General features: G+C 63.5%; 177 protein-coding genes, 4 tRNA genes and 1 pseudogene. 112 read left to right on the top strand and 70 right to left on the bottom strand.

Features of this window, described 5'->3' with window-relative positions; translation table 11 throughout:
* Positions 1-147 precede the first annotated feature (147 nt).
* Positions 148-1,362 (bottom strand): right-handed parallel beta-helix repeat-containing protein, encoded by a 1,215-nt coding sequence (locus tag AC1RDJ_RS23665; RefSeq protein WP_071323018.1) that lies wholly within the window; start codon positions 1,360-1,362, stop codon positions 148-150.
* 221 nt (positions 1,363-1,583) lie between these two features.
* Between AC1RDJ_RS23665 and AC1RDJ_RS23660 the strand changes: the two genes are divergently transcribed.
* Positions 1,584-1,660, top strand: a tRNA-Arg gene (locus tag AC1RDJ_RS23660).
* A 12-nt stretch (positions 1,661-1,672) separates the two neighbouring features.
* Here the strand turns inward: AC1RDJ_RS23660 and AC1RDJ_RS23655 are convergent.
* Positions 1,673-2,590, bottom strand: coding sequence for a helix-turn-helix domain-containing protein (locus AC1RDJ_RS23655; RefSeq protein WP_493028883.1), 918 nt, complete (start codon positions 2,588-2,590; stop codon positions 1,673-1,675).
* A gap of 114 nt (positions 2,591-2,704) precedes the next feature.
* Between AC1RDJ_RS23655 and AC1RDJ_RS23650 the strand changes: the two genes are divergently transcribed.
* Positions 2,705-3,712 carry a phytanoyl-CoA dioxygenase family protein gene (locus tag AC1RDJ_RS23650; protein WP_493028882.1) on the top strand — a complete coding sequence of 336 codons (1,008 nt, stop codon included), beginning with the start codon at positions 2,705-2,707 and terminating at the stop codon, positions 3,710-3,712.
* A 56-nt stretch (positions 3,713-3,768) separates the two neighbouring features.
* A complete protein-coding gene (locus AC1RDJ_RS23645; protein ID WP_493028881.1) occupies positions 3,769-4,914 on the top strand; it encodes an alpha-hydroxy acid oxidase in 1,146 nt (381 codons plus the stop codon).
* On the opposite strand, the gene AC1RDJ_RS23640 is transcribed toward AC1RDJ_RS23645, so the two are convergent.
* The 5 genes from AC1RDJ_RS23640 to AC1RDJ_RS23620 form a co-directional block, all read right to left on the bottom strand.
* Positions 4,911-5,423: a P-loop nucleotide/nucleoside kinase family protein gene (locus AC1RDJ_RS23640; RefSeq protein ID WP_493028880.1), complete on the bottom strand. Its 513-nt coding sequence runs from the start codon at positions 5,421-5,423 to the stop codon at positions 4,911-4,913. The two genes, AC1RDJ_RS23645 and AC1RDJ_RS23640, sit on opposite strands and share 4 nt — an antisense overlap.
* Before the next feature lie 194 nt (positions 5,424-5,617).
* Positions 5,618-6,274: a hypothetical protein gene (locus tag AC1RDJ_RS23635; protein ID WP_493028879.1), complete on the bottom strand. Its 657-nt coding sequence runs from the start codon at positions 6,272-6,274 to the stop codon at positions 5,618-5,620.
* A gap of 80 nt (positions 6,275-6,354) precedes the next feature.
* Positions 6,355-7,140 carry a CPBP family intramembrane glutamic endopeptidase gene (locus tag AC1RDJ_RS23630; RefSeq protein WP_493028878.1) on the bottom strand — a complete coding sequence of 262 codons (786 nt, stop codon included), beginning with the start codon at positions 7,138-7,140 and terminating at the stop codon, positions 6,355-6,357.
* Positions 7,137-8,735: a GGDEF domain-containing protein gene (locus AC1RDJ_RS23625; RefSeq protein WP_493028877.1), complete on the bottom strand. Its 1,599-nt coding sequence runs from the start codon at positions 8,733-8,735 to the stop codon at positions 7,137-7,139. Before AC1RDJ_RS23625 ends, AC1RDJ_RS23630 begins: the two co-directional genes overlap by 4 nt.
* A 298-nt stretch (positions 8,736-9,033) precedes the next feature.
* Positions 9,034-9,411, bottom strand: coding sequence for a c-type cytochrome (locus AC1RDJ_RS23620; RefSeq protein ID WP_289885995.1), 378 nt, complete (start codon positions 9,409-9,411; stop codon positions 9,034-9,036).
* Between the two features lie 300 nt (positions 9,412-9,711).
* Between AC1RDJ_RS23620 and AC1RDJ_RS23615 the strand changes: the two genes are divergently transcribed.
* The 8 genes from AC1RDJ_RS23615 to AC1RDJ_RS23580 all read left to right on the top strand — a co-directional run bounded on the left by AC1RDJ_RS23615 (position 9,712) and on the right by AC1RDJ_RS23580 (position 15,154).
* Positions 9,712-10,275 carry a GNAT family N-acetyltransferase gene (locus tag AC1RDJ_RS23615; protein ID WP_493028876.1) on the top strand — a complete coding sequence of 188 codons (564 nt, stop codon included), beginning with the start codon at positions 9,712-9,714 and terminating at the stop codon, positions 10,273-10,275.
* Positions 10,272-10,619 (top strand): SMI1/KNR4 family protein, encoded by a 348-nt coding sequence (locus AC1RDJ_RS23610; protein WP_493028875.1) that lies wholly within the window; start codon positions 10,272-10,274, stop codon positions 10,617-10,619. The genes AC1RDJ_RS23615 and AC1RDJ_RS23610 overlap by 4 nt, the downstream gene beginning before the upstream one ends.
* A 12-nt stretch (positions 10,620-10,631) precedes the next feature.
* Complete coding sequence (locus AC1RDJ_RS23605) at positions 10,632-11,171, top strand: GNAT family N-acetyltransferase (protein WP_493028874.1); 540 nt, start codon at positions 10,632-10,634, stop codon at positions 11,169-11,171.
* Positions 11,168-11,872, top strand: a complete 705-nt coding sequence (locus AC1RDJ_RS23600) for a response regulator transcription factor (RefSeq protein WP_493028873.1) — start codon at positions 11,168-11,170, stop codon at positions 11,870-11,872. The genes AC1RDJ_RS23605 and AC1RDJ_RS23600 overlap by 4 nt, the downstream gene beginning before the upstream one ends.
* The gene (locus tag AC1RDJ_RS23595) at positions 11,865-13,088 is read left to right on the top strand and encodes a sensor histidine kinase (RefSeq protein ID WP_493028872.1); all 1,224 of its coding nucleotides are present in this window, start codon (positions 11,865-11,867) and stop codon (positions 13,086-13,088) included. Before AC1RDJ_RS23600 ends, AC1RDJ_RS23595 begins: the two co-directional genes overlap by 8 nt.
* A 72-nt stretch (positions 13,089-13,160) precedes the next feature.
* The gene (locus tag AC1RDJ_RS23590) at positions 13,161-14,042 is read left to right on the top strand and encodes a CE1 family esterase (RefSeq protein ID WP_493028871.1); all 882 of its coding nucleotides are present in this window, start codon (positions 13,161-13,163) and stop codon (positions 14,040-14,042) included.
* Between the two features lie 90 nt (positions 14,043-14,132).
* Positions 14,133-14,636: a hypothetical protein gene (locus AC1RDJ_RS23585; RefSeq protein WP_289886003.1), complete on the top strand. Its 504-nt coding sequence runs from the start codon at positions 14,133-14,135 to the stop codon at positions 14,634-14,636.
* On the top strand, positions 14,633-15,154 hold the full coding sequence (locus tag AC1RDJ_RS23580; RefSeq protein WP_493028870.1) for a DUF1993 family protein: 522 nt from the start codon (positions 14,633-14,635) through the stop codon (positions 15,152-15,154). Before AC1RDJ_RS23585 ends, AC1RDJ_RS23580 begins: the two co-directional genes overlap by 4 nt.
* Before the next feature lie 4 nt (positions 15,155-15,158).
* Here the strand turns inward: AC1RDJ_RS23580 and AC1RDJ_RS23575 are convergent, their stop codons facing one another.
* From AC1RDJ_RS23575 to AC1RDJ_RS23565, 3 genes are read right to left on the bottom strand one after another with little or no spacing between them, the layout of a single operon-like run.
* Positions 15,159-15,617 carry a hypothetical protein gene (locus tag AC1RDJ_RS23575; RefSeq protein WP_493028869.1) on the bottom strand — a complete coding sequence of 153 codons (459 nt, stop codon included), beginning with the start codon at positions 15,615-15,617 and terminating at the stop codon, positions 15,159-15,161.
* Between the two features lie 2 nt (positions 15,618-15,619).
* Entirely contained in the window at positions 15,620-16,597 is a 978-nt protein-coding gene (locus AC1RDJ_RS23570; RefSeq protein WP_493028868.1) for a D-2-hydroxyacid dehydrogenase, read from the bottom strand.
* On the bottom strand, positions 16,594-17,556 hold the full coding sequence (locus tag AC1RDJ_RS23565; protein ID WP_493028867.1) for a LysR family transcriptional regulator: 963 nt from the start codon (positions 17,554-17,556) through the stop codon (positions 16,594-16,596). Before AC1RDJ_RS23565 ends, AC1RDJ_RS23570 begins: the two co-directional genes overlap by 4 nt.
* Positions 17,557-17,746: 190 nt before the next feature.
* Between AC1RDJ_RS23565 and AC1RDJ_RS23560 the strand changes: the two genes are divergently transcribed.
* The 6 genes from AC1RDJ_RS23560 to AC1RDJ_RS23535 all read left to right on the top strand — a co-directional run bounded on the left by AC1RDJ_RS23560 (position 17,747) and on the right by AC1RDJ_RS23535 (position 25,755).
* On the top strand, positions 17,747-17,917 hold the full coding sequence (locus AC1RDJ_RS23560) for a hypothetical protein (RefSeq protein ID WP_156894740.1): 171 nt from the start codon (positions 17,747-17,749) through the stop codon (positions 17,915-17,917).
* Positions 17,914-18,774, top strand: coding sequence for an alpha/beta hydrolase (locus tag AC1RDJ_RS23555; RefSeq protein ID WP_071323035.1), 861 nt, complete (start codon positions 17,914-17,916; stop codon positions 18,772-18,774). The genes AC1RDJ_RS23560 and AC1RDJ_RS23555 overlap by 4 nt, the downstream gene beginning before the upstream one ends.
* 294 nt (positions 18,775-19,068) lie before the next feature.
* Positions 19,069-20,322: an efflux RND transporter periplasmic adaptor subunit gene (locus tag AC1RDJ_RS23550; RefSeq protein ID WP_289886006.1), complete on the top strand. Its 1,254-nt coding sequence runs from the start codon at positions 19,069-19,071 to the stop codon at positions 20,320-20,322.
* Positions 20,323-20,324: 2 nt separating this feature from the next.
* Complete coding sequence (locus tag AC1RDJ_RS23545) at positions 20,325-23,525, top strand: efflux RND transporter permease subunit (protein WP_071323037.1); 3,201 nt, start codon at positions 20,325-20,327, stop codon at positions 23,523-23,525.
* A 50-nt stretch (positions 23,526-23,575) separates the two neighbouring features.
* Positions 23,576-25,021, top strand: a complete 1,446-nt coding sequence (locus AC1RDJ_RS23540) for an efflux transporter outer membrane subunit (protein ID WP_289887327.1) — start codon at positions 23,576-23,578, stop codon at positions 25,019-25,021.
* 176 nt (positions 25,022-25,197) lie between these two features.
* Positions 25,198-25,755, top strand: coding sequence for a fasciclin domain-containing protein (locus tag AC1RDJ_RS23535; RefSeq protein ID WP_071323039.1), 558 nt, complete (start codon positions 25,198-25,200; stop codon positions 25,753-25,755).
* Positions 25,756-25,834: 79 nt separating this feature from the next.
* On the opposite strand, the gene AC1RDJ_RS23530 is transcribed toward AC1RDJ_RS23535, so the two are convergent.
* The 6 genes from AC1RDJ_RS23530 to AC1RDJ_RS23505 form a co-directional block, all read right to left on the bottom strand.
* The gene (locus AC1RDJ_RS23530) at positions 25,835-26,101 is read right to left on the bottom strand and encodes a hypothetical protein (protein WP_071323040.1); all 267 of its coding nucleotides are present in this window, start codon (positions 26,099-26,101) and stop codon (positions 25,835-25,837) included.
* Positions 26,102-26,146: 45 nt separating this feature from the next.
* On the bottom strand, positions 26,147-26,488 hold the full coding sequence (locus tag AC1RDJ_RS23525) for a hypothetical protein (RefSeq protein WP_071323041.1): 342 nt from the start codon (positions 26,486-26,488) through the stop codon (positions 26,147-26,149).
* A gap of 115 nt (positions 26,489-26,603) precedes the next feature.
* Positions 26,604-27,626: a serine hydrolase domain-containing protein gene (locus AC1RDJ_RS23520; protein WP_493028866.1), complete on the bottom strand. Its 1,023-nt coding sequence runs from the start codon at positions 27,624-27,626 to the stop codon at positions 26,604-26,606.
* A gap of 227 nt (positions 27,627-27,853) precedes the next feature.
* Positions 27,854-28,189, bottom strand: coding sequence for a hypothetical protein (locus AC1RDJ_RS23515; protein WP_071323042.1), 336 nt, complete (start codon positions 28,187-28,189; stop codon positions 27,854-27,856).
* A 45-nt stretch (positions 28,190-28,234) separates the two neighbouring features.
* The gene (locus AC1RDJ_RS23510; RefSeq protein ID WP_493028865.1) at positions 28,235-28,567 is read right to left on the bottom strand and encodes a hypothetical protein; all 333 of its coding nucleotides are present in this window, start codon (positions 28,565-28,567) and stop codon (positions 28,235-28,237) included.
* 207 nt (positions 28,568-28,774) lie between these two features.
* Positions 28,775-29,083 carry a hypothetical protein gene (locus AC1RDJ_RS23505; RefSeq protein ID WP_071323044.1) on the bottom strand — a complete coding sequence of 103 codons (309 nt, stop codon included), beginning with the start codon at positions 29,081-29,083 and terminating at the stop codon, positions 28,775-28,777.
* Positions 29,084-29,294: 211 nt separating this feature from the next.
* Between AC1RDJ_RS23505 and ligD the strand changes: the two genes are divergently transcribed.
* From ligD to AC1RDJ_RS23490, 3 genes are all read left to right on the top strand, one after another.
* Entirely contained in the window at positions 29,295-31,793 is a 2,499-nt protein-coding gene (gene ligD / locus AC1RDJ_RS23500; RefSeq protein ID WP_493028864.1) for a DNA ligase D, read from the top strand.
* A gap of 67 nt (positions 31,794-31,860) precedes the next feature.
* Positions 31,861-32,340: an Rrf2 family transcriptional regulator gene (locus tag AC1RDJ_RS23495; protein WP_289886011.1), complete on the top strand. Its 480-nt coding sequence runs from the start codon at positions 31,861-31,863 to the stop codon at positions 32,338-32,340.
* Positions 32,341-32,350: 10 nt separating this feature from the next.
* The gene (locus tag AC1RDJ_RS23490) at positions 32,351-33,265 is read left to right on the top strand and encodes an NAD(P)/FAD-dependent oxidoreductase (protein ID WP_493028863.1); all 915 of its coding nucleotides are present in this window, start codon (positions 32,351-32,353) and stop codon (positions 33,263-33,265) included.
* A 6-nt stretch (positions 33,266-33,271) separates the two neighbouring features.
* On the opposite strand, the gene ku is transcribed toward AC1RDJ_RS23490, so the two are convergent.
* A complete protein-coding gene (gene ku, locus AC1RDJ_RS23485; RefSeq protein ID WP_493028862.1) occupies positions 33,272-34,180 on the bottom strand; it encodes a non-homologous end joining protein Ku in 909 nt (302 codons plus the stop codon).
* Positions 34,181-34,183: 3 nt separating this feature from the next.
* Positions 34,184-35,170 carry an SDR family oxidoreductase gene (locus AC1RDJ_RS23480; RefSeq protein WP_071323049.1) on the bottom strand — a complete coding sequence of 329 codons (987 nt, stop codon included), beginning with the start codon at positions 35,168-35,170 and terminating at the stop codon, positions 34,184-34,186.
* A 126-nt stretch (positions 35,171-35,296) separates the two neighbouring features.
* Here AC1RDJ_RS23480 and AC1RDJ_RS23475 point away from each other — a divergent pair, with 126 nt between their 5' ends.
* The 6 genes from AC1RDJ_RS23475 to AC1RDJ_RS23450 all read left to right on the top strand — a co-directional run bounded on the left by AC1RDJ_RS23475 (position 35,297) and on the right by AC1RDJ_RS23450 (position 38,760).
* Positions 35,297-35,866, top strand: coding sequence for a TetR/AcrR family transcriptional regulator (locus AC1RDJ_RS23475; protein WP_071323050.1), 570 nt, complete (start codon positions 35,297-35,299; stop codon positions 35,864-35,866).
* Between the two features lie 66 nt (positions 35,867-35,932).
* Positions 35,933-37,573 carry a SulP family inorganic anion transporter gene (locus AC1RDJ_RS23470; RefSeq protein ID WP_493028861.1) on the top strand — a complete coding sequence of 547 codons (1,641 nt, stop codon included), beginning with the start codon at positions 35,933-35,935 and terminating at the stop codon, positions 37,571-37,573.
* The gene (locus tag AC1RDJ_RS23465; RefSeq protein ID WP_493028860.1) at positions 37,570-37,959 is read left to right on the top strand and encodes an Imm1 family immunity protein; all 390 of its coding nucleotides are present in this window, start codon (positions 37,570-37,572) and stop codon (positions 37,957-37,959) included. Before AC1RDJ_RS23470 ends, AC1RDJ_RS23465 begins: the two co-directional genes overlap by 4 nt.
* A gap of 1 nt (position 37,960) precedes the next feature.
* Positions 37,961-38,221: a hypothetical protein gene (locus AC1RDJ_RS23460; protein WP_289886017.1), complete on the top strand. Its 261-nt coding sequence runs from the start codon at positions 37,961-37,963 to the stop codon at positions 38,219-38,221.
* Positions 38,211-38,588, top strand: coding sequence for a DUF2750 domain-containing protein (locus AC1RDJ_RS23455; RefSeq protein WP_493028859.1), 378 nt, complete (start codon positions 38,211-38,213; stop codon positions 38,586-38,588). Before AC1RDJ_RS23460 ends, AC1RDJ_RS23455 begins: the two co-directional genes overlap by 11 nt.
* Positions 38,581-38,760: a hypothetical protein gene (locus AC1RDJ_RS23450; RefSeq protein WP_493028858.1), complete on the top strand. Its 180-nt coding sequence runs from the start codon at positions 38,581-38,583 to the stop codon at positions 38,758-38,760. The genes AC1RDJ_RS23455 and AC1RDJ_RS23450 overlap by 8 nt, the downstream gene beginning before the upstream one ends.
* Before the next feature lie 4 nt (positions 38,761-38,764).
* On the opposite strand, the gene AC1RDJ_RS23445 is transcribed toward AC1RDJ_RS23450, so the two are convergent.
* The 8 genes from AC1RDJ_RS23445 to tssF form a co-directional block, all read right to left on the bottom strand.
* The gene (locus AC1RDJ_RS23445) at positions 38,765-39,244 is read right to left on the bottom strand and encodes a GNAT family N-acetyltransferase (RefSeq protein WP_493028857.1); all 480 of its coding nucleotides are present in this window, start codon (positions 39,242-39,244) and stop codon (positions 38,765-38,767) included.
* A 73-nt stretch (positions 39,245-39,317) separates the two neighbouring features.
* The gene (locus AC1RDJ_RS23440) at positions 39,318-40,442 is read right to left on the bottom strand and encodes a T6SS immunity protein Tli4 family protein (protein ID WP_493028856.1); all 1,125 of its coding nucleotides are present in this window, start codon (positions 40,440-40,442) and stop codon (positions 39,318-39,320) included.
* A gap of 3 nt (positions 40,443-40,445) precedes the next feature.
* A complete protein-coding gene (locus AC1RDJ_RS23435; protein ID WP_493028855.1) occupies positions 40,446-42,299 on the bottom strand; it encodes an esterase/lipase family protein in 1,854 nt (617 codons plus the stop codon).
* Positions 42,296-42,598, bottom strand: a complete 303-nt coding sequence (locus tag AC1RDJ_RS23430) for a hypothetical protein (protein WP_493028854.1) — start codon at positions 42,596-42,598, stop codon at positions 42,296-42,298. The genes AC1RDJ_RS23435 and AC1RDJ_RS23430 overlap by 4 nt, the downstream gene beginning before the upstream one ends.
* 48 nt (positions 42,599-42,646) lie before the next feature.
* A complete protein-coding gene (locus AC1RDJ_RS23425; RefSeq protein WP_493028853.1) occupies positions 42,647-44,890 on the bottom strand; it encodes a type VI secretion system Vgr family protein in 2,244 nt (747 codons plus the stop codon).
* Between the two features lie 13 nt (positions 44,891-44,903).
* Entirely contained in the window at positions 44,904-45,068 is a 165-nt protein-coding gene (locus AC1RDJ_RS23420; protein WP_493028886.1) for a PAAR domain-containing protein, read from the bottom strand.
* Positions 45,069-45,187: 119 nt separating this feature from the next.
* Complete coding sequence (gene tssG / locus AC1RDJ_RS23415) at positions 45,188-46,213, bottom strand: type VI secretion system baseplate subunit TssG (RefSeq protein ID WP_493028852.1); 1,026 nt, start codon at positions 46,211-46,213, stop codon at positions 45,188-45,190.
* The gene (gene tssF / locus AC1RDJ_RS23410; protein WP_493028851.1) at positions 46,177-47,982 is read right to left on the bottom strand and encodes a type VI secretion system baseplate subunit TssF; all 1,806 of its coding nucleotides are present in this window, start codon (positions 47,980-47,982) and stop codon (positions 46,177-46,179) included. The genes tssG and tssF overlap by 37 nt, the downstream gene beginning before the upstream one ends.
* 236 nt (positions 47,983-48,218) lie before the next feature.
* On the opposite strand from tssF, the gene tssK reads away from it, so the two are divergent.
* The 12 genes from tssK (at position 48,219) to AC1RDJ_RS23350 (ending at position 63,319) form a co-directional block, all read left to right on the top strand.
* On the top strand, positions 48,219-49,568 hold the full coding sequence (gene tssK, locus AC1RDJ_RS23405) for a type VI secretion system baseplate subunit TssK (protein ID WP_493028850.1): 1,350 nt from the start codon (positions 48,219-48,221) through the stop codon (positions 49,566-49,568).
* A 199-nt stretch (positions 49,569-49,767) separates the two neighbouring features.
* Positions 49,768-52,872, top strand: coding sequence for a sensor histidine kinase (locus AC1RDJ_RS23400; protein ID WP_493028849.1), 3,105 nt, complete (start codon positions 49,768-49,770; stop codon positions 52,870-52,872).
* The gene (locus tag AC1RDJ_RS23395; protein ID WP_493028848.1) at positions 52,869-55,046 is read left to right on the top strand and encodes a sensor histidine kinase; all 2,178 of its coding nucleotides are present in this window, start codon (positions 52,869-52,871) and stop codon (positions 55,044-55,046) included. The genes AC1RDJ_RS23400 and AC1RDJ_RS23395 overlap by 4 nt, the downstream gene beginning before the upstream one ends.
* Positions 55,047-55,220: 174 nt before the next feature.
* The gene (locus AC1RDJ_RS23390) at positions 55,221-57,425 is read left to right on the top strand and encodes an EAL domain-containing response regulator (RefSeq protein ID WP_289886028.1); all 2,205 of its coding nucleotides are present in this window, start codon (positions 55,221-55,223) and stop codon (positions 57,423-57,425) included.
* Between the two features lie 151 nt (positions 57,426-57,576).
* Positions 57,577-58,443 carry an urease accessory protein UreD gene (locus AC1RDJ_RS23385; protein ID WP_493028847.1) on the top strand — a complete coding sequence of 289 codons (867 nt, stop codon included), beginning with the start codon at positions 57,577-57,579 and terminating at the stop codon, positions 58,441-58,443.
* Between the two features lie 16 nt (positions 58,444-58,459).
* A complete protein-coding gene (locus tag AC1RDJ_RS23380) occupies positions 58,460-58,762 on the top strand; it encodes an urease subunit gamma (protein WP_071323061.1) in 303 nt (100 codons plus the stop codon).
* Positions 58,763-58,852: 90 nt separating this feature from the next.
* Positions 58,853-59,182: an urease subunit beta gene (locus AC1RDJ_RS23375; RefSeq protein WP_071323062.1), complete on the top strand. Its 330-nt coding sequence runs from the start codon at positions 58,853-58,855 to the stop codon at positions 59,180-59,182.
* 1 nt (position 59,183) lies between these two features.
* Complete coding sequence (gene ureC / locus AC1RDJ_RS23370) at positions 59,184-60,884, top strand: urease subunit alpha (protein ID WP_493028846.1); 1,701 nt, start codon at positions 59,184-59,186, stop codon at positions 60,882-60,884.
* Between the two features lie 13 nt (positions 60,885-60,897).
* Complete coding sequence (ureE, locus tag AC1RDJ_RS23365; protein ID WP_493028845.1) at positions 60,898-61,422, top strand: urease accessory protein UreE; 525 nt, start codon at positions 60,898-60,900, stop codon at positions 61,420-61,422.
* On the top strand, positions 61,422-62,102 hold the full coding sequence (locus AC1RDJ_RS23360; RefSeq protein WP_493028844.1) for an urease accessory protein UreF: 681 nt from the start codon (positions 61,422-61,424) through the stop codon (positions 62,100-62,102). Before ureE ends, AC1RDJ_RS23360 begins: the two co-directional genes overlap by 1 nt.
* A gap of 21 nt (positions 62,103-62,123) precedes the next feature.
* A complete protein-coding gene (gene ureG, locus AC1RDJ_RS23355) occupies positions 62,124-62,762 on the top strand; it encodes an urease accessory protein UreG (protein WP_071323066.1) in 639 nt (212 codons plus the stop codon).
* On the top strand, positions 62,759-63,319 hold the full coding sequence (locus tag AC1RDJ_RS23350; protein WP_493028843.1) for a HupE/UreJ family protein: 561 nt from the start codon (positions 62,759-62,761) through the stop codon (positions 63,317-63,319). Before ureG ends, AC1RDJ_RS23350 begins: the two co-directional genes overlap by 4 nt.
* Here AC1RDJ_RS23350 and AC1RDJ_RS23345 read toward each other — a convergent pair.
* Positions 63,316-63,927: a 1-acyl-sn-glycerol-3-phosphate acyltransferase gene (locus AC1RDJ_RS23345; protein WP_493028842.1), complete on the bottom strand. Its 612-nt coding sequence runs from the start codon at positions 63,925-63,927 to the stop codon at positions 63,316-63,318. The genes AC1RDJ_RS23350 and AC1RDJ_RS23345 overlap by 4 nt on opposite strands.
* Positions 63,928-64,184: 257 nt before the next feature.
* Here AC1RDJ_RS23345 and AC1RDJ_RS23340 point away from each other — a divergent pair, with 257 nt between their 5' ends.
* Positions 64,185-64,406 carry a hypothetical protein gene (locus tag AC1RDJ_RS23340; RefSeq protein ID WP_071323069.1) on the top strand — a complete coding sequence of 74 codons (222 nt, stop codon included), beginning with the start codon at positions 64,185-64,187 and terminating at the stop codon, positions 64,404-64,406.
* Positions 64,407-64,662: 256 nt separating this feature from the next.
* Here the strand turns inward: AC1RDJ_RS23340 and AC1RDJ_RS23335 are convergent, their stop codons facing one another.
* The 5 genes from AC1RDJ_RS23335 to AC1RDJ_RS23315 all read right to left on the bottom strand — a co-directional run bounded on the left by AC1RDJ_RS23335 (position 64,663) and on the right by AC1RDJ_RS23315 (position 68,571).
* The gene (locus AC1RDJ_RS23335) at positions 64,663-65,718 is read right to left on the bottom strand and encodes an alkene reductase (protein WP_071323070.1); all 1,056 of its coding nucleotides are present in this window, start codon (positions 65,716-65,718) and stop codon (positions 64,663-64,665) included.
* Positions 65,719-65,784: 66 nt separating this feature from the next.
* Positions 65,785-66,081 carry an ArsR/SmtB family transcription factor gene (locus tag AC1RDJ_RS23330; RefSeq protein ID WP_269466320.1) on the bottom strand — a complete coding sequence of 99 codons (297 nt, stop codon included), beginning with the start codon at positions 66,079-66,081 and terminating at the stop codon, positions 65,785-65,787.
* Between the two features lie 122 nt (positions 66,082-66,203).
* Positions 66,204-67,376, bottom strand: a complete 1,173-nt coding sequence (locus tag AC1RDJ_RS23325; RefSeq protein ID WP_493028841.1) for a helix-turn-helix transcriptional regulator — start codon at positions 67,374-67,376, stop codon at positions 66,204-66,206.
* A 95-nt stretch (positions 67,377-67,471) separates the two neighbouring features.
* A complete protein-coding gene (locus tag AC1RDJ_RS23320) occupies positions 67,472-68,053 on the bottom strand; it encodes a hypothetical protein (protein WP_156894743.1) in 582 nt (193 codons plus the stop codon).
* Positions 68,054-68,211: 158 nt separating this feature from the next.
* Positions 68,212-68,571, bottom strand: a complete 360-nt coding sequence (locus AC1RDJ_RS23315) for a DUF1304 domain-containing protein (protein ID WP_071323074.1) — start codon at positions 68,569-68,571, stop codon at positions 68,212-68,214.
* A gap of 211 nt (positions 68,572-68,782) precedes the next feature.
* Between AC1RDJ_RS23315 and sugE the strand changes: the two genes are divergently transcribed.
* Both sugE and AC1RDJ_RS23305 read left to right on the top strand, forming a co-directional pair.
* On the top strand, positions 68,783-69,103 hold the full coding sequence (gene sugE, locus AC1RDJ_RS23310; protein ID WP_071323075.1) for a quaternary ammonium compound efflux SMR transporter SugE: 321 nt from the start codon (positions 68,783-68,785) through the stop codon (positions 69,101-69,103).
* A gap of 110 nt (positions 69,104-69,213) precedes the next feature.
* Entirely contained in the window at positions 69,214-69,543 is a 330-nt protein-coding gene (locus AC1RDJ_RS23305) for an SMR family transporter (protein WP_071323076.1), read from the top strand.
* 156 nt (positions 69,544-69,699) lie between these two features.
* On the opposite strand, the gene AC1RDJ_RS23300 is transcribed toward AC1RDJ_RS23305, so the two are convergent.
* On the bottom strand, positions 69,700-70,662 hold the full coding sequence (locus AC1RDJ_RS23300) for a M14 family metallopeptidase (RefSeq protein WP_493028840.1): 963 nt from the start codon (positions 70,660-70,662) through the stop codon (positions 69,700-69,702).
* A 139-nt stretch (positions 70,663-70,801) separates the two neighbouring features.
* Between AC1RDJ_RS23300 and AC1RDJ_RS23295 the strand changes: the two genes are divergently transcribed.
* Entirely contained in the window at positions 70,802-71,914 is a 1,113-nt protein-coding gene (locus AC1RDJ_RS23295; RefSeq protein ID WP_493028839.1) for an acyltransferase family protein, read from the top strand.
* Between the two features lie 14 nt (positions 71,915-71,928).
* Here the strand turns inward: AC1RDJ_RS23295 and AC1RDJ_RS23290 are convergent, their stop codons facing one another.
* Positions 71,929-72,393 carry a hypothetical protein gene (locus AC1RDJ_RS23290; protein ID WP_071323078.1) on the bottom strand — a complete coding sequence of 155 codons (465 nt, stop codon included), beginning with the start codon at positions 72,391-72,393 and terminating at the stop codon, positions 71,929-71,931.
* Positions 72,394-72,553: 160 nt separating this feature from the next.
* Here AC1RDJ_RS23290 and AC1RDJ_RS23285 point away from each other — a divergent pair.
* The 12 genes from AC1RDJ_RS23285 (at position 72,554) to AC1RDJ_RS23230 (ending at position 83,317) form a co-directional block, all read left to right on the top strand.
* Positions 72,554-72,630: transfer RNA gene (locus AC1RDJ_RS23285), tRNA-Val, on the top strand.
* An 81-nt stretch (positions 72,631-72,711) separates the two neighbouring features.
* Positions 72,712-72,788: transfer RNA gene (locus AC1RDJ_RS23280), tRNA-Val, on the top strand.
* 215 nt (positions 72,789-73,003) lie between these two features.
* Positions 73,004-74,911: a threonine--tRNA ligase gene (thrS, locus tag AC1RDJ_RS23275; protein WP_071326353.1), complete on the top strand. Its 1,908-nt coding sequence runs from the start codon at positions 73,004-73,006 to the stop codon at positions 74,909-74,911.
* A gap of 12 nt (positions 74,912-74,923) precedes the next feature.
* Positions 74,924-75,484, top strand: coding sequence for a translation initiation factor IF-3 (gene infC / locus AC1RDJ_RS23270; RefSeq protein ID WP_205711303.1), 561 nt, complete (start codon positions 74,924-74,926; stop codon positions 75,482-75,484).
* A gap of 227 nt (positions 75,485-75,711) precedes the next feature.
* Positions 75,712-75,909 carry a 50S ribosomal protein L35 gene (gene rpmI, locus AC1RDJ_RS23265; RefSeq protein ID WP_038493025.1) on the top strand — a complete coding sequence of 66 codons (198 nt, stop codon included), beginning with the start codon at positions 75,712-75,714 and terminating at the stop codon, positions 75,907-75,909.
* A gap of 26 nt (positions 75,910-75,935) precedes the next feature.
* Positions 75,936-76,295: a 50S ribosomal protein L20 gene (rplT, locus tag AC1RDJ_RS23260; RefSeq protein ID WP_010399214.1), complete on the top strand. Its 360-nt coding sequence runs from the start codon at positions 75,936-75,938 to the stop codon at positions 76,293-76,295.
* A 147-nt stretch (positions 76,296-76,442) separates the two neighbouring features.
* Positions 76,443-77,459 (top strand): phenylalanine--tRNA ligase subunit alpha, encoded by a 1,017-nt coding sequence (pheS, locus tag AC1RDJ_RS23255; protein ID WP_071323079.1) that lies wholly within the window; start codon positions 76,443-76,445, stop codon positions 77,457-77,459.
* A gap of 81 nt (positions 77,460-77,540) precedes the next feature.
* Positions 77,541-79,967, top strand: a complete 2,427-nt coding sequence (pheT, locus tag AC1RDJ_RS23250; RefSeq protein WP_493028837.1) for a phenylalanine--tRNA ligase subunit beta — start codon at positions 77,541-77,543, stop codon at positions 79,965-79,967.
* A 171-nt stretch (positions 79,968-80,138) separates the two neighbouring features.
* On the top strand, positions 80,139-80,486 hold the full coding sequence (locus AC1RDJ_RS23245) for an integration host factor subunit alpha (protein WP_010399205.1): 348 nt from the start codon (positions 80,139-80,141) through the stop codon (positions 80,484-80,486).
* Positions 80,487-80,496: 10 nt separating this feature from the next.
* Positions 80,497-80,901, top strand: coding sequence for a MerR family transcriptional regulator (locus tag AC1RDJ_RS23240; RefSeq protein ID WP_071323081.1), 405 nt, complete (start codon positions 80,497-80,499; stop codon positions 80,899-80,901).
* Positions 80,902-81,117: 216 nt separating this feature from the next.
* Positions 81,118-81,750, top strand: a complete 633-nt coding sequence (locus AC1RDJ_RS23235) for a response regulator (RefSeq protein ID WP_034783185.1) — start codon at positions 81,118-81,120, stop codon at positions 81,748-81,750.
* A 151-nt stretch (positions 81,751-81,901) separates the two neighbouring features.
* The gene (locus AC1RDJ_RS23230; protein WP_071323082.1) at positions 81,902-83,317 is read left to right on the top strand and encodes a sensor histidine kinase; all 1,416 of its coding nucleotides are present in this window, start codon (positions 81,902-81,904) and stop codon (positions 83,315-83,317) included.
* A 70-nt stretch (positions 83,318-83,387) separates the two neighbouring features.
* On the opposite strand, the gene AC1RDJ_RS23225 is transcribed toward AC1RDJ_RS23230, so the two are convergent.
* Both AC1RDJ_RS23225 and AC1RDJ_RS23220 read right to left on the bottom strand, forming a co-directional pair.
* Positions 83,388-84,197 (bottom strand): Crp/Fnr family transcriptional regulator, encoded by an 810-nt coding sequence (locus tag AC1RDJ_RS23225; RefSeq protein WP_071323083.1) that lies wholly within the window; start codon positions 84,195-84,197, stop codon positions 83,388-83,390.
* A gap of 229 nt (positions 84,198-84,426) precedes the next feature.
* On the bottom strand, positions 84,427-86,481 hold the full coding sequence (locus tag AC1RDJ_RS23220; protein ID WP_493028836.1) for a methyl-accepting chemotaxis protein: 2,055 nt from the start codon (positions 86,479-86,481) through the stop codon (positions 84,427-84,429).
* A gap of 174 nt (positions 86,482-86,655) precedes the next feature.
* Between AC1RDJ_RS23220 and AC1RDJ_RS23215 the strand changes: the two genes are divergently transcribed.
* Entirely contained in the window at positions 86,656-88,356 is a 1,701-nt protein-coding gene (locus tag AC1RDJ_RS23215) for a peptide chain release factor 3 (RefSeq protein WP_442905901.1), read from the top strand.
* Positions 88,357-88,573: 217 nt separating this feature from the next.
* Here the strand turns inward: AC1RDJ_RS23215 and AC1RDJ_RS23210 are convergent, their stop codons facing one another.
* The gene (locus tag AC1RDJ_RS23210) at positions 88,574-90,466 is read right to left on the bottom strand and encodes a putative bifunctional diguanylate cyclase/phosphodiesterase (protein WP_493028835.1); all 1,893 of its coding nucleotides are present in this window, start codon (positions 90,464-90,466) and stop codon (positions 88,574-88,576) included.
* A 612-nt stretch (positions 90,467-91,078) separates the two neighbouring features.
* Between AC1RDJ_RS23210 and rnk the strand changes: the two genes are divergently transcribed.
* Positions 91,079-91,486: a nucleoside diphosphate kinase regulator gene (rnk, locus tag AC1RDJ_RS23205; RefSeq protein ID WP_198043895.1), complete on the top strand. Its 408-nt coding sequence runs from the start codon at positions 91,079-91,081 to the stop codon at positions 91,484-91,486.
* A 76-nt stretch (positions 91,487-91,562) separates the two neighbouring features.
* Here the strand turns inward: rnk and AC1RDJ_RS23200 are convergent, their stop codons facing one another.
* The 3 genes from AC1RDJ_RS23200 to AC1RDJ_RS23190 all read right to left on the bottom strand — a co-directional run bounded on the left by AC1RDJ_RS23200 (position 91,563) and on the right by AC1RDJ_RS23190 (position 93,830).
* Positions 91,563-92,591, bottom strand: a complete 1,029-nt coding sequence (locus tag AC1RDJ_RS23200) for a transporter (RefSeq protein ID WP_493028834.1) — start codon at positions 92,589-92,591, stop codon at positions 91,563-91,565.
* Between the two features lie 116 nt (positions 92,592-92,707).
* Positions 92,708-93,406 (bottom strand): YXWGXW repeat-containing protein, encoded by a 699-nt coding sequence (locus tag AC1RDJ_RS23195; protein ID WP_493028833.1) that lies wholly within the window; start codon positions 93,404-93,406, stop codon positions 92,708-92,710.
* Between the two features lie 187 nt (positions 93,407-93,593).
* The gene (locus AC1RDJ_RS23190) at positions 93,594-93,830 is read right to left on the bottom strand and encodes a hypothetical protein (RefSeq protein WP_071323087.1); all 237 of its coding nucleotides are present in this window, start codon (positions 93,828-93,830) and stop codon (positions 93,594-93,596) included.
* A gap of 334 nt (positions 93,831-94,164) precedes the next feature.
* Between AC1RDJ_RS23190 and AC1RDJ_RS23185 the strand changes: the two genes are divergently transcribed.
* From AC1RDJ_RS23185 to AC1RDJ_RS23170, 4 genes are all read left to right on the top strand, one after another.
* Positions 94,165-96,486, top strand: a complete 2,322-nt coding sequence (locus AC1RDJ_RS23185) for a coiled-coil domain-containing protein (RefSeq protein ID WP_493028832.1) — start codon at positions 94,165-94,167, stop codon at positions 96,484-96,486.
* Positions 96,487-96,505: 19 nt separating this feature from the next.
* Positions 96,506-98,824: an SUMF1/EgtB/PvdO family nonheme iron enzyme gene (locus AC1RDJ_RS23180; RefSeq protein WP_493028831.1), complete on the top strand. Its 2,319-nt coding sequence runs from the start codon at positions 96,506-96,508 to the stop codon at positions 98,822-98,824.
* A 269-nt stretch (positions 98,825-99,093) separates the two neighbouring features.
* Positions 99,094-99,492 (top strand): OsmC family protein, encoded by a 399-nt coding sequence (locus AC1RDJ_RS23175; RefSeq protein WP_071323090.1) that lies wholly within the window; start codon positions 99,094-99,096, stop codon positions 99,490-99,492.
* The gene (locus AC1RDJ_RS23170; RefSeq protein ID WP_493028830.1) at positions 99,489-100,406 is read left to right on the top strand and encodes a pirin family protein; all 918 of its coding nucleotides are present in this window, start codon (positions 99,489-99,491) and stop codon (positions 100,404-100,406) included. Before AC1RDJ_RS23175 ends, AC1RDJ_RS23170 begins: the two co-directional genes overlap by 4 nt.
* Before the next feature lie 6 nt (positions 100,407-100,412).
* On the opposite strand, the gene AC1RDJ_RS23165 is transcribed toward AC1RDJ_RS23170, so the two are convergent.
* The 6 genes from AC1RDJ_RS23165 to AC1RDJ_RS23140 all read right to left on the bottom strand — a co-directional run bounded on the left by AC1RDJ_RS23165 (position 100,413) and on the right by AC1RDJ_RS23140 (position 107,811).
* A complete protein-coding gene (locus tag AC1RDJ_RS23165) occupies positions 100,413-102,875 on the bottom strand; it encodes a TonB-dependent siderophore receptor (RefSeq protein ID WP_493028829.1) in 2,463 nt (820 codons plus the stop codon).
* 114 nt (positions 102,876-102,989) lie between these two features.
* Entirely contained in the window at positions 102,990-103,967 is a 978-nt protein-coding gene (locus tag AC1RDJ_RS23160; protein ID WP_493028828.1) for a FecR domain-containing protein, read from the bottom strand.
* Positions 103,967-104,476: a sigma-70 family RNA polymerase sigma factor gene (locus AC1RDJ_RS23155; protein WP_071323093.1), complete on the bottom strand. Its 510-nt coding sequence runs from the start codon at positions 104,474-104,476 to the stop codon at positions 103,967-103,969. The genes AC1RDJ_RS23160 and AC1RDJ_RS23155 overlap by 1 nt, the downstream gene beginning before the upstream one ends.
* 109 nt (positions 104,477-104,585) lie before the next feature.
* Complete coding sequence (locus AC1RDJ_RS23150) at positions 104,586-105,185, bottom strand: metal-dependent hydrolase (RefSeq protein ID WP_071323094.1); 600 nt, start codon at positions 105,183-105,185, stop codon at positions 104,586-104,588.
* Between the two features lie 579 nt (positions 105,186-105,764).
* Positions 105,765-107,102 carry an FHA domain-containing protein gene (locus AC1RDJ_RS23145; protein ID WP_493028827.1) on the bottom strand — a complete coding sequence of 446 codons (1,338 nt, stop codon included), beginning with the start codon at positions 107,100-107,102 and terminating at the stop codon, positions 105,765-105,767.
* Between the two features lie 436 nt (positions 107,103-107,538).
* Positions 107,539-107,811, bottom strand: coding sequence for a hypothetical protein (locus AC1RDJ_RS23140; RefSeq protein WP_493028826.1), 273 nt, complete (start codon positions 107,809-107,811; stop codon positions 107,539-107,541).
* Between the two features lie 46 nt (positions 107,812-107,857).
* On the opposite strand from AC1RDJ_RS23140, the gene AC1RDJ_RS23135 reads away from it, so the two are divergent.
* Positions 107,858-108,283, top strand: coding sequence for a DUF2177 family protein (locus AC1RDJ_RS23135; protein WP_289886069.1), 426 nt, complete (start codon positions 107,858-107,860; stop codon positions 108,281-108,283).
* On the opposite strand, the gene AC1RDJ_RS23130 is transcribed toward AC1RDJ_RS23135, so the two are convergent.
* From AC1RDJ_RS23130 to AC1RDJ_RS23120, 3 genes are all read right to left on the bottom strand, one after another.
* Positions 108,280-109,209 (bottom strand): PP2C family protein-serine/threonine phosphatase, encoded by a 930-nt coding sequence (locus tag AC1RDJ_RS23130; RefSeq protein ID WP_493028825.1) that lies wholly within the window; start codon positions 109,207-109,209, stop codon positions 108,280-108,282. The two genes, AC1RDJ_RS23135 and AC1RDJ_RS23130, sit on opposite strands and share 4 nt — an antisense overlap.
* A 144-nt stretch (positions 109,210-109,353) precedes the next feature.
* Positions 109,354-109,752: a glycine zipper 2TM domain-containing protein gene (locus tag AC1RDJ_RS23125; RefSeq protein WP_442905903.1), complete on the bottom strand. Its 399-nt coding sequence runs from the start codon at positions 109,750-109,752 to the stop codon at positions 109,354-109,356.
* Between the two features lie 169 nt (positions 109,753-109,921).
* On the bottom strand, positions 109,922-110,431 hold the full coding sequence (locus AC1RDJ_RS23120; RefSeq protein ID WP_232251202.1) for a GNAT family N-acetyltransferase: 510 nt from the start codon (positions 110,429-110,431) through the stop codon (positions 109,922-109,924).
* 221 nt (positions 110,432-110,652) lie between these two features.
* On the opposite strand from AC1RDJ_RS23120, the gene AC1RDJ_RS23115 reads away from it, so the two are divergent.
* Together AC1RDJ_RS23115 and AC1RDJ_RS23110 are read left to right on the top strand one after the other, a co-directional pair.
* A complete protein-coding gene (locus AC1RDJ_RS23115) occupies positions 110,653-112,101 on the top strand; it encodes a M20/M25/M40 family metallo-hydrolase (RefSeq protein ID WP_493028824.1) in 1,449 nt (482 codons plus the stop codon).
* Positions 112,102-112,199: 98 nt separating this feature from the next.
* Positions 112,200-112,433: a 3-hydroxyacyl-CoA dehydrogenase family protein gene (locus AC1RDJ_RS23110; RefSeq protein WP_289886076.1), complete on the top strand. Its 234-nt coding sequence runs from the start codon at positions 112,200-112,202 to the stop codon at positions 112,431-112,433.
* Between the two features lie 6 nt (positions 112,434-112,439).
* Here the strand turns inward: AC1RDJ_RS23110 and AC1RDJ_RS23105 are convergent, their stop codons facing one another.
* A complete protein-coding gene (locus tag AC1RDJ_RS23105) occupies positions 112,440-113,297 on the bottom strand; it encodes an MBL fold metallo-hydrolase (protein ID WP_493028823.1) in 858 nt (285 codons plus the stop codon).
* A gap of 176 nt (positions 113,298-113,473) precedes the next feature.
* Here AC1RDJ_RS23105 and AC1RDJ_RS23100 point away from each other — a divergent pair, with 176 nt between their 5' ends.
* A complete protein-coding gene (locus AC1RDJ_RS23100) occupies positions 113,474-113,710 on the top strand; it encodes a hypothetical protein (protein ID WP_071323102.1) in 237 nt (78 codons plus the stop codon).
* A gap of 111 nt (positions 113,711-113,821) precedes the next feature.
* Positions 113,822-114,070 (top strand): hypothetical protein, encoded by a 249-nt coding sequence (locus AC1RDJ_RS23095; protein WP_034751890.1) that lies wholly within the window; start codon positions 113,822-113,824, stop codon positions 114,068-114,070.
* On the opposite strand, the gene AC1RDJ_RS23090 is transcribed toward AC1RDJ_RS23095, so the two are convergent.
* Positions 114,067-114,369, bottom strand: a complete 303-nt coding sequence (locus AC1RDJ_RS23090) for a hypothetical protein (RefSeq protein WP_156894744.1) — start codon at positions 114,367-114,369, stop codon at positions 114,067-114,069. The two genes, AC1RDJ_RS23095 and AC1RDJ_RS23090, sit on opposite strands and share 4 nt — an antisense overlap.
* Before the next feature lie 87 nt (positions 114,370-114,456).
* Here AC1RDJ_RS23090 and prpB point away from each other — a divergent pair, with 87 nt between their 5' ends.
* The 7 genes from prpB (at position 114,457) to AC1RDJ_RS23055 (ending at position 125,447) form a co-directional block, all read left to right on the top strand.
* On the top strand, positions 114,457-115,344 hold the full coding sequence (gene prpB / locus AC1RDJ_RS23085) for a methylisocitrate lyase (protein WP_070220951.1): 888 nt from the start codon (positions 114,457-114,459) through the stop codon (positions 115,342-115,344).
* Positions 115,345-115,413: 69 nt separating this feature from the next.
* On the top strand, positions 115,414-116,568 hold the full coding sequence (gene prpC / locus AC1RDJ_RS23080; protein ID WP_046684122.1) for a bifunctional 2-methylcitrate synthase/citrate synthase: 1,155 nt from the start codon (positions 115,414-115,416) through the stop codon (positions 116,566-116,568).
* A 23-nt stretch (positions 116,569-116,591) separates the two neighbouring features.
* On the top strand, positions 116,592-119,186 hold the full coding sequence (gene acnD / locus AC1RDJ_RS23075) for a Fe/S-dependent 2-methylisocitrate dehydratase AcnD (RefSeq protein WP_493028885.1): 2,595 nt from the start codon (positions 116,592-116,594) through the stop codon (positions 119,184-119,186).
* A 122-nt stretch (positions 119,187-119,308) separates the two neighbouring features.
* Positions 119,309-120,505 (top strand): 2-methylaconitate cis-trans isomerase PrpF, encoded by a 1,197-nt coding sequence (prpF, locus tag AC1RDJ_RS23070; RefSeq protein WP_493028822.1) that lies wholly within the window; start codon positions 119,309-119,311, stop codon positions 120,503-120,505.
* A 168-nt stretch (positions 120,506-120,673) separates the two neighbouring features.
* Positions 120,674-122,221, top strand: a complete 1,548-nt coding sequence (locus AC1RDJ_RS23065) for an MBOAT family O-acyltransferase (RefSeq protein WP_493028821.1) — start codon at positions 120,674-120,676, stop codon at positions 122,219-122,221.
* A 9-nt stretch (positions 122,222-122,230) separates the two neighbouring features.
* Entirely contained in the window at positions 122,231-123,472 is a 1,242-nt protein-coding gene (locus tag AC1RDJ_RS23060) for a hypothetical protein (protein ID WP_493028820.1), read from the top strand.
* 88 nt (positions 123,473-123,560) lie between these two features.
* Positions 123,561-125,447 carry a propionate--CoA ligase gene (locus AC1RDJ_RS23055; protein ID WP_493028819.1) on the top strand — a complete coding sequence of 629 codons (1,887 nt, stop codon included), beginning with the start codon at positions 123,561-123,563 and terminating at the stop codon, positions 125,445-125,447.
* Positions 125,448-125,492: 45 nt separating this feature from the next.
* Here AC1RDJ_RS23055 and AC1RDJ_RS23050 read toward each other — a convergent pair whose 3' ends face one another.
* Positions 125,493-126,206, bottom strand: coding sequence for a S24 family peptidase (locus AC1RDJ_RS23050; RefSeq protein WP_071323108.1), 714 nt, complete (start codon positions 126,204-126,206; stop codon positions 125,493-125,495).
* Between the two features lie 151 nt (positions 126,207-126,357).
* On the opposite strand from AC1RDJ_RS23050, the gene AC1RDJ_RS23045 reads away from it, so the two are divergent.
* The 18 genes from AC1RDJ_RS23045 (at position 126,358) to AC1RDJ_RS22960 (ending at position 145,087) form a co-directional block, all read left to right on the top strand.
* Positions 126,358-126,768: a FeoC-like transcriptional regulator gene (locus AC1RDJ_RS23045; RefSeq protein ID WP_071323109.1), complete on the top strand. Its 411-nt coding sequence runs from the start codon at positions 126,358-126,360 to the stop codon at positions 126,766-126,768.
* Positions 126,769-126,792: 24 nt separating this feature from the next.
* Complete coding sequence (locus AC1RDJ_RS23040; protein ID WP_071323110.1) at positions 126,793-127,335, top strand: hypothetical protein; 543 nt, start codon at positions 126,793-126,795, stop codon at positions 127,333-127,335.
* A 348-nt stretch (positions 127,336-127,683) separates the two neighbouring features.
* A complete protein-coding gene (locus AC1RDJ_RS23035; RefSeq protein WP_493028818.1) occupies positions 127,684-128,889 on the top strand; it encodes a phage tail tube protein in 1,206 nt (401 codons plus the stop codon).
* Between the two features lie 82 nt (positions 128,890-128,971).
* Positions 128,972-129,415: a hypothetical protein gene (locus AC1RDJ_RS23030; protein ID WP_071323112.1), complete on the top strand. Its 444-nt coding sequence runs from the start codon at positions 128,972-128,974 to the stop codon at positions 129,413-129,415.
* The gene (locus AC1RDJ_RS23025; protein ID WP_493028884.1) at positions 129,358-129,759 is read left to right on the top strand and encodes a phage tail assembly chaperone; all 402 of its coding nucleotides are present in this window, start codon (positions 129,358-129,360) and stop codon (positions 129,757-129,759) included. Before AC1RDJ_RS23030 ends, AC1RDJ_RS23025 begins: the two co-directional genes overlap by 58 nt.
* A gap of 88 nt (positions 129,760-129,847) precedes the next feature.
* Positions 129,848-133,048: a hypothetical protein gene (locus AC1RDJ_RS23020; RefSeq protein ID WP_493028817.1), complete on the top strand. Its 3,201-nt coding sequence runs from the start codon at positions 129,848-129,850 to the stop codon at positions 133,046-133,048.
* A gap of 20 nt (positions 133,049-133,068) precedes the next feature.
* Entirely contained in the window at positions 133,069-134,538 is a 1,470-nt protein-coding gene (locus AC1RDJ_RS23015) for a hypothetical protein (RefSeq protein WP_493028816.1), read from the top strand.
* Positions 134,535-134,696 (top strand): hypothetical protein, encoded by a 162-nt coding sequence (locus AC1RDJ_RS23010; protein WP_493028815.1) that lies wholly within the window; start codon positions 134,535-134,537, stop codon positions 134,694-134,696. The genes AC1RDJ_RS23015 and AC1RDJ_RS23010 overlap by 4 nt, the downstream gene beginning before the upstream one ends.
* Positions 134,697-135,376: 680 nt before the next feature.
* Complete coding sequence (locus tag AC1RDJ_RS23005; protein ID WP_493028814.1) at positions 135,377-136,231, top strand: hypothetical protein; 855 nt, start codon at positions 135,377-135,379, stop codon at positions 136,229-136,231.
* Positions 136,232-138,031: a hypothetical protein gene (locus AC1RDJ_RS23000; RefSeq protein WP_071323116.1), complete on the top strand. Its 1,800-nt coding sequence runs from the start codon at positions 136,232-136,234 to the stop codon at positions 138,029-138,031.
* Between the two features lie 116 nt (positions 138,032-138,147).
* Positions 138,148-140,001, top strand: coding sequence for a hypothetical protein (locus AC1RDJ_RS22995; protein WP_493028813.1), 1,854 nt, complete (start codon positions 138,148-138,150; stop codon positions 139,999-140,001).
* 67 nt (positions 140,002-140,068) lie between these two features.
* Positions 140,069-140,497, top strand: a complete 429-nt coding sequence (locus AC1RDJ_RS22990; RefSeq protein WP_071323118.1) for a hypothetical protein — start codon at positions 140,069-140,071, stop codon at positions 140,495-140,497.
* Positions 140,494-141,009 (top strand): glycoside hydrolase family 19 protein, encoded by a 516-nt coding sequence (locus tag AC1RDJ_RS22985; protein ID WP_493028812.1) that lies wholly within the window; start codon positions 140,494-140,496, stop codon positions 141,007-141,009. Before AC1RDJ_RS22990 ends, AC1RDJ_RS22985 begins: the two co-directional genes overlap by 4 nt.
* Positions 141,006-141,332: a hypothetical protein gene (locus AC1RDJ_RS22980; protein WP_493028811.1), complete on the top strand. Its 327-nt coding sequence runs from the start codon at positions 141,006-141,008 to the stop codon at positions 141,330-141,332. The genes AC1RDJ_RS22985 and AC1RDJ_RS22980 overlap by 4 nt, the downstream gene beginning before the upstream one ends.
* An 811-nt stretch (positions 141,333-142,143) precedes the next feature.
* Positions 142,144-143,643: a nucleobase:cation symporter-2 family protein gene (locus tag AC1RDJ_RS22975; protein ID WP_493028810.1), complete on the top strand. Its 1,500-nt coding sequence runs from the start codon at positions 142,144-142,146 to the stop codon at positions 143,641-143,643.
* A 68-nt stretch (positions 143,644-143,711) separates the two neighbouring features.
* Positions 143,712-143,798: transfer RNA gene (locus tag AC1RDJ_RS22970), tRNA-Leu, on the top strand.
* Positions 143,799-143,887: 89 nt separating this feature from the next.
* Positions 143,888-144,172, top strand: a complete 285-nt coding sequence (locus tag AC1RDJ_RS22965) for a hypothetical protein (RefSeq protein ID WP_493028809.1) — start codon at positions 143,888-143,890, stop codon at positions 144,170-144,172.
* A gap of 579 nt (positions 144,173-144,751) precedes the next feature.
* Complete coding sequence (locus AC1RDJ_RS22960; protein ID WP_493028808.1) at positions 144,752-145,087, top strand: hypothetical protein; 336 nt, start codon at positions 144,752-144,754, stop codon at positions 145,085-145,087.
* Between the two features lie 184 nt (positions 145,088-145,271).
* Here the strand turns inward: AC1RDJ_RS22960 and AC1RDJ_RS22955 are convergent.
* The 4 genes and pseudogenes from AC1RDJ_RS22955 to AC1RDJ_RS22940 form a co-directional block, all read right to left on the bottom strand.
* A pseudogene (locus tag AC1RDJ_RS22955) lies at positions 145,272-145,568 on the bottom strand (DDE-type integrase/transposase/recombinase); the annotation flags it as partial.
* Positions 145,569-145,832: 264 nt separating this feature from the next.
* Positions 145,833-148,130 carry a TonB-dependent receptor gene (locus AC1RDJ_RS22950; protein ID WP_071326359.1) on the bottom strand — a complete coding sequence of 766 codons (2,298 nt, stop codon included), beginning with the start codon at positions 148,128-148,130 and terminating at the stop codon, positions 145,833-145,835.
* Positions 148,131-148,568: 438 nt separating this feature from the next.
* Positions 148,569-148,958, bottom strand: a complete 390-nt coding sequence (locus AC1RDJ_RS22945) for a nuclear transport factor 2 family protein (protein ID WP_071323124.1) — start codon at positions 148,956-148,958, stop codon at positions 148,569-148,571.
* The gene (locus tag AC1RDJ_RS22940; protein ID WP_071323125.1) at positions 148,958-149,170 is read right to left on the bottom strand and encodes a hypothetical protein; all 213 of its coding nucleotides are present in this window, start codon (positions 149,168-149,170) and stop codon (positions 148,958-148,960) included. The genes AC1RDJ_RS22945 and AC1RDJ_RS22940 overlap by 1 nt, the downstream gene beginning before the upstream one ends.
* Before the next feature lie 246 nt (positions 149,171-149,416).
* Between AC1RDJ_RS22940 and AC1RDJ_RS22935 the strand changes: the two genes are divergently transcribed.
* Both AC1RDJ_RS22935 and AC1RDJ_RS22930 read left to right on the top strand, forming a co-directional pair.
* Positions 149,417-150,247: a hypothetical protein gene (locus tag AC1RDJ_RS22935; protein ID WP_071323126.1), complete on the top strand. Its 831-nt coding sequence runs from the start codon at positions 149,417-149,419 to the stop codon at positions 150,245-150,247.
* Positions 150,248-150,641: 394 nt separating this feature from the next.
* Entirely contained in the window at positions 150,642-152,582 is a 1,941-nt protein-coding gene (locus tag AC1RDJ_RS22930; protein ID WP_493028807.1) for a phage tail tip fiber protein, read from the top strand.
* A gap of 42 nt (positions 152,583-152,624) precedes the next feature.
* On the opposite strand, the gene AC1RDJ_RS22925 is transcribed toward AC1RDJ_RS22930, so the two are convergent.
* Both AC1RDJ_RS22925 and AC1RDJ_RS22920 read right to left on the bottom strand, forming a co-directional pair.
* Positions 152,625-153,128: a DUF2939 domain-containing protein gene (locus tag AC1RDJ_RS22925; protein WP_198043897.1), complete on the bottom strand. Its 504-nt coding sequence runs from the start codon at positions 153,126-153,128 to the stop codon at positions 152,625-152,627.
* Between the two features lie 125 nt (positions 153,129-153,253).
* Positions 153,254-153,700 (bottom strand): DUF2939 domain-containing protein, encoded by a 447-nt coding sequence (locus tag AC1RDJ_RS22920; protein ID WP_493028806.1) that lies wholly within the window; start codon positions 153,698-153,700, stop codon positions 153,254-153,256.
* A gap of 119 nt (positions 153,701-153,819) precedes the next feature.
* On the opposite strand from AC1RDJ_RS22920, the gene AC1RDJ_RS22915 reads away from it, so the two are divergent.
* Both AC1RDJ_RS22915 and AC1RDJ_RS22910 read left to right on the top strand, forming a co-directional pair.
* Positions 153,820-154,656: a hypothetical protein gene (locus tag AC1RDJ_RS22915; protein ID WP_493028805.1), complete on the top strand. Its 837-nt coding sequence runs from the start codon at positions 153,820-153,822 to the stop codon at positions 154,654-154,656.
* Between the two features lie 167 nt (positions 154,657-154,823).
* Positions 154,824-157,055, top strand: a complete 2,232-nt coding sequence (locus tag AC1RDJ_RS22910) for a penicillin acylase family protein (RefSeq protein WP_493028804.1) — start codon at positions 154,824-154,826, stop codon at positions 157,053-157,055.
* Positions 157,056-157,173: 118 nt separating this feature from the next.
* On the opposite strand, the gene AC1RDJ_RS22905 is transcribed toward AC1RDJ_RS22910, so the two are convergent.
* Both AC1RDJ_RS22905 and AC1RDJ_RS22900 read right to left on the bottom strand, forming a co-directional pair.
* Complete coding sequence (locus AC1RDJ_RS22905; protein ID WP_493028803.1) at positions 157,174-158,355, bottom strand: trans-sulfuration enzyme family protein; 1,182 nt, start codon at positions 158,353-158,355, stop codon at positions 157,174-157,176.
* Positions 158,352-159,743 (bottom strand): pyridoxal-phosphate dependent enzyme, encoded by a 1,392-nt coding sequence (locus tag AC1RDJ_RS22900; RefSeq protein WP_442905907.1) that lies wholly within the window; start codon positions 159,741-159,743, stop codon positions 158,352-158,354. The genes AC1RDJ_RS22905 and AC1RDJ_RS22900 overlap by 4 nt, the downstream gene beginning before the upstream one ends.
* 295 nt (positions 159,744-160,038) lie before the next feature.
* Here AC1RDJ_RS22900 and AC1RDJ_RS22895 point away from each other — a divergent pair, with 295 nt between their 5' ends.
* A complete protein-coding gene (locus AC1RDJ_RS22895; protein WP_071323135.1) occupies positions 160,039-160,587 on the top strand; it encodes a thymidine kinase in 549 nt (182 codons plus the stop codon).
* A gap of 16 nt (positions 160,588-160,603) precedes the next feature.
* Here AC1RDJ_RS22895 and AC1RDJ_RS22890 read toward each other — a convergent pair whose 3' ends face one another.
* Together AC1RDJ_RS22890 and AC1RDJ_RS22885 are read right to left on the bottom strand one after the other, a co-directional pair.
* The gene (locus AC1RDJ_RS22890) at positions 160,604-160,876 is read right to left on the bottom strand and encodes a putative signal transducing protein (protein WP_071323136.1); all 273 of its coding nucleotides are present in this window, start codon (positions 160,874-160,876) and stop codon (positions 160,604-160,606) included.
* Positions 160,877-160,934: 58 nt separating this feature from the next.
* Positions 160,935-162,905 carry a methyl-accepting chemotaxis protein gene (locus AC1RDJ_RS22885; protein ID WP_071323137.1) on the bottom strand — a complete coding sequence of 657 codons (1,971 nt, stop codon included), beginning with the start codon at positions 162,903-162,905 and terminating at the stop codon, positions 160,935-160,937.
* A gap of 550 nt (positions 162,906-163,455) precedes the next feature.
* Here AC1RDJ_RS22885 and AC1RDJ_RS22880 point away from each other — a divergent pair.
* Positions 163,456-165,735, top strand: a complete 2,280-nt coding sequence (locus AC1RDJ_RS22880; RefSeq protein ID WP_071323138.1) for a carboxy terminal-processing peptidase — start codon at positions 163,456-163,458, stop codon at positions 165,733-165,735.
* 495 nt (positions 165,736-166,230) lie between these two features.
* Positions 166,231-169,746 (top strand): nSTAND1 domain-containing NTPase, encoded by a 3,516-nt coding sequence (locus tag AC1RDJ_RS22875; protein ID WP_493028802.1) that lies wholly within the window; start codon positions 166,231-166,233, stop codon positions 169,744-169,746.
* An 84-nt stretch (positions 169,747-169,830) separates the two neighbouring features.
* On the opposite strand, the gene AC1RDJ_RS22870 is transcribed toward AC1RDJ_RS22875, so the two are convergent.
* Positions 169,831-170,754 carry a LysR family transcriptional regulator gene (locus tag AC1RDJ_RS22870; RefSeq protein ID WP_493028801.1) on the bottom strand — a complete coding sequence of 308 codons (924 nt, stop codon included), beginning with the start codon at positions 170,752-170,754 and terminating at the stop codon, positions 169,831-169,833.
* 106 nt (positions 170,755-170,860) lie between these two features.
* Here AC1RDJ_RS22870 and AC1RDJ_RS22865 point away from each other — a divergent pair, with 106 nt between their 5' ends.
* Complete coding sequence (locus tag AC1RDJ_RS22865; protein WP_071323141.1) at positions 170,861-172,078, top strand: MFS transporter; 1,218 nt, start codon at positions 170,861-170,863, stop codon at positions 172,076-172,078.
* Positions 172,079-172,243: 165 nt separating this feature from the next.
* Here the strand turns inward: AC1RDJ_RS22865 and AC1RDJ_RS22860 are convergent, their stop codons facing one another.
* Complete coding sequence (locus AC1RDJ_RS22860) at positions 172,244-172,927, bottom strand: pentapeptide repeat-containing protein (protein ID WP_493028800.1); 684 nt, start codon at positions 172,925-172,927, stop codon at positions 172,244-172,246.
* A 309-nt stretch (positions 172,928-173,236) separates the two neighbouring features.
* Here AC1RDJ_RS22860 and alaC point away from each other — a divergent pair, with 309 nt between their 5' ends.
* A complete protein-coding gene (gene alaC, locus AC1RDJ_RS22855) occupies positions 173,237-174,454 on the top strand; it encodes an alanine transaminase (RefSeq protein ID WP_493028799.1) in 1,218 nt (405 codons plus the stop codon).
* A 168-nt stretch (positions 174,455-174,622) separates the two neighbouring features.
* On the opposite strand, the gene AC1RDJ_RS22850 is transcribed toward alaC, so the two are convergent.
* Positions 174,623-175,366, bottom strand: a complete 744-nt coding sequence (locus tag AC1RDJ_RS22850; RefSeq protein ID WP_083412118.1) for an epoxyqueuosine reductase QueH — start codon at positions 175,364-175,366, stop codon at positions 174,623-174,625.
* A 124-nt stretch (positions 175,367-175,490) separates the two neighbouring features.
* Between AC1RDJ_RS22850 and metE the strand changes: the two genes are divergently transcribed.
* Complete coding sequence (metE, locus tag AC1RDJ_RS22845; RefSeq protein WP_493028798.1) at positions 175,491-177,779, top strand: 5-methyltetrahydropteroyltriglutamate--homocysteine S-methyltransferase; 2,289 nt, start codon at positions 175,491-175,493, stop codon at positions 177,777-177,779.
* A 185-nt stretch (positions 177,780-177,964) separates the two neighbouring features.
* Here the strand turns inward: metE and AC1RDJ_RS22840 are convergent, their stop codons facing one another.
* Positions 177,965-178,153: a hypothetical protein gene (locus AC1RDJ_RS22840; protein ID WP_071323145.1), complete on the bottom strand. Its 189-nt coding sequence runs from the start codon at positions 178,151-178,153 to the stop codon at positions 177,965-177,967.
* A 136-nt stretch (positions 178,154-178,289) separates the two neighbouring features.
* Between AC1RDJ_RS22840 and AC1RDJ_RS22835 the strand changes: the two genes are divergently transcribed.
* The gene (locus AC1RDJ_RS22835) at positions 178,290-179,393 is read left to right on the top strand and encodes a transketolase-like TK C-terminal-containing protein (RefSeq protein WP_493028797.1); all 1,104 of its coding nucleotides are present in this window, start codon (positions 178,290-178,292) and stop codon (positions 179,391-179,393) included.
* On the opposite strand, the gene AC1RDJ_RS22830 is transcribed toward AC1RDJ_RS22835, so the two are convergent.
* Positions 179,378-179,869 carry a MarR family winged helix-turn-helix transcriptional regulator gene (locus AC1RDJ_RS22830; protein WP_493028796.1) on the bottom strand — a complete coding sequence of 164 codons (492 nt, stop codon included), beginning with the start codon at positions 179,867-179,869 and terminating at the stop codon, positions 179,378-179,380. The two genes, AC1RDJ_RS22835 and AC1RDJ_RS22830, sit on opposite strands and share 16 nt — an antisense overlap.
* A 135-nt stretch (positions 179,870-180,004) precedes the next feature.
* On the opposite strand from AC1RDJ_RS22830, the gene aceE reads away from it, so the two are divergent.
* The 9 genes from aceE (at position 180,005) to AC1RDJ_RS22785 (ending at position 190,289) form a co-directional block, all read left to right on the top strand.
* Complete coding sequence (aceE, locus tag AC1RDJ_RS22825) at positions 180,005-182,671, top strand: pyruvate dehydrogenase (acetyl-transferring), homodimeric type (protein ID WP_493028795.1); 2,667 nt, start codon at positions 180,005-180,007, stop codon at positions 182,669-182,671.
* Between the two features lie 19 nt (positions 182,672-182,690).
* Positions 182,691-183,317, top strand: a complete 627-nt coding sequence (locus tag AC1RDJ_RS22820) for a glutathione S-transferase family protein (protein ID WP_493028794.1) — start codon at positions 182,691-182,693, stop codon at positions 183,315-183,317.
* Between the two features lie 268 nt (positions 183,318-183,585).
* On the top strand, positions 183,586-185,175 hold the full coding sequence (locus tag AC1RDJ_RS22815; RefSeq protein ID WP_493028793.1) for an aspartate:alanine exchanger family transporter: 1,590 nt from the start codon (positions 183,586-183,588) through the stop codon (positions 185,173-185,175).
* 297 nt (positions 185,176-185,472) lie between these two features.
* Complete coding sequence (locus AC1RDJ_RS22810; protein WP_493028792.1) at positions 185,473-185,862, top strand: hypothetical protein; 390 nt, start codon at positions 185,473-185,475, stop codon at positions 185,860-185,862.
* Between the two features lie 94 nt (positions 185,863-185,956).
* Positions 185,957-186,769, top strand: coding sequence for an APH(3')-I family aminoglycoside O-phosphotransferase (locus AC1RDJ_RS22805; RefSeq protein WP_493028791.1), 813 nt, complete (start codon positions 185,957-185,959; stop codon positions 186,767-186,769).
* A 233-nt stretch (positions 186,770-187,002) separates the two neighbouring features.
* Positions 187,003-188,193, top strand: coding sequence for an acyl-CoA dehydrogenase family protein (locus tag AC1RDJ_RS22800; RefSeq protein WP_493028790.1), 1,191 nt, complete (start codon positions 187,003-187,005; stop codon positions 188,191-188,193).
* A gap of 17 nt (positions 188,194-188,210) precedes the next feature.
* Positions 188,211-189,356 (top strand): acyl-CoA dehydrogenase family protein, encoded by a 1,146-nt coding sequence (locus AC1RDJ_RS22795; RefSeq protein WP_071323152.1) that lies wholly within the window; start codon positions 188,211-188,213, stop codon positions 189,354-189,356.
* A complete protein-coding gene (locus tag AC1RDJ_RS22790) occupies positions 189,353-189,841 on the top strand; it encodes a MaoC family dehydratase (protein ID WP_071323153.1) in 489 nt (162 codons plus the stop codon). Before AC1RDJ_RS22795 ends, AC1RDJ_RS22790 begins: the two co-directional genes overlap by 4 nt.
* Positions 189,834-190,289, top strand: coding sequence for a MaoC family dehydratase (locus AC1RDJ_RS22785; protein ID WP_289886132.1), 456 nt, complete (start codon positions 189,834-189,836; stop codon positions 190,287-190,289). The genes AC1RDJ_RS22790 and AC1RDJ_RS22785 overlap by 8 nt, the downstream gene beginning before the upstream one ends.
* Here AC1RDJ_RS22785 and AC1RDJ_RS22780 read toward each other — a convergent pair.
* The 3 genes from AC1RDJ_RS22780 to AC1RDJ_RS22770 are packed head-to-tail and all read right to left on the bottom strand — an operon-like array spanning position 190,280 to position 192,033.
* Positions 190,280-191,044 carry a 4'-phosphopantetheinyl transferase family protein gene (locus AC1RDJ_RS22780; protein WP_071323155.1) on the bottom strand — a complete coding sequence of 255 codons (765 nt, stop codon included), beginning with the start codon at positions 191,042-191,044 and terminating at the stop codon, positions 190,280-190,282. The genes AC1RDJ_RS22785 and AC1RDJ_RS22780 overlap by 10 nt on opposite strands.
* A gap of 3 nt (positions 191,045-191,047) precedes the next feature.
* Positions 191,048-191,809 (bottom strand): thioesterase II family protein, encoded by a 762-nt coding sequence (locus AC1RDJ_RS22775; RefSeq protein WP_493028789.1) that lies wholly within the window; start codon positions 191,807-191,809, stop codon positions 191,048-191,050.
* Complete coding sequence (locus AC1RDJ_RS22770; RefSeq protein WP_071323156.1) at positions 191,806-192,033, bottom strand: MbtH family protein; 228 nt, start codon at positions 192,031-192,033, stop codon at positions 191,806-191,808. Before AC1RDJ_RS22770 ends, AC1RDJ_RS22775 begins: the two co-directional genes overlap by 4 nt.
* A gap of 304 nt (positions 192,034-192,337) precedes the next feature.
* Here AC1RDJ_RS22770 and AC1RDJ_RS22765 point away from each other — a divergent pair, with 304 nt between their 5' ends.
* The gene (locus AC1RDJ_RS22765; protein ID WP_493028788.1) at positions 192,338-193,327 is read left to right on the top strand and encodes a TauD/TfdA family dioxygenase; all 990 of its coding nucleotides are present in this window, start codon (positions 192,338-192,340) and stop codon (positions 193,325-193,327) included.
* Positions 193,320-198,062 (top strand): amino acid adenylation domain-containing protein (locus tag AC1RDJ_RS22760; protein WP_493028787.1); only part of this gene is annotated, 4,743 nt, incomplete at its 3' end. The genes AC1RDJ_RS22765 and AC1RDJ_RS22760, both read left to right, overlap by 8 nt.

The following is a 198,062-nucleotide window of genomic DNA, read 5'->3' as shown; positions in this document are numbered from 1 at the left end:
CGGCTGTAGCTCAGCTGGATAGAGTACTTGGCTACGAACCAAGGGGTCGTGGGTTCAATTCCTGCCAGCCGCACCAGTATCAGTAGTAAAGAAAAGCCCGGAGAGTCCGCTCTCCGGGCTTTTTGCATTGCCGCCCGCGTGCCGTCGTTACGGCACGACATTGACCAGGTTGGACAGGCTCAGGATTTTGCCCAGCGTTTCGCCATTGGCGCTGTGGCTGGGGTCTCTGTTGACGGAAAGAAATTTCCCTTCCTGATTCGAGATGCTGAGCGCCCCCGACATCATGCCGCCGGCCGTCAGCAAGGTGCCCAATACCGTCGTGTACTTTCCTGCATTGCCCGCCACGCCGCCGCCGACGAAGCTGCCTTCGTAAATGCTGCTGCTGATGAAGGTATTGCTGTAGGTATTCGATTTCATATTGATGCCATGCTGCACCTGCTCGAAGCGGGGCGCAATGATCGTGTTGTGGCTGAAATGGTCGACGTCGATGCCGTTGACGAGGCTTTCGAAGCCGATGTTATAGAACTTGTTGCCGTTGAAGTAGTCCGTCTGGTTCGGTCCTTTCTCCGCCCGCAAGCCGGTTTCGCCCGCGATGCGGCCACCCGTGAAGGTATTTTCATTCACCCAGTTCAGGCTGCCCGTGCTTTCCGTCGTCAGGTAGATGCCCACCGCATTCTGGTACAGGAAATTGAACTGCACCTTGTTGTACTGCGAACCCTTGGCCGTGCCGTCGCCCGTGACCTTGATGCCATTCCTGAAGCCCTCGACCCAGCGCGCGTTGAGATTGGTATTGCTGGCATTGAGCAGGGTGACGCCCGATCCGCTGTAGCTGCTGTAATCGGGCGTGGCGCTGGTCCAGCTCAGGCCCACGACTTTTTCCAGGTACACATCGTGTGTATTTTCAATGATGATGCCGTCGCCCGGTCCGAAAAACAGGGTGCCCAGCGCAGTCAGGCGGATGCGTTTGTTCGCGGGCAGGTGCAGTGCGCCCTGGAATCGGTACTGGCCCGTGTCGATCACCAGTTCCTGGCCCGCTTTCAGCCTGCCGATGGCGGCGGTGACGGCCGGCGTATTGTTGTTCGACGCTTCCGACAGGCCGAACCACTTGGCGTGCAGGGCGCCGCTGTACGAACGCCGGTACAGTTTGTTGCCGCTGAGGATGGCCGTGGCGCCGTCCGCATCGGCGGCGGAACCCGTGCCGGACAGGTAAAACAGGCCTTCGCGGCCCGGATCGGAAATGAATACCACGGGCGGCGGCGCCGCATCGCCTTGCAGGGCGCTGATGCTCATCATGGTCTGCGCGTGCAGGGCCGGTGTCAGGGTGATCGCGGCGAAGGCGAATGTCGATAGGGTCAGGCGCATTGTTTCCTCTGGTGCTAGGGTGGATGGCGGTACGGGCGTTTAATCATTGCAAATATAGCATTTTAAAATAACAATGTTATATTTCAATGTCAAAAAAGAACATTTCAATTGTGCCGGCCAGGCTGCGTGTCCATGCGATGCGGGCACGCTGGTCCCAATTGTGAAATTCTCGCGCCACGCCCTTTGCCATTCTGCAAAGCCCTGCTATAATCTTGTCTTAGGCGGCTGTAGCTCAGCTGGATAGAGTACTTGGCTACGAACCAAGGGGTCGTGGGTTCAATTCCTGCCAGCCGCACCAGAATATTGGGGGTCAGATTGTAAAATCTGATCCCCTTTTTCGTTTCCGCTTCCTTTCTGCCGTGGTTTTGCCGGCGCGCCGGTATTGCCGGCGAAACGCGCGCGGCGTGGCCTGCTTGGCGGCGCGGAACTGGCGGTTGAAATGCGCGAGGTTGCGGTAACCTGCTTCCTGCGCGATGACGGCGATGGCCAGATCGCTCTCGATCAGCTGTTGGCAGGCGCGGCCGATACGCAGCCGCGCCAGGTAGTCGCCCGGCGTGCAATGCGCGTGGCGCTTGAAAAAGCGGTGAAATGCGCCCAGCGACAGGGCTGCCTTGCGCGCCAGCGTGTCCAGCGCTATATCTTCCCTGAAATGCGCATGCATGAAATCGAGCACGCTTTCCATGCGCTTTTGCTGCCCGTCGGCATGCCTCGGCGCCTGCGCCATCGACGCCAGCGGCCGCGCCTCCCCATCCGCCGCCAGTTCCAGCAGCACGTCGAGCAGCAGCGGCAGCCGTTGCGGCACGGGCAGCCCGTTCAATTGCAGCAGCCTGGCCGCGCTGCGCGCGCTCGTTGCCGGTGAAAAATGCAGGGCGGGGCCGGCGCGGGCCGCCAGGTGCCGCAGGCTGTGCAGCTCGGGAAAGCTGGCCGCCAGCCGCTCCACCCACTCGAGCGAAAACCACACGACGACGGCCAGCATGGGCCGGCTGCTATCGATGCGTTCGCTGGCCGACCAGGTGTGCGGCAGGTTCGGCCCCAGCAGCACCAGGTCGCCCGGCTCGAAATCGCCCAGGTGGTCGCCGATGTAGCGTTGTCCCCGGGCATTGACGGTGAGGGTCAGCTCGAACTGCGGGTGGTAATGCCAGATGAAGGGAATGGTGTCGAGTTCGCGCCACAGCAAACCCCAGGAGTGGCCGGCCGGTAGGGTGACTTGTTCGAATAAAGGCGTCATTATGACGTTTTGAGCATATGAATAGTCACGATAGTATCAGTATTGGTCGCTCAGCACGTATTTCCCCGCAATCTTCCATCGCACAATCTGTCCATACCAACACAGGAGACAGCGATGCAAGACCAGGTTCAGTATGTCAACCCGCAGTACGGCGAAGACCGTCCCGGCAATCCGTCCGTGGCCTACACGGCACAGACCCAGTTGCGCGATATCAAGAAACAGCTGCCGCTGCGCGTGCTGTCCGACAGCGATTTCTTGCACTGGCAAACCTACGGCTACGTCATCGTCAAGGATGCGGTTACTCCCGAACAGGTGCGCCGCACAACCGATTTCCTGTGGGAATTTCAGGGGCTGGACCAGCGCGACCCTGCCACCTGGAACCAGGACCAGCTGCGCGACCACGCGATGAAGGAGCTCAACGGTTCCGGCATGGTCGAGGCTTACCACAACCAGACCCTGTGGGATAACCGCCAGACGCCGCGCGTCTACGACGCCTTTGTCGACATCTGGGACCGCGAAGACCTGTGGGTGACCATCGACCGCGCCAACCTGAACACGCCGAACAATGGCAAGCGCAAGTTTGGCGGCTTCATCCACTGGGATGCCGACACCTCGCTCGACCCGCTGCCCGTCAACGTGCAGGGCGTGTTGGCCCTGTCCGATACCTCGCCCGCGAGCGGCGGCTTTCAATGCTATCCGCAACTGTTCAATCATTTGCTGGCATGGCGCAAGACGGCGCCGCAAGACCGCAATCCGTGGCAGCCGGATCTGGCGACGGTGCCGTACCCGATGGAATTCATCGCCATGAAGAAAGGGGAGTTGTTGATCTTTAACAGCCTGCTGGCGCACGGCATCCGCCCGAACACGTCGACGGACCAGGTGCGCCTGGCGCAATACATTTCCTTCACGCCGGCGCAGCAAGATAATCACGCCCTGCGCGACTGGCGCGTGCAAAGCTGGCGCGAACGCAGCGCGCCGCAGGGCTATGCATTTCCCGGCGACCCCGAGGAAAAGGAAAGCCGGCGCTATCCGCAGGCGCAGTTGAGCGAACTGGGCGAGAAAATCCTCGGCGCGCGCGACTGGCAAGCCACGTTCCCGGCGGCGGACTTGCCTGTCGGATAGACAATTGCGGGCAAATGCACGATCATGGTTCGACTTGCCATTGACCGAGGAAACGCATGAGTATCATCACCTGCATCGAAGACTTGCGCGTGCTGGCCCAGAAACGGGTGCCGCGCATGTTTTACGACTATGCCGATTCCGGCTCCTGGACGGAATCGACGTATCGCGCCAACAACAGCGATTTCGCCAAGATCAAATTCCGCCAGCGCGTCGCCGTCAACCTGGAAAACCGCAGCCTGGCCTCGACCATGGTGGGCCAGCACGTGTCGATGCCGGTGGCCCTGTCGCCGACGGGCTTGACGGGCATGCAGCATGCGGATGGCGAAATCCTCGCGGCCCAGGCCGCTGAAAAATTCGGCGTGCCGTTCACTTTGTCGACCATGAGCATCTGCTCGATCGAGGACGTGGCGGCGAACACGACAAAACCGTTCTGGTTCCAGCTGTACGTGATGAAGGACCGCGAATTCATCAACCGCCTGATCGACCGCGCCAAGGCGGCGAAATGCGGCGCGCTGGTGCTGACCCTGGACTTGCAGGTGCTGGGCCAGCGCCACAAGGACTTGCGCAACGGCCTGTCGGCGCCGCCCAAGCTGACCATTCCCAACATCATTAACATGGCCACCAAGCCGCGCTGGGTGGCGGGCATGCTGGGCACGCAGCGGCGCGGCTTCGGCAACATCGTCGGCCACGCCACGTCCGTGTCCGACATGTCGTCGCTGTCGGCCTGGACGCAGCAGCAATTCGACCTGAGCCTGTCGTGGGCCGACGTGGAATGGATCAAGCAGCGCTGGGGCGGCAAGCTCATCATCAAGGGCATCATGGATGCGGAAGACGCGCGCCTGGCCGTGGAAAGCGGCGCCGACGCGCTGATCGTCTCGAACCATGGCGGGCGCCAGCTCGATGGCGCGCAATCGTCGATCGAAGCCTTGCCGGCCATCGTCGACGCCGTCGGCAGCCAGATCGAGGTGCACATGGATGGCGGCATCCGCTCGGGCCAGGACGTGATCAAGGCCGTGGCCCTGGGCGCGAAGGGCGTGTACATCGGCCGCCCCTTCCTGTACGGCCTGGGTGCCATGGGCGGGCCGGGCGTCACCAAGTGCCTGGACATCATCCGCAACGAGCTGGACCTGACGATGGCCTTTTGCGGCTTGCGCGACTTGCAGCAGGTGGACAAGAAGATCTTGCTGCCGGGGACGTTTTAAGCTGCTATCCGCACGACGTGAAAGCCTTCTGAAGCCTCGGGCGGCACGAAGTGGCGCGTGATGTCGTCAAATTGCGCATCGCTGGTGGAGAACGGGTGCAGTCCGCTTGCATTGCGCTGGCGCAAGCGCGCCTTGCATTGTCCGTCCGGCACGTCCAGGTAATGCAGCACGTGCGGCGTGCCCGCCTGCTGGAACAGTTCGCGCATCCAGGCACGGCTGGCCGGCGTATTCGCGGGGAAATCGAGGACGACGGACACGCCCGCCTGCAGCATCTGCAGGGCCAGAGGCGCGATGGCTGCGCGCAGCCGCGCCGCGCACGCCACATAGTCGGCCAGGCTGGCGACCTGACCCGGATACAGCTGCGCCAGCAAGCTGTCTTCGCTGATGCGCACCGTGTGCGGCGCGTTGGCCAGCCGGGTGCTCAGGGTGGATTTGCCCGAGGCGATCTTGCCGCACACGAGGTGCAGGGTGGGGGCGGGGGAAACGGCAGTACTGGACGTGGTTTGCATGGGCGCTCGCTAGAAAGGGAAATCAAGCCTGCGAGACGTTTTGACCAGTGACTGCAAATCAAAGCCGCCTCTCAGGCGGCTTTGGCAATGACTATCCTGCTAAGCCACCATGGTTCGAATGGCGGCAATAATGGAGGGCAGGGGGCTGTAGGTCGATTGCATGGCACAACGATGCCATGTGATGCATCGTGCTGTCAAGCTTGCCCGATGCGCGTCCATGGCTCGCGGAACGCCTGCGCATCGAGCGGATGCGCGTGCGGGTCGTCTTGCCGGAACAGGCCGCCGATCAGCATATCCTGGACAGCGTCCGTGAAGCCGCCGTGAGCGGCGCGGCCCCACTGGCGCCGCGTGCGGGCGAAGACGACGGCCTCTTGCCGCGCGGCCAGCTGCGCCAGCGATGTTTGCAGGGCGGCGGCCGCATCGGATCCCATGTCCGTGGCGATGGCGCAGACCAGGCGCTGGCCGAATTGCAGGGTCTTGCCTGCGCGGCCCAGCAGTGATTCGTTGGCCAGGGCAAGGAACAAATCGGGCGCCTGGTCGCCTTTCTCGCACGTCGTCCAGGCGGGCGCCCACGCTTCCAGGCTCATGAAGCGGGCTTCGGTGGTCACCGGCGTGTGCATCCACTTCGCGTGCGACTTGTCGTCCCAGCCCAGGCGGCCAAAGGCAAGCGGCTTGCCCTTGGGATTGTATTGCAGGCTGCGCACGCCGGCCTTGCCCCGCGTTCCCGCCTGCGCCACGAGGCCATCGAGGCTGGCGGCAAACGGCGTCCATTGCGCCGCCTCCCATAGCGGCGCAGCGCCGGGCGCGGCCAGCAGCAGGAACACTTCATAATCACGTGAAAAAAACGCCATGCACACCTCTTGACAGGTCGACTGGAAAATTTGCCACAGGATTATAGTTGCATGAAAGCATAATCCCTGTTCCTGCTGCTCTACGCGGCCGCATCGGCAGGCGCCAGGGCCACGCGCTGGCTGGGGCGCAGCAGGTAGACGCCGTACAGGCACAGGGGCAGCACCGCCAGCAGGGCGATATAGGGCAGGATCGATACGCCGTCTTCGGCCGGGTGCGGCAAGGTCGCCGTCACCAGCGCGTAGTCCCACAGCCCATGCACGAGGACCATGGGCCATATCGAGCGCGTGCGCAGGCGGATGGCCGCATACGCGATTCCCTGCAGGAAGGCGGCCACGGCTTGCCAGAGGGCGCCGCTGACGTCGCCCGTGGCCAGGCCGTTGGCGGTGTGGGACAGGCCGAACAGCGCCGACGACATCAAGACGGCCGGCCAGACGGCGTAGCGATCCAGCATGCCCTGCAGCAAGATGGCGCGGAACATCAGCTCTTCCGAGATGGCCACCAGCGCCGTATTGCAGGCCACGATCAGCAGCACGCGCGGCTGCGGCCAGCCGCCGGCCCAGGCCAGCAACAGCATCAGCAGCGCATACAGCAGGGGCGGCCAGACCAGCCACAGCGTTTTCCATGGCTGCGGCGCGCACAGGCCCGCGGCGCGGCGCCGGTCCGATGCCCGCAGCAGCGCCAGCGCGAACACGGCGGCCAGCGCCCACGACAGGCCGATGCCGCCGGTGACCGTGGCGGCCACGGGCGCGCGGATGGCGGACTCGAGCCAGCGGCCGCCCACGGTCAAGGCCAGCCAGACGGCCAGCGCGATGATGGCCAGCGGCATGCCGAGATGGAGACCCTGCCTGGATGCGGTCGGCGTCATGCTGCTGGCGCCTCCGTGCTGACGCGGTTGCGGCCGGTGTTTTTCGACTGGTACAGCAATGCATCGGCTTCGCGTATCAATTCGCTGCTGTCGGTACGCCGCTCCTGCCCGGGCCGCAGCGTGGCCGCGCCCAGGCTGACGGTGACGACGCCGTTGGCGCTGGCCGCATGGGGGAGTTGCAGCGCTTCCACGGCCGCGCGGATGGCTTCGGCAACGTCCCGCGCGCCTGCGGCGCCGGTGCCGGGCATGATCACGGCAAACTCTTCGCCGCCGTAGCGCGCCGCCAGGTCTTCGGCCCGGCCGACGCTGCGGGCCACGGCGCCCGCAACGGCTTGCAGGCAAGCGTCGCCAGCCACGTGGCCATACTGGTCGTTAAATTTCTTGAAGAAATCCACATCGAGCATGATCAGCGACACCGCGTGCCCGCTGCGCTGGGCGCGGTTCAGTTCATGCGCCAGCGTTTCATCGAAACAGCGGCGGTTGGCCAGCCCCGTCAAGCCATCCTGCGAAGCGCGCGCCGCCAGGTCCGCATTGGCGCGCTGCAACTGCGTGCTGGCCTGGCGCAGGTTGGCCTCGATGCGGTCGCGTACCGCAATCTGCCGCATCACCTTGCGGAACAGATAAATCAGCGCCGCCCCAGCCGCCAGCGACGCCAGCACGATTTGCGTGCCCAGCCATCGCCACTCGGCAAAGATGTCTTCCTTCGATAGCCCCGCTGCAACGATGACGGGAAAGCGCTGCAGATGGCGATAGCTGTACAGCCGTTCGGTCTCGTCCACTTTCGCCGTCATCATGGCCGTGCCGACCGGGCCTGTTTCGCGGTAGGCGCGCAAGATGGCGCCGGACGAAATATCCATGCCGATGAGCTCGGCCTGGAACGGCCGCCGGTAGATCAAGGTGCCGTCATCGAGGGCAAAGAATGCCGTGCCCAATTTGCCAAGATTGAGGCTGTCGTAGATGCGTTCGAAGGAAGCGAGCCCCAGGGTGACGAGCACCACGCCGGCAAACGAGCCGTCCGCCGATGCCACCCGGCGCGACACGGGCAAGACCCATTGCCCGCTCGATTTGCTGAGCACCGGCGCGCCGATATGGCTGCCCGGCTGCGCATGTGTCTTGTGATAGGTAAAGTAATCGCGGTCGGCATTGTTGCCGTCCCGCCCCGCGCCGGACGAGCTGGCAAGCCACTCTCCCTGCCTGTCAAAGATGAAGACGCCCGTGATTTCCGCTATATTCCTGGGCAACTGTTCCAGCCGGGATTGCAGCCGCTCGCCGCTAGCGTCCATATTGCCGTCGTGGCGTATTTGTTCGACAATATCGTCCAGCATCACATCGGCGATTTCCAGCTCCATGTACGCCTGTGCGGCCAGGGTGCGCGCCATGTTTTCCGTCGTCGCCTTCGCTTCGCGCAAGCGCACCTCGCGCGAAGACCAGACGATCCAGACGGTCATGCTCAGCAGCATGGAACACATGACGAAAAAGGCGATGCTGGCCAAGGCGGTCACTGGCCGCTTATGTTGGCGCAAGACCTCGGGCTGCGCCGGGACGGCGTCGGTATTGGCTGCTTCCTTGTCTGCTGCGTCCTTTACTGCGTGCATAAGCGAAGTTGCATCAATGATATGGTGGAAAATGTTGCCATACTACATTAAACCGCGTTGGTTCATGCGTCATGTACCCGCGAAAGGTCGACTGGCAAAGTCGATTCGCCTGGCGGCATGGCCCCCACAACATGGCAACATGCGCTATCCGCCTGCAAACCGGCGCCATCGGCAAACGGCGGCGTCTTGCCCGCGCGGCGCTCCTGGCGCCGTCCTTGCGACCGATGTGCCGGCGAATGTAATGGCAGGCAATCCTGCAATGGTACTCAGGTTTCCGTGCCCGCCCTTGATGCCAATATCAGCGACTTTTTGCAATCACGCCACTCATATACTGGTTCAAATCGCGAAAATCCTGCACCCTCCAGGCATACGGCGCTACTTTTACGCCGTTCTCTTTCAGCGTTTTTGGAATCAAGTCGCCATTGGGACGCAGTATTACCGATGACACGATAACGCCCGGATAATCCTTCAGGCGCTTTTTGAAAGCCGATGTTGTCAGATCAGGTGTCGGAGGATTGCTTTTATTTGCCAATGGCCCGGTTCCCTTGATATCTGCGCCGTGGCACATGGAACAGCGCTGTATGAAGAGATTTTTCCCGTTGATATTTTCCGCGAAGGCGGGCGACGTTTGAACCAGCGATAACATTCCCAGTGCGGCGATGAATACTATTTTCATTTTCATTTTCATTTGTTATATGGACTTGTTGTATAAATCAGATCTGAAACGAGAGAAAACCCCGCAGGCGCCGCTGCAATACTGAATTGTCTCGAAACATGTGCGCCGAGATGCGCCATGTATCCGTGTCACGCGAGAGGTAGACTTGCTCGCCGGCATTGTCCCACAAGCCCTCAAATCATGGCCTTCGTTTGCGTGCGATGCCCAGGCGCAAGTTCAACGCACGCTTACAAAGTTGCCACATCATTACAGTTGCATGGAATAATAAGAGTCGTTTTTTGAACCATCGATTGGAGTTGCATGGCCTACACGAAAACCATCACCACCGAGCGCCTGATCCTGCGCAAACCGCAACCATCGGATGAGGCGGACTTGTTCGCCATGCATTCCGACCCTGAAGTGATGCGCTATTTCAGCGAACCGCCCTGGCAAGATGCCAGCATCGCCGCCAGCAAGCTGGCCGAGGATATCGCCGCCTTCGAGAGGGAAGACTACTTCCGCTTCGCCGTCACGCTGAAGGCGACGGGCGAATATATCGGCAGCTGCAGCCTGTTCTCCGAGCACCGCCAGAACCGCCGCGCTGAAATCGGCTACGCGCTGGCCCGTCCGCACTGGGGCAAGGGCTATATGCAGGAAGCGCTGACGGGGCTGCTGGAATACGCGTTCGTCGAGCGCGACCTGAACCGCCTGGAAGCCGATATCGACCCGCTCAATACGGGGTCGGCCAGCGCCCTGGAGCGCCAGGGTTTTAACAAGGAAGGCTTCTTGCCCGAGCGGTGGATCGTCGCCGGCCAGGTCAGCGATACGGCCCTGTACGGCTTGCTGCGGCGCACATGGGAAGCGCGCCGCAAGGGCGCCGCGTGAGCGTGCAAGACATCGACGCGGTCCAGCGGGCGCTGGGCTGCGCCTTGCCGGCGCACTATCTGCACTTTCTCCAGGGCTGGCAAGAGCGCCTGCTCGGCGAACAAGTGCTGCTGTATGGCGCGGACAGTTTGATGGAGCGCAATGCCACCTACGAGACGCCACTGTCATGCCCCGGCTACATCGCCATCGGCGACGACAGCGGCGGGCGCGCCGTCATGCTGGCGCTCGATGGCGAGGATCGCGCCGTCTACCTGGTGGGGCATGGCTCCATGCAGCGCGACGATTTCGAGCTAGCCGCCGCCGATTTCGCCGCCTGGCTGGCGGCCGATTGTCCCGTCGACTGAGGAGGCAAGGCGATGCAAGCTGCCGATCTGCCCATGTCCGAGCATCCGCTGGTGACCTTCCGCCACCTGGTGCGCGACGATGCGCGCGCCTGGCATGCATACCTGGACGATCCCGCCGTCATCGAGCACACGAGCTGGGACTTGCGTTCCATCGATGACCTGCTGCCCAATTTCGACGGCTACGAATCGGCCGACCCGTCCTCGCCGGTGCGGCTGGCCGTGGTGCTGCGCGAGGGGGGCCAGCTGGTCGGTACCATCGGCTTCAATGCCGTTTCCCCGCAGCACCGCACGGCGGAAATCGCCTACGACCTGGCGCCCGCGTTATGGGGGCAGGGCGTGGCCACGGCCATCGTCGCCTCGCTCGTGGACTGGGGTTTCCGGCGTCTCGGCTTCCTGCGCATCCAGGCGACCGTGTTGGAGAGCAATAGCCGCTCGCTGCGCGTGCTGGAACGCTGCGATTTTGCCCGCGAAGGCTATCTGCGCAGCTACCGGCAGATTCGTGGAAGATCCGGCAATTTCTGGCTGTACGCACGCATCGCCGAAGCTCGATGAACAAGCCAGCCCTGAGCATCCTGCTGGTGGAAGACCACCTGGCCATCGCGCGCCAGGTGCTCGACTTCCTCGATGGCTTGCGCTGGCAGACCGACCACGCGGGCACGGGCGCGCTGGCCGTGCAGCTGGCGACGCGCAACCCCTATGACGTGGTGCTGCTGGACCTGAACCTGCCCGATATGGATGGCTTGCAAGTGTGCCGCGCCATCAAGGCTGCCGCGCCCAGCAATGTGCCCATCCTGATGCTGACGGCGCGCGATGCCTACGAAGACAAGGCGCGCGGCTTTCGCGACGGCGCCGACGATTACCTGACCAAGCCCTTCGACTTGCGCGAACTGGCCTTGCGCTGCGAGGCGCTGGCGCGCCGGCAGCAGCTGCATGTGCAGCAGGAAATGCGCGTCGGTCCCTTCACCTTGCTGACGCGCGAAGGCCGCGCCCTGTACCGCGACGCCCCGCTGCCGCTGACGCAGACGGGCTTCAGGATATTGCTGCTGCTGTGCCGCGAACATCCGCATGCCGTATCGCGCTCGGCCTTGCTGCAGCACTTGTGGGGCAGCCAGCCGCCCGACAGCGACGCGCTGAAGTCGCACGTATACGCGCTGCGCAAGCAGCTGGAACAGGCCGGAGGCGCGCACCTGCTCGTCACGATCCCGCAACTGGGTTACCGCCTCGCGTTCGATACCCGAGCAGAGCATGGCTAAGTCGATATGGCGCCGCCTGTTCGCCGCGCTGGCCGGCTTCGCCGTGCTGCTGTGCGTCTGCTACACGGGGCTGGCGCTGGTGATCGCGTATGTGACGGAAGACATGCTCGTGCAGCGCCTGCTCGAGCGCGAAGCGGCGGCCGTCAGCCAGCGCTTGCAGCAACAAGGTGAGCTGTCGCCTAGCGGTAGCGACCTCATCACGGTTTATGGCCGCTACCTTGATCTGCCGCAAGTGGTGCGCGAGCAGGTGCCGCCGACCGCCCCGCGCGCGGAAGTGTTTACGACGACGGGCCAGCATTATCATGTGCTGGCGCTCGATATCGTTGCCGATGGCCAGCGGCAGCGCTGCTATCTGCTGGCCGACGTGGCGCCCGTGCTCGTCGTCTCGCGCCTGGCGCAGGAAGTGGGCGGCGTCGTGCTGGGCGTGGCGCTGGCGCTGATCGGCCTGGCGCTGCTGCTGGCCTATTGGCTGGCGCGCCGCCTCGTGCTGCCCTTGCAGCGGCTGGCGCGCGAGGCACGGGCGCTCACGGCCGGCAGCGCCGTGCAGTTCAGCGAACGCGACCGGCCTGACGAGATCGGTTTCCTGGCGCGCCGCCTGGAAACCACGTTCGCCGAACTGCAGGCGGTCTTGCGGCGCGAGCACGCGTTTGCGCGCGACGTCAGCCACGAGCTGCGCACGCCGCTGACCTTGATGCACAACACGCTGGCGCTGGCCGAGGCGCAGCCCCTGACGGCGCAAGGGCAGGCGCAGTTGCAACAGGGCGTCGACGACATGCGCGCCACCATCGAAGTGCTGTTCGCGCTGGCGCAGGCCGAGCAGCTGCCCGGTGACGTGGTGGAGTTGCGCGGCTGCATGGAACAATGCCTGCTGCGCCTGCTCGAGGAATGGGCATGGGATGCCAGCCTGCTGGCGCTGGACTTGCCCGAGCGGCTGGACGTCGCCGGCAACCCGCAGCTGGTGATGTTGCTCATCAATAATTGCCTGGCGAATGCGCTGTTCCACGGCGGCCCCGATTGCCGCATCAGCATTGCGTTTGCGCAAGGCAGTCTGCACATCGTCAACACCGTGCCGGCGGGACAGCCGCGACGCGTGCAGGGCTTCGCCCATGGCCAGAACCTGCTGCTGCGCCTGGCCCAGGCCATGGCCTGGGAGATCGCCTTCCATCCGGGCGAAAGCGCATATCGCGTGGTCATCGTGCCCGTCCCGGCGCAATAAAGAGGCCGGATTTCACCGCGATTTCACCTGTCCCTGCTTATGCTGGCGGCTCTTTTACTTGAAGGGAAACCCATGAAAATCGCCATCAGCCTGCTGATCCTGTCCTGCCTCTGCACGTCCGCGCTGGCCCAGGTGCAATCGTTGCAGCACAAGGACGACAAGCGCCGCTACATCGTCTACACGCCCGCCGCCTACCACAGCCAGCCGCAGCAGGCGTTTCCCGTCGTCTTCAATTTCCATGGCGGCGGCATGAGCATGGCCGAGCAGATGCTGTACACGCAGATGAACAAGACGGCCGAGCAGCAGCAATTCATCGTCGTCTATCCGCAAGGCATCAAGCAGGACTGGAACGTGGGCTTCGGTATGGATTACCTGACAGGCACGGACGACATCGGCTTCACGCAGGCGATGTTGAGCAAGCTCAAGCAGGACTACCGCATCGACGACAAGCGCATCTATGCCACGGGCCTGTCGCGCGGCGGTTTCTTTGCCCTGCGCCTGGCGGCCGAGCTGCCCCAGCATTTCGCGGCCGTCGCCTCGGTGGGCGCGCCGATGCCGGAGCCCGTGGTGCAGCACCACCGGAAGGCGGACAAGGTCGGCATGCTGCTGATACAGGGCACGGCCGACAAGGTGGTGTTGTACGAGGGCAAGGCGGCCAGTTATCTGTCGGCCGAGGACACGTTTCGCTACTGGCGCAAGCACAACGGCATCGACGGCGCCACGCCGCAGCCGCGCCTGATCGCTGGCGCGGCCGGTGATGCCACGCAGGTGAGCTGGCTGGAGCAGGGCGCGGGCGCCGCGGGCGCCAGCGTGGCATTGGTCACGGTCAAGGATGGCGGCCATACGTGGGCCGGCGCCGATGCCTTCAATATCGGCCTGCCCATCGGCAAGACGACGCGCGCCATCGATGCGAACGAGGTCATCTGGGAATTTTTCAGCCGCCATCGCCGCTGAGGCGCATGCCCGCGCGCGCGGGCGAGCCGCCATGCTAGGATGGCGGCCATCGCCGCAGGCGGCAAATCAAGGGAAGGGGGCACGGTGGGAATGTCAGAAGCAGGTATCGCGGCCATGGCCGAGGCGATCTTTGCCAAGCCCGGCGCGGCCGTGGCGCAGGCGTATTCGGCGCCGGAACGGGAAACGCTGCATTTCCACACGCCCGCCGAGCTGTGCGCGCATGCGGCCAGGCTGGAGGCCGAAGGGGCAAGCGAGGTTTTCCTGGCCGTCCATTACCCCGACATGGCAGGGCAGTTCGCGCCGCGCCGCATCGCGCTCGACCCGGCCAAGTGCGGCGGCCTCACCTACCGTCATGTTTGCGAAGGCTGGGGCGTCATCCGCGTGTATCTGCGCTTGTCCGGCGGCAAGGGGCTGGACTCGAACGTGGGTGCCAATTCGCAGAAGCGCGCGGAAAAATGGCAACCCCATTACCCGGAATTCGGCCCCACCGATGCCTGGGACTGGGATGCCGTGGGTCGCCATGAACGCCGGCTGATCCGGGTGCTGAAGAAGGTCGCCGCGCAGGATGCGGCGGCGCAGGGGAGCCTGGCATGACGGAGGTGATGCAGATCAATCCGGCCACCGTGTTTTGCCGCGCCCTGCGCCAGTTGTCGGCCATGCTCGACAAGCTGGATGGATACGGCATCGAGCCGCCGATCCTGGCGGCGCGCTTGCACCCGGAGATGCTGCCGTTTGCCCAGCAGGTACGCGCGGCCGTGAGTTTTTCGCTGCGCGGCTGCTGTCCGCTGGCGGATCTGGTCGTGGCCGATTTCAGCGCCGCCGCCAGCCTGCAGGAACAGATCGCGCAGACCGTATGCTATCTCGATGCCATCGCGCCTGAGCGCTTCGCGGGCGCGCCCGAACGGATCTGCCGCGACCGCGCCGGCTTTGCCGACCTCGCGCTGCCGGCCGATGAATTCCTGCACCTGTATATCCTGCCGAATTTCTACTTTCATTTCGGCATGGCGTATGCGATCGCGCGCAGCCGTGGCGCGGCCATCGGCAAGGGCGATTTCGATGGCTACCACGCATATGCGCCGGGCTTTTCCTTCGAACGGCCGGCCGCGGCCTAAGACGCTACAGTCCCGCTTCCTTCCACGACGCCAGGCCCAGCCGTTTCAGCAGCCGGCCCGACAGGCCGCAGCTCCAGCAGCTCATCTGGATTTGCCGGTGCTGCGCCGGTGCCGCCGCCTGCCAGGCTTGCTCGGCAAAGTCCAGCAGGGCGTCGCTGAGCGGGGAAGCATCGGCCACGGGCGGCAACCGGCCCATCAGCGTCAACACGCCATGTCCCGCGTGCGGGATCTGCAGCAAGCCGGCCAGCAGGGCGCGCAGGACGGCGCCGTCGATGGAGCCGCTGGCCTGCGCAAGCCGCTGCTGCCAGGATGGCCCGCGTGCCTGCCACAGGGCCAGCAGCGTGGGCACGTCGGCGGGCTGGAGTTGCCCGATCAGCTCGTCCGCCTCGAGGAACAGGTCGAGACGGTCATACTCGCCGTCGTCCAGGCCCAGCAGCTCGTCCAGCTCGTCCAATATGGCCACGCTCATGCCACCACGTTGGTCGGCGCCCCACGCTCGAACGCTTCGATGTTGTCGATCAGCATGTCGGCCAGTGTCTGCATGGCTTCGCCGCTGGCCCAGGCCGTGTGCGGCGTGAGGATGAAGTTGGGCAGGCGCAAATTGAGCAGCGGATTGTCGGGCAGCGGCGGCTCCTTGCTCAACACGTCGAAGCCGGCGCCGGCGATCACGCCCTTGCGCAATGCCTCGGCCAGCGCCGCTTCATCGACGAGGCCGCCCCGCGCCGTGTTGATCAGCAGCGACGTCGGCTGCATGCGCGCCAGTTCCTGCGCGCCGATGATGTTGCGCGTGGCCTCCGTCAAGGGCAGGTGCAGGCTCAGCACGTCGGAAGTGGCCAGCAGCGCGTCGAACGTCACTTCCGTCACGCCGTCTTCGTCGATGGGCGAACGGTTGTGCACCTGCACCTGCATGCCGAAGGCGCGCCCCAGCTGCGCCACGGACTTGCCCAGCTTGCCGTAGCCGAGCAAGCCCAGACGGCTGCCGGCCAGGTCGCGGACCGGATGGCCGAACAGGCAGAAGCGCTCCGAGGCCTGCCACAGGCCCGCTTCCACGTCGGCGCGGTAGGCGATCAATTGCCGGCGCAGGGCCAGCATCAGCGCCAGCGTATGTTCGGGCACGGTGGCGCGCGCATAGTCGCGGATGTTGGCGACGACGATGCCCCGTTCGCGGCAGGCAGCCAGGTCGAGGATGTCCGTGCCGGTGGCGGCCACGGCGATCATCTTCAGGTCCGGCAGCTGCGCCAGTTCGGCCGCGCGCAGCGGCACCTTGTTCGTGATGGCGATGGTGGCGCCTTGCAGGCGGGCCACCGTCTGTTCGCTGCCCTTGGTATGCGCATGTTCCTGCCAGCTGTGCGCGAAGGCGGGCGGGCGCACGCTGGCGATCAGGCTGTCGCGGTCGAGAAAGACGATGCGATGCGGGTGCGGCGATGTGCTTGCTGCTGTCATGGCTGGGCCTCGGTCAGGTTGGCGCGCGCGCTGGCGGGACTGCTCTTGCCCTTGAGCTGCGTGGCCGGGTGATTGGTAAACATGTCGGCGACCCATTCGACAAACACGCGCACCTTGGCGGACAAATGGCGGTTGGGCGGATAGATCACGTGGATGGGCAGCGGGTCGGATTCCCATTCGCCGAGCAATTCCACCATTTTGCCCTGTTCTATCAGCGGCGCAAGCATGAAATGCGTCATTTGCACGATGCCCAGGCCCGCCAGGCCGGCGGCCGTGTAGGCGTTCGAATCGTTCAGGGCGATATGGCTGGGCATGACGATCTGGATGCGTTCGCCGTCGCGCGTGAAATCCCAGTCGAAGGTCTTGCCCGTCTTGGCGGAGAAAAAATTCACGCCACGGTGCTGCGCCAGGTCGCTCGGGTGCAGCGGCGTGCCGTGGCGCGCCAGGTAGGCGGGCGAGGCGCACGTCATGAAATGCAGCACGCCGACGCGGCGCGCGATCAGGTTCAGGTCGCCCAATTCACCGCCGCGCACGGCGCAGTCGACGCCTTCCTCGATCAGGTCGACGGGGCGGTCGCTGCAGCCGAGTTCGAGCACGATGTCGGGGTAGCGGGCAAAGAAGTCGGGCAGGGCGGGGATGATCAGCTCGCTGGCCAGGGCCGTGGGGGCGTCCACGCGCAGCCGTCCGCTGGGGCTCAGTCGCGTGCGCGACAGCGATTCCTCGGCTTCGCGCACGTCCGACAGGATGCGCACGCAGCGCTCGTAGTAGGCGGCGCCGTCGGACGTGATGCTGACGTGGCGCGTGGTGCGGTTCAGCAACTTAACCGACAGGCTCGCTTCCAGCGACTGGATCAGGGTCGACACGGTCGCTTTCGGCAGCTGCATGTTTTCCGCCGCGCGCGTAAAGCCGCCCGCATCGACAACCTGGATGAAAACTTCCATTGCTTGCAGCTTGTTCACTTGATTCCTTATCATGTTGCGCCAGATTGTTCGTAATTCTGAACAATCAATTCGTCATTGCACTCTTTATCAGATTGTAGATCAAGTCTATAGTTGTTGTACTGCAGCATAAATGTGAATGCCGCAGGAAGTTCACAGGAGAAAAATCATGGGTCATCGGAATGGAATCTTTGCAGTGCTCGCTCTCGCTATGAGCTCGCTCGCTCTGGCCGCGATGGTATCGACGGATGCATACTCGATGGCGGCGCAAAGCGAAGCCAGCGGTTATAGCGCCCTGACCCATGAAGTGGGCGGCGTCGCCCTGTTGTGCCTGAACGACACGGTGCTCGATGCTGCGGTGCAGCCGGTGGTGGCGCAATGAGCGTTGCCGACACGGCGGTCGAACTGGCGCCTGAACAGTCGCTGAAGATACGCGACATCCAGGTGCAGGGCGCGCAGGATGCGCTTGCCGCGCGGGTCTACACGGCCGGCGTGCCGGGCGCCAGGCAGCCGAACCTGATGGTCTTCTTCCACGGCGGCGGTTTCGTCGATGGCGACCTGGACGATGCGGACGATTTCCTGCGCTGCCTCGTGCTGAGCAATCCCGACCACGTGGTGCTGGCCTCGAACTACACGCTGGCCAAGGTGCGGCCTTTCCCCGCCGCCGTGGAAGACGCGCACGCCGTGCTGCTGTGGGCAAAAAAGAACAAGTCCAAGCTGGGCTGGACGGGCAAGCAGATGGTGGTGTCCGGCATCGAAGCGGGCGCCAACCTGGCTGCCGTGTGCGCGATGATGTCGCGCGACCGTGGCGGGCCGCCGCTGGCGGGCCAGGTGCTGATCATGCCCATGCTCGACCCGGGCCTGTCGACCTGTTCGATGCGCACCCTGCCGACCTGCCCGGACCTGGCGGAAGTGGCCGACCAATGCGCCGCCGCCTACCGCGGCTACCTGCCGAATGCCGCCGACCGCAGCCATCCTTACGCGTCGCCATTGCAGTCGAGCCGCCTGAAGAACCTGCCGCCGGCGCTGATACTGTCCAGCGAAGATGACCCATTGCGCGATGAGGCTGAACAATACGGTAGCAAGCTGATCGCCTGCGGCATCAAGACCACCGTGCGGCGCATGGCCGCCGCGCCGCTGCAGGATGCGGGCGCCCGCAATGAATGTGCCTGCAAAGTCCAGGTATTGGGCGAGATCGCCAGCTTTGTCGCCGGATTGGGGCAAGAGCCCGAATCATGACGCCGCCATGTGCGGCACCATAAAAAACTTACACTAATCAGTTTACTTTTTAAGTTTTGGTTGTTACACTACCGAGTGTAGATTCTCATTGTAACGCCATTCCTGTCTGCGCTGTGCACTCGCACAGCCGGTTTCGTCGTCCCCGTCTGCTTTTAACCAGCTGGCGGCCTGTTTACCTTTGATCGAGCGCCGTCGGGCGCCATGGCAACACCGTTCACTGCAGTTTCCACCTTTTAGCTGGGTTGCTTCCTGCCGCCCATACCATTAGAAATTTTCATAAAACAGGGAAATAAAATGAAAAACGCTCAACAATTTTCCACTTTGGGAACTTTACTCAAGCCCCTGGCCGCCTCGCTCGCGCTGGCCGGACTGGTGGCCGTGAGCCTGGCCGGATGCGATTCCGCCAACAGCAAGGTGCCCGACGCGCCAGCGGCCGGCGGCCCGCCCATCTCGGCCGCCGCCGTGGTGGAAAAACAGATCACGGAAACGCAGGAATTCTCGGGCCGCCTGGAAGCGATCGAGCGCGTGGAAATCCGTTCGCGCGTCGGCGGCTTCATCACGGCCGTCAATTTCAAGCCGGGCAGCGAAGTGAAGAAGGGCGATGTGCTGTTCGTCATCGACCCGCGTCCCTTCCAGGCGGAAGTGTCGCGCGCCGAAGGCACGGCGGCCTCGGCCCGCGCCAAGGCGGAACTGGCCAAGCTGGAACTGTCGCGCGCTGAAAAGCTGCTGGCTGAAAAAGCCATCGCCCAGCGCGAATTCGATGAAAAAGCCTCGGGCCTGAAAGAGCTGGACGCCAATGCCCGCTCGGCGCAAGCCGCGTATGAAGCGGCCAAGCTGAACCTGTCGTACACGCAGGTGCAGGCGCCGATCAGCGGCCGCGTCAGCAAGGCGGAAATCACCGTCGGCAACCTGATCGACGCGTCCGCCATCCTCACCTCGGTGGTGTCGACGGACCGCATCTACGCCAGCTTCGACGGCGATGAAGATACCTATCTGCGCGTGGCCGGCACGGCGCAAAAGGGCACGCCGGTCACCGTCAAGGTGGGCCTGGCCAACGAAACGGGCTTCCCGCATGAAGGCAAGCTGGAATTCGTCGACAACCAGCTCGACCCTGCGACGGGCAGCGTGCGCATGCGCGCCACCTTCGCCAATGCCGAGCGCCAGCTGGTGCCTGGCCTGTTCGCGCGCATCCAGCTCGACGGCGGCAACGGCCCGCAGGCGCAAAGCACGGCGCTGTTGATCTCCGACCGCGCCGTCGGCACGGACCAGAGCCGCAAATACGTCTACGTGGTGGGCGCCGACAACAAGGCCGAGTACCGCGCCGTCAAGCTGGGCCCGAATTCGGACGGCTTGCGCGTGGTGCGCGAGGGCTTGAAGGCGGGCGAAAAGATCGTCGTCAACGGCTTGCAGCGCGTGCGCCCCGGCGCACCGGTGACGCCGCAGATGGTGGCCATGGATTTCGACCCGACCGCGCCTGTCGCCCCCGCAAAACCTGAAGCAAAAGACGCCAAGATCGCCGCGAAAGCAGCATCGACTTCCAAGGAATAAACATGAACTTTTCCCGCTTTTTCATCGACAAGCCGATTTTCGCGGCGGTGCTGTCGATAGTCATATTCGTGGCCGGGCTGCTGTCAATTTTCGGCCTGCCCATCTCCGAGTATCCCGACGTCGTGCCGCCGTCCGTGGTGGTGCGCGCGCAGTACCCGGGCGCCAACCCGAAAGTGATCGCCGAAACCGTGGCCGCGCCGCTCGAGGAGCAGATCAACGGCGTCGAGAACATGCTCTACATGTCCTCGCAAAACACGTCCGACGGCGCCATGATGCTGACCGTGACTTTCAAGATCGGCACCAACGTCGAGCAGGCCGAGACGCAGGTGCAGAACCGCGTGCAGCGCGCCTTGCCGCGCCTGCCCGAGGAAGTGCGCCAGATCGGCGTGACGACCGTCAAGTCGTCGCCCAACCTGACCATGGTGGTGCATCTGGTCTCGCCGAACAAGCGCTATGACGACATGTATCTGCGTAACTACGCCGTGCTGAACGTCAAGGACCAGCTGGCCCGCCTGCCCGGCATGGGCGACATCCAGATCTTCGGCGCCGGCGACTACGCCATGCGCATCTGGCTCGACCCGCAAAAAGTGGCGGCGCGCGGCATGACGGCCAATGACGTCGTCGACGCCATCCGCGAGCAGAACGTGCAGGTGGCTGCAGGTGTCATCGGCGCTTCGCCGGCGAAGAACTCGGACTTCCAGCTGACCGTCAATACCCAGGGCCGGCTGCAGACGCCCGAGGAATTTGGCGCCATCATCGTGCGCACCAATGCCGACGGCGCCGTGACGCACCTGAAGGACGTGGCGCGCGTGGAAATGGGCGCCAACAGCTACTCGCTGCGTTCGCTGCTGAACAATAATCCGGCCGTCGGCATGGGTATTTTCGAAGCGCCGAACGCCAACGCGCTGCAACTGTCGTCCGACGTGCGCGCCAAGATGGACGAACTGAAAAAAGACTTCCCGCAAGGCGTGGAATACCGCATCGAGTACGACCCGACGCAGTTCGTGCGCTCGTCCATCGAAGCCGTGATCCATACCCTGCTGGAGGCCATCGCCCTGGTGGTGCTGGTGGTGATCATCTTCCTGCAAACCTGGCGCGCATCGATCATCCCGCTGCTGGCCGTGCCCGTCTCCATCGTCGGCACCTTTGCCGTGATGCTGGGCTTTGGCTTCTCGATCAATACCCTGTCGCTGTTCGGCCTCGTGCTGGCCATCGGTATCGTCGTCGATGACGCCATCGTCGTGGTGGAAAACGTCGAGCGCAACATCGAGGAAGGCTTGTCGCCGCGCGACGCCACCATCCAGGCCATGAAAGAGGTCAGCGGTCCTATCGTCGCCATCGCCCTGGTGCTGTGCGCCGTGTTCGTGCCGATCGCCTTCGTGCCCGGCCTGTCGGGCGAGTTCTATCGCCAGTTCGCGCTGACCATCGCCATTTCGACCGTGATCTCCGCTTTCAGCTCGCTGACCCTGGCACCGGCCCTGTCGGCAGCGCTGCTGCGTCCGCACGATGCACCGAAAGACGCGCTGACGCGCGGCATGGACAAGGTCTTCGGCCGCTTCTTCGCCTGGTTCAACCGCTTCTTCGGCCGCGCTTCGCACCGCTATGAAGCGGGCGTGAAGGGCGTATTGGGCCGCAAGAGCGCCTCGCTGGGCGTGTACGCGCTGCTGGTGGTGGCCGCCATCTTCACCTTCAAGGCCGTGCCGGCCGGCTTCGTGCCGGCGCAGGACAAGCAATACCTGGTGGGCTTTGCGCAATTGCCTGACGCCGCCTCGCTGGACCGCACGGAAGATGTCGTGCGCCGCATGTCCGACGTCATCAAGTCGGTGCCTGGCGTCGAGTCGACCATCGCCTTCCCGGGCCTGTCAATCAACGATTTCACCAATGCGCCGAACGCCGGCATCGTCTTCGCCACCCTGAAACCGTTCGACGAACGCACCAGCAAGGAGCTGTCCGGCGGCGCCATCGCGGCCGAGATCAACAAGCGCCTGGGCGGCATCCAGGACGCCTTCATCATGGTCTTCCCGCCGCCGCCCGTCAACGGCCTCGGCACCATCGGCGGCTTCAAGATGATGATCGAAGACCGCGGCAACCTCGGTTACGACGCGCTGTACAACGCCACCCAGGCGCTGGCCGCGAAAGCGTACCAGACGCCGGAACTGGCGGGCGTGTTCTCGGGCTACCAGATCAACGTGCCGCAGCTGTTTGCCGACGTCGACCGCGTGAAAGCCAAGCAGATGGGCGTGCAGCTGCAAACGATTTACCAGACCTTGCAGATCAATCTCGGCTCGCTGTACGTGAACGACTTCAACCAGTTTGGCCGCACCTACCAGGTGCGCGTGCAGGCCGATGCCGCGTTCCGTTCGCATGCCCAGGATATCGCGCAGCTGAAGGTACGCAATGACAAGGGCGAAATGATCCCGCTGTCGTCGCTGATGCGTGTCAAGGATAGCTATGGTCCTGACCGCGTACAGCGCTACAACGCCTATGCCGCAGCCGACTTCAACGGCGGCGCCGCGCCTGGCGTGTCGAGCGGCCAGGCGCAAGCCGCGCTGGAACGCATCGCCAAGGAGGTGCTGCCGCAGGGGATTTCGTACGAGTGGACGGAACTGACCTACCAGGACATCTTGTCCGGCAATACGATGATCTATGTGTTCCCGCTGTGCGTGCTGCTGGTGTTCCTCGTGCTCGCCGCCCAGTACGAAAGCTGGACCCTGCCGCTGGCCGTGATCCTGATCGTGCCGATGTCCATCCTGTGCGCCTTGCTGGGCGTCAAACTGACCGGTGGCGACAACAATGTGTTCACCCAGATCGCGCTGTTCGTGCTGGTGGGGCTGGCGTCGAAGAATGCGATCCTGATCGTGGAATTTGCGCGCGAACTGGAAGACCATGGCCGCAGCGTCGTGCAGGCGGCGCTGGAAGCGTGCCGTCTGCGCCTGCGTCCGATCCTGATGACGTCGATCGCCTTCATCATGGGCGTGGTGCCACTCGTGTTCTCGCACGGCGCCGGTTCGGAAATGCGCCATGCCATGGGCGTGGCGGTGTTCGCCGGCATGCTGGGCGTGACCTTCTTCGGCCTGTTCCTGACGCCCGTGTTCTATGTATTGCTGCGCACCCTGGCGCAGCGTTTTGAGAAAAAACCAGCCGCCGCTGCCGCCAAGCCTTCCGCCGCGCCAGTGCTGGACCTGGAAGGAGATATATATTGAAAACCAACGCAACTACACGGGTAACCGTCCTGCGCACGGCCTTGACGGCCATGGCCGCCGCCGTGCTGCTGGCCGCCTGCGCGGCGCCCGAGTTCAAGCAGCCGCAGATCGAGACGCCGGCCGCGTTCAAGGAAGCGCAAAGCCTGCCCGCCGTGCAGACGGCGGCCGACGGCACGCGCTGGAAGCAAGGCGTGCCGGCCGAACGCCAGGCGCGCGGCGAGTGGTGGCTGGCCTTCAATGATCCGGCCCTGACTAGCCTGATCAATGAGGCCACGCAGGCGAACGCCAACCTGGCCGTGGCCGCCGCCCGCGTCAAGCAGGCGAGGGCCATTGCCGGCATCGCCGAAGCGGACCGCATCCCGCAAGTGGGCGTCAACGTGGGCGGCCAGCGCAACCGCGCCTCCGCCGTGTCGCTGGGCTTGCCGAACGGCGCGCCCGTCGCCGCCGGCAACGTCTACCAGGCCAACCTGACGGCCAGCTACGAAGTCGACCTGTTCGGCCGCGTGGCATCGAATGTCAGCGCCTCGCGCAGCGATGCGCTGGCCGTGGAAGCGACTTACCGCTCCGTGCTGCTGTCCCTGCAGGCCGACGTGGCGCAAACCTACTTCCAGCTGCGCGCCACGGATGCGGAACTGGCGACCCTGGAGCAGACGGTGCGCCTGCGCGAGGAAAGCGTGCATGTGAACCAGCGCCGCTATGACCTGGGCGACATTGGCGAATTCGATTTGTCGCGTGCCCGCACGGAGCTGTCGACGACGCGCGCCGAGGCCATCGGCCTGCAGCGCCAGCGCGCCACCAGCGAGCATGCGCTGGCCGTCCTGCTGGGCAAACCGGCCGCCAGCTTCACGGCGACCGTCAACCCGCTGCAGGATAGCGGCTTCCTGCCCGTGATCCCGGCCGGCATGCCGTCCTCGCTGCTGGAGCGCCGCCCCGACATCGCGTCGGCGCAGCGCACCATGGAAGCGTCGAATGCGCGCATCGGCGTGGCGAAATCGGCGATGTTCCCCGCGCTGACCCTGAATGCCTCCGGCGGCGGCGCGTCCGATACCTTCTCGGACATCTTCAAGTGGAGCAGCCGCTCCTGGCTGCTGGGCGCCCTGATGTCGATGCCGATCATCGACGGCGGTCGCAACAAGGCTGCCGTGACGCGCAGCGAGGCGCAGCTGGAAGAGTCGGTGGCGACGTATCGCCAGAGCGTGCTGGTGGCGTTCGCCGAGGTGGAAGACAACCTGGCCGGCCTGCGCATCCTGTCTGGCCAGACGCAGCAGATCGACGAAGCCGTCGTCTCGGCGCGCCGCTCGGCCGACCTGGCGCAAAAGCTGTACGACGCGGGCCGTTCCAGCTACCTGGACCTGCTCGACGCGCAGCGCAACCTGGCCGCCATCGAGCGCAATGCCGTGCAGCTGCGCGGCAACCGCGCCGTTACCACGGTGGCGCTGATCCGCGCCCTCGGCGGCGGCTGGGGCGAGACGGAGCCGCAAGTGGCGGCCAACTAGATTCCCGGCACCGCGGGCTGGGGAATCCGGCCCGCGGCAAGGGAGGCAGATCGGGAACGGCGTCGTGCGCTTGCACGGCGCCGTTTTTTTGTGCTCCGCAAGTTGAATCCGTTTGCGGCAAGGCCGCGTAAGTAGTCCTGCAATCATGCAAACGCAGTCATCCAGGAGATATCATCATGCGCACCTTCGTTCCCGCAGCACTGTTTGTCGCTTCCATGCTGGCCGCCAGCGCCCCTTTTGCCGCCGACATGACGACCATGGTGGGCGGCCAGAGCATGTATCCGAGCAAGGATATCGTCGACAACGCCGTCAATTCGGCCGACCACACGACCCTGGTGGCCGCCGTCAAGGCCGCCGGCCTGGTCGATACCCTGAAAGGCAAGGGACCGTTTACCGTGTTCGCGCCGACGAATGCGGCGTTCGGCAAGCTGCCGGCAGGCACGGTCGACACCCTGGTCAAGCCCGAGAACAAGGCGACCCTGACGAAAATCCTCACCTATCACGTGGTACCTGGCAAATACGACTTCAAGGCGCTGGCCAGGGAAATCAAGATGCATGACGGCAAGGCGACCCTGCCCACGGCCAGCGGCGGCAAGCTGATGTTCGCCATGAACGGCATGCACAATATCGTCGTGATGGATGAAGGCGGCAACAGCGCCAACATCAGCACCTATGACGTGTATCAATCGAATGGCGTGATCAATGTCATCGACACGGTGCTGATGCCGAAATAAGTGGACGAAGAAGTGGACGAAGAAGCGGACGAAAAAAAAGACAGGGAAAACCCTGTCTTTTTTGTCTGCATGCTGCCGATTACTTGGCTGGCGCTGGAGCCGCCGCAGCTTCCGCAGGGGCTGCCGGCGCGGCCTTGTCTGCAGGCGCCGCTTTCTTTGCCTTGTGGTGCTTGGCTTTCTTGTGCGCGGCCGGCTTGACGGCGGCTGGCGCTTCGGCCTTGGCTGCCGGCGCTGCGGCGGCTGCGGGAGCGGCCGGTGCAACTGGTGCTGGCTGGGCGGCTGGCGTCTGGGCGAAAGCGGCGGTGGCGAACAGGCTGGCGATCAGGGTGGCGATAACTTTTTTCATGGCGAGATCCTTGGTTGTTTGTCGGGGTGATGCAGTGAAAGGGAATTACTTCGCTGGCGCGGCTTCGGCGGTGGCCGATGCCAGTTTTTCGTCAGCCTTGGCCTTGGTTTTCTTGGCCTTGTGGTGCGCCTTGGCCTTGGCGGCGGTCGCTTCCGTTTTCGCGCTGGCTACTTCCGTTTTTGCGGCGACGACAGCCTTGGCTTCTTTCGCATCGGCTTTAACGACGGCTTGCGCTTCCTTGGCATCGGCCTTCACGACGGCCTTGGTGTGGGCCGCTTCCACTTTGGCGGGTACCGAGGCTGCCGCAGCGGCAGGCGCTGCTGGCGTCTGGGCAAAGGCAGCGGTTGCGAACAGGCCGGCGATCAGGGTAGCGATTACGTTTTTCATGGTGCAGTCCTCAGTGGTGGTTTGTCTGGTACGTCTGTTGGTGCCGGGATGATTCCCGTGTCACTGAGCATAAAACGCGTGCCCGAATGCTTGCGTTGACGACCATTACAAACGCTTACATCTGCCTGCCATCGGCCGTCAGGATGGCTTTCAGGATGTCTTCCGAACGGCGCTGTCCATAGCCCTTGCCGTACGCGCTGGAAGCCACGCTCACCACCATGCGGCGCGTGGGGATCACATAGATCTTGTTGCCGCCATTGCCGGAGGCGAAGAACACGGGAATCTTCTGGCCGGCGATGTCCTGCGTCTTCGCATACCAGAAATAGCCGTAGCTGTCGGCGTAGCGGTCCACCGCGCCGATGGCCACGCGCGGCGCCAGCGCGGCCTTGAGCCAGCTGGCGTCGATCACGCGCCGGCCGTCGAACATGCCGTCGTCCAGCACCATCTGTCCGATTCGTGCCGTGTCGCGCGCGCGCAGCGACAAATTGCCCTGGCCTTTAGGATGGTTTGCCACGTCGCGGCCCCAGCTCCAGCGCGTGATGCCCAGCGGCGCGAACAAGGCCTTGGTGGCATAGTCTTCCAGGTCGGCGCCGCCGGCGTTTTCCACCACGCGCCCGGCGATATACGAGCCCAGCGAGTTGTAGCGGTATATGCCGCCCGGTGCGGCGGCTGCGGGCACGCCGCGCACGAAGGCGGCGGGATCCGGCGCTTCATCGAGCTTGTCTTCATTGCCTGGCGAGGCTGCGTCTTCGTCGAAGGCGGCCAGGCCGGAACGCATGGTCAGCAAATCGTCGAGGACGACCTTGCCCGCGGGGCTGTCGGCCACCTCGGGCCAGTAGTGGCCCACTGTTTTGCTTGTTGTCAGCTGGCCGCGCGCCACGGCCGCACCCACCAGCAAGGCGGTGATGCTCTTGCCGGCCGAACGGATGTCGTGCAGGGTCTCGGCCGTTTCGCCGTTGTAATAGCGCTCGGCCACGATGGCGCCGTCGCGCAGCACCACCACGGCGCGCAGGTCGCCATGGCTGTCGCGGTCCTGGGCTTGCAGTACCTGGTTCAGGGTGGGCTGGGGCGCGTCTTGCGCCACGGCGGCGCAGGACAGGAGTAGGGTGCTCAGAAGTGACAGGGACAGGCGGCGCATGCGAGGAACTCCGTATGATGGCGGGAGTGTCAGTGTCTCGCATGCGCGGCGCTTTGTCGCGCGCTATCTGGCCTGCTGGATGAAGTTCGCATGAAGGCCATGCGGAAAAGGCGGCACATGGCCGCCGCGCCATGCAAAAGGACAGCCGAAGCTGTCCTTGTTATTGCCGCGGTCGAAGTCACGCAAGCGCCGACCCGGCGGAGGCGCTCCCGTGACAACTGCCTCGATTACTTCGCTGGCGCCGCAGGAGCAATCGCTTCCGCCGCTTTCGCTTCGCCTGCCGCCAGCTTGGCTTTATTGGCCTTGTGGTGGGCCTTGGCCTTGCTGACCTTGGCGTCGGCCTTGGCGCTGGCGACATCGGCTTTCGCATCGGCGACGACGGCCGCTTCCTTCGCTTCGGCTTTCACGACGGCCTTGGTCTCCTTGGCATCGGCCTTGGCGACGGCTTTCGTGTGGGCCGCTTCCACTTTCGCTGGAACCGGGGCTGCCGGAGCGGCAGGGGTTTGGGCGAAGGCGGCGGTGGCGAACAGGCTGGCGATCAGGGTGGCGATAATTTTTTGCATGATGAGGTCCTTGGTGTTTTGTCGGGGTAATAAAGTGAGAGGGGATTACTTCGCTGGCGCGGCTTCAGCGGTGGCCGAGGCCAGTTTTTCGTCAGCCTTGGCCTTGGTTTTCTTGGCTTTGTGGTGCGCCTTGGCCTTGGCGGCGGTCGCTTCCGTTTTCGCGCTGGCGACTTCCGTCTTTGCGGCGACGACAGCCTTGGCTTCTTTCGCATCGGCTTTGACGACGGCTTGCGCTTCCTTGGCGTCGGCTTTCACGACGGCCTTGGTGTGGGCCGCTTCCACTTTCGCGGGAACCGAGGCTGCCGGAGCGGCAGGCGTTTGGGCGAAGGCTGCGGTAGCGAACAGGCCGGCGATCAGGGTAGCAATTACTTTTTTCATGGTGCAGTCCTCGGTGGTGGTTTGTCTGGTGTGCCGGGATGATTCCCGTGTCACTGAGCATAAAACGCGGCCAGGAAGCATACAGTTGACCTCGTTTACACTTTCTTACAATCGCGTGAATTAAGCACCGTTGATGCAAAATGTGGGCATGAAAATGCAAAAAGACAGCCGAAGCTGTCTTTTTGCGTGGCGCGGAACGTGCGCGGATTACTTGGCTGCTGCGGTCGCTTCAGCTTTTTCTTCGGCGGCTTTCGCTTTCGCTTTTTTGGCTTTGTGATGGGCCTTGGCCTTGGCGGCGCCGGCGTCAGCCTTGGCGCTGGCTACATCGGCCTTGGCGTCGGCGGCAACAGCGGCTTCCTTGGCGTCGGCCTTGACGACGGCTTTGGTTTCCTTGGCTTCTGCTTTAGCCACTTCCTTGGTGTGCTTGGCTTCGGCCTTGGCAGGCACGGCTGGCGTTTGAGCAAAGGCTGCGGTAGCGAACAAGCCGGCGATCAGAGTAGCGATTACTTTTTTCATGGTGCAGTTCCTCGAGAAGTGGGGTTGTAGTTCAGGAGATCAATCCCCTGTCACTGAGGCAAAAACGCGCCGCAGGGCAATAGCGTTGACAGCTATTTCAGGTAATTACAAACACTTACATTTGCCGCCCCGGGCACTCTGTTAGCTGGCGCACCGCGCCGCCGCCCTCTGCGGCCTAGACTCGGGACCATCATCATTGCATGGGTTCGCCATGAAAGCCGCCTTGAAGGCCTACCGCTCCAAGCGCAACTTCGCCGTCACGCCGGAACCGGCCGGCGGCGATGAGGAAGCGGGCGCGGCGCTCGCTTTCGTGATCCAGAAGCACTGGGCCAGCCGCTTGCATTACGATTTCCGGCTGGAACTGGACGGCACCATGAAAAGCTGGGCCGTGCCGAAAGGCCCCAGCTACGACACGCACGACAAGCGCATGGCGGTGCAGGTGGAAGACCATCCCGTTTCGTACGCGCGCTTTGAAGGCACGATTCCCGAAAAACAGTATGGCGCTGGCAAGGTCATCATATGGGACAAGGGCACATGGCAACCGCAAGCGGCCACGCCGGACGCGCGCAAGGCGCTGGCGGCCGGCGAGCTGAAATTCACCCTGCACGGGCACAAGATGCATGGCAACTGGGTGCTCGTGCGCATGAAGGGCAAGGGCGACCAGCGCAGCGAAAAGCAGCCGGCCTGGCTGCTGATCAAGGAAAGAGATGCATACGCGCGGCCGGCTGTCGAATTTTCCGTCGTCGACGAGTTTCCCGACAGCGTCAGGAACAAGGCCATGCCCAGGCCACGGAAGGCCGCCGCTCCGCCCGCGGCGCCGCTGCCCGCCACCTTGGCGCCGCAGCTCGCCACCCTGGCCGATGCGCCGCCGCCCGATGCGCAGGACTGGATCTTCGAGCTGAAATTCGACGGCTACCGCATGCTGGCCCGCTGCGATGGAAAACATGTTGATTTGATCACGCGCAACGGCAATGACTGGACGGCCAAATTGCCGGCATTGCGGCAGGCGCTGGAAAAGCTGGGCTTGCCGCCGGGCTGGTATGACGGCGAAATCGTCGTCAACGGAGTGGATGGCCAATCCGATTTCGGTGCCCTGCAGCGCGCTTTTGACGCGGCAGCCACCAGCGCTATCGTGTATTACCTGTTCGACGTGCCGTACTTCGACGGCCACGACTTGCGCGGCCAGCCCGTCGAGGCGCGCCGCGCGCTGCTGGAGCAGTTGCTCGGGCAATTGCCGGCCTCGCCCCTGGTGCGCTTCAGCGCGGCGCTCGACGCCGGGCCGCGGGAGTTGCTGGCCCATGCCTGCAAGCTGGGGCTCGAGGGCGTGATCGGCAAGCGGCGCGGCTCGCCGTACGCGGCGCGCCGTTCCGGCGACTGGATCAAGCTCAAGTGCGGACTGCGCCAGGAATTCGTCATCGGCGGCTATACGGCGCCGCAGGGTGCGCGCGAAGGCATCGGCTCGCTGTTGCTGGGCGTGTACGACGCCCACGGCCAGTTGCGCTACGCGGGCAATGTGGGCAGCGGCTTTGACGATGCCACTTTGCGCGAGGTGCGGCGCCGGCTCGACGCGCTGGCCGTCGATGCCAGCCCGTTCGCGGGCAGGGCGGGCGGCGTGCGCCAGCCGCTGTGGGTACGGCCGCAACTGGTGGCCGAGGTCGGTTTTGCGCAATGGACCAGCGCTGGCGCCGTTCGCCATGCCGTGTTTCACGGTTTGCGCCTGGACAAGAAGCCGGCCGACATCGTGCGCGAGCGGGCGCAGCGGATCAAAAAGGAGACGGCGATGCAGGAGAAACAGGAGAAACAGGATATCGAACCGGACGGCTTGCTGCCGGCCAGCTTCAAGGTCAGCCATGCCGGGCGCGTGATCGACAGGGACAGCGGCGCCACCAAGATCGACCTGGTGCGCTATTACGCGCTGGTCAGCAAGCTGATGCTCGTGCATTTGCGCGGGCGGCCCGTGTCGCTGGTGCGCGCGCCGGCCGGCGTCGGCGGCGAGCTGTTTTTCCAGAAGCATGCGGATGCGTCCAGCATGCCCGGCGTCAAACAGCTCGATGCGCGTCTGGACCCGGCACATGCGCCCATGCTGGAAGTGGCGACCATGCAAGGCCTATTGTCGGCGGCGCAATGGAATGTGGTGGAATTCCACACGCAAAACGCGCTGGCCAGCGCCTACGACACGCCGAACCGCCTGGTGTTCGACCTCGACCCGGGCAAGGGCGTGGCCTGGCCCGCCATCCGGGAAGCGGCCGTGCTGCTGCGCGCCTTCCTGACGGAGCTGGGCTTGCCCGCGTTCCTGAAGACCAGCGGCGGCAAGGGCTTGCACGTGGTCGTGCCGATCCGGCCGAAACACGATTGGGACACGGTGAAACGGTTTTCACAAGCGATCGTCGAACACATGGCGCAGCTGATACCACAGCGCTTCGTCGTGAAAAGCGGTCCGGCTAACCGCGTCGGCAAGATTTTCATCGATTACCTGCGCAATGGGCGCGGCGCCACCACCGTGTGCGCGTGGTCGGCCCGCACGCGCTCGGGCCTGGGCATTTCCGTGCCGCTGGCCTGGGAGGAACTCGATGCATTAACAGCGGGCGACGCGTGGAACGTCGGTAACGTGCACGGCCGTCTGGACGTCGGCAATGCGCCGTGGGCCGGCTATGCGCGCAGCGCGAAAGGCATCGACGCTGCCATGAAAAAACTCGGCGTCGACGCTTGACCCGGCTGCGGATGGCAATAAATGCAGTTTACTTGCGTTTAATTTTATTCGTAACTATACTTGTTACATGAAAACACCGAGCCGCCTCTCCACCGTCCTGCATGGCCTGCTGCACATGGCCGGGCAGGTGGAACCCATGACGTCCGAAACCCTGGCGCAATGCCTGCACACGCATCCCGTGGTGGTGCGGCGCAGCATGGCCAGCCTGCGCCAGGCCGGCCTCGTGCACTCGCTGCGCGGCCATGGCGGCGGCTGGTCGCTGGCGCGGCCCCTGTCGGCCATTAGCCTGCGCGACGTGTACGCGGCCCTGCAGGAAACGCTCAGCGTGAAGGTCGACATCGGCGCACCCCATGCGCAATGCCTGGTCGAGCAAGCCGTCACGCGCGTGCTGGCCGACGCCTACCTCGAAGCGGAAGCCCTGCTGGTGGCGCGCCTGGGCGAGATCAGCCTGCAAGCTCTGCTGCTCGACATAGGCAATGGCGCGCCGTTCATCGCCGGCGGGCCGCCGCCGGCAGGCTTGCTGGCCCATCCCCCCACCCCATCCTGAGGAATCGACCATGTTTGACGTCATCATCATCGGCGGCAGCTTTGCCGGCCTGTCGGCCGCGCTGCAACTGGCGCGCACGCGCCGTCCCATCCTTGTCATCGACGCGGACGCGCCGCGCAACCGTTTTGCCGCCCACGCGCACGGCGTGCTGGCGCAGGACGGCAAGCCCGGCGGCGTCATCCTGGCCGAAGCGCGCGCGCAGCTGGCCGCCTACCCGAACGTGACGCAGTTATCGGGCACGGTGCGGCAGGCAGAGGCTCTTGCTTCCGGCAAGATCGCCTTCGCCGTCACGCTGGACGATGGCAAGCGCGTCGCAGGCCGGCGCCTGATCCTGGCCACGGGCGTGCGCGACGTGCTGCCTGAACTGCCGGGCGTGGCCGAACGCTGGGGCCGGACGGTCTTGCATTGCCCGTATTGCCATGGCTATGAAATCGGCGGCGGCCCCATCGGCGTGCTGGGCCGGCTGCCCGCGTCCGTCCACCAGGCCAGCCTGATCGCGGACTGGGGCGACGTGACCTTGTTTACGGCCGGCATGCCGCCGCTCGATGGGGAAGCGCTGCAATTGCTGGCGCGGCGCAAGGTGGCGATAGAGAGCGTGGCCGTCACGGCCATCGAGGGGGCGGCGCCGGCCATCGACGGCCTGCGCCTGGCCGATGGCCGGCTGGTGCCCTTGCGCGCGCTGTTCCTCGCCGCACCCGTGCAGCAAGCCAGTCCCCTGGCGCAGCAGCTGGGTTGCGTGCTGGAAGAGGGCATGATGGGGCCCCTCGTGCAAGTGGACGCCATGAAGATGACGTCCGTGCCGGGCGTGCATGCGGCCGGCGACGCGGCGCGCGCCATGGCCAATATCACGTTTGCCATGGCCGATGGCGTGATGGCGGCCGTGGGCGCCCACCATGCGCTGATCACGGAGGAGGGGCAGGCTTGATGCCGGTCAGGCGGCCTTGCGGCGGGACGCGGCCGGCTTGCGCGCGGCGGGCTTGGCCACGGTGTGCGACGCCCGCTTCCCGCTAATGCCGGCAGCGCTTTTGCGCGCTGCGGCGGGGGCTTTCCTGCCCAGGCTTTGCTGCAGCAGGGCCACCAGGTCGATCACATTGCTGCCGCGGTCTTCTTCCGGTTCGGGCGCGGGCGGCGTGATGGTCTTGGTCTGCTTCGCCTTGATTTTCTTTTTGACCAGCGCCAGCACGTCTTCGCGGTAGCTGTCGTGGTATTGCTCCGGGTCCCAGGCTTCGCTCATGCCATCGACGAGGGATAGCGCCATCTTGAGTTCCTTGTCGCTGATGCCGGCCGCTTTCAGGGTGCTGCCGGGCAAGTCCAGGTCGTCCGTGGGACGCAGCTCGTCGGCATAGCGCAGGGTGTTGAGCACGATGGCGTCCTTGACGCACACGAGCGCGCACAGGTGCTGCTTGGTGCGCATGACCACGCTGGCGATGCCCACTTTGTTGGCTTTGCGCAAGGTTTCGCGCAGCAGCGCGTAGACTTTCTCGCCCCCTTTCGCGGGCAGCAGATAGTACGGGTGTTCATAAAACGTCAGCGGCACTTCGGCCGCATCGACAAAGGTGAGGATGTCGATGGTTTGCGTGGCTTTCACGTTGGCCTGCTTCAAGTCTTCATCGGACAGCACCACGTATTCATCCGTCTTGTATTCATACCCCTTGATGATGTCGTCCCATTCGACTTCCTTGCCCGTCTGCTTGTTGTAGCGCTTGTAGCCGATGGGCGCGAAGTCGCGCCGGTCCAGCATGGACAGATCCAGTTCATGGTCGAGACTGGCTGAAATCAGCTCGACGGGGATATGCACGAGGCCAAAGCTGATGGCGCCTTTCCACAGTGCGCGCGCCATCGCCTATTCCCCCACGCTGCCGGTGACGGGCAGGACGATGCCCGTGATGTAGCTGGAACAGGCGGGCGAGGCCAGGAAGACGTAGGCGGGCGACAGTTCCTCGGGCTGGGCCGGGCGGCGCATGTCCGTGTCCGCGCCGAATGTCTGGATCTCTTCCGGCGATTTGTCGGCCGGATTGAGCGGCGTCCACACGGGGCCGGGCGCGATGGCGTTGACGCGGATGCCTTTTTCCAGCAGGTTGCCGGCCAGCGCCATGGTAAACGCATGGATGGCGCCCTTGGTGGTGGAATAGTCGAGCAAGTGTTTCGAGCCTTGCAAGCCCGTCACGGAACCCGTGTTGATGATGGCCGCGCCCCGCTGCAAGTGGGGCAGCACGGCCTTGGCCATGTGGAAGTAGCCGTAGACATTGGTCTTCATGGTCAGGTCGAAGCGCTCCTCGCTCAGGTCGAGCAGGGATTCCGCGTGTTCCTGGAAGGCGGCGTTGTTCACCAGCACGTCGATATGGTTGAACTTTTCCATCACCTGACTGACGGCTTGCTGGCAAAAACCGTGGTCGCGCACGTCGCCGGGGAGCAGCAGGCAGCTCTGGCCTTCCGCTTCCACATAGCGTTTCGTTTCGTTGGCATCTGCGTGCTCGTTCAGGTAGATGATGGCCACGTCGGCCCCCTCGCGCGCGTACAGCACGGCCACGGCGCGGCCGATGCCCGAGTCGCCGCCCGTGATGATGGCCACCATGCCGGCCAGCTTGCCGCTGCCGCAATAATCGGGCGCCAGGAAACGGGGCTTGAGCTGCATGGCCGCTTCGGTGCCGGGCTTGGCCAGGTGCTGGGCGGGCAGGGGCGCGCCGGGCTGGCTGCGGCTGCTCGTCTGCACGGGCTGCTTATTGTCCACGTTGGCCGCCCTGGGCGGCCTGGCGGCGTCGCGCTGGTCCTGCTCGTGCTGTATCGTGCGCTGCAAGTTGCCCGCGGACTGGTCCTTGTTCTCGTTCATGCTGGCCTCCCTCAAAACGAAGGTCCAGTATCGGCGCGGCAGGGGCGCCATACGGTGCGCTTGTTAACAGAGTGGCGCAAACAGGCGTAAAATTATATGATGGTTGACCTTATTGTGGGAGGCAGCATGAAAGTGAGCAGGGAACAGGCGGCGCTGAACCGCGAGCGCATCGTTGAAACTGCGGCCAGGTTGTTTCGCGAAAAGGGCTACGATGGCATCGGCGTGGCCGACCTGATGAAGAATGCGGGCCTCACGCATGGCGGCTTCTATGGCCATTTTGCCTCCAAAGAAGATCTGATGGTCGAGGCATGCCAGCATGCGCTGGATAAATCCTTGCAAGGGTGGCAAGCCAAGGTCGAGCATGACCCCAAACAGGCGCTGCCGGCCATCATCGACAACTATTTGACGACGAAGCACCGCGACCAGCCCGGCACGGGCTGCCCGGCGGCGGCCATGGGCGTGGACGTGGCGCGCATGTCTCCCGGCGCGCGTCCCGCGTTTACCAGGGCGACGCAGCGGCAGTTCGCGCTGCTGGAAGGCTTGTTGCCGGAAGGCGATCCCACGCAGCGGCGCCAGCAGGCGATCGCCACGTTTGCCGCCATGGTGGGTGCCATGGTGCTGGCCCGTTCCGTCGATGACGACGGCCTGTCGGCGGAAATCCTCGCGGCCGTGAAGGCGCAATTGCTGCCGGACTGATCACGCGCCCCTGTCAGCCGGCCGCGCCGCATGATAGGCTTCGGTTTTCAGATTTCGGGATCATTCATGCTGCTCTGGCTCAGGCAATACCGGCGTCCTCTGTTGGCCGGAGACATCACCGCCGGTATCGTGGTGGCCATGATGATGGTGCCGCAAGGCATGGCTTACGCGCTGGTGGCCGGCTTGCCGCCCGTGGTGGGCATCTACGCCAGCATCTTGCCGCCCGTGCTGTACGCGTTTTTCGGCAGCAGCATGACGCAATCGGTCGGCCCCATGGCCATCGTCTCGCTGATGACGGCCGCCGCCCTGGCGCCGCTGGCCGACCCCGGTTCCTCCCTGTACATCGTGCTGGCCGCCCAGCTGGCCTTCATCAGCGGCCTCGTCCTGCTGCTGTGCGGCGTGCTGCGCCTGGGCTTCATGGCCAGCTTCTTATCGCGTCCCGTGATCAGCGGTTTCAGCAATGGCGCCGCCATCCTGATCATCTGGGGCCAGATCACGCCCTTGCTCGGCGCGAGCCTGCCGCACTGGCATGCGCCCAGCCTCGTGCTGGGGCTGGCCAGCCTGGTGTTCCTGTGGCTGGCCAAACGTTATCTGTCGCGCCTGCTGCAACGCTGCGGCCTGAATAGAGTCGCCGCCGACGTGGGCGCGCGCCTGGCGCCGATGCTGCTGGTCATCAGCGGCATCGTGCTGGTCACGTATTGCGGCCTGGACCGCATGGGCGTGCAGACGACGGGCCACGTACCGAGCGGCTTGCCGGGCCTGAACCTGGCCACCTCGGGCGCCCATTGGCGCACCTTGCTGTCGCCGGCGCTCTTGATCGCCTTCATCGTCTTTTTGATGAGCATGTCCGCCGCGCAGACGCTGGCGCAAAAGCGCGGCGAAAAGCTGCACACGAACCGGGAACTGCTGGGCCTGGGCGCGGCCAACGTGGCCAGCGCGCTGTCGGGCGGCTTTCCCGTTACGGGGTCCATTTCGCGCTCGGCCGTCAATTTCCAGGCGGGCGCCAACACGCCGCTGGCCAGCATCATCACGGCCGGCCTGCTGGCGCTGGCGCTGGTGGCGCCCACAGGCTGGCTGGCCCTGCTGCCGTTGCCCGTGCTGGCGGCCACCATCATCTTTGCCGTGTCCAGCCTGCTGGACTGGGATACCTTGAAGTTGTCGTGGCGCTATGACCGCAGCGATGCGCTGGCCCTGCTGGCGACGACGGCCGGCGTGCTGGTGCTGGGCGTGGAAGCGGGCGTCGTGATCGGCGTGCTGCTGTCGATGGGCACCCTGATCTGGCGTGCCAGCCGCCCCCATATCGCCGTGCTGGGCCGCATTCCGAATAGCGAGCATTTCCGTAACGTCGAGCGCTACGAGGCGCAAACCCTGCCCGACGTCTTGCTGCTGCGCATAGACGCGGGCTTGTTCTTCGGCAATGTCGAAGCCGTCACGGAGCGCGTGGAGGACGAGTTGCGCGACCATCCGACGGCACGCCACCTAGTGCTGGTCTTGTCAGCCGTCAACCAGATCGACAGCACGGCCTTGCTGGGCTTGATCGAGCTCAACAGCGCGCTGAGCAAGCGCGGCATCAGCCTGAACCTGGCCGAAGTGAAAGGCCCCGTGATGGACCGCCTGCGCCAGAGCAGCCTGCTGCAAGACCTGAGCGGAAAACTGTATCTGAGCACGGCGCTGGCGACGACGGACCTGAGTGGAGGAAACGCATGACGATGGAACTGAATCTGCACGGCGATGCGCGCGCCGTCGACACCGTCCTGGCGCTGGAACAGGCGCTGGCGGAAGCGCGCGCCCTGGCCCAGTGCGAACTGTGGCTGACCCTGGCGGCGGACGCGGAGCAGGGTCCGGCCCTGTGCATGCTGCGCAATGGCGGCAACGCCTGGCTGATGTACCTGTCGGGGCAGGACGACCTGAGCTTTCATTCGCTGGGCGACGAAGATGCCGACGGCGCGTGCAGCTATCTGCTGGCGAATGGCCAGGTGGACGAGTATCCGGAAGCCTGGTGCGTGGACGTGGCGCTATGCCATCGGGCGCTGGCCGAGTTTGTCGCGACGGGCGGTGCGCGTCCCGCCAGCATCGCCTGGCAGGCGGATTGACATGCCGCAAACCATCATCGCCGACATCGACAGGGACTTGTACGCCGCGCTGGACGCCAGGGCAGGCTTGCTCACGCTGCGCGCCATCCTGCTGCGCTACAAGGCCAGTGGCGTGACGGCCGCGCAAGTGGCCGGCCTGCTGCAGGAACTGCGCCCCGCCACGCAGGAGGGGCCGCTGGAAGACGCGATACTGGACGCCCTCGACATGGTGACGGGCTGGTGCGGGCCGGCGTTAAGGGTCTGGGACGACCATGCATCCTGAAAAAGTCAAACAGGTGGCACAGTTGCCGGCGCAGCAGCGCTACGGCTATTTCGTGCGCAAGGCGGCCGATACGCAAGAAGTCTGGGGTTTGTATCACGATGGCTGGGCCACGGCGCACGCACACGGCAAGGTGGCGATACCGTTCTGGCCCGAAGCCGCGTTTGCGCAGGCGTGTGCCAGCGGCGACTGGGCCGCTTACCAGCCGCGCGCCATCGCGTTCGCTGATTTTCTGAACAAATGGTTGCCCGGCATGCAGGAAAATGATCAGCTGGCTTTTCTCTTTCCCGTGCCGCAAGGCAGCGCCAGCATCGCGGCGCCTTGCGATTTGCTGGCGGACTTGCAGCAGGAGGCAGAACAATATGAGTGAGCGCAATGAACGCCTGGATGCCTGGTATGACGGCTCGGCCGTCTGCCTGATCGCCGTCGGCGCGCACGGCGACCCGCTGGACCTGGGCGACGACGAAGTGCGCGCCCTGATCGCGAAGCTGCGGCGCTGTCTGGCCGAGTCCGAAGCAGCTTCGGCGGCGAGCGAAGACTGACGGTTCAGGCCGCCGCCAGCGCCTTTTCCATCGCCACGCTGGCCAGGCTGATGCCGCTCGGGTGCGCATACGCTTCCTCGCGCAAGGCGATAAAACCGGCAGCAGCGTAAAACGGCACGGCGTTCAGCGAGGCGGACAGGTGCAGGCGGCCGATGCCGCGCTGGCGCGCCAGCTGCTCCAGCGCCGCCAGCAACCGCTTGCCGATACCCAGCCCCGCGCGGGCGGGATCGACGAAGACGGCATCGACTTCATGTTTATTTACGTCCAGCATGGCATAGCCGGCGATGACCTCGTCCTGCATCGCGACGATGCCGCCACCTTCGGCCAGCATGGCTGCATACGCGTCCGGCACGGGCGAAGCCGTCCACACGGCAATTTGCTCGGGCGCATAGTGCGCGGCGCAACTGACGCGCACGGCCACGGTGCGCAGGGCCCACAGGGCGGCTATGTCGGCGGGCAGGGCGGGGCGCAGGGCGATGGTCATGGACGCTTTCCAGGCAAAGGCCCATGCTAGCGCAATGGCTGGCATCGCGCCAGCAAGAGTGTATTTGTCCAGTTCACTCCCGTTCTGGATTGTCCGGATCAATGTAATACGACCCCGTCGGCGCGCCCGGCACTTTTACGCGGAACTTCAGGCCGGACAGCAGTTTGTCCCACAAGGCGATGGCCTCTTCGTCAGTCAGCGACGCGGCCTCGGCGGCGCCGACCATGTTGTGGGCGACTTTGGTGAACATGGATGCCTCCAGCACCGAAGGATAAGCGATGTCACGCGGCGTGCCCACCAGTGCCCACTCAAAATCATGCACGCCATCGGTCCGTCGTATCAACGATTCCTCGCCATGCCAGTGCTGAACGTCGCGCTTGCCCTCGCGTAGCAGTGTGCGAGCGGGGTAATTTTTTCCTTGTTGTTGTTTTGCCTGCTGGATACGAGCAAGCAACGATAATTCGCCGCGTACCTTTGTATCATATTCAGCAGGTGAATAATCGCCATAGGCGTCTTTATTTGAAGTAACAGAGAACGTCACATCTGGAAAACTGGGAAAATATAAGCCGACATCTGCCATTTCTTGAGTATTATAATTACTGTCGATCATGAATCCGCCGTCTAAGCAATGGCCCGATGCTGCAGGAATTTCATCTTGGTTGCGTAGGCGCAGACTATTCGCTCGTATTAACTGTGTGGCAGCCGTACTGGTAATCGTTTCACCTTTTGAAGTGAAGCCGCTAAGAACAAATGTAATATCTCCTTTGTTGATGTAAGTACTGAAGAAAGCATTGCCGTCTTCTTTGGAAAATTTATTATTAAAGTAGCGAAGTTGCCAACTATTTTCGATAGGGCCATTTTCATTAAATATAATTTCTGAAGATTGACTATTTTCTTTTATTTCATTTATGTCTTCTGCCATCTTTTCATTTTTTGCTGCGATCCCACCTTTTATAACTTCAATTTTCGATGGGGAAGAAATGTTTCCATATATTAATTCTGTTTCTTTCGGAACTTCTATAGCATAACGTCCAAAGCATACAATCTTTGTTTTTAGAAAAAACACTTCCAAACGTTTGCTAAATTTTAATTTATGCATTTGGAGATCCTTGCCTATATCTTTTTGTGAGCATGCGGAAAGAAATGTCACCGCTATAAGCATGACAATAGAGAAACTTTTTATTTTTTTTGTATTCATCAATCAACTCCATTTTGCTTTTTTTGCAATTTGTACGATGGAATATAACATAGATGCGAGTACATTCGGATCGGCATAACTATTCTGGTGTTCGTAACCATTTGCTTCCGCTATGCCATGTACGAATATTGTGCCGGTGATATGTTGAGCGGAGCGATCTGACGGTACTGTTCCATCACCGCGTGCGCTAGCTGGCTGTAGCCTTAACTTTAAGAATTTCCCTCCTGCTTGGACAAGGAGTTGTCCCTTGCTATCATCTTCAACTAATTTCCATTTTTCAGGTAGCGGCTCGAATTTATTCCAAGGATCGTTAGAGCCACTGTGAAGCCCTTCAGTTAATTTAAATACGATATCGCCATAACTTAAGAAATTTCTAGATGAGCAATAGCTTGCATAAGTGTTTGGATGAAAAACTTTCTCTATGGATGATAGAAATTCTGATGCTAATTTTAATCTATTAATTACCATTTCTAGGCCGCCTCCTTTGTCTGGTGGTATACTTGCGGGATTTATCCAGTTCGGATTGATGAGTCGCCACCATGCACTGGGTGGCTGCAGATAAATACTCTCTAGCGCAGTGGATTTTTCGCGAGGCCAACTCCATAAAACTTTATCCTGGGCATCCACAATTTTTAGCCAGTTCTGGCCATATGCCACGCCTGGCATCATTTCCAGTGGTGCCGGTGCATTCGCCAGGATCGCGGTGGCGTGTACACCGTTGATACCTAGGATTTTGGCCTCTATTTCGGCTATGGAACCTTCCCTTTCCTGAAAGCCAAAACGCATGCGTTTATACGCTCCTGCTGCCCCAATGGTTGGCATTACATTGTGATAAATTCCAAGGATTTTTACATCTTTATCGTCAAGCATCTTTCCATAACTGGGATGTATCAACGCCCGGGCCAGTAAGCCACCCATGCTATGCGTGACGATGATGACCTCGTCACATCTGAATCCGCGGTTTTTATAACCTTTGACTAGACCACGTATTCTCTTTGAAATAGTGACGGCAGAGACTCCATTGCTCTTGATGAAGTTGTACCCCATTGCATGCACTGGATACCAGCAGGATGAAATCTTCTTTAGGTCGTTGGCACTAATGGCCTTGCCAGATGACGCACCAAACGTTGTGGGGTCTCGCATTAGCATGGCACCAAGACCACTTGTCCTACGCCAGAACGGATGTACCTCTCCGTTGGAAATCATATTGTTTAGATGCTGCTCTGTGGTACGCAACATGGTTCCGTATGCGCCTTCGAAAAGCACTTCACTCCACCCACGCCAGCGTGCTATTTGGGCGGGACTTTGACGGGCGCGCGCTTGAGCTTGCAATGGTCCCGTTCCCGGAGGTATTCCGGAGGAACCAATCAAGGGGGGGATGGGGGAGAGGCTATCGGGCACATTTTGATGACGTGCATCGGCAGCCTTGGTTTCCGCGCCGTCTGGATCAAAACGGCTGTTGCTTTCGGTATAGTGGTAGTACTCCACTTCGTTTTCGGTGGGATCAAATATTAACTGGCGCTGCCGTGGCGACGCATCTTTGAACCAGCCACCCAAACCATTGCCTGTGAGTATAGCCGTCGTGCCTCCCGCACCCATCATATCGTCGGGTCTCCAAGCCCGATTGTCTGGACGGCGTAATTCTTCTTGGCGAACCTTGCTCATTCGTAGATTGCTACCCATCACACCAGGCAGGAAAATGACCGGAATTACTTTGCCTGGCGGTATGGTGACCTCATGTCGGGCGGTATCTTTTGTTTCAGTCATCAAAACAGCGAGTTCTGCCCACCCACCCACACCCTGGCTAAGCTTTGCAGGATGATTGCCTCGCTTATTTAATTCGTCGCTGTCGCTCACGGCAGTTCTCCCTTATAGCGAATGATGTAGCTGTCCAAGCCGGTAGATTTTTGTAGTTGCGTGGAACCGTCTTCTGCGCTTTTGCCGGCCATGTTGCCGTCATCGCGCAGGATTTCAAAAGCAATGCCAGCGGCCGGCGTATCATCGGCATTCATCAACAAGACCTCCTGATCGAAGCTGCTGTGCGGCCGTTCGTTGAACTCCTGCGACACACTCTTCGGTGCCAGGGTTTCCAGGTTGCCGTTGAAGAGCACCGGGGAGGAGGTGAAGAACTGCACCTTGTCGCTGATTTCCAGCATGTGGTTGGCGCCGTGCAGGCGTACGCCTTTCTTGCCCTTGATGTCGACTCAGTCCGCCTCGCTGATCAGCGACAAGACTTTTTTGGCGATGATTTCCACTTCGTCGCTGTGGGCCTGGATGGACACCTTGCCGCTGGCGGCAATCAGTTTCATGCCAGCCTTGTGCACGAACAGGCTGAAGGTCTTGGCGATGCTGGCAAAGACGCTGTCGCCGCTGGCGAGTGAAATATTTTTGCTGCTGGTGAGCGCGACGTGTTCGCTGGCGGCCAGATGAATCGACTGGCCCGTGCTTAGTTCGATACCGGCCGGGCTGGCCAGCAGCAAATGCGGTTCGGACAGCTCCGGGAAATCGCCCGCGTTGCCCTTGATGGCAGCGTTTTGCCGCTGGATGGCCTCGGCCACGGCACCTTGTTGCGCGGCGCCGTCTTGCGCACCTGCGTCGACGGCCATGCCGGCTAGTCCCTCTTGCAGTTGGCGCGCTTGCGCCAGGCGGGCCTGTGTTTCGTCGAGCTGTTTGACTGATCCGGTTCCTGTTGATGTTTCTGTGGTGATCAGCATGCCTTTGGCTGCGCGCAGGGCACCCCAGGCGTTGCTGGACAATTCAAAGCCTTCCCCGCGCGCTTCCTTGCGTCCCGTGTTGTCGTCTATGCGCGTGATATTGCCCAATGACAGCCGGCTATCCTGGTGTTCGCTACGCAACTGTGCCTGGATCGCGTCCTTGGTGTCGTCGAGTACAAGGTGGTTGGCGCTACGGGCTCCCATTCCTCGGCTGCGCAAGCCGGACAGGGCGCGTTGCTGCGGCAGTTGCCACGGCGGTGGATTGGCGTTGTTGTAGACCGCGCCGATGACGATAGGGTGGTCAATATTACCGTCTTGAAATTGCACGACGACTTCCTGGCCCACGCGCGGCAAGGCGATTTGTCCCATTTGCGGGCCAGCCATCGGCATCATGACCCGTATCCATGGCGAGCTGTGCTCATCGAATGACCCCAGGCGATCCCAGTGAAATTGCAGGCGGATGCGTCCAAGCGCATCGGTATGGATTTCCTCTCCGGCCGGTCCGACCACCAGCGCCGTTTGCACACCCGCAACGATGCACGGCGAGCTGTTGTAGCCGCGTCCGGGACGCCAGCGGATGTCCCTGCGCACGCACACCATATTGTTGACGTAGTGGGAAGGGGCGCCGGGGCTTGTTTGATAGTTATTGCTAGCAATATGTTCGACCGAGATAATCAGGTATTCGCGTTCGGCGATACTGTCCTGACGTTCCTGGCCAGGCTGGCAGCGCTTTTCCCTTGCGCTGAAATGCTCATCGAGCCTGAAGCACAATCCAGCCTGAGCGCTGCGGTGATTGCCGCCAGCCTCGAAATACTGGCACAGATAGTCGCTTTCTTCCATGCGGCGCTGTGCCAGGGACTCTCCGTCATCGACATTTTTATAGCCATAGGCACCCGTGTTTTCATAGAGTTCGTGGGCGAATACATCGCCCTGGCGATTCAGTGAGTAGCCGCTGGCAAGGCGGGGTTGTGGACTTTTATAGTCGAAACTGGCCAAGGTCAGCTGCCCGGAACCCAGGCGGCGCACTGCCCGCCATTGTTGCAGGCCATCGTCTTCCATGGAACCTGACCCGGAGTGAAAGCGCATGGCGCCGTCACCGGACGGTGTTTCAACCAATTCAGCCAGTGTGCTGTTATCCCCCAGCCATAGCGTATGGCCATCGGCGCGGTGCTCGTACCAGTAGTGCCAGCCCAACGCCTCCCAGCGCCGGTGCAGGTGGTTGTAGTCGGTTTCATTGTGCTGGTTGGCGCATGTGATTTGCGGGTCGTCGCCGCAGATACTGGTTTTCCAGTCGCGCTGCGCGTAATGCGCAAACGTTGTTTCGGTCAACTGCATCACGCTTTGGCCATGAAAGGACACATTGTCCTGGCGTAGCCGGGCGAAGGCCAGCCACGGTTGCAATACCATCCGGTACCACGCAAAGCCGCCATCGGCGCGCAGCAGGCAAAATTCGCCCACATAGCCGTTAAAGTGGCGCAGCGTGCCATCGTCGCGGACCATGGAAATGGTCACCATGCGTCCCATCATGGCTTTCAGGGCAATGTGCGCGTCGTCGGACAGTAGTTCGGCCTCGAAACGGAAGTCGCGTGATATTTCCTCCCTGGCGGTCAGCGCATTGACCAGCAGGATGGCGCCGTCCGGTCCATCGTCATGGGGGAAAGCGATCTTCAGCAGGCGCCGCTCTTGCGCGGCGAAGTCAAAGGCGGATAGTGCCGCCTGGATGCTTGCGTGCATGGGCCTGCCTCCGCTACAACGATGTGATCAGGTGGGCGCCACAGGCGGTGGCATCACCGTCATAGGCGTACGGCTTGCCCATGTGTTTCGCGCCGGCGCCGTCCGACTTGATAGGAAAGCTGCCTTTGCACCTGGGACAGAAGGTCGTGTCATCGGCCAACGCCGCCATCTTCCCCATCACGTTGCTGCCAGACGATGCGCTGGTGACCTTGCCGCCGTGATCGGTTGCGTCCCCGAGTCGGATGACACCGCGTCCCGCATGTTTCATGAGCGCCTCGCTTTCGTTATATGGATTGCTCAATGTAGTTGCAGCAGATAACGCACTTCGGCGCCGCGCACTGTTCCTTGTGTTGTCTGCAGGAACGTAGTCCAACCCAAACAGCGCCTTTCCGCAGGCTGGTAGCTCAGGAGCAATGGCCTGATGCATGGCGGACTCAATATCAGCCGCACTTCATACTGCAAGTCCGGTACGCCAAACAGCACCAGCATTTTGGCGAGTGCCGCCGCGCCCGCGCTGCGCGGCAGGAAGCGTTGCAGGCTGGCGGGATCGAGCGGGCCGATATGCAGGCACACGCGCATGTCATGCCGCCATAGCCGCAGGCCAAGCGTCGCGCCGCGCGCCAGGGTAAAGTTGGCATTGCCCAACCGGCTGCGTCGATTTTTTGCCAGATAGTCCCAGCTGCCTATGAATTGCTCCAGAACGATATGCACGCCGCAGTACTCGCTGAGCACGCGACCGACCGCCTGCGCGGAGATGGGGCGGCAGCGCAGCAGGCCCGCGTACCAGGCAGTGACTTCCTGCGTCACGGTGTCAGGTTTCTTACTTGGCTGCAGCGCATGGCGCTGCACGCCAGCCAGCGCCACCAGCAAAGGCAGTTGCTGATCGTTTGCGCGGGTTTCGACTGATGACCCGATGCGATACTTTTCCCACGCCTGGCAAAACAGCGAAACCATGCGGTGTGAAAAGATATCGAGGAAGGCCGAGACGCCAGGATCCTTGTTCGACAAGCGATATGCGGCGATGCGCTCGGAATGGTGCAAGGGCAAGGTGCCGCTGACGCCCAGGAAATTCATAAACGTCGGTATCACGGTTATTTGTTCATTGTCATCAAGCGAAAGCCGCTCGATTTCACTGGCAGGAAAACTCAAGGACAAGCTGTTCCTGAACCGCAGCACCTGGCTGAATGCTTGTTCATAGGACATTCCCCTCTGGCGTAACCAGCACAGCAAGATACGTACCGCCTGCATGAACTGATAGCGGTAGGGCTCGGATAGCAAGTGTCGGACTACACCAGATTCTGCAATCCGCTTCTTGGTTTGCATCGGATGAGCTCCTCTCCGCTTTGCAGTGACAGCACCACCAGTTCGATGAAACTGTTGATTTGCACATACAGGCCAAGGAAGTGATCGATCACCTGAACAAACAAGTGCATGCCGCTGCCGACGTACGCTTGCTCATCCAGCGTGATGCGCACTTCCACGCCATGCACCAGTGAGGCACCACGTTTGTGCCGCAGCCATGTCGTGGTGGGCGAGTGTGCGAGTGCGACGATGCCGCTGATCTGGCGTTGCGATGTGGCTGATTGGGACAGATCGTAGAGCGTCAGCATTTCGCGTAGCGCTGGCAGGCCTGCCTGGACGAGGGCATGGTGATTCAGCGTCAGGTGCGAAATCAGGCGCCAGTGAATCCCTGCACCCCGCGGAAGACAACGTGGCTGGCTGGGGCGTCGCAGCAGTTGCAGCCCGGGTCCGCCGTCGCACGGTTGCAAGTCCCCTTGCGGCTGGCCGTACTTGAGTGCCAGGGGAAGATTCCGGTTGCTGCATGTCAGCGACAGCGATAAGCTGGCCTTTTCGTTTCGCAAAGGGTTGAAGTCGCTGTCGACCAATGTGAGTCTCTTTTCATGACCAGGGCTTTTGAGAGCCAGAGCCGTGTCATGGCGCAGCACCCAATAATGGCCGCGTTGCGCCGCATCCTCGCCGTGGCGCAAGCTGTACAGCGGACGAAATTCGGTGAGCGTGCTTTCGCCGCCGCGTTGGCGTAGCAAACGCACCGCATCGATTGTGATGACTTCATAGCCATGCGCATGCGTGGCATGGGCGAGCACGGAGTAGTCGGTTTTTTGCCGGGTAATGGTGATCGGTACGCCGTCCTGGTGGAAGAGATTGACCGCCGGACTGCAGCCGAGTCGCAGGTTTTCACTGGAAAGGCTGGACAACATGCGTGCGGTATCGGAATCCGCTCGCAATTCCGTCATGCATAGATGGAGGGTAAAGCGCTGACAGCCAGACGGCAGGACAGCGCCCAGGGCTGCGATATCGATGTCAAAGAAATTGAATTTCTCCGGATACGCAAAATACTCGCCAAGGATGCGGTAGGCAAGCTGCGAACGCGCATCGAATGGCAGCAATGCATCGGTATCGGCGAAGCCGACAGGCGTCAATGGCACGGCGGGCAATGCAATCCATTGATCTGCATCGGCTGAAACAAAAGCACAGGTGGTGCGCATAAATAGGGCATCGCGCAGTGCAGCGGAAAAGGACGGTTCGCTATCGATAAAGACGCGCAGTGTCGCAGGTGCGAGGTCCAGATGGCGAATGCCGATGTTTAGCGCGGAGGTCACTGATGCTGGCACGCGTATGCCTGGCGGTGCCTTGATCATTGTATCGAACGCCGCGTTTTCGAATACTGTTGCTCCTGTCGTCACGTTGTAAACGGTCTTGAAGCGGCAGCGCACGCCGCGCACTGGCGTTGAGTCTAGTTCGCTGTGGGCCGGCAGGTGCCGTACGCCTGTTCCAGATGCTGGCGTGAACTGTCGCACGATGGCACATGATGGAAAGGTGCGCAGGTAATGTGGGAACAGGGCTTCGAACAGGGCTTCGGTAAATTGCGGATAGTCGTCATCGAGCCTTTTCGAGATGCGTGCCGCCAGCATGGCCACCGATTCGATCAAATGTTCCACATGCGGGTCCTCACAGGACTCTCCGGACATTTGTAGCTTGCCAGCGATGCGCGGATAGCGTTCGGCGAATTCACTGCAATGGCGCCGCAACATCACCAGTTCGCGTTCGAAATACGGCAGCAAGTCTTCCATTGTCATGTTTCCCTATTGCCTGGCGTGTTGTACGTTTCTGGCGCGTCGTGCGGGGACATGCAGGCCTCCTTGGTGTCTTTGCTGCTGAATGGCCAGTATCCGAGCGTTTGCTCAGAGGTAAATTGCGTTTGCGCAAATAATTGAGCAGGCTTGCTGCGAAACATCAAAGACTTTTAATCTGACAACATCAGACTGGCAAAGCAGTGCGGTTTTCAGCGACCCCAACGGAGAGTGCCATGAACTTGCCATCGAAATTATTGTGGTCGGAAGGGTTGGCCATCGGCCCCCAGCAATTCCAGCAACTGGACCGCTACCATGAAGCGCGTCTGCAGCGTCTGGTTTCCTTGATTAATCCACATCTATGGGGCGTGCATGCCATCAGCTGGAATGCGGATGCGCTGGCCAACAATAGCCTGCGGGCCGACAGCATGTCGCTGGTATTCCAAGACGGAGAAATTTGTGAAGCTCCACTGGGCGATGTGTTGCCCAGCGCAGTGGATCTGTCCAAGTTGCCTTCCAGCGAACATAGCTTTACTTTTTATGCCGCTTTGCCCGCCATGCAGGCCCATGGCGGCAATTTGTCTACTGCTGCCGCGCGCTATGTTCAGGCGGATATCGAAACCCCGGATCTATACAGCGAGGCGGTCAGCATCGACGTCGCTTATCTGAAAAAACGCGTGTACCTGCTGTCGCAGCTTGATCCGCTACATGATCATCTTGTCATTCCGCTGCTACGTTTGTATCGTGCGGGTAATGGCAGCTTTGATATCGATACCAGTTTCATTCCGCCGTGCCTGACCATCAGCGCGGAGCCGCAACTGCAAAAAATGCTCGATTCGCTGATCGAACGCCTGGGGGCCAAAATTGAGGCACTGTACAGCCGTCATCGCCAGCCTGGCAAAAACACCGTGGAATTTCATAGCGGTGATGTTTCTTCGTTCTGGATGCTCAATACATTGAGTACGGCCAGTGCCGCGCTCAGTCATTGCGCCAGCTACCGGCGGCACCATCCCGTGTATCTGTTTGAAAAACTGATGGCGCTGGCCGGTGGCCTGATGACGTTCTCGAAAAAATACACGCTGAGCGACCTGCCGGTATATCGCCATGAAGATGCGGCGCCCGGTTTTGCTAAACTCGACAGCATCATTCGTGATTTGATCGATACCGTGATGCTGTCACGCTATTTCCCGATTGCCTTGTCGAATGACATGCAGAAAAACACGCACTATCATGGCTTGCTTGATGCCAAGCGTATCGACCGCCAGACTGAGCTTTGTCTGGCGGTGAATACGGAGATGCCGGCGCTGGAACTGGTCGCTGCGGTGCCGTTGCAATTCAAGATATCATCGCCAGACAATATCGAACTGTTGCTAGGGCGCGCATTGCCTGGTGTAGAACTGCGCCACATGGCGCAGGTGCCGGCGGAAGTGCCGGTGCGGCCGAATACCTATTATTTCTCGATTGATAACAGGGGCGCCATGTATGACGCCATGATCAAGGCCCAGGCGATCGCGATCTATGTGCCGTCCGGTATCAAAGGCTTGAAGCTGGAATTGTTTGGCATCAGCGCCGCCGAAGATACATAATCGCTCAGAATGCGCGTTCACAATGCGTCGGTATGACATGCTTCAGGTGTCAAGTAGTACCGGTGGACATAAAGATTGCCCGAAGGAATAGACTTGCCCATCCAGTTGACGTTATCATGTTTTTGTAAGTGTCGGTGGCTGGCAAGCCGGCGCATTGGTGAAACATGGTGACAGGCGAAAGCGGGCGTGGGCATGGCGAATGATGCGTGATGTGCCGGGCGGCGTGAGGTCTGGTGGTGGAATGGGCAGGGCAGCGGCACGCCGCTGCTGCCGCGCATTGCTGCTGGCGCTGTGCCTTGCCACCGGCGTCGCCGCGGCCGCCGCGCCCCTTCCCGCTCCCGCCCATGGCCAGCGCATCCTCTTTCTCAATGCTTACGATTACGGCCGCGCCGGCGTGGAATCGTACACGCGCACCTATGTGGCCGCCATGACGGCGGCCGGCCTGGCCAGCGAAGATATCATGGTCGAGCACCTGAACCTGAATACCCAGGGCGACCCCGCATTGCGCAATGAGATGCGCGATTTGTTGCTTTTAAGATACACCCAGATGATGGGACGCAAGGTCGACCTGATCGTCGCCATGCAGCAGCCGGCGCTCGACTATCTGGTGTCGGACCTGGCGCCGCTGGCGCGCGGCGTGCCCGTGCTGGCGATCAATACATCGGGCAAGGCCTTGCCTGCGGGCAGTCCTGCCGTCATCTGGCAGCAAAAGGCGAACGTCGATTTCCCCGGCACCCTGGCGCAGGCGATGGCGCTGTTTCCCGATACCCGGACCATCGTCATGGCCGTCGGCGCCAGCGAGGCCGACCAGGTTTTGAAGCGCAGCATGCAGCAGGCGGCGCAGGCGTGGCGGGGCAAGGTGGCCATGCAGTATCTGGACGGCCTGACCCTGGCGCAGATGCGCGCGGCCGTCGCGCAGCTGCCCGCCGATACCGTATTGGTGGTGAGCAACGTCAACCGCGATGCGGCCGGCGCGATCGCCACGCCCGTGCAGTTTGCCGGGGAACTGGCGCGGCTGGCGAACGTGCCGGCCTTCGGCATGTACAACGCGAATGTGGGCAAGGGCATCCTCGGCGGCTCCATCCTGCATATCGAACGGGCCGCGCAGCAGGTGGCGCACATGTCGCTGGCGCTGTTGGCGGGCAAGGCGCCTGCCGCGCCGGGCGCCTTGCTGCCGCCCGCGCATCCCGTGCCCATGTATGACTGGGAGCAGCTGCAGCGCTGGGATGCCGACATCAGCCGCCTGCCGCCGCACGCGCTGTTCGTCAACCGTCCGCCCGAACTGTGGCATGAGCACCGCGCCGCCGTGCTGGCCGTGGGCGCCGTGTTTATCGTGATGGCGGGCCTGCTGAGCGCCTTGCTGCTGCAGCGCCGGCGCTTGCGCCGCGCCGAGAGCGAGGCGCGCGAAAGCGAGCAGCGCTTCCGCATCCTGGTGGAGCACGCGCCCGAAGCCATCGTCGTGTATGACCTGGACCTGGACCGTTTCATCGACGCCAACAGCAGCGCGCAGCGCATGCTGGGCATGTCTCGCGCAGAGCTGCTGGCGAAGGGGCCGTTCGACCTGTACAGCGCGGAGCAGCCCGATGGCCTGCCTTTGGGCCTGATGGTGGAAGAGCATTTGCGGCGCGCCATGCTGGGCGAACCCATCCACGTGGAGCGCCATGTACGGCGCGCCGACGGTTCCGTCTTTCCCTGCGAAGTGCGGCTGGTGAAATTGCCGATGGAAGGGCGGCGCCTGGTGCGCAGCGGCATCGTCGACATTTCCGAGCGCAAGCACAGCGAACAGGAGCTGCTCGGCTACCGCGACCACCTGGAAGAACTGGTGCAGCAGCGCACGGCGGCGCTGTCCGTCGCCGTCACCGAGGCCGAATCGGCCAACCGCGCGAAGAGCGTGTTCCTGGCCAACATGAGCCATGAGCTGCGCACGCCCCTGAATTCCGTGATCGGCTTTTCGCAGATGATGGCCGATTCAAGCAGCATGTTCGAGGAAGAAAAGCACAACCTGGCCATCATCAACCGCGCCGGCCACCATTTGCTGACCTTGATCAATGACATCCTCGAACTGTCGAAGATCGAGGCGGGCCGCATGCAGCTGCAGGCGGGGCCCGTGGACTTGAACGGCTTGCTCGACGAGGTGCTCGAGATGGTGCGCATGCGTTCGGGCAGCCAGGGCATCGCGCTGCGGCTCGAGCGTTCCAACGTGCCGCCGCTGGTGCGCCTCGATGGCGCCAAGCTGCGCCAGGTGCTCCTCAATTTGCTGTCGAACGCGCTCAAGTTCATCGAGCAGGGCAGCGTGACCCTGTCGCTCGCGTGCCAGCCGGCCGGCGACGATGGGCAGGTGGCGCTGGCGTTCGCCGTGCGCGATACGGGCAGCGGCATCGCCGAGCAAGACCTCGAGCGCATCTTCGAGCCGTTCGTGCAGGCCGACAGCGCCGTGGCGCAGGCCGGCACGGGGCTGGGCCTGACCATTTCGCGCGAATTCGCGCGCCTGATGGGCGGCGACCTGCGCGTCGAATCGACGCTGGGCGAAGGCTCCATCTTCCATTTCGACCTGCGCGCGCCGCTCGTGCTGCGTCCCGCCGCCGCGCCGCTGGCGCCGGGACGGGTGGCGCGCCTGCCGCCGGCCCAGCGCGGGCGCACGGTGCTGCTGGTCGACGATGACGAGAATTGCCGCAAGCTGCTGGCCGGGCTGATGGCGCCGCTGGGCTTCCTGCTGCAGGAGGCGGCGGGCGGCACGCAGGCGCAGGCGCTGCTGGCCATGCAGCGCTACGACCTGGTGCTCAGCGACTGGCGCATGCCGGACATGGATGGCCTGGCCCTGACGCGCTGGCTGCGCGGGCAGGCGGGACTGGCGCAGCCGCGCCTGGTGATCATGACGGCTTCCGCTTTCGAGGAAGAAAAGCAGGAGGCGCTGGCGGCCGGCGCCGACGGTTTCCTGCGCAAGCCGATCGAGCAGGAGCACTTGTTTGCCATGCTGGAGCAGCAGCTGGGCCTGCGCTTCCAGCGTGCCGCCGCCCAGGTGCCGGGCATGCAGGGAGCGCCGGCGGCGGCCTTTGATTTCCAGCAGGCGCTGGGCCAGCTGGGCGCGGCCGAACGGCAGGCATTGCTCGAATCGGTGCAGGCGCTCGACTTGCGCCGCAGCGCCATCGTGCTGGCCGGCGTGGCCACGCGCTGGCCGCAGCTGGCCGCGCATGTCGCCGCCATGCTGGAACAGCACGAGTACCAGCAGCTGTGCGCGGCGCTGGCGCCGTGCGCCGACCTGCCGGCCATGGACGCCACCCTGCGCCAGGGGGCCGACGCATGACGCGGTCCCCTTCCGACAATACGCGCCTGGGCGGCGTCTCCATCGTGCTGGCCGTCAGCGTGGCGCTGACCTTTGTCGTCACCGCGCTGCTGCTGGTGTTTGCCGTGCTGTTTTACCAGTCCGAACGCGAGGAGCGCTGGCAGCAGCTGTACCGCAGCCTGTCCGTCAGCGCCGACCAGCTGGCCGTGGCCATCGAACTGCCGCTGTGGAACCTCGATGAAAAGCAGATGCTGGCCATCATGCGCAGCACGCTGGGCAAGCGCGACCTGGTGGCCAGCGCGCTCACGCCGGGCATCGGCAGGGAGGCGCTGGCCCTGCGCCGCAATGCGCACGGCGGCTTCGACAGCCTGTCCGTACTGCCCGACGATGCCGGCCTGCTGGTGGCGAGGCGTCCGGTGACGATGGCCGGACAGGTCATCGGCGGCGTCGCCGTGTATGCCACGCCGGCCCTGCTGCACGCGCAGCTGCGCCAGCGCGCGCTGGCCATCGGCGCCATGATCGTGGCGCTCGACGTGATCCTCGTGGCCAGCATCTGGCTCGTGTTGTGGTGCCTGATGCTCAAGCCCCTGCGCGCCATCGGCCAGTACGCGGCCGGCGTCAGCGCGGGGCAGAGCGAGGCCTTCGGCACGCCGCCGCAAGCGTGGTTCGCGGGCGAGCTGCGCACCTTGTACCGCTCGATCCGCGACATGGTGGCGCTGCTCGACAGCCGCTACCGCGCCTTGCAGCGCAGCGAGGAGCGCGTGCAGATGGCCACGGGCGCGGCCAGCATCGGCATCTGGGACTGGAACGTGATCGGCGATGAACTGCAGTGGGACGAGCAGATGTACGCGCAGTTCAAGGCCGATGCGGGCAGCGGCACGCCGCCGGCGGCCATCTGGCGCGCGGCGCTGGTGCCGCAGGACGTGGCGGCGACCAAGGCGGCCCTGCGCGCCGCGCTGGCGTCCGGGCACGCGTTTTCGCACGAGTACCGCATCCTGTGGCCCGATGGCGGCATCCGCTACATCAAGGCCGACGCCGTGATCTTCCGCGACGGCGCGGGCCAGCCCATGCGCCTGGTCGGCTCGAACTACGACATCACGGCGCACCGCGAGGCGGAGCTGGAACTGCTGCGCCACCGCCACCACCTGGAGGAGCTGGTGGCCGAGCGCACGGGTGCGCTGTCGGTGGCGGTCAGCCAGGCGCAGGCGGCCAACCGCGCGAAGAGCACCTTCCTCGCCAACATGAGCCACGAGCTGCGCACGCCCCTGAATTCCGTGATCGGTTTTTCACGCCTGATGGCCGCCTCGCCCAACATGCAGCCCGATGAAAAGCGCAACCTGGCCATCATCCACCGCTCGGGCAATCACTTACTGACCTTGATTAATGAAATCCTCGAGCTGTCGAAGGGCGAGGCGGGACGGCTGCAGCCGCAGGCGGAAGTGGTGGCGCTGGCGCCGCTGCTGCAGGAAGTGATGGACATGCTGGGCATGCGCGCCGAGCAGCAGGGCCTGGCGCTGCGCCTCGATTGCGTGGCGGTGCCGCAGGCGGCCGTGCTCGATGCGACGCGCCTGCGCCAGGTCTTGCTGAACCTGATGTCGAACGCCGTCAAGTTCGCGGGCGGCGGCAGCGTGACCTTGCGTGTGCGCGGCGAGCGGCTCGACGGCGATGCATGGCGGCTGTCGTTCGCCGTCAGCGACACGGGCGTCGGCATCGCCCTCGACGACCAGCAGCGCATCTTCGAACCCTTCGTGCAGGCCGACAGCGCGGGGGCAAAGGATGGCACGGGCCTGGGCCTGGCCATCTCGCGCGAATTCGTGCAGCTGATGCAGGGCGAGCTGACGGTGGAGTCGGTGCCGGGGCAGGGCGCCACTTTCCGTTTCAGCATACCCGTGCAGGCGGCTCCGGCGCCATCGGTCGCGCTGGCCCCAGCGCCGGCGCCATTGCCGCAGCCGCCAGCGCCCGACATGCGGCCGGCGCTGCGGGCGCAGGACCTGGCGCCGCTCGCGCAGGACGAGCGCGCCGCCTTGCTGGCGGCGCTGCGCGCATTGAACCTGGCCCGCGTGGCGCAGCTGCTGGCCGCCTTGCCGGCGGCGGCCGGGCCGTTGCTGGCGCCATTGCAGGCGATGCTGGAGCGGCACGAGTATCGCCAGCTGTGCGCGCTGCTCGAGGCGGAGGACGTGCCGGCGCAGCCGTGAAAGTGTGGACTGACAACATCGAATTGATTGAAAAGACGGCCAAAGTGCCGCTGGTGGATGGTGCTAAATTGCAATAAAGATTATGATGATGGTATGTAGTTCACCGCAAAGAAATGTCTTGTCCAGTGCGGCGCCAGCGCGCCGCGCCTCATCCAAAGCTGAGAGAACTGCTACATGCACCGCGATTTTTCGGAAGTGAACGCCAAGGGCGAAGTACTGATCGTTGAAGACACGCCGGCTTCGCTGAAACTGTTGAGCGACTTGCTGGGCGGCGCCGGGTATGCGGTGCGCCAGGCGCCGAACGGCGAACTGGCCCTGTGGACGGCGCAGGCGCGCCCGCCGGAGCTGATCCTGCTCGACGTGCGCATGCCCGGCCTCGACGGCTTTGAAGTGTGCCGCCGCCTGAAGGAGATTCCCTCGCTGCGCCAGGTGCCCGTGATCTTCCTGTCGGCGCAGTACGATACGGATGACAAGGTGCGCGGCTTCGCGCTGGGCGCCGTCGACTTCATCGCCAAGCCGTTCCAGGCCGAGGAAATCCTCGCCCGCACCGACGCCCACGTGCGCCTGGGACGGGCGCAGCTGCAGCTGGCGCAGGAGCGCGCCAACCTGGAACGCCGCGTGGCCGAACGCACGGCGGAGCTGGAACAGGTGGCCAGCACGCTGGCGCGCGAAGTGCAGATCCGCCGCGCCAACGAGGAATTGCTGCGCCTGTCCGGCCAGGTCTTCGAAGCCACCCAGGACGCCATCCTGATCACCGATCCGGCCGGCGTCATCGTCACCTCGAATCCCGCGTTTACGCGCATCACCGGCTATACGGCGCAGGAAGTGCTGGGCACCGACATCATGCGCCTGCACGCGCAGTACACGGGCGAAGCCGTGCTGCTGGCCATGCGCCAGGGACTGCGCAGCAGCGGCTGCTGGTCGGGCGAGGTGCAGACGCGGCGCAAGAGCGGCGACACCTATCCCTGCCTGCTCAGCGTCTCCACCGTGCATGGCCCGGACGGCGCCGTCGTCAATTACGTGGGCGTCTTCCTCGACATCAGCGAGCGCAAGGCCGAGCAGCACCTGATCGATTTCCTGTCCTACCACGACGCGCTGACGGGCTTGCCGAACCGCGTGCTGATGCGCGAGCGCTTCGAACAGGCGCGCGTGAACGCCGTGCGCGACGGCCAGCAGGTGGTGCTGATGTGCCTGGACCTGGACCGCTTCAAGAACATCAACGACTCGCACGGCCAGGCCGTGGGCGACAAGGCGCTGCAGGTGGTGGCGCGCTTCCTGACGGGCTGCGTGCGCGAAGGCGACACGGTGGCGCGCCAGGGCGGCGACGAATTCCAGATCCTGCTGCAGGACGACGCCCTGCTGGGGCGTACGCTTGCGCTGGCGCAAACCATCCTGGCCGGCCTGCGCGAGGAGCTCAGCGTCGACGGCGAGCGCCTGGCCCTGACTACCAGCATCGGCATCGCCCTGTGTCCGGCCGACGGCGACAGCCTCGACGACCTGCTGCGCCACGCCGACACGGCCCTGGTGCGCGCCAAGGAAATGGGGCGCGACCACTACGCCTTCTTCACGGAGCGCATGGGCAGCGACATCCGCGCCCGCCTGGCCATGCAGCAGCAGCTGCGCGGCGCCATCGGCCGCGATGAATTCGAGGTGCACTACCAGCCGCAGATGTGTCTGCGCACGGGCGCCATGCTGGGCGCGGAAGCACTGCTGCGCTGGGACAATCCGGTGCTGGGCAAGGTGCCGCCCGGCCTGTTCATCGCGCTGGCCGAGGAATACGGCTCGATCACGGCCATCGGCGAATGGGTGCTGGAAAGCGTCTGCGCGCAGATCCGCAGCTGGCACGACGCGGGCCTGGGCAGCATCAAGGTGGCCGTCAACCTGTCCGGCAAGCAGTTTGCGCAGGACCGCACGGTGCCGTTCGTCGAGGCGACCCTGCGCAAGTACGGCATCGCGCCGGCCTGCCTGGGCATCGAAATCACGGAAAGCACGGTGATGGGCGATCCGGACAAGGCCGTGGCGGCCCTCACGCGCCTGAAGGATATCGGCGTGGGCATTTCGCTCGACGACTTCGGCACCGGCTATTCCAGCCTGGGCTACCTGAAGCGCTTTCCCATCGACGTGCTGAAAATCGACAAATCCTTCGTCGACGACGTCACCACCAGCAGCAGCGACGCGGCCATCGCCCGCTCCGTCATCTCGCTGGCGCACAACCTCGACATGCGCGTCATCGCCGAAGGCGTGGAAACGCGCGCGCAGGTCGATTTCCTGACGGAGCACGGCTGCGACGAAATGCAGGGCTATTATTTCAGCCGCCCGCTGGCCGCCGCGCCCTTCACGGCGCTGCTGCGCGAACGGCGCGTGCTCGACGTGGCGTAAGCACGCCGCCGCGCCCTGCATGCGCCGCGGTGCGCCGGCCGCACCATTGCGGTGCGGCTGCCGCAGGACGGTGCAGCATTCTCACCATTCCTTCTCTTGAAGCTGGCACATATCCTGCTTAGGTCATTGCTTATTTACGCGATTGCCCCGCATGCCAGACAGCACCTCTCCAGCCACGCCCCATGAGGCCAGCGCGCACAGCGCCTGGCAGGCGCGTTTGCGCCTGGGCTTTGCGCTGGACGCCGGCGTCAGCCGCCTCGTCGAGCGTACCCACAGCGGCCCCCTGCGCGTGCAAAAGCCGCTGTATCCGGAAGGCGAAGGCGTCTGCCACGCCATCATCATCCATCCGCCCGGCGGCGTCGTGGGCGGCGACCAGCTGGCCGTGAACGCCACGGTGGGCGACGGCGCGCATGCCTTCCTGACGTCGCCGGGCGCCGCCAAATGGTACCGCGCCAACGGCCACGTCTCGGGCCAGCACGTCGCGCTGCGCGCCGGCGCCGGCGCGGCCATCGAGTGGCTGCCGCAGGAAAGCATCTTCTTCGACCAGGCTTGCGTGCGCCTGCGCCATGAAGTGGAGCTGGCGACGGACGCCAGCTACATCGGCTGCGACATCGTCTGCCTGGGCCGCAGCGCCTCGGGCGAAACGTTCAACACCGGCAGTATCGCCCAGCACGTGCAGATACGCCGCGGCGGCAAGCTGCTGTGGTGGGAGCAGGGCGTGCTGGCCGCCGGCGGCGCGCTGATGGCCAGCCCGCTGGGCCTGGCCGGCCACAGCGTGTGCGCCACCCTGATCGGCGTCGGCCCGCCGCTTGTCCCCGCCGTGCTGGCCGCCTTGCGCGAGATCAAGGTGCCGGCCGGCGCCGCGTTTGGCGCCACGCAGATGAAATCGCTGGTGGTGGTGCGCCTGCTGTGCGGCGACAGCGAGGCGGCGCGCCACATCATGCTGGCCGCCTGGCAGCTGCTGCGGCCCGCCTTGCTGGGGCGCGACGCTGTTGTTCCGCGCAGCTGGAATACCTGACGATGAAAGGAAAGACATGGACCTGACTCCCCGCGAAAAGGACAAGCTGCTGATCTTCACGGCCGCATTGCTGGCCGAGCGGCGCCTGGCGCGCGGCCTGAAGCTCAATTACCCGGAAGCGGTGGCGCTGATCAGCGCCGCCATCATGGAGGGCGCGCGCGATGGCAAGTCGGTGGCGCAGCTGATGTCGGACGGCACAAGGATACTCGCGCGCGCCGACGTCATGGACGGCATCGCCGAGATGATCCCCGACATCCAGGTGGAAGCCACTTTCCCCGACGGCAGCAAGCTGGTGACCGTGCATCACCCGATACCGTAGTTTTCTGACCGGCCAGGGCGCCATCCGCGCCATGGCTGTTTTGCGCCGGCGACCGGCCGGCAAGCGTTGCGATCTTTGAAGGAGTCCCACATGACCCCAGGCGAGTACAGATTGGAAGAGGGCGAAATCAGCCTGAATGCGGGCCGCGCCACGGCCACCGTGGTGGTGGCCAACCGGGGCGACCGGCCGATCCAGGTCGGTTCGCATTTTCACTTTTTCGAAGTCAACCCGGCGCTGTCGTTCGAGCGCTGGCGCGCGTATGGCATGCGCCTCAATATCACGGCCGGTACCGCCGTGCGCTTCGAGCCGGGCCAGCAGCGCACGGTGGAGCTGGTGGCGCTGGCGGGCGAGCGCAAGGTCTTCGGCTTCAATGGCGAAGTGATGGGCGAACTGCAGGACACCCCACCGGGAAAGGATTGAGATGGCCAGCATTCCCCGCAGCGCGTATGCCGAGATGTTCGGCCCCACCACGGGCGACCGCATCCGCCTGGCCGATACGGAGCTGTTCATCGAGATCGAGCATGACTACGCCATCTACGGCGAAGAAGTGAAGTTCGGTGGCGGCAAGGTGATCCGCGACGGCATGGGCCAGTCGCAGCGCTGCGCGGCCGAGGTGATGGACACCGTCATCACGAATGCCGTCATCCTCGACCACTGGGGCATCGTGAAAGCCGACATCGGCCTGAAAAATGGCCTGATCTTCGGCATCGGCAAGGCGGGCAATCCGGACATCCAGCCCGGCGTCACCCTGGCCATCGGCGGCGCCACGGAGATCATCGCCGGCGAAGGCATGATCGTCACGGCCGGCGGCGTCGACACGCACATCCACTTCATCTGCCCGCAGCAGATCGAGGAGGCGCTGATGAGCGGCGTCACCACCATGCTCGGTGGCGGCACGGGACCGGCCGTCGGCACGGCCGCCACCACCTGCACGCCGGGGCCATGGCATCTGCACGCCATGCTGGCGGCCGCCGACGCCTTTCCGATGAACCTGGGCTTCATGGGCAAGGGCAATGTCAGCCTGCCGCTGCCCCTGGAAGAGCAGGTGCGCGCGGGCGCCATCGGCCTCAAACTGCACGAGGACTGGGGCAGCACGCCGGCCGCCATCGACAACTGCCTGTCGGTGGCCGAGCGCATGGATATCCAGGTGGCGCTGCACAGCGACACCCTCAACGAGGGCGGCTTCCTCGAGCACACGCTGGCCGCCTTCAAGGACCGCACCATCCACACCTTCCATACGGAAGGGGCGGGCGGCGGCCATGCGCCCGACATCATCGCCGCCGTCGGCCAGGCCAACGTGCTGCCTTCGTCGACCAATCCCACGCGCCCGTTCACCGTCAACACGCTCGACGAGCACCTGGACATGCTGATGGTGTGCCACCACCTGGATCCGGCCATTGCGGAAGACGTGGCGTTTGCCGAGTCGCGCATCCGCCGCGAAACCATCGCCGCCGAAGACATCCTGCACGATATCGGCGCCATTTCGATGATGTCGTCCGATTCGCAAGCCATGGGCAGGGTGGGCGAGGTGATCATGCGTACCTGGCAGACGGCGCACAAGATGAAGGTGCAGCGTGGCGCCCTGGCGCCCGACACGGCGCGCAGCGACAACTTCCGCGCCAAGCGCTACATCGCCAAATACACGATCAACCCGGCCATCACGCATGGGATTTCGCACGTGGTGGGCTCGATCGAGGCGGGCAAGATCGCCGACATCGTGCTGTGGAAGCCGGCCTTCTTCGGCGTCAAGCCGTCGATGATACTCAAGGGCGGCATGATCGCCGCCGCGCAGATGGGCGACCCGAACGCCTCGATTCCCACGCCGCAGCCCGTGCACTACCGCATGATGTTCGGCGCCTTTGGCGGCGGCCTGAAAAAGTCGTTTACCTTTGTCTCGCAGGCGGCCTACGAGCTCGATATAGGCCACCAGCTCAAACTCAATAAATCCGTCATCGCCGTGAAAAACATGCGCGGCTTGCGCAAGCACGACATGGTCCACAACAGCGCCACGCCGCACATGGAAGTGGACCCGGAAACCTATGCCGTGCGCGCCGACGGCCAGCTGCTGGTGTGCGAAGCGGCCGCCGTGCTGCCCATGGCGCAGCGCTATTTTCTATTTTAAGGGGGGAGACATCATGCTGACTTTGCATACCAAACTGGGGCCGGATGATACGCGCGAACCCGGCGCGCAACTGGTGCTGCCCTACGACCAGCGCGAAAAATGCCGGCTGCGCGCCGTGCTGTCGAACGGCGACGACGTGGCCGTGTTCACCGTGCGCGGCACGGTGCTGCGCGACGGCGAGCGCATGACGGGACCCGGCGGGCAGGTGGTGCGCATCGTCGCCGCGCGCGAACCGACCTACCTGGTGCGGTGCGCCGACGCGCACACCCTGCTGCGCTGCGCCTTTCATTTGGGGAACCGCCACACGCAGGCGCAGGTGGGCGACAGTTTCTTGCGCATCCGCAAGGACGTGGTGCTGAAGGAGATGCTGGAAGGCTTGCAGGCGACCGTCACGGAAGAAAGCGCGCCGTTCGAGCCGGAGGCGGGCGCGTATGGCGGCGGCCATGGCCACCACGATGGCCATGGCCAGCACTTGCTGGCGCCCGTGCCGCTGCGGCAGAAAATCCACCGTCCCGGCGATGTGCCTGGCGCCGCCTGATGCAGGCCTCGGCCCTGCTGCATCTGCTGCAATTTGCCAGCCCGGCCCTGCCGATCGGCGCCTACAGCTATTCGCAGGGGCTGGAAGCGGCGCTGGAATCGGGCCTGGTGCATGACGCGACCACCGTGCGCGGCTGGATCGCCCGGCATCTGGCGCAGGTGGTGGCGCGCTGGGAGGCACCATTGTGCTGGCGGCTGATGCAGGCGTTCGAGCAGCAGGACCTGTGCGCCGTGCAGCGCTGGAGCGAGCGTTTCATCGCTTCGCGCGACACGGCGGAGTTTCGCGCCGAAACCATCCAGATGGGTTATTCGCTGACCAAGCTCCTGGCCGAACTGGGCGTGGCCGACGGCGTGCTGATCGACATGCTGCAGGGCCAGCCGGAAGTGGCGCTGCCGACCGCATATGCGTGCGCCGTGGCGGCGCTTGCCATCCCGCGCGAGGAGGCGCTGCTGGCCATGCTGTTCGCCTGGGCGGAAAACCAGGTGCTCGTCTGCGTGAAATCCGTGCCGCTGGGGCAGGTGGCGGGCCAGCGCCTGCTGCTGTCGCTGCGGCCGGAGCTGGAAGCGGCGGCCCTGACGGCGCAAACCTTGCAGGACGACGAGATGGGCAACTGGGCGCCCGGCCTGTCGCTGCTGTCGATGCGGCACGAAGTGCAGTACAGCCGGCTGTACCGTTCCTGAACCATTAATGAGAGAGCAAAAATGACATCGATTACCTCGAATCCGCTGCGCGTGGGCATAGGCGGCCCCGTCGGCTCGGGCAAGACGGCGCTGTGCGAAATGCTGTGCAAGGGCATGCGCGCGCGCTATGACATGGCCGTCATCACGAACGACATCTACACCAAGGAAGACATGGAAATCCTGCTGCGCGCCGATGCCTTGCCGGCCGAGCGCCTGATGGGCGTGGAGACGGGCGGCTGTCCGCACACGGCCATCCGCGAAGATGCGTCGATCAACCTGGAGGCGATCGCGCGCATGCAGGCAGATTTTCCCGACCTCGACTTGATCCTGGTCGAATCGGGCGGCGATAACCTGGCCGCCACCTTCAGTCCGGAATTGTCGGACCTGACCATTTACGTGATCGACGTGGCCGGCGGCGAAAAAATCCCGCGCAAGGGCGGACCTGGCATCACGCGTTCCGATTTGCTCATTATCAACAAGACGGACCTGGCGCCATATGTGGGCGCCAACCTGGACGTGATGGCGCAGGACGCCAGGCGCATGCGCGGCGAGCGCCCGTTCGTCTTCACCAACCTGCGCAGCGGCGACGGCGTGCAGGTCGTGATCGATTTTATCCGCGAGCAAGGTTTGCTCGACCAACCAGGCAAGGAGCTGCAATGAGCGCAAGACTGATGACGAAAACGGCCGCCGTGGCCGCCCTGTGCCTGCTGGCGCTGCCCGCCGTGGCGCATCCCGGCCATGGCGAGAGCGCCGGCTTCCTGGCCGGCCTGGCCCATCCGTTCACGGGCATCGACCATTTGCTGGCCATGCTGGGCGTGGGTCTCTGGGGCGGCCAGCAGCGGCGCGGCCTGGCGCAACCGGGCACCTTTCTCGGCATGATGTTGCTGGGCGCGCTGGGCGGCATGGCCGGCTTGACCGTGCCCGGGCTGGAAACGGGCATTGCCGCCACGGTGGCGCTGGCGGGGCTGGCCATCGCGCTGGCGCTGGCCATGCCGAACTGGCTCGGCATGGGGCTCGTGGGCCTGTTTGCGCTGGTGCATGGCAATGCGCATGGGCAGGAATTGCCGGCCGCGTCGGCCGCCTGCGGCTTCATGCTGGCCTCGGCCACCTTGCTGTTTGCCGGGCGCTTCATGGGCCAGGTGATGGCCGAACGCATGCTGCGCGTGGCCGGCGTGGCGCTGACGGCCGCCGGCGTGGTACTGATGGGAATGAATTAGGCGTCGGGGCGGCGTTCCGACAGCACGATGGGCGCCGCGTTTTCAGGGTGCAAGCCCTGGTGCCCTGCATACACGGCGGCGATGGCCGCCATGTCGGCATCCTTGTCGCCCGTCAAGTCGATGTGGTCGACGACGCCCAGCACCTTGTTCGGATAGTCGATGTAGACCAGCAGCAGCGGCACCTTGGCGGCCAGCGCCAGGTGATAAAAGCCGCTCTTCCAGTTCGGGCGGTAGCTGCGCGTCGCTTCCGGCGTGATGGCCAGCCAGTACCAGGCGGCGGCCAGCATGCGCTCGGCCTGGCGGCCGATGGTGCCGCTGGTGGTGCTGCGGTCGACGGGCTCGCCGCCGAGGTAGCGCAGCACCTTGCCCAGCGGGCCGCGGAACAGCGAATCCTTCGCCAGCCAGCGGAATGGCAGGGCCAGCGCCCATTTGCCGAACAGGCCCACCATGAAATCCCAGTTCGACGTGTGCGGGTAGACGACGGCGATGCCGCGCGGACCCGGCAGGGGGCGAAAGCGCATGCGCCAGCCGAACAGGTGCAGCACGCGCAGCGCGCAGCGCTGGTGCCAGGTCGGCAAGTCGCCCGCTTGTACAAATAAGTCGTTCATGGATACCCTCTACTATGTGCGTGTCTCTGTTCTTATAAGATGGCGCTGATGGTGATGTTGCTTGAAGCAAAAAATCTGCGCAGGCATTCTATACGGGGCTGGCGGTGGCGACAAGCAGCGAAGGCCGCTATCCATGCGGTGCCGGGGCTGTTGGTGCTGCCATTTTAGCCATGTTTGTGGCGAATGCCGGGCACTAACCGCGGGGGATGTGGTCAAAATGTGATGCAGTGTTGATCCACCCGACATGGAGCCGTGGCATGAAAAACAACATCGATATGGTAAATGGGGACAATGTCAGATCGGACAAGGCGATGGCCGAACTGGTCGAGCGCGGCGTTGCCTTTCATCACACCTTGGGCAGGACGGTGGCGACGGCCTATTTGCGTGAACACGCGGTGCCGGTCGACGTGATACACCGCGTCTTCAGCAGCGTGCAGGCGCGCCGCCCGGCAAGGCCGGCGCGGCGCCGATGGCGTTGAGCGGCTAGCCGCATGCCATGCAAGAAATGTTGAAATAACGACAGACAGCGGAATCGACGCTGGCGTACGGCGGCGGGCGCTACGATAGTGACGCATGATTGCGTGGGTATCGTTGTGCCCGCCATCAGGGGAGCGCAGGTGCCGCCGTCAGGAGGCGCCTGCGCTGCCACGAGTGGTGACGGGCCGCCCGGCCAGGTGCTCAGGCCATCCAGGCCAGTCACTCGGGCCAGTCGCTCAGGCCATTCAGGCCACGCACTCAGGCCAGTGCGGGATAATCCGTGTAGCCGGCAGCATCGGGGGCGTACAGGGTTTCCGCGTTCAGCGGATTGAGCGGCGCGTCGCTGTGCAAGCGGATCGGCAAGTCCGGGTTGGCGATGAACCACAGGCCAAAGGCGACGGCATCGGCTTCGCCGGCCGCCAGCAGGGCTTCGGCGGCGGCCTTGTCCATTTTCTCATTGGCAATGTAGACGCCGCCGAATTGCTGTTTCAGGTAAGGGCCCAGGCGGTCTTCGCCGAGCGCTTCGCGCGCGCAGATGAAGGCGATGCCGCGCTTGCCCAGCTCGCGCGCCACATAGCCGAAGGTGGCGCGCGGGTCGGAGTCGCCCATGTCGTGCGCATCGCGGCGCGGCGCCAGATGCATGCCGACCCTGTCGGCGCCCCATACCTCGATGCAGGCGTCCGTCACTTCCAGCATCAGGCGGGCGCGGTTTTCAATCGAGCCGCCATAGTTGTCGGTGCGCAAGTTGGTGCTGTCTTGCAGGAACTGGTCGAGCAGGTAACCGTTGGCGCCATGGATTTCCACGCCGTCGAAGCCCGCTTTTTTCGCGTTGACGGCGCCCTGGCGGTAGGCGGCCACGATGCCGGGAATCTCGTCCGTTTCGAGCGCGCGCGGCGTGACGAATTCCTGTTTCGGCCGCACCAGGCTCACGTGGCCGGCCGGCTTGACGGCGCTGGGCGCCACGGGCAGGTCGCCGTCCAGGAAGATCGGGGCGGAAATGCGGCCCACATGCCACAGCTGCAGCACGATCAGGCCGCCGGCGTCATGCACCGCTTTGGTGATATGTTTCCAGCCTTCCACCTGTTCATCGGACCAGATGCCGGGCGTATCCGCATAGCCGACGCCCTGCGGCGTGACGGCCGTCGCTTCCGAGATGATCATGCCGGCCGTGGCGCGCTGCGTGTAGTACTCGGCCATGAGGGCGTTGGGCACGCGGCCCGGGTTGCCGGCGCGCGAACGCGTGAGCGGCGCCATGATGATGCGGTTTTTCAGTTGCAGGCTGCCAATGGTGATGGGGTCGAATAAAGTTGCCATGATTGTTATTTCCTTGAGGTCGCCGGTCAGGCGTCAGAGTGGATGGTGGTGTAGGGTGTTGCTTGCTTATAAACCTTGATGCATATGGTCGAGAAAGGCCTGGATGGTTGCTTCATTGCGGCTGAAAAAACTCCATTGGCCGACTTTCCTGACTGAAATCAGGTCAGCCTTTTGCAAGGTGGCCAGGTGTGCCGAGACCGTCGATTGCGACAGGCCCACGCGGCGGTCGATCAGCCCGGCACAGATGCCGAAGTCGAGCGGATGCTCCTGCTCGCCGAAATACTGCTCGGGCTCCTTCAGCCATTGCAGGATCTGCCGCCGCACGGGATTGGCCAGCGCCTTGTGGATGGCGTCGATGTCCATGCTGATACTCCTGGTGGTTTAATTCGCCTTTCAGCGATGTATATATCGTATTTTTCAAATTCCAATATCGTCATATTACGATATAAATGGACAGCGTGCTGGCGGTGCGCGTTTTTGCCGCTTCAGGCGGGCTGGGAAGTGCGCTGCAGCACGGCGGGTCCGGTGAGCACGATGCGCACCAGATCCACCTGGCGCTGGGCGCCGGCCTTGGCGGTGGCGCTCTTGATCTGCGTACGCGCCGTGTGGATGGAAATTTGCTGGCGTTCGGCATATTCCTGCAAGGAATAGCCGTTGACCAGCGCTTCCGTCAGGCGTGCCTCGGCCATGGTCATGCCATAGAAATTGCGCAGGGTGGCCGCCAGGGACGTGATCAAGTCATTGGTATCGCTGAGGAAGACGGCAATCGCGCTGGCCGAGCCAAACGGGCTGTGCCAGGAGGGCAGGGGCGTGATGCGCAGGCGCAGCTGCTCGCCGGCCAGGCCGCTCAGGTTCAGCACGCCACCGGGGCCACCGGCGGCGGCGCTGCCCGTTTGCGCGGCGTCGTGCAGCAGGCGCCGCAGCGAGCCGTTATCCGCTTCGCGCGGGCAATACAGGGGCGCGCCTTCGCGCAATTGCAGCAAACGCGTCGTCGCCGTCATGGCCAGCGCCCGTTCGTTGGCGTACAGCAGCAGTGACGAGGCATCGAGCAGCAGCACGCCGAACGGCAGCAGTTCCAGCACCTGCGTGGAACTCTGGGACAGCATTTCCAGGCGGCGCAGCTTGCGCTGCAGGGCGAAGGCCGTTTGCAGGTGCGGCACCAGGCTGGCGATCAGCGCCAGCTCGGCGGCGTCATACGCGCCCGCCCTTTCGGCGCGCACGACGGTGACATTCGTCGAGCGTTCGGCGCGCAGCTCGACGACGGCCGCCGCCGTGTAGAAAATGTCTTGCGGGCGCAGCCAGTCCGTCCAGTATTCCGTCTTTTTCAGGCAGTGATCGGGAAACAGCATGGAGCCGGTGACGACGGCCCCTTCCCGGTGCAGGCTGGCGTCTTCCAGCCAGACATTGCGCGCGCCGTAATAGCTGGCAAAGCTGGCCATGGCTTGCGACTCGAAGCCGTAGGTGGCGGACAGGCCGCTGCCCGGCAACTGCACGTCGACTGAGCGGTTGCTGAAATCATTGGCCCAGATCAAGCCCGCATGCGATTGCAGTTGCTGCGCAAAGGCGGCGAGGAATGCCGGCCAGGCGCCATGCCGCATGGCCGCCTCGTAAATCAGGGTGATCAGCGCCTGGCTGGCGGCGGGGAGCGATGGCGTCATTGACGATCCTCATGGCGGCAAGCGATGGGTAATGCACGGGAAACCGGGGCTGCGCGGAGGCGGCCGCTACGGCCATCCCCGTCCGGCCATCGTGTTCAGCGCGCTTCCAGCCAGCTTTTGCCGCCGGAGGTGCAGCTGCTGAGACTAGCGTACTGGCTGACATAGCTGTAACCGCTGCCGCAGCCCCCTTCGCCGGATTTGACGGGGCCGTAGCAAGCGCCTTCATAGCTGAGCTTACCATTGACCGACGTGCTTTTGACACAGAAATTGTAGTTGCTTGCCGTGCTGTTGTTGGGCAAGGTCGGGCCATTGTTTTGTCCGCAACCGAGTTCCTTGCTCACGGAGCGCGCGTAGTCGACCATCTTCTTGTAGGTGCTGTTGTAGTAATTGTCGGCCGTGGTTTTTTGTCCCTGTTTGCAGGCGGCAATCACGCTATCGTAGCCGGAGTCGGCCTGGGCATAGTTGCCCGACACTTGAATGCCGCAGGCGCTGGCCTGGCTGCGTTCCGAGTCGCTGATCAGGTTGCTGTACTGGCAGCTTGCCGACGTGCCGCCACTGCTGCCGGCGTTGCTGGAACCGCTGCCCGAGCCGCTGTCTGCGCTGCCGCCGCCACCGCAGGCGGACAGCAGTGTGCAGCTTGCCAAGGCGACGGCAAGCATGGATGGATGTGTTTTCATGATTTCCCCTGTGGACTGTGACTTGCCACCATCGTGTCTGGTGGTATCTTTTTTATTGCTACAAGGAATTGTATCGAGCATGTTTTCAGGAAACATCACCCATTTGGGGTATGCCCGTGGCGGGCGGGGGACGGCGCGGATGGCCGTCCCGGCAGGAATCAGGCGAAGTGGAACAGCAGCAGGGCGATGACGGCAGGCACCGTCTGCAGGTAGAGGATGCGCGTCATGACGGTGGCCGCGCCCCATAGTCCCGCCACGGCGATGCAGGCGAGGCCGAAGACGGTGAAGGCATGGGCGATGGCGTCATCCGGGTAAAAGAAGCCCAGCGCCAGGGCGGCCACGAGGAAGCCGTTGTAGCAGCCCTGGTTGGACATGGCGGGGCGCACGATCTCCGCTTTTTCCTTGCTGAGACCAAATACCTTGCGCCCGCGTGTATCGAACAGCACGGTTTCGAGCAGCACGATGTACACGTGCAGCAGCAGAATGATGGCGGTGAGGGCCTGGGCCAGTAGTAGCATCGTTGCTCCTGATAGTGGGTGGGTGCTGCCATTATCCTGCCGATGCCATGGTTTTTCGCTATTTTCGATTAGAGCGCAGGCACTAGCGATAGTGTGCTTCCGGCAAGAGTTTCCGCCCGATGGTATACTTTTCCTTTTGCTCCTGTGGGGACGACCCCGCTCGATGACGGGGCTCATGGCGGGGACGACCCTGCCGCCTCAGGAGGGTAGTATGGCGTGGATAATCTTGGTCCTGGCGGGCTTGCTGGAAATCGGCTGGGCCATCGGCCTCAAATACAGCGCCGGCTTTACTCGCCTCGTGCCATCCGTGCTGACGGCCATCTCCATGGTGGGCAGCGTGGTGATGCTGGGCCTGGCGCTGCGCACCTTGCCGCTGGGTACGGCGTATGCGATCTGGACGGGCATCGGCACCGTCGGCACGGCCATTTTCGGCATCATGGTGCTGGGCGAGCCGGCCAGCGCCGCGCGCATCGCCTGTATCGCGCTGATCGTCTCGGGCATCCTCGGCTTGAAGCTGCTTAGCCCGCAGTAAGTTTTTTGACGCGCCCTGCGCCGTTGCGCCGCCCTGAACGAACAGGCGGCGAGCGGGCAGGGCGTTGTTGTATCTGCCATCTTTGAAAGGACTATCGCATGAGCCTAGCCATGACCTATTTCTACCTGGCCATCGCCATCATCGCCGAAGTCATCGCCACCAGCGCGTTGAAGGCATCCGAGGGTTTCAGCCGACTCGTGCCCAGCATCATCACCGTGGTCGGCTATGCCATCGCCTTCTGGTGCCTGTCGCTGACCTTGAAGGTCATTCCTACCGGCATCGTGTACGCGATCTGGTCGGGCGTGGGCATCGTGCTCATTTCCGCCGTCGGCTGGTTCTGGTTCAAGCAAAGCCTGGACACGCCGGCGTTGATCGGCCTGGGGCTGATCATTGCCGGCGTGCTGGTGATTAATCTGTTTTCCAAGTCGGTCGGGCATTAGCGCGCCAGGCATCGGCTGCTGCGCGTCGCGATTTGCGGCCTCCGATGCTCACTGACTCGGCGTCCCCGTGCATGCGCACAGTTCCGCTTCTCGGGCCAGCGGGCGCGCCGAGCCTCACTGCCGCTCGCTACGGCTTTGTCGGGTGCCGTACACCATTCAAAAACTGCTGGCCACGCGCGCCAGGTAATACCACTCGGCATTCGCTGCCGCATTGACGTCGGGGAACAGGATGTAGGCGTCGAATTCAGCCGTCACGGGCGTGCCGTCGGCGCGCACGCCGATCTGGTCGCCCTGTTTCACCTTGTCAAAGCTGGACCAGGTCTTGATGAAGCGGTCGTCCGCGTGCAGCTTGTCGTGCACGACGACCATGTTCAGCGCTTCCATGTCGGCGTCGGCGATGGCTTCCGGTTGTGGTGCATCAATGAAGCCGAGGAAGGCCAGCGTATTCTTGATGGCGCGGTAAGCGACGTCCGGCGCGGCCGGGTCCGCGTGCTGGCCGCATTCCAGGGTCAAGGCGTAGCCGCCCGTCGAGCGCATGTATTCGGTGGTGCCCACGCCATAGCGCAAGACCATGCCCACCTGGTCGCTGCTGCCCATGCGGCGTTGCACGCCCGAGCCATAGGTTTGCAGCCAGCCATCGACGAAGCGGCGCACGCCCAGGCGACGCGCCAGCGCGCGTTCTTTTTCCTCGTGCTGGAACGGTTGCAGCGGGCCATCGTTGTTGCGCGGACCCACCATCACGAAAGGCTGGCTGTCGGCATTGAACGAGTGCAAGTCCAGCAGCACGTCGTGCTGGCCCAGCAAGGGGCACAGCCAATTGGCGATGCGGTCTTCGAAATCCTGTGGATTGTCGTTCGGGAACAGATTGCGGTTCAGGTTGCGGTCGCCGCTGCGCACGCCCTTGGCGTAGGCGAGCGGGTTGGTGATGGGCACGAAGGTGACGCTGCCGGCGAGGATGGAGAGGGCGCCGCTGTCGAGTTCAGCCATCACGCGTTCGATGCCTTTGGTGCCGCAGGTTTCATTGCCGTGCACGGCGCCCGTGACGATCAGGCGCGGGCCGCTGCCCTGGCCCGTGTAGTTGATGGACTTGAAGTGGAGTGCGCTGCTCATGCTGGACATATCCTATGCTGTTGCGGGAAGGGGAAGCGGGGTCGGCATATTTTAGCGGGATTCGCCGTGGCCGCCTGTAAAAAGTTGGCCATGGCAGCGTGCGGCGTGGCATGATCGGCGCCACCGTTGTTTTCCCTTGCTGATATTCATGTCGACTTCCCTGCATTCCTCCCGCCTGGCCGGCCTCGACACCTTGCGCGCGCTGGCCATCGTGCTGGTGTTCATGAACCATTATTTGCTGTTCGTCAGCGATGGCGGCGCGTTTGGTTTCTGGGGAGAAATCGGCTGGACGGGCGTGGACCTGTTCCTTGCCCTCAGCGGCTTTCTGATCGGTAACCAGATCTTTGCCGCCCTGCGCAGCGCGCATGGTTTTTCCTTGCCGCACTTTTATGCGCGGCGCTTCCTGCGCACCTTGCCCAGCTTCTATGCCGTGCTGGCACTGTATTATTTGTGGCCCGCGTTCCGCGGCGACAGCGCGCTGCTGCCGCTGTGGAAATTTCTCACCTTTACGCAAAACATCAACCTGACGCCGGGCACGGCGTTTTCGCATGCGTGGTCCTTGTGCGTGGAAGAGCAGTTCTATGTCTTGCTGCCGGCCGTGGCCCTGGCTGTCGCCGCCTGCCGCCGGTCCTTGCTGTGGGCGTGGCTGGCCGTGGCCGCCAGTTTGATTGCCGGCATGCTGGTGCGCGCGTATTTATGGGATGAGTATGTGCAAGTGCCGCGCGGCGGCCTCGGTTATTACAAGTATATCTACTATGCCTCGTGGTGCCGTTTCGACGAGCTGGTGGCGGGCGTGGCGCTGGCGCTGCTGAAGAACCACCATCCTGCCGCCTGGTCGCGCCTCATTTCCTATGGCAACCGCACTCTGCTGGCAGGGATGGCCGCTACGGCGCTGATGTTTTATGTGTTTCTCACCGATCACTATGGCTATTGGGTGACGGTGTTCGGCTATCCGGCCCTGGCGGCCAGTTTCACCTTGCTGCTGATCGCCGCCTTGAGCCCGGGCAGCGTGCTGTACAAGGTGCGCGTGCCGGGCGCGGCCAGCCTGGCCTTGTGGTCGTATGCGATTTATTTGCTGCACAAGCAGCTGTGCATCCTGCTGCGGCCCCTGTTGCAGGATATGGGCTACGGGCCGGACAGCGTGCCGGCCATGCTGGCGATGATTGCTTTCAGCATCGCCTCGGGCTGGCTCCTGTATCTATTGGTGGAAACGCCGTTCATGCGCTTGCGGGCGCGCTATGTTCCCGCCAATCACGCCTGACTGCAAATCGCTCGCTACATGTCGATCACGTCGAGTCCCCGTGGCGTGCCGACCAGCAATTCCAGGATGGCGTGCACGCGCAGATTCGTTTCCTCGTGCTGCGTGTCCTGGATCAGCTTGCGCAAGCCGGGCACGGCTTCCGTGATGTGCGCGCTGGCGTAGGCCTGGATCAACAGCAGGACCAGGTCCGTGGCGCCCGCGCCGGGCTGGCGCCGCAGCCGCTCGTGGATCACGCCCAGCAGCGCGCGCTGCATGCGCGGCGTGGGATTCGTGATGTAGGCGAACACGCTCGGCGTGTTGGCGATGGCCGCGCACAGGCGCCGTTCCATGTCGTCGGGCTTCACGTCGGAAGCGATATCGAAGTACGCGGCATTCCAGCGCGTGCGCGCATACGGGTGGCCGGGCGGGAAGGAGTCGGCCGTTTCGAAACCGCAGATGCGGCTCAGGGTTTTCAGCCAGGCTAATAGGGTGGAGTTCATGCCGCGATTTTAGCGGCATTCCATGCGCGCCGGGCCGTATGCTTTTGCTTGCCTATATAAAGGGGGCTGACGCCCGGGAGGCGAATGAAAAACAGATTAAAGTTTCCTGTAAAACAGCCCTTGTCATTCTGGGAAAGCCTCTCTATAATGCTGGTCTTCGGGGCGGTTAGTTCAGCTGGTTAGAATACTTGGTCGACATCCAAGGGGTCGGGGATTCGAATTCCTCACCGCCCACCAGAATTTGGCAGTAGATGGTTTTTTAAGCTGGCGCAAGCCGCAAGCGGTCATTTGAAATAAAATGATCAACAAAAGTTTTACGGGCGGTTAGTTCAGCTGGTTAGAATACTTGGTCGACATCCAAGGGGTCGGGGATTCGAATTCCTCACCGCCCACCAGAATGCAGTTAGAGAGAAAGGTAAAACCGGTTATGACACCGCGAACTACTACCAAGCTTTGGGAGTGACGCTAGTCGAACGGGTTTCCTTTGTCTCAAGAAAGTGAAAAACGCGGCTAGTCCGCGTTTTTTTGCGTCTGCGTTTTCCTTTCAGTTTTTCAGTCCACACCATTCATTGCAGTTTTACCTGGCGCCAGCGCCGATATGGAGATCAATATGCTTACAATCCGACTTCCCGATGGTTCCGCCCGTCAATTCGACGGCCCGGTCACCGTGGCCCAGGTTGCGGCCAATATTGGTACCGGCCTGGCCAAGGCTGCCCTGGCCGGCAAGGTCGACGGCAAGCTGGTCGACACTTCCTATCTGATCGAGCAGGACGCGGAACTGGCGATCGTCACGGACAAGGATGCCGATGGCCTGGAAGTGATCCGCCACTCGACGGCCCATTTGCTGGCATATGCCGTCAAGGAATTGTTCCCGGACGCGCAAGTGACCATCGGTCCCGTGATCGACAACGGTTTCTATTACGATTTCGCCTACAAGCGCCCGTTCACGCCGGAAGATCTGGTGGCGATCGAAAAGAAAATGGCCGAACTGGCCAAGAAGGACGAGCAAGTCACGCGCAAGGTCGTGGCGCGCGACGAAGCCATCGACTACTTCAAGGGCATCGGCGAAGCGTACAAGGCTGAACTGATCGGCTCGATTCCGGCCGACCAGGAAGTGTCGCTGTATTCCGAAGGCAAGTTCACGGACTTGTGCCGCGGCCCCCACGTGCCATCGACGGGCAAGCTGAAAGTGTTCAAGCTGATGAAGCTGGCCGGTGCCTACTGGCGCGGCGACTCGAAAAACGAGATGCTGCAGCGTATCTATGGCACGGCCTGGGCCAAGAAGGAAGACCAGGAACTGTATTTGCACAACCTGGAAGAGGCGGAAAAGCGCGACCACCGCAAGCTGGGCAAGCAGCTCGATTTCTTCCATTTCCAGGAGGAAGCGCCGGGCCTGATCTTCTGGCACCCGAAAGGCTGGTCGATCTGGCAACAGGTTGAGCAATACATGCGCAATGTCTACCAGGTTAACGGCTATCAGGAAGTCAAGGCGCCGCAAATCCTCGACCGCGGCCTGTGGGAAAAGACCGGCCACTGGGATAACTACCGTGAAAACATGTTCATCACGGAATCGGAAAACCGCGCCTACGCGCTGAAGCCGATGAATTGCCCTGGCCATATCCAGATTTTCAACAACGGCATGCGCAGCTACCGCGACCTGCCTTTGCGCTACGGCGAATTCGGCCAATGCCACCGCAACGAGCCGTCGGGCGCCTTGCACGGCATGATGCGCGTGCGCGGCTTTACGCAGGATGATGGCCACATCTTCTGCCTGGAAGAGCAGATTGCCGGCGAAGTGACGGCTTTCCACCAGCAGGCGATGGATGTGTACACGGCGTTCGGCTTCACGAATATCGACGTGAAACTGGCCTTGCGTCCCGATAACCGCATCGGCACGGAAGAGTCGTGGGATTTCGCCGAGGAATCCTTGCGTTCGGCCCTGCGCGCCTGCGGCGTGGAATGGACGGAGTTGCCGGGCGAGGGCGCGTTCTACGGTCCGAAGATCGAATACCATCTGAAGGATAGCCTGGGCCGCGCATGGCAGGTAGGTACCGTGCAGATCGACCCGTCGATGCCGGGCCGCCTCGGTGCCGAATACGTGGCCGTGGACAACACGCGCCAGGTGCCGATCATGCTGCACCGCGCGATCGTCGGTTCGCTGGAACGTTTCATCGGCATCCTGATCGAACACTATGCGGGCGCGATGCCGTTGTGGTTGTCGCCGGTACAAGTGTCGGTGTTGAATATTTCCGACGCTCAAGCTGATTATGTACAAGAAGTAACAACAAAACTGCGCAAAGCGGGGCTGCGCGTACAGGCTGATTTGCGTAACGAGAAGATTACCTATAAAATACGTGAACATTCCGTACAAAAATTGCCTTACATCTTAGTAATTGGCGACAAAGAGCGGGATGCCAATACAGTGGCCGTGCGGGCGCGGGGCAATGTCGATCTGGGCGTCATGTCCGTCGATGCCCTGATAGAGCGACTCAAACATGAAGTCGACACCAAGGCCTGACGAGGAAACTCGCTGCACGACCGTCTTACAAGATTTTTAAAGGAAATTACAATAGCTACTGACAAGTCACATCGCATCAATGGCGAAATCACTGCCCCTGAAATGCGTTTAAGCGGGGTCGATAACGAGCCACTCGGTATCGTAAGTTTGGCTGAAGCCTTCCGCCTGGCGGAAGAGGCAAACGTCGACCTGGTGGAAATTGCGCCTACCGCGCAGCCACCGGTCTGCCGTTTGATGGACTACGGCAAATTTAAGTATTCGGAGCAAAAGAAAGCTCACGAAGCCAAATTGAAGCAAAAGATCATCCTCGTGAAGGAAGTCAAATTCCGTCCGGGGACTGATGATGGTGACTACAATATCAAGTTGCGTAATCTCATCAAGTTCCTCGAGGATGGCGATAAAACCAAAATCACGCTGCGTTTCCGCGGCCGTGAGATGGCGCATCAGGATATTGGCTTCCGCATGCTGGAACGTCTGAAAGCGGATCTGGAGCCGTACGGCCAGGTCGAGCAGTTCCCGAAGATGGAAGGCCGCCAAATGATCATGGTTCTTTCGCCTAAGAAGAAGAAGTAAGCTACAATAGCGTTTTACTGTGGATCGACGTGGTTTGTGCCAGCATGGGCGCGACACCAGATTCCAGGCAGAATTTGCGCGGCCCGGCCAGTCATGTCCGGGCCGCGTGAACTGTAGCGGACTCGCATCCGCTGCACAACATGTGAAAGCAGGCATCTAAGCGCAGCGTCGTGCTGCCACCTGCAATCCTGTTATAAATGGAGCTGTCCGTAAGAGGACAGATTGCTATGCCTAAAATGAAGACCAAAAGCTCCGCGAAAAAACGTTTTCGCGTGCGTCCAGGTGGAACAGTCAAGTCGGGTCACGCGTTCAAACGCCACATCCTGACCAAGAAAACCACCAAAAACAAACGTCAGTTGCGCGGTACCCGTAACATCAACGCATCGGATGTCACATCCGTCATGCGCATGATGCCGACTGCTTAATCTCACACTCAATTTAAGGAGTTACTATGCCTAGAGTAAAACGTGGGGTTACAGCTCGTGCCCGTCATAAGAAGATTCTTGTTCAAGCTAAAGGCTACCGTGGTCGCCGCAGCCGTGTATACCGTGTTGCCAAGCAAGCAGTTATGCGCGCTGGCCAATACGCTTACCGCGATCGCCGCAACAAGAAACGCGTTTTCCGCCGCCTGTGGATCGCCCGTATCAACGCCGCTTCCCGTGAGCATGGCGTAACGTACAGCGTATTCATGAACGGCTTGAAAAAAGCAAATATCGAACTGGACCGTAAAGTCCTGGCCGATATGGCTGTGATGGACAAGCCAGCATTCGCTGCGATTGTCAACGCAGTTAAAGCAAAAATCGCTGCGTAAGCATCGGTCATTGCACAACGTCATCCGTAGGGTGACGTAATAAAGAGCGGGGCAGGGGTTTTAACACCTTATGCCCCGTTTCCGTTTTTGATTGTTGGGCTTTAGATCGCTGAGTCCAGAATTGATGTCCAAAACAGGAAATGCCGCATGAACTCCCTAGAAGAACTCGTCGTCTCGGCCCAGGCTGACTTTATCGCCGCCGCAGACGCTGCCGCACTTGAAAACGCCAAAGCCCGCTACCTGGGCAAGACTGGCCAGATTACCGAAATGATGAAGGGCTTGGGCAAGCTGGACCCGGACGCGCGCAAGGCGCAAGGCGCCCTGATCAATGCCGTCAAAGTGCAGATCGAAGACGCGCTGACGGCGCGCCGTGACGCGCTGGCCGATGCCCAGATGCAAGGCCGTCTGAACGCCGAAGCGATCGACGTGACCCTGCCAGGCCGTGGCCGCATGCCCGGCGGCATCCATCCCGTGATGCGCACGTGGGAGCGCGTCGAGGAAATCTTCCGCTCGATCGGTTTCGACGTGGCCGACGGCCCCGAAATCGAGAACGACTGGACCAACTTCACGGCGCTGAACAGCCCGGAAAATCATCCAGCCCGTTCCATGCAAGACACGTTCTACATCGACGGCAACGACACCGACGGCAAGCCGCTGCTGCTGCGCACGCACACGAGCCCGATGCAGGTGCGCTATGCGCGCACGCATACGCCGCCGATCAAGGTCATCGCGCCGGGCCGCACCTACCGCGTCGACAGCGACGCCACCCATTCGCCGATGTTCCACCAGGTCGAAGGCCTGTGGATCGCCGAAGACATCAGCTTTGCCGATCTGAAGGGCGTGTACCTGAACTTCGTCAAGGCCTTTTTCGAGACGGACGACCTGCAGGTGCGCTTCCGTCCGTCGTACTTCCCGTTTACGGAACCGTCGGCCGAGATCGATATCGCCTTCGGCTCGGGCCCGCTGAAAGGCCGCTGGCTGGAAGTGTCGGGCGCCGGCCAGGTGCACCCGACCGTGGTGAGGAACTTCGGCCTCGATCCCGAGAAATTCATCGGTTTTGCTTTCGGCTCCGGTCTGGAACGCTTGACGATGCTGCGCTACGGCATCAACGACCTGCGTCTGTTTTACGAGGGCGATTTGCGCTTCCTCAAGCAGTTTAACTAAGGCGTTTCATTATTCCATGTCACTCGATGCGCTGGAGCGTGCCCTTGCATGCTCGCGTATTGAACATTTGAAAGCTTGATTATGCAATTTTCCGAAAACTGGCTCCGTACCATGGTCGATCCGAAGATGACTTCGGACGAACTGGCCCATCTGCTGACCATGTCCGGTCTCGAAGTCGAGGACGTCGATCCGGTCGCGCCCCCGTTCTCGAACGTGGTGGTGGGCCTGGTCCTGGAGATGGAGAAACATCCGAACGCGGACCGCCTGAATGTGTGCCAGGTCGATGTCGGCACCGGCACCATGCTCAACATCGTATGCGGCGCGCCGAACGTGCGTCCTGGCTTGAAAGTCGTGTGCGCGATGGCTGGCGCCGTGCTGCCGCCTGGCGCCGATGGCAAGCCGTTTGAAATCAAGGTGGGCCAGCTGCGCGGCGTCGAGTCGCAAGGCATGCTGTGCTCCGCGCGCGAATTGAAATTGTCGGAAGAAAACGCCGGCCTGATGGAATTGCCGGATGACGCGCCGATCGGCCAGAACTTCCGCGATTACTTTGCGCTCAATGACTTGAAATTCACCATCAAGTTGACGCCGAACAAGGCGGACTGCCTGTCCGTGCTGGGCGTGGCGCGCGAAGTGTCGGCCCTCACGGGCGTGGTCCTGAACGCGCCGCAATTCCGCACCGTACCCGTCAGCAGCGATGAAATCCTGCCGGTGAAAGTCAGCGCGCCGGACCTGTGCGGCCGTTTCACGGGCCGCGTCATCCGCGGCCTGAACGCCCGTGCGGCCACGCCGGACTGGATGAAGCAGCGCCTCGAGCGCAGCGGCCAGCGTCCGCTGTCGGCCCTGGTCGACATTTCCAACTATGTCATGCTGGAACTGGGTCGTCCCAGCCACGTGTTTGACCTGGCGAAGATCCACGGCAGCCTCGACGTACGTTGGGGCAAGGCTGGCGAATCCGTCAAGCTGCTGAACGGCAATACGGTCGCCGTCGACGAGTGGATCGGTGTCATTGCGGATGACCAGGAAATCGAATCGCTGGCCGGCATCATGGGTGGCGACGCCAGCTCCGTGTCGGACGAGACGGACAGCATCTACCTGGAAGCGGCATTCTGGTGGCCGAACGCGATTCAAGGCCGCGCACGCCGCTTGAATTTCTCGACCGATGCGGCGCACCGCTTCGAGCGCGGCGTCGATTTCGCCACCACCGTCGAGCACATCGAACGCATCACGGCGCTGATCGTGGAAATCTGCGGCACGCCGGCCACCACCGTCGGCCCCGTCGACGACCACGTGGTGAACCTGCCGCAGCGCCAACCCGTGTCGATGCGTACGGCGCGCGCGCAAAAAGTCATCGGCGTGCCGCTCAACGATGAGCTGATCGCCGATATCTTCACGCGCCTGGCCCTGCCATTCACCCTGGCCGACGGCGTGTTTTCCGTGACCTCGCCCAGCTACCGTTTCGACATCGAGATCGAGGAAGACCTGATCGAGGAAGTGGCGCGCGTGTACGGTTTCGAAAACATCCCGACCCTGCCGCCCGTGGCCGCGAACGTGATGCAGATTGCACCAGAAAATACCCGCTCCCTGTTTGCGGTGCGTCATGAGCTGGCCGACCTGGGCTTCCAGGAAGTGGTTAATATGAGCTTTGTCGATACGGCATGGGAGCGCGACTTCTCGGGCAACACGAACCCGATCAAATTGCAGAACCCGATCGCCAGCCAGATGAGCGTGATGCGCTCCTCGCTGATCGGCAGCCTGATCGCCAATGTGCGCTATAACCTGAACCGCAAGACGAACCGCGTGCGCATCTTCGAAGTGGGCGCCATCTACCAGCGCGACGACAGCGTGGAAAACGGTCCCCTGTCGGTGGCCGGCTATGCGCAGCCGAAGCGCGTGGCCGCCATGGCGTATGGCGCCGTGGCCGACGAGCAGTGGGGCCAGCCATCGCGCACCGTCGACTTCTTCGACGTGAAGGCGGACCTGGAAGCGCTGTTCGCGCCGCTGGTCTTGCGTTTCACCAAGGCCGAGCATCCAGCCCTGCATCCAGGCCGTTCGGCCAATGTGGAACTCGATGGCAAGGTCATCGGTTTCATCGGCGAATTGCACCCGCGCTGGATGCAAAAATACGACTTGCCGCTGGCGCCCGTGCTGTTCGAAGTCGATGCGGATGCGCTGACGCAGCGCGTCGTGCCCGTGTACCAGGAAATCTCGAAATTCCCTGGTGCCAGCCGCGATCTGGCCGTGGTCGTCAAGCAATCGGTGGGCGCGCAGGATCTGCTCGACAGCTTCCAGGCCGCCGCCAAGGCAAGCCCTGCAGCACGTATCGTGCAAGCCATTGTTTTATTTGATGAATATCGTGGAAAAGGTCTGGAAGCGGATGAAAAAAGCCTTGCTTTCCGGATTAGCTTGCAAGATACTCAAAACACCCTGCAAGACGATGTCGTCGATGGCCTGATGGCTGTCCTGATCGACGCCGCCAAGCAGGGCCACGACGCGAAACTGCGTTCGTAATTGCCGGGCCGGCCGTCGCTTTTGCGTGACGGCCGGCCCGCCGTCAACCGTTAACGCGTCCGCCATGTGGCGGACTCGGGCGCACAGAAAAGGCAGGGCAGGAAAATTAATAATAGCGACGTTGATTCCGCCGTACTGCAGTCCGCACTGGCCGCCGATCTGCATCGGGCCATGCTGGTTGCCAAAGTGCGCCAGGAAGCGGAAAAAGATTTACCCACCTTGACCAAGGCGGAACTGGCCGAACTGTTGTTCGAACAGGTGGGCCTGAACAAGCGCGAAGCGAAGGACATGGTCGAGACCTTCTTCGACGAGATCCGCAATGCGCTCGAGCGCGGTGAAGCCGTCAAGCTGTCCGGTTTCGGCAATTTCCAGTTGCGCGACAAGCCGCAACGGCCGGGCCGCAACCCGAAGACGGGCGAAGAGATTCCCATCACGGCACGCCGTGTCGTGACCTTTCATGCGAGCCAGAAGCTGAAGAGCATGGTCGAAGAGACCAGTCCGCTGGCCCGTGCTGCCTGAGTGAGTGGCGATGAACGAGCGCATCAGTAAAACCGAGTTGATCGCCTTGCCGCCCATCCCGGCCAAGCGCTACTTCACGATCGGCGAGGTGAGCGAGCTGTGCGGCGTCAAGCCCCATGTGCTGCGTTACTGGGAGCAAGAGTTTTCCCAGCTCAAGCCCGTGAAGCGGCGCGGCAACCGCCGCTATTACCAGCACCATGAAGTGCTGCTGATACGGCGCATCCGCGAACTGCTGTACGAGCAGGGCTTTACCATCAGCGGTGCGCGTAACAAGCTCGACAGCCGTGGCGCGGCGCATGCCGTCATCGACGATCTGCCGCTGCTGCCGGACGGCCCCTTGCTGCCGCAGGAAGCGCCGCTCGATCGCGTATGGATACGCAATGAATTAATTGCGATTTTAAACTTGCTAAAATAAGATTTGTACCAATATAGGTCGGGTTGTCCGATACCGACTGACTATACTGAATTGGCGCCACGCCTCGGCGCATTGTTTTCGCGCACGGCCGGTATCGTACGGTGCGCCGCATTTTGAATATAATGTTAATGTTGCGTTTTTGTTAGTAACGCTGAACCGGAGCAGCGTTCAGGTTCCGGTAGTCTTTCCCAGACCAGGAAAATTTAAGGGGAAACAATGATACGCGTTGCCATTTGTGATGATCACCAAATAGTACGAGCTGGATTCAAACAGATTTTTTCGTCGTCGAGCGATTTCAGTGTGGTGGCGGAAGCCGGTACGGGGCGCGAAGCGCTCGATATCGCCCGCCGCGAAATATGCGATGTATTGCTGCTCGATATAGCCATGCCCGATCAGAGCGGCATCGATACCTTGCGCACGATCCGCCAGGGCCAGCCGGAATTGCCCGTGCTGATCCTCAGCGGCTATCCTGCGCAGCAGTACGCGCTGAACCTGTTCAAGATGGGGGCGAACGGCTATCTGAACAAGGAATGCGAAGCCGACGAGCTGATGACGGCCGTGCGCACCGTGTTCCAGGGCCGCCGCTACGTCAGTTCCACCGTGGGCGAACTGCTGGCGCAGTCCTTCGACCGCGACACGAATGCCGCCCTGCATACGGAATTGTCGGACCGCGAGTTCCAGGTCTTCCTGCGCCTGGCGCGCGGCGCCACCGTGTCCGACATCGGCGTGGCCTTGTCGCTGAGCATCAAGACCGTGAGTACTTACCGTACGCGCATCATGGAAAAAATGGGCTTGCAATCCAACAGCGACTTGACCTATTACGCAATGAAAAACAATTTGCTTGACTAGCGCTGCGGTGCGATCATGGAAATATGATCGCTCAGCCAGCTAGCCAGGCACGACTTGATGTTGTGCAGTGCAGCAGTTTGTGGCGAGGACTATAATTGGCCGGCGCCGGCGCTCTCTCCCGCGCCGAACCTTGCTAAGGATGCACACCAGGATGTATTTCACCGCTGAACCGGCCCCGAATCACCGCCTGCCCCTGTACAAGACGATCCTGTGCGTGACTTGCGCCTTGCTGCTTGTACTCAATGGTTTCAGTCTCTTTCATAACCTGCAGTCGCTGAAGGGCACGAATGCCTTGCTCAGCCAGAGCGCCCGCGTGGCCGACCGCCTGCAGTATCTGAACGTGCTCGTGCTCGATGCGGAAAGCAGCTTGCGCGGCTATTTCATTTCCGGCTCGGAAACCTACCTGGGCCCGTCGAAGACGGCGTCCACGGAAATCGAAAACGAATTCAACGAGCTGCAGACCTTGCTGGCCGGCAGTCCCACGCAGCTGAAGAATCTGGCCCAGCTGAAAAGCTTGATCCGGCGCAAAATGTCGATGTTGCAACAGTCGATCGACGTCTACAAGCAGGGCGGGCTGGCCGAGATCGTCAATATTTCGCGCGTAACCGATGACCGCGCCACCATGGACGAGATCCGCCTGCAGGTGGTGATCATGACGCGCGAACAGAATGAAGCGCTGTCGTCCGGCAGCGCCGCCTTTTACCACGAGTACCAGAAAGCCGTCCTGCTGGGCATCGGCATCAATGCGCTGGCCATCCTCGTGCTGATCATGTTTTACCAGCTGGTGCGGCGCAGCTTCCAGAACCGCGCCGCCGTCGAGTATGCGCTGCAAAACGCCAACGACACCTTGGAATCGACGGTCAGCAAGCGTACCGAACAGTTATCCGTGCTGTCGCGTCATTTGATCAGCGTCAATGAAGTGGAAAAGGCGCGCCTGGCGCGCGAGTTGCACGATGAGCTGGGCGCCAACCTGACGTCGATCAGCATGGACCTGGGCGCCGTCACGCAGCAGCTGGCGCACGCGCAACCGGAACTGGCCGCCCAATTGCGCCGCGCCAAGGCGACGCTGCTGGAAACGGTGGAGCTCAAGCGCCGCATCGTCGAAGACTTGCGCCCCAGCCTGCTCGACAACCTGGGCCTGTGCGCCGCCATCGAAAGCTATTGCGAGGATTTTGCGCGCATGAGCTCGGTGCGCTGCGACACGGACGTGGCCATCAATATCGATAACCGCGAAGCGACGCTGACCATCGCGTTGTTCCGCATCGTGCAGGAATCGCTGACGAATATCCTGAAGTACGCGCGCGCCGGCATGGTCAGCGTGACCCTGAAGCGCAATGAGCACGGCCTGGTGCTGCGCGTCATCGACGACGGCATCGGCATCACGGAAGATGCGCTGCAAAAACCCATGTCGCACGGCTTGCTGGGCATGCGCGAACGGGCCTTGCTGCTGGGCGGCACCCTGACCGTGCGCCAGGGCCCGGAAGGCAAGGGCACATGCGTGGAAGCCGTGATCCCGCTGCCGCTGACGCCGGAGCCGGAAGACATCGACGCGGATGCCGAGGCGTAAAGTTTCTTGGTGCAAAAAAAATGGCCGGGCAAATCGCCCGGCCTTTTTTTGCCTGTCTTGTTGATTCAGATCAGCAGCGCGACACGTCGCGCAGCAGGCGGTCGTATTCCGTCTTGGCTACCTTGTAGCATTCGCCCGCATAGCATTCGAGGCCGGCGCGGTCCAGTACCGTGATATTGCCGCGGCGATAATGGATCAAGCCTTCTTCCTGCAGCTTGCCGGCGGCGGCCGTGATGCTTTCGCGGCGCACGCCGAGCATGATGGAAATGAGTTCCTGCGTCACTTTCAATTCGTTCGATGGCGAACGGTCCAGGCGGTCCAGCAGCCAGCGGCAGAGTTTTTGCTCGATCGAGCTGTGGCGGCCACCGACGGCGTTTTGCGCCATCTGCGCAAACAGGGCATTCGTATAGCGCATCAGCAACTGGGGCAGGGCGCCGCCCTGGTTGAAGGCATCGCGCAAGCTTTGCGTTTTCAGGCGGTAGCCGTAGCCGGCGCTCTGCACGACAGCCGTGCACATGGCGCGTTCGCCAGCCAGCAGCGAGGCACCGGCCACGCCTTCATGGCCGACGACGGCGATTTCCGTGGTGGCGCCGTCTTCCATCACATACAGCAGCGAAATGATGGCCGTGGTAGGGAAGTAGCTGTATTCGAGGTTGTTGCCGTAGGCATACAGTTCCTTGCCGAATGGCAGTTCCACCAGTTCCAGGTCTTCGAACAGCGATTCGAGCGCCGCGCGCGGCAAGGCGCCCAGCAATTCATTTTGTTGAGCACTACTGAGGCTAACCCGCGACGCAAGCTTGATTTCCCGGCCGGCCGCCGGCATGGCGCGCGGCAGCAACTGGTTCTTCTGGACCGGGGTGCTAAGTTGAGTATGGTTCATAGTATTCCTCACAGGCTTTTTACATCGGAGTGCGACTGCCGCGTTGCTGGCTGAAACAAGCCGCCGCTCCATTCGGTAACAGCGTTTTTTTTCAGCCGCGCGGTGCAGATCGCGATGTAGCTACTTTAAAAGCTTATGTAAGTGGCGAACATAAGATTAGCAGTCGCCACTTTGTAGTCTCTTTTGAGGCGAAATTGTAGTCCTAGTCCTACATGCACACTTTTGACTGTCAAGCCTTGCGCCGTTGTGTGCGATTTTGTGATATTACGCGCGGTTTATTCGCGCTCCACAGGCCGGCCGGACGCACGCTGGGCAAGCCTTCGCGGCTGGCCGGCACCGCTGCCGGGCGCGCGCTGGCGGCGTCGCTTTCATGCAGGCGGAAGCGGCTGACGGCCTGCGTCAGCGCCTCGCCCTCCTGGTGCAGGCGCTGCGAGCCGGCGCGCGCCTCGTCGACCAGGCCCGCGTTCTGGCGCGTCATGTCGTCGATCTGCGCCAGGGCGCCATTGATCTGCGTGATCTCGGCATTCTGCTCGGCGCCGGCGCTGCTGATGCGCCCGATCACCACGGCCACCTGCTGCACTGCGTCCACCACCTGGCGCATGGTGCTGCCGGCCGTGTTGACCAGTTCGCCGCCGGCGTCCACGGTGGCGACGGAATCGCCGATCAGGCGCTTGATTTCCAGCGCCGCCGCCGCCGAGCGCTGCGCCAGGCTGCGCACTTCGGATGCCACCACGGCGAAGCCGCGTCCCTGTTCGCCGGCGCGCGCCGCTTCCACGGCCGCGTTCAGGGCCAGGATGTTGGTCTGGAAGGCGATGCCGTTGATGACGCCGATGATGTCGACGATCTTGTGCGAGCTGGCCTTGATCGAGGCCATGGTCTCGACGACGGCGCTGACGGTCTCGCCGCCGCGCAGGGCCACCTCGGCCGCGGACGCCACCAGCGTGCGTCCCTGTCCTACGTGGGCTTCGTTGCGGCCCACGGTGGCCGTCAGCTCGCGCATCGAGCCCACGGTGGCCCCCAGCGCTTCCGATTGCGTGGCCGTGTGGCCGGACAGGGCGGCGTTGCCCTGCGCGATGTCGGCGCCGGCCGCCGCGATGACGGCCGCGCCGCCGCGGATTTCCTGCACCAGGGTGGCCAGGCCATGCGTCATGGCGCCGAAGTCGCGCACCAGGTCGCCGATCTCGTCGTGCGCCTGCGAGGTGATGCGCTGCGACAGGTCGCCCGCCGCCGCCGCTTTCACGGCCACGCGCAGTTGCGTGACGTCGCGCGCGAAGGCGGCGTAGAAGCCGGCGCACAGGTAGGCGGCAGCCAGCAGCACCAGCAGCATGGCGGCCAGGATCAGCGCGCGGCGCGCCTGGTCGCGCGCGATGCGCTCGGCCAGCAGATGGTCGAGCGCGCCGGCGGAGGCGCCAGAGAGCGCGTGCAGGGCGTCGATGGCCTGCATGCCGGCCGCGTGGAATTGCGCGCCCGAGGTCTGGTCGTAGGAATTCGTCACTTCATTCTTCGTGCGCTCGAGGAAGGCCAGTGCGGCCGGCAGCGCCTTCAGGGCCGGCTGCAGGCTGGCGTCCAGTGCCGGCTTGGCGGCGATGATTTCCGCGTAGCGGGCAGGCAGGCGTTCCAGTTCGTGGCGCGCGATCAGGGCGTTGGCGTTGACAAGCTGGTCTTCATTCGCTTCGAACAGGCCCGTGTCGATGTAGGCGGCGCCGCGCCCGGCGATGTCGGCCAGGCCCTCGGCCAGGTCGGGCAGCGTGGCCGTAAACACGGCGCTCAGGTGATTGGCGCCCGCGTCCGGGTCCAGGCTCAGGTGCGAACGGTCGGCCACCAGCTGGCTCAATTTGCCCGCCTGGCGCAGCAGCGCCGTGTGCGCCGCGTAGCTGTCGCGCGCCGTGATGGCGGCCTGGCGGCCCAGCAGGGCTTGCCATTGTTTGACCAGCTCGGCCGCCTGCGGCAGGCCGGCGCCGGCCGGCATGCGGCCCAGGGCTGCCAGCGCTGCCGTGATGCGCGGGTTCAGGGCCGTATTGTCCATGCCCGCCTTGCCGCTCAGGCGCAGGTGCTCGAGGCCGCGCCGCTGCTGCAGCAAACGCGTGCCTTCCTGCAGCTGGCGCACATATGTCACGCCCCGCTGCGCATCCTGCGCCTGCGCCAGCGACTTGCCCAGTTCCGAGATCAGCAGGGTAGTCGCCAGCGCCAGCGGCAGCAGGAAAACGAGGCAGACGAGCATGAATTTGGGCAGCAGGCGCAAGCGCTGCATGAGACGGATGGCGGGGGTGAGGAGCATTTTCATCGGGTTTCCAGGGTAGGGTGACAACATTTCTGCAGTGCAATGTTGCCTGCCAATTGTGACCCCTTGATGAAGCGGGCCCCGGCATGTCCATTTTTGCCGCGCCCGGGAGTGGAACAGTTCACACGGAGTGCCCAACCTTCTGTAAAATCGAGGGTTTTTTGCGAGGGCCATATTATGGTCACCAATATGGCCAACGAGAACGACATCACTACCCCCGATTCCACCGACAGCGCAGACAGCGCGACCGATTCCGCCAGCAGCGCCGTCAGCAGCAAGGCGCCGGCCGTGATCGCGCGCGAAGTCAAGCGCCGCCGCACCTTCGGCATCATTTCCCACCCGGATGCGGGTAAGACCACCTTGACGGAAAAACTGCTGCTGTTCTCGGGCGCGATCCAGATGGCCGGTACCGTCAAGGCGCGCAAATCGGGCCGCCACGCGACGTCGGACTGGATGGAGATCGAGAAGCAGCGCGGCATTTCCGTCGCTTCCTCGGTGATGCAGTTCGAATTCCGCGACCACGTCGTCAACCTGCTTGACACCCCGGGTCACCAGGACTTCTCGGAAGATACCTACCGCGTGCTGACGGCCGTCGATTCGGCGCTGATGGTGATCGATGCGGCCAAGGGCGTGGAAGCGCAGACGATCAAGCTGCTGGCCGTCTGCCGCATGCGCAATACGCCTATCGTCACGTTCATGAACAAGATGGACCGCGAGACGCGCGACCCGCTGGAACTGCTCGACGAGCTCGAATCGGTGCTGAAGATCCAGTGCGCGCCCGTCACCTGGCCTATCGGCATGGGCAAGAACTTCCGCGGCGTGTACCACCTGCTGAACGACGAAATCATGCTGTTCAAGGCCGGCGAGGAAAAAGCCGACGGCGCCTTCGAAATCATCAAGGGCATCGACAACCCGCGCCTGCAGGAGATGTTCCCGCTCGAGATGGACCAGCTGCGCATGGAAGTGGAGCTGGTGCACGGCGCCTCGCATCCGTTCAACCTGGACGAATTCCTCTCCGGCGTGCAGACGCCCGTGTTCTTCGGCTCGGCCATCAACAACTTCGGCGTGCGCGAGATCCTCTCCGCGCTGGTCGACTGGGCGCCGGCGCCGCGCGAGCGCGACGCCACCGTGCGTTCCGTCGATCCGACCGAACAGCCATTCACGGGCTTTGTCTTCAAGATCCAGGCGAATATGGACCCGGCCCACCGCGACCGCATCGCCTTTTTGCGCGTGTGCTCGGGACGTTTCGAGCGCGGCATGAAGGTCAAGCATTTGCGCCTGGGGCGTGAAATCAAGGTGTCGAACGTGGTGACGTTCATGGCATCGTCGCGCGAACAGGTGGAAGAGGCGTACGCGGGCGACATCATCGGCTTGCCGAACCATGGCAACATGCAGATCGGCGACAGTTTTTCCGAAGGCGAGATGCTGACGTTTACGGGCATTCCGTACTTCGCGCCGGACTTCTTCCGCTCCGTGCGCATCCGTAATCCCCTGAAAATCAAGCAGTTGCACAAGGGCTTGCAGCAGCTGGGCGAAGAGGGCGCGGTGCAGGTCTTCAAGCCGGTGCTGGGCGGCGAACTGGTGCTGGGCGCCGTCGGCGTGCTGCAGTTCGAGGTGGTGGCCAGCCGCCTGCTCAACGAATATGGCGTCGACGCCGTCTTCGAAGGCACCAGCATCAGCAGTGCCCGCTGGGTCAGCTGCGACGACAAGCGCGTGCTGCAGGACTTCGAGAACGCGCTGGGCCACAACGTGGCCTACGATGCGGCCGGCAATATGGCCTACCTGGCCACGTCGGGCGTGAACCTGCGCCTGACGGAAGAGCGCTGGCCGAAGCTGACCTTCCACGCCACGCGCGAACATTCGGCCAAGCTGGCTTGATGTAGCGCTGGCGGTGTCGGATTACGCGCCTAGCGCTAATCCGACCTACGCGCACCCTTGTTCAGACCGGCAGGCGTCGGCTCACGCGCCTTGCGCTAAGCCGGCCTGCCCGTTGATGGCGTAGGTCGGATTAGGCCAACGGCCGTAATCCGACAAGTGGCAGCTCGGATTAGCGCGGCAACGCCGTGCGTCATCCGACACCATGGTTGGCGGCAATTCAAGCCGGCAGGATCGTCCGCGTGCTCCAGTCGCGCCGCTCCAGCAGCAGGGCCGTCAGCTGCGCCGCCGTCATGGGGCGCGCGAAGAAGAAGCCCTGCACATTGTCGCAGCCGGCTTTTCTCAGAAATTCCACTTGCTGCAGGGTTTCCACGCCTTCGGCCACCACTTTCAAATGCAGGCTGTGCGCCATGGCGATGATGGCCGTGACGATGGCTTCGCCTTCGCCGGGCAAATCGTGCACGAAGCTGCGGTCGATCTTCAACTGGTCGATCGGCAGGCGCTTCAGGTAGGACATCGAGGAATAGCCGGTGCCGAAGTCGTCGACGGAGAGGTGGATGCCCGTTTCCTGCAGGCGCCGCATCAGTTCCACGTTGGCGTGGATATTGTCCATCAACACGCCTTCCGTGATTTCCAGCTCCAGCAAGCCGTGCGGCAGCTGCGTTTCATGCAGGATGGCGCGGATATCGTCCATCAGCCCCGGATCGCGCGCCTGGCAGGCCGACAGGTTGACGGCCACGTGTTCCAGCGAGTCGAGCAAGCCCGCCTTGCACCAGGCGGCCGCCTGGCGGCAGGCGCTTTGCAGCACCCAGCGTCCCAGTTCGACGATGATGCCGCTTTCCTCGGCCACGGGAATGAATTCGGCGGGGCTCAGCTGGCCCATCTCGCGGCAGTTCCAGCGTATCAGCGCCTCGACGCCGACGATGCGGCCGCTGCGCAAGTCGATCTGCGGCTGGTAGTGCACATACAGTTCCTCGTTTTGCAGCGCCTTGCGCAGGTTGGCCTCCATGCGCAGGCGGCGCTGGGCGCGCAGTTCCATTTCCGACTGGAAGACGGCATAGCGGTTCTTGCCCTGGTGCTTGGCGTGGTACATGGCCGTATCGGCATTGCGCGTCAGGGTCGCCACGTCCTGCGCGTCGAACGGGTACAGGCTCACGCCGATGCTGGCGCTGACGTACAGCTGGTGGCCTTCGAGGGCGAACGGCTCGGCCAGCACGGCGAGGATCTTGCGCGCCACGCTGGCCATTTCCGAGGCGTCGTCGGCCGGTTCGACGATGACGACGAATTCATCGCCGCCGATGCGGCAGATGATGTCGGTGGTGCGCAGGATGGCCACCAGGCGCTCGGACACCAGCTTGAGCAGCTGGTCGCCGCAATGGTGGCCCAGGGTGTCGTTGACGACCTTGAAGTTGTCCAGGTCCAGCAGCAGCAAGCCCACGCTGCTGTCCTGGCGGTCGGCGCGCGCCAGCGCGTAGGCCAGCGCATCGTTGAACTCATGCCGGTTCGGCAGCTGCGTGACGGGATCGACGTGGGCCAGGTAGTGCAGATGGTTTTCCGCATGCTGGGCGGCGATGCGCGTGCGCCGCACCATCAGCACCGTCAGGCCGAACGCGCACAGGCTCACCAGCAGGGTGAAGGCGGCAAAGTGCGCCAGGCTGCGGTATTGCTGTGCCAGGCTGGCGCGCAGGAACAGGGCGCCGCCGCCAGGCAGCGGCTTGAGCAGGCTGGCGTTGCCGGCCAGCAGGTCGACGTGTAGACCGGCAACGGGGGCGGCTGGCGCGGCACCGGCGTTGCTGCGCGCGTAGCGGGCAAACGGCGCGCCGTAGGGCGTGTAGAGCAGGGCTTGCTGGATATGGGGGGCCGCCGCGAGGGGGGCGAGAACTTGTTCTGCGGCAAGACGATTGTCCTGGCGCAAGGCCACGGTGGCGGCGGGCGCCAGCATGTCGGCCTGGATGTGCAGGCCGCGCTGCAATGCCGCCTGCAGGGAAAACCATTGGAACAAAATCAGCAGCAGGCTGGCGCCGGCCAGCATGGCCGCCGCGGCCAGCAGGTTCAGCCTGGCTATCCGGTCGCCGCGCAACTGCGCCGACGGCAGCATCAATGGCGCCATCATGACGCCGTTTCCTGCCGGCCCCGCCTGCCGCCGCCCCGTGTGAACCTGCCTCGCCCTGCCATACTTTACGTTCCAGTCTGATGAAAACCGAAGTGAGCCGGAACTCTCAACGTGTTGTTAAGGCCGACATATTGTCATTTTGTAGCGTGAAAGTACAGGGTATGCGGCAATTTTGTGCGCCTGCCGCAGATGGGCGGCGGCAGGCAATGCGATAGCGAAGCGGTAAGGGCAGGCAGGCGCAAGACAAAAATCGGAGCATGTCTTTCTAATAATAATCGAATCTGAATTTTAATCCTTTTTTTGCGCGCCGGGTTTTTCCTCGCAAAGACATGCCAAGCGTAAACAAAATGCCATCAGGAATAACTTCTCGGCACCCGGGAAAATCGGGCAGTCCGCGCGGCGGTTTACTTTCGGTATAAATATTACCTTGCAAGTCATTGATTCTAATAAATTTTAATGGGGAATGCGCGAACGCTATGGCCTTGCTCCGCGAGTTCGTCCATAATCCGCTGATGATGGACGTTCTGATGCTGTTTGTTTTGTCTCGCGCGGCCAAGTACGGCGCCGCCAGCAAAACCGGACGTCGCCCTAATGATAATCAGTGAGGATATCTTGGAAAAAAAACCAAAAATTATTTTGTCGTCACAAGACCTGGAACGACTGGAAGCGTTGTTGTATGCCTTGGGAAATAACCTGTCGCCGGACAAGGCCGCCTTGCTGGAAGAGCTGGGCCGCGCCGAGGTGCTCGAGCCGCAGGAAATTCCGCCCACCGTCGTGACGATGAACTCCACCGTGCGTTTCACGGTGGAGAACAAGGATGAGTTCTGCCTGACGCTCGTGTATCCGAAGGATGTGGAAGGCCAGGCCGACCGCATTTCCGTGCTGGCGCCCGTCGGCAGCGCGCTGCTGGGCCTGTCCGTCGGCGACAGCATCGCCTGGCCCATGCCCGGTGGCGTGGTGAAGGTGAAGATCGAAGAAATCGTTTATCAGCCTGAACGGGCCGGCGAATACCACCGCTAAGTACCGCAAGCTCCATGGCGGACGGCGCCTGCCGTTCGCCCGCATGGCCGTGTATCCGATACCGTGTTTCCGATAATTAGGTATTGCGTTGCACGCGCACCACCACCCATCCGGCCACGACTGTAAATGTGACGATGATGGCGACGATGATCCAGAAGCCCTGCGGATGCTGGGCCAGCGGAATTCCCCCCACATTCATGCCCAGCATGCCGGCAATGATGTTGATCGGCAACGCCAGCACGGTGACGATGGTCAGCACGAACAGGCTGCGGCCGTTTTCCTCGTTGACCCGGGCGGCAATCTCTTCCTGCAACAGCTTGATGCGTTCCTGCAGCGAGGACATATCGCTGAGCACGACGGAAAATTCCTCCGTCGACTGGCGCAATTCCAGGCTGTCCAGTTCCGACACCCACGCGGGCGGGCGTTGCAGCAGGCGGAACAGGGCCGCCGGCTCCGGCGCCAGCAGGCGCTGCAGCCGCACCAGCACGCGGCGCATGGAACCGAGGTCTTCGCGTTTGGGCACCAGGCGCCCGGCCAGCAGATGGTCCTCGATATCGTCGACCCGCGCCACGGCGTCGCGCACGATGTTGACCAGCACGTCGGCCTGGTCGCGCAGCAAATGGATCAGCAGTTCGACCGACGAGCGGATCGGCTCGCGGTTCTTGAGGACGGCCTGGCGCAGGCGCTCGATCGACTGCAGCGGCGCGCGGCGCGCCGTGATGACGAGGTCCTGCGCCACGCTGGCCCACATGGTGGCGATGTCGGACGCCTCGAACGAGAAATTGTGCACCACATCGTTGACGACGGCGATCAGGGTGTTTTCCGCCTGCTCGATGCGCGTCGAACGGGAACCCTGATGCAGGGTTTCATAGAATTCGTCGGCCAGCCGGGTGTGCGCCAGCAGCCATTTTTCGCTGGCCGCATGCGACAGATTGAAGTGCAGCCAGACGAATTCCTGCGCCGGGCGCGCCGCGCCATCGGCCAGCCAGGCCAGCGCGGCCCTTGAGTCGAGCGCCAGCGGCTGCGTTTCGCGACCAAACAGGAAGCCCCAGACCAGGCCCGAGGTGTCCGAACCATATGTAAAGCCGGCAGTTTCCATCGCCATCGTGAATCTTTCTCGCGCAGTGTGATTGATCGTCGCGCGATTCTAATACACGGATGTGTCTGGGGCATGACAAGGCCACCGCGATGGGTGGCCTTGTGGGGGACTACGGCCGCGTGTTAACTGCGGCGCGGGTTGTCGGGCCGGTGATCGTCGCGGTTCGGCACGCCGTCACCGTCGCGGTCATGGCGGTTGCCATTGTCGCGGTCATAGCGGTTGGGGATGCCGTCGCGGTCGCGGTCGCCGTTCGGGCCGCGTGGGGACCAGCGGCCTTGCTCCATCTGCCAGCGGCCGTCGCGCTGGTTCCAGGCGGGCGGCGCATACACATAGCCGGGACGTTCGGCGATCCACACGCCCGGCGTCCAGGCGTAGCGCTGGGCGCGCCATTCCCAGTGGCCGGGCGCCCAGACGTAGCCGCGGCGCGCGCGGGGGATGGCTTCGCGGCGCGGCGGCGGCGGGGCGTTGCGGATCTCGTCATAGCGCACGGGCTGCACCTGCGCCGCGACCCAGCCGCCGCGGTCCAGGCGCCAGCGGTTGTTTTCCTGTATCCAGGCGGCGCGGCGGTAATGATTGCCGCCCCGTTCGCGCAGCCATTCGCCATTCGTCCAGACGTGGCGCTGGCCGTCCCAGTTCCAGTAGCCCGGCGCCCAGACATAGCCGCTGCGCGCGGGCGGCACGCTTTCGAACCGTGGCGGGGGCGGGGCGTTGCCGATGACAATGCTGACGCCGACCTGGCTTTGCGCCATGGCTTGCGCAGGCAGGAAAGCCGCGGTGCTGATGGCGAGCATGGCTGCTGCGTAGAGTGTGATGGGTTTCATTTCCGTCTCCATTTCGGTAATTGCGTGAAATGGACTATAGCGACTTGCTGGCGGCGGATACGCCTTTGATTCAACTTATTACAATTGACACAATGCTGTGTGTCCGTGTATCCGTGGCGGATACAAATGGCGGCCTGGCGCGGGTGGGAAAAGGGGCGCCAGGCGGCGTGGGGTCGGCATGCGGCGCTCAGATGGTGCTGGCGCTGGCGTTGGCCAGCATGGCCTGGCGCTCTTCGATCAGCGAGATCTTTTTCTCGTGTTCCGTCATGCGCTTGGCGCTGACCACCACCACGGGGATGGCGCCCGCTTGGGCCACGTCGGCCATGTTGGCGGCCGATGGCTGCATGAAGCTGACATAGCTGGCGCCGCAAGCGATGGCGACGGCGACGGTGAAGATGGCTTCCATGTTTTTCAGGGTTTTCATGATATGTCCTTTCGGGTGGCGGGTGGGTCTGCATGCACTGTAGCCATGCGCGCGCCCGGCCGCCATGCGCATGCGACCGGACGCGTTTTTGGCGGGATGGCCTGCAAAAAAACGGCGCTGAAACGCCTGCGCATGGGGCCGGCAGCGGCACCGCTTGAATTGAGGGCTAAATAGCCCTGTATCCGGGCATATGAATGCAATTGCCGCATGGCATTATTTAAGACTGGACGGTGTTACGCACATGCCGCGCGCGGCGCGTGCCTGGCATGCCGTCCTGCTAGAATCGGCACAGCAGCCCGGTTGCGCACACGATCATTTTCATCAGGAGTCACACATGTTCCAATTGTTTGGTTTTGGCGGCGCCCGCTGTCCCCGTTGCGAGCACCGGAACGGTGCCGCCGCAGGCTACTGCGCGCAATGCGGCCTGTCGCTGGGCGCGCCCGACAGTGACGCGGTGCTGCACGCCAACCAATGGCACCTGGCCGACGAGCAGCTGGCCCTGTTTTTCGGCGTGCGCGAACTATCCTCGCTGTTCGGCGGCGCGGCGCGCCGCCTGCAGGTGCCGGCCGGGACGCGCGCCTGGATCGTGCAAACGGACGCTTTCACCTTGATACCCGCAGGCGACTACGACAGCGCCGCCTTTTTTGTCCGCCTGCCCGCGCTGCTGCCGGCGCGCCCGGCCGAAGTGCTGATCGCGCGCGCCGATGCGCTGGCGCTGGCATTCGACCTGCCCGACCTGGCCAGCACGGAAATGCTCTCCATCGCCGCCAGCCTGCGCATCGACATCGCGCTGGGCCAGCCCGATGCGTTCGCGCGCCAGTTCATGCGCGCGCCGGGCGCCGTTACGCGCGCCCACCTGCACGCCTTGCTGCTGCCCTCCGTGCGCCAGATCGCGCTGGAATTCATCGGCAGCCGCGCCTTGCGCGAGATGGACGCCAACGCCGACTTGCGCCCGGAACTGAACGAACGCCTGCAATCGGCGCTGACGCAGCGCCTGGCGCCGAGCGGCCTGGCCGTGGCGCGCGTGGAAACGCTGGCGCTGCGCCACGACAAGCGCGAGGGCGAGGGGGCTGCCTGCATCGGCACCCTGTGGCTGGGCGGCTTGCCGGCGCAGGAGCTGGAGCAGCACAGCATGGAGCGCATGAAACAGCTCGACCAGCTGTATGACGAGGAAGAGTGGCAGCGCATCCGCCGCGAAGAGATGGCGGCGCGCCATGCGCAGCGCCGCGCCGAGCTGCAGCAGGATGCGACGGTGGGGAAGGCCGAGCTGGGCCACCAGGAAGCGGAACGCCTGCAGGCGCTGCGCGGGCGCCAGATCGACCTGTATGGCCGCATCCTGGAAGCGAAATCGCGGCGCCAGGCGCTCGACCATGGCGCCGCGCTGGCGCTGGGCGAGCTGGAACAGGAACTGGCGCAGAAGGGTGCGCAGCGGGCCGACGAAGCGGCCAACTGGGAGCACGTGCGCGCGCTGGCGGCCATCAGGATGCGCGGCGAGCTGGAATTGTCGCAGCTGAACGGGCGCGAGCAGATCCAGCTGGCGCAGCAGCGTTTCACGCACCAGGTGCACCTGCAGGCGATCGCGCAGCAGATCGAAAGCGCGCTGCTGATCGACGACGAGGCGGGCCGCCGCACGCAGCTGGCGCGCCTGCGCCAGGCCGAGATGGAGGCGGCGCAGCGCGAGGCTCAGCTGGAGGCGGAGCAGCACAAGGCCGCCTGGCAGGGCCTGATGCTGGCCAATGCGGCGCGCAAGCGCGAGGCGGAGCGGGTACAGGAATGGGAAGAGCAGATGCAGCTGGCGCGCCAGCGCGAATTGCTGCGCGCCGAGGCGCACAAGGATGAAGCGGCGCAGGTGCAGGCGGCGGAGATCGCGGAAAAGGTCGCCGCCCTGCGCCGTGGCGGCGCGCGCGAGGACGCCATCGCGCAGCAGGAAAAGCTGCTGCGCACGATTGAGGCCGATGGCGTGCACGCGCGCCAGCTGCAGCAGCAGGCGCACCTGGCGCAGCTCGACGCGCTGGCCATCGAGGAACAGCGCCAGCAACTGCGCCAGCTGGAGCAGGAAGCGCAATGGCAGCGCGACTTGCTGGCCATGGCGCAGCAGCGCGACAGCGATTACGCGCGCTGGAAGGGCGAGTACGAATCCCTGCTGGCGCAGCAGGCGCATGCGGCCGAACTGGCGCGCATCGACATCGACCGCATCGAAAAGATCGGCAGCCTGAGCGACACGGGCAAGGTGGCCATGGCGGACGGCCCGAATGCGGCCGCGCTGGCGCAAGTGCTGCGGGTGCAGCTGCAGGCGGGCATGAGCGCCGAGCAGATCCACGCGCTGGCGGCGCTGGCCGCCGCCGAGAACAGCATTTCCCCCGCCGATGCGCTGCGCATGGCGCAGGACAGCGCGGCGCAGGAGCGCAGCTACCTGGAAGTCCAGGCCGAGCGCGAACGGCGCCAGCAGCTCGACCTGATCAACCTGCAGAATGCGGCGCACGCGCATGGCTTGACGGCGCAGGCGCAGCTGGGCGTGGCCGTGGCGCAGGCCCTGCAGCCAGGTGTCGTGCCGGGCGCCGCTGCGCCGCTGCGCTGCAAGAACGGCCATGCGCAGCGCGCCGGCCACCCGGAAGACAAATTCTGCGCCGCCTGCGGCGTCGCCCTGCAGCCTTGATGGAAGCGTTTCACCCCAGATGATGCAAAAAGCACGAGACAAACTGCGGGAACTGCGCGCCCTCCACGACGACGGGCTGCTCAGCGAGCAGGAATTTGAACGCCGCAAGAACGCCATCCTCGACGCCGAATACGCGCCGCCCGGTGCCGCGCCGGTGTCCGCTCCGCTGCCGGTGCGCCAGGGCACGGAACTGGGCTTCATGGCGGGCCAGGAAATCGGCCCGCAAAACCGCCGCTACCGGCTCGAACGGCTGATCGGCACGGGCGGCATGGGGCAGGTGTGGCAAGCCACCGACCTGGCCACGCACGCGGAGCTGGGCAGCAGCGAAATGGTGGCGCTGAAGATATTGCCGCCGCAGCTGACGCAGAGCGCCACGCATGCCAAGCTGCTGATCGAGGAAGCCACCCAGGCGAGAAAACTGGCGCATGAAAACATCGTGCGCGTCTACGAATGGGCGCAGGATCCGGCCACGGCCAGCTATTTCATCATCATGGAATGCCTGGACGGCGAAGACCTCGAACACTACCTGGGGCGCGAGGGCGCGCTGTCGCTGCCGGCCGTGCAGGAATTGCTGCAACCGGTGGCGGACGCCCTGTCGTATGCGTGGGAAAAGCACAAGCTCGTGCACCGCGACCTGAAACCCGGCAATGTCTTCCTGACGGCGAAGGGCGATATCAAGCTGCTTGACTACGGCATCGCCTCGCGCGTGCGCAATGCCGACAGCAGCCTGGCGCTGGACATGCCGAATGCGGGCACGCAGGGCTACCGGGCGCCGGAAGCGGGCGCGCACCAGCGCCAGCCCAGCCCGCGCCTGGACGTGTATGCGGTGGCGGTGATGATTTACCAGATGCTGGAAGGGCGCATGCCGTTTGACGGCTTGCGCAGCGCCAGCCTTTTGCCGTCGGCGCCGCAGGCGCTCAACGCGGCCCAGTGGCAAGTGCTGCAGAACGGCTTTTCCCTGACGGCGGAATTGCGCCCGCAATCGGTGCAAGCCTTGCTGGAAGGGCTGGAGCGGGCCGCCGGGCCTTCGCCGGAGGAACTGGCGGAGCTGGCGCGCCAGGAACAGGCGCGCCTGGCGCAACAGCAAAAACAGGCGGCGCTGGCGGCGGAGCAGGCGCGCGAGGAAGAACTCAAACAGGCACGCGCGCGCCAGGAAGAGCTGGACCAGCGCCGCAAGGCCGAGATCCAGGCGGCCGCGCTGGAAAAGCAGCGCCAGGACAAGGTGCGCCGCGAGCAGGAAGCGCAGCGCCACTTCGAGGCGGAAGAGGCGCGCAAGCTGCGCAAGGAAGCGTTGCGCGGCCAGTTGCGGGCGCGCCGCGAAGCCGATGCGGCGACGGCCTTGCAGGAACACCAGGAATTGCAGCGCAAGGCCATCGTCGCGAAAGCGGAAGCGGCCTATCGCGCCGAGCAGGAACGGGCGCGCCGCGAAGAGGCCAGCCGCGCCGCGGCGCAGCAGCTGCAGCCGCCAGCGCCGGCGCCGGCGGCTGCCGAAACGGAACATGCGGAGCCGGTGGCGAATGCGGAAGGCGTGCTGCGTGACGATTTTCTCGATGGCTCGGGGCAGGGCCCGGAACTGGTGCTCATTCCCAGCGGCCGCTTCCAGATGGGGGCGCACGAGACGGAGCACAAGGCGGCCCTGCAGGCCGGTTCGCAGCAGAGCTGGCTGGAGCGCGAGACGCCGCAGCACTGGGTCGGCATCGAGCGCCCGTTCGCGCTGGCGCGCCACCCTGTCAGCGTGGGCGAATGGCGCGCCTTCGTGAAAGCGACGGGGTGGGAGGCGGGCGGCGCGGAAACGGACTGGGATAATCCCGGTTTCGTGCAAACCGAGCTGCACCCGGTGGTGGGCGTGAGCTGGAATGACGCGCAGCTGTACCTGGCGTGGCTGAGCGAGCGCACGGGCCGGCAGTACCGGCTGCCCAGCGAAGCGGAATGGGAGTACGCGTGCCGCGCCGGCACGCGCACGGCCTTCAACGTGGGCGACACCATCAGCACCGAGCAAGCCAACTACGACGGCCTGTATGTGTATAACGGCGGCCCGCGCGGCGTGTACCGGGGCGGCACCAGCCCGCTGGGCACTTTCGCGCCGAATCCCTGGGGCCTGTTCGACATGCACGGCAATGTGTGGGAGTGGGTGCAGGACGTCGTGCACGACAATTACCAGGGCGCGCCCGTCGACGGCAGCGCGTGGGAAGAGGGCAGCGACAGCAGCCGGCGCATCCTGCGCGGCGGCTCGTGGCTGTACCACCCGCGCTACCTGCGCTCGGCCCTGCGCAACGGCTTTTCCACCGTGCTGTCGAACGATATCGTCGGTTTCAGGGTGGCGCGCACGCTCGATTAGGGGGCATGCCGCGGTTGCAAATCAACCGTCCTGGCGGACCGCGCCGGAGTGTCCGTGAGCCGCCAGCTGCTCATCCTGCGCGCCTGCCTGCCCCTTGCTTCACGCGACGGGCGCGGCATTCAGCCGGGTCGCGCCGGACCTGGGCTTGCGATGGCGCCGACGCCCGACGCCCTGTGCCGCATCAAACGGAGGCAGGCCGCCCGGGGGCGGGCTGCGCAAAGCGGGCAAACGGTGTAAATTGTGGCTTTCCAAACGCACCAAGGAACGCCATGACCATCAAAGCCATCCGCGACCAGTCGCAACCCATGCGCCACATCGTGCACGTGCGCGACCACATCATTTCCGCCGACGCCTCCGTGGCCGAGGGCGGCGGCGATGCCGGCCCTTCGCCGCACGACCTGTATGACGCCGCCCTGTCGGCCTGCAAGGCGCTCACCGTCGTCTGGTACGCCAAACACAAGGGCATCCCCCTGGAACACGTGGAAGTGTCGACCGAGCGCGATGCCAGCGAGGAGCGCAAGGGCGTGTACCGCCTGGCCGCCACCTTGCACCTGACGGGCGACTTGAGCGCGGCGCAGCGCGAGGAATTGCTGGCCGCGGCCGGCAAATGCCCGCTGCACAAACTGATGACGGCAGTCACCACCGAAGTGACGACGGTGCTGGCATGAGCGCGGCCATCCTGAAAAGCCACGAAAAAGACCTGGGCGGCGGCTTCGTCGTGCGGCGCCTGCTGCCGTCCGCCGTGAAGCAGGCCGTCGGCCCCTTCATCTTTTTCGACCATTTCGGCCCCATCGACGTGGCGCCCGACGCCAACCACGACGTGCGTCCGCACCCGCATATCGGCCTGGCCACCGTCACCTACCTGTTCGAAGGGGCGATCGACCACCGCGACAGCATCGGCTCCTGCCAGCGCATCGAACCGGGCGCGATCAACTGGATGACGGCCGGGCGCGGCATCGTGCATTCGGAGCGCACGCCGCCCGACCTGGCGGGACAGCCGCACCGCACGCACGGCTTGCAGCTGTGGGCCGCGCTGCCGAAGGCGCACGAAGAGGACGAGCCGAGTTTCACGCACACGCCGCAGGCCGACATTCCCGTCGTGGCGCTCGACGGCGCCGTGGTGAAGGTATTGATCGGCACGGCGTTTGGCCAGACCTCGCCCGTGCGCACCTACATGCAGACGGTGTACCTGGACGTGGCGCTGGAGGCAGGCAAGGAACTGCGGCTGGACGGCTTGCCGGCGGAAGCGGCGCTCTACCCGATCAGCGGCGAAGTGCTGCTCGACGGCGTGGCGCTGCTGCCGCACACCATGGCCCTGCTGGAGGCGGGCGCCGTGCAAACGGGCGCCGTGCAAGCGGGCGCCGCGCCTGTCGTGACGGCAGGCAGCGGTCCGGTGCAGTTCGTCGTCATCGGCGGCGAGCCGCTGGATGGCCACCGCTTCCTGTTCTGGAATTTCGTTTCGTCCAGCAAGGAGCGGCTGTCGCAGGCGGCCGACGACTGGAGCGCCCAGCGCATGGGGCAGGTGCCGGGCGAGACGGAATTCATCCCGCTGCCGAAGGCGCCCCTGCGCCCGGCGACCTGACAGCGCCTAGAAACGCGCGCGCAAGGTCAGTTGCGCCTTGCGCGGTTCGCCGTAGAAATTGCCCCAGGCCGGCGCGCCCACCGTCTGGTAGTAGCGCTTGTCGAGCAGATTCGTGACGGACAGCGACGCCGTCCAGTTGCGGTCGATCTGGTAGGCGGCGCGCGCACTCCACAGCGCATAGGCGCCCTGCGCCACCGTGATGCCCTGCGTCACGCGCGAACTCTCCGTCTGGAAGTTCACGCCGCCGCCCACGCTCCACGCCTGCAGGGCGCCGGGCAGGCGGTAGTCGCTCCACGCGCGCAGCATGTGGCGCGGCGAGTAGGTGCTGGCGAACATCACGCCCGCGTTCGACGTCTGCTCCAGGTACTTGAAGTTGTTCAGGGTGTAGCCGGCGAACAGCTGCCAGCCGCGCGCCACTTCGCCGCTGATTTCCGCATCGAGTCCTTCGCTGCGCACCTTGCCCGTCGAGAAATAGCATTCCGTGCCGCTCGAGCAGGTATTGACCAGGTCGAGCTCCGCGCGGTTGCGCTGTTCGATGCGGAACAGGGCCAGCGAGGCATTCACCTTGCCGTCGAACAGTTCGCCCTTCACGCCCACTTCCAGGTTGCGCCCCTTCAGGGGGGCGAGCAGGGCGCCGTCGGCCGTGCGCTGGTTTTGCGGCTGGAAGATGTCGGAAATGCTGGCGTAGCCGGACCAGCGCGGATCGAAGGCGTAGATCACGCCGCCATACGGCGTGACGACGCCGTTTTCGCGGTACGGGTCGATGTACACCTCGCCCGTGTCGCGGTACACGCTGCTCGACTTGTAGTTCGACACGCGCGCGCCGGCCACCACGGTGAGCGGGTCGCTGACGCTGAAGCGGGCCACGCCATAGGCGCCCGTCTGCGTCATGCGGGTGACGCTGGGGTCGCCGCGGTAGCTGTTCTCGCGGAACCAGGCATCGCTCGGCTCGGCCACGCCGTGGTTCGGCTGCAGCGGGTTGTTCGGCTTTTGCAGCAGGGCCAGGCTGTAGTCGCTGTCGCTTTCCAGGCGGTTGGTGCTGATGCCGGCGCTGAAGCCGTGGCGGCGGCCGAAGGCGTTGAATTTGCCATCGAGCGACAGATCGACGCCCTTGTTGGTGGTGCCGTAGTCGAATACGCCGCCGTACATCATCATGCCGGCCAGCGTGGCAGGATTGATCGCACCCTGGCTGAACATGTATTTCACGTCATGCCGTTCGCGCGTGTAGTTGGCGCTGGCTTTCAGCGACCAGTCGGCGTCGATGCGGTGTTCGAATTCGGCAAAGACGGCCGTCTGGCTGCTGTCCCAGCGGTTCCAGTCGGCGCCGAGGAAGGTCGAGCGGGGCAGTTGCGGGTCGCTGCCATCGCGGTAGCGCGGCATGCCGGAGAAGAACGGCGTCGACTTCAGCCTTTCATGGCTGGCGCCCGTCGTCAGCTTGCTGCCCGGCGCCAGGTCGAATTCCAGCACGCCATACAGTACGTCGGTGCGGCTGTCGGCCACGTCGTAAAAATAATCGCGCTGGTCGTGCGCGGCCACGGCGCGGCCGCGGATGCTGCCCGACTCGTTGAGCGGGCCGCTAACGTCCACTTCACCGCGCACATCGTTCCAGCGGCCGGCGCCCAGCGCCAGCTGCACCTGTTTTTCCGCCAGCGGGCGCTTGCGCACCATGTTGATGGCGGCGCCGGGCGAGCCCGTACCCTGCAGCAGTCCGGTGGCGCCGCGCACGATTTCCACGCGGTCCAGCATGGCCGTGTTGCTGGTAAAACTGTTCGCCTGCGGGTAGTACATGGCGCGGTTGACGCCGTCGAACTGGTAAGTCTCGACCATGAAGCCGCGCGAATACACGTAGCGCCCGCCCATCGGGCTGTCGTACATGGTGATGCCGGTGGTGTTGGCCAGCACGGCGTCGATGGTGTTGAGGTTCTGGTCGTCCATCTTCTGGCGCGTGACGACGCTGACCGATTGCGGGATTTCGCGCAGGGTCTGCACGCCCTTGCCGACGGTGACGGCGCGCGCCGCGTAGGAGTTGCTGTGTTCACTGACTGGGTCGCGCTCCATGCTGGCGTTCACGACCACGGGGGCCATGACCTTGTCGCCCGTCGCTGGCGATGCGGCAGGCGCCGCCTGGCGCAGCACATACGCGCCGTTCGGCAGCTGCACGGCTTCCAGGCCGCTGCCGGCCAGCACCTGGGCAAAGCCCTGCGCCACGCCATGGCTGCCGCGCACGCCGGGCGAGCGCAAGCCCCGCGTCTGCGCCGGGTCGGTCGACAGGCTGACGCCGGCGGCCACGGCAAAATCGTTCAGGGCCGTGGCCAGCGGGCCGGCCGGCACGGCGTAGGCTTGCGCGGCAGCGGCGGCCTGGCCTTGCGCCAGCGCGGGCGCGGCGACAAAGGTGGCGCAAGCCATGGCGATGACGGCCAGGCGGATGGCGCGGGCGGCGGGAAGGAGGACGGGGGTGTTCGGCTGCATGCTCGGTCTTTCTGCTCAGAGGGATAGGAAAATGGCGAATGAATCGGCTACTTACCTGTGAAGCCGAAGTAGCACGCCGAAACACCAACCCCTGGCGCAAAAAAACGGAAAATATTATGCTGTCCTGGCCGAGACGGTGGCCCAGTAGCGCGTGAAGTACGTCACTTGCAGGCCGTGCGAGGCGCACAGGCCTTCCAGCACGGCGTCGATATCGTCGAGCCGGTAGGTGCCCGTCACGGGCCGCCGCGCCACGGCGGCGTCGCACGCGAGGCGCCCGCGCCGGTAGCGCGCCAGTTCCGACACCAGCTGCCGCAGCGGCCAGTCGGCGGCCACCAGCATGCCGCGCAGCCAGCTGTCCTGGTGCGCGGGCATGGCTTGCACGCCGTCCGCGCCCGCCGCCGTGAAGCGCAGCTGCTGGCCCGCGTCCAGGCGCTGCACGGCGTCGGGCCGCGCCGCGCAGCGCACCTCGACGGCGTGCTCGAAGACGCTGACGGTGCTGGCGCCATCGGCACCTTCGTCGCAGCGCACGCCGAAGCGCGTGCCCAGCGCGCGGATCACGCCGTGCGGCGTGTCGACCAGGAAGGGGCGCGGGTCGGGCGCCGTGGTGATCATGATCTCGCCATGGTGCAGGCGGATGCGGCGCTGCGTGGCGCTGTAATCGACGTCCAGCGCGCTATCCGTGTTTATCTCCATGCGGCCGCCGTCGGCCAAGGTCACCTGGCGGCGCTGGCCCGGCGCCGTGCGCAGGGACGCCGTCCACGCTTGCCAGGGTGCCGACTGCAGGCTCGCCTGGCCCAGCGCGATGCCGCCGCCGGCCGCCACCAGCATGGCCAGCACCTTGGTCGCCGCGCGCCGACGCTGCTGCGCCGCCTGCAGGGCGGGAATCGCCAGCGCTGGCGGTATCGTGCCCAGCTGGCCGCGCATGCGCTGCAGCAGGGTCCAGGCCCGTTCATGCTCGGCGCTGGCATCGCGCCATGCCTGCAGGGCGGCCGGGTCGGCGCTGCCGCATTGCTGTTCCACGTGCCAGTGGGCGGCGGCGGCCAGCACCTTGCGGGCAAGGGGCGCGGAAGGCGAGGTCGCGGGGCCGAACATCAGCAGGCCGCCAGCAGCAGGCATTCGGTGTAGGCGCGCACCAGGTGTTTCTTGACGGTCGGCAGGGACACGCCGAGGCGCTGGCTGATGTCCACGTAGCTCAATTCCTCGATTTGCGCCAGCAGGAAGATGGCGCGCGTGCGCGCACCGAGGCTGTCGAGCAGGCGGTCGATGGCCAGCAGGGTTTCGATGATGATGGCGTGCGTCTCGGCGCAAATCGTTGTCGGCTCGGCTTGCTGCGCCAGCGCTTCCAGGTAGGCTTGCTCCAGCGCGTGGCGCCGGTAGCGGTCGATCAGCAGGCCGCGCGCGATGGTGGCCAGGTAGCCGCGCGGTTCGCGCAGCGGTGCCGCGTCGCGCTTGCCCAGCAGACGCAAAAACGTGTCCTGCGCCAGGTCGGCCGCCTCGGCCCGGTTGCCCAGCTTGCCGCGCAGCCAGCCATACAGCCAGCCGTGGTGTTCGCTGTACAGGGTGCTCAGGTGGGCGGCATGGATGGGACTGACGGTGCTCACTGCGTTCTCCAGGCAATGGATGAGCTGGGCTGACGGAACGCGATGTACCGGCTGGCTGGGCTATTTGAGAATGATACTCATTATCACATTGCCATGCGGGCGGCGTCAATTACTGTGCGCCGCCCAGGCGCCAGCGCTCCTGCCACTGTTGCAGATCCGCCCAGGCTTGCTGCAGGGCCGTGGCGGACCAGTGCAGCAGGCTGTCCAGCGCCAGCAGGGTGCGCCGCAGGTGGATGCCGTCGAAAAACACGTGGTCGGCCACCACGGTGGCGGCCAGCCAGGCGGCGATGATGACGATGATGTCGTGGCGGCCGCTTTTCCACCAGCGCAGCGAGTGACGGCGGAAGATCCACGGCACGCCCAGCGGATTGGGCCAGTCGGCCAGCAGGTGCATGATGCCGCCGGCGGCAAAGCCGAACAGGGGCGGCGCCCACACATGGTGCGGCAGTTGCAGATATGTGTAGACGAGCAGGGCGATCCAGGCCAGGCCCCAGTGCGTCCACGTGCGGTGGGTGATCCATAGCCGGTGCGTGCGCGCCCACCAGGCCACTTCCAGCCAGTCTGGCGCCGTGCCGCCCAGCGCGCCCATGACAAAGGCGAGCATGCTCAGCACTTGATAGGGGCCGCCGGCGCCAGCGTGCGCGACCAGGGCCGCGGCGATCACGCCGGCGGCCCAACCGGTCGCATGATGCGCTTTGTTGGAAGCCATAGGAAAGGTAAAACGCCATGCTGGCGCTTTGTGAAATATAGGGGGTGTTAACTGGATGAATATACAGTATTAAAAGGCGTACTAGGGGCTATTTGCGGAAAAACTGTCAATAATTTGTTAAATAATGTGTCGCGATGGCGCCCAAGGCGAGCCCGGCAAGTCATGCCGGCCCATCAAGTGTATTGTGTGACTGATAATGTATTTGGCACGCGGCGCGCTATGCTGAAAGCAGCCGTCTGATTTGAGGAGGTGTCGCCATGAAAATCCCGCGCGAATTGCAGATTCCCGCCATCGTGTTTACGCTGGAAGCGGTGTTCATTCTGGGGCTGTCGATGATTTTTCTCGTGCTGGTGCCGCGCTAGCGCTTGAAGCAAGGCCATAACGGTGTGGCGCTGCCTTGCCGTACAGTTTGTAGTACCTGCGTCGGCGCGCCTTGCGCTGACCATTGTTCAGGCGCCAGCGATCAGGCAGCTGCGGGTAATCGTTGTGTCAGGTGGTTTGCATGGTGCTGCCGCCATGCCGCGTGGCGAGCGTCGCAGGCCGGCCATGCCCGCGCGCAGCAGGTTTGGTTCGGTGTTTCTACACGGTCAGCATGCCGCTATCGCACAGGGCGGCACCCTCGGTGCGGATGATCCAGCATTCCGGATACGGTTCGCTGGCAAAGCGGTTATGCCGGGCAAAACCGCTGAGCTTGTCGAGCGCCGTGGCGGGCGCCAGGGCGGTTTCCTTGCCGGTGGCGACGTCCAGGTGCCAGAAACCGCCGTTGCGGTGAAACAGCATGGGCAAGGCGGCCGCATTGGGTGCGGCGGCGTGGGCGGCCAGGCTGGGTTGGGCTTCCGGCAGCAGCAGGTAAAAACACTCTGCCCGCGCACCCTGGTCGATGCGGTGCAAAATGACGCCATGGCCGAAGATGGCCGTGACGCTGAGCACGACGATACCCTTGATGCTGGCGGTCAATTCGATGCGCATGCCCAGGCGCAGGGCGACGGGCTTGTGCTTGCCGGGCCAGACGCCATCGAGCAGCAGGCCGTAGCGCGACACGTCTTCGATTTCAAAGCCTTGCGGACCGCGCCGGATGACGGCGTGGCGGCCCGACAGGCGGCGCGTCAAGCCGTTGTTGTCCTGGCCGTCCGGGCTGAAGTGGCTGAGCAGCACGTCCGCTTCCGGGTCCACCAGTTCGAAGCGGCCCAGCATGCATTCCTCGAGCGCGAACAGGCGGATCTGGCGCTGCGCGCCCGCTTCCGGCGCCGCATTGACGAGGCAGGCGGCCTGGCTCGGATGCGGATGGCAATGGCTGGCGGCGGGCAGGTCGACCTCGATCAATTCCTCGTCCCAGGCGATGGTGGTAAAACCCATGTCGATCTTGCCCTGCGGCGCAGACAGGTCCACGTGGGCGATGCCGGCATTGCGCGCCGTGACATCGAGGTTGCAGCCATCGCCGCCCGTGACGCGGGCGATCGACGCGTCGTCGGCCATCACGCGCACGTTCTTGTGCGTGCTGAGGAAGATCTGGTGGATTTCCGTCAGGGTGGCATCGCGGCGCGGCACGAGGATGACGAACGTGCACACCCATTTCTGCGCCACGGCCCCGTCGACGTGGCTGTGCACTTCCACCTCGATCTGGTACTGGCCATGTTCCTTGTTGCGCGAGGAGAATTCGACAAACACGGGCCGCCAGTCGCCGCGCGTCGTGCGCACGAAATCATGCTGGACGGCGCCGCGCGGTATCAGGTCCGAGCGCAGGCGCAAGGTCAGCTGCGGCGCGCAGGCGGCCGCCATGCCGCGCAATTCCATTTTTAACGTTTGCCGTCCGCCTGCCGCGCGCGGATCGAAGCCGCTGATGTGCAGGTGGGCATGGACGGGCTGGTAGGCGGGGCGGGCCGCGGTGCCCGGGGCGGCAGGCGGGGCCGCCGGCATGGCAGCGGACACCGCCAGGGGCGCGTGGGCGGGCAGTGCCGGCGCGCTGGCTGCCGGCGCATTGCCAGTAGCCGGGGCAGGCGGGGCGTCATGGGGGCGGGCAGCGGTAGCGGCCGGGACGTCATGCGGCGCAACATGCGCGCCAACGCCAACGCCAACGCCAGTAAGCGGTCCGATATGCTGTGCAGTAACAGCGTCAGCAGCAGGGGCGTGCGGAAGCTCCGTTGCCGATGGCTCGGAACGGGCGCTGCGCAGTGCGGTCAACAGGTCGTAGCTGCTGGGAGCAATCGTCGCTTGCCGGTGGTTGGCGGCGCAGACGTCTTCCCCAGGCAAGACCCAGAACGTACAGTGCGGGTGCTCCGGGTTGCTGCATTTTTTCATGACATTCTGACTCGAATCGAGCGGGGGCATTCTGCCCTCTGTTATACATGAGAGCTTACGCGCTTTTGCGCCCGCTTGGCAACCTTCGCGGCGAGCCGATGCACTCTTTTTGCAGGTTTTCATGTCGCTGGTCACATCTTGCCATGAATGCCATGGAAACTATTGCATAAAAGAATATTTTATAATCTTTTGAATATGTCATTTTGATATGTTCATTCGAGCGCGGCGTTTGCTGGCGCCGATTGTCCGCATCCAGTGATGTCGTCGCTTGCGTCGCTGCTTCTCTCCGGCGCGCTGTGTGCTGCAAGGCACGCAGGACCTGCGGCATTTGCTATATGCTCGATTCTGCCACCCACTTTATCCCGGAGAAACCCATGCCTGCCTTGCGCCCGCTCCAGCTTGCCACCGCCTATGGCGCCGCCCTGGCGGTCTTTCTCGCCATCGATGCCCTGTGGCTGACCGTGCTGATGGGGCAGGTGTATGCGCAGGCGCTGGGCCCCTTGCTGGCCGGGCGGCCCAGGCTGGGGCCGGCGGCCCTGTTTTACCTCTTGTATATGGTGGGCCTGCTGGTATTCGCCATCGTGCCAGGATTACGCAAGGGCAACTGGCGCGCGGCGGCGGCCCTGGGTGCCTTGCTGGGACTGGTTGCCTATGGCACGTATGACTTGAGCAATTATTCGACCTTGCAAGACTGGCCGCTGGCCCTGACGGCGATCGACATGGCCTGGGGCACCGTGCTATCGGGCCTGGCCGCCGTGGCTGGCTATCTGGCAGCGCGCAAGGCGCCCGCCAAAAGCTAGCTATGGAAGCGCAGCACCAGCATGGTGATATTGTCGCTGTGCAAGCCCTGTGGCGGGTGGGCGAGGAAGTCGTCGAATACGGCCGTGACGGCTTGTGCCGCTGTCTTGCCTGCGCACAGGTCCGGCCAGCGGGCCATTGCCGCAAGCGGATGGTCGCAGGCCCAGAAGCCGTCGCTGGCCAGCACATAGTAGGCGCCGGCTTGCACTTCCAGTACGCGGCGGTCGCCCAGGTGGGCCAGGAAGGACGGCAAATTACCGTTGTCGAGCGCCAGCAGCGGTTTGTCGAGCTGGAGGGTGTCGCCCATGGCGTTGCCGAGAATAAACGCCTGCGAGATTTGCGGATGATGCTCGCCATGCACGCTGGCGCGCCAGCGCGCCTCGTCCAGTCCGCCGCGCATGGCATAGGCGGTAGCCGGCACATGGTCGACGGTAAGGATGGCGGCCATGCCGTCGCGCAATTCATACAGACGCGTATCGCCCACGTGGTACAGCAGCGGCGCTCGGCCGGGCGGTATTTCCAGCAGGGTCAAGGTGGTGCCGGGCGCGCGCGCCTGTGCCGGTGCGGCGTCGGCGAAGCCCGCTTGCAGGCGTGCATGCAATTGATCGAGGTGACACGCCAGGCTGGCCGTATCGTGGCAGGCGGGAATGGATAGCAAGCCCTGCACGGCTGCTTCGGCCGCTTCGCGTCCATGGCCGTGGCCGCCCATGCCGTCGAGCACGGCGGCGCGCACGTGGCCGGCGGGCCAGCCCGGCACCTGGCAGTGCACAGGCGCTTGCTGCGACAGGCACACGGCATGGCCGCTGGCGTCGATCAGCAGGAAATTGTCCTGGTTTTCGTGCCGTGGCAGGGCGCCGGCGCCCACGCTGCTGCCAGCGGCGGCGTCCAGCCAGGGGCCGAAATCGAGCGCGTCTTTGATTAAATGCATCGTTTGCTGCGGTCCGGGCGGCCATCAATGTTGATCATGGGATAGAGCTTAGCCGATATTGCTTGCAGACGATACCTTGCTTATCCATCAAAAAAACCTGCGGCAGCAGGCTGGCGCAGGTTTCTTGATGGCACGGGGAGGTGCTTAACGGCGATGGCCCCAGCCGTGACCGTGGCCGTGGCCCCGGTCATAGTAGTCGCGGCGGCCATGGTCGCGGTAGTAGCCGCGGCCCGGTTGCACGTAGACGACGGCTGGCGGGCCATAGTAGCGCGGAGGCGGCGCGTAATACACGGGCTGCGGCGCAGGCTGGTAGTAGACGGGCTGCGGCGCTGGCTGGTAATACGTTTCACGGTAGCCGCCGCGATAGCCGCCACGGTCGTAATAGCGGTCATTCGTGCTGATGCTGTTGCCGACGGCCGCGCCCAGCACGCCACCGACGATCGCGCCGTTCCGGCCGCCAGTGCTGTTGCCAATGGCCGCTCCGACGACGGCGCCTGCAACGGTATTGAAGTCGCGGTCGCCGGCGACTGCGGCCGAAGACACAGCCACTGCCGCTACCATTACCGCACCCAGGAGTTTCTTGTTCAACATGGCATTTCCTTCCATTCCGGCGAGATCACAATGATCTGCATGAACTGGACTATATCCGCTGCCCCCCGCTTGTTCCACGTCTAATACAACTTATTACAATCAGGGCGCGGCGGTAACAGTTTTAGCCGAACACGACAGGCGCATGCGCTTGCCATTCCGGGCGCAGCAGGCTATACATTTTCACGTCGCGCATGACGCCATTGATGAAAAAGGCCTGGCGCTTCACGCCTTCCTCGGTAAAGCCGCACCTTTGCGCGATGCGCTCGGACGCCGTGTTCTGCGGGTCCATCAGCAATTCCAGGCGGTGGTAGGGATAGGCATTGAACAGGTAGTCGACCATCAGGCGCGTCGCCTCGCCGCCGTAGCCGCGCCCGCCCCACTTGGGATCGAACAGGCGGTAGCCGATTTCGCGGCAGGCCGGCGTGCGGCTCTTGAAGTGCGTGATCGAACCGATGATGTGCTGGTGATGGTCTTCAATCAGGAACAGTTCGCTATCCTCCGTGACCAGGCCCGTCAGCATGAATTCGCGGCGGATCGCTTCGGGCGACTTGAATTGCATGGAAAAGAACTCGCTGCGCGCGGGCAGGTCGTTGATCAGTGCGATATAGGCGTTGAGGTCGGCGGCGGTCAAGTGCCGTACGGTACAAAGGGTTCCCTTGAGCATGGCGGTATCCGGTGGCGATCACGATCTGCATGGTAATCCAGTCTGGCGGCCACAGGCAATCGCTCGCGGCAAAAGTTGCTGCATTGACAGAAAAAATACGCTATCGTGCACAACTTCGCCATGCCCGATGCCGCTGCTGATGGCCATGGCGGGACCGCTCTTTCTTCATCGACTGGAACAGGAATCCTATGACTACCGTATCGCCCCGCGCGCCATTGCGCCGCTCCGCCTTGTTCATCGCCCTCGGCTGCGCCGTCAGCGCCGGCGCCCTTGCCGCCGCGCCGGGCAATGCGCCGCAGGCACTGGCGCAGGTGCGCGACACGGCCCTGCACAGCGACTGGGCCTATGCGCGCCTGGCCGACATGACGGACTTGATCGGCTCGCGCCTGTCCGGCTCGGCCGGCGCCGCCGCCGCCGTGCAGCAGGTGGCCGAGGCCATGCGCCAGCTGGGCGCCAAGGTCACCCTGCAGCCGGTGAAGGTGCCGCACTGGGTGCGCGGCGTGGAAACGGCGGAAATCGTCGACTATGCGGGCCGTCCGCAGGGCGTCAGCCAGCGCGTCGTGCTGACGGCGCTGGGCGGTTCGGGCGCCACCCCGGCCGCCGGCCTGACGGCGCCCGTGGTCATCGTCAAGAGCCTCGAGGAACTCAAGGCGCGCGCGGCGGAAGTGAAGGGCGCCATCGTGCTGATCGACACGCCATTCGACCAGGAGATGGCCGAGCGCGGCCTGGCCGGCGTCACCTATGGCCAGGGTTCGCGCGCGCGCTTCCTCGGCCCGAAGGCGGCGGCCGAGCTGGGCGCGGCGGCCGCGCTGGTGCGCTCGGTCGGCGGCGCCGATTTCCGCATCCCGCACGCGGGCGCCACGGGCCTGGATGACAACAAGCGCATTCCCGCCGCCGCCGTCACGGTGGAAGATGCCTTGCTGATGGGCCGTCTGGCCGCGCGCGGCCCCCTCAAAATGCGCCTGACCCTGACGCCGCAAAACCTGCCGGAAGCCGACAGCTACAACGTGATCGCCGACTGGCCGGGCACGGACAAGGCCGACGAAGTGGTGGTGGTCTCGGGCCACCTCGATTCCTGGGATCTGGCGACGGGCGCGCATGACGACGGCGCCGGCGTCGTGGCGGCCATGGGCGTGGTGGAAACGCTGAAAAAACTCGACTACCGTCCGCGCCGCACGATCCGCGTGATCGCCTGGATGAACGAGGAAAATGGCGGCCGTGGCGGCCAGGCCTATTTCGAGGCCAACAAGCAGGCGCTGGGCAAGCAATATGCGGCCATCGAGATGGACAGCGGCGCCGGGCGTCCGTTCGGCATCCTGGCCAGCGTGGGGCCGAAGGCGGAAAAACTGTTCGCGCCCCTGCGCGCGGCCCTGCAGCCGATCGGTGCGCACGCGTTCACGCGCCGCGACGCGCTGGGCACGGGCGACTTGCACCGGCTGGAAACGGGCGGCGTGCCCAGCTTCGAGCCGCTGGTCGACAGCCACAGTTACTTCCATTATCACCACACGCCGGCCGACACGCTGGACAAGGTCGACCCGGAGAACCTGAAGCGTAACGTGGCGCTGATGTCGTCGCTGGCCTGGTTCCTGGCGAATATCGACGGCGAGATCGGCCGCGCGCCCGAGCAGGGCGAATAAGGTCTGTCGCGTCGTTCCCGCGCGCGCCGCGCCGCCTTGCCGGCGCGGCCCCTTGCCGGCATGCGCCCATGCCGGCGCCGTCAACGCATGGAGAGTTCATGATGCAGCCATCTTCCGCCATCGGGCAGGCGCGCGACGCCATCCGCAGCTATCTGCAACGGTATCCGCACGGCGCCGACACGCTGGAAGGCGTGGCGCAGTGGTGGCTGGGCGGGGCTGTCGCGCCGGAAACCGTCGCGGCCGCGCTGGAACAGCTGCGCGCCGCGGGCGAGCTGGAAGAGATCAGGGCTGGCCAGCGCCAGGTGTGGCGCCGCCGTCGCCCGGCGGCATAGCGGCCTTCAGATCGCGTTCAGCGGTATCTTCAGGTAGCGCACGCCGTTTTCTTCCGGTTCGGGCAGTTTGCCCGCATTGATGTTGACCTGGATCGCGGGCAGGATCAGGGTCGGCATGTCGAGGGTGGCGTCGCGGCCCGTGCGCATGGCCACGAACTGCTCTTCCGTGATGCCGTCGCGCAAATGGATGTTACCGGCGCGCTGTTCGGCCACCGTCACTTCCCAGCGCGGCCCGCGGCCGCTGGGCGGGTAATCGTGGCACATGAACAGCCGCGTTTGCGGCGGCAGCGACAGCAGGCGCTGCGCCGAGCGGTACAGCAGCGCGGCCGAGCCGCCGGGAAAATCGCAGCGGGCCGAACCGACGTCCGGCATGAACAGGGTGTCGCCGACGAAGACGGCGTCGCCGATCTGGTAAGCGAGGTCGGCCGGCGTGTGGCCGGGCACGTGCAGCGCGCGCACTTCCAGCTTGCCGATATAAAACACCTGGTCGGGCGCGAACAGCCGGTCGAACTGCGAGCCGTCGGCCCTGGCCGCATGCTGGTGGTAGACCTCGGCAAACGCCTGCTGCACCGTCCGGATGGCGGCGCCGATGGCCACTTCGCCGCCCAGTTGCTGCTGCAGGTAGGGCGCGGCCGACAGGTGGTCGGCATGCGCATGGGTTTCCAGCAGCCAGCGGCACCGCAAGCCGTGCTCGCGCACGAAGGCGATCACCTTGTCGGCCGAGGTGGTGGCCGTGCGGCCCGCCTTGGGGTCGTAGTCGAGCACGGAATCGATGATGGCGCATTCCTCGCCGTCTCCCTCGTAGACGACATAGGTGACGGTGGCGGTGGCGGGGTCGAAGAAGGCTTGGATTTGTGGAGTCATCACGGCGGCTAGGTCGGGCAGGGAATGGCATTATATCGCCAGAGTTCGCTAAAAAAATGCTGCAAATTCACATTTAACATGCGAAAAACAGATAAGCGGCAGGGCTTGCGCGCCACACAGCCGTGCGCACCCTGCGCCTTGCTGCGTGGTAACCTCATTCTTACAAGGAGGAATTCATGAACGATACCACTGCACGCAGCGAACAGTACCGCGGTTTTACGATTTCGGTGACCCCGCAAAAGGACAATGACGATTTATGGGATTTTACCTACCGCCTGCAGCGCGACGGCGAGCCTGAAGCGCAAGGCATCACGCGCAGCCGCACCCTGGGCGGCTACCTGGCGCCCGAAACGGCGTGCACGGCCGGCCTGGAAGTGGCCAAGACGGAAGTGGATAATCTGCTGCGTCCTTGAGCCAGCGTAAATCGTTTAGCCTGATTGCCTGCGGGCGCATGAAACACGTCGCCTGCGGCCGCGCTTCATGCTACGATTTCCCGTATTCAGTCAGTTCATATGGAGGCACCCATGAATAGCAGTTCTAAAATTCACTATAAAGGCTGGGAAATCGTTCCCTTGGCCGTGCCTACCACCGACGGCAAATGGTCGGCCAGCTGCGACATCGAACGCGCCACCGCGGAAGGTCTGGAAGTGTTCGAAGGCTCGACCATGCAATTCGTGCGCGACGACGAGGAGGGCGCCATCGCCGCCGCCTGCGAAGAAGCCGTGCGCCAGATCGACAACATCATCGCCAATCCGCTGGTGCGGCTGGCCTAGTTTGCCGTTTCATCCGTAGTCTCAGCAGTAATTCTCAGCCGGCGTCCGCCGGCTGTTTTTCTTCCATGCCATTCCCGTTTCCCATCCTGTTCCGCAGCGCCTGCAGCGTCGCCCTGTTGCGCATTGCTGTTGCGTGTTTCAACCGGGTGTTTCAAAATGCAATGAATGAAACATAGTGAAACGCCAGGCACACGAAACGTGACATCGCCGTTTCCCTGCGTGACGGCCGGAGCGCGCTGGAAAGCGGCCGCCTTGCCCGTGTTGTCACTCTGGCGCGTGGCATAGTCATCGTGCCGCATGGTGCTGGCACGGCATTTGCAATACTGATGCGCATAGCAAGTCCATGAAACATTCGGGCTGACCCGAACTCCCCATAAGGTGCATACATGACTCAATACTCCGCAGGTGCCGCATTCCGCAAGGCCGTCCAGGAAGAATCCCCGTTGCAGGTGGTCGGCGCCATCAACGCCAACCACGCGCTGCTGGCCAAGCGCGCCGGCTACAAGGCCATCTACCTGTCCGGCGGTGGCGTCGCGGCCGGCTCGCTGGGCTTGCCCGACCTGGGCATCTCCAGCCTGGACGACGTGCTGACCGACATCCGCCGCATCACCGACGTGTGCGACCTGCCGCTGCTGGTCGATGCCGACACGGGCTTCGGCGCATCCGCCTTCAACGTGGCGCGCACGGTGAAATCGATGATCAAGTTCGGCGCGGCCGGCCTGCATATCGAAGACCAGGTGGGCGCCAAGCGCTGCGGCCACCGCCCTGGCAAGGAAATCGTCAGCAAGGAAGAGATGGTCGACCGCATCAAGGCGGCCGTCGATGCGCGCACGGACCCGAACTTCGTCATCATGGCGCGCACCGATGCGCTGGCCGTCGATGGCCTGGAAGCGGCGCTCGAGCGCGCCGTCGCCTGCGTCGAGGCGGGCGCCGACATGATTTTCCCGGAAGCGATCACGGACCTGGACATGTACGCCACGTTCGCCAAGGCCGTCAACGTGCCTATCCTGGCCAACATCACGGAATTCGGCTCCACGCCGCTGTTCACGCTGGACGAACTGCGCAGCGCCCACGTGGGCCTGGCGCTGTACCCGCTGTCGGCGTTCCGCGCCATGAACAAGGCGGCGGAAAACGTCTACCAGGCGCTGCGCCGCGACGGCACGCAAAAGAATGTCGTCGACACCATGCAGACGCGCATGGAGCTGTATGAATCGATCAATTACCACGATTTCGAGCAAAAGCTCGATGCGCTGTTCGCCGCGCAAAAGAAATAAACAGAGAAGCAGGGGCCGCATGCCGGTCCCGCAGTGACACACCCGAGACTATTCAATCTGGAGAACACAATGACCGCACCGCAAGCCGCCACTTTCAAGCCTAAAAAATCCGTCGCCCTGTCCGGCGTCACCGCCGGCAACACGGCGCTGTGCTCGGTCGGCAAGACCGGCAACGATTTGCACTATCGCGGCTATGACATCCTGGACGTGGCCGACAGCTGCGAGTTCGAGGAAATCGCCTACCTGCTGGTGCATGGCAAGCTGCCGACCAGCGCGGAACTGAAAGGCTACAAGGCCAAGCTGAAATCCCTGCGCGGCCTGCCGTCGGCAGTCAAGCTGGCGCTGGAAGCGCTGCCGGCCGCCGCCCATCCGATGGACGTGATGCGCACGGGCGTGTCCGTGCTCGGTTGCACCTTGCCGGAAAAAGACGACCATAACGCGCCGGGCGCGCGCGACATCGCCGACCGCCTGATGGCGTCGTTCGGCTCCATGCTGCTGTACTGGTACCACTACAGCCATAACGGCAAGCGCATCGAAGTGGAAACGGACGACGACTCGATCGGCGGCCACTTCCTGCACCTGCTGCACGGCGAAAAACCGTCGGCGTCGTGGGAAAAAGCCATGCACACCTCGCTGATCCTGTACGCGGAACACGAATTCAACGCCTCGACCTTCACCAGCCGCGTCATCGCCGGCACGGGTTCGGACATCCACTCGGCCATCACGGGCGCCATCGGCGCGCTGCGCGGCCCGAAACACGGCGGCGCCAACGAAGTGGCGCTGGAGATCCAGAAACGCTACGACAACCCCGATGAAGCCGAAGCGGACATCCGCGAGCGCGTCGCCAACAAGGAAGTGGTGATCGGCTTCGGCCACCCCGTCTACACGATTTCGGACCCGCGCAACGTGGTCATCAAGGAAGTGGCGCGCAATCTGTCCCTGGAAGCCGGTTCCACGAAAATGTTCGACATCGCCGAGCGCCTGGAGTCGGTCATGTGGGAAATCAAGAACATGTTCCCCAACCTGGACTGGTTCTCGGCCGTGTCCTACCACATGATGGGCGTGCCGACGGCGATGTTCACGCCGCTGTTCGTGATCTCGCGCACCTCGGGCTGGGCCGCGCACATCATCGAGCAGCGCATCGACAACAAGATCATCCGCCCGAGCGCCAACTATGTGGGCCCGGAAGACCTGGAATTCGTCCCGATCAAGGACCGCAAATAATGAGCACCGCAATGAGTACCCCCATGAATACCCTGTACCGCAAATCCTTGCCGGGCACCCAGCTAGACTACTTCGACACGCGCGCCGCCGTCGATGCGATCCAGCCAGGCGCCTACGCCACCTTGCCCTACACCTCGCGCGTGCTGGCCGAAAACCTCGTGCGCCGCTGCGATCCGGCCACCCTGGACGCGTCGCTGAGCCAGTTCATCGAACGCCGCCGCGACCTCGATTTCCCATGGTTCCCCGCCCGCGTCGTCTGCCATGACATCCTGGGCCAGACGGCCCTGGTCGACCTGGCCGGCCTGCGCGACGCCATCGCGGCCCAGGGCGGCGATCCGGCCCTGGTCAACCCCGTGGTCCCCACGCAGCTGGTGGTCGACCATTCGCTGGCCGTGGAATGCGGCGGTTTCGACCCCGACGCCTTCGCCAAGAACCGCGCCATCGAAGACCGCCGCAATGAAGACCGTTTCGACTTCATCGACTGGACCAAGAAAGCGTTCAAGAACGTCGACGTGATTCCGCCAGGCAACGGCATCTTGCACCAGATCAATCTTGAGCGCATGTCGCCCGTGATCCAGGTACAGGATGGCGTCGCCTATCCCGATACCCTGGTGGGCACGGATTCGCACACGCCGATGGTCGACGCGCTGGGCGTGATCGCCATCGGCGTGGGCGGCCTGGAAGCGGAAAGCGTGATGCTGGGCCGCGCTTCGTGGATGCGCCTGCCCGACATCATCGGCGTCAAGCTGACGGGCAAGCCGCAGCCGGGCATCACGGCCACCGACACGGTGCTGGCGCTGACGGAATTCCTGCGCAAGCAGAAGGTGGTTTCGTCCTACCTGGAATTCTTCGGCGAAGGCGCTTCGCACCTGACCCTGGGCGACCGCGCCACGATCTCGAACATGGCGCCGGAATTTGGCGCCACGGCCGCCATGTTCTACATCGACGCGCAAACCATCAAGTACCTGAAGCTGACGGGCCGCGACGACGAACTGGTGAAACTGGTGGAGCTGTACGCGAAAGAGACGGGCCTGTGGGCCGACAGCCTGGCCGACGCCCAGTACGAGCGCGTCCTGAGCTTCGACCTGTCGTCCGTCGTGCGCAACATCGCCGGTCCGTCGAACCCGCACAACCGCGTGCCGACGTCGGAACTGGCCGCGCGCGGGATTTCCGGCGTGGTGGAAAACGAGCCGGGCAAGATGCCGGACGGCGCCGTCATCATCGCGGCCATCACCAGCTGCACGAATACGAACAACCCGCGCAACATGATTGCTGCGGGCCTGATCGCGCGCAATGCGAACCGCCTGGGCCTCACGCGCAAGCCATGGGTGAAATCGTCGCTGGCGCCCGGCTCGAAAACCGTGGAACTGTATCTGCAGGAAGCGGGCCTGATGCCGGAGCTGGAACAACTGGGCTTTGGCGTCGTGGCGTTTGCCTGCACCTCGTGCAACGGCATGTCGGGCGCGCTCGACCCCGTCATCCAGGACGAGGTGGTGTCGCGCGACCTGTACGCCACGGCCGTCCTGTCGGGCAACCGCAACTTCGACGGCCGCATCCACCCGTACGCGAAACAGGCTTTCCTCGCCTCGCCGCCGCTGGTGGTGGCCTACGCGATCGCCGGCACCATCCGCTTCGATATCGAGAAGGACGTGCTGGGCATCGCCCCGGACGGAAAGCCTGTCCTGCTCAAGGATATCTGGCCGTCTGACGAGGAAATCGACGCCATCGTCGCTTCCAGCGTCAAGCCCGAGCAGTTCCGCAAGGTATACATCCCGATGTTCGCCGCGCAGGTCGACGATGGACAGAAGGTCAGCCCCCTGTACGACTGGCGTCCGCAGACGACGTACATCCGCCGCCCGCCGTACTGGGAAGGCGCGCTGGCCGGCGCCCGCCCCTTGAAAGGCATGCGTCCGCTGGCCGTCCTGGGCGACAACATCACCACCGACCACCTGTCGCCATCGAACGCCATCATGCTCGATAGCGCGGCCGGAGAATACCTGGCGAAAATGGGCTTGCCCGAGGAAGACTTCAACTCCTACGCCACGCACCGGGGCGACCATTTGACGGCGCAGCGCGCCACGTTCGCCAACCCGACCCTGAAGAACGAGATGGTCATCGAGGATGGCAAGGTGAAGGCCGGTTCGCTCACACGCATCGAGCCGGAAGGCACGATTTCGCGCATGTGGGAAGCCATCGAGGTGTACATGGAACGCAAGCAGCCATTGATCATCGTCGCCGGCGCCGACTATGGCCAGGGGTCCTCGCGCGACTGGGCCGCCAAGGGCGTGCGCCTGGCCGGCGTGGAAGCCATCGTGGCCGAAGGCTTCGAGCGCATCCACCGCACCAACCTGGTGGGCATGGGCGTCCTGCCGCTGGAGTTCCTGCCTGGCGTGAATCGCAAGACCCTGGGCCTGGACGGCAGCGAAACCTATGACGTCGTGGGCGAGCGCACGCCGCGTTCCACCCTGACCCTGCTGATCCACCGCAAGAACGGCGACACGGTCGAAGTGCCCGTCACCTGCCGCCTCGATACGGCGGAAGAGGTGTCGATCTACGAGGCCGGTGGCGTGCTGCAGCGCTTCGCGCAGGATTTCCTCGAGTCGTCGAAAGCCGCATAAATCGGGTAGGTCGGATTAGCGTGGCGTAATCCGACAATATGTGTGAAAAAACCGCCAGCAATGTGTCGGATTACGCGTGGCGATGCCCCGCTAATCCGACCTACCTCTTTCCAGAAAATGACATGAGCCATACTCCCCAAATCAGAATCCCCGCCACCTACATGCGTGGCGGTACCAGCAAGGGCGTGTTTTTCCGCCTGCAGGATTTGCCGGCCAGCGCCCAAGTGCCGGGCGCGGCGCGCGATGCGCTGCTGCTGCGCGTGATCGGCAGCCCCGACCCGTACGGCAAGCAGATCGACGGCATGGGCGGCGCCACCTCGAGCACCAGCAAGACCGTGATCCTGGCGACAAGCACGAAACCGGAGCATGACGTCGATTACCTGTTTGGCCAGGTCTCCATCGACAAGCCGTTCGTCGACTGGAGCGGCAACTGCGGCAACCTGTCGGCCGCCGTCGGTTCGTTCGCCATCGCCAGCGGCCTGGTGGACGCCGCGCGCGTGCCGCAAGACGGCATCGCCACGGTGCGCATCTGGCAAGCCAATATCGGCAAGACCATCATCGCCCACGTACCCATGACCAATGGCGAAGTACAGGAAACGGGCGACTTCGAACTCGATGGCGTGACCTTCCCGGCCGCCGAAGTGAAACTGGAATTCCTCGATCCGGCGGCGGAAGAGGAGGGTGGCGGTGGTGCGATGTTCCCCACTGGCAAGCTGGTCGACGACCTCGAGGTGCCCGGCATCGGTACCCTGAAAGTCACGATGATCAACGCCGGCATCCCGACCATCTTTGTCGATGCGGACGCCATCGGCTACACGGGCACGGAACTGCAGGACGCCATCAATGGCGATGCGGCCGCGCTGGCCCGCTTCGAGACCATCCGCGCGCATGGCGCGCTGCGCATGGGTTTGATTTCCCGCCTGGATGAAGCGGCCAAGCGCCAGCACACGCCGAAGGTGGCGTTTGTCGCCAGGCCGGCCGGCTATGTGTCGTCCAGCGGCAAGCGGGTGGAGGCGGGCGAAATCGACCTGCTGGTGCGCGCCATGTCCATGGGCAAGCTGCACCACGCCATGATGGGCACGGCGGCTGTCGCCATCGGCACGGCTGCTGCCATCCCCGGCACCCTGGTGAACCTGGCGGCGGGCGGCGGCGAAAAAAGCAGCGTGCGCTTCGGCCACCCGTCCGGCACCCTGATGGTGGGCGCGGAAGCGGCGCTGGTCGATGGCGCATGGAGCGTCACCAAGGCCATCATGAGCCGCAGCGCGCGCGTGCTGATGGAAGGCAGCGTGCGCATTCCCGGCGACGCCTTCGGCGCATAAGCACTGCGGCTGGGCCGCGTTGGCCCGGCTGGCCATTTATCTCGAGAATAATTGATTTTTCCGCTATTCAAAACCTGAACGGCAAGGAAAATGGAAGGGTGCGCAAGGGACGCGGTTTTGCCGCGTAAGGCCGCGCTGCGCGCACGTCCATCCTGACTGGTGAAATCCATGCTATTCAATTCCTGGGTCTTCCTGCTTGCCTATCTGCCCGTCACGGTGGCGGGATTCTTCATCCTGGGACGGCGCAGCGAATCATGGGGCGCCGCCTGGCTCGCATGCGCCTCGCTGTTTTTCTATGGCTGGTGGGACTACCGCTACCTGCCGCTGCTGACTGGATCCGTCGTCTTCAATTATGGCTGCGCCGCGCTGCTCGGGCCAGGGCGCGCAAGCCACCGCAAAGCTTTGCTGGCGGCGGCCATCGCCGTCAATCTGGGCCTGCTCGCCTACTACAAGTACGCGGGTTTTTTTGTCGCCAGCGTGGCGGAACTGCTGGCGCAACCGATGCCCGTCCTGCACGTGGTGCTGCCGATCGGGATCTCGTTTTTCACCTTCACGCAGATCGCCTTCCTCGTCGATACCTACAAGGGCAAGGCGCAGGAAAGCCGCTTCGTCCACTACCTGCTGTTCGTCACGTACTTTCCCCATCTGATCGCAGGCCCCGTGTTGCACCACAAGGAAATGATGCCGCAGTTCGCCGCGCGGCGCACGTTCCGCCTCTCCGAACGCAATATCGCCATCGGCAGCACGATCTTTTTCATCGGCCTGGCGAAGAAGGTGCTGGTCGCCGACAATATCGGCGCTTATGCGGCGCCCCTGTTCAACGATCCCGTCGCGCCATCGCTGCTGATCGCCTGGGGCGGCGTGCTGGCTTATGCCTTCCAGCTGTATTTCGATTTTTCCGGCTACTCCGACATGGCCATCGGCCTGTCGCGCCTGTTCGGCGTGCGCCTGCCGCTGAACTTCGATTCGCCGTACAAATCGCGCAATATCGCGCAATTCTGGCGCCGCTGGCACATGACCCTGTCGCGCTTCCTGCGCGATTACCTGTACATCCCGCTGGGCGGCAAGCGCTGCGGCCCCGTGCGGCGCTACCTGAACCTTATGGTGACCATGGTGCTGGGCGGCCTGTGGCATGGCGCCGGCTGGAATTTCATCGTCTGGGGTTTCCTGCACGGCGCGTACCTGGCCATCCACAAGGGCTGGAGCGCGCTGGCGCGCACACTGCGCCTGCCGGTCGGCACGCGCGCCGGCAACGTGGCGGCCACCATCCTCACCTTCATCGCCGTCTGCGTTGCCTGGGTCTTTTTCCGCGCGCCCGACATGGCCAGCGCCCTGACCATCGTGCAGGGCATGGCGGGCGGCTTCGGCCTGGCCTTGCCCGATGCGCTGGCGCGCCAGCTGCAACCGCTGCAGCCCTTGCTGGCGTCGCTGGGCGTGTCGTTCTACCTGGGCGGCGGCACGGCCTTCATCGAAAGCTGGACGTGGATCGCCGTCGCCGCGCTGCTCGTCTTTGCCATGCCGAATACGCAGCAGATCATGCGCCGCTTCGAGCCGGCCCTTGATTTTCAGCATGCTGCCGCGGCGCGCGGGCATGGCGTGGCGCGGCTGCTCACCTGGCGCGCCTCGCCCGCATGGGCCGCCGCCATCGCCTTGCTGGCGCTGGCCAGCATGCTGGCCTTGAGCCGTCCCGCCGAATTCCTGTATTTCCAATTCTAGGGCGGATATATGACGAGATCCCCCTTCAAGTCTTATCTGGTCGCGCTGGCGCTGCTGCTGTGGACGGGCGCCGTTGCCGTCTGCGCCTTCGTGGTCATCGTCGACCCGTACGGGCTGTACGGCGTGGTCCGGCGCGACAATTTCAATGCCGTCAAGCCGGGCCTGACCCGCTACCAGAGCCAGATCAAGCACGAGCATGCGCTGCGCCTGCGGCCGCAATTCATCATCCTCGGCAACTCCCGCGCCGAGATCGGTTTCGACCCGCGCGCCGGCGCCTTTTCAGGGCAGGGCGGCGCCGGCTACAACCTGGCCATTCCCGGCACGGGGCTGGCCACGTCCGCCCGCCAGTTCGCGCAACTGGTGCAGGCGGGCGTCAAGCCGCGCACGGTCATCGTCGGCATGGAATTCATCGATTTTCTCAATCCGGCGGCCGCGCAGCCTGCGCGCCCCGTGACGGCGGCCGCGCCGCCCGCGCATGGCGGCGCATACTGGCGCTTCGATGCGCTGTTCTCGCTGGCGTCCCTGCGCGATGCCGCGCATACCTTGCGCATCCAGCATGACGGGGAAGCGGCCACCATCTCGGCCGATGGCTACAATCCCTTGCTGGAATATGGCGCGCATGTGCGCCAGGATGGCTACCACAAGCTGTTTACCCAGCGGGCGCAGGAAAACGCGGCCAGTTTCCGGAAGAAATCCACGCGCGGCCTTGCCAACGAAGACTTCCAGGCGCTGCGCGCCTTCCTGCTGGCGATGGCGGCCACCCAGGCCGATATCCGGCTGGTGATTTATCCGTATCACGCGCAACTGCTTGCCATGGTCGAGGCGGCGGGCCTGTGGCCCCTGTTCGAGCAGTGGAAGACCCGGCTGGTGCGCGAAGTCGGCATGGTAAAGGAGCAGTACCCGGCCGCGCGGCTCACGCTGGCCGATTTCAGCGGCTTTGGCGTTTACAACTGCGAGCGCATACCGGCGGCCGCTGAGCGGGGCGCGGCCACGCGCTGGTACTGGGAAGCCGGGCATTTCAAGAAGGCGCTGGGCGATATCGTTCTGCAGCGCGTGATGCGGCAAAACACGCTGGCAGATGGCCGGTTCGGCATGGCGCTCGATGGCGCCACCCTGGCCGCCAACCGCGACAGGATCGCGGCCGAGCGCGTCGCCTGCGCGGCGGCGCAGCCGGAGCTGTTCCTGTCGTCAAGGCAGCTGTTTGCCGCGCGGCGCAGCCGCTTTAAGGAATCAGGAGTACAAGGGGAGTGATGGTGAAGGAGGCACTGGGTCGCAGATAGCAGAAATACGCATACGCAGGAAAATAGACCAAATCAATTATATGCATACCGGAGGAGACATGGATTTCGCGGCATTTTATCAACGCTCGATCGACACGCCTGACGCTTTCTGGCGCGAGGAAGCGGACAGGATCGACTGGCATACCCCGTTTTCGCAAGTACTCGATTACTCGCGTCCGCCATTTGCCAGATGGTTCGTGGACGGCACCACCAATTTGTGCCACAACGCCGTTGACCGCTGGGTCGATAGCCAGGGCGACGCGGCGGCGCTGATCGCCATTTCCACCGAGACCAATACCGAGCGCACCTACAGCTACCGCGAGCTGCAGCGCGAAGTGGAGCGCTGCGCCGCCATCCTGCAATCGCTGGGTGTCGCCAGGGGCGACCGGGTGCTGATCTACATGCCGATGATCGCCGAGGCGGCGTTCGCCATGCTGGCCTGCGCCCGCATCGGCGCCGTCCATTCCGTCGTCTTCGGCGGCTTTGCCGCCAACAGCCTGGCCAGCCGCATCGACGACGCGCAGCCCAAGCTGATGTTTTCCGCCGATGCCGGCTCGCGCAATGGCAAGGCGATCGCCTACAAGCCGCTGCTCGACGAAGCGATCCGCCTGGCCGCGCACCAGCCGCGGCACGTGCTGCTGGTCGACCGCCATCTCGTGCCGATGGAACTGGTGCCGGGCCGCGACGCCGATTACGCCGCGCTGCGCCAGCAGCACCTCGATGCGCGCGTGCCCGTCACCTGGCTCGAATCGAACGAACCCTCGTACGTGCTGTACACCTCGGGCACGACGGGCAAGCCGAAGGGCGTGCAGCGCGACGTGGGCGGCTATGCGGTGGCGCTGGCGTCGTCGATGCAGTACACGTTTTGCGGCAAGCCGGGCGAAACCTTCTTCGCCACCTCGGATATCGGCTGGGTGGTGGGCCACTCCTACATCGTGTACGGGCCGCTGATCGCCGGCATGGCCACCATCCTGTACGAAGGCTTGCCGATTTGCCCCGATGCGGGCATCTGGTGGAGCATCGTTGAAAAATACAGGGTCACGCGCATGTTTTCGGCGCCGACGGCCATCCGCGTATTGCGCAAGCATCCGGTGGAACTGATGCGCAAGCACGACCTGTCGTCGCTGAAGGCGCTGTACCTGGCGGGCGAGCCGCTGGACGAAACCACCTCGCAATGGATCGCCGACGAGCTGAAAGTGGACATCATCGACAACTACTGGCAGACGGAGACGGGCTGGCCCATCCTGTCGGTGGCGAAAGGCGTGGCGGACACGCCGACGCGCCTGGGCAGCCCCGGCCTGGCCATGTACGGCTACCGGGTCAAGCTGCTCAACGAGGCGACGGGCGGGGAGTGCGGCGCCAACGAGAAGGGCGTGCTGGTGCTGGAAGGCCCGCTGCCGCCCGGCTGCATGCAGACCGTGTACGGCGACGACGAGCGCTTCGTCGACACCTACTGGTCCACCTTCAGCGAGCGGCAAGTGTATTCCACGTTCGACTGGGGCCTGCGCGACGCGGACGGCTACTACTTCATCCTGGGGCGCACGGACGACGTGATCAACGTGGCCGGCCACCGCCTGGGCACGCGCGAAATCGAGGAAAGCATCTCCAGCCATCCGAACGTGTCGGAAGTGGCCGTGGTGGGCATGGAGGACAAGCTCAAGGGCCAGGTGGCGATGGCTTTCGTCATCCTGAAAAACCCGCAGGGCGTCGACAGCATCGAAGCGAAGGCGCTGCTGGAACGCGAAGTGATGGCCGTCGTCGACCGCCAGCTGGGCGCCGTGGCGCGGCCCGCGCGCGTGCTGTTCGTGTCACAGCTGCCGAAGACGCGTTCGGGCAAGCTGCTGCGCCGCTCGATCCAGGCCATCTGCGAAGGGCGCAGCCCGGGCGACCTGACGTCGATCGAAGACCCGTCCTCGCTGCAGCAGATCGCCGCCGCACTCGCTTGACGGCGCACGACGATACCGGAGTTTATCAATCGGTAAATTCCGGTATCAAATCCGGTCGCTTTCCTTGCGCACGACGCGCCCGACGATCAGGCATTCGTTGCCGCGGCACAGCTTGCGGTGGTATTTGCGCTGGTCCGGGTTGTCCGACGTCAGCCACCATTCGCCGATATCGCGCGCCATGCGCTTGACCACCGGCTCGCCTTCGTAGTTGATGGCAAACACCACGCCGTCGGCTGGCCGGCTGTCGGCCGTGTTGATGATCACCACGTCGTCCTCGTACAGGGCCGGCTCCATGCTCTCGCCCTTGACCTTGATGGCCACCAGTTTTTCAGGGTGGTAGCCGTTGCGCTCGACCCAGCTGCGCGGCACGCTGATGGTGCTGCCGTCGTGCGTTTCCGGCTCGATGGCAAAGCCCGTGATGCCGGCCGACAGGCGCAGCTTGACCTTGCGGATCGGGTAGAAGCGTTCATCTTCGCCATCTTCCACCACCACGGGCTGTGCGCCGGCCAGCGCGCGCGCCGCCATGGCCGCCTGGTCGGGCGCCGCGCCCTGGTCGAAGTACATGGCTTCCAGTTGCAGGTCGGCTTCCAGCTTGCGCGCGATCTTTTCGCTGAAGGCGCGGCCTTCGCGGTAGGTGGGCGAAAGGATTTGCGAGATGCGCGCCTCGCTCCAGCCGCTGGCATCGGAAATTTTCTTGCGCGTATTGTCGTAGCGCTCGCGTATCAGGGCCAGCAGGCGATCGCGTCTGTATTGATACATATTCATCTCCACATTAAACCTGAAATTTACCGTTTGATAAATTACCAAATGCTTGACTTTAACATTATCGATTGATAAAGTCTACCTGTTGCCTGTCGCAAATTCGCACAAGAGCGTCTGCCGGCTGGCGACACCACGGGAGGTCAGGCAGATGTTGAACAGCAGTCAGATAGTTGAAAGCAGGGCGGCGCCGCGGCAGGGGCGCCAGTTACAGGGACGCAGCAAGAAGTCGCAGCTGCATATCGCCCGCATCGCACAGTACATCCGCGAGCAGGGCCAGGCCAGCGCGGCGCAATTGTCCGCCTTGCTGGGACTCGATGCGGGCACCATGAGCCGCTATTTGCGCCACATGTGCGGCATGGGGCAGATCCACCTGGCGCAGCGCCACTGCACGGAACCGGGGCGCCAGCGGCCCGCCCTGTATGCGCCGGGCGAGCAGGACGACGAAGTCGACGGCTGGGCCGAATTGCCGCCGCAGGTGCGCCGCACGGCCAGCTGGCCACGCGGCACGGCCAGCCGTGATCCGCTGGTGGCGGCGCTGTTCGGCCCGGCGAGTAACTAATACAAGCATCAACGAGGAGAAATCATGGGGTTTGCAGAAAAATTCATTGCATCGCTGTCATCGCAGAATTTGCGCGACGATGCCGTCCACCACGACCTGGATGTCATCGCGGCGGCGGCGCTGGCCGGCGACATGGGGGCCTTGCTGTGCCGCGTCAAGTATGCGGATGGCACCGTCAGCCGCCTGTTCGAGGGCAATGCCGGCAACCTGGCGCAGCTGCTGCGCGCATGGACGGCGGCCGTCACGGCAAAAGGCCGCGCGCGGCGCTGGGTCAAGGCGCATACGGCCTGGGATGCGCAGGCGGCCAATACGTTGTACCGCCGCGTGGCCGAGGCCTCGCTCGCGCACTGGCTCGACAGCAAATGCAAGGTATGCCATGGCACGGGAATCGTCGCCGCCGTGCCGGTGGGCATGCCTGTCGTCTGCAAGGCCTGCCATGGCGGCGGCGAGGCGGCCATCAGCTGCTCCGGCGGCTTCGAGCTGGAACGCATCAAGGACATGGTCAGCGAACTGGAAGGTATCTTCCAGTCGCACGGCGCACGTGCCATGCGCCGGCTGGGACACTGAAAAAAATTCTGCAATATGCCTGGCGATGCAAAAAACGCCCCTACAATAGAGTCTCGTTCAGGCAGTAACAGCAGCAACACATGTCGTACCGCAGCACCGCAAGACCACATGCTTCTCCACTCGTAATAGACGCACCTCTGGTGCGACACCGATAGGGGAAATCAGCGCAGCGAACCGCCTTCATGGCCCACTTCGCCCATCTTTCATCCGGCACGGCCCCGTGCCGTCCGGACGCCAGCCCGCCGCCTCACCGCGAGCGGGCTTTTCATTTGTCTTCCTGATTATTGGCAGTTCCCTCCCAAGACCGCATCTGCGGTCTTTTTTTTCATCCCACGAAAGGTATTACTTATGGCATCGACAGCAAACGGCATCGACAGCTTGATCGTTATCAGCAAACAAACCGCGGAAGGCAGCAAGGCCGCCGCCGGCGGCGGCCAGATCTATCCCCGCGTCACCGCCACCTTCGACACGGAAGCGGACAAGTACGCGAGCGCCGAAATCGACGCCAGCCAGCAGCAGGGCGATACCCGCCTGGGTAACTTCCGCACCTCGGGCGCCATCAAGGCGGAAGCGGCGTGCGGCACGTATGCGCCGCTGATGGCCGCGCTGCTGCGCCGCGACTTCACGGCCGGCGGCGTCGCTGCCGCGCAGACCACCATCGCCGCCGCCGCCACGGGCCTGATCCGCAGCGCCGGCTCCTGGCTGGCCGACGGTTTCCGCGCCGGCAGCGTGGTGCGCATCACCGGCATGACGGCGCCAGCGGCCGCCAATAACGCGAAGAACTTCTTCGTGACCTCCGTCACGGCCACCAACCTGAATGGCCAGTTCATGGATGGTTCGGCGATGATCGTCAAGGCGGCCGGCGACTCGGTCGGCGTGGCGGCAGCGGGCAAGCGCAGCTTCACTCCGCTGAGCGGCCACACCACCGACTGGTTCACGGCCGAAGTGCAGGACCCGAACATCGGCGTGCACCGCAGCTTCGTCGATCAACTGGTCAGCAAGATGGATATCGCCGTGCAGCCGAACGGCATCACCAGCCTGGACTTCACCCTGATGGGCAAGGCGGAAGGCCCGACCACGGCCGTGCCGCATTTTGCCGCGCCCCTGGCCGCGCCGGGCACCGGCAAATTCTCGGGCGCCACGGCGATGCTGTCGGTGAACGGCATTCCGTCGCAGATCTGCACCGGCATGTCGGTCTCGCTCGATGGCCAGGTCAAGGTCGATCCCGTGATCGGCTCCAAGTACGCCACGGCAGCCTCGCGCGGCAAGGTGATGGGCTCGGGCCAGTTCACGGTGCTGCTGCAGGACGCCACCTACCTCGACTACTTCAAGGCCGAGACGGAAATCCCGCTGGCCTACGCCATGGCGTCGGGCACGGCGCCGACCGCCGACGTGCTGGCGCTGGCCATGGGCCGCATCAAGATCACTTCGGCCAAGATCGACGATGGCGAGAAAAACAAGATCGTCACCTGCGCCTTCGACGTCCTGCGCTACAAGGGCGCCGATGCGCAGCATGAAGCGACCACGCTGACCATCCAGGACAGCGCGCTGTAAGCGGCCAACGCCTGCTTTGGGGCCGCCATCAGGCGGCCCTTTTACCTTTTATCCCATTGAATTCATTCAGAAAGCGGCACACATGAACAACGCACAAAAAATCCAGGCAGGTTTCGACATTGGCAACATCAACGCGGTGGCCGCTCCCGTCACGTTCGACGTGCCCGTCATCTTCGACGCGGACGGCGAAGCGGTGGCCGGCCTGACCATCGTCGGCAAGAACAGCGAGCAATACCGCGTGGCCAACAATGCCGTGCGCGCCGAAGGCTACAAGAAATCGGCGCGCCGCAAGACGGCCATCGACGCTTCCACCGACGAAGGCGCCGAACTGCTGGTGCAAGCCATCGACGGCAACCAGAAGCGCCTGGCGCTGGCCGTGGTCACGGGCTGGTACGGCTTCACCAGCAATGGAGCGCCCGTGCCGCTCGACGCCGCCCTGCTGGAAGCGGCCTTCGAGAAGTACCCGACCTGGCAGGAAAAAGTCACGACGGCGCTGGAAAACGAGTCGAATTTTTTGAAACTCTGACGGCCAGCCTGCTGCGCTACGCCGGCCACCAGTTCGAGCGCGGCGCGCGCGCGGCCGATGGCCACGCCAAGGGCGAGCATATCGACGCCGCCCGGCGCCATCCGCTGTACCGCGCGCCACCGGAACCGGAGGCGCCGAGCATGCCGTTCGAGCTGGCCCACGTGTGGGAGTGGTTTGCGCAATTGAACCGCAAGCGGCAGAACGGCATGGCCGTCAATCCCATCGCCAGCACGGAAATCCTCGCCTGGCAGGCGCGCCACGCCATCGCCATCGAGCCGTTCGAGCACCAGTTGCTGGACCAGCTCGACGCGCTGTTTTTGTCGCACCAGCATGCGAAGGCGTAGCAGTGCGCCACCGCGCACCACGCCGCCGGCAAGCCTGCTGGCATTTTCCAACCAGGCCGCCATGCGCGGCCTTTTTTATGGGCCAACCATGCCAGAGATAACTGAGTTAAAGATTGCCGTGAACACGGCGGAAGTAAAGGCGGGGACGCAGGCGGTGAGCGACCTGGCCGCCGCCAATTTGAGCCTGGAGGAGCGTACCCGCTCGGTCAATAGCGAAATCAGCCTGAGTACCTTGGCGCTGCGCGCGCAGTTGGCAATGACGCGCGAGCAGGCGCTTGCGGCCAAAGCGCTCGGCACATGGTATGAGAATCAGCGCGATGCAGCGACAGCGGCTCAAAAGCGTGTCGATAGTCTGGGGAGTGGGTATCTGCCCGCGGCTGCGGCCGCAACGGGTGCGAAGAAAACGGGAGCGGCACAGCAAGCAGTCAGCTACCAGACCTATATCGATGATGTCGCACGTCCATTGCGATTGCAGTCCGATGCCGCGCCGGATGTCAAAAAGGATGTGCCCAAAGCCAAGGCCGATCCGGCGCGCCGGTTCAGCGATGCTGAATGGAAGGAAGCCGCTGCGACAGCGACTTTATTTGGCAGCAAGCTGGAAAAAGCGTTTGGTAATGTGGGCAAGGCGATAGGCGGCATGACGTCTGCGCTGGTGACTTATCGAAAGGCCCAGGATGAAATCCAGTTCGAGCTGGCCGCGTCGGTAAAGACAGCCAATGCTTCTACTGGTACCGATAGCGAGAAAGCGGCAAAGATTGCCACTGCTACCGAAAAGGCGGAAACCGCCCAGGCCCGGGCGAAAGTTACTGGTCTGAAGGAGATGAGTTCCGCCGCCAAGGGGTATTTCAAAGAAAATTCTACAGGTTACAAGGTCATGGAAATGGCCGAAAAGACCTTCCGCGCGGTCGAACTGGCAATGGCAGTCGAAGCCATGGCCAAAAAGATCTTTTTCAAGGAAGGTGAAGTCGCGGCCAACCTGTCGTTGAATACGGCAAAGGCCGCTGGCGAGGCGGGAGCATCCACGCTGTCGGTGGGGTTGGCCGCGGAAGAGGCGAGTGCGTGGGGCGTTACCGCCGTCGTCAAGGCGATCGCCTCCTTGCCTTTTCCCTTGAATATCGCTGCTGGAGCGGCGACGCTCGCAGCCGTGCTGGCGATTGGCGCCAAGGTCATGGGTGGTATCGGAGGTGGTGGAGGGGTGGATACGACGGCCAAAGACCGCCAGGCAGCTGCGGGAACTGGCACCGTGCTGGGTGACAGCAGCGCCAAATCCGACTCCATTGCCAAGTCGATCGAACTGGCGAATCAAAATTCGGCAATCGAATTGTCGCATACGGCGGGCATGTTGCGTGCGCTGCTGTCGATCCGCGACAATATCGGCGGCATGGCGGACATGGTAGCGCGGACCAGTGGCTTGCGTGCCACTGCCATTGACGAGAAGGCGTACGGCGTTGGCTCGTCCTCCGGCGTGCTAGGCATCGGCGCTAAAAGTACGACGATCAAGGATAGCGGGATCAATGTCATTGCTGGCCAGACTGTCGGTTCTGCATCGGATGGCCAGTTCCAGGCGAAAGGGTATGCCGATGTCGAGAAGAAGAGTAGTGGTTTCTTTGGTATTGGCAGCAGTTCGCGTACCAAGCGCAATGATGTTGTTCTCGAAGGCACGTTGCTCAAGCAATTCAGCCTGACGATAGGTTCCTTGCGAGCCGGCGCCATGGAAGCCATCGATTTACTGGGCTTGAGTGGCAGCGGCGCGGTGGCGAAATTGAATGCGATGGCGCTCGATATCGGCCTGATCAGCTTCAAGGGGTTGAGCAGCAGCGAAATCAAAGATGAACTTGAGGCGGTTTTCAGCAAGCTAGGTGATCAGATGGCTACCGTGGTAGCACCTGAAATCAGCAGTTTTCAGAAAGCGGGCGAAGGCTATCTTCAGACGCTGACCCGCATCGCCACCAATTACGCCAATCTCGATTCCATCCTCGCCTCCATCGGCGCGACGTTTGGCGCCACCGGTATGTCGAGTATCAAGGCGCGCGAACGCCTGCTCGAACTGACGGGCGGCATTGATGGTCTGGCCGACAAGACCAATGCCTTTGCCGAGAATTATCTGACCGAAGCCGAGCGCCTGGCGCCGGTGCAAAAGCATGTGACGGAGCAAATGGCCGCCCTGGGTTATGCCAGCGTGACCACGCGTGCGCAGTTCAAGGACACGGTGCTGCAGCTGGCCAGTTCCGGCGCATTGGCCACCAAGACGGGCGCCGAGCAGTATGCGGGCCTGATGGCGTTGGCCGATGCGTTTGCGAAGACGCATGCGGCGACGGAAGACCTGAGCAAATCGGAGCAGGGCATTGCCGACGAACGCAAGGGAATTCAGGCGAAGCTCGACGAAATGACGATGACCTCGGCGCAATTGCGTGCCAGGGAGCGTACAGCGGTCGATGCGACGAATCTGGCCTTGTATGACCAGCTCCAGGCGCGACAGGACATCGCCAGCGCCTATGAAACGGAGTCGTCGGCCCTCAAATCCACCATCGACCGCCTGAAGACGTTCTCGGACAGCATACGCTCCTTCAAGGATTCGCTGCTGCTGGGCAGCCTGTCGACCCTGACGCCTATGCAGAAAATGGCCGAGGCGCAGCGCCAGTATGAGGAAACGCTGGCCAAGGCGAAGACGGGCGACGCGGCGGCGCAGTCGGCGCTCACGGCGGCGGCCACCGCCTACCTGACGGCGAACCAGGTGGTGAAATCGTCGAGCGATTCCTATGCCGCCGATGCGGCGCGGGTGCAGGCCGACCTGGCGGCGCTGGCGGCGATTGCCGGCACGCAGATGAGCGATGCACAGAAGCAGTTGACGGCGCTCGACACGCAGGTGGGCCAGTTGATCAATCTCAACAAGACGGCGGTGGGCATCCAGGAAGCGGTCGATGCGCTGGGCGCCGCATTGCGAGCCGGCGGCAAGGCCGACATCACGCAGGGCATGCAGTTTGGTGCCGGCTTCGGCATGCCGCTCGCCGCCGCTTTTGACGAAGTGGTGGTCGATGCGCCGGCGGCGCAAGCCATGCAGCGCTACTTTAGTGCCGGCGACGGCGCCAATGAAGCGCTGGTGGCCGAGATCAAGGGCTTGCGCGAGGAAGTACGTCAGCTGCGCGCCGACCAGGACCAGCAGACTGGCGCCATCATCAGCAGCAATTACGACGCCAATGAACGCGCCGCCGACAAGGTGTCGGCCGGCGCCTCGGAAGCGGCCCGGGCCTCGGTCTGGGCCAGTCAATCGAAAGCGAGCATAGTATGAACGAAACCTTGAGTGAGGCCATGAGCGACGCGCAGTTCACCGCGTGGCTGCGCAGCACCTCGGCGCGCCGTCTGGTGCTGATCGAGGTGGTCGTGCGCAGCGGTGCCACGGAAGTGACGCGCTTCCTGAGCACGGGCGCGTATGTCACGGCGCCCGACGATACGCCGCCCAACCTGGCGTACCAATCCATCGTCTCGACGGGCATGCAGTTCACCGAGCAGCTGTCGCTGGGCGGTGAGGCCAGCCTGTCGGCGGGCGATATCGAGATCCACAACCCGTCCGGCATCCGCGACGGCTGGCTCGATGACGTGTGGATGAACCGGCCGATCCGCGCCTGGATCGGCGACCCGCGCTGGCGCCGCGGCGACTTCCGCATGATCTTCAATGGCGTGGTGGCCGACATCGCGCCAAAAGGGCGCGACAAGCTGGCCCTGAAGCTGCGCGACAAGCTGCAGCGCCTGAACACGCCCGTCAGCGAGGCCAAGCTGGGTGGCGCGACGCCGAACAAGGACGCCGTGCTGCCGCTGACTTTTGGCGAGGTGCACAACATCACGCCGCTGCTGGCCGATCCGGCCCTGCTGCAGTACCAGGTGCACGGCGGCGCCATCGACGCCGTCATCGAGGTGCGCGACAACGGCCTGCCGGTGCGCATCACGGCGGACAACGCCAGCGGCAAGTTCACGCTGGCGGCGGCGCCCGCCGGGACGGTCACTGTTTCAGTGCAGGGCGACCGTCCGGCCGCCTACGCCAATACGGTGGCCGCGCTGGTGCGGCGCCTGGCGACTGCCTACGGCAAGGCGGGCGACCGCTTTGCCGACAGTGACCTCGACGTGGGCAATCTCGCGGCTTTCGATGCCGCGCATCCGCAAGCCGTCGGCCTGTTCCTGGCCGGTCGCACGAATGTGCTCAACGCTTGCCAGATGCTCGCGTCCAGCCTGGGCGCACAGCTGGTGATGTCGCGCCTGGGGCAGCTGCGGCTGCTGCAAATCAGCCTGCCGCCCGTCGGCTCGCCAGCGCAGGTGGGGCCGCAGCACATGGTGGCGGGCACCCTGACGCCTGTCAGCCGCAGCGCGCCGACGGCATCCGTCAAGCTGGGTTTCTGCAAGAACTGGACGCTGCAAACGGGTCTGCTGACGGGTATTCCGGTCCAGCACAAGGATCTGTTTGAAACGGAATGGCTGACGGCCACCCGCTCGGATGCCGGCGTGCAGGCCGATTACCGGCTCGACGCGGAACCGGTACAGCAGGACACCATGCTGTTGCGCCGCGTCGATGCCGAGGCCGAGGCGCAGCGCCGCCTGGCGATTGGCCGGGTGCCGCGCACGGTCTATGAATTCGACGGCACGGCGGAAATGCTGGCGCTGGAACTGGGGCAGGCCGTGACGGTGACGCATCCGCGCTTCGGCATGGACAAGGGTATGCCGGGCCAGGTCGTCTCGCTGGCGCCTGACTGGCTGACGGGACACGTGAAAGTGGGATTTATCGTATGAGCACCATCCTCAATGACCGCGACGCGCTGCAGCAGGTGGCGTCGCCACGCCTGACGGCGCCGGAAGCGGGCGCCTTGCTGGTGTTGTCCGCGGACAGTCTGGTGTTCCACGTCGATACGGAAGGAGCCGGGGGCACCGGGCGTGATCACCCTGACTGATAGGAAACGCTGTTTTTACCGGCAAACGCCAGCCCTTCGGTTATGTTTCCGACGCCTTTGCGCCAATTTCTGGTTCCGGCGACCCGTACTACATCTACCACATTAACCCGCTACATCCGCCGATGGCGTTTATCCAGCTTCTTTCGCCACAACGGTTTGCCATCTGCTCCATTTTGAATGTCGGAGCGAATACCTGGGAAATCGTTGTCAGTGGTGCCGTGTGGACTGTCATACCGACAGTCCAGTGTTTCTTGCGGCTGGTCGGGCAGGGAGCCTCGGGGCTCGTGGGTGTGCGCATCCGGGACAGCGCGGCAAGCCGGACCTGGGACAGTACGGAAAAAATGCTCGTCATTCGGCGCAAGCTCGACTGGCCTCGTTTCGCGACACCTCCAAAGGCGGCGCGGTGCAAAGCCAGGCACTGACGGGCATCGGCTCTCCGTATCTGATTTCCTCTGCCGCGCCCGGCCGCTCCGAGGGAAATGGCGCCAGGCTGAGCAGCGATGCGCGGTTTCGTATTACCGCCTACAGCCCAGGCTGGACTTTGTCCAACGGTGAGATTTCCAGGCTTTCCAGGGGACCACATCGTTCGTGTATCGGGATGACAATAATTCCGGCTGGAATGCCTTGCCCCAGAGGAGCGGTGCTACATCATTAACGGTGACGACTACTGAATGACTTCCATGAAAACTCTTCGCATTATTTACGACAACGCGGCAGACCGGGCAACGCTTGCCACCTCGACGGCGGCCGGCGACCTGGCGGCCGGCAATCTGCAAAGCGATATCAAGACCGACATCTATCGCTCGACGGGGACGCGGGCGACTTTTGTCCTGTCCTGGCCCGTGGCCGAACGCATCGGCTGCGTCGCCTTTCCATTTACCAATCTGACTTCAGGCGGTGCCATGCGCGTGCGCCTGTATGCCATGCCGGGCGATGGCGCGCCCGTGCTGGACACCGGCTGGGTGCGCGCGTGTGCACCGGCGCCGTTCGCGCCGCGCGACTTCGGCATTCTGCCGCTTGCCTTCAATGCCTATCGCTGGGGGGGCGTGGGCACCTGGGGCGGTGGCGGCGGCGCGGCGGCAGTGGCGTGGTTCGACCCGGCGCGGGGCCGGCACATGGTCATCGACCTGGACGATGGGCAGAACCCGCAAGGCTACCTCGAGGCTGGCCGCCTGGTGGCGGGCGACTATTGGTCGCCGCAATGCAATGCCGATTATGGCGCCGGCCTGCAGAACCAGGATAGCAGCGCGCATTTTCGTAACGAGGCGGGCGACTTGCTGACGCAAAAGGGAAACACGAGCAACAAGCTGACCCTGCAGCTCAGCCACCTGCAGGCAGATGACCGCATGCGCCTGGCGCGCATCCTGCGCGACAACGCCAAGCATACGCCCATGCTGGTCAGCCTGTTTCCAGAAAACCCCGATCCCGTGCTGGAGCAGGAATACACCGTGTACGGCAAGGCCAGCAATCTGGGCGCCGTGACGACACCGTATTTCGGCACTTATGCCTTTCCACTTGAAATCGAAGGAATTTGAATGTCCAAGAAATTTTATCCAGGCCAGCTCGATGTCGTCGAGAAACTCAACCAGATGGATGACGCGTTTGCGGCGGGGCCGTACAACGCCTTGCCCTTGACTGGTGGCACGATGACTGGCCCTATCACGACGCCCAGCTTTATCACCATGGCGGTACGGGGCCCGGGCCAGCAGCAGAATGTTGGTCTGAGCAATGGCTGGTGGCGTGTTGCCAAGTTCAATGTGGCCGCCTTGGGTGGCGAAGCCACTATCCGGATTTCCGGCGCGACTTCTTATTCCTCATATGAAACTAGCTCCAATGGCATCGAAACGGTGATCTTGCTGCGCTGCGATAACGACGGCAAGATTCGTGGCTCCTGGTACAGCACCGGCGATGGCAAGCATGCCGATATCCAGGGGGTCAGGATAGGCAGCGATGGCGTCATCTATGTGGGCGCGGTGCAGTTTTCCACGCTGTCCTGCTATATCGACTCAAATATGTGGTTTCAGCAAAAGCTGGAATTCCTGGGCACCGAGCCGCCCAAGGATTCGTGGGATGCCATCGCGGTGTATGCACTGAGCGTTGCTGGTGCACCAGCCATGACAGTGCGGCCGGGAGCCGTCGAGTTGCAGACTAATTCGACGTTGAATGGTCCTAAAACCATCCATGCAGGCTTACGCGGCGGACAGCAAAGCAGCCTGTCGGTGCCGAACGGCGGCAATCCATTGTTGGCAAACACATATTACGAAGTGGGCGCGCTGGGTGTCGGCGGCATAGCCGGCGCTGCGTTTCCCGGCCGCTTCCTCTGGTCCACCTCCGCAGGCACCGGCAGCCTTTATTCTCAAGGCTACAAGATGAATCTGCGGGCCTGGGACGAAAGCAGCGCTAATTTTTCCGCACCGTTGCTGGGTATCACCGGCACAGGCCAGGTGGCGTGGCCGGGCAATATGCGCTGCGGTCCCGCCTCCACGAGCGCGGCGGCGCGCGACCTCCATACGATTTACAAGGATACGACACCGGCGGGAGAGATACTGTACGTGGGCCGCACCGGCGAACCGGCGACGGCCACCCTGGCGGTGCTGGCTGGTGCCGGCACGGCATCATGGGCGGGGAGCACCGCCGTGCTGTATGTGGGCATCCAGACTACCGGCCGCAGCATCAATGCCGCCGGCACGATCAATGCCAGTGGCGCCGATTATGCCGAATACATGTTCAAGGCCCCTGCATGCGGCAGCGTCGCGGCAGGACAGGTGATCGGCGTCGGCGCGGATGGCAAGCTTACCGATCGCTGGGCTGACGCCATTTCGTTTGCCGTGAAATCCACCGATCCCTGCATGGTGGGCGGCGACAAATGGTCGCAACAGCTTGGCCAGCGTCCTGCCTCCGTGACGCGTGTCCTCGATGGCGTCGAATCGCAGCTGGTCAGCGAGGCGCAAGCTGCCGTTGATGCCATCTATGACGGTCTGACGCTGGTCTCGCCGGCTATTCCGGCCAGGCCCGCTGCGTACCGCGAAGTCGCCTTGCCTGGCGAAACGGACGAAGAGTGGGCGGCGCGTCAGGCACCGGGCCTGGCCTTTGACCAGGCACTCGAAGCGTTGCGCCAGACGGTCGACCGTATCGCATTTGCCGGCCAGGTGCCCTGCAATGTCCAGGGTGCCGTTCCCGGCCAGTTCATCGTGCCGGTACAGGATGGCGAAGGCATTGCCGGCATCGCCGTCAGCGAGGAGGATATGTCGCTCCAGCAATATATGCGCGCCATCGGCAAGGTCATCGCCATCGAAGACGACGGCCGTGCGCGCATCGTCGTCAAGGTCGCCTGAGTACGGCAATCCAATGTGGCCCGCTTCGGCGGGTTTTTTTTCGCCTGTGGCGTCCGGTTTTCCAGGCGACCTCCAACCCAGGTGCCAGCCAATAACAATGAAGTCGAGGAATTGAAATGGGTGATTTTTTTTACTATGGACAGAAGGATACGATCCAGCGCCTGAACGAGCTGGCCGGGCGCGGCGCCGTGGTGGCGTCGTATGCGCCGAAGGCAGGGATGTCGCCGCTGGGAGGACCGAACGGGTTTATGGATCCGGGCTGGATTGATCCCAATACTTCGATTGTGACCGCAAGCCCTATCAGTGTGGGCGTAACAAATAAATCGGGTTACTCCTACATCGGGCAGAACTTCCCAACTGGACTTTGGTATCGTATTGCCACATTTTCTGCTGATACAGATAGCAATGCACAACACCTGCGAATCGACGGCGTCTTGAACGACAACTGGGCAGCCGCTTTGAGCACTCCTTTTGTGATCTTGCTGGGCGTCAGGGGAGGATTTTATTACGACGCCACGTTTAACGGCATTGTCCCGACTAATATGAGGATACAAGTTTATCTTCAGGCGAACGGCACATATGAGGTATACCTGAACGCGAGAGCGTCAACGTATGGCACCGCCTCCTTCAATATGTTGGGTTTTACGACAACAACATACGCGAATCCTGCCTCTGTAGCAGCAACGCCAGCCGGAACGCTTGTCTATGATTCCGGTAATTCAGCAGCCTATCCGCCGCGCCAGCGAGGTATATCAAAAAACGGAACCAACGCGGCTCCGGCAATCGCAACACAGCTTAATGCAGGACTGTTTATTGGCGACTGGACGGCCGGCGGAGCCTACCTTCTTCCATGCCCTGCGGGTACGCCTGCTGGGCAAGTCAATAGTATCGCTGCCCTTGGCATCGGGGGACTGGCCAACTCTTATTCTGCGGGAAATTTTGGCTGGTTTGTTTCCGGACGGCATGGTGTTGAATCGTCTGACAAAGACGGATTTCGCCTGACATTGAGGGCCTACGCCAAAGATTCCAACACGACTTCCGCAGACATTGCGCGATTTCAGGGCAATGGCCAGGTGTATGTGCCCTTGTTAAAAGCGGGCAGCTCCAACATTGGGCCGCAACACAATATCAGCCGCAACGTTGCCGAGGGAGATCCGGTTTTGTACGTTGGCACCGATGCCGGCGCCTATCCATCCGTATGGATCGTTGCGTCAAATGGCCAGGCCGGATGGTCGTTTTCACCCGCAGTATTGTCTGTTGGTAAAAATAGTACAACAAACCGCAGTATTAATGTCCCCGGCACGGTGAATACTAATGGCAACGATTATGCCGAGTATATTTTCAAAAGCCACACCTGCGGAATCGTCGCTCCTGGCCAGATTGTCGGCATCACCGCTGACAATGAAGTCACTGACAGGTGGAACGGTGCAGTGATGTTTTCGATCAAGTCTACGGCCCCCTCGTTCGTCGGTGGCGATTCGTGGGGCACCGACATCGGGTCGCGCCCGTTGGCACAGGCTGGAGCCGAGCCGACCCAGCCTGTGCGTCGTGAGGACGTGCGCATGCAGCAGCCAGTTCCCGATTCCAATCCACCGGCATATGAAGATGTGCTCACCGAGCCCGGCGACACCGAAGACGAGTGGATCGAAAAGCAGGCTGTCTTCGCAGCTGCGCTGCTTGCCCACCATGCCGCTGTAAAGCAGGACGCCGAAGCCATGGCCGCCTTTGACGCAGCCCTGGAAGCCCGGCGTCAAAAGGTCGACCGCATCGCCATCGCCGGTCGCGTGCCGGTGAACGTGCTGGGCGCGCAGCCTGGCGACTACATCGTTGCGGTGCAGGATGGTGTCGGCATCAAGGGCATCGCCGTGCACGAGGACGACCTGAGCGACAGGCAGTACCGCAAGGCGGTCGGGCGCGTGATCTCGATCGAGCCCGATGGCAGGGCCTACGTGATGGTCAAGGTCGTGTGACATCGTGGCCATTTCTCCCCAACCCGCTCCGGCGGGTTTTTTCATTTCCACCACCTGAAAGGCAACCATGGCCATCGAAACCACCGCCGCCGGCGGCGCACTGATCAAACTGTTTGGCGTGCCCGTGCTGGCCGGCGCCGCCGCCACCTCGCTGGGCTTCATGTTCATGTGGCCCCAGTCGACGAAGGAGGCGTTCATCCGCTTTTGCTCCAGCATTATCATTTCCACCTTTCTCGGTCCGTTGCTCGTGGCGGCCGTGCTGTCCTGGTGGCCCAGCCTGTTCGATAGCGCGAAGACCGTGGCAGGCCTGTATGGCGGCGATCCTGCCACGGGCTTTCTCTTCATCGCCGCACCGCTGATGGTGGCGGCCGGCTTGCCCGCCTGGTGGGTGCTGGGCGCCTGCGTGCGCTGGTTCGACAAGCGCCGCGGCAAGGATATCGGCGAACTGGCGGCCGATGCGGCCGCTGTCGTCAAGGATGTGCGAGGCGTGCTGTGACAGGCGCCCAATTGATACAGATCATGCCGCTGGCCGGCCATCGCGCTAACCTGTTCCTGGCGTACTTGAATGCGGCGATGGCGGAATTCGGCATTAATACGCCGCTGCGCCAGGCGGCGTTCCTGGCGCAGGTGGGCCACGAGTCTGGCCAGTTGCGCTATGTGCGCGAACTGGCCAGCGGAGCGGCGTACGAGGGACGTGCCAATCTCGGTAATGTCGTCGCCGGCGACGGTGTGCGTTTCAAGGGCCGCGGCTTGCTGCAGGTAACGGGACGCGCCAATTATGCGGCGTGCGGCGTGGCGCTGGGGCTCGACTTGCTGGCCAGGCCGGATTTGCTCGAGCAGACGGCCTATGCCTGCCGCTCGGCGGGCTGGTTCTGGCAATCGCGTGGCTTGAACGGACTGGCCGATGCGGGCGACCAGGAAAAGGTGACGCGCCGCATCAATGGCGGCGTCAATGGCCTGGCCGAGCGCCTGGCCCTGTACCAGGCGGCGCGCAAGGTGCTCGCATGAAGCCGCCATTGGCCGTGCTGGCCATGCTGCTGTTGCTTGGGGCGGCTGTGTTTTCCGCCCAGCGCTGGGGCCGCGAGGCGGGCCGTGCCGCCTGCACCGTGCAAGTAGAGGCGATGCAAGCGGCGTCGCGGCGCCAGAATGATGCCTTGAAGGTGATGCGCGAGGAGGGCGCGCGCCGCTCTGCGCGGGTTCAGCAGGCGCTGGCCGGTGCGCAGGCCGGGCAGGCGGACGCGCAGGCGGCTGCCGGCCGCATCCTGGCGCTGCAGCCCGATGGCGACGCCTGCCGCGCGGCCGAGGCATTGATCGCCAGCGAGTTGCCATGAAGCCGTCGATGAGGCCATCGTCCAGGAGGGCGCCAGACGTATCCGGCGTATCAGGCTTGCCGCGCGATGGCTTTCTGTTTGCCTGCCTGTTGTTTGTTGTCTCGCTCAGCGGCTGCGCGGCAGGGCCAGCGGCGCCGGAAATGTGGCCGGTAGCTCAGCCGTGCATCACGTCGCGCCCAGTGGCGCCGGCCTTGCCTCCGGTGCCGGCCCGCGGCATCTTTGTGCAAGTGCAAGCGCTGCTGGCGCGTGAACACTTGCATGCTGCCCATGCACGGCAACTGGAGGCGCTGCTGGATGCTTGCGCCAGCAACTGAGCAACTGAGCAACTGAGCCGCTGGACTTCCATTTTCTGGATTTTTGCTTTCAGTTGTCTTCTGGCGCATGACGCCTGACAAAATCGTAGCGAGCAGAAGCAAGGCTTGGCCCCTCCGCTGGATCAAGAAGCACGACTGTACGAAGGTCGGGGGACGCCGCGTCAGTGAGCATCGCAGATCGTCAATTCCACATGCGGCAGGTTTTCATAGCGCATAGCGGTTCTTGGCCCACCTTCTGCCACCGGCTGGTGCGAAGGGCGCGCTGGCATGCCAGAAAACAGTGCGTCCGGTGCCTGACGTTGCGATGGTGACGGGTTTTCGCACAATGGCTGTATACAATTGGCCTGGCACGAAGCGTGCATGGCTTTCCTTGCCTGTCCCATCTCAAGGAGCTTCGCATGTCTCATCCGCCGCTGTCGTATTCCTGTCGTCCAGCATTCCTTTCCGCATCTATCCCCGACCATCGCGGTTGTTGCATGACAGGAATGGGAGCGTAAATGGCCTCGCCCCGCTTGAAGTCCATCCACCGCCGCAGTGCCGGCGCCACCGTGCCAGCCATATCGCCTGTCGATGAAATACTGCCTGCCGGCAAGCTATTTACCCTGGGGCTGCAGCATGTGCTGGTCATGTATGCGGGCGCCATTGCCGTGCCCTTGATCGTGGGACGTGCTCTTAAACTGTCGCCGGAGCAGGTGGCGGCGCTGATCAGCGCCGACCTGTTCTGTTGTGGCCTGGTGACCCTGATCCAGTCGCTGGGACTCGGCAAATACTTTGGCATCCGCCTGCCCGTGATGATGGGCGTGACCTTTGCCGCCGTCAGCCCCATGCTGGTCATGGCCGGCGATCCCGCCCTGGGCATCACCGGCATCTTTGGCGCCGTGATCGGCGCCGGCGTCGTCTCCATGCTGATCGCCCCCTTCATCAGCCGATTGCTGGCGTTGTTTCCGCCCGTCGTGACGGGCAGCATCATCGCCGTGATCGGCGTGTCGCTGATGCGCGTGGGCGTCAACTGGGCCATGGGCGGCCCGCCGACCATGGCGCAAATTGCCGACCCCGCTTTCGTCAAGTTGGCCGCTGCCGCCACGGCGGCCGGCTTGCCCGCGCCAGCCGGGCCCGCGCCCATGATCGCCAATCCCGGCTATGGCGCGCTGGACAACATGGGTATCGCCTTCTTTGTGCTGGCCGTCATCTTGTTGGTGGCCAAGTATGGACGCGGTTTCCTGTCGAATATCGCCGTATTGATCGGCATCATCGCGGGCACGGCCCTGTCATTCGCGCTGGGCAAGGCCGATTTCGCCAAGGTAGCCAGCGCCCAGCTGTTTGCCATTGTCACGCCGTTCCAGTTCGGCATGCCCACGTTCGACCTGGTCGCCATCGTCACCATGAGCCTGGTGATGATCGTCGTCATGATCGAATCGCTGGGCATGTTTCTGGCGCTGGGCGACATGACGGACAGGCGCATCACGCAAGCCGACATCAGCCGCGGTCTGCGGGTCGATGGCCTGGGCACGTTGATCGGCGGCCTCTTCAACACCTTCCCTTACACCTCGTTTTCGCAAAACGTGGGCCTGGTGGGCGTGACGGGCGTGCGCAGCCGCTGGGTCTGCGTCGCGGCCGGCATCATTTTGCTGGTGATGGGCGTGATCCCGAAGATCGCGCAGGTGGCCGAAGCCGTGCCCGCGTTCGTGCTGGGCGGGGCAGGGCTGGTCATGTTCGGCATGGTTGCCGCCACAGGCATCCGTATCCTGGCCGGCGTCGATTACAAGAGCAATCGCAACAACCTGCTCATCGTGGCCCTGTCGATCGGCTTCGGCATGCTGCCCCTGGTGGCCGAGCAATACGCGCAGCACATGCCGAAAGCCCTGTCGCCGCTGTTGCATAGCGGCATCTTGCTGTCGGCCATCGTTGCCGTGCTGCTGAACCTGTTCTTCAACGGGTTGGTGTCAAAGGAGGAAGCGCAGGACAAGGCCAGGGAGAGCAGCCACGGCAGCGAGTGACGACGATATGCCAATTGCCGGGCAAGATGGTGTAATCGGTATCACTTGTGCTAGAATCTTGCCGCGCTGCCCGGATGGTGAAACTGGTAGACACTGGAGACTTAAAATCTCCCGCCTGTAAGGGCGTGCCGGTTCGATTCCGGCTCCGGGCACCACGAACAAAAAACGCATAACGTCAAAAAATCTGCTTTCCTCTCTTTTCATCGGGGAAAGCAGGTTTTTTTTCGTCTGTCAGAAATGCAAAATGGCACGTAATACCACCAAATGCTGCTACCATTTGCCAAAATTTACCAATGAATTTACCAAAATGGCAGCTCCAGTCAATATCCTGGAACAGGACCTCCGCGCCATCAAGCGAGTGACCAGGCCGATGCTCACCTTTACGTCGCCCCGTTGCACTGGCAATGTGCTCGCAGGCCTTGAACTCATGCACATGATCCACAAGAAGCCGTTTGCAATCGATAGCGCCGATGATATCTTGGTCGCCAACCAATTTTATGCACTCGCTGCGCAGGATCGGCTGATTTGAGGCATGGCAATATCTGCTTAAAAAATCTCCCTCAGATCAGCGACGGGATAAAACTGTTTACTTCGATCCACCAGATAAATCGAAATTGACTTGCGGCCCGCAGCAGCGACGAAGAAATCAGTCGAAGGAATGAATGCAGTCAATAGAAATATTTATGCAACATTTGCCTTGACATGTGTGGTGTGATCGGAAATATAATGCCACATTAAGATATTTTCACTCTTTTATGGCGCCACTTCGAGAACTCATATTGAACATTGAAGATTGATTCGATCAATAAACATGATGCCGTGCTGCTCTAGTTCTGCATGTTTTATCTCCTAATTATTTCAGGAAATTAAAAATAATTAAATGCACATCAAAATTTGTTGATTGTTGATTGTTGATTGTTGATTGGTAAAACTATGGAAAGCGCATTTTAAAATCTTGGAAATGTTTTATTCTGAAGAGAAAATGCGGATTTTACACTGGGAAATACTGTGTAACGATAAAGGTGATCGATATAAGAGATGTTTTCGGTCATGGCGCGATGCCATCTGATTCGCCACGAAATTTGATAAATTAAAAATAGGATTAATAATGAAGCGTCTTTTTGTTTTTTTACTTGCTGCAATGTTGCCCATTTCTTCCTTTGCAGCCTACCAGTGTGACGTTAAAGTAATCAAGGTGCTAATTTATTCTAATGGCAATGTAAATGTTCTGCATTCAGGCCGCAATGACTATACCGTAGTTTGCAACTTAAATTCGACTTCCGGCGAAGTCTCCCCAACTACTTGTGCGATGTGGGCTGCAATGCTGCAGTCCATAAAGAAAAAGGATGGCAATGCAAATTTCTATTTTAACGGCGATGGAACATGCGCTACGATGAATACCTACGACAGCGCGCCAGTTCCAGCGTATATCGGGGATATCTGAACGTGTTTTCCTGTTTGACGATCCACCCAAATTGTCCGTCCCGCAGCATGACCGGCATATTTAGTAAGTGAAATGTCACCATAGAAGGCGTGATATGGTAATACGCGAAGGCGACGCTAATTTCGAAGGTGCTGTCGCGTTGTAGATCCGGGAACGAAATTTCCCCGGAATGGCGCTGCCGCCTTCAAACTGGACGGATCTGTCCTGCCAGCGAATAGAATTGGTCGGCGAATGGCATCACAACTGTGCGACCCATTGCGAACTGGCCCTGGCGGATCAAGTGCATGAGCTCGATGCCTGCAATCACGGAGCCGGCGCAGTGGAATGATTTGAAGTTGAACATCGGTTTGGTGGCTCGCTTGATAGCACGGTGGTCCTGTTCCACGATGTCGTTGCGAGATTTGACCAGGCGCACGAGAATCGGCCAGCTCCGGCTGGCATTGACCGCGTTGATGGCTTACTTGTTGGTTCCGCTCTTGTCTGTTAGTGGGATTAAATGGCATTAAATTGCCAATCGACGTTGCAAGTTGTTGATATGTCGTGATATTTGATTCCGGCTCCGGGCGCCACGGTTTGCAGACATGGCAAGATACGCATAAACCCGCACTTCTCCCACGAGAGTGCGGGTTTTTTGTTGCATTTGAGCTTGCGTGCGACGCCCGAATGGCCGAATGCCGTCCGGCTCGCACCGAACGGCATTCTGTCTGCCTAATTTCTCTTGACGCGAGTCAAGTCAACCCAACCCTCAAAACGACGCCTTGAACTGCACCCCATATGTGCGCGGCTCGTTGACGATGCCGGTCAGGTTGTCGAAATCGATCGCGCCCAGCGACTGGATCTGGTTGGTGATGTTGCGGCCGTAGGCGGCGATTTCGTATTTGTCCCATTTGTAGCCGACCCGCAAGCCGCCTTCCAGCAATTCCTTGGCCTTGTATTCCTTCGCTTCATACAGGAAGAAGTTGTAGCTGGTGCGGTAGGACCAGTCCGTGTAGGCGAAGAATTCGCCGTTGGCGACGGGGATGCTGTATTTCAGGGTGAAGTTGGCTTGCCACTCCGGCGCGCGCGGCAGCGGATTGCCGTCGATGTAGGCCGTGCCTTTGAACGGACCGAGCGGGTCGGTGACGGTACAGCCGCTGGCCGGGTTGTTTTGCGCATTGCCGCAGCTTTGCACGAACAGCTTCTTGTCCTGGATTTCCGTGTGGTTGTAGCTGCCGCCCAGGGTCATGCTGAGCGAGTCGCTGAGGTTGGCCTGGAAGTCCAGTTCCACGCCCTGGCCCGTGGCCTTGTCCGCGTTGATCAGTTGGTTCATGTTGACGGCGCCGCTGCCGGCCGTCAATTGCTTGTCCTTCACGCGGTACTGGAACACGGCCAGGCTGAGGCGGGCGCGCTTGTCGAACAGGTCTTGCTTGATGCCGGCCTCGACGGACAGCGCTTTTTCCGCGCCGGCAAACGAAGGGCGGTCGGCCAGGCCGTTCAGCCGGCCCTGCATCGACGGCGCGCGGTAGCCGGTGGCGATGCGCGCGTAGGCGTTCGTTTCCGGCGTCAGCACATAAGTGCCGCTCAAGTCCCAGCTGACGTTGTGCGAGGTGTCGTTCAGGTTGAACGGACCGGCCGTGGTCGCTTCCACTCGCTTGGCCGAGAAATCCTTCTTGTCCGTCGTGTAGCGCAGGCCGGCGCGCAGTTTCAGCGCGTCGGACACCGTATAGTTGAGCGAGCCGAAGGCCGCGTACGACTTCGAGCTCTGGTTTTGCGTGGCGTAGGCGCTGTTTTGCGGATTGCCCGGTGCCAGGCTGTTGAAGCTGATGCTGTCGATCTGGATGTCTTCCTTGAAATAGAACAGGCCGGCGATCCATTGCAGCGGTCCCTTGGCGCTGGACTCGGCGCGGAATTCCTGCGAAATCTGCTTGTGGTCCGGGATCACGTCGGCCGTTTCCACGACGAAGGGGATGAAACCCGGGCCCATCGGGGGCGCGTACACGGCGCCGTAGCCGCCGTCGACGTCGGCGCGGCTGTAGAAATCGAGTTTTTCATAACCGGTGATCGAGTGCAGGGTCACGCCGTCGAGGTCCCATTTCAGGCGCATGCTGCCGCCCTTGGTTTTCAGGTGCTGGCGGTTGATGCCGTCCGTGGGATAGGAGCCGTAGTCGAAATTGTCGACCAGGTCGTTGGTACCCTGTTTCAGGATGTTGGCGCGGAACAGCGTCGCCGTGCCATCGAGGTTGCGCGCGTGCACGTTGAACAGGGCGCTGAAGTCGCGCGTGGGCTTGACCAGCACCTGCAGGCGGGCGGCGCTGTCTTCATAGCCTTCGAAGTCGCGCGTGCCGGTGGGGCGCGGGTTGTGCACGCGGTCGTCGCGGCGCTGCGTCTGGCCGGAAAAGCGCAAGGCCACGGTGTCGCTGACGGGCACATTGAACGCGCCTTCCAGGTTCTTCATGCCATCCTTGCCGAAGCCGCCGCTCAGGTAGCCTTCCGTCTTGAAGACGGGCTTGGCGGAATCGAACTTGATCACGCCGGCCGGCGAGTTGCGGCCGAACAAGGTGCCTTGCGGGCCGCGCAGCACCTCGACCTGGTCCACGTCAAACACGGGGAACCCCTTCAGCATGGCGTTTTCCTGCACCACGTCGTCCATCACCAGGCCCACCGGCTGCGAGGCGTTCAAGTCGAAGTCGGTATTGCCCAGGCCGCGGATGTAGAAGCGGGGGAAGGTGCGGCCGTAGTCGGACTCGACGGAAACGCTGGGCGAGCGGCTGTTGAGGAAGCGGATGTCGGCGCCGCCGGCCGTCAGCGTGTCGAGCTTGTCGCCCTTCAGGGTGGCGATCGACATGGGCACGTCCTTGATGTTTTCCGCGCGCCGCTGCGCCGTGACGATCACCGTTTCCAGCTGCCCCGGTCCCGCCTGCGCGACGGCAGCGGCGGGCGTGCCGGCGGTCGCCGCCGGAATGCTGTCCTGCGTCTGTCCCTGCGCCATCGTCTGCAAGGGGAAGGCGGCAGTGATGGCCAGGGCGATCAGGGTGTGGCGGACTGTGCTGGCATGCGGTGTCATCATGAAACGGCTCCTATCGGTCGAGGTTGTTCGAAAGGTCCAGGCAGGCGTTGCTTGGCTGGACGAAAAGTCATGCTAGCACGGAAAGTTTTGGTATTCATGCCATTTTCCAGGCGCAACAATTCATATGAAATTCGACTGAATAGGCGAATAAAATCGTATTTGTCGTCAATATCAGGCGGGTGCATAGTGGAGAGCCGGCAGGCGTGTCCGGCCCTGCATTGTGCTGTGCCTGGCGCCACTGTTCCCTGTGGCGGCGCAAGACCAGGGCGATCTGGCCGTGCCGATCACGTCGTCACGCTGGCAATACAACACGGATGCGGCGATTTTTTTTCGCGACGGGCTTGTTGTTGCCGTGCGACAGGCCAGACTCCCGATTGCGCTGCCAGTGCGCGCTGGCATGCCGGCAGCGCGTACTCATGGAGAGGGATGGGGCGCTCAGCCGGGAATCGGCGTGCCCTGATGAAAAGCCATTTGCCAGCGGCCATCGCGCCACTTCCAGAGCGAACTGCGCCAGCTGGCGCCGGCCGGCAGGGCGGCGCTGGCGTGCCGCAGGCAATGGTAGGTGACGAAGGCCGCGTCATCGGCCAGCCAGCGGACCTGGAACTGGCTGATGCTGCGCTGGCAAAATTGCTCCTCGGGCAGGTCGGCGAGGGTCGCCGCGCGCGTCCAGCGATTGCCCGAACTGCCGAACTCGACGAACTCGTCGGCCAGCAGCGCGGCCAGCCTGGCGCTATCGGCGCGCACGGCCTGGCTTTGCAGCGCCGTCTCCAGTGCCAGCAACTGCGCGGCCAGGTCCGCGCCGCCACGTCCTGCCGGTGGCGTCATCAGATGGGGAAGGCGCCCGCGCCCGAGACATTCAGGCAGGCAACCTTGTCGCTGGAAAAGTATTTGATCTGCCCCAGGCCGATCGCGTAGCAGCCATCGCTCAGCGGCGAGATGGGGCCCGTGAGTTTTTCGCCGTTGACGAGGGTGACCACCCACGGCGTGGTGGCCGGTTTGCCCGCGTGGGCCAGTGCGTGTTGTACGACATCGTTCATGGTGTCTCCCTTTTTTGTTGATCTACATGGCGGCCTGCTGGCCGTGCCGGATTTTCCCGCAATTCTACCGTTTCCTGGCGCCGTCCCGCATGCGCGCGCGGCCGGCCGCCGCTTGATGCCGACGTTCCCGCTTTCCCGCTTGCCGGTCAGGGTTACCTGCGCCCGCTTTTTTTACACATTGACACTACAAAGGAAAACTATCGTGCCTACGCCTGATATCCGTCCAACTACGCGCATGGAGGCTGCATGAGCCATCTGCGCATCATCCACGACAATGCCGCCGACCGGGCCACGCTGGCGGCATCCAGCCAGAGCGGCGCGCTGGGCCCGGCAAACCTGCTGACGGAAGACCGCGCCCAGGTGCTGCGCTCGCTCGGCACCGCGCTGAGCATCAGGGCCATCTGGCCGACGCCGGAACTCGGCGGCTGTGTCGCGTTGCCGTTTTGCAACTTGACGCCCCTGGCCAGGATACGGGTGCGCGGCTATGCGCAGCCCGGCGACAGCGTCCCGCTGTTCGATACGGGCGCGGTGGCGGCGTGCGACTACGCACCGCTGGGCTTGTGGGACTGGGGCGCCTTGCCGCTGGGCGTGAATGCCTTCTCATATGGCGGCGGCACCTATGCGCGCGTCTGGTTTCCCATCACCAGTTTCCGGGTCCTGCTGATCGACTTGAGCGACCCGGAGAATCCGGCCGGCTTCCTGGAGGCGGCGCGCCTGGTGGTCGGCAGCTATTGGAGCCCGCAGAACAACGCCGCGTACGGCGCCGGACTGGCCCTTGTCGACACCAGCACGCAGTACCGCACGGCCGCCGGCCAGCAAAACGTGGAACTGGGCGCGCAGTACCGCAAGCTGACCCTGCCGCTGTCGAACATGACGGCGATGGATCGCGCCGGTCTGTGGCGCATCGTGCGCGGCAGCGGCCTGTCGCGGCCTCTTTTTGCCAGCCTGTTTCCCGACGACGAGGACCCTGAACTGGAACAGGCGCACCAGGTCTACGGGCGGCTGGCCAACCTGGCCGCCATCGCCACGCCGTCCTTTCAAACCTATGCCACCACCATCGACATCGAGGAAATCTGATGACTGATTTTTTACCAAGGAGAGACGGCCCTGAGCTGGCAGCTGACCCGCCTGGCTGGCCGCGCTGCCGTCGCCGGACCGCATGCGCCGGCAGCGTGCCGGTCAATGGGGCAGGAGTCCGGCCGGGCGACTACATCGTGCCGCTGCAGGACGGCACGGGGGCGGCACCGCGGCGGATGCTGCCGGTATGTCGCTGGCGCAGCACCAGGCCGCCGTAGGCCGCGCGATCGCCATCGAAGCTGACGGTCACGCCTGCATTGTGGTCCAGGCCGTTTAACTGCCATGGAGGCCGGCCGCGCTTCGTGCATGTGGCGTGGCAGGCACCGATTATGAATACATTGAAAGAAAATATGATTACGACGCAAATGCAGTTTTCACTGGCGGGAGAGCAATAATGGCCGCACCGATCAATGACCGCGACCTCTTGTTGCAAGCCACGTCGCCCCGCTATGCACCCTCGCACGATGCGGGCGTGCTGCTGTCGGCCAGTTCCAGCCTGTTTGAGGTGACGCAAGGCGGCAGCGCCGCACCGGCCGAAATCGTGTTGACAGCGACCATCCTGGGCGCTTCGGGAAGCGTGCTTTTTTCCACCGCGCCGGAAACGCCGCTGCGCGTGAGCGGCAATTCGGCCACCCTGCGCTATGCCGACATGGTGGCCAGCACGGTGACGGTCAGTGCCACGGCCGTGATTGACGGCCGCAGCCATGTTGGCCGGCAAACCATTGCCATGTCGCGTCCTCTGGACCTGACGCCGCCGCCGGCGCCATCCGGTTTGTTTACCACGGGTAAGGCTGCCACCATCGAATTGGGCTGGGCGCCGCCGCCCGCAAATTATCATCAGCTTGCCTATACCGAGGTGTGGCGTGCACCCGTGAATAATTTTGCCCAGGCGACGCTGCTGGCCCGTGCCGACGGCCGCAGCCATGTCGATCCGGTGGGCCCCGGCGCCACGCGCTACTACTGGATACGCTATGTCTCGTGGGCGAACGTGCCCGGTCCCTACAATGCCTCCTCCGGTACTGTCGGCGCCTCCGACATCGAGGTCGAGCATCTGCTGGGCGTACTGACCGCGCAATTGACGGAAAGCCAGCTGAGCAATCATCTGGGCGACCGCATTGCGCTGGTCGACGGACCGGCCACGCTGGCCGGCAGCGTGACCCAGCGCCTTGCTGCCGAGTCCCAGGCGCGTACAGCCGCCATCCAGATCGAGGCGACGACGCGCGCCACGCAGACGGGCCAGCTGTCGGCGCAGTACACGATCAAGCAGGATGTCAACGGCTATATCAGTGGCTACGGCCTGGCGACGACGGCCAATAACGCCACCCCGACCAGCCTGTTCGCCGTGCGCGCCGATACCTTCATGATCGCCAACCCCAGCGGCCCCGGCATCCCCGCCAGCATGCCCTTCATCGTGCGCGCGACGGAAACCGTCGTCAATGGCGTGACCGTCCCGATCGGGGTCTATATTGCGGACGCCTATATTCAGAATGCTTCGGTCACGAATGCCAAGATCGGCGGCGATATCTGGAGCAGCAATTACGTGGCCGGGCAGGCGGGCTGGTATTTGCAGCGGGGCGGCGACCTGTATGCGAACAATGTGCGTTTGCGCGGCAGTATCGCCGGCGGCACCTTTACTTCTTCTGCCTGGCCTGCTGCGGGAGGCGGCTTCTATCTGGGGCCGGAAGGCCTACGCCTGGGGAATAAAAATACGGGCGGGTATTTCCGCCTGGATAGCGATGGCGATATTTCCTCGCCACAGTTCCAGGTCGCTGCCGGCAATGCCACGTTTTCCGGTGTGCTGAAGGCCGCCTCGGGCAGTCTGGGCACGATCACTTCCGGCCGCCTGCAGAATGCGGCGAATACGGCCTATGTGAACCTGGATGCCAGCGGCGACCAGATGTTCATCTCCATCGGCGACCAGATCGGCTTGCGGGCCAACGGTTCGGGCTATTTCTCGCGCGACATCGTGTCCGCGCCCAAGGTCGTCAAAAATGGCACGCTGGCGATCGATGTCGGCTGGGTCGGAAATATATCGGGCAATCTTGTGCCATTTACCGTGTATATCGATACAGGTCACGATTTTGCCGTCGGGTGGCATACCACCGCTGGCGATACCTTTCTGGCCAATGCCACCATTTCCTTCGGCGGCAGCAGTTCGGGGGGCGGCTGCAACGGGTTTGGCGAGTCGACGGTGGTCGTGGGCGATGGCCTGGCAACTGCCACAGGCTTGCATCCGATCGATAACCGTATTTATATACGATATACCTGGACGCCAGTCCAGGGCAGCGGCAGGATATACCCCGCAACTCTGGATTGGAAGCTGGTTAAAGTATAGGGGAAAGCGGCGGCTGGCAGGCCTGGCATGCCGCCGCATGCCTCACGCGTCGGCCAGCAGATTCTTCGGCAGGGCGACCGACACCAGCTTCCAGCGCCACAGGCCGTCGCGCGCCAGGGTCAGTTCGCCGATGTGGCTCTTGCTGTGGGAGCGCTGCACGACGACGCTGTCCCAGGACGTGTAGTGCAGCTTGTATTCGGGCTTGTTCTTGCGCTTGCGGCCGCTGATGTCGCTGACCTTGGCGATGGGATGTTCGTAGCGGTCGTTGAGCTTCATCAAGGCGACTATGCCTTCGGGCATCAGCATGGTGTCGAGCAACGGGTCGATGACGTCCGGGTCGATGTCGTCGGCCACTTCCGGCGCGGAAAACAGGGTGTGCAGTTGGCTGCCCAGGCTGCCGCGCAATTGGTCCAGGTCGATATGCGCGGCCAGCGCCTGCGTATCCTCATCCATGGTGGCTTCACGGATCTGGTTCATGGTGAAGTACGGGCTGCCATAGAAGACGCCGGCCAGCGCGACCAGTGCCACTAGGGCGAGAAGCAACATTCTTTTCATCGTGCAATCTCTCGGATGCCTGGCGACCCGGTGCGCCTGAAGTGTTGGCATTCTACATAATATTTCCAAAAATCAATATAGCGGTTTAGGTAAGTGTTGTTTTAGATCAAGTTTCATCAAAGTAATTCTGGTGGCAAGGTAATGTCCATCAATTGCCAGTCCCAGATGCCATGGCGTCGCAGCAGGAACTGGCTGGCGGCGGGGCCGGCGCCACTGCGCCGCAGCACCACTTCGTTCCATGAGCGGTAAGCCATGCCGAAATCGTGGCGCTTGCCATCGGCGCCGTGCTTGCCATGCAGGATCAGGACCGTGATGCCGGGCGGCGAGACGATGGTGTCGAGCATTTCTTTCAGCTCGTCCTCGTTGGCCGTTTCGCCGGCTGCCCGCAGCTGGCGCGCCACGCTGGCGCGCACGGCCGGCAGGTCGGCGTGCTGCGCCAGGGTGTCCAGGCGCACGGATTTGGCCGCGATGCTGATGCGGTACATGGCGATGTAGGGGCTGACCCAGGTGAAGCCGATGGCGGCAACGGCAAAAATGATCGCGGTGGCGTACTTTCTTTTCATGGTCTGTGTCTTCGGATGAGCTGTGCCGCCGTGATTTTACCCGGCCAGGGCCGGCGGATGGTGTAGCATTCGTGCCGGCGCGGACCATCGCGCCGCCAGCTGTATTATTGAGGACAACCATGAATATCACTATCAATCAGGTGCTGCAGTCGTATATCGACCCGCTCACCGCCAGCGAATACGCGGCGCTCGAACGCAGCCTGCTGGCCGAAGGCTGCCGCGACGCGCTGGTGCTGTGGAACGACGTGCTGATCGACGGGCATAACCGCTACGCCATCTGCCGCCAGCACGGCATCGAATTCAAGACCATCCAGAACACCAGTTTTATCTCGCTCGACGACGTCATGCTGTGGATGATCGACAATCACCTGGCGCGCCGCAGCGTGTCGGACTTCCAGCGCGGCGTGCTGGCCTTGCGCAAGAAGGAAATCGTCGCCGCGCGCAGCCCGGCGCCCGTCAGCGCCCAGGATGCGCCGGACGGCGAAAACGCGCCGAAGCCGGCCATGAGCACGCGCGAAGAGGTGGCCAAGGCGGCGCGCCTGAGCAGCAACCAGATCAGCCAGATCGAGAAGATCCAGAAGGCGGCCTCGCCGGAGCTGGTGGAAGCCGTCCGTTCGGGCACGATTTCCATCAATGCGGCGGCCACCGTGGCGTCCTTGCCGCCGGAAGAGCAGGTGGCGGCCGTCGCCGGCGGCAAGAAGCTGTTGCGCCAGGCGGCCAAGGAAATCCGCGAACAGCGCGCCGCCACGCGCACGCCGCGCGAACCGAAAGTCCACGTGCCGCAGGACACGCCGGAAACGGGCAACGAACCGTGGGCCGAGAACGCGGCGCAGGCGCCGTCCGAAACGGAGCGCCTGCGCGCCGAGATCGCCAGCCTGAAACAGCGGGTGGCGCAACTGCAGGCGGACAACGTGGAGCTGAACCAGCGCATAGCCGCCCTGATCGACGCATCGTAGGGCACCCGCTCAAACCGCCGCGTCGCGCCGTGCGGCGTGCCATGCTCACCGGCCCGGCGCCGCCGTATCCAGTACGGTGGCGCCTCACGGCCACAAGGGCGCGCCGGGCCGCACTGCCGCCCGCGACGGTTTTGTCAGGTGCCGTGACTGTATTTCTGGAGCCGTACATGCTACATCGCAGTGATTTTTTCGCCGCCATCGCCTGCGGCATCGTCGCCAGCGCCCCCGCGCTGGCCGCACCCGCTGCCTCCGCTGCCGTTCCTGCCGCCGAGATGGCCCGCTGGCAAGCGCAGGCTGCCAACGTCAGCATCGCGCGCGACACGTGGGGCATTCCCCATGTGACGGGCAAGAGCGATGCGGACGCCGTCTTCGGCCTGATGTATGCGCAGGCCGAGGACGATTTCCCGCGCGTGGAACTCAATTACATCAACGCCATGGGACGCCTGGCGGAAGTCGAGGGCGAGCAGGAACTGTACCGCGACCTGCGCATGAAGCTTTTCATCGATCCGCAGGAGCTGCAGGCGCAGTACCGCGCCAGCCCGCCGTGGCTGCAAAAGCTGATGCAGGCGTTCGCCGATGGCCTGAATTTTTACCTGGCCACGCATCCGCACGTGAAACCAAAGTTGATCACGCATTTCGAGCCGTGGATGGCCTTGAGTTTCAGCGAAGGCAGCATCGGCGGCGATATCGAATCCGTCAGCCTGGCGCAGCTCGAAGCATTCTATGGCCAGCAGGCCAGGCCCGCCGCCCTGGCGCTGGCCAGCCTGGAAACCGGGGCGGAATCCGGCATGGACCCCGAGCCGAGCGGCTCGAACGGCTTTGCCATCGCGCCCGCCATCACGCGCAATGGCCATGCGCTCCTGATGATCAACCCGCACACCTCGTTCTACTTCCGCCCCGAAGTGCAAATGACCAGCGGCGAAGGCTTGAACGCGTATGGCGCCGTCACCTGGGGCCAGTTCTTCGTCTACCAGGGCTTCAATGAACGCGTGGGCTGGATGCACACGTCCGGCGGCGGCGACGTCATCGACGAATACCTGGAAAGCATCGTCGACAGGGACGGCGCGTGGTACTACCGCTACGACGGCGCGCTGCGTCCCTTGAAAGCCGTGCCCATCACCTTGCCCTATAAACTGGCCGGCGGCGGCATGGGCAGCAAGACCATGACGGTCTACTACAGCCACCACGGCCCCATCGTGCGGGCGCAGGACGGCAAATGGGTGGCCGTGCGCCTGATGAACGAACCGTTGAAGGCGCTCACGCAGTCGTACACGCGCACCAAGGCGCGCGACTACGCGGCGTTCTACCAGACGATGGAACTGCGCACGAATTCGTCGAACAACACGGTGTACGCGGATGCGGACGGCAACATCGCTTATTTCCACGGCAATTTCATTCCCGTGCGCGACCCGCGCTTCAACTGGAAGCAGCCCGTCGACGGCAGCGACCCGGCTACCGAGTGGCAGGGCTTGCACACGGTGGCGCAAACCATCACCCTGTTCAACCCGAAGAATGGCTGGATACAGAACACGAATAACTGGCCGTATTCGGCGGCCGGGGCCAGCAGCCCGCGCCAGCAGGACTACCCCGCCTACATGTCCGTGTACGGCGAAAATGCGCGCGGCCTGCATGCGGTGAAGGTCTTCCGGAACCGCACGGGATTCACGCTCGACAGCCTGATCGCCGCTTCCTACGACAGCGAGCTGACGGCGTTCGAAGCACTGCTGCCGCCGCTGTTTGCCGCCTGGGATGCGCTGCCGGAGCATGCCCCGCAAAAGCTGGCGCTGGCTGGCAAGATCGCGCTGCTGCGCGCCTGGGACTGGCGCTATGCGCTGGACTCCACGCCCACCTCATTGGCCGTGTTCTGGGGCCAGGAGCTGGCGGAGCTGACGGGGAAACAGGCGAGGGAGCAGGGCGTGCCCGTGGTCGACTTCATGGCGACGGACAAGGTCACGGCGGCGCAGCGCCTGGCCGCGCTGGCGACGGCGGCCGATAAACTGCAGCGCGATTTCGGCAACTGGCAAACGCCGTGGGGCGAGATCAACCGCTTCCAGCGCCTGACGGGCGACGTGGTGCAGCCGTTCGACGATGCGAAGCCCAGCTTGCCCGTGCCTTACGCCTCGGGCAACTGGGGCGCGCTGGCCGCGTATGGCCAGAGCAGCAAGAGCACGACGCGCAGGATTTACGGCGAACGCGGCAACAGCTTCGTGGCGGCCGTGGAATTCGGCCCGCGCATCAGGGCGAAAAGCATACTCGCCGGCGGCCAGAGCGGCGACCCGGCATCGCCGCACTTCAGCGACCAGGCGGCCATGTACGCGCGCGGCGAATTCAAGGACGTGCTGTTTTATCCCGAGGACGTGGCCCGGCACCTGGAGCGCAGGTACCGGCCGGGGGAGTGAACGGTGCTGGTCATGGCAACAATGTGTCGGATTACGCTTCGCTAATCCGACCTACGGTATCGCCTGGCATGTAGGTCGGATTAGCGGCGGCACGCCGCGTAATCCGATAATCCCCACCTCAAATCGCGTCCAGCGCCGTGCGCAGGTCGTGGCGCAGGTCCTCGATGTCCTCGATGCCCACCGAGAGGCGGATCAAGCCGTCGCCGATGCCCAGCCTGGCCCGCTGCTCGGGCGGAATGCTGGCATGCGTCATCAGGGCGGGGTGCTCGATCAGGCTTTCCACGCCGCCCAGGCTTTCGGCCAGGGCAAACACTTCGCAGCGTTCGAGGAAGCGGCGCGCGCCCGCCAGGTCCGTATCGAGGTCGATCGAGATGATGCCGCCGAAACCATCCATCTGGCGCCGCGCCAGCGCGTGCTGCGGGTGCGACTCCAGTCCCGGATAAAACACGGTGCGCACTTCCTTCTGCTGTTCCAGCCACTGCGCCAGCGCCAGGGCGTTCTGGCAATGGCGCTGCATGCGGATGGCCAGGGTTTTCACGCCGCGCAGGGCGAGGAAGCTGTCGAACGGCCCCGCGATCGCGCCCACGGAATTTTGCAAGAAGCCCAGCTGCTCGCGCCATTCCGCCTGGCGTTCTTCCGCACCGACGATGGCGATGCCGCCGATGATGTCCGAGTGGCCGTTCAAATACTTGGTAGTCGAGTGCACGACGATGTCGAAGCCGTGTTCCAGCGGGCGCTGCACGAGCGGGCTGGCAAACGTATTGTCGGCCACGGCGATGATGCCCCGTTCGCGGCAGATGTCGGCGATCGCGCGCAGGTCGGCCAGTTTCAGCATCGGGTTGGTCGGCGTTTCGACCCACACCATCTTCGTTTCGGGACGCAGCGCGGCCAGCAGGTTTTCCGGCTTCGTCAAGTCCACATAGCTAAAGTCATGGCCGGCCGAGCGGCGGCGCACGCGCTCGAACAATCGATAGGTGCCGCCGTACATGTCATCGCCGGCGACGATATGGCTGCCCGCGTCCAGCAATTCCAGCACGGACGAGATGGCGGCCAGGCCCGAGGCGAATGCGAAGGCGGCGCTGCCGCCTTCGAGGTCGGCGACGCAGCGCTCGAGCGCCCAGCGCGTGGGATTGTGCGAGCGGCCGTAATCGAGGCCCTTGTGCACGCCGGGGCTGTCCTGCACGAAGGTGGAGGTGGCGTAAATGGGCGGCATGATGGCGCCCGTCGACGGGTCGGGCGACTGGCCGGCGTGGATGACGCGCGTGGCGAGATGGCTCTTGCGGGGTGTTTGCTGGCTCAAGATAGTGTCCTGCGTAAGTGGTTGAGAAGGTCGAAGCGGGTGATCAGGCCATAGAACGCGGCATCGTCGGCGACGACGGCCGTCAGGCCCCGGTCCAGGGTGGCGCGCAGGGCGGGCAGGCCGCTAGACGGCGCCAGGGTTTCGATCTGCGTCGTCATGGTGGCGCCCACGAGGCCCGCGAAATGCGCGGCGTCGCCGGAGACGTGCAGCAGCAGGTCCGATTCGTCGATGATGCCCACCAGCTGGCCCGCCTCGATGACGGGCAGCTGCGCCAGGTCGCTCGAGCGCATGCGGTTGAAGGCCGTCAGCAGGGTGTCGCCTGGCGCCACGCTGACGACATCGCCTTCGTCGTAGCGGCGTCCGATCAGGTCGCGCAAGTCGCCCGAGCGCGCCCGCTGCAGCAGGCCCTGGTCGCGCATCCAGCCGTCGTTATAGACTTTCGACAGGTAGCGCGTGCCCGTGTCGCAGACAAAGGTGACGACGCGCTTCGGGCTCGTCTGTTCGCGGCAGTACTTGAGGGCGGCGGCCAGCAGGGTGCCGGTGGACGAGCCGCCTAAAATGCCTTCGGCGCGCAGGAGGGCGCGCGCGCTGTCGAAGCTTTCCTGGTCCGTGATCGTATAGGCCTTCGTCACGCTGCCCATGTCGGCGATCGACGGAATGAAGTCTTCGCCGATGCCTTCCACGGCCCACGAGCCGCTCGTGTCGCTGACCTTGCCCGTGTCGATATATTCGGTGAGGATGGAGCCTTGCGGGTCGGCCAGCACGAATTCCAGCTTCGGCTGCGCCTTGCGGAAGTAGCGTGTCAGGCCCGTGAGGGTGCCGGACGAGCCGACGCCGACGACGATGGCGTCCACGTCATGTCCGCTCTGCTCCCAGATTTCCGGGCCCGTCGTCGTTTCGTGCGCCAGCGGATTGGCCGGATTGTTGAACTGGTCGGCGAAGAAGGCGCCCGGCAGTTCGCGCGCCAGGCGCGCCGCGTAATCCTGGTAGTACTCGGGATGGCCCTTGCCCACGTCCGAGCGCGTGGTATGCACTTCGGCGCCCAGCGCCTTCAGATGCAGCACTTTTTCCGTCGACATCTTGTCGGGCACGACTAAAATCACGCGGTAACCCTTGATGCGTCCGACGAGGGCCAGGCCGATGCCCGTATTGCCGGCCGTCGCTTCGACGATGATGCCGCCCGGCTGCAGGCGGCCGTCGGCTTCGGCCGCCTCGATGATGGACAGGCCGATGCGGTCCTTGATGGAACCGCCGGGATTTTGCGATTCCAGTTTCAGGAACAGCTGGCACAGGCCCGTGTCGAGCCTGGTCACTTCGACCAGCGGGGTATTGCCGATCAGCTTGTATAACGCTGGCGGCTGGGGTGGGGATGGCATTCGATCATTCATGGTGGCTCCTGTCAGCGAAACAGCCGCTCCGGATTGTGTCCCGAGCCGCCTTCCGTGCAAAAGGGCGGAGTGTAGGCGCGGGACGGGGTGCTGCGAACGAATGTTTATCTGCTTGCATATGCGGCTTTCGCATATGGGCAGCGGCTTTCACCATGCGAGTATGCGCCGTTTTTTTGTGCCATGCAGCGCTGACGGCGCATGTATTAAGCTGCCGCAAGCTTGCCATTGCGATTTATAATCACGCCTCGAAAAGATACTAAATAGTATTGAAATTACTCAGACAGGGCAGGCGGCAGTGGCAAAACTTTATTTCCGGTATTCCGCGATGAACGCGGGCAAGTCGACGGCCTTGTTGCAAGTCGCACACAACTATGAAGAGCAGGGCCAGCAGGTGCGCCTGTACACGGCCGCCATCGACAGCCGCTACGGCGTGGGCCGCGTCACGTCGCGCCTGGGACCGCAGCGCCAGGTCGATATCTTCCATGCCGACACGAATTTCCTCGACGATATCCCGCAAGTGGCTTGCCTGCTGGTTGACGAAGCGCAATTCCTCAGCACGGCGCAAGTGCAACAACTGCACCAGCTGGCGCAAGTGAAGGGCGTGCCCGTCATCTGCTATGGCTTGCGCACGGATTTCAAGGGCGCACCGTTCCCCGGCTCGGCCTATCTGCTGGCGCTGGCCGACGATATCGAGGAGCTCAAGAATATTTGTACCTGCGGCAAGAAAGCCACGATGAATATCCGCGTGGACGAGCAGGGCCGCCGCATCAAGGAAGGCGAGCAGATCAGTATTGGCGGCAACGAAGCGTACCGCCAGGCGTGCGGGCGTTGTTTCTACGCGTAAGTTTCTACTCGCACATTTACTCGGCCACGGGCAATCCCACGTCGGCGTCGTCCGACAGGGCCAGGTCGCCGCGCTCGAAGGCGGCCAGGATGTCGTTGGCGCGCGCCAGGTCTTTTTCGCGCACCAGCACGCGCGCGCCGCCGATGGCGGGCGCCAGCAGCAGGTTGGCCTGCATGTGCTGGTCGTCGGTGAGGATGACGTCAATGCCGGCCGCTTCCAGGCAGCCGCGGATGACGTGCGCATCCGTGGGGATCATCAGCCGGGCAATCAAAACATAGTCGTTGTGCATCGCGTCTCCTGGTGCATGGATAACTGCATCTTAGCACCAGGCGGCTGCGGGCCGCCGCTTACAGCTTGAACACGCCCACCACCTGCGTCAGGTCCTGCGCCTGTTCCTGCAGCGCTTCGGCGGCCGCGGCCGCTTCTTCCACGAGGGCCGCGTTCTGCTGGGTCACCTGGTCCATCTGGGCGATGGCCTGGTTGACCTGCTCGATGCCGCTGCGCTGCTCTTCGCTCGCCTGCGCGATGTCGGCCATGATGGCGCTGACCTTGCGTACGCTGGCCACCACGGTATCCATGGTGGCGCTGGCCTGGTTTACTTGCGTGTGGCCCAGGTCCACCGTGCTGGCGGAGGCCTGGATCAGGTCCTTGATGTCCTTCGCCGCCGCCGCCGAGCGCTGCGCGAGCGTGCGCACTTCCGTGGCCACGACGGCAAAGCCGCGTCCCTGTTCGCCGGCCCTGGCCGCTTCCACGGCCGCGTTCAGGGCGAGGATGTTCGTCTGGAAGGCGATGCCGTCGATGACGCCGATGATGTCGGCGATCTTGCCCGATGAACTGCGGATCGCTTGCATGGTGCTGCTCACCTGCGCCACGGCCGCGCCGCCTTCGGCAGCCAGGGTCGACGATTCGCGCGCCAGGCTGCTCGCCTGTTGCGCGTGCTCCACGTTCTGCTTGACGGTCGAGCTCAGCTCTTCCATCGAGGCGGCCGTTTCTTCCAGCGAACTGGCTTGTTGTTCCGTGCGGCTCGACAGGTCCAGGTTGCCGCTGGCAATCTCGCCCGAGGCCGTGGCGATCTGCCCGGCGCTGCCGCGCACCTTGCCCACCACTTGCGACAGCTTGTCGCTGATACGGTTCATGGCGCGCAGCAGGCGGCCGATCTCGTCTTCGCTGCGCGTGTGCAACTGGACCGTCAGGTCGCCGTCGGCGATCTGCGCGGCGGCCGCTTCGGCCTGCGCCAGCGGACGCGAGACGAGCACGCGCACCAGCCAGTACAGCAGCAGGGCGAAGACGAGCAGGGCGATGAAGCCGGAAATGGCCAGCTGGTTGCGCAACTGGCGCGCCTCGAGCGTGATTTCGTCCGTGAAGGTGCCGCCGGCGATGATCCACTGCCAATCCTTGAACTGGCGGTAATACAGCTGCTTTTCGCGCGCGCTGGCGCCCGTTTCGCCCGGCGCCGTCCACGTGTAGCGCATGGCGCCATTCTTTTGCGCCAGCATGTCCTGGATGAACAGGCGGCCGTCGCTGGCCTTGAAGTCGAGCGCGCTCTTGCCCTCGCTGTTCGGGTGCAGCACCATGTGGCCGTAATTGGCGCCCGGCGCCGTGTCGACGATATAGATGTAGCCGGTCTGGCCGATCTTGACCTGGCGAATCTTGTCTTTCAGCATGGCCAAGTTCTTGCTGATGTCGAGGCCGATGAACAGCACGCCCACCACCTTGCCGCCCGCATCGCGCACGGGATCGTACTGGGTGATGTATTGCTTGCCAAACAGGGTCGCCATGCCGATGAAGCGCTGGCCCGCGCGCAGCGGCGCATAGCTGGGGTGGTTATGGTCGAGCTGGGTGCCGATGGCGCGCGTGCCATCCTGTTTCTTCAGCGACGTGCTGATGCGCACGAACTCGTCGCCGTCGGCGGCGAAGATGGTGGCGATGGCGCCGGTCTGCGCCGTATAGCGGTCGACCAGGGCCGTGTCGAGGTTCAGGACCTTGGCGCCATTGCTGAGCGCGGGCGTCGCCTTGCCGGCCACGGCCACCAGGGCGCCCGTGTCGACGGCAAACGGGCCGGGAAACTCGGCCGCGAACAGGCGCGCGAAGCTGGCCGCTTCGTTGACCATGGCTGTATGGAACACTTCGGTGGTGGTCATCACGCTATCGAGTTCGCTGGTGACGGCCGCTTCGGCCCGCTGTTCCAGCACCGTGGACGTGCTGATGCTGATCAATGCCGTCAGGCTGGCCAGGATCAGGCTGACGAGGCAGAACGTGAAGACGGTGATCTTGCCGCCGACGCTCCAATGGCGCGGATGAAGGGAAAATGTTTGCATAAGGATGGTCGTATCAAGTCTTGGGTGGGCTAAGCAGCGCGTACACGCCATGCGCATCGCCGCGGGCAAGCAGGCAATGGGGGAAGGGCAATCTGCGGAAGCTGGTACGGCTGGAAAGGGGCAAGGCTGGGCTGTGGCGATGTCAACAGCCGGTCAAGCAGGGGGCGATGATAGCATGGCGCTTGCGTTTTGTTACTAAGTGTTTCCCGTAAGAATGATTAAATGCGCAAAAAACGTCACCTGGATCAAGAAAGGCAAAGATGGTGTCTTGACTTTTTTGGCGATCTGCGGGGTGTTTTCCGGTGGCGGCTTGCGCGCCGCTTGCAGGCGGCGGCCTCATCACGGATGTTTCACTTTGTAATTAATGGAACTGGGCCTTTAATCCGCGCTTAAGCTTCCGGGAAGAAACTGATATTCCATGGGAGACTGGTTGTTGGTATCCTGTAGAATAACTCCAGACCAGTCGTGTATTCCCCTTACTGTCTTGCTGGCTGGCGCATGCATATCAGCGCCGCCTGGAATTGATTTAAACTAATTTTCGGAGAAGCCGATGAAGAAGCAAATGATGCTGGTCACCCTGGCGCTTGCCCTGTCAGCCCACGCTGGCGCAGCCCAGACGGACAAGAGCGCCGCTCCTCCGCCCCCCTTGAAGCCGCTGGCACAGCAAACCCAGGCCGCCCTGTGGGCATCGCGCGTCTTGACGCGCGTCCACTACAAGGCCATGCCGCTCGACGACGCCATGTCGGAAAAGATCTTCGACCGCTACTTCAAGTCGCTCGACGCGGAAAAACTGTTCTTCGTGCAGGCCGACATCGACCGTTTCGCGCCGCTGCGCACCAAGCTCGACGACGCCATCATCAACGAGGACTTGACGGCGCCGTTCGCCATCTACAATCTGTACCAGCAGCGTTTCGATGAGCGCATGGCGTATGCGCGTGAACTGCTGAAAACCAAATTCGACTTCACGGCCGATGAAAGCTACCAGTACGACCGTGAAAAAGCGGCCTGGCCGAAGAACGACGAGGAAGTGCGCGACCTGTGGCGCAAGCGCGTCAAGAACGACTGGCTGCGCCTGAAGCTGGCGGGCAAGGAAGACAAGGCCATCCGCGACACGCTGGACAAGCGCTACGAGAGCTACACCAGCCGCTCGCGCAAGCTCAATAGTGAAGACGTGTTCCAGATCTTCATGAACGCGTATGCGATGTCGATCGAGCCGCATACCAATTACCTGGGCCCGCGGGCCTCGGAAAACTTCGACATCGCCATGCGCTTGTCGCTGGAAGGCATCGGCGCCGTGCTGCAGACGCGCGACGAATACACGGTGGTGCGCGAAGTCGTGCCGGGCAGCCCGGCCGGCCTGTCGGGCAAGCTGAAAGTGGGCGACCGCATCGTCGGCGTGGGGCAGGGCGAAAGCGGCCCCATCACCGAAGTGCTGGGCATGCGCATCGACGACGTCGTGCAGCTGATCCGTGGCGCCAAGGATTCCGTCGTGCGCCTCGACATCCTGCCGGCCGATGCCGGCCCCGATGCCAAGCACGTGGTCTTGCCGCTGGTGCGCAAGAAAATCAGCATGGAAGAGCAGGCGGCGAAGAAATCGATCATCGAAGTGCGCGACAACGGCGTCAAGCGCCGCATCGGCGTCATTGCCCTGCCGACCTTCTACCAGGACTTCGAGGCGCGCCGCCGTGGCGACAAGGACTTCAAGAGCGCCACGCGCGACGTCAACCGCCTGCTGGGCGAGTTGAAAAAGGATAAGGTCGACAACGTCCTGATCGACTTGCGCAACAACGGCGGCGGTTCGCTGAACGAGGCCGTCGAACTGACGGGCCTGTTCATCGACAAGGGCCCCGTCGTGATGCAGCGCAATACCGAAGGCAAGGTCGACGTGGAAAGCGACACCAACGCCGGCCTGGCATGGGATGGCCCGATGGGCGTGCTGATCAACCGTGGTTCCGCCTCCGCTTCCGAGATTTTCGCCGCCGCCATCCAGGACTACGGCCGTGGTCTCGTCATCGGCGAAGGCAGCTTCGGCAAGGGCACCGTGCAGACCCTGTTCAACCTCGACCGTTTCGGCGGCAGCGAGAAGGCCCGTTTCGGCGAGCTGAAAATGACCATCGCGCAATTTTTCCGCATCAATGGCGGCACCACGCAGTTGCGCGGCGTCACGCCCGACATCAAGCTGCCCGCCATGTCGGACACGGAAAACTTCGGCGAATCGAGCTACGACAATGCCTTGCCGTGGGTGGCCATCAAGCCGGCGCAATACATGCCAACGGGCGACCTGAAGGATATCGTGCCGCTGCTGGACAAGAAGCACGAAGCGCGCGTGGCCAAGGACAAGGATTTCCAGTACTTGCAGGATGACATCGCCCTGGTCCTCAAGCAGCGCAAGGAAAACCAGATCTCGCTGAACGAAGCCGTGCGCCGCAAGGAGCGCGATACCCAGGAAGCGCGCGCCAAGGCCCGCGAAAAACGCCTGATCGCGCAAATTTCGAATCCTGCCGACGACCTGGTGGTGATTCCCGATCCGAAGGACGTGCTGAAGGGCGCGAAAGCGGCCAGCAAGACGGCCAAGCAGATCGCCGCCGTGAAGGGCGCCTTGCGCACGGACGATGGCTTGCAGGGCGACGAGCGCGCCCTCAGCGCCGAACTCGACGCCGAGACGGCCGCGAAGAGCGCCAAGGACGTGCTGCTGAACGAGTCGGCGCGCATCCTGGCCGATGAAGTGGCGCTGATCAAGGCCGATACGCGCCTGGCTGCGAAAGTCTTGCCATACGGCGCAGGTGCCGATGCCAAGTCGGCGCCGGTGGCGGCCGCCAACGCCAAGTAAGACGGCGCACGCCGCGAAAAGCCGGTTCTTTGCGGAGCCGGCTTTTTTTTGCCGAAAAAGAGCAGTTATATTCCCGGCGTATTTCTATTATTCCAACAATCAATTGGCATGATATGCCGCGATGCAGCATAATTCACTCGTCTCCTCTATTCTCCTCCAAGAAAATAGATTCAGCCCGCTCCCGTAGCGGGCTTTTTTTTTGTTCTTTTCGTTGCGACCTGTGCTTTGTTGATGAACCGGTTAATTTCCGCCGTGTGGCGGCCGATCAATGGCCGGCAGGGGGGGCATCCCGGTACACGAATACATCGGCTGCCAGCGGGCAGAAACGCGTCCCTAGATTCATATCAAAACAGCCTGCATTTCAGCCTTCAAGATTGCAGGGATTGGACTACAGTCAAGCGACAAGGTGACGGCGCCTATCCATTGAGTGAGTACAAGGTTGCCCAAGAAGCAGCACACATGCGACCGACGGTAGTCGCTCGGTAGGGAGGCGCAATGGCCGAAGAGAGCGCGGAAAGTAAGCAAGGCGCTGCGGTGCGCGATTGGCTGTCGCTGTGGACTGAGCGCGCTGGTTTTTTGCTTCCCATGCTGACGGCCTTGTCCGGCGTCTTCCTTTCCGAGCGCCAGGCCAAGGTTTTCGCCTATTGCGCTGCGGCTGTTCTGGCTGTTGCCTATGCTCTTTTTCTTTACTGGCGAAGCCGCCGTCGGCCGCCACCACTCCCGCCAACGCCTCCGGAAGCGCTGGATACCTCCATCTTGCGCTCCTTTCTGCCGTTCGAACAAGGCGACACGCTGATCGGCCGTCGTACTGATTGCATGGATGCAATGGTGATTTTGCAAGGCGCGGAATTTCGCTTTGGCGTGATCTGGGGCGAATCGGGTTGTGGCAAGACATCATTCTTGCGTGCTGGCCTGGTCGCGGAGTTGCGCCGGCGTGGTCATGCTTGCATTTACCTGGGACGGCCGTCCGACGATCCCGGCATGGCGATCGAACTCGCGTTCAGCCATCACGGCGGTACCGGGCGCCTGTTCGTCATCATAGACCAATTTGAGGAATACTTTCTCACGCACCCCAGCCATCATGCGTGTAGCGCACTGGGAAACCGCATGCGAAAACTACTGGATGATCACCAGCACTGTTCGCTCGTGATCGCCATACGGCGTGACTTTTTTGCGCGATTGCAAAACTTCGCTCCCGATATTCCGGATCCAACGTCGCCGCGGACGACGTTCGAGTTAATTAATTTGAGAACACATTCCGCGCGTCAAGTTCTTGCGCACGCGGCTGCCGACGAGGCTGTCCAGTTCGAAGCCGCGCTTGTGGACGCCATCATCGAAGACTTGGAGAGCAACGGCGAGGTATGGCCCGTCGAGCTCCAGTTGATCGGCACTCGTCTCAAGCGCGCGCATGTCCGGGAGAAGGCGGTGTATGTCGCACTGGGCCGCAAGGCTGGCGTGATTGGCACCTTTATTCGTGATGAGATTACGCGCCTTCCCAAGCCTGTCTTGGGTGAAATCGTTTTGCGCAAACTTTGTGCTCCTGGAGGCATCGCAAAATCACCTGTCGATATTACTTTTGACGCCATCGTCGAGGACGTCCGCGCGCGCGATGCGACCCTGTTGGCCGGCGGCGAGCTTGCAACGTGCTTGATAAAGTTGCAGGAAGCGCGCGTCGTTATCCGAACCGGGCCCGATACATATAATTTGACCCATGATGCGCTGGCGCCCCTGATTCAGCGAGGAACCACCGGCCTGCAAGGAGCGGCCGAGGCTGCAGACCGTTCCATTTCATTCTACCTTGGCGCATTTCGCAACGATAGCATGGTGCGAATTCCTATCCGGACTCTTCTACAAATCCGCCGCCATGCGACACCCCAAATCCTCGCCGATCGCCTTGTAAGGGAACTGATGGCGAAAAGTTGGCTCAGCGCTGCTTTCGCACTGAGCTGGCCGGCCGCCATGGCAGTCCTGGTACTGGTGGTGGGCGGCTATGTTTTCGCTTTCCGTAGCTGGTCGATAGGTACGGGGTCCGTGGCATTTGCTTCGGTTCCGCCGTCAGTGGTAATACGCTTCAGCACTCCTTTCACGCGTATCCTTCCTGGTACGGACAAGGTTGCTGTGGAAACATCGTTTGATATTGATCAGCTCGATCCAACGAATATAACGGCGATTACTCAGGTGCCGCGCGGGGATATCTGGGGTATTGGCGGCACGCAGGACGCCGTGGCGCATATCGCCGACGTCCTGGATCCACTCGAGAAAATTCGTTTCCTGCGCATTGCTGGAAAACCGAAAGAGGCAGCGGCCGCGTTCGCCGCCTTCAGTCGCGGAAAACAAGGTGCTTTTCGCTTGAGGGAAGCTTCCGATGCGATCGGACTAGCCGGCAGGGCGAATGACGAACAGGACACGGACGAGGTTGCGGAAGCGCTTATCCGAATCCTGGGCGTCACGCCATCGCCACCTGACCTGCAAAGCCAGCTGGCTGCAGCTGCCGGCTTGTTGCGCATAGCCGAGACCCGGGCTGGCGTTGCTGATCGGATGACGCTGAATTTGCAGCAATCTTTGGCGATTTTCAGGCAGCAAAGCATCTACAAGAAGTCCACTAGGCTGGGGCCCCTTTTTGATGCGGAGACTTATCTGATCGAAGCGGCGATTGAGCAACTGCTGCTGAACGGCATCTCGCAACCGACGGAAGGCGATCTCAAAACACTTGAAATGATCATCGATGACTCAGAAAGCGCCCCGTTAGCGCGGGTCGGAGCATTCGGCCTACTGGAAAGTTATGCCGCTCGCAATGAAAGTCTTGCCTTGCCAGTATTAAGGTACTTGTTAAAGATCACGATACGGCAAACCGTTGAATTCGAGTGGTGGACGTATAGAGTCGTGGACATCCTCCAGATAATTCTTCGTAGCCACCCTCACGCGGCGGAGCACGCGTCAATAACGGAACTGCTGACGTCTGCGCAGGCCGCCTCTGCAAAAAACAATAATCTTGAGTCATCCTTGATTGCGCTCAGCTTGTTCGGGAGCGAAAACAGGCCTGCCTTCTCTGCAAGATTGATGGAAACGCTGAGGGAGCGACTTAGTAATCCAGAAACACGTATTCCCAATCGTGAAGTCGCGTTGATCGCATTGTCTCACTTGGTGGCGGCTAACCCTGGCCTTCAAAATTCGCAAACGACACGTCTGGTGGCCGATCTGCTGCATGAGGCCGATGCAACCGGAAGTCATCAGAATCAAGTTGGACGGCAGCCTCTCATATATGCTGCTGCAAAGCTCGCGGCGTCGGGGCAACTTGATACGGAATGTGCGCAGCTTGCATTGAACTTATTGGCGCACGTCCTCAATGATAACGATGCTAAGTTTCAAGACACTCCTGTGTATCCTCTCGACGTGGAGCTGAAGCATCTGTTAAGCGCCGGCGCGCGGTTGACCCCGCAGATGATGGACGCCGTCGTTACAGTAATCGGATCCTCGTCCTTGCGAAGAAAGCAATTTGTAGCGGCGGAGATATTGATCGCTGTTGCCAGAACGCATCCTCAGGAAGTGCTGAGGCGCCAATCCACAGTTGACAAGGCGGTACTTGACCGGGAGTTTGATCGCACGAGTCGTCTGCTGGTTCTCGCTGCCTTCGGCCAGGCAGATGCCGTCACCGGTAGCGATGCAGAGCGGTTGGCGCGATGCAAGAACCTGCTCGCAGCGAGAGACAGGGTGGATGGCTGGCGAAGAGGCGCCTTTTGCGCGTTCTTTTTTGCGCTCGATCACCCCACGGCGCAAACGCCATTGCAGATTTATCTCAAGGACATGTCCGAAGGGGGTACCGGTGAACGCATGGCGGCGCGGATGACGCTGGAGATGCTGGTTACTGCGCAGCGCGTCGTAGAGGCAAGGAATAATTCCTCCCTGTTGCCGATGACGAGGGCAAGACTGCGGTATGACCTGGGCGATCAGGAGCGGCATGTGGCAATCGCGGCGCGGGCAGGCTTGATTGCGCTGGATAACGGTTTCTAGGCAGCCCTCTATCATTTGTGATGTGCAAGATCAGTGCATAGGGGCGATGCCATCGATTCTCATGGTAGACATCAAGCTGTTCTTTTATGGCCGGCTTGCCGGCCGCACATCCGCGTTTTGTGCCAGCAAATCAGTGAGCCAGCCGGCAAACGCCTGCAGCTTGGGCGTGGCCAGGCGGCCTTGCGGCGTCAGCAGCGACATCGGCATCGGCGTTGGCGGGCAAGCGGGCAGCACGGCCACCAGCGCGCCGCTGTCGAGGTGCGGGCGCACCTGGTACAGGGCCGCCTGCGCCAGTCCCAGCCCCTGCAAGGCGCAATCGACGCTGGCGTCGGCATCGTTGACGGCGATGGGGCCGGCCATCTGCACGCGCACCACTTCGCCGCCCCGCAGGAAATCCCAGTCGAAGGCGCGCCCCGTGCGGCCCGAGTAATGCATGATGCCCTGGTGCACGGCCAGGTCGGCCAGGGTCTGCGGCGTGCCATGCTGCGCCAGGTAGGCGGGCGAGGCGCACGTGATGAAGCGCATCAGGCCGACCTGCCTGCCGATGAAGGCGGAATCCTGCAAGGTGCCCACGCGCAAGGCGCAATCGATGCCTTCCTGGGTCAGGTCGACCAGGCGGTCCGTCAGGCTCAGCTGCAATTGCACGTCCGGCCAGGCGGCGTGGAAGTGCGCGAGATGCGGCACGACCAGCCTGCGGCCCACCGTATTGGGCAGGTTGATGCGCAGCAAGCCGCGCGGCTTTTTCGCGTCGGGACCGCGAAACGCCAGTTCCGCCGTGTCGACGGCCTTCAGGATGTCGATGCAGTGGCGAAAGTACTCGGCGCCTTCCGGCGTCAGGGACAAACGGCGTGTGCTTCGCTGCAGCAATTGCGTGCCCAGGTAGGCTTCCAGCTTTTGCAGGGTGGCCGTCAGCGCGGCGCGTGGCAAATTTAATGTTTCGGCCGCCTTGGAAAAGCTGTTGGCCTCGACGATGCGCACAAACGTTTGCATGGCCTTGATCTTGTCCATCGTGATTGTTCATTTAATGTGAAAAGTGTAGGGCGATTATGCCCTAATTATCTTTGCCCCGGCTTTGCCTAGAATAGCGACATCCCTAACGAACCGAGGAAATAATATGCACAAGGCCTCTTCCCACGCTGGCGCAGCCGATATTTCACCAGGCATGGTGCTGCTGCTGGCCATCGCTTCCGGCCTCATCGTCGCCAACCTGTATTACGCGCAAACCCTCGTCGGGCCCATCAGCGCATCGACGGGCCTGTCGGCCAAGGCGGCCGGGCTGATCGTTACCCTGACGCAAGTGGGTTACACGCTGGGCCTGCTATTTGTCGTGCCGCTGGGCGACTTGCTGGAAAACCGCCGCCTGATCGTCACGGCCTTGCTGGTGACGGCCGTGGCGCTGGTCGTGGCGGCCCTCTCCACGGGCGCCGTCGTGTTCCTGGCCGCCGCGCTGGCCATCGGCCTCGGTTCCGTGGCGGCGCAGGTGATCGTGCCGTTTGCCGCCCACTTGTCGCAGGAAGCGACGCGGGGGCAAACCGTGGGCAAGGTGGTCAGCGGCTTGTTGCTGGGCATCATGCTGGCCCGTCCGGTGGCGTCGCTGGTGGCGGCCCATGCCAGCTGGCACGTGGTGTTTGGCGGCGCCGCCGTGCTCATGCTGGTGCTGGCTGCCGTGCTGCGCCGCGCCTTGCCCGTGCGCCAGCCCGTGTCCAGCATGCGCTATCCGGCCTTGATGGCCTCGCTGTGGCATTTGCTGCTGGGCACGCCCGTGCTGCGCCGCCGCGCCGCCTACCATGCGGGCCTGTTTGGCGCCTTCAGCCTGTTCTGGACCGTCACGCCGCTGGTGCTGGCCAGCCCCGCGTTCGGCCTGTCGCAAACGGGCATCGCCATCTTCGCCCTGGTCGGCATGGCGGGCGCCATCGCCTCTCCGATCGCCGGCCGCCTGGCCGATGCCGGCCATACCTTGCCGGCCACGGCCGCCGCGCTGGCGCTGGGCATCGTCGCATTTGCCTTGCCGATGTTCGCGCCAGAGTCGAAGCACGTGGCGCTGGGCTTGCTGGTCGTCGCCTCCATCGTGCTCGACATGGGCGTGGCGGCGAATCTCGTGCTGGGCCAGCGCGCCATCTTCAGCCTGGGCGCGGAAGTGCGGGGCCGGCTGAACGGCCTGTATTTCGCGCTGTTCTTCGCCGGCGGCGCGGCAGGCTCGGCCATCGGTGCCTGGGTATATGCCAGCTATGGCTGGCCGGCGACTTTGCTGGCTGGCATGGCGTTTCCGGGACTGGCCCTGCTGGTGTGGCTGGGTGAATTTCTGGTGCCGGCCGCACGCCGCACGGCCTGAAGAGCCTGATGGCGCCTCATTATCACTGGGGCGAATTTCCATCATCATGAATATAAAGTGGCGTGATATGCCGCGATGCCGCATCATGCACCTGTCTCCTCTATCTCCTCCAAGGAAATAGATTCAGCCCGCTTCCGTAGCGGGCTTTTTTTTTGCTTGCCTGAATCAGATCACCACCAGGTCGAGCGCGCGCATGAAATTGGCCGCCTGCGCATGCGTGATGACGGCGCCTTTCAGCAAGGACGCTTCGCTCAATTTGAAGCCATCGATATCGGCGCCGCGCAAGTCGGCGCCCTGGAACTTGGCCAGCTTGATCGTGGCGTTGCGCAGGCTGCCGCCTTCGAAGACGGCGTCGCGGAAATCGCAGCCGGCCAGGTAGGCATCGGAAAAATCGAGCTGTTTCAATATCGCCTTGCGGAATGAGAAGCCGCGCAAGTCGGCGCCCACCAGCAGGCTGTCCTCGAACGTCAGGCCCAGGTGGGCCACTTCCTCGAACGAGGCGCCCGTCAGCTTGCAGCCGCGGTAGGTGGCCGAGGCCAGCTTGGCGCGCCGCCATTTGCTGTTGTTCAAGTCGCAGCCTTCGAAGCCGGCGTCGACGGCGTCGACGGATTCGAAATCGGCGCTGCCGGCGCGGCAGCGGCGCCACGTGCTGCGCGCCAGCTTGCTGGCGAACAAGGTTGTCTCTGCAAACGTGCAGCGTTCGAAGGTGCAGCCCTGCAGATCGAGGCGCGACAGGTCTTCGCCATCGAACGCGCAATCGATGAAATGACGCACTGATTGCGCCAGTTGCTGTTCCATGCCGGCGCGGTCCAGGGCCATGCCAGTTGCTGCCGTGTCGTGTGTTGCCATCCGTTTTTATTCCTAATCAAAGCAGGGGAGGGATGGCGCGGCGGGAAAGATGCACGAACCAGACCATCTCCCCGGCTGGTGTAACAGCCAAGGGTCAGCGCCGTGGGTCCGCGTGGGCGGGAGCATGCCGGACGGTGCCGGGCACTTACCGGGTTACCAACCGGTGCGCTCATTTTCGATCAGCGCGTATTGTAGCGCGTCCGAATCGCGCTTGCCAGTGTGCGCAAGCCCGGGTTAGTATCGTTGCAGGCGCAGCCACTGCGCCAACGTCGCTCGGACGGATCCGGGCGCTTACGTACAGAGATAACCATGACCGACAGCCAAGCTCCGCGCAGCTTTTCGCGCATCAATCGCCTTCCCCCCTACGTTTTCAACATCACCGCCGAACTCAAGATGGCCGCGCGCCGCCGTGGCGAGGACATCATCGATATGTCGATGGGCAATCCCGATGGCGCCACCCCGGCCCACATCGTGGATAAGCTGATCGACACGGTGAAACGCCCCGACACGCACGGCTATTCCGCCTCGAAAGGCATCCCCCGTTTGCGCCGCGCCATTGCGCACTGGTACAAGAAGCGCTACGACGTCGAGATCGACCCGGACAGCGAAGCCATCGTCACCATCGGCTCGAAAGAGGGGCTGGCCCATTTGATGCTGGCAACACTCGACCGTGGCGACACGGTGCTGGTGCCCAACCCCAGCTACCCGATCCATATCTGGGGCGCCGTCATTGCGGGCGCCGATATCCGCTCCGTGCGCATGGGGCCGGGCGTGGATTTCTTTGCCGAACTGGAACGGGCGATACGCGAAAGCTACCCGAAGCCGAAGATGATGGTGCTGGGCTTCCCGTCGAACCCGACGGCGCAATGCGTGGAGCTGGAATTCTTTGAACGTGTCGTGGCGCTGGCGAAACAGCACGATATCCTGGTGGTGCATGACCTCGCGTATGCCGACATCACCTTCGATGGCTGGAAGGCGCCGTCCATCATGCAGGTGCCGGGCGCGCGCGACGTGGCCGTGGAATTTTTCACCATGTCGAAAAGCTACAACATGGCGGGCTGGCGCATCGGCTTCATGGTGGGCAACGCGGAGCTGGTGGCGGCGCTGGCGCGCATCAAGAGTTACCACGATTACGGCAGTTTTACCCCGGTGCAAGTGGCGGCGATTACCGCGCTGGAAGGCGACCAAAGCTGCGTGACGGAGATCTGCGCCCAGTACCAGCGTCGCCGCGACGTGCTAGTGAAAGGCTTGCATGAAGCGGGCTGGATGGTGGAAAAGCCGAAGGCGTCGATGTATATCTGGGCGCATATCCCCGAGGCTTACCGCCACCTGGGTTCGCTGGAGTTTGCCAAGCTGTTGTTGCAAAAAGCCAGGGTGAGCGTGTCGCCCGGCATCGGCTTCGGCGAATATGGCGATGAATACGTGCGCTTCGCCCTGATCGAAAACGAGGCCCGCGTGCGGCAAGCGCTGCGCGGCATCAAGAATATGTTGCGTTCTGGCGACGAAAAAACTGAGGCGGCAGCATAAAAGTTTCCTCGTGGAATGATCTGTTGCCCCTAATATCACTGCTGCGTATTTCTGACATCACGAATATAAAGTGGTTTTATATGCTGCAACGCGGCATCATTCAACTGTCTCCTCTATCTCCTCCAAGGAAATAGATTCAGCCCGCTCCCGCAGCGGGCTTTTTTTTGCCTATTTTTCCGTGCCGTCCTGGTCCTCTTTGTCTTCCGTGCCGTCGTTGAGACCGTAGAACTTGACGCCCAGGTGGATGCGCTCGCGGCCCATGGCGACGCGGTGCTCGTTGCTGTCGCGCAGGGAATAAATGCAGCCGCAATACTCTTGCTGGTAGAAGTTCTCGCGCTTGCTGATCTCGATCATGCGGGCCGAGCCGCCACCCTTGCGCCAGTTGTATTCCCAGTACAGCAGATCCGGATAATGGGCGGCCGCGCGCACGCCGCTGCCGTTGATCTGTTTCATGTCTTTCCAGCGCGAAATGCCCAGCGAGCTGGTGATGACGGGGAAGCCGTGTTCGTGCGCATACAGGGCCGTGCGCTCGAAGCGCATGTCGAAGCACATGGTGCAGCGGATGCCCCGTTCCGGCTCGTTTTCCATGCCCTTGGCGCGCGCGAACCAGTTGTCGCGGTCGTAATCGGCATCGATGAAGGGGATGCCGAATTTTTCCGCGAAACGGATGTTCTCGTCCTTGCGCAGCTCGTATTCCTTCAGCGGATGGATGTTCGGGTTGTAAAAGAAGATCGTGAAGTCGATGCCGGACGCCAGCATCGCTTCCATCACCTCGCCCGAGCACGGCGCGCAGCACGAGTGCAGCAGTACCTTGTTCTTGCCTTCCGGCCAGGCCAGCCTGGCGCGTTTGAAATCATCGTGCAAGGTGGCCAGGTCGGCCGGTGCCAAGGTGGTGTCGCTCAGGTCAGTCATGTCGGGTGTGCCCATGGATGCGTTCACATGAGTATTAATAATGGATGGATGAAATTTTACCATTATTTTTCATGGATGGAAGCTTCTATGATGTCTCCATACTTCACCAGGAGGAACTGCCACCATGACCGTCACGACACACAATCTGGGCTACCCGCGCATCGGCGCCAAACGCGAACTGAAATTCGCCCTGGAAGATTACTGGAAGGGCAACAGCACGCTGGATGCGCTGGAAGGCCATGGCGCCGAGTTGCGCCAGCGCCACTGGCAAGACCAGAACGCGCTGGACCTGGCGCCCGTCGGCGATTTTTCCTTTTATGACCAGGTGCTGGACCTGAGTTTTACCCTGGGCAACCTGCCGCAGCGCGTGCGCGGTCTTGGCGGCGCGGCCCTCGATAACTATTTCCGCGTGGCCCGTGGCCGCTCGGCCAGCGACAGCGATTGCAGCTGCGTGCACGCCGGCGAAATGACGAAATGGTTCGACACCAATTATCACTACATCGTGCCGGAATTCGCGGCCGACACGCAGTTCAAGCTCGACAGCAGTCGCCTGTTGCAGCAACTGGCGCAAGCGCGCCAGCTGGGCGTGAAAGCCAAGCCCGTGCTGATCGGCCCCGTCACCTACTTGTGGCTGGGCAAGGCGAAGGATGATTCCGACAAGCTGGCGCTGCTGCAAGGCTTGCTGCCCGTCTACGTGCAACTGTTGCAGGAACTGGCGGCCCAGGGCGTCGAGTGGGTGCAGATCGACGAGCCCATCCTCGTCACGGAGCTCGACACTGCCTGGCAGCAGGCGCTCGTCACGGCCTACGGTGCCTTGAGCAAGGTCAACAATGTCAAATTGCTGCTGGCCACGTATTTCGGCAAGCTGCAAGACAACCTGGCGCTGGCGTGCGCGCTGCCCGTGCAAGGCCTGCACCTGGACGCCATCAACGCCCGTGATGAAGTGGGGCAGCTCATCGCGCAATTGCCTGGCACCAGCGTCTTGTCGCTGGGCGTGGTGAATGGCCGCAATATCTGGAAGACGGACTTGACGGCCGTGCTGGACTGGCTGGAACCCGTGCACGGCAGCCTGCAGTCGCGCCTGTGGATCGCGCCGTCGTGCTCCTTGCTGCATGTGCCGGTTGACCTGGACAGTGAGCAAACGCCCGACGCCGATATCCGGTCCTGGCTGGCTTTTGCCCGCCAAAAACTGGACGAAGTGCACACCATCGCTGGCGCCCTGAATCATGGCCGCGCTTCCGTGCAGGCGGCGCTGGACGCCAACCAGGCGGCCGTGCAGGCGCGCCGCCAGTCGCCGCGCGTGCACAATCCGGACGTGAAAGCGGCCGTGGCCCGCATCGACGCCAGCCTGGGCCAGCGCGCCAGCGGCTATGCGGAACGGGCCGCCAAGCAGGCTGCGCTGCTGAAGCTGCCGCTGTATCCGACGACGACCATCGGCTCCTTCCCGCAAACGGCGGAAATCCGCCAGGCGCGCAGCCAGTTCCGCAGCGGCCAGCTGGACGAGGCCAGCTATAAAAAGCTGATGCGGGCGGAAATCGCCCATTGCGTGCAGGAACAGGAAACCCTGGGCCTGGACGTCTTCGTGCACGGCGAAGTAGAACGCAACGACATGGTCGAATATTTCGGCGAACAGCTCGATGGCTACACCTTCAGCCAGTTCGGCTGGGTGCAATCGTACGGCTCGCGCTGCGTGAAGCCGCCCATCCTGTTCGGCGATATCAGCCGCCCGCGCGCCATGACGGTCGAGTGGAGCACCTATGCCCAGTCGCTGACGGACAGGCCGATGAAAGGCATGCTGACGGGCCCCGTCACCATCCTGAACTGGTCCTTCGTGCGCGACGACCAGCCCCGCTCCGTGTCGTGCCACCAGCTGGCGCTGGCCATGCGCGCCGAAGTGCAGGACCTGGAGCAGGCCGGCATCCGCGTGATCCAGATCGACGAGGCGGCGCTGCGCGAAGGCTTGCCGTTGCGCAAGTCGCAATGGGCCGAGTACCTGCGCTGGGCCGTGGAATCGTTCCGCATCACGGCCAATGGCGTGGCTGACGAGACGCAGATCCACACGCATATGTGTTATTCGGAATTCAACGACATCATCGCGCAGATCGCCGACATGGATGCCGACGTGATCACGATCGAAACCTCGCGTTCCGACATGGAATTGCTGGACGCCTTCGATGACTTCAAGTATCCGAATGAGATCGGCCCTGGCGTCTACGACATCCATTCGCCCAACATCCCGAGCCAGGAACAGATGGTCAAGCTGATGCGCAAGGCGGCCGAGCGCATTCCCGCGCAGCGCCTGTGGGTCAACCCCGATTGCGGGCTGAAGACGCGGGGATGGAAAGAGGTCATCCCTGCGTTGGCGAATATGGTGGCGGCAGCGAAAACCCTGCGCGGCGACAGCGTCGCATAGGCTTGTCAAGGGGCAGGGGAGGTCGGCATGGCTGAGATATAGAACAGGCGTATTTCTGTCATCACAACATACCATTGGATAATGATGCTGCGATGCGGCATCATTCTATTGTCTCCTCTATCTCCTCCAAGGATGTAGATTCAGCCCGCTCCCGTAGCGGGCTTTTTTTTGCCTGTCTGCATAGACTACAGCACATTCGCCGCCACGGCCGAGCTGTAATTGCGCGCCAGCGCCGTGATGATGGCCGCGATCGCCTGCGGGTTGTCGGCGCCGCCGAAGTGTGCGGCATACAGCTTCTTTGCCGCCTCGATCTGCGCATTCGTCAGTTTCACGGCGTAAGCCATGCGCACGGTTTCAGGATTGTTCAGCGTCATTTTTTTACCTTGAGGACAGGGGTTGCGTTGGTGTCGTATGCCTTGCTCGCGCAAAGAATTGCAATTACAATCATTGCATTTGCAATCGTATAGGCAATGTCTGCCATGCGCAAGCGATACCGACACAGGAGCCGCCATGCATATGCCCTCTTCATTTCCCCTTCCGCCACTGCCAGGCGGCGAGACGCGCCACGCCGCCCAAGCCTGCCTGGCCGCGCTCGCGCCGGCGCCAGGCTTGCCGCCAGCACACGCTTCGCCACGCCGAGCGCTGGGCGCCATGGCGGGCCGCCTGAAGCAGGGCGGCGCCATGGTCGCGCGCATGTGCCTGGGAGAGTCGCCATCAGCGGACGGCGACGCCTGGGCACTGGGCGCGTCCGCAGGCGCATGGTCCTTGCGCTACCGCCATGGAGCGATGCAGGGGGAAAAGCCGTTGCTGTACCTGTGCAGTCCCGCCTCGCTCCCGGCATTGCGCGGCGTGCTGGCCGAGTCGGGTGAGCGTGGCATCGTCTGCAACGATGCGGAAACGCAAGCCTCGCGCTGGCACAAGGGCGTGCAGCCTGCGCTGCCCGCCTGGCTGGTTGCGCAGCATAATTGCACGCCGTTCGACCCGGCTAACGGCGAGGAAGTGCGCGCCATCCTGCGCGCGGCCCTGGAAACCCTGTATGTGGCACGGCAGCCCGGCTATTTCTACCTGGCCACGCATGATGAGGATGCGGACGATTCGACGGTGGCGGCGCCCTTGTCGGCCGCCGATGCGGCAGCGGCCGGCCTGGGCATGTACCGCGTGTCGCCGCCGGGGGCGGCGCCATGCCGGGTGCGCCTGTGCGGGGCGGGACGGATGCTGGCCGTCGTTGCCGGTGCCGCCCGCCTGCTGGAGGAAGACTGGGGCATTGTCGCGCAAGTGTGGAGTTGCCCCAGCTATACGCGCCTGGCGCGCGATGCGCAGGCGGCGGAGCAATGGAACTGCCGCCATCCGCGCGCCGTCCCCAGGCTGGCCCATGTGCAGCGCTGCCTCGACGGCAGCGCCGCGCCCGTCATCGCCGTCACCGCTTATGGGCAGCATATCGCGGGCCAGATCGGCGCTTACGTGCGCGGGCGTTTCCTCGCCATCGGCGCCGATGCCGCGATGGAAACGAGCGCGCCCTGGCTGGCCGTCACGGTGCTCAAGGCCCTGGCCGACGACGGCGCGTTGCCCGTGCGGCTCGTCGACGACGCGCTGCGGCGTTACGCCTTGCTCTGAGCGGCGCTGCGGGCCGCCTCGGCGGCGCGGGCCAGGGCGGCGCTGAAGTCCTGCTGCTCGCCGCTGTCAAATTGCGCCAGGAACAGGTCCGCCACCGTGGCCTGGTAGACGGCCCACATTTTCTTGCGCAAGACCTTGCCATCTTCCGTGATGGAGACGAAGGCGGCGCGCCCGTCGTCCATCGAGCGCGTGCGCGTCACCAGCCGGTCCGTTTCCAGCTTGTCCACCAGGCGCGTCAGGTTATAGCGCTCGATGGCCAGCGCATCGGCCAGCTCATGCATGCGGCGCGAGCCGTCCTGGCCGCTTTCCAGGCCCCACAGCACGTCATACCACGCATACACGGGCAAGTCGGCCGCGGCGAGGCGGCGCTCGATTTCGCGGATCATCAATCGGTGCGTGCGCACGAACGAGAACCACAGGTCGGGCGCCTGCGCCGATGTAATGGCAGGCGCGGTTGCGGACTCAGTTGCAGACATAAATATTCCTCCCATTTGATCACAGTTGCAAATGCAATTATAGCGCTATACAATGGCCGGCATAATGATTGCAAATGCAATGATTGCATCGGCAATTATTCGTGTAGCTGAAATGCCCTTACCCAGGAGACCGCCATGCCCACATCCCTTGCTGTGCCCGATATCGATCCGCAGGAAACCCAAGAATGGCTGGAGGCGATGCAGGCCGTCGTCGCCGTGGAAGGGCGCCCGCGCGCCCATTATTTGCTCGACCAGCTCGTCGATTCCGATGCCGCGCAGCACGGCGGCCTGCATGGCCGCGTCACCACGGCCTATACCAACAGCATCGCCGCCGAACGCCAGGGCGCCTATCCGGGCGACCTGGCCATCGAGCGCCGCCTGAATGCCTACATTCGCTGGAACGCCATGGTAATGGTCTTGCGCGCGGCGAAACACTCGAACGTGGGCGGCCACATCGCCACCTACCAGTCGGCGGCCGTGCTGTACGACGTGGGCTTCGACCACTTCTTCCGTGGCCGCACGGACCAGTTCGCCGGTGACCTGGTCTACATCCAGGGCCATTCCGCGCCCGGCATCTATGGCCGCGCCTACCTGGAAGGGCGCATCACGGAAGCGCAACTGGACAATTACCGCCGCGAAGCGGGCCGCGAGGGGCTGTCCTCGTACCCGCATCCGCGCCTGATGCCCGACTTCTGGCAATTTCCCACCGTCTCCATGGGCCTGGGCCCGCTGACGGCCGCCTACCAGGCCCGCTTCATGCGCTACCTCGAGTACCGTGGCTTGAAGCAGCACCAGGGCCGCAAGGTGTGGGCCTTTCTCGGCGATGGTGAGATGGACCAGCCCGAATCCCTGGCCGCCATTTCGCTGGGCGGACGCGAGCGCCTGGATAACCTGATCTTCGTGGTGAACTGCAACCTGCAGCGCCTCGACGGTCCCGTGCGCGGCAACAGCAAGGTCATCCAGGAGCTGGAAGGCACGTTCCGCGCGGCCGGCTGGCATGTCATCAAGGTCATCTGGGGCAGCGGCTGGGATGCCTTGCTGGCGCGCGATACGAGCGGCTTGTTGCGCCAGCGCATGATGGAATGCGTGGATGGCGATTACCAGACCTTCAAGTCGCAGAATGGCGCGTATGTGCGCGAACATTTCTTCGGCAAGTATCCGGCACTGCTGGCGCTGGTGGCGCACCTGTCGGACGATGATATCTGGCAGCTGACGCGGGGCGGACACGATCCCGAGAAAGTCCACGCCGCATATGCCGAGGCCATGCGCACGCCTGGCCGTCCCACCGTGATCCTGGCGAAGACCGTCAAGGGTTTCGGCATGGGCGAGGCGGGCGAGGGGCAGAATATCAACCACCAGCTGAAAAAGATGAGCGCCGACGCCGTGCGCGCGTTTCGCGACCGCTTCGCGCTGCCCGTCAGCGATGCCCAGCTGGAAGAAATGCCGTATCTGAAACCGGCGCCGGACAGCGCGGAAGCGCGCTACTTTGCCGCCCGCCGGGCGCAGTTGGGCGGCTATATCCCGGCCCGCATCGGCAAGGCTGAGCCCTTGGCCGTGCCGCCGCTGTCCACGTTCGCCACCCAGCTCAAGGATAGTGGCGAGCGGGGTGCGTCGACCACCATGGCCTTCGTGCGCATCCTCGGCACCCTGCTGAAAGACCCCGCCTTGAGCAAGATCATCGTGCCCATCGTGCCCGACGAATCGCGCACCTTCGGCATGGAAGGCCTGTTCCGCCAGATCGGCATCCATTCCTACCTGGGCCAGCTGTACACGCCGCAGGACGCCGGGCAGCTCAGCTATTACAAGGAAGCCAAGGATGGGCAGATCTTGCAGGAGGGGATCAACGAATCGGGGGCCATTTCCTCCTGGATCGCCGCCGGCACCTCGTACAGCAACCATGGCCTGGCCACCATTCCGTTCTACATTTTCTATTCGATGTTCGGCTTGCAGCGCGTGGGCGACCTGGCGTGGGCGGCGGCCGATGCCCGCACGCGTGGCTTCCTGCTGGGCGCCACGTCGGGACGCACGACGTTGATGGGCGAAGGCCTCCAGCATGACGATGGCCACAGCCATGTGCTGTCGTCCGTCATTCCCAACTGCATCTCCTACGATCCCACCTATGCCTACGAGCTGGCCGTGATCATCCATGACGGCATGCGCCGCATGTTTGCCGAGCAGGAAGACATTTTTTACTACATCACCTTGCTCAACGAAAACTATCCGCACCCGGCCATGCCGGCAGGGGCCGAGGCGGGCATCCTGCGGGGCCTGTACCTGCTGGAGGAAAGCCAGGACGCGGCGGCGGCGCGCGTGCAGCTGATGGGCAGCGGCTCCATCCTGCGCGAAGTGCTGGCCGCCGCCGCGCTGCTGCAGCAGGATTTCGGCGTGGCGGCCGATGTGTGGAGCGCCACCAGCCTGACGCAAGTGCGGCGCGACGGCCTGGCCGTGCAGCGCTGGAACATGCTGCACCCGGACAGTGCGCCGCGCGTGCCGTATGTCGCGCAATGCCTGGCCGGCCGGCAAGGCCCGGTCGTGGTGGCCACCGACTACATGAAGATCGTCGGCGACCAGGTGCGCCCGTTTGTCACCGACCGGCATTTCGTCACGCTGGGCACGGATGGCTTCGGCCGCTCCGATACGCGCGAATCGCTGCGCACCTTCTTTGAAGTGGACCGCCATTTCATCGTGCTGGCCGCGCTGACGGCGCTGGCCGATGAGGGGAGGGTGGCGCGCAGCCTGGTGGGCGACGCCATCCGCAAGTACGGCATCGACGTGGAAAAGCTCGATCCCGCATCCGTGTAACTTTTTCAGGAGACTGATCATGAAGCTGTATTACGCAACGGGCACGTGTTCGCTGTCGCCGCACATCGTCGCCATCGAGGCGGGCATCGCGCTGGAACTGGAGCGCGTCGACATCAAGGCCATTCCCCGCATCACGGAAACGGGCGCCGATTATGCGCGCATCAACCCGAACCTGTACGTGCCGGCGCTGGCGCTTGACGATGGCACCATCTTGCTGGAGGGAACGGCCATCGTGCAATACCTGGCCGACCTGGCGCCGGCCAGCGGCCTGGCGCCGCCGCCGGGCACGCTGGCGCGCGTGCAACTGCAGTCGTGGCTGGGTTTTATCGCCACCGAGCTGCACAAGGCCTACAGCCCCTGGCTGTTTCACCCGGAATACGGCACGCAGGCGCAGGACGTGGCCCGCTCGCGCATCGCCGCGCGGCTAGACTACGTGGAGCGGCAACTGGCGGGCGGCGGGCCGTATCTGCTGGGCGAGCGCTATTCGATCGCGGATGCCTATCTGTACACCATCCTCGGCTGGTCTGCATATGCCAGGGTGGATCTGTCGGCCTTTCCGCGGGTCGAACACCTGATCGCGCGCGTGGGCGAGCGTCCCGCCGTACGGGAAGCGCAGCGCGTGGAGGCCGGACGGCAAGCGGCGTGAGCCGGGGAGCCACGAGGGCAGGGGCGCAGATATTGATAAATCATATTTCTATCATCACAACATACAATTGGATCAATATGCTGCAATGCGGCATCATGCTCCTGTCTCCTCTACTTCCTCACAGGAATTAGATTCAGCCCGCTCCCGCAGCGGGCTTTTTTTTGCCCGTTTTTTTGTCGCCCCATGCGGCGCACGCTTGCTTGTCATACGGGCATCGTATTGCTTTTGTGCATGCTAAACTGGGCATTCCCCAGAATAAGGCTGCCCCATGCTCGAACTCTTCCGCCATACCCTGGAATCGTCGCCGATCCTGGCCCTGTTTCTCGTCATCGGCGCCGGTTATGCGCTGGGGCGCGTCAGCGTGTTCGGCTTTTCGCTGGGCGTGGGCGGCGTGCTGTTTGCCGGCCTGGCGCTGGGCGCCTTCGCTCCCGCTTCCGTGCCGCCGCCGCTGGTCGGTTCCATCGGCTTGCTGCTCTTCCTGTATGGCATCGGCGTGCAGTACGGCACGCAGTTCTTCGCCGGCTTGCGCGGCGCGGGCCAGAAACATAACCTGATCGCTTTCGTTGCCGTCATGGGTGGCCTGGCCGTGTCCGTCTGGGGCGGGCAGTGGATCGACATTTCGCTGCGCATGGCCAGCGGCGTGTTTGCCGGCGCCATGACTAGCACGGCGGCCCTGCAGGCGGCGCTGGAAGCATCGCATGGCAATGGCGACGCGGCCGTCGGTTATGCCGTCGCCTATCCGTTCGGCGTCGTCGGTCCCATGCTGGGCCTGTACCTGGCCGGGCGCATATTAAAACCCGTGCTGACGCCGCCGCCCGCGCCCATCATCGTGTCGGAAATCACCATCGACGAAGCGCGCTTGGCGGGCGCCGCCCTGTCCGAACTGGCCGATGGCCCGCTGGCGGGCGTGCAGGTGATCGGCGTGCGCCAGGGGCACCAGAACCGCTTGCCCGATCCGTCCATGGTGATTGGCGTGGGCGATGCGCTGATGGTGTCGGGCACGGTCGCGGGCGTGGAAGCGGCGCGCACGGCGCTGGGCCACCTGGACCCGGGCCGTTTGATGAAGGACCGCAGCGATTTCGATGGCAATGAAGTGTTCGTCTCGGACGCGGAAATCGTCGGCGTGCCGCTGGGGGAATTGAACCTGGCCAAGGATTTCCCGTTGCAGATCGCCTTCATACGCCGTGGCGACGCCATGATACTGCCCCATCCTTTCCTGACCTTGGAATTCGGCGACCGGGTGATGGCCATTGCGCCAGCCAAACATGCGGCCGACGTGCGCAAGCTGTTCGGCAATTCCATCACGGCCACGGCCGAGTTCAGCTATGTCTCGCTGGGCATGGGCATGGTGCTGGGCGTGCTGCTGGGGCTGGTACCGATACCGTTGCCGTGGATAGGCTCGTTCAGCCTGGGGCTGGCCGGTGGACCGCTGGTGATGGCGCTCATCCTGGGTCGCCTGGGGCGCGTCGGCAAGGTCAGCTGGCGCTTGCCGCTGTCGGCCAACCTGGTGATGCGCAACTATGGCTTGACGATTTTCCTCGCTTCCGTCGGCATGGCCTCCGGCTTGCCGTTCGTGCAGCAGGTGGGCGCCGATGGCTTGCCCATGCTGGCGCTGGGAGCCGTGACGGTGCTGGTGGTGGTGGCCCTCGTCGTAATTCTGGGCAAGGTCTTCCTGCGCCTGCCCTTTCCAGAGTTGCTGGGCATCGCGGCCGGTGCCACGGGCAACCCGGCCGTGCTGGTGTTCGCCAACCGCCTGGCCCGGTCGGATCGCCCGAACCTCGGCTACGCCATGATTTTCCCCAGCATGACCATCGTCAAGATCGTCGCCGTGCAAGTGCTGCTGCATTTGTATGGCTGATGGCGGCCAGGAGCGGATATTTGAATAGCAATCTGGAGTATTGCATGAGTAAAATGGGGATTGGCCGCGTCGCTGGCTTTCATCCCCGGATGTGGAACGATGCAGTGAAAATGCAGGCCGCTGAATTCGAGTGGCTGCCTGCCGCGCTGGAAAACTGTAGCGATGGAGAATGGGAAAGTAAGGCTTACGTGAGCTATGCCTCTCGCACGCGACTGAACGAGCAAGGCTCCTTGTGCCAGTACAGGAAAGAGAAGGTCGCCTTGCCAAGCTGGCTTCGGATGAAGTTGAGGGCATCTATTGTCTCAACAATTAGTCACGAACATGATTCGTATGGGCCAAGAGCCGACGGTAGCTGGTACGGCGCAAATTTCTATGGATGGAAAAAGAGTGTTGATACTTCAAGAAGGCCAAGAAGTGGTTAAGACTGGCACATTTCTATATGACGGCCAAATCACGTGTGACGTCGTGATTGTGCGAGGGCCTATTTGCTATGGTTCCGGCGATTATGAAGATCTTCCAGAATTCGTGGATGACCATGAGCGGAAAACGTTCTACATTCATTACGGCAGTACAACTGAGCGCGACCGCTACACTGCTGGTGGGGGCGCTTATCCAACACTGTTGGCGGCGACGGCCATGGTAGAAGCGGCACCAGGATTTGGCCCCACCGTAAAATGGATGGACTGAATCCATGGTCTGGATACGGCGGCGGAAGCAGCCAGGGACTGTAACCGGCCAGAAGAGGACGCTGCATGAAGGACGGAATTCCAAGCTAAACCGGATGCATGATATGAATCGCGAGAAAGCGTGCGCAGCCGTGCAGATGCCGGCCAGCCTGTCGGCCGAGCTGGCCGGATACGAGTGGGGGCGTGACACGGTAGGCGCATCGGGCGGAGCCGTGTACCGGCTCCACAGCAAGGCGCATCGTCCCGAACTGTTTTTGAAACACGGCAAAGATGCCATTGCCGATGACATCGCCGATGAAATGGTCAGGCTGCGCTGGCTGCGGGGATATGTCCCCGTGCCTGCCATCGTGCATTTCACCCGCGCGGATGACGAGGCATGGTTGCTCATGACGCCGGTACCCGGGAAAACTGCTTACCAGATACTGGAAGCCTATCCCGAACGCAGAACCGCTGTCGTGGACGCTATCGCGGCTTTCCTGCGACAGATACATGCAATCCCCATTAGCGACTGCCCTTTTACGAGCGAGCATGGCTACCGCCTGGTTCGTGCGCGTACGCGCATCGATGCAGGTCTGGTGGACGAAGACGACTTCGACGACGAGCGTGAAGGCTGGACGGCGGAGCAGGTATGGGACGCCATGCAAGCCCTGTTGCCACTCGCGCCCGATCCGGTGGTCACGCACGGCGACTTTTCGCTCGATAATATGCTCCTCGACGGGGAGGCGTTTGCCTGCATCGATGTGGGTCGAACTGGCATTGCCGATCGCTACCAGGACCTCGCCATCGCCTGGAACTGCCTTGCAGAGTTCGGCGCACCGCTTCAGCAGAGATTCCTGGAACAATATGGCGTCCTCGAGCCTGATCGGGACAAGCTGCACTTCCACTTGATGCTCGACGAGTTATTTTAAGGTCGCCCCATTGGCATCCGCTTTGGGGCGAAAGCCGCCAATGACGGCAGCCGGCCACTGCCGGCCACTTCCAGCTGATTTCAGCCGATTCCCCTTGCCGCGCCGCCCCGTGTAAAAGCACTGGCGCTGCGCCGATTCTGTTGTACAATCCTTGAGAACGGTCGTGCTTTTTTGTGCGCTGAGCTTCCTTGCGTTCAGTCATCACGGCATATCATAAGAACAAGGAGACAGACATGGACTTGCATTACACGGCCGGGGAGACGGCGTTCCGCGACACGGTGCGCGCCTTCCTCGACAGCCATCTGCCGGCGGACTTGCAGCGCAAGGTGCGCCAGCACCTGCGCCTGACCAAGGACGATTATGTGCGCTGGCACAAGATTGTTGCGCAGCAAGGCTGGGCCGCGCCGGCCTGGCCCGTCGAATACGGCGGCACGGGCTGGACCTCCGTGCAGCGCCATATCTGGGAAGACGAGTGCGCGCGCGCCGCCACGCCGCCTATCCTGCCTTTCGGCGTCAACATGGTGGCGCCCGTCATCATGGCCTTCGCCAACGCCGAGCAAAAAGCCTATTACCTGCCGCGCATCCTCAACTGCGACGACTGGTGGTGCCAGGGGTATTCGGAACCGGGCGCCGGCTCCGACCTGGCCTCGCTGAAAACCACGGCCGAGCGCGATGGCGACCACTACATCGTCAATGGCCAGAAAACCTGGACCACCTTGGGCCAGCATGCGGACATGATCTTTTGCCTGGTGCGCACGGACAGCACGGTGCGCAAGCAGGAAGGCATCAGTTTCTTGCTGATCGACATGAAAACGCCTGGCATCACCGTGCGCCCCATCATCATGCTCGATGAAGAGCATGAAGTGAACGAAGTCTTCTTCGACAATGTGCGCGTGCCCGTCAGCAACCTGGTGGGCCAGGAAAACAAGGGCTGGACCTACGCCAAGTACCTGCTGGGCCACGAGCGCACGGGCATCGCCGCCGTCGGACGTTCGCAGCGCGAATTGACCTTCCTCAAGCAGCTGGCCATGCGGCAGAACAAGCGCGGCGCGCCCTTGCTGCACGACCCCGCGTTCGCCGCCAAGGTGGCCCACCTGGAAATCGAATTGATGGCGCTGGAAATGACGGTCTTGCGCGTCATCAGCGAAGAGGGCAAGGGGCCGGGACCGCAGGCGTCGATGCTGAAGGTGCGCGGCTCGGAATTGCAGCAGCAGCTGACGGAACTGATGGTCGAAGCCATCGGCCCGCAAGCCTTGCCCTTCGACCCCGATTTTCTTGACGGCAGCGCGCCGCACAGCAGCGCAGGCGACGACCTGGCTGCGCCGCTGGCCGCGTATTACTTTAATTACCGCAAGACATCGATCTATGGCGGCTCGAATGAAATCCAGAAAAACATCATCACGCAGATGATCCTGGGCCTGTGAGGCGAGAGGGAGACGACATGGACTTCAATTTTAATCAGGAACAGCAGCAATTCGCCGATGCGCTCAGGCGCTGGGTCGACAAGGATTACCGCTTCGAGACGCGCCAGGCCATCATCCATTCGGCAACGGGCACGTCGGATGCGGCCTGGGCCACCCTGGCCGAGCTGGGCATGACGGCCTTGCCGCTGCCGGCCGGCGCGGGCGGTTTCGACGGCACGGCCGTCGACATGCTGCTGGTGATGCAGGAACTGGGACGCGGCCTCGTGGTCGAGCCCTACCTGGCTACCGTGCTGGGGGCGCGTTTCCTCACGTTGGCCGGCGGCCACGATGGCGTGCTCGAGCAGGTTGCCGGCGGCAGCCTGAAGCTGGCGTGCGCGCTCGGAGAACAGCAATCGCGCCACGACTTGCACGATATCGCCACCACGGCCACGGCCAGCGGCGACGGCTTCGTGCTGGACGGCGTGAAAACCGTCGTCCTCCACGGTGCGCAGGCGGGCGCCTTGATCGTCTCGGCGCGCAGCGGCGGCCGCCAGGACGGCACGGACGGCATTTCCTTATTCCTCGTGCCGGCCGACGCGCCCGGCGTGACCGTGCGCGACTACCGCACCATCGACGGCCAGCGGGCCGCCACCGTGACCCTCGTGCAAGTGGTGCTCGGGCATGAGGCGCTGATCGGCCAGGCGGGGCAGGGCTGGCCCGTGCTGGACGCGGCGCTCGACTATGGCGCCACCCTGCTGTGCGCGGAAGCCGTGGGCGCCATGGACGCCATCTTTGCCGCCACCCTGGAATACCTGAAGACGCGCCAGCAGTTCGGCGCGCCCATCGGCAAGTTCCAGGCCTTGCAGCACCGCATGGCCGACATGTTCATCCACCTGGAGCAAGCGCGCTCGATGGCCATGCTGGCCGCCGCCAAGGCCGACAGCAACGATGTGGCGGAGCGGCGCCGCACCGTGTCCGCCGCCAAGGCGCGGGTGGGGCTGGCCGCCACCTTTGTCGGCCAGCAAGCCGTGCAATTGCATGGCGGCATGGGCGTCACCGATGAATTGCCCGCCGCCCACCATTTCAAGCGTTTGAGCATGATCGCCCTGACCCTGGGCGACGTGGAGCACCATATCGAGCGCTTTATCGCCCAACCGGGCTTTTTGCCGACGGAGACCGCATGACCGTATTGACCGAGATCCAACCCAAACATTGGTATTTTGAAGACTTTACGCAGGGCATGGAAATCGACCTGGGCCAGCGCCATGTGACGGAGAAGGAAATCATCGCCTTCGCCACGGATTTCGACCCGCAACCATTCCACGTCGACCATGCGGCCGCGGAAAAGACGATATTCAAGGGCGTCATCGCCAGCGGCTGGCACACCTGCGGCATGATGATGCGCCTGGTGGTGGACAACCTGCTCAAGCACTCGTCCAGCATGGGCTCGCCCGGCCTGGACAGCATCCGCTGGCTCAAACCCGTGCGCGCCGGCGATACCCTGCAGCTGACCTATCAGGTCAAGGAAGTGCGTCCGTCAAGCAGCAAGCCGGACCGCGGCATCGTCGTTTCCGTGTGGAGCGTGCGCAACCAGCATGGCGACGTCGTCACCACCGTCGAGGGCATGGGCATGTTCGGCCGCCGCCCGGCAGGAGTGGAGCATGCGTGATATCGCCGGCATCGCCGGCTTCCAGGCCTTGTCGGGACAGCACGTGGCCGTATCCGACTGGCTCACCATCACCCAGCAACGCATCGATACCTTTGCCGACGCCACCGACGACCATCAGTGGATCCACGTCGATGCGGAACGCTGCGCGCGCGAGTCGCCATATGGCGGCACGGTGGCGCACGGTTTCCTGACCCTGTCGCTGCTGCCGGCCATGCTGGCGGGGGCCTTGCGCATGGCGGGCATCCGCATGGCCATCAACTATGGCCTCAATAAAGTGCGTTTTCCCGCCCCCGTGCCGGTCGGCAGCCGGCTGCGCGCGCGGCTCGACATTCTTTCCGTCGATGACTTGCCGGAAGGAGCGCAGGTGAACTGGGCCGTCACGATGGAGCGCGAGGGCGACAGCAAGCCCGTATGCGTGGCGGAGTTCCTGATGCGCTGCTATCCGTAGCCGAGGCGGCTGGCCGGCAGCGTCGAACACGGGGCATGGCGCAGCGCTTGCCCGCAGGGGCTGCCGGCAGCCAGCAGGCAGCGGGGACTGAGCGGCGCCTGCGGCTGCTGCGAACAGACGGCGGCGCAAAACGCCGCATCGCCGCGCGGCAAGTCGCGGCAGTAATAGGGCGCGGAGGAGGGCATGCCTTCATGCCGCACCTGCCACAGCCCGGTATCCACGGGCGCAAAACTGACGAGGCGGAAATCCACGCTCAGTCCCGTGCCGAGCGCCTTCAGATACGCTTCCTTGCGCGTCCACAAGGGATAAAACAGTTGCCTGCGCTGGTCCGGCGCCAGGGCCGCCATGGCCGCGCGTTCGTCCGCGTGGCACAGCAGTTCGAGCAGGGGTTCGATATCGAACGGTGCCCCCGCGCACTGTTCCAGGTCGACGCCGACGGCATGGCGGGCAATGGCGAGCAGCATCGTGTTGCCGCTATGCGACAAGTTGAACTGCAGCGCTTGCCCGGCCAGTGCCGGTTTGCCGAAAGCGCCATGCCGGAAGGCGACGGCGGCGGGCGGCACGTCCAGGTAGTCAGACAGTATCTGGCGCAAGGCGCCCTGCGAGCGGCGGTAGCGCGTTTGCAGCGCAAGGCTGCGGAAACGCTGCGCCTTGTCGTTCTCCAGCGGATTCAGGCTGGCGGCAAAGGCATCGAGGTGGCTGTCATCGAGGTCGACTTGCCATAGCGCGATGTCCTGCCCTTCGAGCATCTGCATCGCTTATGCCGGCACCAGGCTGGCGCGGATGGTCGCCAGCACGGCCTCGGCATGCGTGTCGATGAAAAAGTGTCCGCCGTCATGCCAGGCGCTGTGGCTCATGCCAGCGGTTTCCAGCGCCCACGCCGCCACGCCGTCGGCGCTGACGCGCGCATCGGCGTGCCCCGCCAGTACCGTCAGCGGCATCGTCAGGCGCGGACCCGGGTGATAGTGGTAGGTTTCCACCATGCAGAAATCGGCGCGCAGGGTCGGTAGCAGCAACGCCATCAATTCGTGCTCGTCCAGCAGTGCCCGCGGCGTGCCATCGTAGCTGCGCAGTTCTTCCAGCAGGGCCTCGTCTGGCAAGCGGTGCAGCATGCGCGGGGGCGGGCGGCGCTGCGGTGCATTCGCGCCCGACACCAGCAGCCGCAGCGGCGGCGGCATCTCCAGGCGCGCCAGGCCGCGCGCCACTTCAAATGCCAGCAGGGCGCCCATGCTGTGGCCGAATAGGGCGTAGGGCTGGGGCATGGCGCGCAGTTCGCGGGCCAGCGCCCGCGTCAGTTCGGCTGCCAGCGGCAGCAGCTGGTCCGGCGGCGCTTCCCCCATGCGCCGGCCATGGCCGGGCAGCTCGATGGCGCACACTTCGATGGACGGCTCCAGCCTCGCTTGCCAAGTGCGGAAGGCGGCGGCGCTGGCACCCGCATGGGCGAAGCAATACAGGCGCAGTGCGCGCGCGGCATGCGGCCTGCCGCGCACCAGCCAGTTGACATCCGGGCCAGCGCTCACTGCGCCCCGGCTTCCCGCGCGCCGCCATCCATGGCCTGGCGCAGGCTGAGCGGACGCATGTCGGTCCAGACCTGTTCGATATGCGCCAGGCATTCTTCCTTGCTGCCGCGCTTGCCGGCTTCGCGCCAGCCGGCCGGGATGGCCTTGTAATCGGGCCAGATCGAGTACTGCTCTTCCTCGTTGACGACAACGTAAAAACGGGTATCAGGTTGATCCCAACTCATGCTGACTCCTTTGAAAGGTAGGGGCGCCCGTGCGCGGTGAAATCATTCTAAATCTAAATGATTATGATTCCTATTTATATTTTATTGTTTTACTGATAAACTTTGAAAAAATCAGTTCAGCTTGAGTTAGTTCGAACATTGTTGGAAAGAATACGCAATATCGGTTTCTTACAGACACTCACAATCCCCGATCGCGACGATTGCAGGCGGATTCCAGGCGCACTCTACAAGAGACATCTCACCAAGGCCTTGCGGACTTGACCGCTCGCCAGGACGTTACGCAATCTCAGACGAAGGAGTTGGCATGCACTCGGCAACAAGCACTGTATTCGATGGTCAGCTGGAGGTGTCTCCGTTATTACCGGGAAGCAGTCTTCCCATGCTCGTCACGCCCGGACAGGGCGCGCGGTGGCCAGCGGCCATGCCGGCCATGCTGGCCGCCGCGCAAGCGCACCTCGACGTGGCGGGCGGCCTGCTGTTCCGCGGTTTCGGGCTGCATGGCGAGCAGCCTTTCCAGCAATTTGCGCGCGCGTTCGGGCATGAGCTGCTGACCTATGAATTCGGCTCCACGCCCCGCTCCGCGCTGGGCAAGGGCGTATATACGTCGACCGAATACCCGGCGCACCAGGTGATTCCCCTGCACTGCGAACAGTCCTACACGCGCCAGTGGCCGATGAAGATCTGGTTCCACTGCATCGTGGCCAGCGCGCAGGATGGCGAGACGCCGATCGCCGACAGCCGGCAGATCTTTGCGCGCCTCGACCCGGCCCTGCGCCGGCGCTTCGAGCAGAAACGCCTGATGTATGTGCGCAATTATGGCAATGGCCTGGATTTGCCATGGCAGGATGCATTCAACACGGATGACAGGGCCGAGGCGGAACGCTATTGCCGCTCGCAGGACATCGCCTTCGAGTGGAAGGACGATGGCGAACTGCGCACGCGGCAAGTGTGCCAGGCGGTGGCGCGGCATCCGCGCACGGGGCAGGACGTGTGGTTCAACCAGGCGCATTTGTTCCATGTGTCGAACCTGGCGCCAGCCGTGCGCGAATCGCTGCTGATGCTGGTCGACAGCGACCTCGATTTGCCGCGCAATGTGTATTACGGCGACGGCTCGCCGATCGAGGAATCGGCGCTGCAGGAAATTCGCGGCGTCCTCGATGCCTGCACGGTGATGTTTCCGTGGGTCGAGGGCGATGTGCTGATGCTCGACAATATGCTGGCCGCGCATGGCCGTTCCACCTTCAAGGGCGCCCGCAAGATCGTCGTGGCGATGGCGGAGGCCGCGCATGAATGATCTCGCCGCCGGCTGGCCCGCCGGATTCCCCGCTGCCGGACAGGCGCTGAGCCACGGCCAGCGCGCCCTGTGGACGTTCTACAAGATGGCGCCCGACAGCCCTGCCTACAACATGGCGTTTGCCGCCGAACTGGCCGGCCCCGTCGATGCAGCCCTGCTGCGCCAGGCCTTCCTGCATGCGCAGCAAAGCTATGAGGTGCTCGGCTGCGTGTATGCGGAAGGCGAGGATGGGCCGCGCATGCTGCGGCGCGCTGTGCCGGGCGAGGACTTTGCCGTCGAAACCACGCATGGCCTGGGCGAGGCGGGCGCGCGGGCATTCCTGGCCCGCCAGGCCGACCTGCCATTCGTGCTCGAGCACGATGCGCCCGTGCGCGCGCGGCTGCTGGTCGACCACGATGGCGGCCAGCAGACGTTTTACCTGATGGCGTCCATGCACCATATCGCGGCCGATTTCTCGAGCAGCTTCGTGTTCCTGGAAACGCTGTTCGAGGCCTATGAAACCCTGCGCGCGGGCCAGGCGCTGGTGCTGCGCCCCGATGCGCTGTACCGTGCATGGCTCGATGAACACAGCGCCATGCTGGCGGGGCCGCGCGGCCAGCGGCTGGAACAGTTCTGGCGCGAGCGCCTGACGGGGGAGCCGGGGCCGCTGCAGCTGGCCACGGATTTCCCCCGTGCCGCATCGCCCGCCTTCGACGGCGCCGAAGTCGAATTCGCGATCGGCGCGGAAGAAGCGCAGCAGCTGCGCCAGCTGGCCGCGGACCGGGGCGTGTCGCTGTATGGCTTGCTGATGGCGGTTTTCCTGGCCTTCATGCACCGCTACACGGGGCAGCCCGAATTCCTCATCGGCACGCCGGTGGCGGGCCACAGCGGGGCGCGTTACCGGAATTTGCTGGGCTTTACGCTCAATGCGATACCGCTGCGCGCCGATTGCCGCGCCGATCCGGCCTTCCCCGATTTCCTCGCCGCCTGCTGGCTGCAATTGCGCGGTTCCCTGAAACACCAGCAATATCCGCTGGCGCTGATGACCGAGCATTGCGCGCCGCTGCAGGACGGCGCGCGCACGCCGCTGTTCCGCCACATGATGACCCTGGTGCCGCTGGGCGAGCGGCCTGCGCTGGGGCGTCACGTGGCGCGCGAACTGTTCGCCACCCAGCGCGGCGCGGCCAACGACATGAACTTGCGCTGGCAGGATTCCGGCGCCGGCCTGCTGGGGCAGTGGCGCTATGATACGGGCCTGTTCCGCGCCGCCAGCATCGAGCGCATGGTGATGCATTTCCGCGCGCTGCTGCGCGATATCGTGGCGCATCCGCAGGCGCGCCTGAGCCAGTTGCGGCTCGACCCGCGCCACTTGTCGCAGGCGCAGGGGCAGCCCCTGCCTGCCGGCGCCGCGCCCACCGCGCTGCAGATGTTCCTGCGGCAGGTGCGGGAGCATCCGCAGCACACGGCGCTCGATGCGCCTGGCGGGCGCCTGAGCTATGCGCAGCTGGACCAGGCCGCGCTGCGCCTGGCCATGCGCCTGCAGGCCGCCGGCGTTGGCGCCGGCGACAGGGTCGGCCTGCTGCTGGCGCGCGATACGCCGCTGATCGTCGCCATGCTGGCCGTCTGGCGCGCGGGCGCCGCCTACCTGTGCCTCGATAGCAGCTTGCCGGCGCTGCGCCTGCGCCAGATGCTCGACGACGCCGGCATCGTGCTGACCGTCGGCAGCGGCGCGGCGCCCACGCTGCTCGAAGGGCGGCGCTGGCTCGACGCCGGTGCTGCCGATGCCGAAGCGGGTGCCGGCGCGGCGTGGCGCGCGCCGCCGTGCCACGCCGACCTGCCGGCCTACATCATCTACACTTCCGGTTCGACGGGCGCGCCCAAGGGCGTGTTGCTCAGCCAGGGCAACCTGGCCGCCTACGTGGCAGGAGTGATGCCGCGCCTGGCATTGCCGCCGCAGGCCAGCATGAGCGCACTGTCGTCGCTGACGGCCGACCTGGGCTATACGGCATGGTTCGGCGCGCTGCTCAGCGGGCGCACCCTGCGCCTGATCGATGACGCGCACAGCGCCGATCCGGAAGTGCTGGCCGCACTGCTGGAAGCGCAGCCGCTCGATTGCCTGAAGATCGTGCCTTCGCACCTGAAGGCGCTGCTGTCGGCCAGCCGCCCGGAGCGGCTGCTGCCGCTGCATTGCCTGGTGCTGGGCGGCGAGGGGCTGGACCCGGCGCTGGTGCGGCGCGTGGGCGAGCTGCGTCCCGGCTGCCGCGTGGTCAACCACTACGGGCCCACCGAAACGACGGTCGGTTGCCTGGCGCAGGATGCGGCCACGGCGCCAACGGGCCTGTCCGCCTACGTGCCGGTCGGCGCGCCGCTGGCCGGGCGCACCGCCTATGTGCTCGACGCGCGCGGCGAGCTGCTGCCGCTGGGCGCCATCGGCGAACTGTATCTGGGCGGCGCCGGCGTGGCGCATGGCTACCTGCGGCGCGCCGGCCTGAGCGCCGAACGCTTCATTCCCGACCCGTTCGGCCCGGCGCCCGGCGCGCGCCTGTACCGCAGCGGCGACCGCGTGCGCATGCTCGACGGGGGCGTGCTGGAGTTCTTCGGCCGCGGCGACGACCAGGTCAAGATCCGCGGCTTCCGCGTCGAACTCGGTGAAGTCGAGGCGTGGCTGAAGGCCCGCGCGGAACTGGCCGATGCGGCGGTGGTGGCGCGGCCGCTGCCGGGCGGCGACGGCTTGCGCCTGCTGGCCAGCGTGGTGGCGCGCGATGGCGCCGCCGCGCAGGCGGGCCTGATCGACACGCTGCGCACGGCGATGGCGCAAGCCTTGCCGGAAGCGATGGTGCCGGCCCTGTGGCAGGTGCTGGCGCGCCTGCCGCTGCTGGCGAACGGCAAGGTCGACCGCAAAGGCTTGCCGGAACCCGCCCCGGCCGCACCGGTGCCGGCAAGCGCGCCTGCCGCGCCGCGCAGCGCCCACGAGAACGTGCTGGCCGAAGTGTGGGCCGAAGTCCTCGGCGGCACGGCCGACGGTGTGTCGCTGCACGATAATTTCTTCGCCTGCGGCGGCGATTCCATCCTCGGCCTGCAAATGATCGCCAGGGCGCGCAAGCGGGGCCTGAAGCTGACGCCGAAGAACCTGTTCGACCATCCCAGCATCGCGCAGCTGGTCACCTGCATCGCCGCGCCTGCGCCGTCCGCAACGGTTGCCGTGCAGGCGGTGCAGGCCGCGCCGTTTGCGCTGGCGGGCCTCGATGGGGCGCAGCTGGCGGCCCTGCAGGCGGCGCGTCCGGGCTTGCAGGATGCCTATCCGCTGTCGCTGCTGCAAACGGGCCTGCTGTTCCACAGCCGCCTCGATGCGGAGGAGGGCGGCAGCGGCGTGTATTGCAACCAGCTGGTGCTGGAAGTGAACGGCCCGTTCGCGCCGGACGCCATGCGCGCGGCATGGCAGCAGGCGATCGACGCGCATGCCATCCTGCGCACGGGTTTTGCGTGGCAGGGGCTGGAGCAGCCGCTGCAGTGCGTACAGGCTGGCGCCGCGCTCGACCTGCTGCAGCTGGACTGGCAGGCGCTCGACGCCGAGGGGCAGGAGCAGGCGTTGCAGGCATTCTGCAGCGCCGACCGCAAGCGCGGCCACGTGCTGGAGCAGGCGCCACTGATGCGCGTGGCGCTGGTCCGCCTGGCCGCGCAGCGCTGGCTGCTGGTCTGGAGCCGCCATCATCTGATCGTCGATGGCTGGTGCTCGGTGATGCTGCTCGAGGAAGTGCTGGAACGCTACCGCGCCAGCCAGGCTGGCGCCATCCCCGTGCTGCCGCAACGGCCCGCCTACCGCGACTACATCGAATGGCTGGGACGGCGCGGCGGCGAGGCGGCGGGCAGCGCTTTCTGGCGCGCCCGCATGGCCGGCGTGGAGGGCGCCACGCCCTTGCCGGTGCTGCTGCCGGCGTCCAGGGCCAATGGCGTGCACCAGACCCTCGCGCTGCGCTTCGACGCCGCGCAGGCGGAACAGCTGCGGCAGCTGGCGCGCAGCTGCCAGGTGACCCTGAACACCGTGATGCAGGCCGCGTGGGCCATGCTGCTGGCGCGCTACAGCGGACAGCAGGACGTGATTTTCGGCGTCACCTCGGCCGGCCGCCCGGCGGACCTGCCGGGTGCGCAGGACATGCTCGGCGTCTTCATCAACACCTTGCCGCTGCGCCTGCATCCGCGCGGCGCGCTGGGGCTCGGCGAATTCCTGCGCGCCGTGCAGCAGGAGAATGTCGAGATCCGCGAATACGAACAAAGCCCGCTGGTCGAGATCCAGAAGCAGGCGGGCCATGGCGGCGCGCTGTTCGATACCCTGATGGTCTTCCAGAACCTGCCGATGGCGCAGGGGCGGCGCTGGAGCTGCGCCACGCCGCAAGGCCCGCTGCAGCTGCACCAGCGCGACAACCATGAGCAAAGCAGCTATGGCCTGACCATCGAGGTGATGCCGGACCAGCATATCGACGTGCTGTTCAGCGCCGATGCGGGGCGCCTGCCCGAAGCGCGGCTCAAGGCGCTGATGCAGCACTACCGGCAGCTGGTGGCCGCGCTGGCGCAGGCGGCGGGCAACGAGGTGCTGGCCGCGCTGCCCATGCTGTCCGCCGCGCAGGGCACGGCCCTGCTGCGCCAGGGCCGCAACGAGGGCGGGCCGTGGCGCGACGAAGCCGTGCACGCGCAGTTCGAGCTGCAGGCCGTGCTGCATCCGGATGCGCTGGCGCTGCTGCACGAGGACGAGGCGCTC

Source organism: Janthinobacterium sp. GW822-FHT07H10 (assembly GCF_058798675.1).
This window is presented reverse-complemented; position numbering and strand designations above follow the sequence as displayed.

Excerpts from the sequence above, each read along its gene's own strand:
- AC1RDJ_RS23665 (WP_071323018.1), bottom strand. The coding sequence starts at position 1,362 with ATGCGCCTGACCCTATCGACATTCGCCTTCGCCGCGATCACCCTGACA.
- AC1RDJ_RS23655 (WP_493028883.1), bottom strand. The coding sequence starts at position 2,590 with ATGACGCCTTTATTCGAACAAGTCACCCTACCGGCCGGCCACTCCTGG.
- AC1RDJ_RS23650 (WP_493028882.1), top strand. The coding sequence starts at position 2,705 with ATGCAAGACCAGGTTCAGTATGTCAACCCGCAGTACGGCGAAGACCGT.
- AC1RDJ_RS23645 (WP_493028881.1), top strand. The coding sequence starts at position 3,769 with ATGAGTATCATCACCTGCATCGAAGACTTGCGCGTGCTGGCCCAGAAA.
- AC1RDJ_RS23640 (WP_493028880.1), bottom strand. The coding sequence starts at position 5,423 with ATGCAAACCACGTCCAGTACTGCCGTTTCCCCCGCCCCCACCCTGCAC.
- AC1RDJ_RS23635 (WP_493028879.1), bottom strand. The coding sequence starts at position 6,274 with ATGGCGTTTTTTTCACGTGATTATGAAGTGTTCCTGCTGCTGGCCGCG.
- AC1RDJ_RS23630 (WP_493028878.1), bottom strand. The coding sequence starts at position 7,140 with ATGACGCCGACCGCATCCAGGCAGGGTCTCCATCTCGGCATGCCGCTG.
- AC1RDJ_RS23625 (WP_493028877.1), bottom strand. The coding sequence starts at position 8,735 with ATGCACGCAGTAAAGGACGCAGCAGACAAGGAAGCAGCCAATACCGAC.
- AC1RDJ_RS23620 (WP_289885995.1), bottom strand. The coding sequence starts at position 9,411 with ATGAAAATAGTATTCATCGCCGCACTGGGAATGTTATCGCTGGTTCAA.
- AC1RDJ_RS23615 (WP_493028876.1), top strand. The coding sequence starts at position 9,712 with ATGGCCTACACGAAAACCATCACCACCGAGCGCCTGATCCTGCGCAAA.
- AC1RDJ_RS23605 (WP_493028874.1), top strand. The coding sequence starts at position 10,632 with ATGCAAGCTGCCGATCTGCCCATGTCCGAGCATCCGCTGGTGACCTTC.
- AC1RDJ_RS23600 (WP_493028873.1), top strand. The coding sequence starts at position 11,168 with ATGAACAAGCCAGCCCTGAGCATCCTGCTGGTGGAAGACCACCTGGCC.
- AC1RDJ_RS23595 (WP_493028872.1), top strand. The coding sequence starts at position 11,865 with ATGGCTAAGTCGATATGGCGCCGCCTGTTCGCCGCGCTGGCCGGCTTC.
- AC1RDJ_RS23590 (WP_493028871.1), top strand. The coding sequence starts at position 13,161 with ATGAAAATCGCCATCAGCCTGCTGATCCTGTCCTGCCTCTGCACGTCC.
- AC1RDJ_RS23585 (WP_289886003.1), top strand. The coding sequence starts at position 14,133 with ATGTCAGAAGCAGGTATCGCGGCCATGGCCGAGGCGATCTTTGCCAAG.
- AC1RDJ_RS23580 (WP_493028870.1), top strand. The coding sequence starts at position 14,633 with ATGACGGAGGTGATGCAGATCAATCCGGCCACCGTGTTTTGCCGCGCC.
- AC1RDJ_RS23570 (WP_493028868.1), bottom strand. The coding sequence starts at position 16,597 with ATGACAGCAGCAAGCACATCGCCGCACCCGCATCGCATCGTCTTTCTC.
- AC1RDJ_RS23560 (WP_156894740.1), top strand. The coding sequence starts at position 17,747 with ATGAGCTCGCTCGCTCTGGCCGCGATGGTATCGACGGATGCATACTCG.
- AC1RDJ_RS23555 (WP_071323035.1), top strand. The coding sequence starts at position 17,914 with ATGAGCGTTGCCGACACGGCGGTCGAACTGGCGCCTGAACAGTCGCTG.
- AC1RDJ_RS23550 (WP_289886006.1), top strand. The coding sequence starts at position 19,069 with ATGAAAAACGCTCAACAATTTTCCACTTTGGGAACTTTACTCAAGCCC.
- AC1RDJ_RS23545 (WP_071323037.1), top strand. The coding sequence starts at position 20,325 with ATGAACTTTTCCCGCTTTTTCATCGACAAGCCGATTTTCGCGGCGGTG.
- AC1RDJ_RS23540 (WP_289887327.1), top strand. The coding sequence starts at position 23,576 with ATGGCCGCCGCCGTGCTGCTGGCCGCCTGCGCGGCGCCCGAGTTCAAG.
- AC1RDJ_RS23535 (WP_071323039.1), top strand. The coding sequence starts at position 25,198 with ATGCGCACCTTCGTTCCCGCAGCACTGTTTGTCGCTTCCATGCTGGCC.
- AC1RDJ_RS23530 (WP_071323040.1), bottom strand. The coding sequence starts at position 26,101 with ATGAAAAAAGTTATCGCCACCCTGATCGCCAGCCTGTTCGCCACCGCC.
- AC1RDJ_RS23525 (WP_071323041.1), bottom strand. The coding sequence starts at position 26,488 with ATGAAAAACGTAATCGCTACCCTGATCGCCGGCCTGTTCGCAACCGCT.
- AC1RDJ_RS23520 (WP_493028866.1), bottom strand. The coding sequence starts at position 27,626 with ATGCGCCGCCTGTCCCTGTCACTTCTGAGCACCCTACTCCTGTCCTGC.
- AC1RDJ_RS23515 (WP_071323042.1), bottom strand. The coding sequence starts at position 28,189 with ATGCAAAAAATTATCGCCACCCTGATCGCCAGCCTGTTCGCCACCGCC.
- AC1RDJ_RS23510 (WP_493028865.1), bottom strand. The coding sequence starts at position 28,567 with ATGAAAAAAGTAATTGCTACCCTGATCGCCGGCCTGTTCGCTACCGCA.
- AC1RDJ_RS23505 (WP_071323044.1), bottom strand. The coding sequence starts at position 29,083 with ATGAAAAAAGTAATCGCTACTCTGATCGCCGGCTTGTTCGCTACCGCA.
- ligD (WP_493028864.1), top strand. The coding sequence starts at position 29,295 with ATGAAAGCCGCCTTGAAGGCCTACCGCTCCAAGCGCAACTTCGCCGTC.
- AC1RDJ_RS23495 (WP_289886011.1), top strand. The coding sequence starts at position 31,861 with ATGAAAACACCGAGCCGCCTCTCCACCGTCCTGCATGGCCTGCTGCAC.
- AC1RDJ_RS23490 (WP_493028863.1), top strand. The coding sequence starts at position 32,351 with ATGTTTGACGTCATCATCATCGGCGGCAGCTTTGCCGGCCTGTCGGCC.
- ku (WP_493028862.1), bottom strand. The coding sequence starts at position 34,180 with ATGGCGCGCGCACTGTGGAAAGGCGCCATCAGCTTTGGCCTCGTGCAT.
- AC1RDJ_RS23480 (WP_071323049.1), bottom strand. The coding sequence starts at position 35,170 with ATGAACGAGAACAAGGACCAGTCCGCGGGCAACTTGCAGCGCACGATA.
- AC1RDJ_RS23475 (WP_071323050.1), top strand. The coding sequence starts at position 35,297 with ATGAAAGTGAGCAGGGAACAGGCGGCGCTGAACCGCGAGCGCATCGTT.
- AC1RDJ_RS23470 (WP_493028861.1), top strand. The coding sequence starts at position 35,933 with ATGCTGCTCTGGCTCAGGCAATACCGGCGTCCTCTGTTGGCCGGAGAC.
- AC1RDJ_RS23465 (WP_493028860.1), top strand. The coding sequence starts at position 37,570 with ATGACGATGGAACTGAATCTGCACGGCGATGCGCGCGCCGTCGACACC.
- AC1RDJ_RS23460 (WP_289886017.1), top strand. The coding sequence starts at position 37,961 with ATGCCGCAAACCATCATCGCCGACATCGACAGGGACTTGTACGCCGCG.
- AC1RDJ_RS23455 (WP_493028859.1), top strand. The coding sequence starts at position 38,211 with ATGCATCCTGAAAAAGTCAAACAGGTGGCACAGTTGCCGGCGCAGCAG.
- AC1RDJ_RS23450 (WP_493028858.1), top strand. The coding sequence starts at position 38,581 with ATGAGTGAGCGCAATGAACGCCTGGATGCCTGGTATGACGGCTCGGCC.
- AC1RDJ_RS23445 (WP_493028857.1), bottom strand. The coding sequence starts at position 39,244 with ATGACCATCGCCCTGCGCCCCGCCCTGCCCGCCGACATAGCCGCCCTG.
- AC1RDJ_RS23440 (WP_493028856.1), bottom strand. The coding sequence starts at position 40,442 with ATGAATACAAAAAAAATAAAAAGTTTCTCTATTGTCATGCTTATAGCG.
- AC1RDJ_RS23430 (WP_493028854.1), bottom strand. The coding sequence starts at position 42,598 with ATGCTGGAAATCAGCGACAAGGTGCAGTTCTTCACCTCCTCCCCGGTG.
- AC1RDJ_RS23425 (WP_493028853.1), bottom strand. The coding sequence starts at position 44,890 with ATGCACGCAAGCATCCAGGCGGCACTATCCGCCTTTGACTTCGCCGCG.
- AC1RDJ_RS23420 (WP_493028886.1), bottom strand. The coding sequence starts at position 45,068 with ATGGGGAAGATGGCGGCGTTGGCCGATGACACGACCTTCTGTCCCAGG.
- tssG (WP_493028852.1), bottom strand. The coding sequence starts at position 46,213 with ATGCAAACCAAGAAGCGGATTGCAGAATCTGGTGTAGTCCGACACTTG.
- tssF (WP_493028851.1), bottom strand. The coding sequence starts at position 47,982 with ATGGAAGACTTGCTGCCGTATTTCGAACGCGAACTGGTGATGTTGCGG.
- tssK (WP_493028850.1), top strand. The coding sequence starts at position 48,219 with ATGAACTTGCCATCGAAATTATTGTGGTCGGAAGGGTTGGCCATCGGC.
- AC1RDJ_RS23400 (WP_493028849.1), top strand. The coding sequence starts at position 49,768 with ATGATGCGTGATGTGCCGGGCGGCGTGAGGTCTGGTGGTGGAATGGGC.
- AC1RDJ_RS23395 (WP_493028848.1), top strand. The coding sequence starts at position 52,869 with ATGACGCGGTCCCCTTCCGACAATACGCGCCTGGGCGGCGTCTCCATC.
- AC1RDJ_RS23390 (WP_289886028.1), top strand. The coding sequence starts at position 55,221 with ATGCACCGCGATTTTTCGGAAGTGAACGCCAAGGGCGAAGTACTGATC.
- AC1RDJ_RS23385 (WP_493028847.1), top strand. The coding sequence starts at position 57,577 with ATGCCAGACAGCACCTCTCCAGCCACGCCCCATGAGGCCAGCGCGCAC.
- AC1RDJ_RS23380 (WP_071323061.1), top strand. The coding sequence starts at position 58,460 with ATGGACCTGACTCCCCGCGAAAAGGACAAGCTGCTGATCTTCACGGCC.
- AC1RDJ_RS23375 (WP_071323062.1), top strand. The coding sequence starts at position 58,853 with ATGACCCCAGGCGAGTACAGATTGGAAGAGGGCGAAATCAGCCTGAAT.
- ureC (WP_493028846.1), top strand. The coding sequence starts at position 59,184 with ATGGCCAGCATTCCCCGCAGCGCGTATGCCGAGATGTTCGGCCCCACC.
- ureE (WP_493028845.1), top strand. The coding sequence starts at position 60,898 with ATGCTGACTTTGCATACCAAACTGGGGCCGGATGATACGCGCGAACCC.
- AC1RDJ_RS23360 (WP_493028844.1), top strand. The coding sequence starts at position 61,422 with ATGCAGGCCTCGGCCCTGCTGCATCTGCTGCAATTTGCCAGCCCGGCC.
- ureG (WP_071323066.1), top strand. The coding sequence starts at position 62,124 with ATGACATCGATTACCTCGAATCCGCTGCGCGTGGGCATAGGCGGCCCC.
- AC1RDJ_RS23350 (WP_493028843.1), top strand. The coding sequence starts at position 62,759 with ATGAGCGCAAGACTGATGACGAAAACGGCCGCCGTGGCCGCCCTGTGC.
- AC1RDJ_RS23345 (WP_493028842.1), bottom strand. The coding sequence starts at position 63,927 with ATGAACGACTTATTTGTACAAGCGGGCGACTTGCCGACCTGGCACCAG.
- AC1RDJ_RS23340 (WP_071323069.1), top strand. The coding sequence starts at position 64,185 with ATGAAAAACAACATCGATATGGTAAATGGGGACAATGTCAGATCGGAC.
- AC1RDJ_RS23335 (WP_071323070.1), bottom strand. The coding sequence starts at position 65,718 with ATGGCAACTTTATTCGACCCCATCACCATTGGCAGCCTGCAACTGAAA.
- AC1RDJ_RS23330 (WP_269466320.1), bottom strand. The coding sequence starts at position 66,081 with ATGGACATCGACGCCATCCACAAGGCGCTGGCCAATCCCGTGCGGCGG.
- AC1RDJ_RS23325 (WP_493028841.1), bottom strand. The coding sequence starts at position 67,376 with ATGACGCCATCGCTCCCCGCCGCCAGCCAGGCGCTGATCACCCTGATT.
- AC1RDJ_RS23320 (WP_156894743.1), bottom strand. The coding sequence starts at position 68,053 with ATGAAAACACATCCATCCATGCTTGCCGTCGCCTTGGCAAGCTGCACA.
- AC1RDJ_RS23315 (WP_071323074.1), bottom strand. The coding sequence starts at position 68,571 with ATGCTACTACTGGCCCAGGCCCTCACCGCCATCATTCTGCTGCTGCAC.
- sugE (WP_071323075.1), top strand. The coding sequence starts at position 68,783 with ATGGCGTGGATAATCTTGGTCCTGGCGGGCTTGCTGGAAATCGGCTGG.
- AC1RDJ_RS23305 (WP_071323076.1), top strand. The coding sequence starts at position 69,214 with ATGACCTATTTCTACCTGGCCATCGCCATCATCGCCGAAGTCATCGCC.
- AC1RDJ_RS23300 (WP_493028840.1), bottom strand. The coding sequence starts at position 70,662 with ATGTCCAGCATGAGCAGCGCACTCCACTTCAAGTCCATCAACTACACG.
- AC1RDJ_RS23295 (WP_493028839.1), top strand. The coding sequence starts at position 70,802 with ATGTCGACTTCCCTGCATTCCTCCCGCCTGGCCGGCCTCGACACCTTG.
- AC1RDJ_RS23290 (WP_071323078.1), bottom strand. The coding sequence starts at position 72,393 with ATGAACTCCACCCTATTAGCCTGGCTGAAAACCCTGAGCCGCATCTGC.
- thrS (WP_071326353.1), top strand. The coding sequence starts at position 73,004 with ATGCTTACAATCCGACTTCCCGATGGTTCCGCCCGTCAATTCGACGGC.
- rpmI (WP_038493025.1), top strand. The coding sequence starts at position 75,712 with ATGCCTAAAATGAAGACCAAAAGCTCCGCGAAAAAACGTTTTCGCGTG.
- rplT (WP_010399214.1), top strand. The coding sequence starts at position 75,936 with ATGCCTAGAGTAAAACGTGGGGTTACAGCTCGTGCCCGTCATAAGAAG.
- pheS (WP_071323079.1), top strand. The coding sequence starts at position 76,443 with ATGAACTCCCTAGAAGAACTCGTCGTCTCGGCCCAGGCTGACTTTATC.
- pheT (WP_493028837.1), top strand. The coding sequence starts at position 77,541 with ATGCAATTTTCCGAAAACTGGCTCCGTACCATGGTCGATCCGAAGATG.
- AC1RDJ_RS23245 (WP_010399205.1), top strand. The coding sequence starts at position 80,139 with ATGCTGGTTGCCAAAGTGCGCCAGGAAGCGGAAAAAGATTTACCCACC.
- AC1RDJ_RS23240 (WP_071323081.1), top strand. The coding sequence starts at position 80,497 with ATGAACGAGCGCATCAGTAAAACCGAGTTGATCGCCTTGCCGCCCATC.
- AC1RDJ_RS23235 (WP_034783185.1), top strand. The coding sequence starts at position 81,118 with ATGATACGCGTTGCCATTTGTGATGATCACCAAATAGTACGAGCTGGA.
- AC1RDJ_RS23230 (WP_071323082.1), top strand. The coding sequence starts at position 81,902 with ATGTATTTCACCGCTGAACCGGCCCCGAATCACCGCCTGCCCCTGTAC.
- AC1RDJ_RS23225 (WP_071323083.1), bottom strand. The coding sequence starts at position 84,197 with ATGAACCATACTCAACTTAGCACCCCGGTCCAGAAGAACCAGTTGCTG.
- AC1RDJ_RS23220 (WP_493028836.1), bottom strand. The coding sequence starts at position 86,481 with ATGAAAATGCTCCTCACCCCCGCCATCCGTCTCATGCAGCGCTTGCGC.
- AC1RDJ_RS23215 (WP_442905901.1), top strand. The coding sequence starts at position 86,656 with ATGGTCACCAATATGGCCAACGAGAACGACATCACTACCCCCGATTCC.
- AC1RDJ_RS23210 (WP_493028835.1), bottom strand. The coding sequence starts at position 90,466 with ATGATGGCGCCATTGATGCTGCCGTCGGCGCAGTTGCGCGGCGACCGG.
- AC1RDJ_RS23200 (WP_493028834.1), bottom strand. The coding sequence starts at position 92,591 with ATGGCGATGGAAACTGCCGGCTTTACATATGGTTCGGACACCTCGGGC.
- AC1RDJ_RS23195 (WP_493028833.1), bottom strand. The coding sequence starts at position 93,406 with ATGAAACCCATCACACTCTACGCAGCAGCCATGCTCGCCATCAGCACC.
- AC1RDJ_RS23190 (WP_071323087.1), bottom strand. The coding sequence starts at position 93,830 with ATGAAAACCCTGAAAAACATGGAAGCCATCTTCACCGTCGCCGTCGCC.
- AC1RDJ_RS23185 (WP_493028832.1), top strand. The coding sequence starts at position 94,165 with ATGTTCCAATTGTTTGGTTTTGGCGGCGCCCGCTGTCCCCGTTGCGAG.
- AC1RDJ_RS23180 (WP_493028831.1), top strand. The coding sequence starts at position 96,506 with ATGATGCAAAAAGCACGAGACAAACTGCGGGAACTGCGCGCCCTCCAC.
- AC1RDJ_RS23175 (WP_071323090.1), top strand. The coding sequence starts at position 99,094 with ATGACCATCAAAGCCATCCGCGACCAGTCGCAACCCATGCGCCACATC.
- AC1RDJ_RS23170 (WP_493028830.1), top strand. The coding sequence starts at position 99,489 with ATGAGCGCGGCCATCCTGAAAAGCCACGAAAAAGACCTGGGCGGCGGC.
- AC1RDJ_RS23165 (WP_493028829.1), bottom strand. The coding sequence starts at position 102,875 with ATGCAGCCGAACACCCCCGTCCTCCTTCCCGCCGCCCGCGCCATCCGC.
- AC1RDJ_RS23160 (WP_493028828.1), bottom strand. The coding sequence starts at position 103,967 with ATGTTCGGCCCCGCGACCTCGCCTTCCGCGCCCCTTGCCCGCAAGGTG.
- AC1RDJ_RS23150 (WP_071323094.1), bottom strand. The coding sequence starts at position 105,185 with ATGGCTTCCAACAAAGCGCATCATGCGACCGGTTGGGCCGCCGGCGTG.
- AC1RDJ_RS23145 (WP_493028827.1), bottom strand. The coding sequence starts at position 107,102 with ATGCCGGCGGCCCCGCCTGCCGCCCCGGGCACCGCGGCCCGCCCCGCC.
- AC1RDJ_RS23140 (WP_493028826.1), bottom strand. The coding sequence starts at position 107,811 with ATGCCGCAGGTCCTGCGTGCCTTGCAGCACACAGCGCGCCGGAGAGAA.
- AC1RDJ_RS23135 (WP_289886069.1), top strand. The coding sequence starts at position 107,858 with ATGCCTGCCTTGCGCCCGCTCCAGCTTGCCACCGCCTATGGCGCCGCC.
- AC1RDJ_RS23130 (WP_493028825.1), bottom strand. The coding sequence starts at position 109,209 with ATGCATTTAATCAAAGACGCGCTCGATTTCGGCCCCTGGCTGGACGCC.
- AC1RDJ_RS23115 (WP_493028824.1), top strand. The coding sequence starts at position 110,653 with ATGACTACCGTATCGCCCCGCGCGCCATTGCGCCGCTCCGCCTTGTTC.
- AC1RDJ_RS23110 (WP_289886076.1), top strand. The coding sequence starts at position 112,200 with ATGATGCAGCCATCTTCCGCCATCGGGCAGGCGCGCGACGCCATCCGC.
- AC1RDJ_RS23105 (WP_493028823.1), bottom strand. The coding sequence starts at position 113,297 with ATGACTCCACAAATCCAAGCCTTCTTCGACCCCGCCACCGCCACCGTC.
- AC1RDJ_RS23100 (WP_071323102.1), top strand. The coding sequence starts at position 113,474 with ATGAACGATACCACTGCACGCAGCGAACAGTACCGCGGTTTTACGATT.
- AC1RDJ_RS23095 (WP_034751890.1), top strand. The coding sequence starts at position 113,822 with ATGAATAGCAGTTCTAAAATTCACTATAAAGGCTGGGAAATCGTTCCC.
- AC1RDJ_RS23090 (WP_156894744.1), bottom strand. The coding sequence starts at position 114,369 with ATGCGGCACGATGACTATGCCACGCGCCAGAGTGACAACACGGGCAAG.
- prpB (WP_070220951.1), top strand. The coding sequence starts at position 114,457 with ATGACTCAATACTCCGCAGGTGCCGCATTCCGCAAGGCCGTCCAGGAA.
- prpC (WP_046684122.1), top strand. The coding sequence starts at position 115,414 with ATGACCGCACCGCAAGCCGCCACTTTCAAGCCTAAAAAATCCGTCGCC.
- acnD (WP_493028885.1), top strand. The coding sequence starts at position 116,592 with ATGAATACCCTGTACCGCAAATCCTTGCCGGGCACCCAGCTAGACTAC.
- prpF (WP_493028822.1), top strand. The coding sequence starts at position 119,309 with ATGAGCCATACTCCCCAAATCAGAATCCCCGCCACCTACATGCGTGGC.
- AC1RDJ_RS23065 (WP_493028821.1), top strand. The coding sequence starts at position 120,674 with ATGCTATTCAATTCCTGGGTCTTCCTGCTTGCCTATCTGCCCGTCACG.
- AC1RDJ_RS23060 (WP_493028820.1), top strand. The coding sequence starts at position 122,231 with ATGACGAGATCCCCCTTCAAGTCTTATCTGGTCGCGCTGGCGCTGCTG.
- AC1RDJ_RS23055 (WP_493028819.1), top strand. The coding sequence starts at position 123,561 with ATGGATTTCGCGGCATTTTATCAACGCTCGATCGACACGCCTGACGCT.
- AC1RDJ_RS23050 (WP_071323108.1), bottom strand. The coding sequence starts at position 126,206 with ATGTATCAATACAGACGCGATCGCCTGCTGGCCCTGATACGCGAGCGC.
- AC1RDJ_RS23045 (WP_071323109.1), top strand. The coding sequence starts at position 126,358 with ATGTTGAACAGCAGTCAGATAGTTGAAAGCAGGGCGGCGCCGCGGCAG.
- AC1RDJ_RS23040 (WP_071323110.1), top strand. The coding sequence starts at position 126,793 with ATGGGGTTTGCAGAAAAATTCATTGCATCGCTGTCATCGCAGAATTTG.
- AC1RDJ_RS23035 (WP_493028818.1), top strand. The coding sequence starts at position 127,684 with ATGGCATCGACAGCAAACGGCATCGACAGCTTGATCGTTATCAGCAAA.
- AC1RDJ_RS23030 (WP_071323112.1), top strand. The coding sequence starts at position 128,972 with ATGAACAACGCACAAAAAATCCAGGCAGGTTTCGACATTGGCAACATC.
- AC1RDJ_RS23020 (WP_493028817.1), top strand. The coding sequence starts at position 129,848 with ATGCCAGAGATAACTGAGTTAAAGATTGCCGTGAACACGGCGGAAGTA.
- AC1RDJ_RS23015 (WP_493028816.1), top strand. The coding sequence starts at position 133,069 with ATGAGCGACGCGCAGTTCACCGCGTGGCTGCGCAGCACCTCGGCGCGC.
- AC1RDJ_RS23010 (WP_493028815.1), top strand. The coding sequence starts at position 134,535 with ATGAGCACCATCCTCAATGACCGCGACGCGCTGCAGCAGGTGGCGTCG.
- AC1RDJ_RS23005 (WP_493028814.1), top strand. The coding sequence starts at position 135,377 with ATGAAAACTCTTCGCATTATTTACGACAACGCGGCAGACCGGGCAACG.
- AC1RDJ_RS23000 (WP_071323116.1), top strand. The coding sequence starts at position 136,232 with ATGTCCAAGAAATTTTATCCAGGCCAGCTCGATGTCGTCGAGAAACTC.
- AC1RDJ_RS22995 (WP_493028813.1), top strand. The coding sequence starts at position 138,148 with ATGGGTGATTTTTTTTACTATGGACAGAAGGATACGATCCAGCGCCTG.
- AC1RDJ_RS22990 (WP_071323118.1), top strand. The coding sequence starts at position 140,069 with ATGGCCATCGAAACCACCGCCGCCGGCGGCGCACTGATCAAACTGTTT.
- AC1RDJ_RS22980 (WP_493028811.1), top strand. The coding sequence starts at position 141,006 with ATGAAGCCGCCATTGGCCGTGCTGGCCATGCTGCTGTTGCTTGGGGCG.
- AC1RDJ_RS22975 (WP_493028810.1), top strand. The coding sequence starts at position 142,144 with ATGGCCTCGCCCCGCTTGAAGTCCATCCACCGCCGCAGTGCCGGCGCC.
- AC1RDJ_RS22965 (WP_493028809.1), top strand. The coding sequence starts at position 143,888 with ATGGCACGTAATACCACCAAATGCTGCTACCATTTGCCAAAATTTACC.
- AC1RDJ_RS22960 (WP_493028808.1), top strand. The coding sequence starts at position 144,752 with ATGAAGCGTCTTTTTGTTTTTTTACTTGCTGCAATGTTGCCCATTTCT.
- AC1RDJ_RS22950 (WP_071326359.1), bottom strand. The coding sequence starts at position 148,130 with ATGACACCGCATGCCAGCACAGTCCGCCACACCCTGATCGCCCTGGCC.
- AC1RDJ_RS22945 (WP_071323124.1), bottom strand. The coding sequence starts at position 148,958 with ATGACGCCACCGGCAGGACGTGGCGGCGCGGACCTGGCCGCGCAGTTG.
- AC1RDJ_RS22940 (WP_071323125.1), bottom strand. The coding sequence starts at position 149,170 with ATGAACGATGTCGTACAACACGCACTGGCCCACGCGGGCAAACCGGCC.
- AC1RDJ_RS22935 (WP_071323126.1), top strand. The coding sequence starts at position 149,417 with ATGAGCCATCTGCGCATCATCCACGACAATGCCGCCGACCGGGCCACG.
- AC1RDJ_RS22930 (WP_493028807.1), top strand. The coding sequence starts at position 150,642 with ATGGCCGCACCGATCAATGACCGCGACCTCTTGTTGCAAGCCACGTCG.
- AC1RDJ_RS22925 (WP_198043897.1), bottom strand. The coding sequence starts at position 153,128 with ATGTTGCTTCTCGCCCTAGTGGCACTGGTCGCGCTGGCCGGCGTCTTC.
- AC1RDJ_RS22920 (WP_493028806.1), bottom strand. The coding sequence starts at position 153,700 with ATGAAAAGAAAGTACGCCACCGCGATCATTTTTGCCGTTGCCGCCATC.
- AC1RDJ_RS22915 (WP_493028805.1), top strand. The coding sequence starts at position 153,820 with ATGAATATCACTATCAATCAGGTGCTGCAGTCGTATATCGACCCGCTC.
- AC1RDJ_RS22910 (WP_493028804.1), top strand. The coding sequence starts at position 154,824 with ATGCTACATCGCAGTGATTTTTTCGCCGCCATCGCCTGCGGCATCGTC.
- AC1RDJ_RS22900 (WP_442905907.1), bottom strand. The coding sequence starts at position 159,743 with ATGAATGATCGAATGCCATCCCCACCCCAGCCGCCAGCGTTATACAAG.
- AC1RDJ_RS22890 (WP_071323136.1), bottom strand. The coding sequence starts at position 160,876 with ATGCACAACGACTATGTTTTGATTGCCCGGCTGATGATCCCCACGGAT.
- AC1RDJ_RS22885 (WP_071323137.1), bottom strand. The coding sequence starts at position 162,905 with ATGCAAACATTTTCCCTTCATCCGCGCCATTGGAGCGTCGGCGGCAAG.
- AC1RDJ_RS22880 (WP_071323138.1), top strand. The coding sequence starts at position 163,456 with ATGAAGAAGCAAATGATGCTGGTCACCCTGGCGCTTGCCCTGTCAGCC.
- AC1RDJ_RS22875 (WP_493028802.1), top strand. The coding sequence starts at position 166,231 with ATGGCCGAAGAGAGCGCGGAAAGTAAGCAAGGCGCTGCGGTGCGCGAT.
- AC1RDJ_RS22870 (WP_493028801.1), bottom strand. The coding sequence starts at position 170,754 with ATGGACAAGATCAAGGCCATGCAAACGTTTGTGCGCATCGTCGAGGCC.
- AC1RDJ_RS22865 (WP_071323141.1), top strand. The coding sequence starts at position 170,861 with ATGCACAAGGCCTCTTCCCACGCTGGCGCAGCCGATATTTCACCAGGC.
- AC1RDJ_RS22860 (WP_493028800.1), bottom strand. The coding sequence starts at position 172,927 with ATGGCAACACACGACACGGCAGCAACTGGCATGGCCCTGGACCGCGCC.
- alaC (WP_493028799.1), top strand. The coding sequence starts at position 173,237 with ATGACCGACAGCCAAGCTCCGCGCAGCTTTTCGCGCATCAATCGCCTT.
- AC1RDJ_RS22850 (WP_083412118.1), bottom strand. The coding sequence starts at position 175,366 with ATGACTGACCTGAGCGACACCACCTTGGCACCGGCCGACCTGGCCACC.
- metE (WP_493028798.1), top strand. The coding sequence starts at position 175,491 with ATGACCGTCACGACACACAATCTGGGCTACCCGCGCATCGGCGCCAAA.
- AC1RDJ_RS22840 (WP_071323145.1), bottom strand. The coding sequence starts at position 178,153 with ATGACGCTGAACAATCCTGAAACCGTGCGCATGGCTTACGCCGTGAAA.
- AC1RDJ_RS22835 (WP_493028797.1), top strand. The coding sequence starts at position 178,290 with ATGCATATGCCCTCTTCATTTCCCCTTCCGCCACTGCCAGGCGGCGAG.
- AC1RDJ_RS22830 (WP_493028796.1), bottom strand. The coding sequence starts at position 179,869 with ATGTCTGCAACTGAGTCCGCAACCGCGCCTGCCATTACATCGGCGCAG.
- aceE (WP_493028795.1), top strand. The coding sequence starts at position 180,005 with ATGCCCACATCCCTTGCTGTGCCCGATATCGATCCGCAGGAAACCCAA.
- AC1RDJ_RS22820 (WP_493028794.1), top strand. The coding sequence starts at position 182,691 with ATGAAGCTGTATTACGCAACGGGCACGTGTTCGCTGTCGCCGCACATC.
- AC1RDJ_RS22815 (WP_493028793.1), top strand. The coding sequence starts at position 183,586 with ATGCTCGAACTCTTCCGCCATACCCTGGAATCGTCGCCGATCCTGGCC.
- AC1RDJ_RS22805 (WP_493028791.1), top strand. The coding sequence starts at position 185,957 with ATGCATGATATGAATCGCGAGAAAGCGTGCGCAGCCGTGCAGATGCCG.
- AC1RDJ_RS22800 (WP_493028790.1), top strand. The coding sequence starts at position 187,003 with ATGGACTTGCATTACACGGCCGGGGAGACGGCGTTCCGCGACACGGTG.
- AC1RDJ_RS22795 (WP_071323152.1), top strand. The coding sequence starts at position 188,211 with ATGGACTTCAATTTTAATCAGGAACAGCAGCAATTCGCCGATGCGCTC.
- AC1RDJ_RS22790 (WP_071323153.1), top strand. The coding sequence starts at position 189,353 with ATGACCGTATTGACCGAGATCCAACCCAAACATTGGTATTTTGAAGAC.
- AC1RDJ_RS22785 (WP_289886132.1), top strand. The coding sequence starts at position 189,834 with ATGCGTGATATCGCCGGCATCGCCGGCTTCCAGGCCTTGTCGGGACAG.
- AC1RDJ_RS22780 (WP_071323155.1), bottom strand. The coding sequence starts at position 191,044 with ATGCAGATGCTCGAAGGGCAGGACATCGCGCTATGGCAAGTCGACCTC.
- AC1RDJ_RS22770 (WP_071323156.1), bottom strand. The coding sequence starts at position 192,033 with ATGAGTTGGGATCAACCTGATACCCGTTTTTACGTTGTCGTCAACGAG.
- AC1RDJ_RS22765 (WP_493028788.1), top strand. The coding sequence starts at position 192,338 with ATGCACTCGGCAACAAGCACTGTATTCGATGGTCAGCTGGAGGTGTCT.